This is a genomic window from Nannocystis sp. (assembly GCF_016714285.1).
GTDB lineage: Bacteria > Myxococcota_A > Polyangia > Nannocystales > Nannocystaceae > Nannocystis.
Genome location: NZ_JADJNN010000005.1, coordinates 56,509 through 218,629 on the forward strand (window position 1 = coordinate 56,509; position 162,121 = coordinate 218,629).

Annotated in this window: 124 protein-coding genes, 1 tRNA gene and 5 pseudogenes (1 of these 130 cut by a window edge); 47 read left to right on the forward strand and 83 right to left on the reverse strand. The window is 70.9% G+C overall.

The window, feature by feature from the left end; translation table 11 throughout:
• Positions 1-931, forward strand: the 3' portion of a protein-coding gene (locus tag IPJ59_RS13600) for a vWA domain-containing protein (protein ID WP_293272004.1). It extends 911 nt beyond the left edge of the window; only the last 931 of its 1,842 coding nucleotides appear in the window; its start codon lies off the left edge, out of view; it ends in the stop codon at positions 929-931.
• 22 nt (positions 932-953) lie between these two features.
• Positions 954-1,184: a hypothetical protein gene (locus IPJ59_RS13605; RefSeq protein WP_293272006.1), complete on the forward strand. Its 231-nt coding sequence runs from the start codon at positions 954-956 to the stop codon at positions 1,182-1,184.
• Positions 1,185-1,235: 51 nt separating this feature from the next.
• On the opposite strand, the gene IPJ59_RS13610 is transcribed toward IPJ59_RS13605, so the two are convergent.
• Together IPJ59_RS13610 and IPJ59_RS13615 are read right to left on the reverse strand one after the other, a co-directional pair.
• On the reverse strand, positions 1,236-2,048 hold the full coding sequence (locus IPJ59_RS13610; protein WP_293272008.1) for a hypothetical protein: 813 nt from the start codon (positions 2,046-2,048) through the stop codon (positions 1,236-1,238).
• Positions 2,049-2,280: 232 nt separating this feature from the next.
• Positions 2,281-4,863 carry a cation-translocating P-type ATPase gene (locus tag IPJ59_RS13615; RefSeq protein WP_293272010.1) on the reverse strand — a complete coding sequence of 861 codons (2,583 nt, stop codon included), beginning with the start codon at positions 4,861-4,863 and terminating at the stop codon, positions 2,281-2,283.
• Between the two features lie 180 nt (positions 4,864-5,043).
• Here IPJ59_RS13615 and IPJ59_RS13620 point away from each other — a divergent pair, with 180 nt between their 5' ends.
• Positions 5,044-5,769 carry a TVP38/TMEM64 family protein gene (locus tag IPJ59_RS13620; protein ID WP_293272012.1) on the forward strand — a complete coding sequence of 242 codons (726 nt, stop codon included), beginning with the start codon at positions 5,044-5,046 and terminating at the stop codon, positions 5,767-5,769.
• Between the two features lie 10 nt (positions 5,770-5,779).
• Here IPJ59_RS13620 and IPJ59_RS13625 read toward each other — a convergent pair whose 3' ends face one another.
• Positions 5,780-7,849: a hypothetical protein gene (locus tag IPJ59_RS13625; RefSeq protein WP_293272014.1), complete on the reverse strand. Its 2,070-nt coding sequence runs from the start codon at positions 7,847-7,849 to the stop codon at positions 5,780-5,782.
• A 124-nt stretch (positions 7,850-7,973) separates the two neighbouring features.
• Here IPJ59_RS13625 and IPJ59_RS13630 point away from each other — a divergent pair, with 124 nt between their 5' ends.
• The gene (locus tag IPJ59_RS13630; protein WP_293263349.1) at positions 7,974-9,464 is read left to right on the forward strand and encodes a serine/threonine-protein kinase; all 1,491 of its coding nucleotides are present in this window, start codon (positions 7,974-7,976) and stop codon (positions 9,462-9,464) included.
• A 20-nt stretch (positions 9,465-9,484) separates the two neighbouring features.
• On the opposite strand, the gene IPJ59_RS13635 is transcribed toward IPJ59_RS13630, so the two are convergent.
• The 4 genes from IPJ59_RS13635 to IPJ59_RS13650 all read right to left on the reverse strand — a co-directional run bounded on the left by IPJ59_RS13635 (position 9,485) and on the right by IPJ59_RS13650 (position 12,179).
• The gene (locus tag IPJ59_RS13635) at positions 9,485-9,697 is read right to left on the reverse strand and encodes a hypothetical protein (protein ID WP_293263347.1); all 213 of its coding nucleotides are present in this window, start codon (positions 9,695-9,697) and stop codon (positions 9,485-9,487) included.
• 269 nt (positions 9,698-9,966) lie between these two features.
• On the reverse strand, positions 9,967-10,530 hold the full coding sequence (locus IPJ59_RS13640; protein ID WP_293272016.1) for a hypothetical protein: 564 nt from the start codon (positions 10,528-10,530) through the stop codon (positions 9,967-9,969).
• Between the two features lie 179 nt (positions 10,531-10,709).
• On the reverse strand, positions 10,710-10,919 hold the full coding sequence (locus IPJ59_RS13645; RefSeq protein WP_293272018.1) for an FAM210A/B-like domain-containing protein: 210 nt from the start codon (positions 10,917-10,919) through the stop codon (positions 10,710-10,712).
• A 165-nt stretch (positions 10,920-11,084) separates the two neighbouring features.
• Complete coding sequence (locus IPJ59_RS13650; protein WP_293272020.1) at positions 11,085-12,179, reverse strand: Ca2+-dependent phosphoinositide-specific phospholipase C; 1,095 nt, start codon at positions 12,177-12,179, stop codon at positions 11,085-11,087.
• Between the two features lie 146 nt (positions 12,180-12,325).
• On the opposite strand from IPJ59_RS13650, the pseudogene IPJ59_RS13655 reads away from it, so the two are divergent.
• A pseudogene (locus tag IPJ59_RS13655) lies at positions 12,326-12,660 on the forward strand (redoxin domain-containing protein); the annotation flags it as partial.
• 252 nt (positions 12,661-12,912) lie between these two features.
• The gene (locus tag IPJ59_RS13660; protein WP_293263337.1) at positions 12,913-13,455 is read left to right on the forward strand and encodes a hypothetical protein; all 543 of its coding nucleotides are present in this window, start codon (positions 12,913-12,915) and stop codon (positions 13,453-13,455) included.
• A 3-nt stretch (positions 13,456-13,458) separates the two neighbouring features.
• Here the strand turns inward: IPJ59_RS13660 and IPJ59_RS13665 are convergent, their stop codons facing one another.
• The 3 genes from IPJ59_RS13665 to IPJ59_RS13675 form a co-directional block, all read right to left on the reverse strand.
• Positions 13,459-14,019, reverse strand: coding sequence for a hypothetical protein (locus IPJ59_RS13665; protein WP_293263335.1), 561 nt, complete (start codon positions 14,017-14,019; stop codon positions 13,459-13,461).
• A gap of 83 nt (positions 14,020-14,102) precedes the next feature.
• Positions 14,103-14,726, reverse strand: coding sequence for a hypothetical protein (locus IPJ59_RS13670; RefSeq protein WP_293263333.1), 624 nt, complete (start codon positions 14,724-14,726; stop codon positions 14,103-14,105).
• 159 nt (positions 14,727-14,885) lie between these two features.
• Positions 14,886-15,572, reverse strand: a complete 687-nt coding sequence (locus IPJ59_RS13675; protein ID WP_293263331.1) for a hypothetical protein — start codon at positions 15,570-15,572, stop codon at positions 14,886-14,888.
• Between the two features lie 127 nt (positions 15,573-15,699).
• Here IPJ59_RS13675 and IPJ59_RS13680 point away from each other — a divergent pair, with 127 nt between their 5' ends.
• Positions 15,700-17,394, forward strand: coding sequence for a glutamine--tRNA ligase/YqeY domain fusion protein (locus IPJ59_RS13680; protein ID WP_293272024.1), 1,695 nt, complete (start codon positions 15,700-15,702; stop codon positions 17,392-17,394).
• Between the two features lie 125 nt (positions 17,395-17,519).
• Here IPJ59_RS13680 and IPJ59_RS13685 read toward each other — a convergent pair.
• Positions 17,520-17,593, reverse strand: a tRNA-Arg gene (locus IPJ59_RS13685).
• A 135-nt stretch (positions 17,594-17,728) separates the two neighbouring features.
• Between IPJ59_RS13685 and IPJ59_RS13690 the strand changes: the two genes are divergently transcribed.
• Positions 17,729-18,223 (forward strand): hypothetical protein, encoded by a 495-nt coding sequence (locus tag IPJ59_RS13690; RefSeq protein WP_293272026.1) that lies wholly within the window; start codon positions 17,729-17,731, stop codon positions 18,221-18,223.
• Between the two features lie 82 nt (positions 18,224-18,305).
• Here IPJ59_RS13690 and IPJ59_RS13695 read toward each other — a convergent pair whose 3' ends face one another.
• Complete coding sequence (locus IPJ59_RS13695) at positions 18,306-18,791, reverse strand: tetratricopeptide repeat protein (RefSeq protein WP_293263325.1); 486 nt, start codon at positions 18,789-18,791, stop codon at positions 18,306-18,308.
• Positions 18,791-20,419: an acyl-CoA carboxylase subunit beta gene (locus IPJ59_RS13700; RefSeq protein WP_293263323.1), complete on the reverse strand. Its 1,629-nt coding sequence runs from the start codon at positions 20,417-20,419 to the stop codon at positions 18,791-18,793. Before IPJ59_RS13700 ends, IPJ59_RS13695 begins: the two co-directional genes overlap by 1 nt.
• Positions 20,420-20,489: 70 nt before the next feature.
• On the opposite strand from IPJ59_RS13700, the gene IPJ59_RS13705 reads away from it, so the two are divergent.
• Positions 20,490-21,020 carry a hypothetical protein gene (locus tag IPJ59_RS13705; RefSeq protein WP_293263321.1) on the forward strand — a complete coding sequence of 177 codons (531 nt, stop codon included), beginning with the start codon at positions 20,490-20,492 and terminating at the stop codon, positions 21,018-21,020.
• A gap of 5 nt (positions 21,021-21,025) precedes the next feature.
• Here IPJ59_RS13705 and IPJ59_RS13710 read toward each other — a convergent pair whose 3' ends face one another.
• From IPJ59_RS13710 to IPJ59_RS13780, 15 genes are all read right to left on the reverse strand, one after another.
• On the reverse strand, positions 21,026-21,832 hold the full coding sequence (locus IPJ59_RS13710) for an ion transporter (RefSeq protein WP_293272028.1): 807 nt from the start codon (positions 21,830-21,832) through the stop codon (positions 21,026-21,028).
• Positions 21,833-21,849: 17 nt separating this feature from the next.
• Positions 21,850-22,482, reverse strand: coding sequence for an imidazoleglycerol-phosphate dehydratase HisB (gene hisB / locus IPJ59_RS13715; protein WP_293263317.1), 633 nt, complete (start codon positions 22,480-22,482; stop codon positions 21,850-21,852).
• 4 nt (positions 22,483-22,486) lie between these two features.
• On the reverse strand, positions 22,487-23,095 hold the full coding sequence (locus tag IPJ59_RS13720; RefSeq protein ID WP_293263315.1) for a polysaccharide biosynthesis/export family protein: 609 nt from the start codon (positions 23,093-23,095) through the stop codon (positions 22,487-22,489).
• A gap of 17 nt (positions 23,096-23,112) precedes the next feature.
• Positions 23,113-24,468: a TonB-dependent receptor gene (locus IPJ59_RS13725; protein WP_293263313.1), complete on the reverse strand. Its 1,356-nt coding sequence runs from the start codon at positions 24,466-24,468 to the stop codon at positions 23,113-23,115.
• Between the two features lie 193 nt (positions 24,469-24,661).
• Positions 24,662-25,177 carry a hypothetical protein gene (locus tag IPJ59_RS13730; RefSeq protein ID WP_293272030.1) on the reverse strand — a complete coding sequence of 172 codons (516 nt, stop codon included), beginning with the start codon at positions 25,175-25,177 and terminating at the stop codon, positions 24,662-24,664.
• A gap of 140 nt (positions 25,178-25,317) precedes the next feature.
• A complete protein-coding gene (locus tag IPJ59_RS13735; RefSeq protein ID WP_293272032.1) occupies positions 25,318-26,652 on the reverse strand; it encodes an AgmX/PglI C-terminal domain-containing protein in 1,335 nt (444 codons plus the stop codon).
• Positions 26,653-26,835: 183 nt separating this feature from the next.
• Positions 26,836-27,369: a biopolymer transporter ExbD gene (locus IPJ59_RS13740; protein WP_293272034.1), complete on the reverse strand. Its 534-nt coding sequence runs from the start codon at positions 27,367-27,369 to the stop codon at positions 26,836-26,838.
• Positions 27,369-27,941: an ExbD/TolR family protein gene (locus IPJ59_RS13745; protein WP_293272036.1), complete on the reverse strand. Its 573-nt coding sequence runs from the start codon at positions 27,939-27,941 to the stop codon at positions 27,369-27,371. Before IPJ59_RS13745 ends, IPJ59_RS13740 begins: the two co-directional genes overlap by 1 nt.
• 93 nt (positions 27,942-28,034) lie before the next feature.
• Complete coding sequence (locus IPJ59_RS13750) at positions 28,035-28,667, reverse strand: MotA/TolQ/ExbB proton channel family protein (protein ID WP_293263303.1); 633 nt, start codon at positions 28,665-28,667, stop codon at positions 28,035-28,037.
• A 160-nt stretch (positions 28,668-28,827) separates the two neighbouring features.
• Positions 28,828-29,241: a hypothetical protein gene (locus tag IPJ59_RS13755; RefSeq protein ID WP_293263301.1), complete on the reverse strand. Its 414-nt coding sequence runs from the start codon at positions 29,239-29,241 to the stop codon at positions 28,828-28,830.
• A 434-nt stretch (positions 29,242-29,675) separates the two neighbouring features.
• Positions 29,676-31,187: a tetratricopeptide repeat protein gene (locus tag IPJ59_RS13760; RefSeq protein WP_293263299.1), complete on the reverse strand. Its 1,512-nt coding sequence runs from the start codon at positions 31,185-31,187 to the stop codon at positions 29,676-29,678.
• Between the two features lie 67 nt (positions 31,188-31,254).
• Complete coding sequence (locus tag IPJ59_RS13765) at positions 31,255-34,695, reverse strand: tetratricopeptide repeat protein (RefSeq protein WP_293272037.1); 3,441 nt, start codon at positions 34,693-34,695, stop codon at positions 31,255-31,257.
• Positions 34,696-34,700: 5 nt separating this feature from the next.
• Positions 34,701-37,091 carry a tetratricopeptide repeat protein gene (locus tag IPJ59_RS13770; protein WP_293272039.1) on the reverse strand — a complete coding sequence of 797 codons (2,391 nt, stop codon included), beginning with the start codon at positions 37,089-37,091 and terminating at the stop codon, positions 34,701-34,703.
• A 129-nt stretch (positions 37,092-37,220) separates the two neighbouring features.
• Entirely contained in the window at positions 37,221-38,093 is an 873-nt protein-coding gene (locus IPJ59_RS13775; protein WP_293263293.1) for a hypothetical protein, read from the reverse strand.
• A 118-nt stretch (positions 38,094-38,211) separates the two neighbouring features.
• On the reverse strand, positions 38,212-40,920 hold the full coding sequence (locus tag IPJ59_RS13780; RefSeq protein WP_293272041.1) for a M16 family metallopeptidase: 2,709 nt from the start codon (positions 40,918-40,920) through the stop codon (positions 38,212-38,214).
• Between the two features lie 199 nt (positions 40,921-41,119).
• Between IPJ59_RS13780 and IPJ59_RS13785 the strand changes: the two genes are divergently transcribed.
• Entirely contained in the window at positions 41,120-51,433 is a 10,314-nt protein-coding gene (locus IPJ59_RS13785) for a tetratricopeptide repeat protein (protein ID WP_293272043.1), read from the forward strand.
• A 137-nt stretch (positions 51,434-51,570) separates the two neighbouring features.
• On the opposite strand, the gene IPJ59_RS13790 is transcribed toward IPJ59_RS13785, so the two are convergent.
• The 6 genes from IPJ59_RS13790 to IPJ59_RS13815 form a co-directional block, all read right to left on the reverse strand.
• Complete coding sequence (locus IPJ59_RS13790; RefSeq protein WP_293263287.1) at positions 51,571-51,741, reverse strand: hypothetical protein; 171 nt, start codon at positions 51,739-51,741, stop codon at positions 51,571-51,573.
• An 11-nt stretch (positions 51,742-51,752) separates the two neighbouring features.
• Positions 51,753-52,631 (reverse strand): PrsW family glutamic-type intramembrane protease, encoded by an 879-nt coding sequence (locus IPJ59_RS13795; protein WP_293263285.1) that lies wholly within the window; start codon positions 52,629-52,631, stop codon positions 51,753-51,755.
• A 4-nt stretch (positions 52,632-52,635) separates the two neighbouring features.
• Positions 52,636-53,445, reverse strand: a complete 810-nt coding sequence (locus tag IPJ59_RS13800; protein WP_293263283.1) for an RDD family protein — start codon at positions 53,443-53,445, stop codon at positions 52,636-52,638.
• 87 nt (positions 53,446-53,532) lie between these two features.
• Positions 53,533-54,192, reverse strand: coding sequence for a hypothetical protein (locus IPJ59_RS13805; RefSeq protein WP_293263281.1), 660 nt, complete (start codon positions 54,190-54,192; stop codon positions 53,533-53,535).
• A gap of 68 nt (positions 54,193-54,260) precedes the next feature.
• Positions 54,261-55,742, reverse strand: a complete 1,482-nt coding sequence (locus IPJ59_RS13810) for a hypothetical protein (RefSeq protein WP_293272045.1) — start codon at positions 55,740-55,742, stop codon at positions 54,261-54,263.
• A 16-nt stretch (positions 55,743-55,758) separates the two neighbouring features.
• Positions 55,759-56,220, reverse strand: a complete 462-nt coding sequence (locus IPJ59_RS13815) for a hypothetical protein (protein ID WP_293263277.1) — start codon at positions 56,218-56,220, stop codon at positions 55,759-55,761.
• 343 nt (positions 56,221-56,563) lie between these two features.
• Here IPJ59_RS13815 and IPJ59_RS13820 point away from each other — a divergent pair, with 343 nt between their 5' ends.
• Both IPJ59_RS13820 and IPJ59_RS13825 read left to right on the forward strand, forming a co-directional pair.
• Positions 56,564-59,389, forward strand: a complete 2,826-nt coding sequence (locus IPJ59_RS13820; protein ID WP_293272048.1) for a trypsin-like peptidase domain-containing protein — start codon at positions 56,564-56,566, stop codon at positions 59,387-59,389.
• Positions 59,390-59,514: 125 nt separating this feature from the next.
• Positions 59,515-60,786 (forward strand): fibrinogen-like YCDxxxxGGGW domain-containing protein, encoded by a 1,272-nt coding sequence (locus tag IPJ59_RS13825; RefSeq protein ID WP_293272050.1) that lies wholly within the window; start codon positions 59,515-59,517, stop codon positions 60,784-60,786.
• 166 nt (positions 60,787-60,952) lie between these two features.
• Here IPJ59_RS13825 and IPJ59_RS13830 read toward each other — a convergent pair whose 3' ends face one another.
• From IPJ59_RS13830 to IPJ59_RS13845, 4 genes are all read right to left on the reverse strand, one after another.
• Positions 60,953-61,624: a hypothetical protein gene (locus tag IPJ59_RS13830; protein WP_293272051.1), complete on the reverse strand. Its 672-nt coding sequence runs from the start codon at positions 61,622-61,624 to the stop codon at positions 60,953-60,955.
• 273 nt (positions 61,625-61,897) lie between these two features.
• Positions 61,898-63,412, reverse strand: coding sequence for a hypothetical protein (locus IPJ59_RS13835; protein WP_293263271.1), 1,515 nt, complete (start codon positions 63,410-63,412; stop codon positions 61,898-61,900).
• 178 nt (positions 63,413-63,590) lie between these two features.
• The gene (locus IPJ59_RS13840; protein ID WP_293272053.1) at positions 63,591-65,009 is read right to left on the reverse strand and encodes an MYXO-CTERM sorting domain-containing protein; all 1,419 of its coding nucleotides are present in this window, start codon (positions 65,007-65,009) and stop codon (positions 63,591-63,593) included.
• Positions 65,010-65,080: 71 nt separating this feature from the next.
• The gene (locus IPJ59_RS13845; protein WP_293263267.1) at positions 65,081-65,521 is read right to left on the reverse strand and encodes a hypothetical protein; all 441 of its coding nucleotides are present in this window, start codon (positions 65,519-65,521) and stop codon (positions 65,081-65,083) included.
• 288 nt (positions 65,522-65,809) lie between these two features.
• Here IPJ59_RS13845 and IPJ59_RS13850 point away from each other — a divergent pair, with 288 nt between their 5' ends.
• From IPJ59_RS13850 to IPJ59_RS13860, 3 genes are all read left to right on the forward strand, one after another.
• Positions 65,810-67,507 carry a DUF1592 domain-containing protein gene (locus tag IPJ59_RS13850; protein ID WP_293272055.1) on the forward strand — a complete coding sequence of 566 codons (1,698 nt, stop codon included), beginning with the start codon at positions 65,810-65,812 and terminating at the stop codon, positions 67,505-67,507.
• A 2-nt stretch (positions 67,508-67,509) separates the two neighbouring features.
• Entirely contained in the window at positions 67,510-68,916 is a 1,407-nt protein-coding gene (locus IPJ59_RS13855; RefSeq protein ID WP_293272057.1) for a DUF1552 domain-containing protein, read from the forward strand.
• Positions 68,917-69,053: 137 nt separating this feature from the next.
• Positions 69,054-70,526, forward strand: coding sequence for a trypsin-like peptidase domain-containing protein (locus IPJ59_RS13860; protein ID WP_293272059.1), 1,473 nt, complete (start codon positions 69,054-69,056; stop codon positions 70,524-70,526).
• Between the two features lie 4 nt (positions 70,527-70,530).
• Here the strand turns inward: IPJ59_RS13860 and IPJ59_RS13865 are convergent, their stop codons facing one another.
• Positions 70,531-72,105, reverse strand: a complete 1,575-nt coding sequence (locus tag IPJ59_RS13865) for a L,D-transpeptidase (RefSeq protein ID WP_293272061.1) — start codon at positions 72,103-72,105, stop codon at positions 70,531-70,533.
• A gap of 48 nt (positions 72,106-72,153) precedes the next feature.
• Here IPJ59_RS13865 and IPJ59_RS13870 point away from each other — a divergent pair, with 48 nt between their 5' ends.
• The 4 genes from IPJ59_RS13870 (at position 72,154) to IPJ59_RS13885 (ending at position 76,039) form a co-directional block, all read left to right on the forward strand.
• The gene (locus IPJ59_RS13870) at positions 72,154-72,993 is read left to right on the forward strand and encodes an AAA family ATPase (protein ID WP_293272063.1); all 840 of its coding nucleotides are present in this window, start codon (positions 72,154-72,156) and stop codon (positions 72,991-72,993) included.
• Positions 72,993-74,210 carry a VWA domain-containing protein gene (locus tag IPJ59_RS13875; protein WP_293272064.1) on the forward strand — a complete coding sequence of 406 codons (1,218 nt, stop codon included), beginning with the start codon at positions 72,993-72,995 and terminating at the stop codon, positions 74,208-74,210. Before IPJ59_RS13870 ends, IPJ59_RS13875 begins: the two co-directional genes overlap by 1 nt.
• 181 nt (positions 74,211-74,391) lie before the next feature.
• Positions 74,392-75,207 (forward strand): hypothetical protein, encoded by an 816-nt coding sequence (locus IPJ59_RS13880; RefSeq protein WP_293272066.1) that lies wholly within the window; start codon positions 74,392-74,394, stop codon positions 75,205-75,207.
• Positions 75,208-75,289: 82 nt separating this feature from the next.
• Complete coding sequence (locus IPJ59_RS13885) at positions 75,290-76,039, forward strand: TerC family protein (RefSeq protein WP_293263251.1); 750 nt, start codon at positions 75,290-75,292, stop codon at positions 76,037-76,039.
• Positions 76,040-76,085: 46 nt separating this feature from the next.
• Here IPJ59_RS13885 and IPJ59_RS13890 read toward each other — a convergent pair whose 3' ends face one another.
• Positions 76,086-76,526, reverse strand: a complete 441-nt coding sequence (locus IPJ59_RS13890) for a cytochrome P460 family protein (protein WP_293263249.1) — start codon at positions 76,524-76,526, stop codon at positions 76,086-76,088.
• A 41-nt stretch (positions 76,527-76,567) separates the two neighbouring features.
• Positions 76,568-77,329, reverse strand: a complete 762-nt coding sequence (locus tag IPJ59_RS13895; protein ID WP_293263247.1) for a peptidylprolyl isomerase — start codon at positions 77,327-77,329, stop codon at positions 76,568-76,570.
• A 140-nt stretch (positions 77,330-77,469) separates the two neighbouring features.
• Here IPJ59_RS13895 and IPJ59_RS13900 point away from each other — a divergent pair, with 140 nt between their 5' ends.
• Both IPJ59_RS13900 and IPJ59_RS13905 read left to right on the forward strand, forming a co-directional pair.
• Positions 77,470-78,075, forward strand: a complete 606-nt coding sequence (locus tag IPJ59_RS13900) for a nitroreductase family protein (protein WP_293272068.1) — start codon at positions 77,470-77,472, stop codon at positions 78,073-78,075.
• Between the two features lie 37 nt (positions 78,076-78,112).
• Positions 78,113-79,462 (forward strand): annotated as a pseudogene (locus IPJ59_RS13905) (DEAD/DEAH box helicase); the annotation flags it as partial.
• A 9-nt stretch (positions 79,463-79,471) separates the two neighbouring features.
• Here the strand turns inward: IPJ59_RS13905 and IPJ59_RS13910 are convergent.
• The 4 genes from IPJ59_RS13910 to IPJ59_RS13925 all read right to left on the reverse strand — a co-directional run bounded on the left by IPJ59_RS13910 (position 79,472) and on the right by IPJ59_RS13925 (position 84,733).
• Positions 79,472-80,416, reverse strand: a complete 945-nt coding sequence (locus tag IPJ59_RS13910; protein WP_293263241.1) for a M28 family peptidase — start codon at positions 80,414-80,416, stop codon at positions 79,472-79,474.
• Positions 80,417-80,638: 222 nt separating this feature from the next.
• Positions 80,639-82,582 (reverse strand): PAN domain-containing protein, encoded by a 1,944-nt coding sequence (locus IPJ59_RS13915; protein ID WP_293263239.1) that lies wholly within the window; start codon positions 82,580-82,582, stop codon positions 80,639-80,641.
• Positions 82,583-82,710: 128 nt separating this feature from the next.
• On the reverse strand, positions 82,711-83,835 hold the full coding sequence (locus IPJ59_RS13920) for a DUF4328 domain-containing protein (protein ID WP_293272072.1): 1,125 nt from the start codon (positions 83,833-83,835) through the stop codon (positions 82,711-82,713).
• 85 nt (positions 83,836-83,920) lie between these two features.
• Positions 83,921-84,733 (reverse strand): hypothetical protein, encoded by an 813-nt coding sequence (locus tag IPJ59_RS13925; RefSeq protein WP_293272074.1) that lies wholly within the window; start codon positions 84,731-84,733, stop codon positions 83,921-83,923.
• Positions 84,734-84,903: 170 nt separating this feature from the next.
• On the opposite strand from IPJ59_RS13925, the gene IPJ59_RS13930 reads away from it, so the two are divergent.
• Positions 84,904-85,266 carry a GFA family protein gene (locus tag IPJ59_RS13930; protein ID WP_293263233.1) on the forward strand — a complete coding sequence of 121 codons (363 nt, stop codon included), beginning with the start codon at positions 84,904-84,906 and terminating at the stop codon, positions 85,264-85,266.
• 7 nt (positions 85,267-85,273) lie between these two features.
• Here IPJ59_RS13930 and IPJ59_RS13935 read toward each other — a convergent pair whose 3' ends face one another.
• Positions 85,274-85,663 (reverse strand): type III secretion system chaperone family protein, encoded by a 390-nt coding sequence (locus IPJ59_RS13935; protein ID WP_293263231.1) that lies wholly within the window; start codon positions 85,661-85,663, stop codon positions 85,274-85,276.
• Positions 85,664-85,787: 124 nt separating this feature from the next.
• On the opposite strand from IPJ59_RS13935, the gene IPJ59_RS13940 reads away from it, so the two are divergent.
• Positions 85,788-86,351, forward strand: coding sequence for a zf-TFIIB domain-containing protein (locus IPJ59_RS13940; RefSeq protein ID WP_293263229.1), 564 nt, complete (start codon positions 85,788-85,790; stop codon positions 86,349-86,351).
• Here the strand turns inward: IPJ59_RS13940 and IPJ59_RS13945 are convergent.
• Positions 86,338-86,895 (reverse strand): hypothetical protein, encoded by a 558-nt coding sequence (locus tag IPJ59_RS13945; protein WP_293272076.1) that lies wholly within the window; start codon positions 86,893-86,895, stop codon positions 86,338-86,340. The genes IPJ59_RS13940 and IPJ59_RS13945 overlap by 14 nt on opposite strands.
• Positions 86,896-87,098: 203 nt before the next feature.
• Between IPJ59_RS13945 and IPJ59_RS13950 the strand changes: the two genes are divergently transcribed.
• Both IPJ59_RS13950 and IPJ59_RS13955 read left to right on the forward strand, forming a co-directional pair.
• Positions 87,099-88,265, forward strand: a complete 1,167-nt coding sequence (locus IPJ59_RS13950; RefSeq protein ID WP_293272078.1) for a hypothetical protein — start codon at positions 87,099-87,101, stop codon at positions 88,263-88,265.
• A gap of 129 nt (positions 88,266-88,394) precedes the next feature.
• On the forward strand, positions 88,395-91,871 hold the full coding sequence (locus tag IPJ59_RS13955; protein ID WP_293272080.1) for an MYXO-CTERM sorting domain-containing protein: 3,477 nt from the start codon (positions 88,395-88,397) through the stop codon (positions 91,869-91,871).
• Between the two features lie 18 nt (positions 91,872-91,889).
• Here the strand turns inward: IPJ59_RS13955 and IPJ59_RS13960 are convergent, their stop codons facing one another.
• Together IPJ59_RS13960 and IPJ59_RS13965 are read right to left on the reverse strand one after the other, a co-directional pair.
• Entirely contained in the window at positions 91,890-93,782 is a 1,893-nt protein-coding gene (locus tag IPJ59_RS13960) for a tetratricopeptide repeat protein (protein ID WP_293272082.1), read from the reverse strand.
• 302 nt (positions 93,783-94,084) lie between these two features.
• Positions 94,085-95,158 (reverse strand): potassium channel family protein, encoded by a 1,074-nt coding sequence (locus tag IPJ59_RS13965; RefSeq protein ID WP_293263219.1) that lies wholly within the window; start codon positions 95,156-95,158, stop codon positions 94,085-94,087.
• A gap of 102 nt (positions 95,159-95,260) precedes the next feature.
• Here IPJ59_RS13965 and IPJ59_RS13970 point away from each other — a divergent pair, with 102 nt between their 5' ends.
• Positions 95,261-96,163 carry an OmpA/MotB family protein gene (locus IPJ59_RS13970; RefSeq protein WP_293263217.1) on the forward strand — a complete coding sequence of 301 codons (903 nt, stop codon included), beginning with the start codon at positions 95,261-95,263 and terminating at the stop codon, positions 96,161-96,163.
• 97 nt (positions 96,164-96,260) lie between these two features.
• On the opposite strand, the gene IPJ59_RS13975 is transcribed toward IPJ59_RS13970, so the two are convergent.
• Positions 96,261-97,028, reverse strand: a complete 768-nt coding sequence (locus IPJ59_RS13975; protein WP_293272084.1) for a hypothetical protein — start codon at positions 97,026-97,028, stop codon at positions 96,261-96,263.
• A gap of 109 nt (positions 97,029-97,137) precedes the next feature.
• Between IPJ59_RS13975 and IPJ59_RS13980 the strand changes: the two genes are divergently transcribed.
• The 4 genes from IPJ59_RS13980 (at position 97,138) to IPJ59_RS13995 (ending at position 102,770) form a co-directional block, all read left to right on the forward strand.
• Positions 97,138-97,983, forward strand: coding sequence for a mechanosensitive ion channel family protein (locus IPJ59_RS13980; RefSeq protein WP_293263213.1), 846 nt, complete (start codon positions 97,138-97,140; stop codon positions 97,981-97,983).
• A gap of 155 nt (positions 97,984-98,138) precedes the next feature.
• The gene (locus IPJ59_RS13985) at positions 98,139-99,944 is read left to right on the forward strand and encodes a choice-of-anchor Q domain-containing protein (protein ID WP_293272086.1); all 1,806 of its coding nucleotides are present in this window, start codon (positions 98,139-98,141) and stop codon (positions 99,942-99,944) included.
• Between the two features lie 45 nt (positions 99,945-99,989).
• Positions 99,990-101,084, forward strand: coding sequence for a hypothetical protein (locus IPJ59_RS13990; protein ID WP_293272087.1), 1,095 nt, complete (start codon positions 99,990-99,992; stop codon positions 101,082-101,084).
• 165 nt (positions 101,085-101,249) lie between these two features.
• The gene (locus IPJ59_RS13995) at positions 101,250-102,770 is read left to right on the forward strand and encodes a hypothetical protein (protein WP_293272089.1); all 1,521 of its coding nucleotides are present in this window, start codon (positions 101,250-101,252) and stop codon (positions 102,768-102,770) included.
• Between the two features lie 12 nt (positions 102,771-102,782).
• Here IPJ59_RS13995 and IPJ59_RS14000 read toward each other — a convergent pair whose 3' ends face one another.
• The 3 genes from IPJ59_RS14000 to IPJ59_RS14010 all read right to left on the reverse strand — a co-directional run bounded on the left by IPJ59_RS14000 (position 102,783) and on the right by IPJ59_RS14010 (position 105,063).
• The gene (locus IPJ59_RS14000) at positions 102,783-103,100 is read right to left on the reverse strand and encodes a hypothetical protein (RefSeq protein ID WP_293272091.1); all 318 of its coding nucleotides are present in this window, start codon (positions 103,098-103,100) and stop codon (positions 102,783-102,785) included.
• A gap of 371 nt (positions 103,101-103,471) precedes the next feature.
• Complete coding sequence (locus tag IPJ59_RS14005; RefSeq protein ID WP_293272093.1) at positions 103,472-103,759, reverse strand: hypothetical protein; 288 nt, start codon at positions 103,757-103,759, stop codon at positions 103,472-103,474.
• Positions 103,760-103,911: 152 nt separating this feature from the next.
• The gene (locus tag IPJ59_RS14010) at positions 103,912-105,063 is read right to left on the reverse strand and encodes a hypothetical protein (protein WP_293272095.1); all 1,152 of its coding nucleotides are present in this window, start codon (positions 105,061-105,063) and stop codon (positions 103,912-103,914) included.
• A 313-nt stretch (positions 105,064-105,376) separates the two neighbouring features.
• Here IPJ59_RS14010 and IPJ59_RS14015 point away from each other — a divergent pair, with 313 nt between their 5' ends.
• Both IPJ59_RS14015 and IPJ59_RS14020 read left to right on the forward strand, forming a co-directional pair.
• On the forward strand, positions 105,377-105,856 hold the full coding sequence (locus IPJ59_RS14015) for a DUF4365 domain-containing protein (RefSeq protein WP_293272096.1): 480 nt from the start codon (positions 105,377-105,379) through the stop codon (positions 105,854-105,856).
• Between the two features lie 1,445 nt (positions 105,857-107,301).
• Positions 107,302-107,934, forward strand: coding sequence for a metallophosphoesterase family protein (locus tag IPJ59_RS14020; protein WP_293272097.1), 633 nt, complete (start codon positions 107,302-107,304; stop codon positions 107,932-107,934).
• 290 nt (positions 107,935-108,224) lie between these two features.
• On the opposite strand, the gene IPJ59_RS14025 is transcribed toward IPJ59_RS14020, so the two are convergent.
• A complete protein-coding gene (locus tag IPJ59_RS14025; protein ID WP_366524587.1) occupies positions 108,225-108,494 on the reverse strand; it encodes an MAPEG family protein in 270 nt (89 codons plus the stop codon).
• Positions 108,495-108,948: 454 nt separating this feature from the next.
• Between IPJ59_RS14025 and IPJ59_RS14030 the strand changes: the two genes are divergently transcribed.
• Positions 108,949-110,913, forward strand: a complete 1,965-nt coding sequence (locus tag IPJ59_RS14030) for a hypothetical protein (RefSeq protein ID WP_293272099.1) — start codon at positions 108,949-108,951, stop codon at positions 110,911-110,913.
• A 22-nt stretch (positions 110,914-110,935) separates the two neighbouring features.
• Here the strand turns inward: IPJ59_RS14030 and IPJ59_RS14035 are convergent, their stop codons facing one another.
• From IPJ59_RS14035 to IPJ59_RS14045, 3 genes are all read right to left on the reverse strand, one after another.
• Positions 110,936-112,231 (reverse strand): amidohydrolase family protein, encoded by a 1,296-nt coding sequence (locus IPJ59_RS14035; RefSeq protein ID WP_293272100.1) that lies wholly within the window; start codon positions 112,229-112,231, stop codon positions 110,936-110,938.
• Positions 112,186-113,244 (reverse strand): hypothetical protein, encoded by a 1,059-nt coding sequence (locus IPJ59_RS14040; protein ID WP_293272101.1) that lies wholly within the window; start codon positions 113,242-113,244, stop codon positions 112,186-112,188. The genes IPJ59_RS14035 and IPJ59_RS14040 overlap by 46 nt, the downstream gene beginning before the upstream one ends.
• A gap of 83 nt (positions 113,245-113,327) precedes the next feature.
• The gene (locus IPJ59_RS14045) at positions 113,328-115,142 is read right to left on the reverse strand and encodes a putative sulfate exporter family transporter (RefSeq protein ID WP_293272102.1); all 1,815 of its coding nucleotides are present in this window, start codon (positions 115,140-115,142) and stop codon (positions 113,328-113,330) included.
• 140 nt (positions 115,143-115,282) lie between these two features.
• On the opposite strand from IPJ59_RS14045, the gene IPJ59_RS14050 reads away from it, so the two are divergent.
• A complete protein-coding gene (locus tag IPJ59_RS14050; protein ID WP_293272103.1) occupies positions 115,283-116,152 on the forward strand; it encodes a helix-turn-helix domain-containing protein in 870 nt (289 codons plus the stop codon).
• Positions 116,153-116,169: 17 nt separating this feature from the next.
• On the opposite strand, the gene IPJ59_RS14055 is transcribed toward IPJ59_RS14050, so the two are convergent.
• Complete coding sequence (locus IPJ59_RS14055) at positions 116,170-117,423, reverse strand: DUF4215 domain-containing protein (RefSeq protein ID WP_293272104.1); 1,254 nt, start codon at positions 117,421-117,423, stop codon at positions 116,170-116,172.
• Positions 117,424-117,518: 95 nt separating this feature from the next.
• Positions 117,519-119,546 (reverse strand): ATP-dependent RNA helicase DbpA, encoded by a 2,028-nt coding sequence (gene dbpA, locus IPJ59_RS14060; protein WP_293272105.1) that lies wholly within the window; start codon positions 119,544-119,546, stop codon positions 117,519-117,521.
• Between dbpA and IPJ59_RS14065 the strand changes: the two genes are divergently transcribed.
• A complete protein-coding gene (locus IPJ59_RS14065) occupies positions 119,433-120,011 on the forward strand; it encodes a JmjC domain-containing protein (protein WP_293272134.1) in 579 nt (192 codons plus the stop codon). The two genes, dbpA and IPJ59_RS14065, sit on opposite strands and share 114 nt — an antisense overlap.
• A 9-nt stretch (positions 120,012-120,020) precedes the next feature.
• Positions 120,021-121,457: a multicopper oxidase family protein gene (locus tag IPJ59_RS14070; protein WP_293272106.1), complete on the forward strand. Its 1,437-nt coding sequence runs from the start codon at positions 120,021-120,023 to the stop codon at positions 121,455-121,457.
• 25 nt (positions 121,458-121,482) lie between these two features.
• Here IPJ59_RS14070 and IPJ59_RS14075 read toward each other — a convergent pair whose 3' ends face one another.
• Entirely contained in the window at positions 121,483-122,655 is a 1,173-nt protein-coding gene (locus tag IPJ59_RS14075) for a hypothetical protein (protein ID WP_293272107.1), read from the reverse strand.
• Between the two features lie 219 nt (positions 122,656-122,874).
• Between IPJ59_RS14075 and IPJ59_RS14080 the strand changes: the two genes are divergently transcribed.
• The gene (locus tag IPJ59_RS14080; RefSeq protein WP_293263171.1) at positions 122,875-123,516 is read left to right on the forward strand and encodes a hypothetical protein; all 642 of its coding nucleotides are present in this window, start codon (positions 122,875-122,877) and stop codon (positions 123,514-123,516) included.
• An 11-nt stretch (positions 123,517-123,527) separates the two neighbouring features.
• Here the strand turns inward: IPJ59_RS14080 and IPJ59_RS14085 are convergent, their stop codons facing one another.
• Positions 123,528-123,878 (reverse strand): hypothetical protein, encoded by a 351-nt coding sequence (locus IPJ59_RS14085; RefSeq protein ID WP_293263169.1) that lies wholly within the window; start codon positions 123,876-123,878, stop codon positions 123,528-123,530.
• A 186-nt stretch (positions 123,879-124,064) separates the two neighbouring features.
• Between IPJ59_RS14085 and IPJ59_RS14090 the strand changes: the two genes are divergently transcribed.
• Positions 124,065-125,054, forward strand: coding sequence for a hypothetical protein (locus IPJ59_RS14090; RefSeq protein WP_293272108.1), 990 nt, complete (start codon positions 124,065-124,067; stop codon positions 125,052-125,054).
• Positions 125,055-125,232: 178 nt separating this feature from the next.
• On the opposite strand, the gene IPJ59_RS14095 is transcribed toward IPJ59_RS14090, so the two are convergent.
• Complete coding sequence (locus IPJ59_RS14095) at positions 125,233-125,463, reverse strand: hypothetical protein (protein WP_293272109.1); 231 nt, start codon at positions 125,461-125,463, stop codon at positions 125,233-125,235.
• A 13-nt stretch (positions 125,464-125,476) separates the two neighbouring features.
• On the opposite strand from IPJ59_RS14095, the gene IPJ59_RS14100 reads away from it, so the two are divergent.
• The gene (locus IPJ59_RS14100) at positions 125,477-126,622 is read left to right on the forward strand and encodes an MXAN_6577-like cysteine-rich protein (protein WP_293272110.1); all 1,146 of its coding nucleotides are present in this window, start codon (positions 125,477-125,479) and stop codon (positions 126,620-126,622) included.
• Positions 126,623-126,680: 58 nt separating this feature from the next.
• Here the strand turns inward: IPJ59_RS14100 and IPJ59_RS14105 are convergent, their stop codons facing one another.
• Positions 126,681-127,310 carry a hypothetical protein gene (locus IPJ59_RS14105; RefSeq protein ID WP_293272111.1) on the reverse strand — a complete coding sequence of 210 codons (630 nt, stop codon included), beginning with the start codon at positions 127,308-127,310 and terminating at the stop codon, positions 126,681-126,683.
• 304 nt (positions 127,311-127,614) lie between these two features.
• Between IPJ59_RS14105 and IPJ59_RS14110 the strand changes: the two genes are divergently transcribed.
• From IPJ59_RS14110 to IPJ59_RS14120, 3 genes are all read left to right on the forward strand, one after another.
• Positions 127,615-129,729, forward strand: coding sequence for a DUF1592 domain-containing protein (locus IPJ59_RS14110; RefSeq protein ID WP_293272112.1), 2,115 nt, complete (start codon positions 127,615-127,617; stop codon positions 129,727-129,729).
• Positions 129,730-129,731: 2 nt separating this feature from the next.
• On the forward strand, positions 129,732-131,027 hold the full coding sequence (locus tag IPJ59_RS14115) for a DUF1552 domain-containing protein (RefSeq protein WP_293263159.1): 1,296 nt from the start codon (positions 129,732-129,734) through the stop codon (positions 131,025-131,027).
• A gap of 351 nt (positions 131,028-131,378) precedes the next feature.
• Positions 131,379-133,655, forward strand: a complete 2,277-nt coding sequence (locus IPJ59_RS14120) for a DUF2079 domain-containing protein (RefSeq protein ID WP_293272113.1) — start codon at positions 131,379-131,381, stop codon at positions 133,653-133,655.
• A 15-nt stretch (positions 133,656-133,670) separates the two neighbouring features.
• Here the strand turns inward: IPJ59_RS14120 and IPJ59_RS14125 are convergent, their stop codons facing one another.
• From IPJ59_RS14125 to IPJ59_RS14165, 9 genes are all read right to left on the reverse strand, one after another.
• Positions 133,671-134,666, reverse strand: coding sequence for a lysylphosphatidylglycerol synthase transmembrane domain-containing protein (locus IPJ59_RS14125; RefSeq protein WP_293263155.1), 996 nt, complete (start codon positions 134,664-134,666; stop codon positions 133,671-133,673).
• Between the two features lie 6 nt (positions 134,667-134,672).
• Positions 134,673-135,284, reverse strand: coding sequence for a class I SAM-dependent methyltransferase (locus tag IPJ59_RS14130; RefSeq protein ID WP_293263153.1), 612 nt, complete (start codon positions 135,282-135,284; stop codon positions 134,673-134,675).
• A gap of 27 nt (positions 135,285-135,311) precedes the next feature.
• Entirely contained in the window at positions 135,312-136,361 is a 1,050-nt protein-coding gene (locus IPJ59_RS14135) for a glycosyltransferase family 2 protein (RefSeq protein WP_293263151.1), read from the reverse strand.
• Positions 136,362-136,588: 227 nt separating this feature from the next.
• Positions 136,589-139,135, reverse strand: a complete 2,547-nt coding sequence (locus IPJ59_RS14140) for a hypothetical protein (protein ID WP_293263149.1) — start codon at positions 139,133-139,135, stop codon at positions 136,589-136,591.
• A gap of 367 nt (positions 139,136-139,502) precedes the next feature.
• Positions 139,503-140,768, reverse strand: a complete 1,266-nt coding sequence (locus tag IPJ59_RS14145) for a hypothetical protein (RefSeq protein WP_293272114.1) — start codon at positions 140,766-140,768, stop codon at positions 139,503-139,505.
• 268 nt (positions 140,769-141,036) lie between these two features.
• Positions 141,037-143,457, reverse strand: coding sequence for an ATP-binding protein (locus IPJ59_RS14150; protein WP_293272115.1), 2,421 nt, complete (start codon positions 143,455-143,457; stop codon positions 141,037-141,039).
• A gap of 43 nt (positions 143,458-143,500) precedes the next feature.
• Complete coding sequence (locus IPJ59_RS14155) at positions 143,501-146,407, reverse strand: hybrid sensor histidine kinase/response regulator (protein WP_293272116.1); 2,907 nt, start codon at positions 146,405-146,407, stop codon at positions 143,501-143,503.
• A gap of 319 nt (positions 146,408-146,726) precedes the next feature.
• The gene (locus IPJ59_RS14160; RefSeq protein ID WP_293272117.1) at positions 146,727-148,508 is read right to left on the reverse strand and encodes an N-acyl-D-amino-acid deacylase family protein; all 1,782 of its coding nucleotides are present in this window, start codon (positions 148,506-148,508) and stop codon (positions 146,727-146,729) included.
• Positions 148,509-148,536: 28 nt separating this feature from the next.
• Entirely contained in the window at positions 148,537-149,424 is an 888-nt protein-coding gene (locus tag IPJ59_RS14165) for a hypothetical protein (RefSeq protein WP_293272118.1), read from the reverse strand.
• A 391-nt stretch (positions 149,425-149,815) separates the two neighbouring features.
• Between IPJ59_RS14165 and IPJ59_RS14170 the strand changes: the two genes are divergently transcribed.
• Positions 149,816-150,163 carry a hypothetical protein gene (locus IPJ59_RS14170; protein WP_293263135.1) on the forward strand — a complete coding sequence of 116 codons (348 nt, stop codon included), beginning with the start codon at positions 149,816-149,818 and terminating at the stop codon, positions 150,161-150,163.
• Complete coding sequence (locus tag IPJ59_RS14175; protein ID WP_293272119.1) at positions 150,160-151,296, forward strand: RtcB family protein; 1,137 nt, start codon at positions 150,160-150,162, stop codon at positions 151,294-151,296. Before IPJ59_RS14170 ends, IPJ59_RS14175 begins: the two co-directional genes overlap by 4 nt.
• Positions 151,297-151,320: 24 nt before the next feature.
• On the opposite strand, the gene IPJ59_RS14180 is transcribed toward IPJ59_RS14175, so the two are convergent.
• The 11 genes and pseudogenes from IPJ59_RS14180 to IPJ59_RS14230 all read right to left on the reverse strand — a co-directional run bounded on the left by IPJ59_RS14180 (position 151,321) and on the right by IPJ59_RS14230 (position 160,451).
• A complete protein-coding gene (locus tag IPJ59_RS14180) occupies positions 151,321-152,829 on the reverse strand; it encodes a phospholipase D-like domain-containing protein (protein WP_293272120.1) in 1,509 nt (502 codons plus the stop codon).
• A gap of 701 nt (positions 152,830-153,530) precedes the next feature.
• Positions 153,531-154,826 carry a hypothetical protein gene (locus IPJ59_RS14185; protein WP_293272121.1) on the reverse strand — a complete coding sequence of 432 codons (1,296 nt, stop codon included), beginning with the start codon at positions 154,824-154,826 and terminating at the stop codon, positions 153,531-153,533.
• A gap of 49 nt (positions 154,827-154,875) precedes the next feature.
• The gene (locus IPJ59_RS14190) at positions 154,876-155,430 is read right to left on the reverse strand and encodes a Spy/CpxP family protein refolding chaperone (RefSeq protein ID WP_293272122.1); all 555 of its coding nucleotides are present in this window, start codon (positions 155,428-155,430) and stop codon (positions 154,876-154,878) included.
• Positions 155,431-155,618: 188 nt separating this feature from the next.
• On the reverse strand, positions 155,619-156,659 hold the full coding sequence (locus tag IPJ59_RS14195; RefSeq protein WP_293272123.1) for a hypothetical protein: 1,041 nt from the start codon (positions 156,657-156,659) through the stop codon (positions 155,619-155,621).
• A 164-nt stretch (positions 156,660-156,823) separates the two neighbouring features.
• Complete coding sequence (locus IPJ59_RS14200) at positions 156,824-156,952, reverse strand: hypothetical protein (protein WP_293272124.1); 129 nt, start codon at positions 156,950-156,952, stop codon at positions 156,824-156,826.
• Positions 156,949-157,245: an EamA/DMT transporter family protein gene (locus IPJ59_RS14205; RefSeq protein WP_293272125.1), complete on the reverse strand. Its 297-nt coding sequence runs from the start codon at positions 157,243-157,245 to the stop codon at positions 156,949-156,951. The genes IPJ59_RS14200 and IPJ59_RS14205 overlap by 4 nt, the downstream gene beginning before the upstream one ends.
• A 146-nt stretch (positions 157,246-157,391) precedes the next feature.
• A pseudogene (locus IPJ59_RS37750) lies at positions 157,392-157,691 on the reverse strand (EamA family transporter); the annotation flags it as partial.
• Positions 157,692-157,750: 59 nt separating this feature from the next.
• Positions 157,751-157,981 (reverse strand): hypothetical protein, encoded by a 231-nt coding sequence (locus IPJ59_RS14210; protein WP_293272126.1) that lies wholly within the window; start codon positions 157,979-157,981, stop codon positions 157,751-157,753.
• A gap of 250 nt (positions 157,982-158,231) precedes the next feature.
• Positions 158,232-159,363: pseudogene (locus IPJ59_RS37755) on the reverse strand (serine/threonine-protein kinase).
• A gap of 145 nt (positions 159,364-159,508) precedes the next feature.
• Complete coding sequence (locus tag IPJ59_RS14225) at positions 159,509-159,829, reverse strand: hypothetical protein (RefSeq protein WP_293272129.1); 321 nt, start codon at positions 159,827-159,829, stop codon at positions 159,509-159,511.
• A 457-nt stretch (positions 159,830-160,286) separates the two neighbouring features.
• On the reverse strand, positions 160,287-160,451 hold the full coding sequence (locus IPJ59_RS14230) for a hypothetical protein (protein WP_293272130.1): 165 nt from the start codon (positions 160,449-160,451) through the stop codon (positions 160,287-160,289).
• On the opposite strand from IPJ59_RS14230, the gene IPJ59_RS14235 reads away from it, so the two are divergent.
• The 3 genes and pseudogenes from IPJ59_RS14235 to IPJ59_RS14245 form a co-directional block, all read left to right on the forward strand.
• The gene (locus tag IPJ59_RS14235) at positions 160,446-160,748 is read left to right on the forward strand and encodes a hypothetical protein (RefSeq protein WP_293272131.1); all 303 of its coding nucleotides are present in this window, start codon (positions 160,446-160,448) and stop codon (positions 160,746-160,748) included. The two genes, IPJ59_RS14230 and IPJ59_RS14235, sit on opposite strands and share 6 nt — an antisense overlap.
• An 836-nt stretch (positions 160,749-161,584) precedes the next feature.
• Positions 161,585-161,737, forward strand: coding sequence for a hypothetical protein (locus IPJ59_RS14240; RefSeq protein ID WP_293272132.1), 153 nt, complete (start codon positions 161,585-161,587; stop codon positions 161,735-161,737).
• Between the two features lie 20 nt (positions 161,738-161,757).
• A pseudogene (locus IPJ59_RS14245) lies at positions 161,758-162,121 on the forward strand (hypothetical protein); the annotation flags it as partial.

The window sequence follows — 162,121 nt, forward strand, 5'->3', positions numbered from 1 at the left end:
CGAGTTCACCCACATCGGCGCCGGCGTCGGCCCGACCCCGGCCTCGGTGGAGCTCGCCGAGCTCGCCGACGACCCGCTGCCCGGCGACGAGGCGCGCCACCTGTGGCTCACCGGCGAGGACAACGTCGAGGTGGCGATCGTCAACGGCGACCCGAGCGAGATGCGGGCCCACGACGAGGTCTACTTCCTGGCCACCGCCCTGGCCGCCAGCGCCAGCGCCCGGCGCCTGCGGATCCACAGCCTCGCCCCCGATCAGCTCGCGGCCCGCCTGCGTGACGGCGACCGCCTCGCCGACGTCGACGTGCTCGTGCTCGCCAACCTGCGCGCCCCCGCCGAGGACATCGCCCCGGCGCTGCGCGAGCGGGTCGCCGCCGGCATGGGCCTGTGGATCTCGGTCGGCGACCGCGTCGAGGCCGGCGCCTACAACGAGCGCCTCGGCGAGCTGCTGCCGCTGCTGCTGCGCGAGCCGCTGGTCGTGGGCACCGCGCCGGGCCGCAGCGAGGCGCACAGCGAGGGCGTCGCCCCGCCCGACCTCACCCACCCGATCTTCCTCGGCCTGCAGGGCGAGCTCGGCCTGCTCGGCACGCGCACGCGGCGGGTCTTCCTGCTCGAGCCCGACCCCTCGCGCGGGGCCGAGGTCGCGCTCAGCTTCACCAGCGGCGCGCCGGCCCTGATCTCGCGGCCCTTCGGGCGCGGCCGGGTCGCGCTGCTCACCACCTCGATCGACCGCGACTGGTCCGACCTGCCCCTTCGGCCAGGTTTTGTCCCGCTCGCCGAGCGCGTGCTGAGCTGGCTCGACACTGGCCACCCGGGCGCCGCCGCCGGGCAGATCGTCGCCGGCGAGCCGCGCCGGATCGCCGCCGACGGACCGGTCACCGTGCACACCCCCGACGGCCGCGAGCTCGTGCTCCCGCCCGAAGCGCGCCGGTGAGGCCGTCCTCCGCGACACCTACGTGCCCGGCCACTACCGCGTCACCCGCGGCGACGCGGCGCCCCTCACCTTCGCGGTCCAGCTGGACCCCGGCGAGAGCGACACCCGCAACGTCGCCCCGCGCCCGCCCAGCCGCGACGGCGACCAGGTCCTCGCCGCCGCCCTGCACCCGCGCTGGCGGCCGCTGGTGCTGCTGGCCGCCGCCCTGCTGCTGGCCGAGACCCTGCTGCGAGCCCGTCGTCGCAACCAATAAACAAGCGGCCGCGGGTCAGACCCACGGCCGCCATTGTGCACACGCCTGGGTTCAGGCGGCGGGGGCTTCGGCGGAGGCCTCTGCCTCGCCCTCGGCGGATGCGTCGGCACCGGCCTCGCCCTCGGCACCGGCCTCACCACCGGCGTTCGGCGGGGTGCCGAGCTTCGGGAAGGCGCCGTCGCCGGCGAAGGCGGCGGTCAGCTCGGTGATCGTGGTCTTGGCCTCGGCCGGGATGGCCTTCACCTTGTTGACCGACTCGGGGATGACGGCCTTGATCTTGACGGTGAGCTCGGGCACCGCGGTGAGGTTGGCCTCGAGCGACGCCTTGGCCTCGCCGGTCGCCGCCGAGATCTCCTTCTTGAGCCACGAGGTGGCCTTGCCGCCAAGGGCGGGCACCTTGAGGGTGAGCTTGCTGATCGCGCCGGCGGCCTTGGTGGCGCGCTTCGGGATGGTCAGCACGGCCTCGCCGGCGGCCTTGATCTTGCCGAGCAGCGCCTCGACGTCGCCCTTGGCCTCGGCCGCGATCGACACGTCGGCCGTGATCTCGACCTTGCCGTCGGTGAAGGCGACCTTGGCCAGACCACCGAGGGCCTTGGCGTCGAGGCTGTACTTCGCCTGGATCGCAGTGAACTCGTCACCGAGGGCGCTCGCGTCGCGCAGCGGCTGCGAGACCCAGTCGACCTGGGCGTTGATCTGGTTCGGGAGGTCGTTGAGCTCCGCGAAGGGGTTCTCGTACTCGGGGGCCGCGGGCGGCGTCAGGGCGCCCGAATCACCGGAGCTCTTCTTACAACCCGGGGCGGCGAGCACAAAGCTGCCCATGAGCAGCGAGGAGAGGATGATGCGAGGGAGGACGTTGCGTGCCATGTCGGGGCGGACCCTAACAAAAGATCGCGGGGCCCGTGGCCTCGAAACGTGACCCAACGCGCATGCCAGTGCCTCCTGCAATGAGGGATGCCCAGCCATGGAATCCGCCTACAACCGCAAAAAACGGCGTCCCCCAGCGGAAAGCTCGCGGGCCCGCTGATCTGTGGACTGCGTGAACACAAGCGCACTCTGCAATCTCGGAGGGGATCTCTCCTCCCCCGCGCGAGAGCGCTCAGCGCCCGCCGCCCGCGGCGGGCTCCCGTTCGCGCCGCAGCCACTTCACGAGGTCGAACCACAGCACGCTCGCCAGCCCGAGCCCGGCCGCGCCCGCGATCGCCAGCGGCGCCGGGGCGGCCAGGCCGAGCGCGTGGCGCAGCGGCGGCACCGCGAGGGCCAGCCCGAGGAAGCCCGTCGCGCCGCCGACCACCGCCCACGCCGCGATGTTCCGGACCCCTCGCATCGCGAAGGCCGTGCGGGTGAGCGAGCGACCGACGAGGATCAGCCCGACGTTGCCGAGGACCAGCGTGACGAAGGCCAGCGTGCGCGCGACGAGCACGTCCTCGCCAGCGCCCAGGCTCACGCGAAACACGACCAGCGTCGCCGCCAGCAAGCAGGCCCCTTGCACGACCGCACGGGCGATCGTTCGCCGACCGAGCACCGGCGCGTCGGAGCGCCGGGGCGGCCGCCGCATGACGTCCGCCTCCGCCGGCTCCGCCTCGAAGGCGATCGAACAGGCCGGGTCGATGATCATCTCCAGCACCGCCACGTGCACCGGCCCGAGCATGAGCGGCCAGCCCAGCACCACCGGCAGCAGCGACATCCCGGCGATCGGCACGTGCACCGCGACGACATAGGCCATCGCCTTGGTCAGGTTGTCGAAGATCCGCCGCCCGAGCCGCACCGCCTCGACGATCGAGGCGAAGTTGTCGTCCGTGATCACGATCGCGGCCGCCTCGCTGGCGACGTCCGTGCCCCGCCCGCCCATCGCCACCCCGATGTCGCTGGCCTTCAGCGCCGGGGCGTCGTTCACCCCGTCGCCGGTCATCGCCACCACCTCGCCGCGCGCCCGCAGGGCCAGGACGATGCGCAGCTTGTGCTCCGGGGCCGCGCGCGCGAAGATCATGACGTCGGCGACCCGCTCGCGCAGCTGCGCGTCGCTGGCCGCCTCGAGCTCGGGGCCCGTCATGATGCTCCCGCCCGCGAGCCCCGCGCTGCGCCCGATCGCCTGCGCCGTGGCCGGCGAGTCGCCCGTGATCATCACGACGCGGATGCCCGCGGCGTGGCACTCGGCGACCGCCGCGGGCACATCGGCCCGCACCGGATCGGCGAGCGCGACCAGGCCGAGCAGCTCGAAGTCGAAGTCGTGCTGCCCCGACGGCAGCTCACCGGCCGCTCCGCCGCGCCACAGGGCTCGCGCCACGCCGAGCACGCGCAGGCCGCCCGCGGCCAGCAACCGCGCCCCCTCCAGCACCGCCGCGGCCCGATCCGCCGGCAAATGACAGAGGTCGACGATCGCCTCGGGCGCCCCCTTCGCGGCGACCAGCAGGTCGCGCCCGTCCGGCGAGCGAAACACATGCGACATCGAGAGCAGCTCCGGCGACAGCGGATATTCGCGGACGATGCCCCAGCCGGCGTGCAAATGCTCGGTGCCCGCGAGCGTGCGCTCGCCGAGCGCCTGGATGGCCCGCTCCATCGGATCGAAGGGCTCACGCGGGCACGCGAGGATCGCATATTCGACGAGCGCGTGGAGCTCCTCCGGCAGCGCGTCCTTGCCGATGACCTCGTGCACGCCGCCGTCGACCCACAGCCCGGCGACGGTCATGCGATTCTCGGTGAGCGTGCCAGTCTTGTCCGAGCACAGCACCGTCGCCGAGCCGAGCGCCTCGATCGCCGGCAGCTTGCGCGTCAGCACGCGCCGCTTCGACAGGCGAAACGCCCCGAGCGCCATGAACACGGTGAAGATCACCGGGAACTCCTCCGGCAGCAGCGCCATCGCCAGGGTGATGCCCGCGAGCACCCCCGCGAGCCAGTCGCCGCGGGCGAGGCCCAGCCACACCACCACGACCCCGCACAGCGCCACGCCCGCGATCATCAGGGCCCGGACGATGCGGGCGATCTCCCGCTCGAGCCGCGTCTTGCCGGGATCGATCGCCGACAGGGCGGCGCCGATGCGGCCGAGCTCGCTCGCCGGGCCCGTCGCCTTGACCCGCACGACCGCCTGACCCCGCGTGACCAGCGTGCCCGAATACACGTGCGCTCCGCCCTCGCCGCCCGGCCGCGGCATGCTCGCATCCTCTGCGACCTCCTCGTTGCTTGGCCGCTTCTGCACCGGCACGCTCTCGCCGGTCAGCAGCGACTCGTCGACCGCCAGCGACGGCCCCGCGAGCACCACACCGTCGGCCGGCACCCGGTCCCCCTCGGCCAATAGGCAGAGATCGCCGCGCACCAGCTCGCGCCCGGCGATGCGGGTCGCGACCCCGTCGCGCACGACCAGCGCCCGCGGGCTCGAGAGGTCGCGCAAGGCCTCGAGCGCGCGCTCGGTCTTGCGCTCCTGGATCAGCGTGATGGTGATGATGAGCACGACGAAGCCCATCAACAGCGCCGCGTCGCCGCGGCTCCCGAGCACGAAGTAGACCACCCCGCCCCCGAGCAGCAGCAGCAGCATCGGCTCGCGGATCACGTCGAGGACCAGCCGCGCCGGCGAGCGTCGCTTCTGGGCGGGCAGGACGTTCGCGCCCTCCTTGATGAGCCGCTCCGCGGCCTCCGCGGCGGTGAGCGAGGCGAACTGCGAGCGATCGATCGGGGCTGGCTTCACGTCGACCGGCGGGAGCGTGGGCCCACCCCCAGACCCCGGTCAAGCCACCACTGCAGGCAGATTCTGCGGCGAGATGCGAGCCCTTTCGAGTTGCACATGCCAGCCACCGCGCTCTCGAACTCCCGCCCAGCGCGCGAACGAAGCGCGTTGGATCGCTACGACGTGTGATAGACCTGATTTTTGACCGCCTCGGACCCAGCCGCGTCGCAGGTCTCAACCGCATCACGGCGCCGCATCGTGATCCTCGCGCTGGTCGGCGCCGTGCTCGCGCTGGTGCTCGCCGCGGACACGCTGTTCGCCCCGCTCGAGCGCCTGCTCGCGGTCACGGAGCGGATCATCGCGGCCAATCCCACCCTCGGCGCGGCGCTGTTCGTGCTGTTCGCGGCGCTCTCCGGCATGCTCGCGTTCTTCTCGAGCGCGGTGATCGTGCCAGTCGCCGTCTATGCATGGGGGCCGGTGTGGAGCGCCGTCCTGCTGTGGCTCGGGTGGATCCTCGGCGGCGCCTCGACCTACGCGCTCGGGAGATTCCTCGGTCGACCGGTGGCCGGGGCCCTCGCATCAAAGGGCCTCGCCCGCTACGAAAAGAAGATCAACCGCGACACCCCCTTCGGCGTGGTCATCCTGTTCCAGATGGCCATGCCCTCCGAGGTGCCAGGATATCTCCTCGGCGTCGTGCGCTACAGCTTCCTCCGCTATATCGCCGTGGTCGCCGTCGGCGAGCTGCCCTACGCCGTCGGCACGGTGATCCTCGGCGACAGCTTCGTCCAGCGCAGCATCCTACCATTCGTCGTACTCGGGGTCGCCGCCGCGCTGTTTAGCCGCTACGCATATGTGCTGTTGCAGCGACGCCTCGCGGCCGCCCCACCCACCAGCCCTGAACCAGCCCCGACAGCCCCGAAGTCGTGAGCCCGCGCCGTCAGCGAGCGCGCAGCCATGCGACGATGTCCTCCCGCGTGACCGGCAAGGCCGCGGCCGCCTGCGTGGCCGCGACCCGGAGGCGCTCAGCCCACCCCGGTGCGAGCCGCACGGCGCCCGCCACCAGCACCGGGAGGGCCTCCGGCGCCACCGGATCGGCCACCAGACGCGCCAGCCCGAGCCGGGCCGCCTCGCCGTGTCCGTCGCGGGCGAGCCCCGCGACCACGCAGGCGCGGGTGAGCTCCGAAGCCTCGGCCGCGAGCAACTGGGCCGCGTCCTCGCTCCGGCCGGCCGCGCTGGCGAGGATCTCGATCGTCCAGTCGACGACCCGGGCGCCGCCACTGGCCGCCCGACCCCAGCGCTCCGCGGGTCCCCAGGCCTGCTCGAGGCTCACGACGGCGGTGCGCACCGTCGCGGCATCGCCGAGCTCCGTGAGCGCCCGGCTCGCCCGCCGGACGTTCCCCAACCGCTTCCGCGATGGCTTGCCTTCCGCGACCGCCACCGCCACCTCCTGCGCCAGCGCAGCCCGGAGCTCCGCCACCTGCGCCTCGTCGCCCACGGCTGGATCGCAGGCCCTGATGACGGCCGCGGCGAGCTCGTGCACCCGCGGGAGCACGCTCGCCAGCCGCTCGACGATCGCCGCCTTGCCGGCCTCGCGCGGCGACAGCCGCATACGCGCGAGCGCGTATTCCAGCTCCCACTCCGTGATGAGCCCCTCGGCGTAGCATTCGGCCAGGCGCGCCTCCGCCTCGGGGCCCCCGGCCTCGCGCTCGAGGTCCTGGCCGAGACAAATTGCAGTGACCCAATTCAGGGCCTCCGCGAAGCGATCGATCAGCCGCCCCAGCGCCGCGTCGCCATCGCGGCGGGCCTCGAGCACGGCCGCGAACTTCGCCCGCTCGTTCGCTACATCCGGGCGGATCGACTCCACCCACCCGCCGCAGCGCAGGAACACCCGAAATGCGCACAGGAGCGCCGCCGGCGGCCCCGGTTCGTCCGCGAACGCGATCGCCAGCGCAGCCTCGGCGTCCGCGCGGCGCCCCTCCTCGGCCGCCAGGACCGCCGTCAGCGCCCACACCAGCGCCCAGGCCTCGCCCCCCAGATGCGCCACCTCCCGCTCGCTCGGGGCCCGCCGGGCGAGCCGCAGCGAGAGCAGCAATTTCTCGGGCTCCCGCTTCGCCGCGCGCCGGGCCGCCCGGGCCAGCCCGGGCTCGCCCAGCGGGACCGTCGCCAGAGTCGCAAGATTGACCGACGACAGCGACAGCGCCTCGCGGGCCACCGCGTGCGCCCGCTCGCCCACCGGATCGATGCCGGCATACCAGGCGAGGGTCTCCGCCCGCCGGTGAAATCCTCGCATACGGATCAATGCATATACCTGATCGTGCTCGCCCGCCGCCCACAGGATCTCCAGCGCCAGATCCGGGAGCACGTCGACCCAGCGCTGACGCAGCGACTCGCCGACGCGCTCCGTAAGGCGAGCGCAGATCTCGGTGATCGATGAATCCTCCCACCGCGGCGGACGTGGAGCTTTCGGCGGCCAGCCTTCGCCCCAGCCCACGAACATGTACGGCCGATCGAGGTCGGCCTCACCGTCGCCCACGCCGCCGAAGCCCGCGAGCGCCCCCGGGTCGACCCCATGCCCGAGCTCGGCCTCTGCGTACGCCGCGAGGGTACGCCGCAGCACGGCGTCGGCGTGGGCGAAGGGCATCATCCAGAAGGTCTCCTCGGTGTGCAGGAGGATCGTGGCAGGGAAGCGCTCGGCGACCAGTCGGACCCACGCGTCGTAGAGATCGCCGAGATGGGCCCCGAACGCGTCGAGCGTCGCCACCCGGCGACGCTCGAGGCGAGCGACGCAGTCCCCCGACGCAGCGATGCACACCGTGAACGCCGGCGCCCCGGTCTCACCGGGCATGACCACGCAATCCTCGGGTGCGAACGCCGCGAGCCACCACGACGGAATGATGTACTTGCCCGAATCCAGCCGCGGCGCCGCGCCCCACGGCCGCGTCCTGCGGGCGAAGCCCTCCGCCACCTCGCGCGACGCACAGCTGATGAAGAAGCTCTCGTTGCCCACGGCGCGGGACTGTACACGACCGCCGACCGCGACGAACCCTCGGCAGCTCAAGGCTTTGCTTGGCGAGCTTTTGGTGGGTCGACGACGGGGCCGCTCGATCTGGCGTAACATCCGGCCCAGACCATTGGCCGCCGACCTCGATATCACCGCCCCGACCCTGCCCGCGACCACCTCCGCGTGGAGCACCGACGCCCCGGCGGCGCCCCACCTCACCCTCGCGCGCGGGGCCCTGCTCGGCCGCTATGTCATCATCGAGATGCTCGGCGCCGGCGCGATGGGCGTCGTGTACAGCGCCTTCGATCCCGAGCTCGACCGCAAGGTCGCCGTCAAGCTCGTCAAGCCCGGCGAGGACGACCCCGACGCCCGCGCTCGCCTGCTCCGCGAGGCCAGGGCGATGGCCCGCCTCGCCCACCCCAACGTCGTCGCCGTCCACGACGTCGGGACCTTCGGCGACGAGGTCTTCGTCGCCATGGAATTCGTGCAGGGCGTGACCCTGGGCCGCTGGCTGCGCGAGCGCCCTCGCAGCTGGCGCGAGGTCGTGGAGCTGTTCGTCGCCGCCGGGCACGGACTCGCGGCGGCCCACGAGGCCGGCCTGGTCCACCGCGACCTCAAACCGGAGAACATCATGGTCGGCCCCGGCACGCGCGTGCGAGTGATGGACTTCGGCCTCGCGCGCAGCGCCGGCAGCGTGCGCGAGGGGTCCTCTGCGAGCCCGGACGGAGCCGCCGCGCTGCCCTCGCTGACGCGCGTCGGCGCCGTCCCCGGGACGCCCGCGTACATGGCTCCCGAGCAGTGGGACCGTCGCCCGGCGGACGCTCGCTCCGATCAGTTCTCGTTGTGCGTCGCCCTGTGGGAGGCCGTCCACGGCGAGCGCCCCTTCCATGGCGACACCCTGCCATCGTTGATGCTGGCGATCACCAGCGGCGAGCGCTCGCCGCCCCGCGACCCCGCGCGGGCGCCCCCGTGGCTGCGCGAGCTGCTCGTGCGCGGGCTCGCGGTCGATCCCGCCGCCCGCTGGCCCTCGGTCGCGGCGCTGTGCGACGCGCTCGAGCGCCGGCCCGATCCCACCAGCCACGCCCGCGAGCGGCTGATCGTCGCAGCGCTCCTCGTCGGCGCCATGTTCGCCTGGATGCTCTACTACGATTGGACCGACGACGGCACCGCCCCCTCCGTCGGCGCCAACCTGCTCCCGCCGGCAATCCTCGCCTTCGGCCTCCTGGGCCTCGTGAGCTTCTATTTTCGCAAGTCGATCCTCCGCAACCCCGCGCACCGTGGGCGCCTCCTGATGTTCATCACCACCGGCGGCTTCGTCTTCGCCAGCCGCCTCGCGGGCGCCCGCGGCGGCGAGGCGATCGAGAGCGTCGTCCTGCGCGACGTGATGATCTGCGGCGTCGGCATCTGCGCCCTGGCCAGCTTCGTCACCCCGCACACCCGGCTCTTGCCTGTCGCCGCGATGGTGCCTCCGCTCGGCGTCGCGGCGATCATCCTGTACCCCGCGTCGTTAGCGATCGCCGCGACGCTGTCGCTCGACCTCCCGATCTTGCTCGCCCTCGCGGACTGGCACCTGAGCGCCAGAGCAGCCAAACCCCCGGGCCCGGCGAAGCACGGCGCATAGTCAGCCCGGGTCGCAGCGCATCACGCGAGATTGAGGTCCATCCCGAAGAACATGCCGCGCCGGGTCTTCTCGGCCAACAGCGCCTGCTTCTCGAGCTTGAGCTGACGCCGGCCGCCCGCGACCGTCGCCGCCTGGGCGATCTGCGCGTCGATGGCGTCAATGGCGGCCTGCACCTCCTGGTCGGTCATGTCGGCCAGCGCCCGATCGGCGACCGGCGCGGCGTTGGTGGGCACATTGACCAGGTTCTGGTTGCCATTGACGCCGATCTGGTTCCACTGCGCCGCCGCTGCCCGGAAGGCCCCGGAGGGCGCCCCGCGGCTGACCAGGCGGATCGGGTTCGGGTTCAGGACGGCCGCGGTCCCGTTGGCGTTGGCCTGCCAGCCCCCAGGCGATCGAGCCGAGGTAGAGCCCCGCCTTGGCGCCCAAGCTCGCAACCTACCTCGCAATCCATCAACAGCGGGCCGCCTTCCAGCGCGCGCACGCCGACTGAGACCCCGGGCGCTCACACCTCGCGGTGGCGGACCTGGCCGCTGTGGACCGCGCCGCCGGCGTCCGTGCAAGTAACGGCGATGCTGGCGATACCGACCGGCATGCCGAGCACCCGACGCGCGAGCAGCCGGACGCCGTCCGTGCGACAGCGCGGGATGTGGCGCCCACCGTCGGTGTCGATCGCCACATATGCGTGCACTCGACCGTCGCTGGCGAGCTCGACGGTGAAGGTGAATTCCTTGCCGTCTCCGGCGACCGCGACCGTGAGGCTGGTGCTCGAGAGCCGCCGATATTGCAGCTTGACCATGCGCTCGATCAACGCGCCGAGCGGCTTGCGCCGGTCCGCCTCGCTGGTATTGGACCACCATAATTGGGCCCGGTGCAGGCGCGCCGCCGCGGCGTCGGTCCACGCGTCGATCACCAAATCGAAGTGCGGCTTGCCGAAGTCACGCTTCACCCGCACCACCTCGGAGGTCGCCAGCGCGGGCTCCTCGGTCGCCGCCTCCCCGGCCACCACCGGGTCCGCGGTGCTCCCCAGCGCGAGCCACAACACAGCCGTCGGCAACGCGAGGTCCATCGGATCGACCATAACAGGGAGCCCGGCGGCCGGAGCGAAGAACTCCGCGCCCGCGATGTTCACCATGGTGAACACTGCGAATGCAACCGGCTAGCAACCTGGACATCACCCGGCGATCGGGCCGTCAGCCCGCGAATTCACGGTCCGCGCGGAAGCGTCCCGGTCACCGGAGGACGAGCTCAGCCGGGGGGCAGCTCGGGCCGCCCGCGGCGCAGCCGCTTGAGGCCGGCGGCCACCAACGGGGTGATCGCCAGGGTGGCGAGGATCCGCAGCGGCTGGGTCAGCTTGGTGGCGACCCACGCGGCCGCCAGAGTGCCGGCGCTGCCGGCAGCCGAGTCCGTCGCCACGCCGAGAGAGATCGCAATCGCGAAGCCAGACAGCACCAGCACAAAATGATCAGATAGAGGCTGAGCGCCACGCCGCCGTACTCGGCGAGCATTCCCTTCATCCGCTCGGAGAGGGTGGGACCGGGAGGGCTCGCTGTGCTCGCCATGCGGGCCACAGGCTGACAGACCGGCGCCACCGCGACAAGCGCTATTCGCTGCCCCGGCGGCTCACAGCGCCTCGATCTCCGCCAGCGTGCAATCCTCCGGGGCGGTGCGAGGGTTGCACCGCGAGGGCTGACCGCCGGGGATCTCGAACACATAATCGAGATCGCCTTTGGGCGGCGGATAGTCGGTGCTGATGAAGGTCGCGCCGCTGGCGAGGGCCGCGAGGGCCCGGGTGTCGTCACCGGCGAGGGGCTCGATGTTGTCGGCGTCGGCGCGGGTGCGGACGAGGTGACCGGCGTCGAGCGCCGCGGTGATGTTCGCGGCGTCGCCGCTCGGATCGTTGAGGGTGTGCACCGCGGCGTAGGGCAGCGAGAGGTCGCCGAACGCGTCGGGGAACAGCAGGTGGCCGGCGAGCCCCCCCTTCACATACGTCGCGCGCCAGTTGCCGCCGTCGTGCAGCACCAGCAAGATCTTGCCGCGCGTGGCGTCGATCGTCGGCCAGCCGCGCGCGGCGAGCCCCTCGCTCAGCGTCGCCGCGTCGCCCTGCACGTCGTCCGGCGCGACGATCCGCTCGCGCGGCCATATCGACGTGATCTGCTGCTCGAGCGAGGCCATCAGCTCGGGGCCGATCACCGCGTTGTACGTGGTCTTGAACTCAAACATCACATACAGGAGATGATGCCCCGGGTGCGCGTCCGACCAGCCGCGCAGCGCCTGTAGACAATCCGTGAGCAGCATACAGGTGGTCCCCGGGTCGAGCAGCGCGAGGTGATAGACCTCGACCGGGTCGCCCGGCTGCTTGAAATTGAGGTCCAGCTCGAACTGCCGCGCGCCGTGGTCCAGCTGCTCGGGCAGCGGCAAATGCGTGTAGTCGATGTCCTTGACCGCGTCGCCGGACGATACGTGGTAGCTATTGTGCGTACCCATCGCCTGCAGGTGATTGAGCCGCAGGCCCTCCTCGGGCGGCAGGTCGCCGCTGCTGCTCGCCGCGCCGGTGGTCGGCGCGGAGGTGCTGGCCCCGCCGCTCGACCCGCTGCCCGCCCCGCTGCTCGATTCGGCCGCGCTCGACCCGGCCTCGCTGGGCCCGCTGTCGTGCGTGGGGGGCGACCCACAGGCCATCGCGGTGAGGAGGAGGAGGAGCAAGGGTGAGCAGCGCATTCGCGGCGATGATAGCCACAGCCGCTTCCGGGCCGGGGTCCGCGAGATTGCGGAGCGCACGATTTATTTCGCGGCGAGGCTGCCGGAGGGTCCGCGCCGGGCACGCAGGTCTTGCGGGGCGCGAGAGGCTTGGGTACGCATGCTCCATGCCTCAGATCGGCGACAAGGCCCCCGACTTCGACCTCCCCAATCACAAGCGCGAGCGCGTCTCGCTCGCGAGCCTGCGCGGCAAGACCGTCGTCCTCGCGTTCTTCCCGGCCGCCTTCACCGGCGTCTGCGAGAAGGAGCTGTGCTCGTTTCGCGACTCGCTCGCCGCGCTCAACGACCTCAACGCGACCGTGCTCGGCATCAGCGTCGACGCGCCCTTCAGCAACGCCGCGTTCGCCGAGCGCAACCAGCTCACTTCCCGCTGCTCTCGGATTACCTCCGCGAGGCGGTGCGAGCCTACGGCGTGGCGCACGACGACTTCGCGGGCCTGCCCGGCTACACCGCGGCCAAGCGCTCGGTGTTCGTGATCGACCCGAACGGCACGCTCCAGTACCGTTGGGTCGGGCCCAACCCCGGGGTCGAGCCCAACTACGAGGAGGTCAAGCAGGCGGTCGGAAGCATCAGCGTGAGCAGCACGGCCTGACCGGCGTGGGCGGCTCGGGCTCGCACAGGGGCAGCGCTTGAGCGGGCGCGGGACCTCGCGCATGCTCAGGTGTTGCTTGCGACGCTGACGCTCTCGGGGGCCATGTCGACCGCGTTCGCGGCGCGCTGTGTCGTCGTTCATCGCCGCCGCCGCGCCCGTGCGGCCGAGATCGAGGCGCTCAGCGACGACGCGCCGACCGGCAGCGCGGCCCACCTCAGCCCCTCGCTCGCGCACCTGACCGCGCAGGCGCGGGTGGTCCGTCTGATGCTGGCGACCCCGCTACGGCGCGGCGAGCCGCCGCTGCTGCGCGAGACGCCGTGGGGTCGGCGGGCCCGCTGCGACGAGTACGACCTCGCCCTCGGCGACGCGCGGCGGGCCCTGTGGGAGTGGCTGCTGCTGTTTCGTCGCCTCGGCGAGCGCGACCGCCACGTGCTGCACGCGCTCGGCGTGTCGGTGGCGCCGTTCTACAGCGCGCTGCTGCGGCCCGGGGTGTTCGACCGCAGCGCCGACCCGTGGGAGCAGACGCTGTATCCGGCGGCGCCGGACCCCGAGCGGGTGTTCACGGCGCTGCGGCGGACGATGCACGACCTGCGCTGCTTCGAGGCCACGCTGCTGACCGCCGCGCACGACCCGTACCGGCGCTGAGGCTCAGGGGACGTCGATCTTCTGCTCGTAGGAGCCGACGAGTACGGTCCACAGGCCGCTCTGCAGGCCGCTCACCGTCGACGTAACCTCGTGCGGGCAGGTGCAGCCGCGGTCGGGCTGGCCGTTGATCACGTAGGTGACGATCAGCGTCTTGTTGCTGCCGAGGATCACCTCGCTGCCGATCGTGATGTTGCAGGCCGAGGTGCGGCCCTTCTCGGTGATCTTCAGGATCCCGGGGCCGAGCACCTCGAGGACCAGCTCATCCTTGGCCGGCGGGGGGTCGACACAGTCGGAGCTCTCGTCCGATACGGTCACGCCGCAGTCGTCGCCCGAGCTCTCGCAGGCCGGCTGCTCGCCGGTGCTCGCGTCGGCGCCGCTGCTGCTCGCGCCGCTCGTGCTCGCGGCGGTGGTGGTCGGCGCCTCCGTGGTGCTACCCGCGCTGGCATCGCTCGTCGACGCCGCGCTCGCACCGGTCTCGCTTCCGTCCGTGGCGGTGCCCTCGTCCTTGCCGCCGCACGCGAGCCCGAGGGCCGCGATCAACCATGTCTGCCGGAAGTAGTGCATCGTCAACGATCTCCGATCCCTGGTGTCGCCCGGTCGTCCCCCAAGGTCAAGTTGGGGTCAACAAGTTGGGGTCAAGCCAGGCGTCAGAAGCGGCCGCCGAGGGCCAGGCCGACGAAGCCGGGGGCCAGCGTCGGGCGCAGGCCGAGTGGTCGGCTGCGACTGTACAGCAGCGTGTGCCGCTTCCACGACACGCCGTACGCGACCAGGCCGGTGCCCCCCATCATCAGCAGGCTGCCGATGGACTCGACGACCAGCGAGCCGCCGCCGCGGGCCTCGAGCGAGGCGTCGCCGTGCCAGGGCGTCCACGCCGAGGCCCAGCCGACCGCGCCCATCACCATCAAGACGACGCCGCTGCCAGTGAAGGCCGAGGCGCGCAGCTTGGGGACCCCGTCGAAGGCGCTGCGGTAGCCGTCGCTGCGCCCGCGGAGGTGACCGCCGCCCGCCGCCAGGCCGATGCCGGCGGCGACGTCGATCGGGGTGGCCACGACAGTGAGGATCAGCCGCGCCTGCTCGCCAGCGACGGTCGGCTCGCCGAGTCCCAGGGCCAGGCGCGCCGCGACGAGGCCGATGTTGACGCCGCCCATCACCCCGGCGGCGATCAGCAGGCCGCGACCGTCGTGCGGCGGCGGCTCGGGGCGCAGCGCCCCGGGCGTCGGGCCGAGCTCGACGACCGGCGGTGGGACCGGGCCCGCCGGTGCGAGGGGCACGGCGCTCGCCTCGATCGGCGCGGGCCCTGGCGTAACGCTCGTCGCAAGCGGCGACCCGGACGCGACCTGCGTCGCGCCCGCTTGCGTGGTCATCACTGTCACCAGCGCGAGCGCAGCTGTCCCTTGAAGCATGTCGACCTCCGCGTCAGCGGCGGCGGATTATACCGCGCCGAGCGGACGATGGAGCTCGAGGTCGAGGCTGAAGAGGTGCTGATCGACGGAGAAGACCAGGCGGTGGCCGCGGGCCTCGACGTCGTCGAGGGTGCCGCTGGTGTCGAGGTGGACGCGGCGCTCGCGGCCGGACCAGCCCTCGCGCCGGCTGTGGATCGAGATCTGGTGCTCGAGGCGGGTGACCGGCTCGGCACCTCCAGAGGGGCCAGCGGCCCGACCGAGGCGCGGGGTCGCGTGGATCTGCAGGTCGAGCTCGAGCTTGCCGCGCTCGAGGCGGATCGTCTGCTCGATCGCCGCGCCGGTGCCGAGCGGGGTGGTGACGACCGGCTGCGACAGCAGCTCGCCGCGGTCGTCGAACTCGTGGCTGTCAGCGGTGACGTTGAGGTCGGGGTCATCATAGCGGCGCAGGGTCGCCTTGATCTGGGCGACCTGCGGGCTGCGCAGCTGGTCCGAGAACTCCTGCACCGGCAGCGATCCGACCACCCCGCCATGGGCCGACTCGTCCAGGCGCACCAGCGGCGGCGGCGAGAAGTCGACGGTGCGGGTGAGCACGAGCGCCGCGCCAGCGGCGAGCAGGAGATAGGCGTGCTCGCTGATCCAGCTGGTCCAGCCGGTCCAGCCGGTCCAGTTGCGCGGCCGGGTGCTGTGCTGCTTCGTGGTCTCGACCTCACTCACGCGACGCGACGCTGGCACGCCGACCTTGCCCGGGCAATTTTTCGACGAGCGGGCGATCCGTGGCCGCGGGCCGGGCATTGCGGCCGCAATTGACCCCCGTGAGGCGCTGGAGTAGGGATCTCCGGCCATGAGCCACACCGACGAGACCCCGAACGACCTGCCGCCGAACTTCATCCGGGATCGCATCGTCGAGGACCGGCAGGCCGGCAAGAACGGCGGGCGCGTGGTCACCCGCTTCCCGCCCGAGCCCAACGGCTATCTGCACGTCGGCCACGCCAAGTCGCTGTGCCTGAACTTCGGCAGCGCGGCCGAGTTCGCCGGGCGCTGCCACCTGCGCTTCGACGACACCAACCCGGCCACCGAGGAGCTCGAGTACGTCGAGGCGATCAAGGCCGACGTGCGCTGGCTGGGCTTCGACTGGGGCGAGCACCTGTTCTTCGCCAGCGACTACTTCGAGCAGCTCTACGCCTACGCGGTCGCGCTGATCAAGGCCGGCAAGGCCTACGTGTGCAGCCTCAGCGCCGACCAGATCAAGGAGTACCGCGGCGACTTCCACCACAAGGGCAAGGAGAGCCCGTACCGCGGGCGCAGCGTGGACGAGAACCTGGACCTGTTCGCCCGCATGCGCGCCGGCGAGTTCGCCGACGGGGAGCACGTGCTGCGGGCCAAGATCGACATGGCGGCCGGCAACATCAACATGCGCGACCCGCCGATCTACCGCATCAAGCACGCGCACCACCACCGCACCGGCGACAAGTGGTGCATCTACCCGATGTACGACTACGCCCACTGCGTCTCGGACGCGATCGAGGGCATCACGCACTCGCTGTGCACGCTCGAGTTCGAGGACCACCGCCCGCTCTACGACTGGATCCTCGACCAGCTGGACGTGCCGTGTCACCCGCAGCAGATCGAGTTCGCCAAGCTGAACTTCACGTACATCATGCTCAGCAAGCGGCGCCTGCTCGAGCTGGTGCGGGGCGGGCAGGTCAAGGGCTGGGACGACCCGCGGATGCCCACGCTCAGCGGCATGCGCCGGCGCGGCTACACGCCGGAGGCGCTGCGCAACCTGTGCGAGCGGGTCGGGGTGTCGAAGCACAACAGCGTGGTCGACGTGACCCTGCTCGAGCACGCTGTGCGCGAGCACCTGAACGCGACCAGCCGGCGGGTGATGGGGGTGCTGCGGCCGCTGCGGGTGGTGCTGAGCAACTGGCCCGAGGGACAGGTCGAGTGGATCGACGCGCCCTACTTCGCGGATGACCCGGCGCGCGGGACCCGGCGCGTGCCGCTGGGGCGCGAGCTGTTCATCGAGCACGACGACTTCAAGGAGGTCGCGGTGAAGGGCTGGTTTCGCCTGAGCCCCGGCGCCGAGGTCCGGCTGCGGCACGTCGGCATCGTGCGCTGCGACGAGGTGGTGAAGGACGCGGCGGGCGAGGTGGTGGAGCTGCGCTGCACGCTCGACCCGGCGACCCGCAGCGGCGGGCCGCAGTCGGGGCGCAAGGTGAAGGGGACGATCCACTGGCTGTCGGCCGCGCACGCGCTGCCGATCGAGGCGCGCCTCTACGACCGCCTGTTTCTCAGCGAGTCGCCGGGCGACGTGGGCCCGGGCGGGCACTTCACGGACAACATCAACCCGCGGGCGCTCGAGGTGGTGCACGGCGCCTTCGTCGAGCCGAGCCTGGCCGACGCGGTCCCGGGCACGCGGGTGCAGTTCGAGCGCCTGGCGTACTTCTGCGTCGACCCCGACTCAACCACCGAACTGCGGGTCTTCAACCGCACGATCGGCCTGCGCGACTCGTGGGCGAAGCAAGAGGGCAAGTAAGCCGCGGCGCTGCGCTCACGGGCCAGCGAGCAGCTTGGTACACGCGACGCCGAATCGGCAGCGTCGCTCATCATCTCACCGCCAAGACTTGGGCGGTGAGCGATGAGCGACGTTGCGGTGGTTTGCGCGAGTGGCGGGGTTCGAACCTGCGGCCTTTGGCTTCGGAGGCCAACGCTCTATCCAGCTGAGCTACACCCGCGTGGGGCGAAGTGTGTACCCCAGGCCGCGGGCGTTTGGCAAGACCCGCACCGGCCCGGGAGGAGTCCGCGGAGCCGGGTCGGCGGGCTGTTGACGGCCGGGAGCGGGCCGAAGGTGGCGGTGTATACTGCCGGTGATGCGCCTGCCCGCCCTCGCTGCACTCGCCGTCACGACCTTGCTGCTGCAGATCCCAGCGGCGGTGGCCCTGGCCCTCGACCTCGACCGTCTGCGCGAGATCTTGAAGCGCATCGTCGACTTTATCACCCTCGGCGGGGTGGCCCTGGCGCTGCTCGGCGGACTCTTGTTCCTGCTCACCTGGGTGCTCTCACACCTGCGGCAGCCCGGCGATCAGTCGCGGCGCTGGCTGTCGACACCGGCGCTGGTGCTCGCGTGGATCCCCGTGCTGCTCACCGGCGTCGCGGCGGCCGGGATGTTCGTGCCGTCGCTCGCGCCCTTCATCCTCCGCGCCTTCGCCCTCGCGGTCGCGGTCGCGGCGGTGGCGTGGTGCGTGTCGGTGGCGGCGTTGCTGGCCGGCGGCACGCGTCGCGACCTGCGGCGCACGCGGCGGGCGATCATCCTCGCGGGCACGCCGTGGTACTGCCTGGTCGTCTACCTCGCGACCTACTTGTGACAGGTCAGCGGACGCGTTGATGCGTCTGGCGGACGCGCCCGCGACGTCCTGCAGCGCGTCCCGGGACCTGTCCTGGGATGTGTCAGGGCGTGGGCCGCGAGATGCCGGCGTGGCGGGCGTCCCCGGCGTTGCCGCTGGCGTCCGGGAGGGCAGGTCGCAGCAGCTTCGCGGCCAGCTCGCGCGCGGGCGGGTAGTCGGGGCGCAGGCTGAGCGCCCGCTCGCTGGCGCGGCGGGCCTGCTCGGGCTCGCCGAGCTGTAATTCGATCTGCCCGCGCACGGTCCACAGGTGCGCGTCATGCGGGTCGTAGTCGATCGCGTCCACGATCTGCGCGAGCGCCCGACGCAGGTCCGGTGGCTCGCTGGCCAGCGCGAGCTGGGCCTGCACGTAGGCCGCGTAGGCGCGGTGATCGGCGGGCGGCGAGGCGACCAGGTCCGGGCCCACGTAGTGCAGGGTCCGCGGGTTCGGCCCGCCGGGCTTGCAAGCGACCAGCGACGCGGCTGGCAACGCGACCGGCGACGCGATCAGCACGACCAGCGCGAGCGAGCGAAGGCGGTCCCGCGTGAGCATCACAGCGGGATATTGCCATGCTTCTTGCGCGGGTTCTCCTGTCGCTTGTTGCGCAGCAGGGCGAGGCTGCGGGCGACGGCGCGGCGGGTGTGCTCGGGGGCGATGACCTGGTCGATGAAGCCGAGCTCGGCGGCCTTGTAGGGGTTGGCGAACAGGCCGCGGTAGTTGGCGAGCAGCTCGGCGCGCAGGGCCGCGGGGTCGGCGGCCTCGGCGAGCTCGCGGCGATAGATGATGTTGACGGCCCCCTCGGCGCCCATCACCGCGATCTCTGCGGTGGGGTAGGCGAGGTTCACGTCGGCGCGGATGTGCTTGCTGGCCATGACGTCGTAGGCGCCGCCGTAGGCCTTGCGGGTGACGAGGGTGACCTTGGGGACGGTCGCCTCGACGAAGGCGTAGAGCAGCTTGGCGCCGTGGCGGATGATGCCGCCGAACTCCTGGCCGGTGCCGGGGAGGAAGCCGGGCACGTCGACCAGGGTCCACAGGGGGACGTTGAAGGCGTCGCACATGCGGACGAAGCGGGCGGCCTTCACCGAGGCGTTGATGTCGAGGCAACCGGCGAGCACGAGCGGCTGGTTGGCGACCACGCCGACGCTCTCGCCGTCGATGCGGATGAAGCCGACGACGATGTTGCGGGCGAAGTGCTCCTGGACCTCGAGGAAGTGGCCGTCGTCGGCGACGGCGGTGATGATCGTGCGGATGTCGTAGGGCTTGGCGGCGTCGACGGGGACGAAGTCGGCGAGCTCGGGGCAGGCGCGCGTGGGGTCGTCGGCGCTCGGGCGGCGCGGGGCCTCCTCCATGTTGTTGGAGGGCAAGAAGCCGAGCAGCTCGCGGGTCATGGCGATCGCGGCGGGCTCGGAGGGGCAGGCGAAGTGGGCCACGCCGCTCTTCTCGTTGTGGGTCGCGGCGCCGCCGAGCTCCTCCTTCGTGACCTCCTCGTGGGTGACGGTCTTGATCACGTCGGGGCCGGTGATGAACATGTACGAGCTCTCCTCGACCATGAGCACGAGGTCGGTGAGCGCGGGCGAGTAGACCGCACCGCCGGCGCAGGGCCCGAGGATCAGCGAGAGCTGGGGCACCACGCCGGAGGCGAGCACGTTGCGCTTGAAGATCTCGGCGTAGCCGGCGAGCGAGGCGACGCCCTCCTGGATGCGCGCGCCGCCGCTGTCGTTGAGGCCGACGACGGGGGCGCCGACGGTGGTCGCCATGTCCATGACCTGACAGATCTTCTGCGCGTGGGCCCAGCCGAGGCTGCCACCGAACACGGGGGCCTGCTGGGCGAACACGAAGACCGTGCGGCCGTCGACGGTGCCATGGCCGGTGACCACACCGTCGCCGTAGACCTTCTTGTCCGGCATGTCGAAGTCGGGGCACTGGTGGGTGACGAACTGGCCCTGCTCGACGAAGCTGCCGGGGTCGAGCAGGAGCTCGATGCGCTCGCGAGCGGTGCGTCGACCGGCCTCGTGCAGCTTGGCCTCGGCGGCGCGGGCCTTGGTCTCGGCAGCGATGCGGCCCTTTTCGCCGGCGGCGAGCTGACCGGGGCCGGCGTACGCGTCGGCCAGCTGCTCGCGGCGCTCGAGCGCCGCGCGAGGGTCGTCGGAGGGGCGAGGCTTGCTCGGGTCTTCGGACATGGCGCCCGGTTTATATCAGGTTCACGCGCGCCGCTTGGGCGCCCATCGCCGATGTGTTACACGCGCCCGCATGACGCTCCGCACCCCCCTCACCCACATCTCTGCGCTGCTCCTCGTCGCCCTCGCCGCCTGCGGTGGGGCCAAGGAGGTCCCCGCGGCCGCGACCAAGTCGGTCACCAAGCACAGCTGCAAGATCATGGTCAGCAAGAAGGCCGAGGAGTTCAAGGGCACGGCCAACGGCGACGACCAGGCCAAGGTCGAGGAGGCCGCGTGGGCCGATGTCTGCGCCAAGCTGCCGGAGGCCGATCGCCCGAGCTGCAAGGACGAGAGCAAGTTCCAGGTGAGCAAGTCCGGCGGCTCGGCCAACGCCGGGGCCGGGACCAGCTACAACACCAACATCACCCTCAGCGCCAAGCACCCCACGCTCGACGGCTCGGCCGACTCCGAGGTCAGCAAGGACGAGGCCTGCAAGGCCGCGCTGGCGAAGGCCTGCGAGGCAGCGGGCGAGAAGGGCGACTGCCTGGCCGGCGGCAAGTTCGAGAAGAAGGGCGAGAGCTCGAGCAGCACGACCTCGAAGACCAGCGCGAGCGGTCCGTCCTGAGTCGATTACCGCTGCTCGTCGCCGAGCAGGCGGCGCTTGGCGGCCGTGAACTCGGCGTCGTTGAGGTGGCCGCGCTCACGCAGGGCGGCCAGGCGCTCGAGCTCGGCGACCAGGCCGGGCGCGGGTGCCTGATCGGCGTCGGTGGAGATGAGGGCGGCGCTGAAGCTCGAGGCCAGCACGGCGATGAGGCCGATGCCCATGAGCATCAGGCCGGTGGCGACGAGGCGGGCGAGGCCGGTCTGCGGGGTGATGTCGCCGTAGCCGACCGTGGTGGTCGTGACGATCGCCCACCACAGCGCGTCGCCGAAGGCGGACAGGCTCGGATTGGTGCCGCGCTCGAGCAGCCACACGGCGGTGGCGAGGGCGACAACCACGATGCTCGCCACGAGGCCGGTGTGCAGGATCTTGTGGCGGTGGATCAGCTTGTCGAGGATCGTCAGGGCTCGCGTGCGCCGCAGGGCGCCGAGCGTCCGCAGCAGGCGCAGCAGACGGGTCAGCCGCAGGATCTGGGCCACCCGCAGGAACGCGACGGCCTCGAGGTAGAGCGGGACCAGACCGGGCAGCTCGTACCAGCGCTGGCGCAGGAAGACCCGGCGATCGGGGGCGCGACGCAGGCCCAGCGCGAAGTCAGCGGCGAAGATCAACACGAAGCCGAGGTCGATCGCGGCGACCCACTGGAAGCGCGGGTCGGGCCAGTGCAGCTCGAGGAACTCGACGTAGAGCACCGGCACCAGGCTGGCGAAGGCCAGCGCCGCCAGCACCAGGTCCCAGCGGACGCGGGCGTGGTGCTCCGGCTGTGGCTCGTCGCTCATCGCCGTGGCACCGGGACTTAGACCAGGTTGCCCTTGGTCGAGGGGACCACCCCGGCGCTCAGGGGGTCGTGGGTGACGGCCATCCGCAGGGCGCGGGCGAAGCCCTTGAACGCCGCCTCGATGACGTGATGGGCGTTGCCGCCGGCGCGCAGGTGCAGGTGCAGGTTCATGCGCGCCTGCACGACCAGGGCCTGGAAGAACTCGCGGACGAGGTCGCAATCGAAGCCGCCGACGCGGCGTCCGGCGATCGCCGGCAGCTCGAAGACGAGGTAGGGGCGGCCGCCGAGGTCGAGCGCGCAGTCGACGAGGGTCTCGTCCATGCACAGCGAGCAGTGGCCGAAGCGGGCGATGCCGGCGCGCTGTCCGAGGGCCTGGTCGATCGCCGCGCCGAGCACGAGGCCGACATCCTCGACGGTGTGGTGGTCGTCGATCTCGGTGTCGCCGCGGGCCGCGACGCGCAGGCCGAGCGCGCCGTGGCGGGCCAGGGCGGTGAGCATGTGCGAGAGGAAGGGCACCGGCGTGTCGATCTGCGGCGGTTGCGGCGGCAGATCGCCGGGCAAGCTGAGCTGCACGGAGATCTGGGTCTCGCGGGTGCGACGCTCGACGTGCGCCTCGCGGAGGACGGGGGACGAGACGGACGTATCGGGCATGCTCCTAGATCCTCGACTCCGGGACGAACACGATGTCACCTGGCCGAAGGACCAGGTCCTCAGCCTTGCCGTTGAAGATCGCCGAGAGCGAGACCTCGAAGGTGACGGTCTCTTCGCCGCGTCCGGTGCGGCGCGTGACCTTCACCCGGGTCGGCGCGGCGAAGGCACTGAGCCCGCCGGCCAGCGACACGGCCTGCACGAGGCTGAGGCCGTCGCGGTAGTCGATCGAGCCGGCCTCGTTGACCTGGCCGAGCACGCTGACCTCGCGGTTGCCCCGCTGCTTGACCTGCACGCTGACCTGCGGGTTCTTGAGGTAGCCGTCGGCGAGCCGCTGCTCGAGCAGGCGGGCGACCTCGTCCTTGGTCTTGCCGCGGACATCGATGCCGCCGACCATCGGGAAGTCGATGGTGCCATCGTCGCTGACCTGGAACTCGCCGCCGAAGCGGTCCTCGTCGAACACGCGGATGTCGAGCGCGTCACCAGGCCCGAGGCCGGCGCTGGCGGCCGCGCGGGCCGACTCCGGCGGCTCCGGCGGGACCTCGGGGTGGCAGGCCGCGAGCGCGCCGAGCAGGCCCAGGCCGGGCATGAGCGGGCGGTGGACGGGGCGAGGCATGACGACGGGAGATTGTATTAGAAGCGGATGGCAGCGACGAGGTAGGCGACGTGCTTGGCGAAGCCGCCGGCGTCGAGCAAGCCGCCGCGGTAGCGGGCGGCGAAGTCGGTCTTGTCGAGGATGAGGTCGTAGCGGGCGCCGAGCACGAAGAAGCGGCCGAAGGGCTGCTCGACGCGGGCGCTGAGGGTGAAGATCGTGTCCTTGCGGACGAAGCCCGGGGCGTTGATGTAGGCCTGCACCCGCGACTCCGTGCCGGGGATCGGCAGGCCGGCGTAGCGACGAGCGTAGACCGACATCGCGACCTCGGTGAACATGCGCCAGCGCCAGACGTGCAGCGCGCCGAGGCGGCCGCCGGCGTCGACGAAGTAGTTGCCGAACAGCGAGTCGCTGAACTGACGATCGAGCTGGGCGAAGATCTGGGTGCGCAGCGTCGGGTAGTAGGCCAGCCGCGCGGTGCCGATGAAGTTCTTGAAATTGGGGCCGTTCTGGTCGTCGTAGTAGATGCCGGCGCCGAAGCCCGCGAGCGCGTCGAGAGTGAAGCGCTTGCCCAGCTGCCCGCGAAAGCCGCCCTGCACGCGGTGGGCGTTGTTGTCCTCGTTGCAGTCGGGGTCGACCTCGGCGTCGCAGCTGAGGTAGTAGCTGTTGGCGAAGCTGTAGCCGAGCACCAGCGAGGAGCGCGGCAGGATGCGCCACTTGACCTCGGTCGCCGCGCCCTGGACGAGGCGGTCGCCGTTGTAGATGTCCTGGGCCTGGAAGAACAGCAGCTCGTTGATGTAGGCCGCGGACAGGCTGAGGCGGCCGCCGCCGGGGCGAAACACCAGGCCGAGCGAGCCGCGGTGGTCGATGCGGTTGTAGTTGAAGCCGACGCCGGCGTCGTAGTTGCGAGGGTCGCCGAAGCGAGAGAGAAATTCGGTGAGGGCGACGCTGAAGCGACGGCCCGGGAGGAGCACGACGAAGGCGTTGACGTCGACGCTGAAGCGGGGGATCTTGCGGATATCCTCGGCGCCGGCCAGGTAGCTGCGGTAGCCGGCGGTGACGCGGAGGTTGTAGTCGAGCTTGCGCTCGCTGGCCTCGGGCGGGCTCTGCAGGGTGTTGTCGCGGACCTCGCGGTTGCCGATGCCGACCCACGCGACCGGCATCACGATCGCCGCGGCACGCAGGCCGCCGACGTCCTGCTTGCGGTTCCAGAACACGTTGTTGTCGCCGCCGATGAGCAGGGCGAAGCCGGGGTGGAGCAGGGATCGCGGGCCGAGCTTGATGCCGGCGCCGTCCTCGGTGCGCGGGATGCCAGTGCCCGCGGTCGACAGCGTCCCGGGGGCCGCGAACGCCGTGGCGTGCCCAAAGCCGAGGTAGACGATGACGGCGACCACCAAGCCGCCCCGGCCTGGCCGTGATCCCGCGGGCCCGGAGGAGGGCCGAGACACCGCTTCACGTCCGGTGGGAGGTGAAGGGGGGGACTGCGAGGACCGGCGCAAGGGACGTAAGGGGCCTACAGCCTACCGAAACTGTGCCGGCAAGCGAGTAAACCGCGGGAAAGAGTCCGACGCACGAGAGGTGCGTGACCCCTCACAGGACGGGGCTTGCGACAGGCGGACGCGGATCGATCGGCGGCAGGCCGCGCTGCGCCGGCGGACCCGAGCCGGTCGGGTCTTGCGGCATGTTGGTGAGCGGCGTGGTGCCGTCGTTGCTCGACTGGCCGCTCGCGGCCTCTTCCTTGCCCTGACAGGCGCGTGCCTGGCCGACCAGGCCGTTCATCTGCTGCGCCGCCTCGGCGAGCTTCTCGCCAGCGAAGGCGCGCGTCGGCGCGTCGACCACCGGGTCTTGCACTACCAACATGTCGCCCGTCGCAACCTCCATCACGGCGCCCGCGCGATCTTGCTTGTCCTGCACACAGGCGATCCGCAGCATGTCGCCGCTCTGGCGCGCCCGCCCGGCCAGCTCGCCGAGCTCCGTCATGCCGCGCTCGAGCGCCGAGCGAGCCTGCGAGGCCGTCATCGCGGGGGCAGACTCGGGGCTCGCCGGGCTGACATCGGCGGTCGCCTCGCCCGCATTGCTCGCCGTCGGTGCCGCCAGAACAGCCACTGGAGCGCTCGTACGGGGCTTCTGAGCCACCTGTCCCTTGGGACTGGTCGCTGGCGCGGCGCCAGCCGAGTCGGACACCAGCAAACCGCCGAGCACAACGGCGAGGCTCCACGCGACGAGGGTCCGGGTCGGCGGCGGGGTCATTGCCCCGAAAATACCACAGAAAAGGTGACGTCCGAAGATGCCTCGGCGCCGGGGGTGGTCGGGAAGCGCCAGCCCTTGATCTTGGCGACCGTGCAGCTCTTGACGCCTTCGTCCTGGAGCGAGTCGTCGAGGACCTGAACACTGGTCACGGTGCCCATCACCGAGATCGTGATGGTATAGACGATCTTTCCGCTGAGCCCGGTGTTGCCGCGCAGGGCCTTCTCGTAGCAGCTCTGGAGGGCGCCCATACGGTTGCGGATGGTCGCCTGGACGGCCTTCTTGTCGGCGTCGCCATCGACATCGGCGCCGCTGCTCTTGAGGGAGATCTTGCGCTCCTTCTTGTCGAGGCCGGCGACCTCGGGGCCGTCGGCCGAGACGTCGAAGCCCTTGGTGCCGACCGCAGATCCGAGCGCGCTGATGCCCTCGCCGCCGGGGACGAAGGTGCTGACCTCGTTACCGTCGGCATCGACGACGCGGGTCATGCCGGCGGCGAACAGCTCACCGAGGTTGTTCTCGGTGCTCTGGATGACGTCGAAGACGGTGCCCTCGCCGGGGCCGCCGTAGGTGCCGAGCACGCGGGCGACGCCGACGCCGCGGGCCTTGGCGATCGCCTCCTTGGAGAAGGCCTTGGAGGGATTGATCATCTTCTCGACGATCTCCGGCTCCTTGTCCTTCTTCTTCTCCTCGTCCTCGACGGCGAGCAGCTTCTCCTCGTCGTCCTTCTCCTCGGGCTTCGGGACGTCCTGCTTCGGCGGGATGCCCATCACTCGCAGGAAGCGCTCGTCGATCTCGTGCTCGATGGTGGGGTCGATCGGCGAGGTCGCGGCCCAGATGAAGTAGGGGCCGAGGATCAGCAGGCCCGAGAGCAGCGTGGCCAGGTCGAAGCGCGTGAGGCCGGCGAAGACCCGCGCGCGGTACTCCGCGGGGAACGGGTCCTTGCGCGGCGGCGGGGCGGGCGGGGCGAACTGAAACAGCAGCGCCGTCTCGCCGAACACCAGCTTGCCCTTGGCGGTGGGGTCGAGGCGCAGGCGCAGCGAGCCGCCCTTCGGATCGCGGCGGGCCTGCTTGCGCCACAGTTCGGCGACCTTGGTGCCCCGCCCTCGCAGCGACAGCACGCCGCCGGTCCACGGCGGGAGCACGAGGGTGTAGGCGCCGTCCTTGCCGTATTCGAAGAGCGCGTGATGGTCCGGCGTCTGCGGGCCGAAGACCAGCAGTTCGCTGTCGATGCGGTGGCCGACGCTGACCGAGGCCGGCGCTGTCTGATGCAGCTCATCGCAGACGAGGTCGTCTGTGATGGAGGCGATGCGCAGGACCTTTAACTTCGAAGCCACCGGACGCGATCTTCCGCGGTTATAGTGGATTTGGCGACCCGGCGCCAGATTGCGGACCGGAGCGTGATCGGACTGGAAACAACGCGAACGCCAGCTGCTGTGCAGCTCGCAACCAACGACGAGCGGGCCAGCACCTCTCGGCACTGACCCGCACGCGTGGGAACCGCCTGCTGCGGTTGTGGCTCAGCTCTTGCGGATGACGCAGAACGAGTAGTCGGCGAACTCGGCGCGGCCTGCGGTGTACATGACATCGACGAGGGCGCTGAACTTGAGGTCCTGGTCGCCGACGAGGATAGCGCGGGCGGCCCAGGGCTTGCCGGTGTTCTCGGCCATCTGCTTGGCCTTGTCGACCTCCTCGGCGAGCGCGTCGTAGAGCGGCCCGATGAGGTGGTTGGTGACCGTCGTGGGATCGATGTCTCCCTCCGGGGTCATGGACACGACCTTCTTGTTGTCGAAGGTGATGCCGCGCATGGTCATGAAGATCGGGATGCCGTCCTGCATCGGCGCATCGGCCGTGGAGAGCGGGATCTTCTGACCTGCCGTCGGGTTGATGACGACCGGGTCCGAGGCGTAGGACTTGAGCAGGTACACGACGATGATGGACACGATGTCCATCAGCGAGGTCATACCGAGCTCGCCCTTCTCCTCGGGCTTCTGGCGGCGAGCGGCGGCCTTCTCCTTCTTCTTGGCGAGGAATGCTTCCTGGTCGGGAGACATCAGCCGGCACCCCCTTCCACGACGGGCTGCCAGAAGTAGCAGTCATCCGGCACGCCCTCGCCCTTGAGGGCCTTGCCGATCTTGCAGGTGCGCCCAGCGAGCGCGTCCATCGTGTTGATCATGGCCTGCATCGGAATCTTGGACTCCGCGCTGAGCGTCACGATGGTCTCGTGCGGGAACAGGCTCTTGTACTTCTTCACCGAGGCCTCGAGGGCCGCGTAGTCGTAGCGGTCGTAGTCGTTCAACGGCGCGCCGGGCTTGGCCAGCGGGATGGTCGGCGCCTTGGAGTCCGTGGCCTTGCCGGCCTCGGCGCCCTCTTGCTGACCGTCCGCTGAGACCCGGTAGCCGTCTTCCATGACGAACACCTTGAGGTTGAGCGGCTTCTCCTTCTTCTCCTCCTCAGGCTTCGGCTCCGACGGCGTGCTCGAGAACTTCGGCGGCGAGACGTTGATCGACGCCATGCTCGCGAACTCCATCGCCAGGAGCAGGGCCGGGATCAGAAGGAACATGATGTTCATGACGGGGAGCAGGTTCGCCTGTACATCCTCCTCTTCGAACTTCTTTCTGGGCATCGCGTCACCTCCTTTCTTTTGTTAGGGGTCCAGCTCGAGTCGTCACGGTCGCCTGGGGCTGGCCCTTCAGCCAGGTCCCGGGCTCGTGGTGACTCAGCCCTGGCGCACCCGCGCGGCGAGGAGGTTTTCCAGCTTGACCGCGTAGAGATCGACCTCGTCGGTGATCTTCTTGGCCAGGTTCTGGATGAACACCTGCGCGGCGAGCAGCGGGATCGCGACCATCAGACCGAGGCCGGTCGTGTTGATGGCGATCGAGATGCCCTTCGCAAGTGCCTGCGAGCGCTGGTCGGCGGCGACCGTGGCGACCGCGTTGAACGCCTCGATCATGCCGAAGATCGTGCCGAGCAGACCGAGCAGCGTGGCGATGTTGGCGATGGCCGCGATCATCGAGATGCGCTTGCTGATCGCCGGGGTGACCTCGAGCAGCGCCTCCTCGATGGCCGAGGCGATGTCCGCCTCGCTCTTGTTGGCGCGGGTCAGGCCAGCCTTCATCACGCGGGCCAGCGCAGCCTTGTCGGCGGCGTTGCAGAGCTTGATGGCGCGGTCGATGTTGTTCGCCATCACCAGCTTCTGGACCTGGTTGAAGAACTGTCCGCCGTTGATGTTGAAACGGAAGAACAGGAAGATGAAGCGCTCCACCATCACGCCTGCCCCAAGCACCGCGCTGAGGGCGATGGGGTGCATGAAGAAGCCGCCTTCTTGATAAAACTGTGCAAAATCATCCATGGCCGTTGATCCTCCTCAGGAAGCGGGTGTGTGAGCCCGCCTTTGTCTTGTCTCGACCGGGATCAAGCCATCCCGGATCTTGGTGGGGTTGTTGACGGTGCCTCGACGTTGGATGGGAGCTTTCGCGCGCGGAGAGCGCCCACCCCCAGGGTAACACTGATTAGAACAAAGGATCCTGGACAGACTCAAGCACCAAAGGTGTGAAGACTGCATCCAGGCGAGCCCAGTCGTAGTCGGTCGACGAGCGACGGAGCACGTAGAAGGCGCTCGGCTTCTCCAGCCGACCTTCGACGAGGAACTCCTCGTCGACCGAGATCACCTTCTTGCCTGCCTTGACCAGCTTGCCCGCCTTGGTCGGAGTCGGTTTCTTGTCGGGTTTTTGGTCCGGCGCCTTGTCTGGTTTCGCTGCCGATTCGGGTTTGGGGACCTGCGCATGGGCAGCTGGAGCGAGCGCCATGCTACTGAAAAGCACCACGGGTGCCAAGCCCCGCAGCAGCCCTTGGGCCACGGGCGTCCTGCTCGCGGGCCGTACCTGCTCCTGGATGCCCTGGATGCCGTGGATGCCGTGCTTCATGCAGGCAGCGGCTGGACGGGAGCGTGGGAGCATCGCTGCGTTATACAGCGAAGCCGCGGCGAAGTTCCATGCTGTCGCGAGTCGACGGAGTGAGGCGCTCGTCCGGAGCTCGCGAGGACGTGTGCGAGGGTTGATGAGGGTCCCGATGCCGGACGTGGTGGGAGCTGTGCCGAGAGTGCCGGGAGCTGCCGTGCGGGTGGTCGGCCGGGAAATGTGCGTGAAACCGACCTTCATGCGCCTCGTGGTGAAGTGAACGCGAGGTGCCGCACAAAAGATCTGACGAGGGCGCCAGAATTTTCTCGGATGGCGGAGAACAGGCTGTGTCTGGCTCTCTGCGGCACTTTGGTGAGGTGCTCGGGGGAGATCTCCTCACCCGTGTGGCGATCGCGCAGACTGAATATCCGGAACCCAGATCGGCGTGGATTCGCGCGGACTCAGCCCTTGGGCTTGTTCGCGCCGGGTTTCTGCGCCGCCGGAAGGCTGCCACCCGCGGCAGGCTTGCCGCTGGCGGCGGGCGGGGTGCTCGGCGCGGGCGGGGCCGGCTTGCTGGTCGGCGGAGTTGGTGGGGTCGGCTTGCTGGTCGCGGGTGGACTCGCTGGTGGGCTCGGCGAGCTCGTCGCGGGCGAGCTCGTCGCGGGTGGGCTCGGCTTGCTCGTCGCGGGCGAGCTCGCCGGCGGGTTGCCGGCCGCCGGCGGAGGCGTTGCCGCGGGCGGTGGCTCCTTGGCCGGTGTGGTCGGCTGGGTCGCGGCGGGCTCAGCGACTGGTTCGCTGTTGGCGGCTGGTGGCGGTGGCTTGCTGGGGCTGCTCGCGGCGGGCTCGGCCGGGGTGCCGCCGGCTGTGGCCGGCTTGCCGGTGGTCGTGCTGGTCTCCTGGCCGCGCTTCTGGTTGCGCTCTTCGCGCTTCTTCTCACGCTCGAGGGCCTTCTTGGCGAGGTCGATGTAGAGATCTGCCTGGGCGATCGAGACCCCTTCCTTGCCGGGGGCTGACTTCGGCGCCTTTGCGGGTCGGGCGTTGGAGCGGACCCGGGCGACGTCATCGCCCGGACGATCTCCTGCGCTGGCGCCCGATGCGATCGCCTGCTCGCGGTACTTGCTGAAGAAGTTGAGGGCGCGGGTGAGGCGGGCGCTGGTGTCGAGGCCGGGGAATTCGGTGGCGTCGAGGTAGAGCACGCCGAGCGAGAAGAAGGCCTCGGGGTAGTCGGGGCGCAGCTGCAACGCCGTCTGGTACGAGCGCTCGGCGTTGACGACATCGCCCTGGGCGCGGCGGGCGTTGCCGAGGTTCAGCTGGGCCTTGTAGAAGCTTGGGTCGAGGCGGGTCGCGTAGGTGAAGCAGTCGCTGGCGGTCTTGAAGTTGCCGGTGCGAAGGTACTGGGCGCCGAGGTTGTTCCACGCGGTGGCGTTGCGGGCGTCGGCCTCGGCGGCCTTGCGGAACGACTGGGTGGCGAGGTTCTGCTTGTCGGCGGCGAGGTAGGCGAAGCCCTTGAGGTTGTAGATCTTCGAGCTCTGCTCGGCGGTGAGGAGCTTGGGGTCGACGGCGAGGGCCGAGCCGGTGACGGTCTGGGCCAGCTCGTGCTTGCCCTGCTTGAGATAGGCCTCGGCCATCACCAGCATGGCGTCGACGTTCTGCTCGTGGATCCGCAGGGCCTCACGCGACAGCTCGATCGCCTGCTGCAGCGAACCGGTGCGCAGCGCCGTGCTGGCCTGGGCGCTCTGCTGGCGCGACAGGGCCATCTTGCGCGCCTCCTCGGCGGGGTCGCGGTCGCGGTTCTTCTTCTTCACGGCCGCGGCGGCCGCGGCCTTCGCGGGGTCGGTCGCGCCGGCATCGGGGATGGGCTCGTCCGGCGGCGCCTCGGCGGGTGCTTCGACGGGCGCGGGTGCCTCCGTCTCGGTCTGCTTCGGGGTGCAGGCCGTGAGCGCGAGCAGGGCTGCGAGGAATCGGTATCTCATCGCCGGTCCTCCACCTGCAGTTCGACGGCGCCAGCGCGTTGCCGGTCGGTACCTTGATGCCCACGTCTCATCGCCGGTCCTCCACCTGCAGCTCGACGGCGGGGTCGTGCAGCAGCGGGTACTGGTCCGGCTTGTAGATGTTCATGCGCTCGAGGGCCTTGCGGGTGTACTGGTTGGCGACGCCGTACTCGCGGGCGCGCTTGATGGTCTCCTCGTACAGCGGGATCGCCATCGCCTCGAAGCGTGAGGCGCCCTGCTCGACCATGTCCTTGTAGGCGAACCAGGGCTCGCTGAACTCCTTGAGCTCGCGCGGGACCGGGGCCTCGCGGATCTTGATCGCGGTGATCTCGAAGGCGTAGCCGCGGCGGAACATCGCGTGCAGCACCCAGTCGATGCGGCGGTAGGGCAGCACGCCGTCGTAGGACTTGGAGGCGAGGACGACGCGGTCGAACAGGATCTTGGTGTTGTCGGCGAGCTTCTTGCCGGTGCCCTGCAGCTTGAGCTCGAGCAGGTCGGCCAGCGAGTACTCGGAGATGAGGAACTGGGCCTCGGCGGGGAAGTCGGCGGCGTCGGTGTTGACCGGCAGGCCGCGGGCGGTGAAGGTGGCGATGCAGTCGCGGAAGGCCGCCTCGGCGCCCTTGCGGTCGCCCATGGCGGCGCGGGCCTGGCCGATGCGCAGGTGGGCCTCGACGGCCTTGGCGGCCTCCTTGGGGTCGGCGCCGTACTTGCCGAGGAAGGCCGCGAAGGCGCCCTCGGCGGCGCGGTGGTTGTCGGTCTTGCGCAGGACCTGGGCGGCGCGGAAGGTGGCGTCGACGGCCTCCTTGGGGTCCTTCGTCTGGCCGGCGTAGCGGACGAAGAGCTCGCTGGACTTGGGGTACTGCTGGAGGTTGTCGAGCAGGTCGGCGGCGTTCTTGAGGGCGATGAGTCGGTGCTCGGACTCCTTGTAGCGGGCGTCCTCGGCGAGCATGAGGTAGCTCTGGACGGCGTCGTCGAACTCGAAGAAGCGGACGTGGTTCAGGCCGGAGCGCAGGAGCGCGTCGTCGGCGAACTCGCTGGTGGGGTACTCCTTGTAGATGCGCTCGTAGGTCTTGCTGGCCGAGCCGAAGCGGCCGATCTCTTCGTAGGCGACGGCGGCGTTGTTGAGCGCGCGGTCGGCGTTGGGGTCCTTCGGGGCGCCGGTGACGAGGGCGACGTAGCGGTCGGCGGCGGCCTCGAACTCGCCGGCCTCGAACAGCAGGTTGGCCTCCTGGAAGCGGACGGCGTTGCCGAGGGTCTTGAGGTCGCCGGCGAACTTGGCCGACTCCTCGCCGGTGCCGCAGGACTTGGCGAGCAGCTTGTCGGTCCACTCCTGGGCGCCCTTCAGGTCCTCGCGGACGACCCGGCCGTCGACGATCGCGAAGCCGGCGTTGATCGCGATGTTGTCGCTGCAGTAGGTGTCGACGACCTGGACCAGGCGGTCCTCGGCCTCGTCGAAGTGGTAGTAGCGCTGCGACAGGGCGGCGGCCTTGAACATGAGGGCGCCGGCCTCCTTGCTGGTCGGCTTGAGGCCGACGTAGCGGTCGTAGGCGGTTTGCAGCGTGACCAGCAGCTCGGGGATCTCCTGGGGCTCGAAGGGGCCCTTGGCGACGCCTTGCTTGGGCAGGTCCGGGAGGGTGATGCGACCGGCCTTCTGCTCGTCCTCGAGGTGGGCCTCGAGCGCGAGCACGACGCCCTCGGCGGCGTCGACCTGGCGGCTGGCGCTGGTGTTGGAGTCGCGGACGGCGGTGTAGGCCTGGGCGGCGAGCAGGTGCTGACCGGAGTAGAACAGGCTCTCGGCGTAGTCGTAGCGGTACTGGTAGGCGCTCGGGGTGTCGGGGTAGCGGGCGAGGTAGGCCTCGTAGGCGAGGGCGGCGGCGCGGTACTCGTCGGCGGCCTTGGGGTCGCCGGCGGCGCGCAGGGTCTGGGCGTAGGCGTGGCGCTCGACGGCGGAGGCGACCAGGGCGTCCTCGACGAGCTTCATCGCCGACTCGATCGCGTCGGTGTCGGACTCGTTGGCGAAGAACCAGGGCGTGCCGCGGAGGTAGTTGCTGGCGAGCAGCTCGCGGGCGCGGCGGACCTGGGCGGCGTCGCCGAGGGCCGCGTGGGCGTCGAGCACCTTCTTCTGCAGCGCCGGGGCGGCGGGCGTGGTGGGCCAGCGCGACAGGGCCGTGTCGTAGATCCGGATCGCCAGCTTCCAGTCGTCCTGTTTGGCGAACAGGTCGCCGAGGGCGGCGTAGACCTCGGGGACGTGGGGCTCGCCGCCGCGGTCCTTGTAGTCGCGCTCGAGGCGGGGCAGGCCCCAGCCGGGGTCGGGGTTGCCGTCGAGGTCCCAGTCCTCCTCGACGTAGCACTTGGCGATGTAGCGGATCGCGTCGTCGCGGAGGGCGAGGGCGGCGTTGTCGGGGTCGGTCTTCTTGAGCTCGGCGATGAAGCGGACGAACTCGTCGAGCTTGACGGCCGAGTCGGAGAAGTCGCGCTTGAGGTAGAGGGTCCAGGCGATGCGCAGCAGGGCCTCGTCGTAGAACTGGCCCTGGGTGTCCCTGGCGGCCTCGGTGTAGGCGGCGAGCGCCGGGTCGAGCTCGTCCTGGTCGTAGTGGATCTCGCCGATGCGCAGCCAGGCCTCGGCGACGTACTTCGAGCCGGCGCGCCGCGGCGTGCACTCGCCGTAGTCGCCGCGGCGCCAGCGGGGCGGCGGCGGGGCGCCGTCGGTCGGCACGGCAAAGCGGCTGGCGCAGGCGAGGGCGAGCAGGGACTGGCGGGCGTCGTCGAAGCGCTCCTCCTCGAAGCGCAGCAGGGCCAGCATGTACAGCGCGGCGTCGCTGTGGACGTAGTCGGGGAAGCGGGCGATGAGCTGGCGGAACAGGGCGACCGATCGCTCGTAGCTGACCTGCGGGGGGCTCGGCGGGGGGTCGGCCTCCTTCTTGTCCGGACGAGCCTCGAAGGCCATCAGCGCGTCCTCGTAGCGATCTTCTTCGCGAGCGAAGCGCTCGCTGTCGTGCTCGAAGTGCAGCTCGGCGAGGCGGAACAGGATCTCCGGGGTCCAGGCGGGGTCGTCGGGGTGCTCGGCGAGGAATTTTTCGTAGCGGGCGATGGCGTCGGCGCGCAGGCGCAGGGCCTGCTCGTGGCGCTGGTCGATGCGGGCGCCGTACTGCTTCTCGAGCGCGATGCGGCCCTTCTCGGCCTCGACGGCGACGACCAGCGCGAGGGTGTGGGCGCTGACGCGGGCGGCGTTGCGGTAGCGGGCGGCGACCTGCTCGACGACGGCGAGCGCGGCGGCCTCCTCGGCGTCGCGGGCCTGACGCGGGGGTGGAGCGGCCAGGCGGGCGGCGTCGCTGCTGCCGGTGGGCTCGCGCGCGGCGCCCGAGCCGGGCTCGCCGCGCAGGCCCTCCCACAGGTCCTGGGCGCGCGGGAGCTCGCTGCGCGGGAGCGCGGCGGCCGGCGCGGGCAGCAGCGCGGCGACCAGTCCGAAGAGACATGTCTTTTTGAACATGTCCCTCATTCCATGTCCTCGAGCACCTGGTCGAGGGCGCGGTCGAGCTCCTTGAAGCCCTGGTCGCGGCTGCGTTCGAGTCGCTCGGCCTCGTCCTGTTCGGCGTGCTGAACGGCCCAGGCGACGTCGAGCTGGCCGACCTCGCTGCGCGTGGTCCAGTAGCGGAGGTCGGCGCTGAGGTCCTTCATGGCCGCGGCCGCGGTCTGGCCGACGGTGAGGAGGGCCCGCTCGCGCAGCTCGGCGAGCTCGCCGGCGTACTGCTCGAGGTTCGCGTGCTCCTCGCGGAGCACGATCACGGCGGCGGCGAGGCGCTTGTTGGCGGCGAGCTCGAGGCGGTCGCGGGCGGCGTCGAGGCGGGTCTGGGCGCGGCGCAGGCGGGTGAACAGGGCGCGGACGGCGGGCTCGCGGGTCGCCGCGGCGGCGCTGTCGAGGACGCTGGCGAGGTAGCCGCGGTAGCGGCCGAGCTCGGCCCGGCGGGTGCTGTCGAGCGGGTCGGTGAAGCGGAGGGTGGCGCGGGCGTGGGTCAGGCGGGCGTGGAGGCTGGCGAGCGCGGCCTCGCTGTCGGCGAGCTCGCTGCGCAGGCCGGCGGCCTCGCTGAAGAAGCTGGCGCTGCGCGGGCGCCCGGAGGCGAGCTGGGCCCGCTCGAGGCCGACGACGCGGGCGCGCAGCTCCGCGGCCTCGTCGGCGAGCGGCGGCACGAGCTCGCCGACGTCGGAGATCTTGCGCGCGCGAGCCGATCGACCGTTGCGCAGGGCGTCGAGGCCGACGCGCTGGGCGGGGTCGGGGCGCGTGCCGGTGCGGGTCAGCAGTTGTTCGCCGGCGTCGACCAGCTCGAGGTGGCTGTTGTCGATCGCGGTCCAGTGGGCGCCGAGGTCGACGAACAGGCGCGGGCGCTCGCTCGCCTGGGCGGCGGTCTCCATGCGGGCGAGCAGCTCGCGGGTCTCGCCGAGCATGCGGTCGACGGCACCTGTCTCTCGGGCCAGCTGCTCGGCCTGGGCGGCGCGACGCAGGCCGCGGGCGAGGCCGAGGGCGCCGCGCGGGAGCAGGGCGTCGAGCTTGAACTCGCGGCCGTCGCTGCGGGCGACGGCGCTGTAGTAGGCGGCGGCGTCGGCCTCGACGCTGAGGGCCCCGGCGAGGCCGCGGGCGCGGGCCTCGAAGTCGCCGCGGAGGGCCGCGAATTCGACGGCGGCGGCCTTCCAGGCCCGCTGCTGGATCTGCAGCTTGCCGCGCAGCTGCAGCGCCTCGGGGGCGATCGGTCCGTCGGGGGCGAGGCTCAGGACGAGGTCGAGGGCGGCGACGGCGACCTCGGGGCGACCGGCGCGGAGCAGCGCCCAGGCGGCCTCGTACATCGCTTCGGCGAACAGGGGCGAGTCGCGGCCGATCTGGCGATAGGCGCGGAGGGCCTCGGCTGGTTCGCCGCGATCGCTGTGGATCCTCGCGCGGCCGAGCCAGGCGAGGTCGCGGATCTCCCGGTCGTCCGGGGCGCGCACGCGGGTGGTGACCAGGCGGTCGAAGCGTTCGAAGGCGAGGTCGACCTGGCCGAGCGCGAGCGCGGCGGCGGCGGCGATGTAGGTCGCGCGCAGGCGCCAGCGGCCGTCGCGGGCCTTGATGTCGAGCGCCTGGTCCAGCGGGGCGACGGCGTCGAGCTCGGCGAAGGCGGCGGAGTACTCGCGGCTGAGGAACAGGTGGCGGCCGTGGGCGTAGCGCAGCTCGGCGCTGCGTTGATCGGGGGCGATGGCGGCGACCCAGCCGCGCAGGCGCAGGACATCGGTGGGGCCGAGCTCGCCGCGGGGGGCCTCGGCGGGGATCTGCGGAGCAGCGTTGACCAGGCCGAGCGACTGCAGGCGGGCCCGCAGCTCGGGCAGGGCGCCGAGGCCGGGCCTCCGCGCGTGGCCGGCGGAGCGAGACGGGCTGGCCAGGCCGAGCAGGCGGGCCACGGCGCTCTGGTGGAGGCGACGGGCGTCGGCGCTGGGGTCGGCGAGGGTGCCGGAGAAGCACTCTGCGGCCCAGCGGCGCATGCCGAGCAGGAGCAGCGCCTCGCCGAGGTAGAAGCGGGCCTGGGCGGCGGCGGGGGTGCCGGGGGCGTTCTCCAGGAGGTCGAGGAAGACGACGGCGGCGCGCTCGCTGTCCTTGTGGGTGAGCATCACCTGGCCGGTGACGAGGCGGCGGGCGAGCTCGCTGGCGCTGCGCTGGTCCTCGCGGCGGGCGGCCGCCTCGGCGGCGCTCGCGACCTCCTCGGCGCCGGCGATCGCGGCGGCGACGCCCGCGAGCTCGGGCGGGACCTCGGACGCGTCGGCGGGCGCGAGCATGGCTGGCCCGAGAGACAGGTTGGCTGGCCCGAGGGACATGTACGACGCGGCTGTCCCGAGAGACAGGTTGGCTGGCCCGAGGGACATGTACGAGGTGCCTGCCCCATGGGACAGGCCTCCGGGCGACCGCCGCGACGGGCGCGCACAGGCCCGCGACGACCGCGAGGGACGCGGCGATGCGGAGGCGCGTGGGCGGGCGGCGGGGCATGGAGCGATCTATTTGCCGCCGCTTGCGGTGGGGACGGGCGCGCCGGCGGCGTCGATGTTAACGGTCTGCCACTCGACGGCGGGGCGGTCCTTCATCTCGGTGGTGAGGTTGCCGCGCTCGAAGCCCTTGCTGACGAGCTTGAACTGGCCGCTCTCGCCGACGGCGAAGCTGTGGGTCGAGGCCGACTTGAAGGTGTAGCCCTTGAGGTAGCTGAAGGCGCCGTAGCCCTGGCCCTGGTAGGTGAGCTCGATGGTGACCTCGTGCGGCCCCGGGGGCAGGTTGCCGTCGAAGATCGGCAGCTCGTCCTCCTGGTCGAGCGCGCCGGTGTCGTCGCTGCGGGCGTAGATCTGGGCCCCGTCGAGGATCACGGCGGCGCGGATCAGTCGGAAGCCGGAGCTCATGAGGTTGCGGTGGGCGACGACCACGCGGCCGCCGGCCATCACCCCGCTCATCACCGTGTCGCGGAGCACGGCGAGGCGGGCCTTGCTGCGGAAGATCTTGTCCTTGAGCGCCGCGACCTCGGCCTCGACGCCGTCGAGGCGGTCGCCGAAGATCTCGCTCTCGCGGGCGTTGCCGCCGGCCTGGCCGGTGAGGGCCGCGTTGCTCGGCGCACTGGCGGGCTGGCTGAAGGGGTCGACCGTGTCGGCGGTCGCCGTGGACCCACTGCCGGTCGGCTTCGCGGTGGTCGGCTTGACGGCGCTCGGCTTCGCGGTGGTCGGCTTGGCCACCGCGGCGGCTGGCTTCGCGGGTGCGCTCTCGGGCTTCGCGTCCGCGGGCTTCGCGTCCGCGGGCTTCGCAGGCGCTGCGGCGCCTGGCGTCGGGGCCAGGGCGAGCAGGCATGCGGCGGCGAGCGCCCGGGGCAGCGTGGGGGGACGTGGCACCGCGGTAGCCTATCAAGGCGTGCGTCGGCAAAGCCAGTACGTTGCATGTCCGCGGCCCGAGCGCCGATACCGCGCGCTTCGCTCCAGCGTGGCCATGGTGGTCACTTTGGCGGGGAACTCAGCGAGCCCGGACGATCGCCGCGACCTGGTGCTTGGGGTCGAAGATCTGGCGGGCCAGGGCCCAGACCTGGGCCGTCGTGACGGCCGTGACGCGCTCGGGATAGAGGAAGTGGCGCGCGTGGTCGAGGCCGTGGGCGGCGGTGAGGGCCAGCTGCGAGGCGATCCGTCCCCGGCGCTGCTGGCCGCTCTCGTGCTGGCCGATGAGGTAGGCGCGGGCCCGCTGCAGCTCGTCGACGGAGATCGGTTGCTGGGCGACGCGGGCCAGCTCCGCGGCGATCGCCGCCTGGGCCCGCGGGAGCTTGTCCTGGCTGGTCGAGGCGTGGACCAGCACGTGCCCGGCGTCGCGGCCCTCGAGGCTGCTGACCGAGACCTCGTAGACCAGGCCCTCGCGCTCGCGCAGGGCGGTGAACAGGCGCCCGCTCTGGCCGCCGAGCACGGCGCTCAGCAGGTCGAGCGCTGGCGAGTGCGGATCGGCGAGGCGCAGGCCGGGGAAGCCGAGGGCGATGTGGGCCTGCTCGCGGTCCTTGAAGATGACGCGCTCGCGCGGGCCGTCCGGCAGGCGGGCAGGGCGAGGCTTGGGGATGGCCTTTCGGACATGTCCCTTGCGACCTGTGCCGAGAGCCAGCTCGATCTGGGCGAGCAGGGCCGGGAGGTCGATGTCGCCGACCAGCGCGAGGACGGCGTCGGCGAGCGGGTAGTCGCGGGCCCACAGGGCGCGCAGGCGGGGGCCGGTCTGGGCGCGCAGGCCGGTGGGGGTGCCGCGGACCGGGCGGCTGAAGGGGTGGGCGCCGTAGTAGGCGGCGCTCATGGTGCGGATCGCCAGGTTGGCGGGGTCGTCGGCCTCGGCGGCGAGCTCTTGCAGGGCGACGCGGCGCTCCTCGGCCAGCTCATTGCTGGGGAAGGCCGGCGAGCGGGCGCACTCGAGGGCGAGGCCGAGGAGCTCGGAGGCGTCGCGGGCCAGCGACTCCCAGCGCAGGCCGAGGCTGTTGCGGCCGGCGAAGCCGTCGAGCGCGGCGGCGCGGCCGTCGACGATGCGGCTGATCTCGTCGCCGCTGCGCTGGGCGTCGCCGCGGGTGAGGAGGGCGGCGGTGGTCGCCGCGGCGCCGGCGAGCCCGGCCGGCTCGTGCGCCTGTCCGCCGGGCCAGACCAGCCAGGCGGCGGCCATCGGCACACCGGGGTCGACGATCGCCCGCACGCGCAGGCCGGCGAGCTCGAGGTTGACGACGCCGAAGCGATCGCGGCGCAGCCTGGGTGTGCGGGCGCTGGTGCGGGCCGCGGTGCGCGGCGGGACCTGGCGGGCGATCGACCGGCCGAGGCGCGCGAGCGCGGCGGGGCTGGTGTGCTCGGCCGGCAGCTCGGCGCTGATGCTGGCCTGGCGCAGCTCGAGCAGGCGGGCGCAGGCCGAGCGGACCGTCGCGGGGGTGAGCTGCGCGAGCGCGGCGTAGTAGGCTCGCTCGCGGCTGAGGTCGCCGAACACCGCGGCGTAGTAGCCGAGCGCGTGGGCCCGGCCCTGCACGGTCTCCTGGCGGTAGATCGGGTCGCTCTCGAGGATGGCGCGGGCGCGGGCCAGCTCCTCGACGTCGATCGGCCGTTCGCGCAGGCGCTGGACCTGGGCCAACAGCGCCGCGACGGCGGCCTCGGCCTGCGGCGCGGTGGTGTGGGCGTGGACGATGAGGGTGCCGCGGCGGCGCATCGACTCGCAGCTGCAGCTGACCTCGGAGACCAGCTGATCTCGGCGCCGCGTCTCGCGGACCAGGCGCGAGGCCTCGCCGTGGCCGAGCACCACCGCGGCGACGTCGATCGCCGGCGCGTCGGAGTCGCCGACCGGCGGCGCGGGCCAGCCGATCATCAGGTGCATCTCCTGCACGTCGGCGCGGCGCAGGTGCACGCGCGGGCCGTTGTGCTGCGGAGCCGGCGGCGGCTCGTCCGGCAGCGGTCTGGCCATGGGCAGGTGGGCGAGGGCGCGGCGGCCCGCGGCCACCACCTTCGCCACCTCGACCGCGCCGACGACCACCAGGACGACGCGGCTGCCGGCGTAGCTGCGGCGATGGTACGCGCGCAGGCGGGCCGCGCTGTGGCTGCGGACCTCGCGGGCGAGGCCGAGGACCGGGCGGCTGTAGCTGTGACGGCCGTGGATGCGGCGCAGCAGGGCCTGGAACACGCGCTGGCCGGGATCGTCGTCGTACTGGGCGATCTCCTCGACGACGACCTCACGCTCCTGGGCCAGCGTCGCCGCGGCCAGGGCCGGTCGCAGCGCCGCCGCGGCGACCAGCGCGACCGCGGCCGCGGCCGCCCCCGCCGGCACCGTCGCGTGGATCACCGTCTCGTCGTGGCTGGTGAACGCGTTGCTGTCGCCGCCCATCGCCTCGAGCGCCGTCGCCAGGTCGACCGGCCCGCGCACGGGCACGCCCGCAGCGCGCAACATGGCCCTCGGGACATGTTCTTCGGGCAATGGCTTGAAGAGCATGTGCTCGAGCAGGTGGGCGCAGCCGTGCTCGTCGGGGCGCTCGGCCGAGGTGCCCGCGCTGACCCACAGCTGCACCGCCGCCGCCCCGCCCCGCTCGCCCCGCCCACCCGGCCCATCCGGCGGCCCACCCGGCCCACCCGAGGTGGGCAGCACGAGGATGCGGGCGCCGTTGGGCAAGCGGAGGTCGACGAGGCCCTCCACGGCGGGAGCAGCAGCGGCGGCGTCGTGGGTGCGAGGCAAGGCGGCCACCTATAGCGCATCCCCTCGGCAAACGCGCGTGACCACCCCCGCCGCGACCAGCCAGGCCCCAAATGCCCCCAAATGCCCCCAAACGCCCCCAAACGCCTCACACGGCCCGTATGGCCCGCACGGCCGCCCTTCCCGGCCGCGCGCGCGGCGTGTTACGGTGTGCGCTCGCGCCCTTCTGGACCCGACAACCATGGACATCGCTGCTGCGGCCCCGCACACCTCCTCGCTGAAAGACCTGCCCGCTCCGCTGCCGCCGCCGGCCAGCGGCGAGCCCGCGGAGCTGAGCGCGTACCGCAAGTCGCCGGGCAGCGACGACGCGTTCTTGCGCGCGCGCCGGGCCCTGCGTGAGGCCGAGAACTGGTCGGCGCTGGCCGCTCTCCTGGTGCTCCACGCGGCCGCGATCAAGGACCCGGCGAAGGTCGGCGAGCTGTCCTTCCAGGCCTACGAGCTGTGGAACGACCGCGTGAAGGACCGCAACCAGGCCGCCCACGCGCTGGTGCGCGCGCTCCAGGCCCAGCCCGAGAACGTCCGCCCCTTCGACCTCCTGCGCAAGCTCTACGAGCAGCTCGGCGCGCACGCTGAATTGGCGACGCTGCTGCGCTGGCGCATCGAGCACCTGCGCCGGCACGACCGCGGCGCCGTGCCAGGCGCGCTGGTCGAGCTCGCCCTCCTCTACGAGCAGCAATTCTGCGACATCCACGAGGCTACCGCGCTGCTGCGCAAGGCGCTCGAGCTGAGCCCCGCCGACCGCAACGCCAGCGAGCAATTGATCCGCCTGCACCTCAGCGCCGGCGCGTGGCGCAAGGCCACCGACCTGATGAACGCCGAGCTGGCGCGCCTCGATCCGCAGAAGGACAAGGCCCGCTTCGCCGAGCTCCACCTCCGCCTCGCCCGCATCGAGGCCCAGCAGGTCGAGCGCATCCCCGCCGCCGCGCTCCACCTCCAGGCCGCGCTCAAGGCCGGACCCGACAACATCGCGGCGCTGCGGGCCTTCGGCGTGCTCTACCTGAGCTCCGGAAAGACCTCCGACGACGGCCTCGCCAAGGCCGCCGACGTGTTCTTCCGCGCCGCCAAGCTGGCCCGCGCCCAAAACGACGAGCGCCAGGCGCTCGGCCTGCTGCGCCGCACCCTCGCGCTCAAGCCCGACCACTTTGAGGCCGGCAACTCCCTCGCCGAGCTGCTCGCCGCCAAGGAGCGGTGGATGGAGCTCGACGAGCTCTACGCCGCCTGGCTCGGCTACGTCAGCGACGCCGACAGCTACGGCCTGTGGTTGCAGCGCGGCGAGCTGCTCGAGTCGCACCTGGCCCGCCGCGAGGAGGCCCGCGCCTGCTTCGCCGCGGCCAGCCGCTTCGAGCCGCCCGGCGGCGACGCCTGGCGCCGACTCGAGGCGCTGCTGCGCGACCTCAGCGACCACCACGGCTTCGTCGGCCTGGTCGAGCGCTGGCTCGAGGAGGAGCCCAGCGGCGCCCCGACCGACCGCCTGCTGGCGGCCGCGAAGGTCGCCCGCGAGGAGCTCGGCGACGAGGAGCGAGCCGCGGTCTTCTACTTCAAGGTGCTCGAGCGCGAGCCCTTCAATGCCGAGGCCTTCGAGGGCTACAAGGAGCACTGGCGGCGCAAGAACAACTGGTCGCACCTGGCCGAGCTGCTGCTCTACCAGATCGATCAAGCCCAGCAGGTCTCCGGCCCGCAGAGCCCGCTCGCCCGCCCCGAGTTCGCCGAGAACTTCGCCGAGCTCGCCGAGGTCTACGAGCGCCGCCTCGGCGACCTCGGCGGAGCGCTGGTCGCCTGGAACCGCCTCGCCACCGCCTACCCCGCGGACTGGCGCCCGCGCGAGCAGATCGCCCGCCTCGACAAGCGCGCCCGCATGCTCGACAACATGATCGTCGCCCAGGAGAACGAGCTGGTTCGCATCCACGAGCCCGCCCGTCGCTTCGAGGTCATGCGCCGCCTGACCCAGGCCCAGCGCGAGCGCATGACCGACCCGCAGCGCACGATCACCCTCTATCACGAGATGCTGGCCCTCGCCCCCGGCGACGCCACCACCCTCAAGGCGCTCGCCGAGATGTACGAGCGCACCGGCGCCTACGATCAAGTCATCGATCTGCTGCGTCGGCAACACGACGTCACCCGATCGGTCTCGCAGCGCGTGGTCCTGCTGCGGCGCATGGCCGAGATCTGGCAGAACGAGCTCCGCCAGCCCCGTGACGCCCTGTGGGCCTGCGAGCAGGTGCTCGGCTACTCGCAGGGCGACACCGAGGCGCTGCACCGCATGCAGAGCCTGTGCGCCGAGCTGGCCGAGGCCGCCGGCGAGTTCGACGCCCTCGCCCGCGAGCTCCAGATCGTCGGCGAGCCCGCGGCCCGCATCCGGGCCCTGCGGCGCATGGTCGACGTCGCCGAGCGCAAGCTGCAAGACCCGCAGCGCACCGCCCAGGCCTGCCACCAGCTGCTCGCCGCCGACCCCCACAACATGGAGGTGCTCGACAAGATGATCGGCGTCTACGAGGCGATCGGCCGCCACGAAGAACTGGCCAACCTCCTCGGCAAGGCCGCCGCCTCCGCCAAGACCCCGCCGGTGCGCCAGCTCGACTACCTCATGCGCCTGGGCAACCTCGCCGAGACCACCCTCGGCGACCACGACCTCGCGTGCTCCGCCTTCGAGCGCGTCCTGCGGATCCACCGCGACCACCGCGGCGCCGTCGAGGCCCTCACCCGCATCTACCGCGCGCTCGGCTCGTGGCACGGCCTCGCCGCCGCGCTCGGCAACCTGCAGGACATGGTCGACTCCGACGAGGAGGCGATCGCGATCGGCTGGGAGCGCTCCGAGGTGCTCGCCGACAAGCTCGACAACCCGGCCGCCGCCGTCCGCGTGCTCGAGGCGCTCGCCAGCGGCATCGCCATCGGCAACCGCGACGTCGCCACCCGCCTGCTCGAGCTCTACGAGCGCGCCGCCCAGCACGACAAGCTCATCCGCCACGCCGAGCTGCTGCTGCTCTCGTGCGAGGACATCGCCGAGCGCCGCGAGCTCTACGAGCTGATCGCCCGCGGCTGGCTGGTCCACTTCCAGGCCCAGGAGAAGGCGCTCGCCAGCTTCCACCGCTTCATGGCCGAGTCGCCCGACGACCCCGACGGCCTGCGCATCATGGGCGAGCTGCAGACCCTCACCGGCGACCACGCCGGCACCCTCGCTACCCTCGAGCGCCGCCTCGAGGTCAGCGAGGACCCGGCCGAGCAGGTCGTCACCCTCGAGCAGATGGCCGAGGTCTGCGAGCACGGCCTCGGCCACGCCAAGCGGGCCCTGCAGCTGCTCGGGCGCGCGCTGGGCATCGCCCCCGGCAGCCGCGAGCTCAAGGCCAAGATCGAGGCCTTCGCCGAGACCCACCGCATGTGGAAGGACCTGCTCGTCGTCTACGCCGAGCGCTTCACCGAGATGGGCGCCCGCGGCGACGCCCGCGGTCAGATCGAGATCTCGCTGAGCGCCAGCGCGGCCGCCGAGCAGCGCATCGGCGACGTCGAGCTCAGCTTCGCCTGGGCCAAGAAGGCCTACTTCGTCGCCCTCCGCTCCGGCCTCGACGCCGCCGCCGTGCTCGACCGCCTCGAGGGCATGGCCCAGAAGCACAGCCTGTGGGGCCAGATGCTCGAGGTCACCGAGCAGGAGCTCGCGCTGCAAGAGTCCAGCAAGTCGCCGAGCTACGGCGACTACGGCACCATCGCCCTGCTCCTCTCCGCCTCGGAGATCGCCCGCGAGCGCCTGCTCGACCCCCACCGCAGCCTCGGCTTCCTGCAACGCGCATACCGCCTGCGCCCCGACGACGAGGAGCTCGCGCGCCAGATCGAGGCCACCGCCGAGGTCAACAACCTCTGGCCCGCCCTCATCGAGCTCCACGAGTCCCGCCTCGCCCGCGCCCGCACCGGCCTGGCCCGCTTCGAGTCCTGCCACGCGATCGCCAAGGTCTACGAGCGCCAGCTCAATTCCCCGGAGAAGGCCTTCACCTGGCTGCGCCGCGCCTGGGACGAGCTCCGCGCCAAGGACCCCTCGCTCGCCGAGGAGGCGATGGACCTGCTGGTCCAGCTCGCCGAGCGCCACGGCCTGTGGGCCCAGCTCGCCGAGCACCACCGCATCGTCGCCGGCGCACGCGCGAGCAAGAACGACCCCCGCAGCGCGCTCGCCAGCCTCGTCGAGGCCGCCCGCATCGAGCACGAGAAGCGCGGCGACCTGCTCGCCGCCCTGCGCACGCTCAAGCAGGGCGTCAGCCACGACCCGACCACCAGCCTGCTGCCAAAGATCCGCGAGCTCGCTAGCACCCTCGACGAGCAGCGCGCCGAGGGCAGCCCCCGCGTCGGCGCCCTCGCCCTGCTCGCCGCCCTCCAGCAGTACGTCGGCGCCGCCGTCGACCCCAACGCCAAGATCAACCTGCTCAAGCAGCGCGCCGAGCTGCGCGAGAAGCAGCTCGGCGACGCCCAGGGCGCCATGGCCGAGTGGCTGCGCGTCCTCCAGCTCCACCCCGGCAGCGACGAGGCCCGCTTCGAGCTCGCCCGCCTCGCCGAGCGCGAGAACCTGTGGCACCTGGTCCTGCTCGTGCCCGCCTGGGAGCTGGCCCAAAAGCCAGGTAAGAAGGACCAGCTGCGCCTGCTCGGCCAGATCGCCGACCTCTACGAGCAGAACCTCGCCCGCCCCGAGTACGCCCTGCGCGCCCGCATCGCCGCCTGGCGCCTGAACGCCGCCAGCCCGGCCGACCTGCCACCACGCGCCCCGCTGCAGGCCAGCGCCCAGGCGGGCGCCCGCAACCTCGAGCTCGGCCCACAACACTCGCGCCTGTGGAAGCTCGCCGAGCTGGTCGGCAACTACGACGCCGCGCCGCCCGTGCGCGACCCGCTGCTGTGGCCGCAGCTCCAGCCCCCGGAGCTCGCCGACCAGAACCTCTGGCACAAGCTCGGCCTCCACCCGACCACCTTCGCGCCGCTGTCGGCCAGGCCCTCCGGCGACGCCAGCGACACCACCGAGCTGCCGCGCGAGCACAGCGGCGTGGTCGACCTCTCCGACGTCGAGGAGCTCGACGGCGCCCGCCTCACCGGTGAGATCCTCCTCGAGCCCAGCGAGCTCGCCGCCCTCCGCAAGCCCCGCGAACCCAGCGGCCTGGTCGACGCCTCCGACGTCGAGGAGATCGAGGAGCTCCGCCTCACCGGCGAGATCATCCTCGAACCCCACGAGCTCGCCGCCCTCCGCAAGCCCCGCGAACACACCGGGGTCGTCGACGCCTCCGACGTCGAGGAGCTCGACGACTTCGAGGAGGCCCGCCTCACCGGCGAGATCATCCTCGACCCCGCCGAGCTCGCCGCCCTCCGCAAGCCCCGCGAACACACCGGCGTCGTCGACATGGACGACATCGAGGAGGTCGAACCCCGCCGCGAACAGACCAACATCGTCGACCTCGGCGAGCTCATCGACGACGCCGACGACGACGACGACGAGCTGCTCAGCACCCGCCCCAAGCCCGCCCTGCCCCGCCCCCAGCCCGGCGCCAACAAGCCGACCCAGCCGCCCTCCAGGGGCCGTCCCGGCACCACCGGCAAGCTGACCCAAGCGACAGGTCCCAAGGGACATGGCGCGAGCGCCCCCGCGAAGCCGAGCAAGCCCGCCACCCCGGCCGCGCCACCGGCCCCCTCCGCGCTCTCGGCCGCCGCCGCCGAGGCCCAGCGCGCCCGCGTCGCCAGCGTCACCGCCGGCCTCCCCCAGCTCCCCGAGCTCAGCGGCCCCGCCCTCGCCTCCCGCCCCGCCGCCCAGTCCGGCTGGGACGAGCTCGCCCTCGCCTACGCCACCACCCCGGCCACCAGCAAGCCCGAGCGCGCCGCCGTGGCCGCTGCCCTCGCCCGCATGTGGGACGAGGGCGCCCACCAGCCCGAGCCCGCCCTCAACCACCTCGAGGAGGCCCTCGCGCTCACCCCCGACGACCTCGACCTGCGCGCCCGCCTCGAGGCCCTCGCCGCCCGTGAACAGCGCCAGGACCGCCTGATCGACGCCTACGGCCGCCTGCTCGGCGAGCTCACCGTCCCCGAGCACATCGTCGGCTACGGCCTGCGCCTCGCCGACCTGTACGAAAAGACAGGCCAGCTCGACCGCGCCGAGGAGCAGTACCAGGCGGTCGTCAGCGTCGCCCCGCGCGAGCGCGACGCCCTCCGCGCGCTCGCACGGATCCACGAGCGCAGCGGCCGTGATCGCGAGTTCGTCGACGCCAGCGCCCGCCTCCTCGATCTCGAGGCCCCCGAGCTCGACACCGACGCCCGCGTCGCCCGCACCCTCGCCCTCACCCACGACCTCGTCACCCGCGTCGACCGCCAGGTCGACGCCACCCGCCGCCTCGAAGCCCTCGCCCGCGAGCTCCCCCAGCACCCCCAGGTCCACGAGCGCCTCGCCGACCTGCTGGTCCGCCAGGGCCTGTGGAACCGCGCCGTCGAGGCCCTCAAGGCCGCCGCCACCAGCGTCCCCGACCCCGACTTCCAGCTGCGCGCCCTGGCCCGCGTCGCCGCCATCTCCGAGGAGCAGCTGGCCCAGGTCCCGCAGGCGATCGCCGCCTGGCAGGACATCGCCCGCCGCCGCCTGGGCGACCCCGAGGCCCTCGCCCAGCTCCAGCGCCTCTACCTCAAGACCGAGCAATACAGCCTGCTGCTCCCGATCGTCGACCAGCGCCTCGCCCGCGTCGGCGAGCACGACCGCGACAGCCGCATCGCCCTGCTCGTCGTCAAGGCCCGCGCCCTTCAGGAGGGCCTGGGCGACGAGGCCGCGGCCATGAGCACCCTCGAGACCCTCGCCGCCGAGGCCCCCGAGAACGACGACGTCCTGCTCGGCCTCAGCCGCCTCGTCCGCCGCCGCGGCCGCCTCGACGAGGGCCTCCAGCTGCTCCGCGCCCGCCTCGACGCCGCCGTCGCGGCGTCCACCAACCTGTCCGATGAGACAGGTACCTTCGACCCTGCCGGCGAGGACATGTACCCGGAGACAGCCGCCCCCGGCTTCGACCCGCTGCCCGTCGACCCCTTCGGACCGATCCCCCACACCCCCGGACAACCCGCCGACCCGCGCAGCCTCGCCGCCGCCCGCATCGTCAAGATCGCCAGCGCCTTCGCCGACGCGCTCGAGCACGAGGCCCACGAGCCCAGCTCCGCCCTCGCCGTCGTCGACGAGGCCCTCGCCACCATCCCCGACCTCCCCGCCACCGCCGCCGGCCGCTCCACCCTCGTCGCCCGCAAGGTCGCCCTCGCCCGCGCCCAGAACGACCCCGCCGCGCTCGTCGACGGCCTCGCCCTCCTCGGCCTCCCCGACGGCCTGCTCGAGGCCGCCACCCTCGCCCGCAGCAAGCTCGGCGACCCCGAGCTCGCCGCCCAGCTCTACACCCGGGTTCTGGCGATCCGCATCCCCGGCGACCCGCAGCAGGGCAAGCGCCTGTCCGCGGCGATCGAGGGCCTGGTCCGCCTGCGCATCGAGGCCGGCGACATCGACGGCGCCGACGCGCTGATGGACGCCCAGCTCGCCGAACTCGCCGACACCGAGCTGCGCGCCCGCATCCTCACGGAGATCGGCCGCACCCTGCTCGCCAGCAGCGAGCTCGCGCCCACCCGCAGCCCCGAGCCCAGCGAAGCCACCGCCGAGCCGACCACCACCTTCGACGTCAGCGAACCCACCACCACCTTCGACGCCACCGACGCCCCGGAGCCCACGACGACCTTCGACGTCACCGACGCCCCCGAGCCAACCACCACCTTCGACGTCACCGACGCCCCCGAGCCAACCACCACCTTCGACACCAACGTGGTCCGTCCGACGCCCGACGATCCCGAGACCAGGCCCGAGACCAGGCCCGAGACCGAGGCCGAGGTCGAGGAGTTCGCCGACGCCGAGGCGATCGACGACGACGACGAGCCCGCCACGCTCCTGCCCGCCGCGCCCCGCCGACCACCACCCGCTCGCCCCGCCCCGCCCGCGCGCCCCGAGCTCTCGAGCGTCACCGCCGTCCGCAGCCCGGACGTCACCGCCGTCCGCCGCCCGGACGTCACCACCGTCCGCCGCCCCGAGCCCGCCACCACCGTCCGCGGCGCGCCCCAGGGCCCGCGCCAGGACCCGCGCACAGCCACCCTGCAGGCCGCCCGCCGCCGCTTCGAGGCCGCCCTCGCCGCCGACCCCGACTACGCCCCCGCCCGCCTGTCCCTCGGGACAGTCCTGTTCGAGCTCGGCCAGCTCGCCGAGGCCGAGCCCGTGCTCGAGGGCGTCGTCGAGGCCTTCGGGCTGCTGCGCGACCAGGAGAACCTGGTCGGCGGCCTGGTCCTGCTCGCCCGCCTGTTCGAACAAACGGACCGCAGCGCCGAGGCCTACCGCCGCCTGTCGATGGCCCTCCGCCACGACCCCGACAACCTCGAGATCCGCGCCGCGATGGCCCGCAACCGCCACGCCGCCGGTCGCTGGCGCGACACCCTCGCCGCGATCGACCCGATCGAGCAGCGCCTCGCCAGCGGCCTCGAGCTGAGCCCCGCCCAGGCCGAGCTCGTCAGCGACCTGCTGCTCCTCGCCGCCGAGTGCGACATCCAGCTCAAGCAGACCGAGCGCCTCGCCGCCCGCTACGAGCGCGCCGCGGCCCTGCACCCCCGCGGTCGCAAGGCCCGGGCCGCCCTCGCCGCCCTGTGTCAGGAGAGCGGCCGCCTCGCCGAGGCCGCCGAACACACCCGCGCCCTCGCCGAGCTCGGCGACGACCCGATCGAGAAGGGCCGCACCCTCCTGCGCGCCGGCATGCTGTTCCACGAGGCCGCCGGCGCGGCCGCTGGCGCCGGCGACAGCGACACCAGCGACGAGACCGAGACCGGCGTCGGCCAGGCCCTGCGCACCGCCGCCTTCGAGTGCGTCCAGGCCGGCGTCGCCCTCATCGCCGACCAGCCCGCCCCCGTCCTCGACCGCCAGCAGCTCGAGGCCGCCTTCTGGACCGCCGCCCCGCGCCACACCGGCATCGCCCTCGCCTGCCTCAAGCGCCTGCTCCTCCACCCCGACCTCAAGTCCACCAGCCGCCAGGCGATCGTCATCGAGGGCTCGCGCATCGCCCTCCAGCGCGGCGAGCCCGGCGACGCCGAGCGAGCCCTCGCCCTCGCCAAGATCGCCGTCGAGACCACCCCCGAGGCCGCCGCCAGCGTCCACGCCGTCTTCGACGTCCTCGCCAGCGAGCCCGAGCGCCTGCCCGAGATCGAGACCGTCGTGCTCGGCTTCTTCAACCGCGTCGGCCGCACCCGCGCCCCCAACCCCGGCGAGGGCCTGGCCCGCCAGCGCCTCCTAACCCGCCTCGCCGTGCTCGAGCGCGACCGCCCCGACCACGCGATCCGCCTGCTCGAACGCGCCGCCGAGCTCGACCCCCAGTCCCTCGACCTCGCCTCCCGCCGCCAGCTCGCGCAGCTCTACGAGGCCGCCGCGATCGAGGGCCCGCCGGTCCACGTCAACGACGAGGCCCTCCTCGTCCTCGACCCCCTCGACGAGCGCAGCCTCGCCAGCGTCGCCCGCCGCTGCGTCGAACAGGGCGAGAGGGACCGCGCCCACGCCCTCTACCAGGTCCTGCGACTGATCTCCCCCCAGCACCCCGACGCCGCCGCCTTCCTCGGCAAGAACGACCTCCAGCAGGTCAGCAACGGCAAGCTCGACGTGAACAGCGTCATCGACAAGCCGCCCGCCGGTGGCGGCGTGATCGCGGCCATGACCCAATTGTGGGAGGGCGCCGCCGAGCTCATCTGCGACGAGCTCCCGAAGCAGGACATCTCCGCCGCCGCCTGGATCGAGGCCGACAGCGACAAGGACACCCTGCTGTGGAAGGTCTGGACCGAGCTCGGCCACCAGCTCTCGACCCAGGGCATCCGCCTCGCCGACGCCGACATGATCCCCGGCATCGAGGTCGGCGACGGCTGGACGCAGGTCCGCGCCGCCCACCCGCCGATCATCGTCGTCGGCCCCGCCGCCCGCTCCGCCGAGCTCGCCCCCCGCCTGCGCTTTGTCCTCGGCCGGGCCCTCTTCGGCTCCCGCCCGGCCTCCGCGCCGATCCTCGGCCTCTCGCGCCAGCACAGCGCCGCCGTCCTGTCCGCCGCCCTCCAGGCCTTCCACCCCCGTCACACCCGCCGCACCCGCGTCCGCGACGACGCCGACCTCGCCACCCGCCTCGCCCAGACCTTCGCCCGCAAGCTCCCCATCCGCCTCGCCCGCCAGCTCAGCGCCCTGTTCAAGGAGCACGAGCTCGAGGGCTTCGACAGCCGTGACTGGCGCGCCTGGGCCCACCGCAGCGGCCAGCGCGTCGGCCTCTCCCTCGCCCGCAACTTGGGCGTCGCCCTCGACATCCTCTCCCTCCCACAGGACCCCAACGACCGCGCCCACGCCCTCAAGACCCGCACCGCCGACGACCCCGACCTCCGCGACCTCGTCGTGTTCGCCACCAGCCCCGCCTTCGCCGCCGCCCGCAAGGCCCTGGGCTTCGAGGTCCGCGGCCGCTGAAGGCCGGGCAATGAATTGGCGAGTCCCTTCGGACCTGTCCGAAGAGACATCCCATATTCACCGCGTGGCGCCACGCGTTCGACCGATTCACTCGATACGTCGATGCGCAATGCGAGCAACAGCGCTCGCCCGCGACCCTACGTGCCGCCTCCAGTGGAGTCGACCACCTGGATGTCGTTCGGCCCCGTCCCGGCATCGATCCCCAGCGCCACCAGCGTGTCGTCACACAGCTGCGCGCTCATGCCTTGCCCGTCGCAGCTCAGGCACACGTTGCCCGGCTCGACCGTACAACCTGGCACCGCGCTCAACCCCGCGCGACCTACTCCGCCGATCCATCGATGCGCACACCGCAACTCGCGCAATATTCGGACAACGCCTCGAGCCGCGTCTTGCAGCCGCCGCAACGGCGCTCGAGGTCCCGCGCGAGCGCCCCTCCGCAGTGCGAGCAGAAGCGCTTGCCCGCGACACACGACGCCTTGCATTGCGTGCACTCGACCCGCGGCGCCAGGGTCCGCCCGCGGTGGATCGACGCCCGGTTCGCGCGCATCAGCAGCGTCACGAACCCCGCCCCCGCCGCGATGAAGACCAACACGGCCAGTGGGGCCTGGTCGATGAAGAGGAACACATCGAACAGCCCGTGCGCCATGATCGCCGCGATGACGCCCAGCGTCGCATAACCGCGGACCCGATCGCCGGCCAACCGGGCCCGCCGGTCCGCGCCGAGCCCGTAGCCCCATAGCGCCGAGAAGAACACGTGTCCCAGCGTCGAGAACAGCGCCCGCCCGACGATCACCTCGGGCCCGACCTCGAGCATGTACTTGACGTTCTCGATCGACGCGAAGCCGAGCGCCACCGCCGACGCGTAGATCATCCCGCGCAACGGCTCATCAAAATACGGTGAGTCGAACAGGCTCAGGCGCACGACCACGAATTTGCCGAACTCCTCGACCAGCCCCGCGACCACGAACGCGAGGAAGGCCGCCTCGCCCAGCGACATGCGCGCGCCGACCCCCCGCGCGCCCGCGCCTTGCACGATCATCTCGACCACGACCACCGGAATCGCCACCGCCACACCCAGCAGGAAGGTGCGGATCACCAGCGCCGCCGGGTCCGGCCGCTGGCGGTTGCTGCGACCGATCATCCACAGCCAGAAGAAGCCGGGCGCAAAACCGAGGGCGAGCACTTGCAGCGGATCCACGGCCTCACTCCGGCTTCAGGTAGACCACGCGGGTGTCGCAGAGATAATCGTGCCACCCGCGCTTCGACGGCGACAGCGCGACCCAGAGATAGCCGAGGCACAGCGGAAGCGCCGACACGAAGCCGGCGAGGCTGCGACCCAGCGCGAGGCCGTACGGCACCTTCCCGCCGTCGCTGTGCCGCACGATCCGCAGGCCGAGCACCAGCTTGCCCACCGTGCCACCCCACGCCCCGACCATGATCATCGCATAGAGCGAGGTGAGGGCGATGTCGAGTGTAAACTCCGGGAGCGCCAGAAGCAGCGCGTCGACCGGCGCCATCCGCTCGAAGTCCACATCCGGAAAGCCGAGCCGGTCCGCGAGGAGAAGCTGCAATCCGAACATCAAGATCCCGTCGATCAGCGACGCGACCACCCGGATCCAGAACCCCGCCGGACCGCCGAATAACGGCACCGTGCTGGTCGCCGGCAGCCCGACCCCACAGTCCGCGCAAAACGCCGCCGCCGCCGCGTTGAAGCGATGACAGCCCGGACATATCTTGCGCCCGCGCGTCGCCGACTCGCCCGCCCCCGGCATCGAGGCGCCGGCCGCCACCGGTGGCTGCGCGTGCGCAGGGCCTGGCGCCGCCCCGAAGTCGCGCACCGCCGCGGGCTCCGCGACCGGAACCATCGCCGCTGCCTCTCCGCTCGGTCGCGGGGCCTGAGCTTCGACGGCGGTGATACTGGTGCCGCAACGATTACAGAAGCGAGCGATCTCCGGATTGAGCCCGCCGCATTTTGGACACTTGATCCGACTCGAGGCCGGCGACGCATTCATCGCGCCACTCTAGCGGGGGGGCCCACAATCGACAACTGCGCGGCCGTTCCCGGAAGCCCACAGGAACACCGTTTATCTGGTTTCACCTCACTCCGGCCCGCACACCTGCGCGCTCATGCCTTGCCCGTCGCAGCTCAGGCACACATTCCCCGGCTCGACCGTGCAGCCCGGCACCGCCGTCAGGCCCGCGCAGCTCGAGCTGCTGACCACCGGCCCGCAGCCGCCCCCGCCGCACGGATCGCCGTCGAAGAACAGGCTGCTGATCGCGTACGAGCGGGCCGCCTGCCCGACGTAGGCCTGGCCCACCTCGCTGTCGATCCCCTGCAAGATCGTGATCAGCTTGAACGGCTGCTGCCCGCTCGCAGCCGCCAGCGCGCAGGCCTGCGCCGCCTGCCACGCCTCGACCGTGTCGTTCCACGGGTCGACCAGGCCGCAGTCCTCGAAGGCCCCGAGCTGCCCCGCCAGCGTGCAGGCCTCGTGCTCGAGCGAGCACAGCACCTCGCCCGTCGTCCCCGTCGCCTCGCTCGCGCCGCTCGTCGCCTCACTCGTGCTGCTCGCCGCGCTGGTCCCCGTCGCGCTCGCGCTGCCAGAACCACTCGTCGCGTCCTCGCCGGTCGTCGGCGCACCGCCCCCGGTCTCGCTCGCCGAGTCGCTCCCGCTCGTGCTCGCCGACCCCGTGCTGTCCCCCGGCGTGCTCCCGCACGCCAGCAGCCCGCCGCAGACGACGCCCCATGAAATTGTCCGCACCCTCTGAATCGTAAACAAAGCCATGCCCGAGCATACCCGTCCGCGTCGCCGCCGTGCTCGCGAGTCGATCACCCGGCCCGACGCAGCGCCGCGACCACCCGCCACCCCGCCACCCCCCCGACCACCCCAACCACCACGAAACAAGCCAGCAGCCCCGGGTGCCCGAGCCGCGCCAGCAGCACCGCCCCGACCGCCAGCACATCCAGCTTGATCGCGAAGAACCCGACGATCGGGCTCGCCCACGCCTCCCAGTGCGACACCGGCATCACCCCGCGCGACCCGACCCGCGGGTCCGCGACCAGCAGCCACATCCACTCGAAGATCGAGTGCAGCGCCAGGTGCAGCGACAGCAGCGTGCCGAGCCCGAGCCCGCCCCAGAAAGCCCCGCGTCGCCACGGCCGCCAGCCCGGCAGGCGCTCGATCGTCGCGGCGAAGCCCAGCATCGCCAGCGGGATCACCGGCACCAGATGCCGCGGCCCCACGCCCCACCCGCCGAACCAGTCGCTGCGCGTCGAGATCGCCAGCCAGCGCAGCCCGATCGTCGCGACCGCGAACCAGAACGCCGCCGGCGCCCGCCGCCGCAGCGCACCCCACCCAAACAGCCCCAGCAGCAGCGCCGGCGAGTACAGCAGCAGCGAGCGCCCCGGCGCCACCAGCTGCGCCCAGAGCCCCTCCCACGGCGCAACGAACTCGCTGTAGTACCCGAAGCGCCCGGTCTCCAGCGCGTCCCCGAAGCGCAGGTACTGCCCGAGCAGCAACAACCCTGCCCCCAGCGAAAACAACAGCGCCGCCCCCACGAGCCCGCGTCGTCGCCACCCGCCCGTCAGCACCGCATGTCCCAGGAGACAGGGCGCAAAGACCAGGTTGAGCGCGTGCACGTGCAGCGAGAAGCCCGCGATCGCCCCGCCCAGCCACAACCAGCGCCGCCCACCCGACTGCCAGCGCGTCACACAGTACGCCGCGCCCACCAGGCACAGCCCGCTCAGCGGCTCGCTCAGGAAGGTCCGGCTGTACGCCCACGCCGAGGTCGCGAACGCGTAGGCCAGCCCGGTCCACAGCGCCGTGCGCCCCGCGAAGCCGAGCGCCGCCAGCCACAGCGTCAGCAGCCACGCCGTCGCCGCCGTCACCAGGCAGTTGGTGAGGCTCACCACCAGCCGCGTCCAGTCACCCCGCGGCTCGCGACGATGAAACACGAAGTGGTCCGACCGCACCGCGTGGGCCCAGGTCGCCGGCACCACCCCGGCCGTCGCGCTCGCCAGGCCGTAGGCCGGCAGCGCAACCAGCGAGAGCCCGTGCCCGAAGAAGCCGTAGCGCTGCCCCTGCGGCCCCGCCGACCACCCGAAGGTCCCGGTGGGTCGGTCCCGCGGCTCGCCCGTGCGCCGTGGGATCCCCGGGATGTCCAGGTCACCGTCGTCCCACAGGCTCGCCGCCGTCTGGAAAACGATCTCGTCGTCCGGGAACTCGATCCTCCCCGGCGCGGTCCACAGATAAACAGCAGCGGCGAGGACGCCCAGCGCCCTCGCCCCGTGTACGCGCTCCGTCGTCGCCACGCGTCGCTTTGGGCGCTCAGCCCGAGGTGCCGCCGCCACCCTCACACAGCTGCGTGTCGAAGGTGCAGGTCACCGGGTCACACTGCAGCGTGCCGCCCGCGTTGCCGAGCGCCTCACAGGTGAACCCGTTGAGGTTCTGCCCGTCGCACTGCTCGTTGCCGTCGATCGCCCCGTTGCCGCACATCGCCCCGTTGGTCGGGTCGGTCGTCTGGTTGGTCGGGTCGCTGCTCGACGAGTCCGGGCCCGTGGTCTCGGGCACCCCAGACGTCGACGCCGCCGCCGTCGTCTCCGCCGAGCTGCTCGACTCGCCGTTCGAGTTCGAGTTCGTACCCGCGGTCGTCGGCGAGTCCGTCGTCTCCGCCGAGGTGCTCGCGCCCGACGTGCCCCCGCTGCTCGCACTACCCGCCGACTGCGATCCCCCCGAGAGCCCGGTCCCGCCCATCTCGTCGTCGCCACACGCGACGCCCAGTAGGCCCATCGTCGCAACGAGTGCACTTACACGGAGAAGGCTCAGAGAGGTCATGTCGCCCTTTTCCCCCCGCAGGCCAAACCGGTCAAGCAAAAAGCCGCGCGCGTCCGATCGGGGATGACCGAGAGCTCGGTCACGATCCGGTCACCCTTCGAAACACCGTTACGGGCCGTCGCTGGCCCTCGCTAGGGGCCCTCGCCAGGGGCCCTCGCCAGGGGCCCTCGCCAGGGGCCCTCGCCAGGGGCCCTCGCTGGCCCTCGTTGGGGGCCTCGCCCGCAGACACATGCACAGGCACAGATGCCCGCTGCGGCCTTGCGCCGGGCGACGCGCGAGGAGACCTTTGCGGACCCCCGTGACCACGACGACCGAGCGCGACCCAGCCGGTGACCACCTCCACCCGCAGGCCGAAGCCCAGACCTGGCGCGCCAGCCTCCAGCGGGTCTGCGCCGCCGTGGTGTCCGTCCGCATCGACGCCACCCGCCCCTTCGACACCGAATGGAACGGCACCTCGCAGGCCACCGCCTTCGTCGTCGACGCCGGCCTCGGCATCGTCCTCACCAACCGCCACGTGGTCCACCCTGGCCCCGTCGTCGCCGAGGCGGTGTTCCTGAACCACGAGGAGATCCCGCTGCGGCCGCTCTACCGCGACCCGGTCCACGACTTCGGCTTCTATCAATACGACCCAAGCGCCCTGCGCTTCATGCAGCCCACCGCCCTGCGCCTGGCCCCCGAGAAGGCCCGCGTCGGCACCGAGATCCGCGTCGTCGGCAACGACGCCGGCGAGAAGCTCTCGATCCTCGCCGGCACCCTCGCCCGCCTCGACCGACCCGCACCGTCCTACGGCGTCCACCGCTACAACGACTTCAACACCTTCTACATCCAGGCCGCCTCCGGCACCTCCGGCGGATCTTCCGGCTCCCCCGTCGTCGACATCCACGGCGACGTCGTCGGCCTCAACGCCGGCAGCCGCACCCAGGCCGCGTCGTCCTTCTTCCTCCCGCTCGACCGGGTCGTCCGCGCCCTCGAGCTCGTCCGCGCCGGCCTGCCCGTCCCGCGCGGCACGCTGATGACGACCTTCGCGTACACCCCCTACGACGAGCTGCGCCGCCTCGGCCTGCGCCAGACCAGCGAGCAAGCGGCCCGCGCCGTCGATCCTGAGGCCACCGGCTTGCTCGTCGTCGAGAAGCGGATCCCCGGCGGCGTCACCGATGGCCTGCTCGAGCCCGGCGACATCCTCCTGCGCGCCGAGGGCCGCGAGCTCGCCGACTTCGTCCCCCTCGACGAGCTCCTCGACACCCACGTCGGCCGCCCGATCGACCTCGACATCGAACGCGGCGGCCAGCCGATGCGCGTCCGCCCGGTCGTCCACGACCTCCACGCGATCACCCCCGCCAGCTTCCTCGAGCTCGGCGGCGGCGTCCTCCACGACCTCTCCTACCAGCGCGCCCGCAACCCGCAGGTGCCCCTGCGCGGGGCCTACCTCGCCAGCGCCGGCTACATGTTCGCCCCCCTCGAGCTCGAGCGCGCCGTGATCCTGGCGATCGCCGGCCGCCCCACACCCGACCTTGCCACCGCCACCGAGATCCTCCAGTCCCTCCCCCACGGCGCCCGCGCGACCGTCCGCTACTACGACCTCGAGGCCCCGACCCGCGAGCGCGTCGCCGTGATCACGATCGACCGCCGCTGGTTCGCCATGACCCACCACACCCGCGACGACGCGACCGGTCTGTGGCCCGGCACCGCCTGCCCGCCGCCACCCCCGGCCCCGCCACCGCAGCCGACCACCATCAGCTTCCCCCACAGCGACGACCCCCGCATCGCCGGCCTGCTGCCCTCGCTCGTCACCGTCGACGCCGCGATCCCCTACAAGATCGACGGCGTCCACGCGATCCGCTTCCGCGGCGCCGGCCTGGTCCTCGACGCCGCCCGCGGCCTCGTCGTCACCGACCGCAACACCGTCCCCGTCGCCCTCGTCGACCTCCGCATCACCCTCGCCGGCGGCCTCGAGATCCCCGCCGAGCCGGTCTTCCTCCACCCGCACCACAACTACGCGATCGTCCGCTACGACCCCGCCCTGGTCGGCGACACCCCCGTCCGCAGCGCCGAGCTCCACCCCCGCCCGCTCACCCCCGGCGAGCCCGTCCGCGTCGTCGCCCTCAAGGCCAACCACCGCGTGTTCTGTCACAACACCGAGATCTCGGCGGTCGAACCCGTCGACCTCCCGCTGCCGCGGCCGCCCCGCTTCCGCGCCATGAACCTCGAGCGCGTCACCCTCGCGACCACCATCGAGTCCATCGGCGGCGTCCTCACCGACGCCGACAGCCGCGTCCTCGCCCTGTGGTCCAGCTTCTCCTACCAGGACAACAAGGAGCACCGCACCGGCGAGTTCGGCCTGCCCGCCCTGCTGCTCCGCGAGCTCCTGGACGACCTCCGCCACGGCCGCGAGCCCGTGTGCTGGGACCTCGGCGTCGAACTCGGCCTCATCTCCCTCGCCGAGGCCCGCAACCACGGCCTCTCCGCCGCCGCCGCCGCCCGCCTCGAGGCCCACGACCCCGTCCGCCGCCAGGTCCTCTCGGTCACCCGCACCTCGGTCGCCGCCCCCGGCTGGCGCGCCGGCGACCTCCTGCTCGCCGTCGCAGCTGTCCCTGAAGACAGCTCCGCCGCCGACCGACCACATGTCTCTTCGGACAGCCGCCCGGTCAACACCTTCCGCGAGGTCGAGCTGGCCGCCGCCGCCGGGCGCCTGCGCGTCACCGTCCTGCGCGACGGCGCCGAGCAGCAGCTCGACGTCCGCGCCGTGGCGCACCGCGGCTGCGGCACCGACCGCGTGATCCACTGGGCCGGCGCGCTCCTCCAGGCGCCGCACCACGCGGCACAGATCCAGCGCAACCTCCCGCCCGAGGGCGCGTACATCTCGCTCTACTGGTACGGCTCGCCCGCCAGCCGCTCCCGCCTGCGCGCCGCCCGGCGCATCGTCGCGGTCGATGGCCGCCCGACCCTCGACCTCGACGCCTTCCTCGCCGCCGTCGCCGACAAGCCGAACCACGCCTCACTGCGCCTCAAGACCGTCGACCTCGACGACAAGGTCGAGCTCATCACCCTCCGCCTCGACCTCGACTACTTCCCCACCTACGAGCTGCGCCGCACCGCCGACGGCTGGGTCCGTCGCGCACTCTGACACCCGGCCCGACGACCGCGGCGCCACACGCACGCTTGCACCCCCGCCGACCCACGCCGACAATGGCGGCCTGGATGGAGGTTGGGATGGTCTGGAACAACTCGTGGCGTCGCTCTCTCTCGCTCGTGCCCACGCTCGCGCTCGCCTGCGGCGACGCCGGCACCACCTCGGCAGGCTCCACCGGTGATGGCAGCAGCAGCTCCACCACCGCGGTGAGCACCACCGGCAAGCCCGACACCACCACCACCGGCGAGCCCACACCGACCACCGGCGGCTCCCACAGCGCCAGCGCCAGCAGCTCAGGCGACCCCGGCTCGAGCACCGGGGCCGTCAGCGCCACAGACCCGGGCGACACAAGCACCACAGCGTCCTCCACCGGCGACAGCTCGAGCAGCGCGAGCACCGGCGCCCCCCAGTGCGACCCACCGCTGACCCTGTGCGCCGGCGCCTGCGTCGACCTCGACTTCGACGCCGACAACTGCGGCGACTGTGGCAGCACCTGCGCCGACGACCAGGTCTGCGTGCTCGGCCAGTGTGAGTCCCTCGCCTGCGAGCCGAACGCCGTCAGCGACTGTTACAGCGGCCCCCTCGACACCGCCGGCGTCGGCCTCTGCGCCGCCGGCCAGCGCGTGTGCAACGAGTTCGGCACCGACTTCGGCCCCTGTGAGGGCGAGGTCCTGCCCGCGCCCGAGAGCTGCGATACGCCCGACGACGACGATTGCGACGGCAAGTCCAACGAGGGCTGCTACCTCGCCAACTGCCTCGCTATCAAGCTGGCCGACCCCGACGCCCCCGACGGCCCCTACGCGATCGACCTCGACGGCGACGACGGCCAGCTCCAGCCCTTCCAGGTCCAGTGCGACATGACGATCGCCGGCGGCGGCTGGACCCGCTTCAACTGGCTGCACACCGACTACACCGCCGGCCAGGATCCCCTCGGCCAGATCCTCCCCGACTGCAAGATCAGCGACCTCCAGTGCCGCGGCCGCATCCCCGCCGGCCCCGTCACCGGCCTCCTCGTCAAGGACCTCACCGACAAGGCCCACGCCGTCTGGACCTTCAACAACTCGATCATCAGCAACGCCGTCCTCGGCGCGCTCCAGTCCAAACAGGAGTACTGCAACGCCAACCAGGGCGCCTTCCAGCCGACCATCAGCACCTCCGTCGAGGCCTACTGCGGCAACGGCCTGGAGGGCGGCTGCGACTCGTTCTTCTACACCTCCGGCGCCTGCAAGGGCGTCGGCAACTGGGGCATCCACTGGGACGGCGACAACGCCTGGTGCGCCGCCGCATTCAAGATGGGCGCCACCTTCGGCGGCTGCGGCAGCCAGGGCGACCAGGGCTTCCTCAACGAGTGCGCCTGCGACGACGAGCAAGGCGAACTCTACTACCGCTGACCGCCTCGCCGCCTCGGGCGGCCCGCCACCGCACGACCGCCTGCTCCGGTGAGCCGCTGCCTCACCGCGTCTGGCGGCCATCGCGACTGCACCGCCTGCTCCGGTGAGCCGCTGCCTCACCGCGTCTGGCGGCCATCGCGACTGCACGACCGCCTGCCCTGTCGCCTCAGCGCCGCTGCGGCGGCGACTGGGGGATCGGCGCCTCGCGCTGCTTGGCGCCGCAGAACAGGATGCTCGAGTCGTACGACTCGCGGATGATCTGCGGCATCATCGCGGCCGCCTCGGCTGTGGTCGCCGTCTGCGGGAACAGCTCGCGGTAGGTGCTCCACGCCGCCTTGCAGTCGCCCGCGCGGGCGAAGCACGAGGCCGCGGTATGGAACAGCGCCTGCGCGCCCCCGGTGATCTGGCCGTCGTCCGGCGCCCGCGGCTTCACCCGCGGGATCAGCTCGCGCGCGGTCGCCAGCGCCGTCTTGCAGAAGGCCGGGCTGCGCCGGTTCATGTAGGCGCCGTCGGACAGGTCGAAGTAGGCCCGAAGCAGGCGGTCGCGCTCCGACGAGTCGCCCTCGCGGCAACGCATCGAGCCGATCTGCTCCGCGGTGATCATCGCCCGCTCGGGCAGCATCCCCGCGTCCGTCTCATACCAGCGGGCGATCCGCTCCTTGCCCTGCTGACACTGGCCGACCAGCATCTCGCACTGCCCGCGCGTCGCCGCCAGGCGCAGGTCCAGCTTCGGATCGATCGCCGCCACCCGGTCGAGGTCGGCGAGACAGCCCGCGCCGTCGTCGTGCATCAGCTTGCGTGTCGCCGCGGTCACCAGCTCGCCGACATCGGGCGCCATCGGCGGCACCGCTTGCAGCGGACCGGTCGCGCTCGCGGGCCCGCTCACGGGCCCGCTCACGGGCCCACTGGCCATCGCGGGCCCACTCGCGCTCACCGCGGCTGCCGGCGCCGGTGCCTCACAGTTGCACTTGCACTCGCACGCCGGACAGTTCGCCGCCGGGCTCTGTGGTCGTACGTCGCACGCGACCGCGGCCGTGAGACCCACGAGCGCGACCAACCCCGTCCTCCAGTGCCCTCCGCCCCGTCGCGCTCGCATGTCCGACCTCGCTTGTCACTGTGCCGGCTTCGCCTTGCACTTCGTCACCATAGCATCGAAGGTCGCGTCCATGCTCTGCTTGCGGATCGCCGGATCCTTCACGTCCTTGAAGCGGTCCGTGGGGAAGTTGGCGTCGAACACGGCGCGCGCCTTCTTGCAGTCGCCCGCGCGCGCGTAGCAGCCCGGGGCGATCGCGTAGAGATCGCGCGAGGCCTGGATGATCTGGTGATCCTCGTCGTCCTTCGGCTTCACCGTCTTCTTGTTCTTGTTGACCTGCTCGTACGCCGTGTCGCAGTCCGCCACGCTCATCTTCTTCATGCTGGCCATCGACAGCGCCATGAAGCCCTGGATGAGCTCGTCGCGCGGGCTCAGCTTGCCCTGACAGTACTGCGAGGCCTGAAACTCCACGCCCTTGTCGAGCTGCTCCGGGCTCTGGCCCATGGCGTTGTTGCCCTCGAGGTACTTACGAAACAGCACCTTCCCGGCGTCGCACTTGCCGGCCAGCATCAGGCACTGCGCGCGGAAGGTGCTCCACGCGATCTTGGGATCCGTCGACTTGCGCTTCGGCTCGAGCTTGTCGTACGCGTCGAGCTCGCTGATGCAGCCCTTGCCGTCGCGCGAGGCCAGCTTCGTCTGGGCCGTCTCGATGCGCGAGCGCGCCATGTCGCTGATCTCGACCTTCAGGTTGACCATCCCGGCCGCGTTCAGCGACTCGGGCGTATCCTCGGCCTTCATCGCCTCCTTCTGCGGGTTCTCCCCGTCCCGGATCGGCCGCAGCGTCAGGCGGATCGGCGCCTTGCAGCCCTCCACCTCGGTCGCCGAGTCCGACTTGCAGGTGCTGAGATCGCCGCCCTGCTTGTCCGCCTTGCGGCTCTTGTTGGTCGAACCACCCGCGCCGAAGCCGTACACGCTGGCCTCCACCGCCGCGTTCAACTCCGCCAGCGAACCCAGCGCGAAGGCCCCGAGGTTGTAGCCGTACACGAAGTGCGTCGCCCCCTCGCAGCCCGGATTGTTGGCGATGTCCGCCCGGTACACCGCGTCACGCGTCGACGTGCGCGTGCCCGCCACGTAGTACTCCATGTGGAACTTCTCGCCGCCCGAGACCCGACCACCCAGCGTCCCCACGCTCAGCGGCAGCTTGGCGTGCAGCTCGCCCTGGTTCGTGATGTCGAGCTTCTCGAGCGCGCCCGAGGTCCACTCGACCGGCTTGTACGCGCCCTGCGACCCGCGGATGCTGTCGTTGCGGCACTCCTCGAGCACGACCATGTCGCAGCCCTCATACCGCACCATCACGACGTCGCTGTTCGCGTAGGCCTCGAAGCTGCTCTTGTCCGTGGCGTCCCACTCGATGATGAAGGGCCGCAGCGCGTTCTTCGGGTTGCAGGCGTTCTGCCCGGCGAAGCTGTCATTCATCAGCCCGCTCTGGCCCGAGTCCCGGGTCGGCGCGGTCTTGGGGATCTTGGTGCCACAGCCAGTCAGGGCCAGCGGGATGGTGAGCAGGGACAACGAGAGCAGGGCGCGGAGCGACATCGGGAGTCTCCTCGGACGAGGCCCCGTGCATGGGGGCCGTGAGCGGCCGCAGACTGCCCGAACTGCCCTGCCCCGTCGAGTCCCTCGACCGCGGGGGCCGAAAGCCCCCGCCTGCACCGTGCCTGCCCGTGCCTGCCCCCGTGCCTGCCCCGTGCCTGCCCGTGGACAGACGCGGCCCTCAGCCCCGACGGCGGCGGAGCAGCAGCCCGCCGGCCAGCGCCAGCAACCAGCCCGCGCTGTTGACTGGTGCGTCGCTGCGGCACGAGCAGCCGTCGTCCTTGCCGTCGACCGTCGCCGTGTCCTCGCTGTCCACGGCGGTGTCGGAGCTCGCGTCGCTGCCACCCGCGCTCGTGTCACCGCTCGGGTCGCCCGTGGTCGGCGGATCCTCGGTCTCGCCGCCGGTCGAGCCGCCCATGGTGGGCACCGTGTCGACGTAGATCTTGGCCTCGGCGAAGCCGACGTTGCCGTCGTGGTCGAGCGCCTCGACGCGGATCGTGTACTCGCCCTTCGGCGGCGCCCCGAGCTCCCAGATCTTCTGGCCGTTGTAGACCGGCTGCTCCTGGCCCAGCTCGGGCACCATCAGGCGCCAGCCGTAGCCGAGGAAGTTGTCGTCGACCTCGACCTCGACGTGCACAGTCTCGCCCTTCATGTAGATCTGCCCGTCGGTCGGCGACAGCATCTTCACCGTCGGCGCCTCGCTGTCCACGCTGTTGACCCCGAAGTAGGCCGTCAGCTCGGCCACGTCGTTCTGCGACCCGCCGGGACAGAACTTGTCATGGATGAAGGTGCAGCCGATGCCGCCGGTCGCCGCGTTGTACGGCGTACAGGTGTCGGCCCACACCTTGTCCCCCGGGGTCGCGTACGGGTACATGATGTTGTTGGCGCCGTCGATGTGGTCGAGGCCCCACGCGTGCGCGGCCTCCTGCAGCGCCGTGGTGCCGAGGATGTTGACGTCGTTGGTCTCCTCGGTGAACGCGAAGGTGGTGTCGCGCCACCACGTGTCGCCGCAGTCGAGGTTGCACGCCACCCCGAGCACGCCCTGGGGCAGCCCGATGATGCCCGGATGCCCGCCCATCATCACCTGGCTGTAGGGCAGGTGCTTCGGCGGCACCTTCTCGTAGGCGATGCGGAGCCCGAACGGCGCCGCCGCATCCTTGAACACCTGGATGATCGCCAGCGCCTTCTGCTCGGTGCCGTTGTAGCCCGGGTAGTCGACCTTGCTCCCCACACACGGCGACTCCGACTCCGACGCGTTGGTCCCATTCGCCAGCGGACCGCCGAAGAAGTTGAGGAAGGTCGTGGCGCGGTGCGGCGGCTCGTCCCACGCGGCCACTGGCTCCTCCGGGTTGCGGAAGTACGGCTTCAGCGCCGACTTCGGCAGCACCTGCGTCCCCTGCAACACCAGGCCCTGTCGGTCGAGCCCCTCGCGGAACTCCTGGGCCCGCGCCTCCAACTCCTCCGCCGTCATCTCGGGCGCCTCGTGGACCGGCTGCCCGAACAGCGTGCGCCCCTCCGCAGCGTGAACACGCGGCGCGAACAACGGCGCGGCGAGCAAGAGGGCGACAACGGGGGAGAGGGACAAAGCGCGGTGAGCCATGAGTGGTAGCTAAACCTGTGTATCACAGCCACGCCACGCGCGGCCCGCGAGTTCGCGCACTATTACGCCGGCTAGGACGCCGACTCGGGGCACACCAGCACGTCCTCCTCGCCACCCATGATGCACAGCACCTGGGGATCGCCCTCGTCGGTCTCCACCTCGCAGCACAGGCTCTTCTGGGGGTCGCTGCCACCACCCTCGCCGTCGCTGTCCATGCCCTCGCTGTCCACACCGCCCCCGGGCGGACACTGGTCCGCGCAAGGACAGCTCGCGCAGTCCACCACCGCCACGTCGCGACACTCGCCGACCACGCACATCTCGTCCGACTTGCACGCTTCGTCACAACGACCGCAATGCGCTTCGTCGGCGTGGAGATCCACGCAGCCCCCCTCGCACAGCGACTCGCCCTGACCGCAGCCGCCCGTGTCCCCCGAACCGCCCGTCGGCGTGTCACCCGTGGCCTCGGTGTCGCTACCCGCGGAGTCCGAGTCGCCGGCTGAGGCCGGCGGCAAGACATACTCCGCCAGCGCACAACCCCCCGACCACAGCGCGACGACGAGAACAAAGCAGCGCACCCCTCAGCTTTCCCGCACGCCCCGACGAGTTACAACCCACAGCCCCGCGCGCCAGCGCTCGCACCCGCCTGGGGACCCGCGACGACAACTACCAGCGACATGCGGGGGCCCGAGAAAGCGGACCAATCCCGACGTTGACAGCGAATTTGCCAGCTCCGTAAAGTGCCACCCATGGTGGACGCCTCACGCAGATGCACACGCGCTGAACTCGGACGGCGGTCGCCTGTGTGGGCCGCCGCCCTGCTCGCCGCCGGCTGTTACTCCGGCGCCAGCGCTGACACCGACGCGGACACCGGCACCGCCAGCAACCCCACGGCCACCGACTCCGGCGACCCCACCGACTCCGGCGACCCCACCGACTCCGGCGACTCCGACACCGCCGGCGACGCGGAGCTCCTGCCGCAGACCTCCCGCTACCCCCGCCTCAGCCACACCCAGTGGGAGAACACGATCCAGGACCTGTTCTTCCTCACCGAACCCACTGGCTTCAGCGCCCTCTTCATCGGCGACCCCGTCAGCGGCGGCTTCGACAACAACAGCGAGGCGCTCAAGGTCACCGCCACCCTGTGGACCGACTACCAGCGCGGCGCGGAGCAGGTCGCCGAGCTCGTGGCCAGTGACCCCGCCCTGCTCGCAAAGTTCGCCCCACCGACCGACGGCGACTCCGACGCCCAGGCCACCGCCTTCATCACCAGCTTCGGCAAGCGCGCCTACCGACGCCCGCTCACCGCCGAGGAGATCGCCCGCCACCTCGAGATCTTCCACGCCGGCGTCGCCACCCCCGGCGAGCTCGCGGCCTTCCCGGCCGGCGTGCGCCTCGTCGTCCAGGCCATGCTGCAGTCGCCGCACTTCCTCTACCGCGTCGAGGCCAGCGAGGTCCCCGACGGCACCAAGATCCGCCTGAGCGGCCACGAGATCGCCAGCAAGCTGTCCTACATGCTGTGGAACACCATGCCGGACGACGCGCTCTTCGCCGCCGCCGCCGACGGCAGCCTCGATGACCCCAAGGGCGTCGCGGCCCAGGCCGCCCGCCTGCTCGACCACCCCCGCGCCCACGCCATGGTCGCCAACTTTCACTACCAGCTGCTCCAGGTCGACCACTACAGCGACATCTACAAGGACCCGGTCAAGTTCGCCGCCTACAGCGCGGAGCTAAACCCGCTGCTCGCCAGCGAGACCCTCAAGTTCGTCGACGACGTCGTGTTCAACGACGGCGACCTCGCGACCCTCCTGACCGCCCCCTACACCTTCGTCAACGCCAAGCTCGCGCCCTTCTACGGGGTCGCCGGCGACTTCAGCGACGACTTCGTCAAGGTCGACCTCGACCCCGCCCGCCGCGCCGGCATCCTCACCCAGCTCGGCTTCCTCATGGCCAACGCCGGCGCCTTCGAGAACGACCCGATCCACCGCGGCGTGTTCCTGAACCTCCAGCTGCTCTGCTCCAACCTCCCGCCGCCGCCCAACATGGTCCCGCCGCTGCCACCACCCGTGGAGGGCGAGACCCTGCGCGAGCGCGTCGACCGTCACACCGGCAAGGGCACCTGCGGCGAGGGCTGCCACGGCTACCTGATCAACCCCATCGGCTTCGCCTTCGAAAACTACGACCCGCTCGGCCAGTGGCAGACGATGGACGCCGGCAAGCCGGTCGACGCCGCCGCCGAGTTCAGCCTCGGCGGCGTCAGCCAGAAGTACGACGGCGCCGTCGAGCTCGCCCACCTCATGGCCGACAGCGACGAGGCCCACCGCTGCTACGTCGCCCACTTCCTCGAGTACGGCTACGCCCGCCGCCCCCAGAAGGCCGACGACAAGTTCATCGCCACCCTCGCCGCCAGCTCCAAGTCCGGCACCCACACGATCAAGCAGATCATCCTCGAGCTCAGCAAGAGCGACGCCTTCCTGTTCCGCGCACCGGTGGAGCCATGACCATGACCCGCAAACCCATCCTCTCCCGCCGCGGCTTCCTCTACGGCGCTGGCGGCGTCGCCGTCGGCCTCCCCTTCCTCGAGGGCCTCCAGCCCCGCAAGCTCCGCGCCGCACCGCCCGAGCGCCCCCGCTTCGCCGTGTTCGTCCGCCAGGCCAACGGCTGCGCCCAGGCCGACAACGGCGAGCCCGAACAATTCTGGCCCAGCCAGCTCGGCGCCATCACCAAGGAGTCCCTCACCGCCGACAGCGACCGCGCCGTCAGCGAGCTCGCCGAGTTCGCCGACCAGCTGCTCATGGTCCGCGGCACCCGCTTCGCCTTCCCCGGCAACGGCTGCGGCCACTCCGGCGGCGGCAACCAGGTCCTCACCGCCCAAAAAGTCTCCGACGACCCGTCCGGCAACCTGTCACTGGCGATGGGCGAGTCCGTCGACAACCGCATCGCCCGCGAACTCAACCCGAAGAGCAACCCCGAGCCGCTCGCCACCTACGCCGGCGCGATGGGCGGCTACATCAACGAGGTCCTGTCCTACCGCGGCCCCAAGGACCTCCGCGCCGCCGACCGCAACCCGTGGAGCGTCTACACCAAGATGGTCGGCATCACCACGCTCCCCGAGGAGGTGATCCAGCAGATCAAGACCCGCCGCACCAGCGTCAACGACCTGCTCAAGGAGCAGATGAGCAGCCTGATGAGCTCACCCAAGCTCAGCAAGGACGACCAGGACCGCCTCCAGCTCCACTTCGACGCGATCCGCGACATCGAGGTCGAGCTGTCCTGCCAGCTCCCGCCGCAGGAGGAGCAGGACGCGATGGCGGCCCAGATGGACTACAGCGGCCAGGACGACCGCATGCAGACCATCGTGATGATGCACATGAACCTCATCGCCCTCGCCTTCGCCTGCGACTACACCCGCACCGCCACCCTGCAGATCGGCGACGGCAACGACGGCACCGAGTACCTCCTCGACGGCGTCAAGTTCCCCCGCTACCACCAGATCTCCCACCGCATCTACAGCGACGGCTCCGAGGGCGACCCGATCCCCGACGCCCTCGGCAAGCACCACCGCATCGACCGCGAGCACGCCAGGATGTTCGCCCACCTGCTGCAGCGCCTCGCCATGTACACGACCGACACCGGCACCCTCCTGGGCGACTCCGTCGCCGTTTGGTGCAACGACCTCGGCGCCGGCGTCAGCCACACCTACAACAACATCCCCTGGGTCTGCGCCGGCAGCTGCGGCGGCTTCCTCAAGACCGGCCAGTACATCGACGCCGGAGACGTCACCCACAACAAGTTCCACAACACGATCCTGAGCGCCGTCGGCCTCACCAACGTCGAGGGCAATTTCGTCGACGACTTCGGCGACCCCGAGCTCGAGCCCGGCGTCATCGACGGCATGATCGCGGTGTGATCGCCACGTGATCGCACCGCGCCCGCGCCTGCCCCACCGATCCTGGCGCGACCCGGCCCCCCGCCCGACCCCGCGCCATCACCTGTCCTGCGCCGCGCCACTGGCCGCCCACGCGCTTGGGCAGTAGCCTGGTCCAGGTGTCCCAGATCCGCCGCGTCGTCACCGCCCGGTCGCTGACCCTCGTTCTGACCGCCGCGCTGACCTCCGCAGCGGCGCCCGGCTGCGGCAAGCACCACACCCTCGGCGGCGTCGACCTCACCCAGGGCCCCGCCGCCCACGAGCTCGCCAACCTCGCAGTCGCCCAGAAGGGCGCCGCCGCCGTCGCCGTCGTCACCACCGACGTCGGCCGCGGCCTCGCCTTCGTCGTCGACCCCGGCGGCTACCTCATCACCAACCGCCACGTCGTCGAGGACGCCGACTACATCGAGGACCTCACCTTCCCCGCCCTCCAGCCGACCCGCAGCTTCGCCGCCGTCCGCATCGTCTACATCGACCCCGTCCGCGACCTCGCCCTCCTCAAGATCGACAGCGACGAGCCCCTCCCCTACCTGTCCCTCGGGACAGACCACCCCGTCCCCATCGACAAGTACCTCGGCTTCCAGGACAAGGTCCTCCTGCTCACGCGGGTCGCCGAGGACGACAGCGGCGGCAAGCACGACGGCACCCGCCCGGGCTTCGTCGCCCGCAGCGGCAAGGTCCAGGAGCTCGCGGTCTTCAACAAGGCCGTCGGCCCCGGCGCCTTCTTCGGCCTCTCACACGACGTCAAGCGCGGCATGAGCGGCGGCCCGGTGCTCGACCGCTACGGCCGCGCCGTCGGCGTGGTCTCGTGGACCTGGAAGCACCGCGTCGGCGGCTACGCGATCCCGATCTCCGAGGCCACCCAGATGCTCGCCGACCGCCCCGCCATGACGACCAGCTCGCAGCAGGCCCACCGCGCCGAGACCCGCGCCCGCGGCTTCGTCGCCGCCGTCCACGACGGCGACCTCGAGATCGCCCGGCGCATGCTCTCGCCGACCCACGCCCGCAAGGTCCGCGCCTACACCATGCGCACCATCGCCGAGCAGCTCCCCGGCGAGGGCCGACTGCCCGTCCAACAGTTCGTCGCCGCCCTCGAGGACCTCGTCGACTCCCAGCCCCCCGGCGCCAAAGACCTGCCCTTCGCCGCCGTCCAGGAGGTCGTCATCCGCACCGGCAGCCCCGGCTTCATGACCGCCCTCGGCGTCGACGGCCTGCTGTCGAAGGAGCAGGTCATCAGCTTCTTCTTCGAGTTCTCCCAGGCCTACGTCAGCGCCCGCTTCTTCGCCGCCATGTCCGCCGAGGCCGCGATGGACCTCGCCCTGTCCCGCCTGCAAACCGTCGACGCCTCGCGCACCTTCGCCTTCGCCGACATCGCCGAGCGCCTCGGCAGCGGCGACGACATCACGATCGAGAAGATCGAGGTGGTCCCCGGCGCCTACGCCCCCCAGGCCGTCGTCCGCCTCCGCGTCGCCCACAAGCCCGCCAGCCCCACCACCCCGGCCCCCGCGCCCCAGACCCTCATCATGCAGCTTCGCCTCGAGTGGGGCGACTGGTACATCGCCGAGATCCAGACCCTCGGCCTCGCCAGCTGACGCCTCACGGCCGGCGATCGGCCAGCACCGCCTCGCCCAGCGGCACCTCGAGCTCGACGTCGTTGATCGTCCGCCGATCCTCCCCGAGCTCCTGCCCCTTGCGCACGCGCACCACGCTGCCCGGCTCGCCCGCGTGCTCGTAGCTCGACGCCCACCCCGCCGGCACCCGCGGCGTCGTCATGCTGTACACGTAGCGCGCGTCCCTCGGCGCCAGGTTGACGCAGCCGTGGCTCTTGCGGTGGCCGAAGCCGTTGTGCCAGTACGCGCCGTGAAGCGCGAAGCGGCCGTCGAAGTACTGCACCCACGGCACCGCCTCCACGTGGTACGGCGACTCCTGCGCGTCCTCCGGCCGGTTGCGCATGCTCCCCAGCGCCAGCTTGTTGCGGATGCGGTACACGCCCTTCGGCGTCGAGGTGTTCGGCTTGGCCCCGGTCCCGCTCGAGATCAGCGTCAAGAAGATCGGCGTCTGCCCGACCATCACCGCCAACATCTGCTGCTGCAGGTCGACGTCGATCCACGTCTCGCCCTCGGCCAGCCCCGTGAGCTCCGGCCCCGCCTCGAACCACCGCACCTTGCCAGCCTCGATGTACCCCGGCACCCCGGGCCCGAGCGCGTCGGGGATCGTGATCCACCGCGCCCCACCACCGGTGTGCAGCTCCGGCAGCACCTCGATCGCCGCGTGGAACTCGAGCTCCTTCAGCGTCGGCGCCTTGAGCTTCGGCTCGCCGCGCAGCAGCGCCTCGTGCGACACCACCCACGCCGCCCGCCGTCCCTCCGTCACCGGCACGTCGGCCAGCACCCGCCCCGCGAACTCGCTCGGCTTCTCCGCCTTCATGTCCTGCGCCGGCACCACCTGCTCGTCGGCGTCCTCGTAGATCTTTCCGAAGCCCGGGAGCGGCCGAAGATCGACGAATGCGTACTGCCGATTCGGCTCGAGGTAGTCGACCGGCTCGCGCCCGTTCATCAGCGAGTAGCGGCTGCGATAGCGCGGCACCTCGGCCAGCAGCTTGCCCTTCCGGTCGGCCCGCGGCTTGGCGTAGAGATACGGCACCACCAACCCCTCGGGCACCAGCGGCAGCAGCTCCGGCGCCGCCTCGCTCACCGTCGCCGTCTTGAGGCAGACGTACCCGTCGCCCTCGCGCGCCCCGGCCAGGGCCCAACCCTCGCCCGCACAACCTGTCCCTTCGACCAGGCCATAGATAGCGAAGGGCGTGTCCGCGTCGATGCGCCCGCGCATGTCGCTGCCATAGCGCGGGGCGGCGTACACGATCAGCGTCCGCGGCGACACCCGCAGCCCGCTCGGCGTCACCTCGGCCGCGACCTCCGGCACCTCCACCTCGTCCGCCTCCTCCGGCTCGCCCTCCTCCGCCCCAGCCTCCGCATTCACCGGCCCGGCCACCGACTCGACCGCAACACCCGGCGAAGTCACCTCGCCAGCCCGATCGCCCACCGCCGTCAGCCCTTCGACCTCCCCGTCGTCACACGCCCACAGCAGCAGCGCCAGCGCCGACACGGGCACGAGCAGACCGGACAGGGCGAAGAGCAGAGGCGAGGAGCGGTGCTTCACGGCGTGTGACATGGCGAGGGGCTTGGGAAAGGTGCGGGCTTCGTGCCATCATCCCGGGCGGTGCAGAGCTTCACAGGGACCTCCGAATACATCGTTTCTCCGGAGCTGGCGCGGGCCGTGGACGTCGCGGTCGCGCTCGGGCGACCGCTCCTGGTCAAGGGCGAGCCGGGGACCGGCAAGACCTTGCTGGCCCGGGACATCGCCCGCTTCTTCAACACTCCACTGGAGCGCTGGCATGTCAAATCCACGACGAAAGCAGTGGACGGGCTCTATCAGTACGATGCCGTGCGGCGCCTGCATGATAGCCGCTTCGGCGACGGCGAAGTCCGTGATATCGGGCGTTACATCACGCTGGGACCGCTCGGGCGGGCATTCGCGCGCGACGAGCGTCTGGTCGTCCTGATCGACGAGATCGACAAGGCCGACCTCGAGTTCCCCAACGACCTCCTGCACGAGCTCGACACCATGAGCTTCACGATCCCCGAGACCGGCGCGACGGTCTCCGCGCGCCAGCGACCGATCGTCATCATCACCAGCAACAACGAGAAGGAGCTCCCGGACGCCTTCCTCCGCCGCTGCGTGTTCCACTGGATCGACTTCCCCGACCGGGCGCTGATGACCCGCATCGTCCGCGTCCACCACCCCGACGCCGAGGAGCGCCTGCTCGTCGGCGCGCTCGAGGCCTTCTACGCCCTGCGCAGCGTCGACGGCCTGCGCAAGCCCCCGAGCACCAGCGAGCTCATCGACTGGATCTCCGCCCTGCGCCACTCCGGCATGGACCCCGCCAAGCTGCTCGGCGCCGGCCTCCCCTTCATCGGCACCCTGCTCAAGAAGGAGCAGGACATCGACACCGCCCAGCGCCGCTTCAACGCCACCACCGCCCGCGCCGGCCGCAGCTGATGTTCCTCGAGTTCTTCTACAACCTCCGCGCCCGCGGGGTCCCGGTCACCACCCACACCTGGCTGGCCCTCGTCGACGCGCTCGCCCGCGGCCTCCACAACAACACCCTCGACGGCTTCTACCAGGTCGCCCGCTGCATCCTCATCCAGAGCGAGGCCCACTACGACGACTTCGACCGCGTGTTCGCCGAGACCTTCCGCGGCGTCCAGGCCGACGCGCGTAACCTCCTGTCCCAGCTCGAGGAGTGGCTCCGCGATCCCAAGTCGCTCGAGCACCTGGACCCCGAGCTGCGCGCGCAGCTGGCCGCCATGGACCTCGAGCAGCTGCGCCGCGAATTGCTCGAGCGCCTCGAGCAACAGAAGGAGCGCCACGACGGCGGCAACCGCTGGGTCGGCACCGGCGGCACCTCGCCCTTCGGCACCGGCGGCATGAACCCGGCCGGCATCCGCGTCGGCGGCGGCGGCAGCCGCAGCGCCCTCGCCGTCGCCGACGCCCGCCGCTTCCGCGAGTTTCGCCGCGACCTGGTCCTCGACACCCGCCAGATCGCCGCCGCCCTCCGCCGCCTCCGTCGCCTCACCCGCGACGACGGCAAGCTGATCCTCGACTTGGGCGAGACCATCGACGCCACCGCCCGCAACTGCGGCGACATCGAGGTCGTCATGAACCCCGAACGCCACGCCGATGTCCGCCTGCTGCTCCTCCTCGACGTCGGCGGCAGCATGGACCCCCACGCCGAGCTGGTCTCCCGCCTGTTCTCCGCCGCCCACCAGGGCGGCGGCTTCAAGGAGCTCCGCTCCTACTACTTCCACAACTGCGTGTACCAGCGCGTGTTCGCCGACGCCGCCTTCACCAAGCCCGTCAGCACCGCCGAGCTGCTGAAGACCCTCGACAGCAAATGGACCGTCGTCCTCGTCGGCGACGCGTACATGCACCCGGGCGAGCTGACCATGTCGAGCGGCGACTGGTGGGAGTCCGCCCGCGGCCCCTCCGGCCTGACCTGGCTCGCCCGCCTCGCCGACCGCTTCCCCCGCAGCGCCTGGCTGAACCCGGAACCACCGAGCCTGTGGCGCTCCGGCACCATCGCCGAGATCGCCCGCGTGTTCCCAATGTTCCAGCTCACCCTCGCCGGCCTCGACGACATGGTCCGCCACCTGCGTCGCCCCGCGCTCTCGAGCGAGCGCCGCAACCGCGTCGCAACGCTCGCGCGCGGCCGCTAAGAAGCCGCGAGCCGCCCGCGCCCCGCGATCGGGTTGATCGCTCGCCACCCCCTCCGTCCGCTCAAGGACCGCACCGATCGTCCCCGCCGCCCCGCCGCCGAACAGCGTTACGTCGCGTCCCGACCCCCTCTCGCGCCTGCGCTTGACAGCCCGCGCCCGCTGGCCGCAAGAAGGCCAGACCGTGCCGCGCCTCTCCCTAGCCCTCTCGCTCCTCCCCGCCCTCGTCATCGCCGGCACCGCCGCGACGGCCTCCGCCGCCGCCCCGGCCGACCCCGAGAACCGGGTCCACCGCCGCTTCCGCTTCCACATCGACACCGACGCGGTCGGCTGGACCCGCGGCCGAAGCTTCCTCCCTGCCGACGCCCCCGACGGAGCGCCCACCACCAAGATCGACAACGTCGGCCTCGGCTTCGCTCGCCCGCTCCAGGGCGACAAGCCCGTCGCGGGCACCGACCCGATCCTGGGCACCATCGGCACCTCGATGTTCGGCCTCGGCCTCGGCTACGGCATCACGCCCTACCTCATCCTCGGCGCCCGCGTCGGCCTCGCCTTCGACCGCACCACCAGCCCCAGCGACTCGCCCTTCAAGCAATCGAACAATTTCTTCAGCACGGTCTTCACGCCCTACCTCGAGATCTTGCCGCTGCCCCGCGGCCGCATCCTGCCCTTCATCCTGGTCCGCTCCGGCCTCAGCGCCGTCACCTTCGGCGATCGCAGCCGCGGCAGCGAGGGCCCGATCGAGGTCAACACCCTCGACCGCTTCAGCCTGCTAGGCCCGACCGTCGGCGTCGGCGGCGGCGCCCACTTCCTCATCACCGACTACTTCTCGATCGACGCCAGCCTGATGTTTGACTACCGGTGGTACTTCGCCAAGAGCCTCACCAAGGACAAGATCGCCGGCACCAGCGTCTCCGGCGACTGGGAGAGGCAGTGGCAGTCCTTCACCCTCGGGGCCGTCCTCGGCTTCTCCGTGTGGTTCGGCGGCGGCGGCACCTGAGCCCGCGTGGGCGGCGCGACAACCCGCACCGTGAGCGCCACCGCTCTCCCGCGCCCCACACCATTCGCGATACCCTCCCCGCATGGACCCAGAACTGCTCCAGCACCTCGCCAACCCCGACGTGTGGATCAGCCTCCTGACCCTCTCGGTCCTCGAGGTCGTGCTCGGCCTCGACAACGTCATCTTCATCTCGATCCTCGTCGGCAAGCTCCCCGCCGACAAGCGCGATCGGGCCCGACGGATCGGCCTCATCGGCGCCTTCGTCATGCGCATCGGCCTGCTCAGCGCCCTCAGCTGGGTCATGGGCCTCAAGCACCCGCTGTTCACCGTGCTCGGCCAGGAGATCACCGGCAAAGAGGCCGTGCTGCTCGGCGGCGGCCTGTTCCTGCTCTACAAGGCCACCAAGGAGATCCACGAGCGCGTCGACGGCCCGCTCAGCGAGGACGAGATCGCCAAGGTCAAGGCCACCAGCGTCGCCAGCGTCGTGTTCCAGATCCTCCTGCTCGACCTGGTCTTCTCGATCGACTCGGTCGTCACCGCGGTCGGCATGGCCCAGCACCTGTGGATCATGATCGCCGCCAACGTCATCGCCCTCCTCGTGATGCTCCGCGCCGCCAAGTCGATCGCCGAGTTCGTCGACCGCCACCCCACCGTCAAGATCCTCGCCCTCAGCTTCCTCATGATGATCGGCCTGCTGCTCGTCGCCGAGGCCTTCGAGGTCCACGTCCCCCGCGGCTACGTCTACTTCGCCATGGCCTACAGCGTCTGCGTCGAGCTCATCAACATCCGCATCGCCAGCAAGCGCGCCGCCCACAAGGCCGCCGCCGCCTGACCACGGGACCCAAACACCCGCACCTGCTCGCGGACGCGACGCGACCTCAAGGAAACCCGAACGCCCGCACATAGTCCGCGCCAGCGTCGTGGCACTTCGTGCACACCCGCGGCGAGCCCGAGAAGCTGACCTCGCCGTCCGGCTCGTACTCGGCCCAGAACCACCCGTCCTCGCGCTTCTCCATCGCCGCCACCAGGTGCGGCTCGCCGCCCTTGAACCCGTCCTTCACGATCAGCGAGCCCTCCGGCCACGCCGTCAGCGGCGCGCCCGCGGCCAGCGCCTCGGCCAGCGTGTCGTTGACGAAGATCTCGACCGCGTCCCCGTGCGAGGCCGTGCTCGGCGTCCGTCCCGGATACCCCGGCGCCCGCTCCCAGCTGCGATAGTCGGCCTCGTGGAACGACTCCCACAGGCTCTGCGCCCCCGCCTCATCCTGGTTGCGGCAGCCGAGTAGACCCAACACGACGATGGCGACAGCGAGGCGGTGCATGGAGAGACTTCACCTCGGATACGTCGCCACGGCAAGCGAAGTTACAGTTGGGACACGCAGTACGCCATCTCGATGATCACGTCCTCGAGCGGCACATCCATCAAGCCATTCTCGTCGCCGACCGGGACCTCGGCGATCGCGTCGCGCACGTCGAAGCCGTCGACCAGCACCCCGAACACCGCGTACTGCCCGTCGAGGCCCGGCTGCGGCCCGTCGCACAGGTAGAACTGCGCCGCGGCGGTGTCCGGCGCCTGCATGCGCGCCATCGCGATCGCCCCGTCCACGTGCGTCAACGCCGGGTTGATCTCGAGCGGAATCGGCGGGTTGGTCGGCTTCTCCATCAGGTCCGGCGTGAACCCGCCGCCCTGGATCACGAAGTCGATCGCCACCCGGTGGAAGATCGTCCCGTCATAAAAACCAGACTCGACATAATCGAGGAAGTTGGCCGTGGTGTTCGGCGCGTTCACGGCGTCGAGCTTCACGATCATGTCCCCCATCGTCGTCGCCAGCAGCACGTGCGGCGTGTCGCCCGAGCAGTCCGCCCCCCCCGTGTCGCCGCTCGTCCCGCTCGTCTCGCCCGTCTCCCCTGCCGTCGCGTCCGTCGTCGGCTCCGCCGTGGTCGGCGCGTCCGTACTCGTCAGCTCGGCGCTCGCCTCGGTCGTGTCGACCGGCTCGTCCGTGGTGGTCCCGGCGCCGCTCGACCCGCCCTCGGTCTCGGTCGCGCTGGTCGCCGGCCCGCTGTTGCAGCCCAGCGCGACGAGAAGAACAATCACCGGTGACTTGAGGAGATCGAAGTGGCGCATATGCGGCCCCTTGTCGCGCGCTTCCCGGCCACGCGCAAGAAAGCACGAGGGTCACCACCCGCGCCGTCTCACACCCCGCCCGCACGGCCCGCGCAGCGCCCAGGTTGCGGCCCGACCGCCCGCGGGTTACCAGCGAGGCGATGTCTCCCCACGCCAGCCTCCTCGACGCCATCCTCCAGCGCCGCAGCGCCGCCGGCCTCAGCCCGCCCGGCCCGACCCCGCAGCAGTTCGAGCTGCTGCTGCGCGCCGCCACCACCGTCCCCGACCACGGCATGCTGCAGCCGTACCGCTTCGTCCTCGTCGCCGACGAGGCCCGCGCCCGCCTCGGCGACGCCCTCGCCGAGGCCGCCCGCGAGGCCCGCCCCGACCTCAGCGCCGGCCTCCTCGAAAAGGCCCGCCGCAAGCCCTTCGCCGCCCCGGCGCTGATCGTCCTGATCGCCGCCCCGCGGGCCGACTCGCCGATCCCCGAGTGGGAGCAGCTCGCCAGCGCCGCCTGCACCGGCTACGCGATCGTCCTCACCGCCCACGCCCTCGGGCTCGGCGCAGCCTGGAAGACCGCCGCCGTCCTCGAGGGCGCCGCGCTGCGCGACACCCTGGCGCTGCAACCCGGCGAGCGCCTGCTCGGCTGGGTCTTGCTCGGCCAGGCCGACCCCCAGGCCCGCCCCCGACCCGTCGTCGACCTCCGCCGCGTGGTCGGCGAGCTCACGCAGGACGGCCTCCAACCCTACCTCCCGCCCGCCGACTAGGCGCCCACGCGCCCGGGTTTGCGGGTACACGTACGCCATGTGTGAAGAGACCACCGCGCCCACCGGCTTCGCCGCGCTGGGCCTGTCCGAGCCAATGCTGCAGGCCCTGCGCCAGGTCGGCTACGAGACCCCCTCGCCGATCCAGGCCGAGTGCATCCCCCGCCTCCTCGCCGGCCACGACCTCCTCGGCCAGGCCCAGACCGGCACCGGCAAGACCGCCGCCTTCGCCCTGCCGATCCTCCAGCGCCTCGAGCTGAGCCCGCCGCGCCTGCAAGCGCTCGTGCTCACGCCCACCCGCGAGCTCGGCATCCAGGTCGCCGAGGCCTTCCAGCGCTACGCCGCCGGCCTGCCCGGCTTCCACGTCGTCCCGATCTACGGCGGCCAGAGCTACGGCCCCCAGCTGGCCGCGCTGCGCCGCGGCGTCCACGTCGTCGTCGGCACCCCCGGCCGCATCATCGACCACCTCGAGCGCGGCTCCCTCGACCTCTCGCAGATCCGCCACCTCGTCCTCGACGAGGCCGACGAGATGCTGCGCATGGGCTTCATCGACGACGTCGAGACGATCCTCCGCCGCACCCCCGCCACCCGCCAGACCGCCCTGTTCTCCGCGACCCTCCCGGCGCCGATCCGCCGCATCGCCCAGACCTACATGCGCGACCCGGTCGAGGTCACGATCGCCGCCAAGACCCGCACCGCCGACAACATCCGCCAGCGCTACTGGCTCGTCAACGGCCTCCACAAGCTCGACGCCCTCACCCGCATCCTCGAGGCCGAACCCTTCGACGCCATCATCGTGTTCACCCGCACGCGCCAGGCCACCGACGAGCTGGCCGAGCGCCTCCAGGCCCGTGGCTTCGCCGCCGCTGCGATCAACGGCGACATCCAGCAGGCCCAGCGCGAGCGCTGCATCGCCGCCCTGCGCGACGGCAAGATCGACATCCTCGTCGCCACCGACGTCGCCGCCCGCGGCCTCGACGTCGAGCGCGTCAGCCACGTCATCAACTACGACGTCCCCACCGACCCCGAGAGCTACGTCCACCGCATCGGCCGCACCGGCCGCGCCGGCCGCAGCGGCGAGGCGATCCTCTTCATCGCCCCGCGCGAGCGCGGCCTCCTGCGGGTCATCGAGCGCGCCACCCGGCAGCCGATCGAGCTCATGGCGCTGCCCACGATCAAGCAGGTCAACGACAGCCGCGTCGCCCGCTTCAAGCAGCAGATCCGCGACGTCCTCGCCGACGGCGAGCTCGAGATCTACCAGCAGGTCATCGACGAGTTCGAGCGCGAGGACGCAGTCTCGGCCCGTGACATCGCCGCCGCCCTCGCCCACATGTTCACGACCAACCGCGGCGACGAACCATTCCTCATCCCCCCGCCCGTCCGCCAGCAGCGCCGCTGATCACATCCCCAGCGCCACCGCGCTGGCCTCCACCGTCGCCCGCGTCACCGCCACCGCGAAGTCGAGGTCCAGGTCCGCGACCTCGTCCGGCCCGCCCATGCAGTGATAGTTCGGATTGCGAAACTCCCCCGTGTCCGTCAAGAACACCGCCGGATACCCCGCCGCCCAGAACGACGCGTGGTCCGAGCGGCGCAGGTCGTCGAAGGTCGGCGTGTTCTCCGTCCCCGCCGGCAGCTCGAGCACCGCGCTCTTGATCCCCGCCCGCTCGGCGGCCGCCGCGAACTCGAGCGCCCGATCGTGCGCCAGCGAGCTCGCAATCACCGCGATGAAGTCGCCGCGAAACTCGTTCGCCTCGATCTGCTGGTACTCCGGCCCGAACACCAGCGAAAATCCCTCCGGCACCTGCTGCGTGTTCGGCTCGTTCGAGCGAAACCCGATCATGTCGAAGTTGTAGTTGATCACGACCTCGTCCTTCGCCGCCTGCGCCGACGCCACGTACACCTCGGACCCGACCAGCCCGCGCTCCTCCTCGTCCCAGCAGCCGATCATCACCGTGCGGTCAAAGCTCGGCAGCGCCAGCAAACGCGCGATCTCCAGGGTCGCCGCCACCCCCGTCGCGTTGTCGTCCGCCCCGTGACAACCATCGATGTGGTCATAATGCGCCCCCACCAGCACCTGCCCCGGCTCGCTCCCCAGCCGCCGCCCGACCACGTTCACCCCCGACCCATAATCCTGCAGCGCCACCTGATAGCCATACTCCGCCAGCCGGTCCGCGCACAGGTCCTGCACCGCCTGCCAGTGCGGCGTCCCCGGCACCCGCAGATCCGCGATGAACTCGAGGTCCTCCCGGTACGCCGCCGCATCGACACAATCCGCCAGCGTCTGCGGCGACTCCAGACACGGATCTACCGCCCCGGTGCTCTCACCCCCGCCCGTCGTCGGCACCGCCCCCGAGCTCCCCGACGTGCCCGCACCCTCGCCCGTCACCGACCCAGACCCAGACCCAGACCCACCCTCCGCCGCGCCACCACCCCCACAGCCGATCCCCAGCGCGACCGCGAAGATGATGAGCTCTCGACCGCGTCCCTGCATAGCCAATATGTATCACGAGACCCACGACGCCCTACACCGCCTGTCCAAACCAGGCCTGCCGCGAATCCACGCTGCTCAGCGGCCAGCCGGGCTGCCCGAGCTGCAGCGCGGGTTTGGCAGCGCCCCACCGGCGCCGTACTTGGCGAAGCAGTTACCGTCCGGCGTGACGAAGGTATAGGCCCCGCACCGCGGGTTGTTGCGGCAGATCTGCGCGCACGCAGCGGCATCGGCGGCCCGTTGCACACCGATATCGCAGCCGATGTAGTCGGTCGCGCCCGCCTGGACCTCGCTCGCCGCGGGTGCCGGAGGGTGCGGCGGCACCGGGTCCGCCGCGCCGCCCAGCCACACCGTCGCGCCCGCCGCATCGCTCGCGCCCACGTCGAGCCGCGTCGCCACCGTCCCGTCCATCCAGCGCAGCGTCTGGGTGCCATCGCGAGGCGTCAGCCCGCGCTGGGCCGGGCCCTCCCCGCGGGCCCCAATGTCCGCCGGCACCCGGGCGACAAACAGCAGCTTCTGGTTGTCGATGCGGTCGCCGGCCCGCTTCACCGTCCCCCCGTCGATCTCCTCGATCACGAGCTCACTCTGGAACTGTCCATCCGCCCCCGGGTCGATGTACCGCACCCCTTTCACGTCCAGGCCCAGCCGATCCCCCGCCCGCAACGTGCTCTGAAAGAAGCGGTCCCTGCCGGTGCGAAGCAGCCGGACCTCCTCGGGCTGACCGCTCTCGTTGACCCGCAAATACCAGGTGACCACCCCCGGGCACGCGCTGTGGCGATCGTACACGTCCCACCCGTCCGCCGTCCGCGGGTGGCGGTACTCGAGCACATAGAACTCCCGGGGCCGCTGCGGATCAAACAGCACCATCGGCCGCTCGTCCGCCCCCATCGGCGCGAAGAGCTGGTAGTTGGCCGCCGGCGCGCGGGTCGACACATACCGCGGCGCCGCCCAGCCGAGGCGGATCTTGTGCCACGGATCGAGGTGGGTCCAGATCCGCTGGTGCGGCGACCCACCGCGCGCGCAGCCCATCAGCGTATAGCCGCCGTTCCAGCACTCGCCCGTCCCCCCGGGCCCGTACAGGTCGGTCGTCCCGAGCGTGTGCATCAGCTCGTGCGAGGTGTTGTAGGTCTCGCCGAGGTGGCCCACCGCCGCGACGTTGACCCCGCCGTCCGTCGGGCACAGATCGATATTCTCTAGCAGCCCCCGCGAGCCGACGTTGCGGCACACCCGACGCGCCGCCCCGCTGTCGCGCCCATGGTTGCTGACGGCCAGCACGATCAACTCGTTCTCGTCGACGCGGCCGTCGACGTTGAAGTCGTAGTCCCAAAACGAGAAGCCGGCCTTCACCGCGGCCTCGACCACGTCCGCGTGCTCTTCCGTGTTCACCGGCGTCGTGATCGGCAGCGGCCCGATCGCCCCGGCGCGCACGAAGAAGAAGCGCCCGTTCGCGTTCGACTCGAAGAAGCTGACGACGCTCGGCTCCTGCGACCCGAACACCAGCTTGTCGTAGAAATCGAGGTTCTGGGTCAGCGGCAGGCGGCCGCGTGTCGCCGGCGTCTCGGCCAGCACCAGGAGCAGCGGGATCGCCCTCGGCTTCGGCGCAGCCACCCGCGGCGCCAGCGTCGGCAGCCCCGCCGGCGGCGTCACACCGGGCTGCGCGACCGGCACCTTCCCGTCGAAGGGTCGCGGGGCCCCCACCACCCCCGAGACGCAGCAGCTGTTGGCCACCGGCGCCGACACCTGGCTCTTGAGCCAGCAGCGGGCCATCGACCCCTGCAGCCCCGGGCGCACGAACGTGTACGCCCGGCAGCGCTTGTGGCGACGACACAGGCTCTCGCACACGGCCGGCTCGGGCGCCGGCAGATCGACGCTGAGAAAGTCGCCGCCCGGCCGATCGCTATCTACCAGCGGCTGCTCCCCCGGCGCCCGGTCCACCGCGACCGCCTCCGCGTAGCGCGGCCGTCCTGCGGTCGCTAAATCGACCTGTCCGAGGAGACATGTCAGCAAAACCACCGCGCTCACCAGACCACCTCGCCCCCGCCAAACCAACGAACCAACCATCGTCCGAACCTCCGCGAGCGAATGCTACCACGCGGCCCCTTCGAGGTCGCCGTGGCCCCACACAGCGCTCGCTCCCGTCGCCCCGGTCGTCACAGGCGCTCGTTGACCGAGCGCACGATGTACCACAGCAGGCCGTAGGCCCCGATCTCGACGAAGATGCCGTAGTTCATCGTCATCATCATGATCTCGGCCAGGTCGCCGCCAAACGGCATCCCCTGCCCCATCATCATCATATTGCGCACCGTCTCGAGCCCGATCTCCATCAGCCAGGCGAGCCACCACACCAGCACGAGCAGCACGCCGCCCCCGCCGAACGCGGCCTTCCACGCGCTGCGGATCGTCATCGGGATCAAGAACATATTCGCCACCGGAATGAACCACACCCCGACCGCCATCCCGGGCGAGAAGCTGGCCTGCCCGCGCCGCAACGCGTGGACCTGATATACCCACACCAGCAAGCAGATCCCGATCCCCAAAGAGAGCGCCGGATAGCCGACGCGCAGCAGCGGCCACAGCATCATCCCGAGGTGGATCCCCAGCTTGCCGAGCAGGTACAGCGCGAGCGGCAGGCCAGCGCGCAGCGCCAGCAGCACCCCCAGCAACGGCCCGACGCCCGGCTTGGCCCCGCCGCCGCCCGCCTTCGCCACCGCAGCCGACGCCCCCGCCGCGCCCATGAACGCCGCCGCCGTGATCTCCGGCAGGCTGCGCTCGATGCCGTCGAGCGAGACCCCGAGCACCCCGCCCACGCGCCGCTTGAACGCGTCCAGGTCGAGCCCCGCCGCGAAGCCGTGATTGATCCGCATGCCGTCGGCCCGCAGCTCGGCCAGCACCGCCTCCGTCGGGTGCACCGCGCTGCGGTCGTCGTTGGCGCAGCGCTCAAGGAAGAACACGCTGACCCCGTCGGGCTTGCGCGCCAGCGCGATGAACACCGCCTCGTTCGGGTTCTCCGCCGGCGGCATCGACACCACGATCACCTCGATACCCCCGACCTTGAGCGCGCCCACCACCTCGAGCTTGCTCAGCTTACCGTCGGCGATCGCCACGTGCGGCAGCGGCTTGTCGACCGTCTTGCCCGCCTCCTGCCACAGGTACATCAGGAAGGCCTCGCGCTTCGGCCCCGTCAGCTCGGTGAACATGGTGTCGACCGAACGAAAGGTGTGCGTCGGGATCAGCTGCTTGGCGAAGAAGGTCGGGTGCTCGCGGGGGGTCAGCATGCGATGCCCTGATTATCACAACTCCGCCGCCAACGAGCCCCCCGGGGCCACGCTTGACGGCGTTAGCGATCGCCAGCTCGCTGGCTCACTGGCAGGCCAGGTGCACGTCGACCACCTCGCCCGCGTGCTCGCGGCCGAGGCCGTCGCGCCAGGTGAACGCCGCGCGCTCGACCTCGCAGTTGTCGCGGGCGTCGCACCGGCGATCGCGGGTGTACCCCAGCTCGATCGCCACCAGCCCCATCGCCGCCAGCGACTGCAGCTCGAGCCCGGTGGAGCGACGATCGCCGTCGCCGTCGGCCCACAGGACGAGCTCGCCGAAGCCCGGGTCCTCCGCCGAGATCCTCCCGTCAGCGTTGGCGTCGAGCTCGGCCAGCGCCGCGAAGCCCTGGTCCGCCAGCCCGCCACCGCGCAGCCGGGTCGCCGAGCCGAATAGCTCGTGCCCGCCGTCGATCTGCCCCGAACGGTCGCGGTCCAGCGCCAGCCACGGGGTCGCCGAGGTCGGCCAGTCGGTCGCCGCGCAGCGCCCGAGCTCGAACGGCCGCCCGCCGCTCCCGTACTCCACCGCCGCTCCGTCGAAGCTCATGACCAGCGGCGTGTCGCCACCACACGCGTCGTAGTTGATCGAGGGCACGCCCTGGCTGTCGAGCACGCACTGCTCGCAGTTGCTCTCCTCGTTGTCCTCGGGCCGACACGCCGGTGACGCCACACAGCTGCCCCACGCGTACACCTCGCTGTCGACATCCGTGCCGCAGAACTGCATGCCATTGTCACACTCGCGGCTCGCCTCGAAGTGCGCCTCGTCGCAGGGCATCTCCTCCGCCGCGTCGCTCTGCTTGTCGCAGGCGGGCACCAGGGCGAAGAGGGCGAGGACAGGGACGATGCGATGAAGGCTGTGCATGGCGGGCTCCGGTGTCCGCAGCCTTAGCGAGCCACGTGCCAGCTGGAGATCATGGCGGAAATTCCCGATCGCCAGGCGCCAGCAGGACGCCGCTGTCACACCAGCAGGGCCCACCCGCGGAGCGCAGCCTCACACGCCACAATTTCGCCCCCGCCATATACCCTCCGGCCATGACCGACACCAAGACCCACACCGGCGGCTGTCACTGCGGGGCCGTGCGCTTCGAGGTCGAGCTCGACCTCGCCGCCCCCATGACCGAATGCAACTGTTCTATCTGCGGCAAGTCTGGCACCCGCCTCGCCTTCGTCCCGGACCACAAGTTCACCCTGAAGTCCGGCGAGGAGGCCCTGCGCGACTACCAGTTCAACAAGATGCACATCCATCACCTGTTCTGCACCACCTGCGGCGTCCGCTCCTTCGCCCGCGGCGCCGCACCCGACGGCACCATGATGTACGCCGTCAACGTCCGCTGCCTCGACGACGTCGACCTGGGCGCGATGAACGTCCAGCACTTCGACGGCAAGTCGCTCTGAGCCGCCCTCAATACGCGTCGAGGCCGCTGGTCTGGCGCGCCTCGATCGTATCGGCGTGCAGCGCCATCGCGTGCAGCGGCAGCTCGAACTCCTCGTTGTCGAGCGTCCGCAGCAGCGCCTTGTGCACGAGGTAGTAGACCCCCTCGTGCAGCGCGATCGCCCCGATGCTGCAGGTGCTGTTGTGCCGCAGCGCCGCCTTCGCATCGAGGTCCGTCTCCGGGCACACCGGCGTGCGCAGCTCGATGAACTCGCGATCGAGGGCCCGAAAATGGGTCACCACCACCTGCTGCGTGCGCCCCCCGGGGATCGCAAAGATCAGCGCGAAGCGCTCCTCCTCGTCGAGCGCCAGGCGATACTTGTCGCGCGCATAACTCCTCAGCTCCGACCAGGTGGACATCACTGGCACTTTATCGGCCGCCCGCCGCCGCGGTCAACCGCCGCCGCGCGATCGAGACACCCCTCGATCGCGCGTCCAGAGCAGCCTGGTGTCCCCAGCACCACCGCTGTTAGGCTCGGCGTCCATGGCCGACTGCCCGCGCTGCCTGGTCGAACGACTGCGTCCCCCCGAGGGCGAGCATGACGCCTGCCCCTGCCTCGCCTGCCGCGGCGCCTGGCTCCCGGCCCCGGCCGCCCGCCGCCTCGTCGCCAACCCCTTCGGCCCGCTCGAGTCCCTCCCACGCATCCAAACTGGCAGCAACGCCCTGCGCTGCCCCGAGTGCCGCGCCGAGCTCACGCGCCACCGCGTCGCCCGCGTCGAGATCGACCTCTGCTCACCGCACGGCGTATGGTTCGACCATCAGGAGATCGACCGCGTCCGCGCGGCCGCCGAGCAGCACCGCCGCGGCGAGCTCTCACCCGTCGTCACTACCACCGGGCTCACTGCCGCCGCGACGATCACCGCCGCCGCCCTCAGCTCCTCACCCGCCACCCGCACCGCCTCGGACACCGTCTCCAACACCGACGCGGCCCTCGCCGCCGGCGACGTCGGCCTCGCCGTACTCGAGCTCGTCGACACCGGCGAGGTCGCGAGCGGCGCCTTCGAGGTGCTCGCCGGCGTGTTCGAGGCCCTGTTCAGCGGCCTCTGATCCGCCGCCGTCGCACGCCCAGGAGCCCGAGCCACAGCAGCCACAGCGGCGAGGCCTCCCCGCCCACCGCGCAACCGGGCTTGCCCGGCGGAATGTCCGTCGCCACGGTGCAACCGCCACCACTCGGCGGCACATCGGCGGTCACCGGTGACGCAGGCGCAACGGGGGCCACCGCCGCCACTGGCACAACCGCTGCCACCGGCACAACCGCTGTCACCGGCGCAACCGCGACCACCGCCGCCTCGGGTGGAGCCGGCGCAGGCACAGTCCCAACCCCCAACGCCGTCAGGTCATCTTTCGCGTCGGCACTGACCTTCGTGCGGGTGCAGGCCGACGTCGACAGCCCGGTCGCTTCACCGGCGGCGTACACAACATACGAGCTCCCGACCTCGAAGCCGTAGCCACACATCGACCCGACGTCGATCGTCGACACCTCGGCCCGCGTCGTCAGCTCGCCCTTCCACACCCGCGACACCTCGAAGCGCGCCGTCAGCCGATGCAGCTCCGGCTTGCGCTCGAGCGCCACCACCTTGCCCTCGAACACCGCCGTGCTCCGCTCCAGCGCGACCTTCGGGGCCGGCGGCGCCACGCACGAGCACGCCTCGGCCCGCGTCGGCAACAGCCACGCGCCCAGGAGCGGAAGGACGAGCCACACGATCACCCGGGTACGCACCATCTCGCCACTATACAGGCGTACCCGGCCGCCAGCGAGTTCCCCCGGCACACGGCCGCGCGTATCATCCGCGCGTGCCGCCGCGCCTGCCCCTCGCACTCACGCTCGCCGTCCTCTTCCCCGGCCTCCTCGCCGCCGCCCCCGCGCGCGGCGAAGAGGCCGTGTCCCCCTTCGCGCCCGTGCACGAGCAAATGCTCGTCGGCCTCGACGACTTCACCTTCGACAGCGACTGGTTCCCGATGGACGCCCCGCTGCAACTGCGCCTCATCGCCCACGGCGGCAACAGCGTGCAGATCGACATGCCCGGCGCGGGCCGCTACGACTGGGACAACGAGTCGATCGACTTCGTCGGCGATCCAGACGCCGGCCGCCTCGGCCTCGACATCGGCCTCACCCTCGACGCCAAGATCCGCTTCGACGTGCTCGGCCTGCAGTGGGAGTCCGACATCCTCGGCCCCTACGACTACGCCGTGATCGCCGAGGACGGCTTCACCCCCTACCTCCTGCCCGGCAACCCCGAACGCCCCGTCAACATCGACGACGAGACCGACCCCGTCACCTTCGTCTCCGTCCCCGTCACCCCCGACATCATCGTCGCCGCCGGCAACCTCGACATCGACGCCTACGTGATCGTCGCCGCCACCCTCGTCGGCGACGCGATCGAGGCCGCCACCACCGCGCCCATGGCCCAGCTCGCCACCGTCGTCGCCGAGGGCGAGTCGGTCAGCCTGCTCGCCGGCCAGGGCCCTCTACCCGACCCGCTCGAGGTCGACGGCACCCTCGTCTGCGGCCTCACGACCGACATCACGATCGTCCTCAAGCCCACCCTCGTGATGGAGATCCTCGGCCAGAAGTTCGAGATCGCCGACATCGAGATCCCGATCGACCTGCCCCCCTTCGCCGACGCGATCCGCTTCGCGCCGATCACCATGAGCTTCCCACGCCCACCGCCGCCGCCGCCAGACCCCACCACCGGCGACGGCGACAGCCATGGCAATTCAAGCAGCGACAGCGACACCAGCGGCGAGCCCCCGACCACCGGCGAGGTGAACGACACCGAACCCGACGGCGCCACCACCAACATCAGCGACAGCGCGCCCGGTGAGGCCGGCGGCGCGGACGAGTCCGCGGGCTGCGAGTGCGCCGCGACCCACGAGCAGCGCAGCCCGCCGCTCCTCGCCCTCCTGCTCATCGGCCTCGCGACCCGCCGATCCCGCGCCCGTCGCGACCCTCCCCGCTGAGCCCCCGCTCGCACAGGAAAGCCCCAGCGAGCCCGGCGGACGTCGGCCTGCGCCACTCCCCGCTGCGCCCCCGCTCGCGCAGGAAGCCCCAGCGAGCCCGCTGGCGGCGTGTTATGACGGCCGTCTGTCATGACTTGCCGCCGCCTCTTCACCACCAGCCTCGCCGTCTCCCTCGCCGCCGTCCTGGCCGTCCCGCCACAAGCCCACGCCTTCTCGACGCGGATCCACATCGCCATCGCCAACAAGGTGCGCGACGCCCTGGTCGACGCCGGCAACGGCAGCATCGCCCTGCGCATGGGCGACTACGCGGTGAAGCTCAGCCCCGAGGACGTCAAGGCCCTGACCGACAACCCCCTGTCCTTTCGGGCAGGCGCCATCGGCCCCGACAACATGGTGTTCCCCGGCATGACCGACCCGTCCCACGCGATCGGCCAGCGCCCCTTCGAGCAGTGCGAGCTGCTCTACCAGGCCGCCCTCCTCCCCGACGAGCGGGCCTACGCGCTCGGCTGCTTCCTCCACGGCAGCACCGACGCCGTCGCCCACCACTACGTCAACTTCATGACCGGCGAGACCTTCACCCTCACGCCGATCACCGCCAACCGCGAGTCCGACCTCGACAACGTCGTCCGCCACATCCTCGCCGAGTCGCAGATCCAGGCCGCCGCCGTCGCCCAGGACCCCGCCGCCTTCGAGTCCAGCAAGCTCCTGCACACCATCCCGATCGGCTTCGTCCTGCGCACCTACCTCGACCAGAAGAGCCCCCTGTGGGCCATGATGGCCGCCCACCCCAAGGCCGAATACGACAAGGTCGTCGCCGAGAACCCCGGCGCCACCCTGCCCACCATCGTCGCCGCGATGGACGTCGCCCCGGCCGACCACCTCGTCCTCTCGCCGGTCTACCTCAGCTCGATCGACGGCCTCATCAGCGACACCCAGCTGGACCTGGAGACCAAGATCGCCAACATGCAGGACCCCAACACCCCCGAGGGCGGCGAGCTGCTCGTCACCCCCGGCGACGACGGCGAGCTCGGCACCAAGGACGACGAGACCGACTGCGCCTTCACCTGCCCGCAGCTGTTCGCCGAGTACTTCACCTACGTCGGCCTGCTCGCCCCGCGCTACAACGCCCAGAACCAGCCGCTGCCCTCCGCCTTCGAGAAGATCACCGATGAGCTGCGCAAGGAGCTCTTCAGCTTCCACAGCGCCTACCTCGAGGTCGTCGCCAACCTCTCGGCCAAGCTCAACGAGGCCCCCAACGGCATGAACGGCGAGTTTGGCGTCACCAAGGAGGAGCTCAAGGTCCTGTTCAAGCCGCTCAACGACTGGTCCGACAAGATCGGCACGATCGACTACGACACCCTCGTCTACGCGATCATCCCGGACTGGATCATCGAGCTCGACACCTTCATGCAGGCCTTCGGCATCGACGTCGACATCGCCGCGATCATGAAGGCGATCTTCGACCCCCTGATCCAGCCGATCAAGGACGCGATCCAGAAGGCCTTCATCGAGCAGGCCCAGGTCTTCATCGACCAGCTCATCACCGAGATCGACGCCAAGAAGCAGGTCTACTTCGACGAGTACGAGGCCCGCCTGCTCGCCGCCGCCGACCCACGCCTGGGCGGCCACACCCTCGACCACTTCTACGACAGCGGCCTGTTCGCCCACGCCTTCAACATCGCCGCCACCGCGATCTCCAACCACGCCGCCGTCCTCCCCGTCGGCGACGACCCCATCGGCGTCGGACCGGCCTCCTTCGACGCCTCCTACACCCCCGCGTGGATGCAGGCCGGCGCCTGCGACTACCTCGCCAAGGCCGTGTTCCCGCTCGGCATCGACGTCGCCGGCAGCATGTCCGTCCGCGACCAAAACGGCGACTTCCTGGCCGCCCCCGGCGACGACTCCCCCGTCGAGTGCCACGACGGCTCGCTCATGGCCTTCGCCGACGCACCCAGCGTCGCCGCCTGCGCCGTCACCCGCCTCGCGCAGCTGCTCATGGACCCCCACGGCTCGCTCAGCCGCGCCTACCCGCCGAGCCTGTCCGAAAAGCCAGCCGTCTGCGACGACATCGTCGTCCCAGGCCTGCCCGCCCCGCCGCCGCCCGGCGACACCGACACCGACAGCAGCGCCAGCGACAGCGACAGCGACAGCAGCGGCGACACCCCGACCTCCGGCGACGTCCCGACCACCGACGGCTCGGCCAGCGCCCCCACGCTCACCACCGCCGACGCCAGCACCAGCGAGACCGCCGGCGAGTCCAGCGACGACGGCTGCGGTTGCCGCAGCGACGGCTCACGCGACGCCGGCAACCTGGCCTTCGGCCTCCTCGGCCTCCTCGGCCTCCGCCGCCGCCGCCGGATCCCCATCGCCCTCGCCCTGGTCGCCGGCCTCGGCAGCGTGTCCCTGACCGCCTGCGGCGACTCGGGCGACGCCGGCGACGCCACCACCGACAACAGCAGCAGCAGCAGCCCAGGCACCGCGCCTGCAACCACCGACGAGCTCCCGAGCACCACCAACGACACCCCCACCACCACCGGCGACGCCACCTCCAGCGACATCACCACCGACCCCGATCCCAGCACCACCGACCCCGACGCGAGCACCGGCGACGACCCCACCGGCTCGCAAGCCAACGTCCTGCTCGAGCAGCTGAACGGCAGCGTGTGGTCCGGCGAGCAGACCCGCGACGGCCTGACCCGCGGCTACGAGCTGCGCTTCGACAGCGACTCCCTGCTGTGGAGCGAGCTGCGTAACCCCTATGGTCCCTCACGCGTCCGCGAGATGCGGGCCTTCCAGGTCGAGGCCGACGGCAAGACCGCCCACTCGACCGTGATCATGCCGCCGGGCTGGCCCGTGCACCCGGAGAACGGGCGCATGGACGACTGGGAGATCGAGGTCATCGACGGCGACCCTCGCCGCCTCCGCACCACCCGCGACGGCGCCGTCGAGGAGTTCGTCGAGGGCGAGTGGCCCGCGCCCACCGACGGCCTCACGGCGATCGTCCGCGTCTTCAAGGTCGGCGGGGTGATCGACAAGGGCTTCTGCGACTCCGGGCTCAACGGCTTCGACTACCCCGCCCTGTTCGCCTTCGCCCGCGGCGACAGCGACGAGATCGTCGCCACCGACTACGTCGCCGGCGCCCACCTGCTCACCTGGACCGACCCGAGCAACAATAACCAATTCTCGATCAACGACATCGACGGCTTCGACCGCCTCGGCGGCACCGAGCTCAGCGACAGCTTCAACTTCTTCGTCACCTACACCGGCACGATCAAGCACCCCGGCGGCCCGCTGACGATGCGCGAGGGCGACGACAGCGTCGAGGACGCCGTCTGGGTGTTCCTCGCCGACCAGGCCGGCAAGGGCGGCGAGGCCCAGCTCTTCCTCGAGGTCCAGGGCTTCGCCTGGCCCGACGCGACCCCCGACGCGCCCGCCGGCAACTACCCCGCCGGTGACCTCGCTATCGAGGCGATCGTGGTCCGCTGCACCGAAGCGATCAAGGACGTCGACGTCGAGATCCAGCTGCCGAACAGCCAGTGGCAGCTGGTCGGCGAGGCCCCGAGCACCCCGCCGATCGACCCCGAGCTGTTCCCCCCGGCGATCTGAGCCAACTCAACAGCCAGCTCAACGCGGCGAGCTCGGGCCCTCGCCCTCGAGCGCGTTGAGCATGTCGTCCCAACCGTCGTCCGTGTCAGGCAGCACCTGCGCCAGCTTCGAGGTCCGCCCGAGGCTCGGCGCCACCGGAGCCGTCGGCTGCACCACCGCCGCAGGCGACGGCGGCAACACCGGCGCCGCCGCTGCAGCCGGCACACGCGACGCCTGGATCGGCGCCGACGCGACCGCGGGCGCCGCTGGTCGAACGATCGGCGTCGAAGCCACCACCGGCGCCACCGGCCGAACGATCGGCGTCGAACTCGCCGACGGCAACACCGGCCGAACCGGCGCCGAGCCCAACACCGGCGCGACCGGCCGAACCAGCGGCGAGCCCAAGACCGGCGCAGCGATCGACGCAGCCTTCGGGGCCGGCGCGGTCACCTCGCCCAACATGGCCTTCGGGACAGCCTCCCCCGACACCCCAGACATGGCCTTCGGGACAGGTACCTGACCCGCGGCTGGCATGGCCTTCGGGACAGGTACCGAACCCGCGACTGGCATGGCCTTCGGAACAGGTACCTGGCCCGCGACCCGCGGCAAACCGAGCCCCGGACCCCCGACCACCGGCCCGCTCGCAACCCGGGGCCCCGGGGCGCCCAGCGAGCCGAACAGCGCCGTCCCCGTCGGCGGCGCGGGCCGGGCCGGTCCTGCCGCAGGCGCCGACACAGCAGGCCGCGCAACCACCGGCTGCACCACCACCGGCTGCACCACCACCGGAGCCGCCTCCACCTTCGCCGCCACCGGCTGCACCACCGGAGCCGCCACGACCTTCGCCGCCACCGGCTGCACCACCGGAGCCGCCACGACCTTCGCCGCCACCGGCTGCACCACCGGAGCCGCCACGACCTTCGCCGCCACCGGCTGCACCGCCGGAGCCGCCACGACCTTCGCCGCCACCGGCTGCACCGCCGGCTTCGCCACCTCGACCGGATGCGCCTCCACCTTCACCGGCGGCCCGGGCTTCGCCACCACCTTCGCCTCCGGCTTGGCCTTCGCCGCCTTCCCCTTCTTCGCCTTCACGACCTCCGGCTGCGATCGCTTCTCGGCCTTGGCCGCCCGGCGAGCCGCCCGGCGCTCGTCCTTCTTCACCCGACGACCGCTCTTCGCCTTCTCCTCCGCGGTCGACTTCGCCGGGGCCTTCGCCTTGCCCTCGGCCTCCGTCGCCGGCGCCTTCGCTATCCCCGCCACCCGCACCGCCGCCGGCGCCTCGACCTTGCGCTCGCGCTTCTGCTGCGCCTTCTGCACCGTCCGCATCAGCTTCACGCCGCGCTGGACCAGCGCCTCATCGAAGGGGTCCGGCTCGTCGCCCAGAGCGTCCTGCGCCCGCTGCAACATCACCAGCGCCTCCCCAACTTCATCGCTGCGGTGCAGCGCCAGGGCCAGCGCAGCCAGCACGCGCGGGTGCCCGCCGAGCGTCTGCGCGGCCGCCTGCACGTGCTCCGTCGCCTCGCGCCCGTTGCCCTTCCCGGCCAGCAACGCGAGCCCCAGGTGCAGCCGGTCGCTCGCGGTCAGCGGCCGCTTCTTCGCCAACGCCTGCAGCAGCTCGCGCGCCTGCTCGGGCTGCTCCGCGATCAACAGCGCCTGCGCCTGCGCCGACACCAGCGCCGGCTCATCCGCGCCTCGCGACAGCCGCACCGTCTCCGCGAAGGCCCGCGCCGCCGCCTTGCCGTCGCCGCGCCGCAGGTGCAGGCGCCCCTCCTGCAGCGTCAGCCACGCGTGCGGCGCGAACTGGCGGACCACCCGGCGCGCCCGCACCTCCTGCAGCAGCGCCGTCGCCTCGCGTCGCCGCACCGCCAGCACCCGCCGCTCGATCGGCTTGAGCAGCCCCTGCACGACCAACGGGAACAGGAAATAGCTGACCACACCGCCGACGATGAGCCCCCCAGTAGGTCGGCCCGCGCGGCACGAAGATCAGCGCCGTGGCGATCAGCACCAGCGAGAGGTAGACCCGCGTCGCCGTGCCCACGAACGGCCGACCCGAGCGCAGCCACAGGTGCGGCGGCACCTCGGCGGCAAAGGTCGGGTCCACGCTCAGGGCGGTTGGCGGGGTCGATGCGGTTTCGCTCACGAGGCCCGGACCATGCCCCAAGCCCGCCCGCGGGGCAAGCGGCCCGACGACCAGCGCACGCGACATCGCCAACGTCGACGCCCGCCGCGACCCCCCATCACGCGACCAGCTGCTCGAGCGCCACGCGGGCCTCCGGGCTCCCCATGAACACGATCGTCATGCCCGCGTTCATGCGCTCGTCCTCGTCGGGGTTGTAGCGCCAGCTGCCGTCGCCGTCGCGCAGGGCGACGACCAGGAGGTCCTTGATCTTGCGCGCGTGGAGCTGACCGACGGTGCTGGTGGCCAGCGGCGAGCCCTCGGGCACGAGCACCTCCTCGACCCGCAGGCGCCGCTCCCGGTCGCGCAGCATCAGGTCGAGGAAGGTGACGACGGTCGGACGGATCATCTCGGAGACCATCCGGATCCCGCCGATCATGTTCGGCGAGACCACCGTGTCGGCGCCCGCCCGGCGGATCTTGGCCTGCTCCCGCTCGTCGATGCAGCGAGCGACGATCCGCAGCTTCGGGGCCAGCAAGCGGGCCGAGAGCGTGACCACCAGGTTGTCGTTGTCGCGGCTGAGGCACGCGATCAGCCCGCTCGCGCGCGGCACCCCGGCCGCGCGAAGCACGTCGTCGTCGGTCGCGTCGCCGATCACCGCCGGGAACGGCTCCCCGAGATGCTGGTGGAGCGCCCGCACGACCTCGGGGTCGCGGTCGATCACCACGAAGGGCCGCCGGGTCTCCAGCAGCTCGCCGATGACGTGGCGCCCGGTGTTCCCCGCGCCGCACACGACGGTGTGGTCCTTCAGCTTCTCGATGGCTCGGTGCATCTTGCGCTCCCAGAGGTAACGATCGAGGCCCCCCTCGACCATGAAGGCCGTGATGTTCGAGAACAAATACACGAACATGCCGAAGCCGATCACCGCGTACACGCCGGTGAACAGCTTGGCGGCCGTGGTCTCGACCGGGATGACCTCGCCGTAGCCGATCGTCGTGAGCGTGATGCTCGTCATATAAAAGGCGTCGACGAGCTCCGCCTCGGGCCGACCGATCACATAAAAACCGACCATCCCGATCGAGAACACCAGCCCCACCAGCAGCGCCGTCCGCACCAGCGGTCGCCCCTGCGGCTCCGCCTGCGGCGGCGGCAGGTCGATGTGCAGGCTCGGCGCGAGACGCTTGGGCGAGGCCACCACGGGAACGTTCTACCCTGCAGGCTTTGGCTCGCCCTGCGCAAGAAACCCGCAAGAACTGCGCACCGCCGCGGCCGCGACTTGCAGCAATCTCGGCCCGCCATGCCTCGCCTCCCGCTCCTGCTCGCCGTGCTGCTGACCTCCGGCTGCGTCACCCGCACCCGCTACGACGCCCTCGCCGAGGAGCGCGAGCAGGCCCGCCAGGCGCTCCTCGGCGAGCAGGAGGCCGCCCGTCAGCAGGCCGCCCGCTGCGCCCAGGAGCTGGCCGACGCCGGCGCGCTGACGACAAAGTGCGAGGCGCGAGCCGTCGATCTCAACAACGAGATCCTTCGCCAGGCGGCCGCGGCGCGGGCCAACGAGCTCGAGGCCCAGGACCTGAAGGCCGACCTGCGAACCCAGCAGGAGCTGCTCGCCCGCCTCGTCAAGGACCGCAGCCAGCTCAAGTCCACGGTCGACGAAATGCGCGGAGCCCTGGCCGCCGCCGCCGAGCGCGAACGCGAGGCCGCGCGCCGCGTCGCCGAGTTCAAGGACATGCTCGCGCGATTCAAGGACCTGATCGACGCCGGCAAGCTGCAGGTGCGGGTCGTCGACGGGCGCATGGTCCTGACCCTGCCGATGGACATCCTGTTCCCCAGCGGCTCGGCCAAGCTCGGCAAGGACGGTCGCGATGCATTGCTCGAGGTCGGACGCGGACTGGCCACGATCCCCGAGCGACGATTCCAGGTCGAGGGCCACACCGATGACGTCCCGATCCACACCGCGGCCTATGCCTCGAATTGGGAGCTCGCCGCGGCCCGGGCCCTCGGCGTCGTCCGGGCCCTGCTCGAGGCCGGCATGGCCCCGCAGCGGGTAAGCGCCGCCAGCTTCTCGGAGTATCGCCCGACCGCCGCCAACGACGGCGACGCCAATCGCGGCCGCAACCGCCGCATCGAGATCGTGGTCGTCCCCGACCTCACCGGCCTGCCCGGCTTCCGCGAGCTGCAACAGCTCGCGGGCGGCAAATGATCATACTTCGAATCCGCGGCGAAAATCCTCACCGCGCCGCGAGCCCGCGAGCTCCAGCAGCTCGCGGGCCCAATGATCATACCTCCCGCGCCGCTCCTCACCGCGCCGCGAGCCCGCTGCAGTTCTCCGCGATCGCGATCTCCCGCGTGCTCGCATCGATCGACACGCTCGCCAGCCCCGCCCGCCGCGCGTCGAGCAGCCACAGCGAGGTCCCCGTCGCCAGCTTCGGCGCGATCGAGCTCCCCGCCCCGAGCGTCATATAGAGCCCGTCCTCCGCCCCCGGCTGCGAACCCACGAACAGCGTCACCGTGCGCGGGCAGGCGCTGCGCAGCGTCACCGTCGCCCCCTCCCCAGCCGCGACCCCGTGCGTCGCCACAGAATTCACCACCGTCACGCTGCTCCCCGCCACCACCTCGCTCGCCCCGCCCTCGCCTGCGACCGCCGGCGCAGCCACCACCGGCGCAGCCTCGCTCGTCTCGAGCACCGGCACCATCGGCACCGCCTCGCTCGCCCCGGCCATCACGATCGTCGGCGGGTTGACCGGCGCCGCTTGCAGGTCCTCGACCCCGGCCGTCAGCGCCTGGCTCCCGGCCAGCGGGTGCTCGCCGAGCTCGCGCGACTGGTACGCCGTGCAGCTCCCGACCATGCTGCACGCCGCCTGGTAGTGCGCCTGCTTGCCGCACGCGCTCACGCTGAAATCGCGCACGTAATTGTCGCTGCGCAGGTCGCGGACCGCCACCTGTCCTTCAGGACAGGACATATCCACGGCCGCTTGACGCCGCACCGTCTCCTCGAGCGCGCTGGCGCAGCCCGCCAGCGACAGGGCCCACGCGACCACGAGCACTCCCGGAACGTTGCGTGACACGCCCACCTTGTATCACGCCCGAAACGCCGTGAAAACGGCACCACGCGCACCCAGGGCACGATGCAGGGGCTTGTCAGCCAGCGGCGGACCCGCCACCCTGCGGCTCACGATGTACCTCGCAAGTCCCGCCATCCCCCCCGCAGCCGACTGGGTCGCCGAGGCGACCGCCCTCTTCAAGCTCTACGCGATCCCCTTCCTCTGGCAGGTCCTCGGGGCGATCGCCATTTGGGTGATCGGCGGCATGCTCATCGGCGTCGCGTGCCGGATGCTCAGCGCGACGATGAACGCTCGCAACCTCGACCGCACGGTCACCAACTACGTGGTCTCGGCGCTGAGCATCCTCCTGCGCGTGGTCCTCATCGTCGGCGTGCTCGGCATGTTCGGCGTCGAGTCGACCTCCTTCGCCGCCCTCCTCGCCGCCGTCGGCGTCGCCATCGGCATGGCCTGGGCCGGCCTGCTCGCCAACTTCGCCGCCGGCGTTTTCCTCGTCCTCCTGCGCCCCTTCAAGGTCGGCGACATCATCACCGCCGCCGGCGTCAACGGCCAGGTCAAGGAGATCGGCCTGTTCGCCACCACCCTCGACACCCGCAACAACGTCCGCATCTTCGTCGGCAACAACAAGCTGTTCTCCGACAACATCATCAACCACTCGCATAACCCCTACGTCCGCCTCGAGCTGCGGGCCCAGATCGCCAACGGCGTCAACCCCTTCGAGATCCTGCCCAAGATCAAGGAGCGCGTCCTCAAGGTCGCCAACGTCGTCAGCGACCCCGCCCCCGACTGCGGCATCGTCGAGTACAACGCCGCCGGCACCCTCCTGTTCGTCTGCCCCTACGTCCGCGGCGGCGTCCCCGAGCAGGAGGGCGTCATGGGCGGCGTCTACGGAGCCATCGCCGAGGCCACCGCCGGCCTGCCCGTCCCCGCGCCGCACGCGATCCACCACAACAAGAACTGACGCGGCGAGGCGCCCCCACGGCCCCTCACTGCTTGCTTGCGCGCAAGCCAGCACCGCCCGCCTCCGCTCCCCGGCATCCAGGTATGCTGGCCGCAGAGGTGGGCGATGTCTTTACACACGAAACGCTGGCTCCGCACATACCCACGAGGTGGCCTTTGACCGCCCGATCCTCGACGACCTGTTTCCCGGCGAAACGCTGGCTCTGCGCATGCCTGGTCCTCGCCGCCTGCGGCGACGCCGGATCTGCCAGCGAGACTGCCGGCAGCGAGACCTCGAACCCGACCGGCGACCCGACCGGCAACCCAACTGGCGATCCAACTGGCAATCCAACTGGCGACCCGACTGGCCCCACCAGCGGCCCCACCAGCGGCCCCACCACCGGCGACCCGACCGGCGACCCGACCGGCGACCCGACCGGCAACACCACCGACGTTGACACCGGCGACGACCCGCCACCACCCGCCGGCGTCTGCGACCCGCCCGTGCAGCTGGTCGACGTCGCCAGCCCTGACCAGATCGTCGGCGACGGCACCCCCGCGAGCTGCACCGAGGCCGCGCTCGCCATCGCGATCGCCGCGGGCGGCGTCGTCACCTTCGACTGCGGCCCGGACCCCGTCACGATCACCCTCACCAGCGAGCAGAAGATCACCAAGGACCTCGTCCTCGACGGCGGCGGCACGGTCACCCTCAGCGGCGGCAAGACCACCCGTATCCTCAACATGGACACCGGCAACTTCGAGGCCACCGGCCCGCTGCTCACCGTGCAGCGCCTCCGCTTCGTCGACGCGAAGGCCAGCGGCACCGCGATCGCCCTCGGCACCGACGTCGACGGCGGCGGCGGGGCGATCTACTACCGCGGCGGCAGCGTCACCGCGATCGACTGCAGCTTCGCGGACAACGACGCCGCGCTGCTCGGCCCCGACGTCGCCGGCGGGGCGATCTACGGCATCGGCGTCGGCGCGACCGTCGTCGTCGGCTGCAGCTTTCACAACAACCGCGCCGCCAACGGCGGGGCGATCGGCGCCCTGCACACCGCCCTCACGATCGTCAACAGCAGCTTCACCGACAACCAGGCCACCGGCACCGGCGCCAACTACATCAACGAGATGGGCCAGCAAGCCGGCCAGGGCGGCAACGGCGGCGCGATCGTCATGGACGGCGTCGGCCGCGAGCTCACGATCTGCGGCGCAACCGTCACCGGCAACACCGGCGGAGCCTTCGGCGGCGCCCTGTTTCGCACCGGCTACGAGGGCGAACCCAGCACCATCGACCGCAGCACATTCGCGGATAACAGCATCCCCGAGTCGGGCGACGACATGCTCCCGAGCGGCGCCGGCGGCCTCTACATTCAGGGCACCTCCGTCACAATCACCAGCAGCACGATCGCCCGCAACGCGGCCCGCAGCGCGGCCGGCCTGTGGATCCTCGGCCACGGCGAGCAAGCCGCGACGGCCGACCTCACCAACGTCACCCTCGCCGACAACCAGACCTGGCCCAAGCCCGATTTCACGACCCGCGGCATCGGCGGCGGCCTCGTCATCGGCGACAAGACCAGCGGCACCCTGCTCAATTGCACGATCGCCGGCAACACCGCACAATTCGCCTCCGGCATCGGCCGCGCCTCCCCGCTCACGATCCACAACACGATCATCAGCAACATCGCCGATAATCAGTACACCCCGCTCAACTGCACCGGCAGCAGCTACGCCTCCCCGCCCGGCACCGGCGACCACAATCTCCAGTGGCCGAACGGCCTCAAGGACGACATGGACTGCACCCCCGGCATCACCCGCGTCGACCCCATGCTCGGCCCGCTCGCCGACAACGGCGGCCCCACCGACACAATCGCCCCACTCCCCGGCAGCCCCGCCCTCGCCGCCGGCAGCCAGTGCCCACCCACCGACCAGCGCGGCATGCCCCGCGCCGACCCCTGCACCCTCGGCGCGCTCGAGGCGAACTGATTTCACCGCCTCCACGACCCACAACCTCCCCCGAAAATACCCGCCATGCGCCTGCTCGCTATCCTTGGACTCATCCTCACCGCCTGCAGTACCACCGACCCCGGCGTCGCCACCAACCCCAGCGGCACCCCGACCTCCCCGACCAGCGCGACCGTCAGCGAGACCGGCACTGGCGACGACGGCAGCGGCAGCGCCACCAACACCCCGACCAGCGGCCCCCTCGACTCGACCACCATGGACGTGTCCACCGGCGTCCTGCCCACCGGTGACGGCCCCAAGCTCGACCTCGCCGTCCCCGACGCCGGCACCGGCAACGACGAGGGCTGCACCAAGATCGACTTCCTGTTCGTCGTCGACAACTCCAACTCCATGGCCGCCGAGCAGGCCCTCCTCACCGCCGCGCTCCCCGGCTTCATCACCGCGATCCAGGCGGCCCTCCCGGACACCAGCGACTACCAGATCGGCGTCACCAAGACCGACGTCTTCGGCTTCGACGACAACCCGAACCCCGACCCGCAAAACCCGTGCCCCTACGCGCTCGGCGGCCTGCTCAGCCACGCCACCCCCGACGGCCAGAAGACCGGCACCGGCCCGAGCTGCAACTTCGCCTCCGGCAAGAACTTCATGACCGCCGGCCCCAGCCTCGCCCAGGAATTTTCCTGCGCCGCCAGCGTCGGCGTCAAGGGCAACACCGGCGAGACCCAGGCCGCCGCCCTGCTCGCCGCTGTCGGCCCCGAGCTCGCCGCCCCCGGCGCCTGCAACGAGGCCTTCCTGCGCCCCGACGCCCTGCTCGTCGTCGTCATGATCACCGACGAGGACGACGACTGGAGCCCCCCGGACGCCGACAAGCAGCAGAACGCCGCCGCCTGGTCGACCGCGCTCATCGCCGCGAAAAACGACCTCCCCGAGAACCTCGCCTTTGTCCTAATCTCCGGCGGCGACCCGCGCTGGCCCGACTGCAAGGACATCTCACCCAACGACTTCACCGGCGCCGCCGCCAGCCCGAACCTCACCGCGCTGGCGACCAGCATCCCCAGCCATAACCTCGGCAACGTCTGCCAGGCCGGCTACGAGGACACCCTCGCCGCCGCGATCGCCACGATCTCCACCGCCTGCGAGTCCTTCACGCCGCCCGGCTGAGACCGCACGCGAAGCTCTGCCAGCATTCCGCGCCCCCGCCTGGCTTCTCGTCGACCCCCGGTGGGTCGCGCACAGCGGCACGGACACTCCTCGTCGGCCTCCCCGGCGGGTCGCGCACCCCCGGGCATCCTCGCAGCGACGCGGACACCCCGGTACCATGCAGCCATGACATCTCTACTCCGAGCTCCCCGGATCGTGGTCGCGCTCTCCTTCGTGCTCGCCTGCGGCGACGACGGCCGCGCCGACGCGACCGGCAGCCCGACCGGCAACCCGACCGCCAACCCGACCGATAGCCCGACCGGCAGCGGCACCGACAGCACCAGCAGCGAGAGCACCCCGACCACCACCTCGCCGACCAGCGTCGGCCCCGGCAGCAACGCCACCGAGCTCACCGGCTCGACCGGCCCCGTGCTCACCGGCAGCGGCACCACCAGCGGCGTGAACTGCAACGATTGCTCCGACCCCAACCAGCAGTGTATCGACGACGTATGCGTCACCAGCTGTCAGGGCCAGGACCCCGACCCCTGCGGTCCCGACCAGGTCTGCGACGTCGTCAGCGGTGAATGTCACACCCCCGACGCCGCCTGCACCCTGGGCGGTCCGAGCCTGCCCTGCGACACCCAGCAATGCGGCCCCGGCAGCGCCTGCGACGGGGCCGGAGCGTGCATCCCCGTGGCCCCCTGCGCCGACGTCGCCTGCACCGGCGATGGCGCCTGCTGGGGCACCCTATGCGGCGCCTGCGAGCGCGCCCCCGGCTGCAGCGACCCGCCCATCGATCTGCTCAACGGCCCCTTCTCCGCCGATATCTCCGCGATCGACTTCGCTGACGACTGTACCGCGTGGGCCGTGACCGTCAGCGGCGGACAGGAGTATGTCCGGCGCATGACCAGCGCCGGCGAGCTGACCAGCTTCGGGGCGATCGGCGACTTCGACCTCGGCGAGGTCCGCGTCCTGCGTCACCTGACGATCCCCCAGCTCACACTCCCGCCGCCGATCGGCAGCGATCCGCAGCCGCCGACCCCCGTCGAGGGCTACGGCGAGGTCGCCGTCACCTATATCTGCTGCCCCAGCTGTGGAGATTGCGCCAACAACCCCGAGGCCCGCGGCGTGGCTCACCTCGTCGAGGAGAGCCCCAACATGCCGCTGCCGATTATCATCTACGCCGAGCCGACCCAGGGCACCGGCCCCTTCGGCAACATCGCCGTCGACGGCGGCCCGCAGGGCCTCACCTGGGGCGAGAACCGCGTCCTCTACGTCGGCAACGCCCTCGCCGACGGCGACTACAGCAGCGCCGACCTCGAGACCGCCAAGGTCGCAAACCTCTACACATTCACCGCCCGCGTCACCGCCAGCGCACCGATCAGCGACGTCCACAACCTCGTCGCCCTCATCGGCGGCGACCTCCACCGCTTCAACACCAACACCCACCAAACCGAATTCGTCGTCGACCTCATGTCCGACGTCACCAATCTCACTCAAGATCCGTTCTCGGGTCACGTGTACGCGAGCCTGGCCTCCCTCGAGGTCGTCCGCGTCCACCCCTTCACCGGCGAGGTCGAGTCCTTCGCCATGATGCCCGCCAAGGGCCGGGTCGCCGTCAGCCCGAGCGGTAAACTCTGGTTCGCCCCCGTCGCCTATCTCAACAAGACGCCGCTGATCTCGTGGGACCTGCCCGCTTCGCTGTGACGGCCCCAGCTGCTACTTCGCCACGAGCGCCACCTCCACCACCGTATCCTGAGTTTCCACGAACTCGAGCGCGTAAAATCCAGCGTCGAGCTCGATGTCGATGTCCGTAGAATATCGGAATTCTCGACGAAACTGCACATCGCAGTCACCACAGCGAGACAGGAACAGGTGCGCCCCCGTGGTCAATCGGTAGGTCCCCGCCGTTTCGATCTCGAGCGTCCGCCGAGTCGCCATCTGCGTATCGTCGGCTCCGACACTCCCATATACATCGGGATCGTCGCACGAGACCGCGAAGGTGCTCGCCCACGCCGATCCAACCTTCTCCGCCACGTCCAGGTCGCAAACGTCGAGCTGAAACAGGCACCGTGGCGCTCCAGAAAGGTACTCCGCCTCGATGTCCGCGAAGCTCTCGCCGTAGACCTCCTCGATGACCCCCTGGACCGCCTCGATCGAGGCGGTCTGTGCTCCGTTGTATACCTGCTTGAAACGATCGCGGCCGCGGGTGTCAATCAGAAATCGCGAAAACGTCCTGCCGCCAGGATAATCAGGTCATCTGAACTGTCATCCAACATATCGTGTACCGCGACGGGCCCCATCCAGGGCACCATTGACCTCCCTGCGACAAAGCCACCGCGAGACCCTCGGCGAAGAACGGCAAGGTCGCCCCCCAAACACTCCTGCGCACGCCACTGCATGCGAGCTCATGCCGCAGCGTCTCGGCCGGCCGAACGCCCAGAATCATCCAGGTCCTCCATATACACCCGGCCTCCTTGCCGATAGCACGCGTCTTGCGGGCAAGGAGCGTCATCTACAACCTGGACCAACGCTCGATAATTTGGCGGAATATCGACCTCAAGCAGCCCGAAGACCCGCTCGATGAAGCGATCGAACTCAGACAACGAGCCCTCGCACAATGCACGATCCGCCTTCTCGAAGATGAACTCAATGTGTTCACCGCCGTCTCTGATCCGCGCGGTGATCGGTGTCACAGGCTAGCAGCGACGCGGCGAACGCCCACACCACACCACCGATCCGAACAAACGGCCTCCACGTCGCGGAGACTCGGCTCGTAGCGATCTGCCGCCCCGCCACACACCCCGGCGGCCGCCGACGGCCAGAAGCCCCGCGGACGTCGCCACGCTCATAGACAGTCCTCCGGATCGATCGCGCAGAGTTGAGTGGATATTGCTCCCGCGGGCGAGATTGCATCACACAAGCCATCCCCGGCCCATGGACAGGGATCGAGCGCGGTCTCCTCACCCTGGTTGTCTCCCACCCGCGTATCCCCCTCGACGGTGACATGGTCAAGCAAGCCCTGCACCACCGACGGCGGAAGCGATTTGTTGCCGAACACCCGCAGCTCGGACGCCTCGGCGAGAGCAGGCAACCAGTCCGCCGGACCCGCCAGCGAAGCGTTGCGAACGACGCTCAGATTATAGGGCCCAACGCGCACCAGCGAGCGCAACCCCGTGATCTCGATCAGCACCCCGTTCTCTTCGATCGTGAGACCCGCCAGCGCCTCGACCCCGGAAAAATCGTCGATCGACCGCAGCGCAAGGTTCTTCTGGATACTCACCGACGTATGCGCCCCGATGCGGGCCGGTGGTGAACCCGAGATCCGCGTCAACGCTGCGTTCTTCCTGATGAAGATGGAAGGCGTATCGATCGAAGCCGCCAGGGAGAACGTCTTCAGTTCATCGTTGTCGCTGATGGTTACTTGTCCAGCTACGCGCTCGAGCCCCTCAAAGCCGTCGAGGGTCTCCAGCGAGAGGTCGCCCGATATCGACAAGTCACCGCCTATCATCCTCAGTGCGGGGAATTTAGCGAGAGCGAGAGCGACGTTATCCTCAATGTAGAGACTTCCGGCGACATCGCTGAGGCCCGGGAGCTCGAGCCGCTCCAGCCCATTATTCGCGGAGATGTTCAGATCGCCCTCGACTTGAGCGAGCGCGGCCGGGGCCGCGAACTCCATGAGCTCGGGGTTCAATGCCACGAAGATCGACCCGACCGAGACGAGTGCATCGCCGAGCGCGAACTGGGACAGCTTCGGATTCTCGGCGACATACAGGCGCCCGTCGATGCGCTCGAGGGCGGGAAAACCGTGCACCACGGTGAGCACGGCGTTCTCCGAGAGAGAAAACGCGCCGCCAATGTGTGTCAACGCTGGCCACTCGGGGAGCTCGTCCAGGGCCGGGTTATCATGAATCACCAGTGAACCCTCGATATCCTCGACATCTGCGAGGATCGCCAGTTCCTTCGCACTTCGACCTTCCACGATCAGGTCGCCGCGCACGCACACAACATCGGCTGCTCGTGCGTCCCACACCTGACTCCCCTCGACGCAATCCCGCGTCGAGGCGCTACACGCCGCGAGGGTCGAGAGACAGGCGATTGCGCCGCGAGCGAACATGGGCGAAGACGATGGCATATGAGCAGTCCGGGGTCCAGTAGCGTGCGTGCAGGCCCAAGCGACTTCCCGTCGTCAGCGTTGGCTCCGAGGGCCTGGGGGGGAAAGTCGCTAGTCGCCGTTTGCTGCGCTGCCAGGCCCGCGCTCTGCTAAGGTCGCGCACCCAGCCTCCACCGGCCCATGGAGCCACAACGACATCATGGAGGAACTCAGCCTCGCCTACGTGCGAGCCGTCGCCTCGCGCGCCGGCTTCGCGGTGGAGGAGGTCCGACGTGACCGCGACAGCATCGACCTCCACATCCTCGCTGGCGGCACGCTCGGGGGCGGCGCGTTGCACTCACCAGCGCTGGCCGTCCAGGTCAAGGCGACGGCCTTCGACCTCCCCGAGGGCTGCACGCAGTTCCCCTACGATCTCAAGGTCAGGAACTACAACCATCTCGCCCAGCAGCCGACCCCGCGTCCTCGCGCCGCTCCGCCGAGGACGGGGTGCTGGCTCACCTGGACCGAGGAGGCGCTTGTGCTCCGTCGTTCGGCCTACTGGCTCTCGCTTTGCGGCCTACCCGCCACAAGCAATGAGGGCACCTCACGTGTGCACTTGCCCCGCACGCAGGTGTTCGACAGTGCCGGGATCCGCGGGCTCCTCGAGCGGATCTCTCGCCAGGAGGCGATCGTCACGTGAACGACCGGAGCCCCACGCTCGCAGCCCGAGTCAGCTATCAGGCGCTGCGCGACTACCTCGCCACCCGGCAATGGCAAAGCATGCCATCGCGGCTCAGCTACGCCGCGATCTATCGCACCCGGCGCCGGAGGGTCGAGGTCCAGATCCCTTGGACCCGGATCTGGCCACTACGCCGCGCCATCACCTTCGCAGCTCGCGGATCTCGGCTTCGGGGCCGCCCTGGAGCAGGTCCTGGGCCGTCGCCTCCTCCGTACGCCTGGGGGGGCGACGGGGGATCGGCCTGGTCGCCGGCCGGCCCTGCGAGGGCGCGCTGAAGTCCCCTGCTCGCCAGTGCCTGCAGCGTCCAGCCCCGCGGCGCCCCGCGTGACCTCGGGGGGCTCTAGCGCCGCCCGTTGGCGCCGGCTGGGCTCCTGGGCGCTCCGCCCGCCCCCCCTCCACCCCGCCCTCGGGCCCTTCCTCGGCCGCCCCGCGGCTCCGTCCTCCCCAGGCGTCGGCAAGGTCGTCGGGCGGCGCCCCAAGGGCAGCCGGGGACGTATTCAGGGGCGCCAGCTCCTAGGCGTCGCCCTCGCCCCAAAAGCCTACCGGGACCGCCATTTAGCATATGTGTCTCGGCTCCACGGCAGGCTCAGGGACCGGCTTCGATCCGCGCGATCGCGGCTCGAGCCTCGCGGTGCCGCGGGCGGGGCGGCGGTCCCGCCGGCGCGCGGGGGTGGCACGATGGCCACGAGCGGCGGTCCCGTCGCACTCGGGGACTAGCACACGGCCTTGGGAGCCGGTCATCGGTGCACATCATCTGGGGAAACGGGTGCGATACATGGAAGCAGGACGCCGGAGGCCTGGCGAGGGCGGGCCGGGGCAATCAAGTGCTTGATCGGAGAACCTGCCCAGATCGGCGAGCCGTGTTTCACCGTCAGCGGTCCCTGGAGCGGCATCGACAACTGTGAGGCGATTGCTGCTCGGGGACCGGCCCGCGCATGCGGTGGATGCCCGGCGGGGCCGCCCCAAGTCCTCGTGCTGGATGTTCTCAGAGGGTCTCTCGTTATGCTTCGAGACCTGCGATCCGCTGGAGCAGGATTGCCTCGATCCCGGCGAGATCTGTCTGCCGAACGGTGGCTATGGGAGTGGCTTCCACATGCAGCGCCCGGGGGGGTGGACAGGTTCACGACGCATGTGAAAACTACAACGCTTGCGACCCAGGCAACATGTGCGTTGAATCCGGCGCAGCCCTCGAGTGCGACCAGCAGGTGGCAGGCTGCTGCGAACCGTTCTGCGACCTGTTGCTCCCGAACACCTGCCCAGGCGCCGGCCAAGAGTGCGAACCGTTCCTCCAGGACCCATCCAGGTACCCGAATGTCGGGTTCTGCTCGCTCCCCGGCTGACGCCGGATCCGCAGCTTCACCGCGCGCGCATAAACATCGCTGCCCGCCACGCCCGGAGCCGCCGGCATGATCCCGACCCGCAGATTCGCAGCCATCGGTGATATCCACGCGGAGGACCGTCGCCTCGACGTCGTCCTCACCTGGCTCAAGAGCCAGGCGGTCGACGCGATCCTGTCGGTGGGCGACCTGGCCGACGGCGCGGGCGACCTCGATCGCTGCTGCCGGGGGGCGTTGTGGGCGTGCGCGGAATGCTGGTTTCAGGACCCGTTTCGCCACAGCGAGGTTGGCCCGGCGGCGCTCAGGCACCTCGCCGAGCTCCCGCCGACACGGCGCCTCTCCACGCTGCGCGGCGATCTACTGCTGTGTCACGGCGTCGGCGAGGACGACATGATCCGCCTGCGGCCAGGCGAGGATGTCGGTCGTGCGGGCCTCGCCCAGGCCGCCCTCGCCGTGCTGCTCGCGGACACCGGCCTGCGCATCGTCGTCGGTGGCCACACCCACGAGCGCATGGTCCGCAGCTTCCCGAGACAGGCCGGCCCGCCGCTGGTCTTCATCAATCCCGGCACGCTGCACCGCGACTTCGCCCCCGGCTTCGCGCTCGTCGATCTCGAGCGCGGCGTGGTCGAATTCCACGATGTCGACGAACGACCCGGATCCGCCCTCGCCATCGGTCTGACCGGAGCACTCGCTCACCCCTAAACCAGTGCGGTCGGCGGCGGTTGCTTTCGGGTAGCGTGGCGATGCCGACCTTCGTGCTCGTGATGGCCACCGCGGTGTTCGGGCTGCTACTCCTCCTCGACCTGGGGATGCTGTTGATGAGCCCGATGATGTTCGACGCGCCGGGGTGATCGAGCTGCCTGCTGCGCCGGGGCTTCCTGGCCTGGGGTGGCGGGCCTTGTCGCGACCTCGCCGGGAGTGCCATTGGCCGGGGCCTTCGTCCTGCTGGAGTTCGTCTGCGCGGGCAACTTCGCCTGCAAGTGAAGCAACCTTCAGCTCGCGCCCAGCGTCACGGCGATCGCCGCCCGCGCGGTCATCACTGCGAGCACCAGCGACGACACAAAGAACAGCGCGAAGCGGACCTCGATCTTGTTGATCGTCGCCTGAACCAGGCTGTGGAGCACGCGCACCGCGACGTAGGTCCACGCGAGCATCGCGTCCGTCCCGGCGTCACGCGTGACCAGCGCGAGCACGATCGCCACCGCGTAGAACAGGGTCGGCTGCTCGAAGAGGTGGTTGTAGTTGTCGGCCTTCCAGCGCACCTCCGGCGGGAGGGTGCGCCATCTGCTCGCCGCGCGGGGCGGTCGGGTCGAGCCGCATCCCCGACCGCACGATCGCCGGAATCCGCGTGACATACATCCACGTCCACATCACGAAGGTCCAGGCGACGAGCGCGACGACCGGCCGGAGGAGCTCGAGCGTTGGTTGCATGGCGGGGACGAAGGTATCACAGCCCTGTGACCCCATACCGGCGGCGATAACCGGATTGTCGGCACTCGGGCCTCACGAGCATGAGCAGACCATCCGGGCGACCCGATCCTGCGGTGGGGTCTGCGATCCCCGACCGGAGCCCTTGCGCGCGGACGCGCGGGCGGGCATTGGTGGAGCATGCTCGGCTCCTTTCGCGCGTGCGCTGCAATCGTCGTGGGCCTCCTCGGGGCCGGGTGCGGACACGAGGGGCGTGGCCAGGGGGATGACGTGGGCGGTGGGGGCATCGTGCTCGACGAGCAGGTGCGGGTGATCGACGCGGTCGACGAGGTCATCGTCGAGGCGGACCGGCTGCGCTTCCCGCTGGCGAGCCACGCGACCTTGGCCGAGCTGGCCGCGGGCGTGGTGGTCATCGGCGACCGCCAGGGCGAGGCCTCGCAGCGCAGGGGCAATCCGGACGGGTTTCTCCGGCGCGTGCTCGCGGCCGAGGTCGTCGGCGAGGAGGTCGTGCTGCACACGGAGCTCGCGTCGCTGATGGATGTCGTCGACGAGGGCCAGCTCTCGACCGTCATCGACGTGCCCGGCGGGGCCCCGGTGGCGCTGGTCGATCCGGCCGACGGCAGCCTGCGGGCGCAGCATGCGGGTCGCGTCCTCGGGGCCGCGCCGGAGCTCCTGCGCCGCAGCTACGCGCCGTTTCCGATCGCCGATCGGCTGCGCGTGCGGGCGCTCGGACCCCTCGAGTTCACGGGGCTCAAGCTGGGCCCGGTCGACAAGAAGCTCAAGCGTGAGTTCATGGTCAAGGGCGTGCCGGTGGTCGCCGAGATGTACGTCAAGGCCCAGCTCGAGGTCGCCGAGGGCTCGCTGAGCCTGGCCCCGGACTTCGGGCTGTCGGCGGACTACAGCCTGTGGAGCGGGCTCAAGAGCTTCGAGTTCTACCTGTCGGGCGCGTGGGAGGCGAAGCTGGCGACCCACTTCAAGTTCGAGACGGGCGTCGAGGTCGGCGTCGACTTCGACAAGGTCTATGGTGAGGCGACGGCGGCGGAGAAGCAGGCGATCAACGACGCGCTGGCCGACTTCGCCAAGGGCGGGCCGCTGCCCGCGATGTCGGCGAAGATCGTCGAGGCGCACATCGATCTGCCGACCTGGTGGCTGCCGACGCCGATCCCGATCCCCGTGGTCTCGACCGCGGTGTTCGAGCTCGGACTGGTGTGCGACGCGTCGCTCCGGGGCAGCGCCGAGGCGACGTTTCGCCAGGACTCGAGCGCGTCGCTGAAGATCGGCGGGCACTACGTCAAGGGCGCGGGCTGGGCCCCGATCGAGGAGCGGAGCTGGTCCTTCGTGCCGTCCACCGAGGTCGTCGGCGCGGTCGAGGCCGAGGCGCAGTGCGAGCTGCTGCCAAAGTTCACCCTCCTGTTCTATGGCCTCGGCGGCCCCGAGATGTCCGTCGGCGGCGCGGCGAAGGGCTCGCTGACGGCGTCGCAGACCTGCCCGGGGATGCAGGGCCGACCCAAGGTCGATGTCTCCGCGACGCTGGCCGCGAGCGTCTCGGCCAGCGTCGCCGCGAAGTTCGGGCTGTTCATCCCGCGCCTCGACGTCGAGTACACCCTCGCCGAGGCGATGCTCGAGGTGTTTCGCCTCGACTTCGACCTCGGCGACTATGAGCTGTGGTCGGGCTATCCCGACTATGGCTTTGACCTGTGCCCGCAGGAGGCCGCGCCCTGCGACGACAACGGGATCTGCGACCCGGCCGAGAGCTGCAAGTCGTGCCCGGCCGACTGCGGCGCCTGCGTGGCCTGCGGCGACGGTGCCTGCGTGCAGGGCGAGAACTGCGACCAGTGCCCGGCCGACTGCGGCGCCTGCGACCAGTGCGGCGACGGGCAATGTGATGTCGGCGAGGATTGCGGGGTTTGCCCGGACGACTGCGGCGCCTGCGAGGCGGTCTGCAACAACGGCGCCTGCGAGGCCGGGGAGACCTGCGAAGACTGCCCCGACGACTGCGGGGTCTGCGAGGTCTGCGGCGACGACGTGTGCGCGCCGACGGAGTGGTGCGACACCTGCCCTGCAGATTGCGGCGCGTGCACCTGTCCGTGCGTGGGCGACCCGCAATTCGTCAACTACTGCCAATTCGTGCCCGCCACGCAAGATTGCCCGATGACGGCGCCCGGCGGCTATTGCGACCCGAACGGCGACGGCGACTACGCCGACGCCGACTGGGCCAAGGGCGAGGCGGACTACGCGTGGCAGTGCCTGTGAACCGGCCGCGCGGGAGGAGCTCTCACCCCCCGAGCTCGGCCCCCCGCTTCTCGGCCAATTCCCACATGCGAATATAAGCCTCCGCCGAGCGGAACAGGGGCTCGATATCCGCCGGGTCGACGGCGTCGCGGCGAGCATCCTCGATCAGCTCGGGCAGCAGGCCGATGTGGACCAGCCCCTCGGTGTTGAAGTCGAGCTTGCGGTTGCCGACCACCGGCTGCGTGAACTCGACGTCATCGGCGTACGACGCGAAGGGATAGGTGATCGGATCGGTCTGCGGGCTCGGGCACACGCCATCGCCGAAACGCGGCCCACGGGCGCCCGCGAAGCCATTGAGGTCGAAGCCGAAGCCCTCCGCCGGGTAGCCGCCCTTGTCTTTAATGAACTGGATCTTGTCCTTGAAGCCCTGCACGGTCGAACCGGGCGTGTCGTCGCGGCAAACGCCGAAGCCGGTCGTCGAGACGCCGCCGAGCTGGTAGAGCTGGCCGTTGTTGTTGCGCCCGTGGCTGCCGGAGGCCGGATACTTGGCCGCCTGCAGCAGCTCGTAGGCGCGCAGGTAGGACCACTGCGGGAGGTGGTCGACCTCGATGATCATGCCGCGCGCCATCATCTCGCTGACGAGGTGCTCCCCCAGCGGGGTGAAGCTGGCGTTCTGGCAGTAGGGACCGACCAGCGGCGGGGCGAGGATCTCGGCGATGTACTTCGTGGTGGTGTTGAGCGGGGCGTCCGGGAAGGCGCTGTTGTCGATCGGCGCCTTCGAATCGTAGACGTCGCGCGGCATGTTGAGGCCGCCGAAATTCACGTCGCCGTGGTCAAAGCCGCCGACCTGCGGGTCCGGGCAATCGAGCGTGAAGTTGGACCAGTGGCCGCTGTTGGCGAAGTTGCCGAGCTCGATAAAGGCCCGGTCGCCGTCGCCGGGTGAGAACTTGTTATCGTACTTGTGGACCGGGAAGATCGCGCGCACCCCGAGGTCATAGTAATGATCGAGCTGGGCCTCGATGTAGGCCTCGTCGCAGGTGGGGGCGCCGGCGCCGGGCGTCAGCTTGCAGTCGAACAGGTTGGAGGTCTCGATGCCGAGGATCACCGCCAGCTTGCCGCCAGCGATCACCTCGCGGGCCTCCGCGGGCGTGTGGACCACGCGGAACCAGCCGAGCCCGGGGCCGCCCGACTGGGCGTCGATGTAGCGCTCCATCGCGTACGACTCGTCGATGATGCGATCGACCGCGGTCATGTCGTCGCAGCCATAGCGGCTCTTCTGGATGCCCTCGCCGATCATGAAGTCGCAGATGATCGCGTTGGTCGTCGCGTGCTGGACCACCAATCGCAGGCCGGCGAGGTAGGCCCGCTGCAGCCACAGATAGTATTGCGTCTGATGGGTCGAGCGCCGGGGCCGTTCGGCCAGTCGGTGAACTCGGGGTAACCGGCGGTCGCGTGGTTGTCCTTGCTCAGCTCCCCGGCGAGCAGGTCAGGGAGCAAGCTGCTGAGGTCAGCAGCATCGGCGCCAGATGCGTCGAATGTGTAGCCGAAGAAGTCCTTGCGGCCCAGCTCGCCGTGGGAGATCGAGCAATCTGGCAGCGCATGCTCGACGCCGAGCCGGTGGAAGGGGCCGCCGTGGAACAGGCCGCCGCCGCCGAACGCGTAGTTCGACAGGATGTGCGAGTGGGCGTCGACGATGCCGTAGAGATCGCCGTCGTCGAACTTCGTGCGCTTGACCATCCCGGTGGCGTCGAGCGTGAGCTCGGGGTGCGGCTGGCAGTCGGCCGCCGCCTCGAAAGTTACGGGCAGGCCCTCGGCCGCGAGCGCGTCGGCGCCGAGCAGCAGGTCGTTCCGCCGGTTGCGCAGCTGGTATTGCGCCCAGTCGATCGCCGAGGTCTCCAGCGTCCACTCAGCGCCGGACACGTAGCTGTCGTCGATCAGCGTGACGTCCGAGTCGAGCTTGGTCAGGCGCTGCAGCGGCCCGTCCTTCGCCACCAGATAGCCGCGATCATGGTCGTACAGCAGGTAGGTGCCGAGGTCGGCGGCCTTCATGAAGAACCGGGCGGCCCCGGCCTTGTCGGCCGCGAACGCGAACGCCTTCGCGTCGGCGCTCGCCGCCAGATACTTGTCGCCGCTGCGCAGCGAGAAGCAGCCATTGGCGAATCCGTAGGTGTCGAGCACGGGCGGCTCGCCGGTGCCGCCGGTCGCGTCCGTCTCACCGCCACCGGTCGGTGTGCTGGTCCCGCTCTCGTCGCCCGTGACCTCCGTTCCGCTGGCCTCGTCCTGGGCGACCGGTCCCGGGGAGCAACCAATGAGAAGGGTGAGGGCGGGCGGAGCGAGGTGATGGAGGCGCACGGTGGGCGAGTATATCCGAGGTTGCACGCGGCGCGCTCTGGCCCGATTGGCGCTTCCCGGTGGGAGATCGACCTCGCCGGCGATCAAGCGACAGGTGTCGCGGCTGGCTCCGGGGGTCGGCCCGCCGACGCGCCCTCGCCTCCCTGCCCGGGTCGGTCGTCGATCGCCTCGCGGACCTGCAGCCGCATCCCGGGGCGCAGCGCCGCCAGATCGAGGGGTACACGCGTGTGCAGCAGCCGCCCGGGTCGGCCGACCTCGGGCCCGCGCAGCTGCAGGTCGATCGCCGGGCTCCGCCCGACCGCCCGCACCAGGTGCAGCGTCGCCAGGCCGTCGGTCTCGACCAGGTCGTTGTGGCCGAGCAGCGTGCGGCTCGTGAGCTCGAGCTCCGTCGCCGAGAGCTCCGCGAAGCGCAGCTCCTCGAGCACCCCCTCGATCGCCTTGCCGATGAGTCGATGCGGGTGCGCGTGGATCGGCGTCGCCGAGCCGGGCTCGCGGCAGATCGCCACCAGCGCCCAGCCGCTGCGGCCCTGCCAGTAGGTCACCCAGCGGCAGCCCTCACCGTGCGGCAGCGGGCTCTCGCGCACCGGGATGAGCTCGCCGATCGAGGGATGCAGCTGCTCGAGCAGCTTGCGCAGCAGCGGGTCGGCGAGGGTCCCATCGCGCTCACTCGCGTCGAGCAGGCGCGTCGCCTCGCCGAGCGAGAGCGGCGCGCCGAGCTCGAAGCGACGTCGCAGCGCGCGCAGCTCGGCTTCTCCGACCGCGCTCGCGCGATAGGCCATGTAGCTGCCTCCGCACGCCGTCACCGCGACGAGGGCCGCGACCGCGGCGTGGTCGCGGCTCACCGCGACGATCATCGCCAGCGACAGCGCCGCCATCCACCCCGACGCAGCCCCGGCGACCACCACCGCGCGACCGCCGGTCGCCGCCAAACTCCGCAGACCGAGGTGCAGCCCGATCCCCGCCGCCACCGTCGCCATCAGGGCGTCGACCAGCGCGTGGTCGACCGCGATCACGGCGGACCACGCCGCGGCGCCAGCGAACAACCGATCGCCCGCGGCGCGCAGCAGCGCGAGGCCGATATAACCGAGCAGGAAGCCCGGCAGGTGCGCGCGCAGGCCCGGTCCGCTCGCAACACCGATGGTCGCGTTCGCGGGGGCGCGTCGCAGCAGCGCCAGCGCCAACAGCATCGGCGCCAACAGCAGGACCCGGGCCGACTTGGCGGCCGCCGCCATGACACCGCCGACATCACCCATCTGGCTGCCGACGGCGACGGCGCTCGAGAGGTCGTTGACGGCGAGCCCGCTCCACAGGCCCGCCATCGCCGGGCTGAGCCCGACGTACACAGCCAGCGGGCGAAACAGCAGCAGGGCGACGACGCTGAACAGGAACACCGCGCCGATCGCCACGCCCTGCTCCTCGCGCCGAGCCCCGACGACCGGGGCGACGGCGTTGATCGCCGACGCCCCGCAGATCATCGTGCCGCTCGCCACCAGGTCGGCCATCGGCCGACGGATCGCCAGCCCGGTCGCCAGCGCGTGGGTCACGAAGAATGTGCTCGGCAAGGTAGCCGCGGCCACCCCCGCGATCAGCAGCAGGTCGCTCGCGCCGAAGAACCCCGTCTGAACCTTGAACCCCATCAGCACGATGCCCAGACGCAGCACCCACTTGCCGGTGAAGCGCAGCCCCGCCGCGTGACGGTCGGGCTCGCGCTCGCCGCTCGGCAGCTCGAGCCCGACCATCCGCCGCGCCGGGCTGTTGAGCAGCGCCGCGCCCAGGACCAGCGCGACCAGCACCTCCGACACGAACGGCGACGACGGCGACACCTGCACCGCCAGCATCGCCGCGGCTCCGACCGCCGTCGCCAGGCCCAGCCCCGGGAGGTCCAGTCGGGTGGGCACCCATTGCGGCCGTCGCTTCGCCATCGCCTGCGTGCACGGTACTGCGGCGCGCCTCCGCTGGCGAGCGCCCCGGGGCCCGCACCGACGTGGCTTCCGCCAGCTCCCGCGTCCAGGCATCATCGTGCACGAGCAACAGCCCCGTGAACGACGCCGTGACGACCCGCGTGAGCGAAGCACTGTGCGCCCTGCGTCCCCCCGCGGGCGCGGACGAGGCCGCCTACCCGCCGGCGTTCCGCGCGATCGCCGATCTGCTGCTCCAGCGCACGACGCTGTACGTCGCCGGTCAACCGCACCGGCTGACGGAGATCGAGCTCTACTGGGACGGCCCCGGCCACCGAGATCCCTTCACCCACGGAGACCCGCAGCAGCGGCGCGCCGGCGTGTGGTACTTCCACCGCGAGCGCGGCGGGGCCTACAAAGGTGGCACCTTCAAGGGTATCGACATTGCCGTCGGCGACGACGACACCGCGGCCGGCGTGCTGATCCGCGGGGCAATGGCCGCCGACGGGACCGTGCTCGACGGCTCCTGCGTGTTCGTCGACCATGTGCTCGCCCGCACCGGCGCGAGCTCGGTGGCCGCGCTCGCCGCGAGCTTCGACCACGCGATCGACCCGCCGCCGACCGGCACCTCGCCGCTCCACCTAGGCCTCGATGATGCGGCCTTCGACCGCGAGCCCCCGCGGATCTTCGCCTCGGCCCGCGTCGGCCTCACCCTCAAGAAGGGCGCCACCCGCGAGCGCCAGCGCTTCATCGCCAGGCCCTACCGATTCCTCAGCGAGCCGCGGACGACCCGGAAGGGCAAGATCTATGTGGTCCTCGCGCTGCACCGCGAGGGGCTCGCGGAGGCCGAGATCGCCGCGCTCACCGGGGTGCCGCGGGCCCACGTCGACCGCTACATCGACGCCTACCGCGGCGGCGCCGGGCGGTCACCCGAGAGCATCCCGGGCGAGCCGAACCCGACCGAGCTGTGCGCACTGCTCGGCGCCTGCACCAAGCTCTGGCCGTGGTGAGCCTCCCCCGCGCGCCATCAACAATCGTTGGGCGAGCAGATCACCCAACCCGCGATCTCCACGTGCTGGCCGAAATCGTTCCAGTTGCCCTCGAAGCCGCAGCCATCGAGCCGACGCTCGATGCGGTCGCCCGGGTTGCTGTCGCCGCTCGGCTCGAAGCTCACCATGCAGCCGACGTCGCCGTTCACATCGGCCGTCATCCAGAATGGGCAGGGCTGGTTGCGGCAGACCGCGCTCCAGTTCTTGAGGCCCATCGCCTTGGGAAAATTGGGGAGCACATTGAGGAGATTGGCCGCCTCGTTGCTATTCCAGAGATAGAGCCGCTCCGCGTGCGCGGGCGTGCGGGTGACCACGATCTCCCAGCCGAGCGCGGCGCACATCGCCACATAAGGCGGCTGGGTCTTGCCCAGCGAGACGTCGTCGATTCGCAGCAGCGTATAGGCGCACTCGTCCGCGACCACCTCGCAGTGGACCTCGAGCGCCGCGAGCGCGCCGGCCCCGTCGGGGTCGAGCATGAACGGCCCGGAGACCATCTCCGGCGCGTGGACCTGCAGCTCGCTGCAGGTGCTCGGCAGGCGACAGGCGGTCCCGAAGCAGAAGCTCCCGCCATCGCATCCGGCGTCGTCCATGCAGCACGCGCCGCATGAGCCGCCGCAGTCGATGCCGGTCTCGTCGCGGTCCTGGACCCCGTTGCCGCAGCTGTTGACGCGACAGGTCGCCGAGCAGCCGTCGTGCGGATCGAGGTTGGCGTCGTCGCACTCCTCGACCTTGTACTGCAGCACCCCGTCCCCGCAGCGCGCGACGACACAATCGCCGCACGCATCCAGCGGGTCGAGATTGCCGTCGTCGCACTGCTCGCCCGGGGAGACGATGCCGTCGCCGCAGCTCGGGGCGGTGCACAGGTGCGTGCAGGTATCGTCGTCGCTCAGGTTGGCGTCGTCACAGGCCTCGCCGGTCGAGAGCAGCCCGTCGCCGCACTGCGGGAGCTTGCAGCCGGGCGCGCAGCTGTCGTTTGCGACCTCGTTCCCGTCGTCGCACTGCTCGTCGGCGTCGACGATGCCATCACCACACACGGCCTCATGCCCGGTCGACTCGCCGGTGGGCGCGGACGACGACGTGACCCCAACGCTCGAGCTCGACTCGGTCTCGCCAGCGGCGGTCTGCGTCATCCCACCGAGCATCGAGTCCTGGAAGCACCCCGGGAGCAGGACCAAGACCAGGACCAAGACCAGGACCTGCACCAGCAGGCTCGCGGCACCACGTTCGACCACCACGGCCGATGATGCCCGGGCTGGCACTTGCGATCAAGGTGGATGCCCACGCCCGGATCTGCGCCGACCCACCGCGCTCGCGGTGCCGCAGACCGTCACGCGAGCACCCAGGCACGAAACGACCGGCCCTTGATCTTGCGGGTCCTCAGGCCCTGCAGCGCGAACGCAGCGTGCTCGCGCCGGATCGCCACATAGCAGCGGCGCGCGTGGATGTCGATCTTGCCGACCTGCGCGCCCGCCAGGCCGATGTCCCCGGTGAGGGCCCCGAGCAGATCGCCCGCGCGCAGCTTGTCCTGACGGCCGCCTTCCAGGATCAACGTCGTCATCGGCGGCGGCGGCGGTCTGCGCTCGTCGGCGGCGGGTGCTGACGCCCAGCGCAGCGGCCCGCCCTGCGCGCGCTCGATCGCCAGGGCCCGCCCTCGCTCGGACGGCGAGCAAAGCGCCAGCGCGAGCCCCTTGTGCCCCGCGCGCCCGGTGCGGCCGATTCGGTGGAGATGCACATCCGGGTCGGTGGGCAGCTCCCACGAGATCACCGCCGCCAGCCGCGCGATGTCGAGGCCGCGGGCCGCGACGTCCGTGGCCACCAGCACGGCGCAGCTCCGGTTGGTGAAACGAAGCAGCACCTCGTCGCGCTCGCGCTGCTCCAGCTCGCCGTGCAGCGCCAGCACCGAGAATCCGCGCTGCCCGAGCTGGGCGCTGACATCCCGGACGTCATTGCGCGTATGACAAAAGACCAGCGCCGATTCGGGCCGGTGCTGCAGCAGCAACGCCGCGAGCGCGTCGAGCTTGCCCGCGGGCTCGACCGCGACGAAGATCTGCTCAATGTCCGCGTCGTCGCCGACGAGGTCGACCGTCACGCTGACGGGGTTATGCTGCAATCGCCGGCTCAACCCGCGGATCTCGTCGGGGTAGGTCGCCGAGAACAGCAGCGTCTGGCGCGAGCGCGGCGACTGTTCGACGACCGAGGTGATCGCCTCGAGAAAGCCCATATCGAGCATACGATCGGCCTCGTCGAGGACCAGGACCCGCAGCCCGCCGAGCTCGACCGTCTCGCGCCGCAGGTGATCGAGGATCCGCCCCGGGGTGCCGACGACGACGTGCGGGCAGGCCCGCAGCGCCGGCGTCTGCGTCCGCACGGGCACCCCGCCACACAGGGTCACGACGCGCAGGTTCGGGACAAAACGGGCCAGCCGACGGATCTCGCCGCTGACCTGATCGGCGAGCTCGCGGGTGGGGCACAGCACGAGCGCCTGCACGCAGGCGACCTCGACATCGACGCGGGTCAGCAGGGCCAGGCCAAACGCGACCGTCTTGCCGCTGCCCGTGCGCGCCTGGGCGATCACATCCTGGCCCGCCAGCATGCTCGGCAAGGCGTGCTCCTGGACCGGCGTCATCCGCGAGAAGCCCAACACGGCGATCGCCCGGGCCAGCGGCTCCGCGAGCGCGAGCGCGGCGAAGCCCGGCGGCATCGTCGACGGCTCAGAAATGGTGGAAGTCGATTCAGTCATGAACGCCAGAGACACAGCGCAAAACGTGAGCCATCTCGCGCACCCTAACTCAGCGCGCACGGCGTCGCAAGCCTGGTCATACGCGCCGCGGGCGCGGGTCCAGGAATGGCTGTGATAGAAGGCCCACGACCCATGCAGCCAGGCCTCGCCGCACTCCTCCACCCGCGCACCAGCCCCGAGCTCCTGGCCAGCTGGGCAGCCGATGAACCCTTCGTGGTGCATGGACGCAGGGATTCGGTCGCGGCGCTCACCCGCCTGCCGCTGCTCCGGTCCCTCGATACAATGCTCAATGCCTGGCCGGACCAGGTGCAGGCGCACTTGCCCGACGTCGCGGACGAGGCGAGCTCGATCGACGCATCGCCGCGAGACGCGCGCAAGCTGTTCGCCAGCGGCATGAGCCTGCTCTTCAACGACGTCCATGCAATCTCGACGACCCTGACGCTCTGGCTCACAGCGATCTGTCGCGACCTCGGACTGTCGGCGCTGACCCAGAGCCGCTGTCTGGTTTATGCGACCCCACGAGACAAGGGCACGGCGCCGCACTTTGACCAGAACATCAACCTCGTGCTGCAGCTGCGCGGGACCAAGAAATGGTGGCTCGCGCCCAACGAGCACGTGGAGCGGCCCCTGACCCGGCACACCATGGGCCTGCCCGTCGACCCCGAGCTGCAGACCTACGCGCGCACGCCCATGCCGCGGCGCATGCCCGCGGACAGCCGCCTCATCGTGCTCAAGCCCGGCTCGCTCCTGTTCGTCCCGCGCGGCACATGGCACGCCACCGCCGCGACCCAGGACGCGCTCTCCCTGAACTTCACATACACCGCGCCCACCTGGATCGATCTATTCATGGCCGCGCTGCGCAGTCGGCTGGCGCTCTCCCGCGAATGGCGAGAGACCGCAACCCCGGCCTCCGCGCCGGCCCTCGACGCGCTCCTGCGCGAACTCGGCGAGGATGCGCCGCACTGGCGAGCATCCGACATCCTGGCCGCCACCGAGGGCCAAAGCGAGGACGATGAGCTCGATCCTCCCGGGTCAGCAATTCCTGCGCCGCCCTTGACCTCCGTGACGCCCGACGATTAGCATGCCCCGATGTTGCGAACAGCCGGCGGCGGCGCGATGCTGGCAGCCGGGCTCGTCGGCCTCACGGCGTGCGTGGATTCACCGGAGCTGCCCAACCGCGCACCGCCAGGCTGGGCGGACGAGCTCGCGCTCAGACGGCCGCTCGACCGCAACCCGGACCCCCATATCCTCGAGATCGATCTGCGAGCGACGCCCGCCACGCTCGCGCTCTGGGACCTGACGCCCGCGACCCCGGTGTATACCTTCGACGGCGGCATCCCGGGCCCGCTGCTCGAGCTCGCGGTCGGCGACCGGCTCATCGTGCACTTCACGAATGACCTGCCGGAGCCGACCACGATCCACTGGCACGGCCTGCGCATCCCCGCCGATATGGACGGCGTGCCCGATCACTCGCAGCCGGCGGTGCTCCCCGGCGAGCGCTTCGACTACGATTTCGTCGTCCCCGACGCCGGCCTGTTCTGGTATCATCCGCACGTCAATTCGTCGGCCCAGGTCGCATCAGGCCTTTACGGGCCAATGTTGGTCCGGCCTGTCGACGCCAGCGAGGACCTCGCACCCGACGACGAGGTGGTGCTCGTGCTCTCGGATATCGCCATCGACGACGACGGCGCCCTGGTCGATCCGCAGTCGGGCGGCGACCTCGGCACCCTCTTCGGACGCGAGGGCAATGTGGTGCTCGTGAACGGACGGTGGCTACCGACAATGTCGGTGCGCAGCGGGGTCACCCTGCGCTGGCGCGTCGTCAACGCGGCCCGCACCCGCTACTTCCAGCTCGCGCTCCCGGGCACCAAGTTCACCCGGATCGGCAACGACGGCGGCCTGCTCGCCAGCCCGGTCGAGGAGGACCTGCTCCTCCTCACCCCGGGCCAGCGCGCCGATGTCCTCGTGACCCCCGACGCCGCGGCAGGCTCCCTGCAGTTCCTGACCTGGGTCCCCTACGATCGCGGCTTTGGCAGCACCGAGTTTCGCCAGGAGGAGCTCGTGATGCGCCTGGACTTCTCGACCGATGCACCGGGTCAGCCGTCGACACCGAGCTTCGCGCGCGCGCTCTCGCCGATCTCTATCACCGACGCGACCGCGGTCAGCCTGCGCCTGACCCAGATGAAGGACCCCGACGGGCACGTGGTCCTCGGGGTCAACAACGTCCCGTTCTCGGAGCTGGCGCCCCTCCCGGCGCAGATCGGTGAGACGCAGGTATGGACGATCGAGAACGAGATGGACTGGGCCCACCCATTCCACCTCCACGGATTCTTCTTCCAGGTCCTGAACGACGACGGTACACCCGAGCAACCGCTCGCCTGGCACGACACCGTCGACATCCCCGTCCACGGCAGCCGCAAGATCGCCGTGCGCTTCGACGAGCGTCCGGGCATGTGGATGTTCCACTGCCATATCCTCGATCACGCCGACGCTGGCATGATGGGGATGATCGACCTGGTGCCCTGAAGACATCCAGGTCGACATCCACCCATTACAGGCGTTCGACCCGCGCGGGCAGACCCGCGAATGCGCCGTCGACGTTGCCGGCCTGCGCCTTCGCCGTGCCGTTCGGCCCGGGCGAACCCGGCTGCCCCGCAGAACCCGCAGAACCCGCGGCGCCGTCGGGACCGGCCTTGGCCCCCTCGCCGGTCGCGCTGCCACCGGAACCCTTCGACCCGGCGGCGCCCGCCGACCCGGGCCCACCACCGGAGCCGCCCGTCACATCGAGCACGACCAGGGTCGCCAGTTCGGGGAACTTGGCGTCGTAGTCGAACTCGATCGCCCCCCCGGGTCCACCATTACCACCGACGCCGCCGCCACCGCCCACACCGCCGTTGCCGCCGGCGCCACCTGGATTGCCCGAGCCGCCGCTGCCACCGTGGCCACCGCTGCCGCCTGAACCGCCGCTGCCGCCCGGTCCACCCGACGCGTGGACGGTGAACGGCCGGTCCGGATGGACCAGGACGGTATCCTCGACGTCTCCGGTGATCTTCACGAGCGCGAGTCGCTCGTGAAACGGGGTCTTGACGAAGGTCGCATACACGTGAAGGTTGGGCCCGGCCTGACCATCGCCGCCGTTGCTGCCCTGTCCGCCCGCGACGCCCGCCCCGCCTTGCCCGCCCGCCTTGTCGGAGGCCCCGCTGGCGCCCGAACTGCCCGCGGCGCCCGCAGTGCCCGCGTCGCCGCTCATCCCCCCGGGACCCGCGCTGCCCACATCGGTAATGCACGAATATTCGGGCCTGTACTCCTTGGTCGCGTAGAACTTGGCGTCGTCCTTGTACGCCGTGGTGATCGCAAAGCCGCTGGCCGCGCTCACGAGCACGTCGGGGTTCGGCTGAAAGAAACCACCGTCGTCGATGGTGCCCTGATCGCTCGAGAACACGAACTCCTTGAAGTCGATGTGGCCGACCTTGCTAAAGGTGCCGGCCTTGCCCTCCCAGGTCTCCAGCGCCTTGGTCTTCCCCGCCTTCTTCTTGTGCTCCACCTCGGCGTATACCGCGACCTGGACAGTACTCCGCGGACAGATGGCTTCGCCCTCCTGGCGCAGTCCCGGGACCATCTTCGTCAGCTTCCAGTTGTCCATGTTGACGGCGCAGGCGACCGTCGCCAGCGCGGCGACGCCGACGAGCAGCGGGGAGAATGAGGTGAGAGATTTCCGGGACATGGACTTGTGACCTTTCATGGTGCGGCGTCCATCGCACGCGCCATCCTACAAGTAAACAGGAAACCTGCTCGCTGACCTCGGCCAGCGCCGGAGAACTCACGCGGGTCAACGATCACCGCAGGTCGCAATTCGGCGACCCACGGCCCGCCCGCGCCTGCCAGGATACGACCGGCCGCACTGCGGATCCCATATCGCCAGCGATCGTGTACCGTCGCACCCATGCCACAGATCGAGCTGTCGGGCACCGAACTGCACACGATCGAGATCGCGGGTAGCATCACCACAGCGGCCGCGCGCCCCCTGGTCCCCACCGCATTGCCGCTGCACGAGCTGGGCGAGGGCGCCGAGCTCGGCCTGCTCTGCTTCGCCATGCGTGGCCTCGGCCTGACCCGCCCGCTCCGCCTCGGCCCGCGCCTCGACTACGGCGAGGCGCTGTGGCGCGTGGGCGTGCACTGGGCCGGTCAACCGGCATGGTTTGCGGTCGCCTGCGACCTCGACCACATGCTGGTTCGCCGCCTCGGCGCGGCGCTCGTGCGCTACCCGGTGCGCCGGGCCGCCGTCGTGGTCGAGCACGATCGGGCCCGCATCGACCGCGGCGGTCAGCACCTCGAGGTCTTCGCGGAGGTCGGCGACGAGACCCCGCCGCCGCTACCACCGCGACCGCTGCTGGTCGCCCATGGCGGAAATCTCTACACAATCCCTTGGCGCGAGGAGCCCGCGCCGCGCCGTCACATCGCCGAGATCACCGTCGAGGACAGCGGGCTCAGCAGGGCGACCCTCGGCGCTGCACCGCGGTGGCACACGCGAGGTCTGGTACACGGCGGTCGCATCCACCGCTGCGGCGTCGCATCACCGGCGTGAACGACCTCGCCTCACTGGACTTCCTTGCACTCCCACACATCGTCCGTGATCTCCCAGATGCGATCGCCGCACGCCTCACCGGAGGCCATGAGCCGGCGCTTCGCGGCGGTCGCTAGTTCGACGGCCAGGCTCATATTCCGCGGCGCCGCGTCCGGAGCGTCGCCCTCGCAGCGCACGCGCCACTTCAAGGCGCAGCGGACCGCGAAGTCGCAGGTGTTGTGCACCTCGAGCGACATCCCCTGGGCGACGTTCTCGGGCGCGACCTGGACGCACTCGGCGACGCTGGTCGCTCCCTGACTCTCGGTGATGACGGCGGCGTAGGCGAACAGGGCCCACGGCGCCGCGAGCATGACTCGGCGCATGACACGATCCTCTCTCGCGCCCGGGTCCGGGTGAACGACCGGCGCTGGCCCCCAAGACAGCGACGCCCCGCGAAGGTTCCCGTGCCGACGCAGCCCCCTGTCGTATCGCCGCCGACCAAGATCGCGCGAGCACACCGCGCAATGCGGCGTAACGCGGGAGCTCATGCGGGAACTTGTCCGGGGTTCATGCCGCGCCGCCGATCGATCACCATCGTCTCGCTCGTCCTCCTCGTCGACCCGACGGGGGGATGCACGAGCTCCAACCCCGCCTTCGCCCTCGATGGCGACCCGCCGGGCCTGACGGACGCCACCGATGCGCCAGCCAGCTCGAGCTCCGATACCAACACACCGACCACCGGCCCCGGCTCCGCGAGCAATTCGGCGAGCGCCGCGACCACCGACGCGGCGACCAGCAGCGGCGACCCGACCGCTTCAGACAGCTCCGGAGGCCCCACGACGGGCATGCTGGACACCACACAGGGCGCCGGATCGACCGGTCCCGCGGACACCGACGCCTCCAGCAGCGGCGGGCCGAACGAATGTATGGACGCCGTCGTCGGCGAGCCGGCCCGGCTCGAGATCAAGAAGGATGGCCAGGTCCTGCTGGCCTGTGGCGGCGCCATCAGCCTGACCAATGCCTTCGCCAAGTTCTCCGGCTCGACGCTGAAGCTCTACAACAGCGGGACATGCATGCAAACGGGCCCGCTCTATGAGGTCACCGGCGTGAACTTCGCGATCAAGGCGAAGGACCTCGGCGAGGGCTGCTCGGACGTCCGCATCGAATGGGCCGTCGCGCCGCCCTGCGAGGTCACGGGCTTCGGCCTCACTCGCGGGGACAAACCAACCTATGTCGGTGCATTCGGCCGCCTCACCGGGCCGGCCGGCTATACCCCGTTCTCGACCGAGCCTCTGTTCGACTGCGGCTGCACGGTCGACGACGTGGCGTGCTGCGAGCACCTCTTCGAGCAGAACCAGCAGGTGTACCAGCCCGGGGCCTACACCCTGGCGTTTCCGGGCGCGATGACCGATATCGCCGCGCCGGGCTCGATTATCGGCAGCATCGACGGCTCCGACTATCTGTTCACAAACCTGCGCTCCCAGGTCCACGAGAGCTGCGACGCGGCCCCCTCCCACGTGTGGCTCGACATCCGCTGGTGGGCGATGGCGAGCGACTGATCGACACGCGAAGCCGCGGTCCGGTGATGCCGCGAGACCCCACGCTGCACGTACGCAGAAGCCAGCGTACAAATTATCACCGACGCGTAACAAGCCCCACGATGCGGGAACACGGACGACGGGCGCCTCGCTGCGCTCATTGGTCACAACCCTCGTTCGCGGAGCACCTCATGCATCGTCATTGGCTTGCCGGGATCACATCGTTCTGTCTCCTCCTTCCGATCGCCTGCGGCGGCTCCGACCCGGGCGGCGGCACAGACGCGAGCACGGCCAGCGGCAGCGGCGGCAGCACCGGCGCGGTGACCAGCTCCGCCGCCACCACCTCCACACCCGCGACCGACTCCGCCTCGGCGACCGAAGGCAGCGGCAGCGCGAGCGCGAGCTCGGGCCTGACCAGCACCAGCGACACGCCAACCACAGATGTGACGACCGGGGCGGCCTGCGGGCCCGGCGAGGTGCTGTGCGGCCAGGGCTGCGTCAACACGGACTCGGACCCGGAGCACTGCGGCGCCTGCGGCATGGCCTGCGCGCCCGACGAGATGTGCACCCAGGGTCAGTGCATCCTCATGGGCACCTGCCTGCCGGGGCTGGTCCTGTGTAACGCCGAATGTATCGACGTCTCGATGGACCCGCTCCACTGCGGCAGCTGCAACAACGATTGCAACAACGGCGACTCCTGCGTCGCCGGCAATTGCGTGCAGGGCTGCCCGGTCGGCGCCCAGCTGTGCGGCATCGACTGCGTGAACGTCGAATCCGACCACGACAACTGCGGCGCCTGCGGCCAGGCCTGCGCCCCGAACGAGGTGTGCGGCGGCGGGGCCTGCCTGGCGATGTGCCCGATGGGCACGATCAAGTGCGGCAACGACTGCGCCGACGCCAGCAGCGACCCGCTCCACTGCGGCAGCTGCAACAACGACTGCGGCGGCGGCCAGACCTGCACCAACGGCCAGTGCACCTGCGACGGCGGCCTCCTGGCGTGCCAGGGCGGCTGCATCGACCCCCAGACCGACCCCAACAACTGCGGCGACTGCGGCAACGACTGCCAGGGCGACTGCGTCAACGGCCAGTGCGCCTGCCCCATGGGCGAGATGACCTGCCAGGGACAATGCACCGACGTGCAGACCGACCCCGACAATTGCGGGCAGTGCGGCAACTCCTGCGACGGGAAGCTCGAGGTCTGCGACGCCGGCGACTGCGCCTGCAAGCCCGGGCTCGAGCTGTGCAACGGGCAATGCGTCGACACCGCAAACAACGCCCAGAACTGCGGGCAATGCGGCAAGACCTGCAACAACCAGCTGTGCGGCGGCGGGATGTGCGTGGCCCAGTGCGGTGGTCAGTTCCCCAACAAGTGCGGCCAGACCTGCACCAACTTCAAGGACGACCCGCTGCACTGCGGGTCGTGCAACAACGTGTGCGACAACAACGAGATCTGCGTCGACGGGCAGTGCGAGAACTTCATCATCCCGCAGTGCAACCAGTGCCCCTGCAACGAATGCCAGGGCAACACGGACAAGTGCTGCTTCAACCAGTTCGTCAACCACACGGTGTGCGCGGCCCAGTGCCCGTGACCTGAAACAGCGCCACGCCCCCGGATCTGGTGCGCCAGATCCGGGCTTCACGGCTTCTTCACGGGGTCTTCGGCCCGGCGAGTCGAGCCTCCTGGGCGCAGGTGAGCTCGCAGGTCGCACGATTGGTCTCAATCATGCCCGTGCCGCCGCGGCACGGCTTGAGGCACGCGCCGAGAGCGTCCAATACCGCCGACGACGGGGCCGCCGGCAGAGCGACCACCGCGCTCTTGCACGACCCCAGGCAGCTCTCGGACGCCTTGTCGCCGCTGTAACAGCGGTCCATGCAACGCATGACATATTCCACCGGGTCGGAGCCGACCACCGCCGCCGGGTCCCCGCCCGCGCCGCCCTTGTCGCAGTTGAAGCGACACGCCGCCTTGTCGGCGTGCTTGAGCGTGGACGCGTCGCAGGCGAGCAGGCAGTTGGAGAATTCGCTGCGTTCGCTCGCGCTATCGGTGGGGCGGACGTCGGCGGCGACGACTGGAGGCGTTGCATCGTGCGGCGTCGCATCGTGCGGCGTCGCGGCATGCGGCGGGGCGGCATGCGGCGCAGCGACCTGACCGTCGCCTGGCACCCCCTGGCCCGCAGCGCCGGACTTCGTGGCCCCGCCGGTGACGGCGCTGCCCTCGGGATCACAGCCCGCGGCGATGATGAGTGTGGTGATGAGACAGGCGACGCGAATGGACATGATGGCGCCAAGCCTGGCACCATTTCGCCGACCGGCATGCCGGGCGCGACGTCCCCGTCACGCCTGCCCCGGGCGCTCGATCCCGGCGATCGGCCCCGGCGACAAGGCCCGACTGCGCAGAAAACGCAGGTCGCACCGCCCAACCGACGCATGCATCGTGCGGCCACGCGAGCGTGCTCTGGCGATCTGTGCGGTGCCCAGGCGTCAGGGACCTCCCACTGCCCGATCGATCTTCGCGCTCGCGGTCGCGCGCGCGTGATAGCATCGCCACCGCGCCCGCAGTCTCGCGGCGCCGGAGACAGGCATGACGCGTTCCTCCCCAGACCTCGCGCTGGCCCTCGCCGGGGCGGCCCTGTGCCTCCTGACCGGCTGCTATCAGGGCTCCGCGCTCGAGTCCGCCGGTGCGAGCGCGAGCAGCACGGGTCCTGGCGCCGCCGACGACAGCTCGGCCGGCGACTCCGGCGACTCCGGTGACTCCGGCCAGGTGGTGCCCGAGGATGTGGTGCCCGAGCCGCTACACCGGCTCAACCGCCTCGAATACAACAACACGGTCCGCGACCTGCTCGCCACCAACCTCACGCCGGCCGACAGCTTCCCGCCGGACAACGTGACCCTGGGCTTCGACAACGTCGCCGAGGGTCTGACCCTGACCCCGGCGCAGATGGACCTCTACGCCACCGCGGCCCGCGAGCTCGCCACCGCGACCCTGGAGACCGCGCCGCGTTACGCCGAGCGGATCGGTGCCCGCGGCCACGCGACCGCGACGGGTCAGGCCGGCACCGCGTTCGACTGGGGCTGGTCGATGTCTCGCCACGGCGAGGGCCTCGCCTTCCCGGTCGAGCTGGCGCAGGACGAGAGCGTCACCGTCTCGATCCTCGCCGGCGGCGACGCGGTCGGCGAGCCCACGCCCGAGATGGGGCTGCAAGTCGACAACGTCGAGGTCGGCCACTGGATCGTCACCTCGTTGCCAACCGCGCCCGTCGTCTACAGCGTGCAGGTCCCGCTGACGCAGGGCCCCCACGCGGTCGTCATCACATTTCCCAACGGCGCCGACCAGCCCGCCGACAACATCTTCAACTCGCTCGTCGTCGGTTACCTCGACCTCCGCAGCGAGGCCACCGTCGTCCCGCCCGGCCGCGCCCTGGTGTATGTGTGCGAGCCCGCCGCGGCCCCCATCCCCGAAGATTGCTACCGCACGATCGTCACCGGATTCACCGCGCGGGCCTGGCGACGCCCGCTCACCCAAGCCGAGGCCGACGCGATTTTTAACTTGTGGCAGCAGCTGCGCGCCGCCGAGGGCGACGACGTCGCCGTCGGCCTGGTGGTTCGCGCCATTCTCATGTCCTCCAAGTTCCTCTACCGCCCGAGCTTCGCGGCCGCTGGCGCCGACGACTCACAGGGCGCCGCGCCACTCGACGATCACGTGCTGGCCAGTCGCCTCTCCTATTTCCTGTGGAGCAGCATGCCCGACGACGCGCTCCTCGCGGCCGCCGCGTCCGGGGCTCTGCGCAGCATCGAGGGCCTGCGCGACGAGGTTCAGCGCATGCTCGCCGATCCGAAGGCCACCGGCCTGCGACGCGGCTTCGCCTCGCAGTGGCTGGCGACCAGGGCGCTCGCGCTGCACGCCCCCGACCCCACCACCTTCCCCACATTCGACGAGCCGCTGCGCGCCGCGATGATCGCCGAGACCGAGCTCTTCTTCGGTGATTTCATGATCAACGGGCGCCCGATCGGCGAGATGATGAACCCCGACTTCGCCTACCTCAACGATCGCCTCGCCCAGCACTACGGCATGCCGCTCCCGGGCAGCCCCACGCCCACGCGGATCGACCTGCCCGCGAATACCCGCCGCGGGCTGCTGATGCAGGGCGCCTGGCTCACCGCGAATTCGGCCAGCAATCGCAGCTCGCCGGTGAACCGCGGGCGCTGGATCCTCGAGCAGCTCCTGTGCACACAGATCCCCCCGCCGCCGCCCAATATCCCGCCCCTGATGCCGCCCGCCGAGGGCCAGACCCAGCGCGAAATGCTGGCCCAGCACCGGGCCAACCCGGTGTGCGCCGGCTGCCACGATCTCCTCGATCCCGCCGGCCTCGGGATGGAGGGGTACGACGGCGTCGGCGCCGAGCGTGACCTCGAGAACGGCCAACCCCTCGACGTCTCGGGCGCGATCCCGCCAAATACCCCCTTCGAGGGCTCCGGCGAGCTCGCCCTGCTGCTCGAGGACGACCCGCGCTTCGTCGAGTGCCTCACCGATAAGCTGTTCGGCTACGCCCTCGGCCGCGAACGGGCGATCGAGGATATCGCCTACCGCAAGCGCATCAACGCGGCGTTGCCCGCCGCGGGCGGCACCCTCGACCAGCTCATCGAGCTCATCGTCACCTCCCCGGCCTTCCGCCTACGGACCGAGAAAGCAGAGTAGATATGCGCTCCTCTCGACGAAAGTTCCTCGGCGGCGCCGGCGTCCTCGTGGCATTGCCGGCCCTCGGCATCTTCCGGCCGCGCTTCGCCCGCTCCAACGCCGATCCGCCGCCGAGGCGCCTGCTCGTATACTTCCTGCCCAATGGTCGGGTCCCGGCGAATTGGATCCCCCCGGAGTCGGGCCCCGAATTCTCGTTCCCGGCCACCCTGGCGCCGTTCCAGGGCCTCAAGGGCGACCTCATCTGCCTGTCCGAGCTGTATCACACCTCCGCGACCCTGTCCGCCGGGACCGGCGACCACGCGCTCGGCACCGGCAGCTGCCTGACCTGCGCGCCCTACCCGGACGGCGGCCTGCACGGCGACATCTCGATGGACCAGGCGCTGGTCAAGGCGCTCCAGCCCGCCACCCGCTTCCCGTCGCTGCAATGGGGCGCCGGCGAGCCGATGGCCTGCGACTTCGGGGCCGCGTGTAGCTATACGCAGAGCATCTCGTGGGCCGGCCCGCTGGCGCCGCTGGCCCCGATCATCAATCCGCTGACCGCCTTCAATCAGCTGTTCGCCGGCTCGAACGAGGGCGCCACCGCCGAGGCCCAGGCGATCCGCCGCGAGTCGCTCAAGAGCGTCCTCGACTATGTCCTGACCGACGCCGACAGCCTCAGCGTCCAGCTCGGCGCCGAGGACCGGCAGAAGCTCGATGAGTACTTCACCTCCGTGCGCGAGCTGGAGACCCGACTCACCAATCCTGCCGGCGAATGCGAGTCCGGCCCGGCCCCCGCCGACGCGCTCGACTATCCCGGCCGCGTGCAGGCCTTCAACGACCTCATCGCGCTCGCGTTTCAATGCAACCAGAGCCAGGTCATCACATTCATGCTGGAGAACGGCCTGAGCGGCCGCTCGCACCCCTTCATCGGCGCCCCGGGCGGCCACCACGGTCTCACCCACGGGGCCGGCGATAACCCAGCGGCCCAGCTGCTCCTGCTCGAGACCTGGCAGGCCCAGCAGGCCGCCGCGCTCGCGACCAAGCTCAAGAGCATGCCCGACAGCGACGGCAGCTTCATCCTCGACAACACCGCCATGCTGGTCCTCACCGACATGGGCGACGGCGGCTCGCACGACCACACCAGCCTCGCGCAGGTGATCGTGGGCCGCTGCGGCGGCGCCCTCAACACCGGCCAGTCCATTCACTGCGGCGGCGCCCCGCTCGGCAACATGTACGTTTCGCTGCTGCGCGCCTTCGGCGTCGATACCACCAGCTTCGGCGTCGACGGCGTCGCGCCGCTGCCCGGCGTCAACGTCTAGCCGCGATCGACGCCGCGATTCATCACACCCAAGCAAACTGGAATCACCGCTCAAAGCCACACCGCGCGAGCGCATCACCACGAAGCCAGCGAATGTTCAGGCGGATCTCGCGCCCAGCGTTCTCTCCCACAGATGTGGACCACGGTCAGGCTGCCCGGGCGCCACCAGAAGGGCCACGCACGACCGGCGCGACCAGCGCGACCGCCGGTCCAGGACGCCGACGGCCGATCTGGCCCTCTGTGTGGTCTGCCAGGCCAGATCCGAGGAACGCTTCGCGCTTGCCGGTCTTCGGCGGCCTCTGATACACTCCGGCCGCTTTTCGCGGATTATGCGCAGCACAAGAGGTTACTGATGTCGCAGACGAACGAGGGGCCGGCGCGGCCCCGCTGGGAGCGCGCGATCACGGAGATGTTCCGCGGGTTGTGGGAGTGGGGTGTGCTGTTCTGCCTCATCGCCGTGTCGCTGGGCCTCGCGCTGTGGCCGCTCAGAGACTTCGAGGCGATGCGCTTCATCGTCAAGAACGACCTCTCGGTCGTGCATCGCTCGCAGGCGCTGCTGGCCGTGCTCGTATCGATGGTCGTGACGACCGCCGGCTATCTGCTGGTGTGGCTGCGTGCGCGTCGGCGCGAGCCCGGCCTTGCGGTAGGCGAGTCATTTCGTCGGACCAATCGTTTCGCCTTTGTACTGCTGATATTGCCCCTGCTGACCGCGCTGGGTGTCCAGCGCATCGAGGTCAAGCAGCCCGTCTTCACCTCGTTCCTGCTGGTGACGATCACGGGGCTCGCGTGCTTGTTCTTGTACAGGGTGTTTGCGCGCACACTGAGCCCCGGGCACGAGCCCTTCCAGCCGGCTCGCCACCCGCGTCGGGCCCTCGCGTTCTTCATCGCAGCGGTGGTCGGCTACACCGTGTTGATCACCTCCTACGCGGTGATCGACCACCGCAACCTCGGGACGGCGATCTACGACCTCGGCATCTACGACAACCTGGTCTGGCAGACCGCCCACGGACACTTCCTCGATTGCTCGCTGATCAAGGGCGGCAATCACGTCGTCGCCCACTTCGATCCCATCATCGCGCTGATCGCCCTGGTCTATCGCCTGTACATGCACGCCGAGACCCTGCTGGTGCTGCAAACCGTGTGGCTGGCCAGCGGCGCGATCCCGCTGTACATGCTGGCCAGGCGCCGTCTCAGCAATGAGTGGTTCGCGGCGATCCTCGGCCTGATCTACGTCCTGTACCCCGCCCTCCACGGGGTCAACATGTTCGACTTCCACAGTCTCGCCTTCGTGGTGCCGAGCGCGATGTGGGCGGTCTACCTGCTCGATACCGGCGGCTTCAAGCGCTACTGGCTGGTCGTCGCGCTGCTGCTGATCACCCGCGAGGACATCAGCCTGCTCAATTGTTTCATCGGGGCCTACGCGATCCTGATCGGGCGCACCCGCACAGGGCTGGTCACCATCGCGGTGTCGCTGACCTACCTGGTGCTGATCAAGATGTACGCGATGGCCGACTCGGGCCTGATCATGGACGGCAAGGCGGCGGTCTCGTACGCCTATTTCTACGCCGAGATGATCCCGCACAAATCCGAGGGGGTCCGCGGCCTGGCCGTCACGGCGCTGACCAACCCCCTGTACGCGCTGCAGGTCAGCTTCAAGGAGGAGAAGCTGCTGTACTTCCTCCACCTGCTGCTGCCGCTGCTGGCCCTGCCCTTCGCCGCCGGCAAGAAGCTGGTCCTCAGCGTCTACGGCCTGCTGTTCATCGGCCTGGCCACCCGTCACCACGTCTACTCGCTGCACTTCCAGTACTCCTCGCTGCTCTTCCCCATGCTCTTCGCTGCGATCCCGGATGGCCTGCGGCGAGTGACCGACGGCCCGCGGGTCAAGGCCCTGGGGATCGAGCGCGCGCCGCTGGCCTGGACCTTGCTGTTCGGAATGCTCGCAGCAACGCTGGTTACCACCATCAAGTATGGCGTAATCGTCCCCAATGCCTCGTTCAAGGCCGGCTGGAACCGCCTCGCGCGTATTCCGACCCCCGAGATGCACGAGCGCTACCTCTGGGTCCAGCAGATCGCCGCCACCATCGAGCCGGACGCCGCGGTCACCATGACCAGCGCCGTCGGCCCCCACTTCTCGAACCGGCGCAAAGCCTACCATTGGCCGAATGTCAGCGACGCCGACTACCTCGTGCTCAACGTAAAGAGCTTCAAGAAGGAGGACGACCGCCGACTCAAGCGCCTGCTGGACAAGAAGCAGTTTCGCCTGGTCCAGGAGGAGCACGGCGTCGCCCTGTACGTGCGTATCGATGAGGAAGAGGCCGCCCTGATGCGGACCAGCGAGCAAGCCGAGAAGGCCGAGAAGAAGGCCGCCACGTCGGCGTCCCGTCGCAAGCCAGCCGCGACCGCCACCACGGACCCTGGTGCTGCCACGGAAATTGCCACTGGCACTGCTACTGGCATTGCCACTGCCACTGCCTCGGGCACTGCCTCGGGCACTGCCACAACCGACCCCGCCCCGAAACGGGCACCGGCGAGCACCACCAGCAAGGGTGGCGCGGGCGCCCCGCTGAGCGGAACCGGCGCAAAGCCGACAACTCCCGCCAAGCCGACACCGGCCGTCGCCCCGCGGTAGCGAGGTCCTCCGCGGTCAGGGCTTCTCGTGGTCACCAGAGGGGTGCGAAATCGACAGCGCCCTGCGGCGAGCGGCCTGCCCCGCGATCCCCATCAGACCGATCGCAATCGCCGTGAAGTACACGACCCAGAAGCCCAGCATGGCCAGCAGGACCGCCTGCTCCTGCGAGACCCCCTCGCGTCCCAGCACCAGGACGAACATCGGCTCGCGCGTCCCCACACCTTGAAAGCTGATGGGTAACAATATCGTGAGCCCGCCGAGCGCACTGGCGGCGATCACGGACCAAGGCGAGACTTGAATCGCCAATCCATCGGCGAGAACGAGCATCGTCCCCATATAGCCTACCCAGCTGATGATCGTCCAGAGCACCAGTTCGCAGAGCTTGGCGAACCTCACACAGGGTAACGTTGCCTCGAACAGCGATTTAATCCGCTCCGCCTGATTCGGCATGTTACGAATGATCGGCCATGACTTCACACTGGACGCGCACCATTGCACGATCCGCTGCCCGCCGAGGATCGCAGCGATCACGACTCCGGCGAGTACGGCGAACGAATAATATCGCCCGGGTGGAGGCAGGTAATTATGGATCAAGGCGACACAAGCGATGATAGACAACAGCGACACGTCCAGCACCCGATCGAAGAGACATGATACCAAAGCCCTTGACCACTGGACATCGCGCGCGATCAGCACCCCGATCCGCGTGATCTCACCGACCCCGCCGATCGTGACCATGCCATAAAATATGCTGGCGAAGAATGCGAGTATACCCTCACGATGGGGTAGAACGATGTCGTAGGTGCGCACGAGCCGCAGCCAGCGCAAGCACTTCAGGCACGCGTTCACCGCGAACAGCAAGGCCGCGAGCGCAAAGTGAGCGCCGGAGATGTGGCTCATCTGGGCGATCATCGCCTCCCGATCCAGGCGGGCCAGCATCACGACCAGGATCGCAAGGCCGACAGCCGGAAGGCCCAAACGGAGCCTGCGCAGCCACTTCGAGGCTAGCATAGACTCTCACCGCTGCGGAAACTGCGCGACGCCGATGAGCCAAGGAAAGCACGAGAAGACCCGGACCTCAGCGAAGTGCGCCGCCAGCAAGGCGCGAAATGTACGGTGATTGAAATGCTGGATATGCTCCGGATGATCACCCAGACGATCGAGGTACTTCCCACGCGCCAGATTGCCGAGACGAAACCAGGGCTCCCACGGCACCGAAAATAGGGCGAAGCGGCGCGTCCACGTCGCCAGGTGCGCCACCGCCAGGTCTGGCCGCTCAAGGTGCTCGAGCACCTCAAGCTGCATGACCAGGTCCGCCGGCTCGGCGCGCAGGTCGAGCGTGAAGAGGTCGGCCACGGTGAAGCTCAAGCCAGGATTCAGGGCCCTCGCAGCCGCCACCGCCGCCGGATTGAGCTCGAAGCCGCGGTAGTCCACGCGAAAGGGCAGCTTCTGCAATTCGTGGGCGACAAGCCCCTCGCCGCAACCAACGTCGATGATCTGGGCGGGGTGGATCCATCGAATCTCGGCGCAGATGCGCTGGAGAAACCGTTGGATCACGAACCGCATGAGCGGGTTAGGAGTCGCGTACTTCGCGTAGTTGCTGGTGCCTGGATTTGTGTCGATGGGCATGACGCTCCGGCAGCAAGTTGCTGCGAATCAGGCCGACTCCGCGGAGCGGGCCACGGCGGGGGGCTGGCCGGCTGCGGCGGGCAGCTCGCCCTGAGGCGCCGACGCACTCAGGGCCCGGGGATCACGCCAGGTGATTTCGTCGGAGATCGAGAAGATCTCTTCATTGCGGATGGTGGTGCGGACAAGCAATTCGGCGACCAGACCGAGGCCCAAGAGCTGAACACCGGCCAGCGTCAGCAGCACGCCCAGCGTCAGCAATGGACGCGTTCCGATCGGCTCACTCATTGTCCACAGCACGGCAAGGTAGGTGAGCAAGGCCATTCCGACGGCCGCGAGGCCCGCGCCGGGCAGCCCGAAGAAGTGCAATGGGCGGGTGCGAAACCGCGTAATCATGAGCACGGTGAGGAGATCGAGGAATCCGTCGAAATATCTCCCGGCTCCAAACTTGCTGACCCCATGCTTTCGTGCTCGATGATTGACCACCAACTCTTCGATACGAAACCCGCGGGCGCCCGCGAAGGCGGGCAAGAAGCGATGGAACCCGCCGTAGATGCTCAGTTCGCGGACGCACGCGCTGCGGTAGGCCTTGAACCCGCAGTTGAAATCATGGAGCGCTACACCGCTCACCTTGCGGACAATGCCGTTGAAGACCTTGGAGGGCAGCGTCTTGTCGAGGGGATCGTGGCGGAGCCGCTTCCAGCCCGAGACCAGGTCGGCCCCAGCCTCGATGCGCGCGACGAAGTCCGGGATGAGCGCCGGGTCATCCTGGAGATCGGCGTCGAGGGTCATCACGATCTGCCCACGCACGCGTGCGAAGCCGGCGGCCAGCGCCGGCGACTTTCCGAAGTTCTTGCGAAAGTGCACCACGCTCACGTTGGCGTCCCGCGCGGCCAACTCATTGAGCTTCTCGCGACTGCCATCGCGGCTACCGTCGTTGACAAACAGGATCTCGTAGCTGCGCGGCATGGCCGAAATGGCCGCGACGATTTGTCCGTGGAGCTCGTCGATGGAGTCGACCTCGTTAAACACCGGAATCACGACGGAGAGGTCGGGCGGCTCGAGGGAACTTGGGCACATGGCGAGGATTTGTTTAACAAAATCGCGGGCGCTTGGCGAAGCTAAAACGATCCGCGGTCAAGCTCACGCCATCGTTGCAAGGCGGCGGTCGCGGACTGCGAGTCGCCCTCTCATGAGCTGCGCGATTTACGCGTGGCGCTTCGGCGCCACGAGCGCGACGTGAGGCGAAGGAGCCGACCCCAGGTCGACCCCTTCGCCTGCCCATCACGGGCAGCCGCTGCCCGCGATCAACCGGGCTCAGGGCACTCGGCGTCGGTCACGAGGGCGCCGTTGTTGGCATCATCGCACTCCGGGATGATGCCGTTGTCGACGCCGCCGTCGACCTCGACGAAGTAGTTCTTCTTGCCCATCGGGGCGTCGATCGTCCAGGTAACGCTGGTCGAACCGCCCGTGAGCAGGGGCTCGATCGTCGGCTTGGTGCCGAGCTTGAGGCCCGTGTTGTCGGTACCCTCGTAGAAGGTCACGTCGATGCCAGCGGGGACGCCGAGCGCACCCTCGTTGTAGATCGTGGCCTTGAGGACCAGCTCGGCCGAGCACTTGTCGAGGCTCACCGCCAACGAGGCCGTGAGGTCAGCGGCGTTGAACACGCCCTCGCCCTGCACGTTCTGGCGGAAGTTGTTGAGCGGCGGCATCGCCGTCCAGTTGTCCTGCTCCATCATCGGCACGTTGCCGTTCGAGTCGGCGTTGGTCACGTGGTACGTGTGCTGCGGCCACACCTTGCGGGTCGGGACCCAGTTGTCCGCGCCAGCGCCGTAGGAGAACACGCCCTTGCGGGGCATGAAATTCGGGATCTTGGCCGTGCACAAGTCGTTGGGGCCGTTCTTGTTCACCTTGTCGTAGTCGCTGAGGTTCGCGACCGTGAGGAACTCGGCGTTGCCGTCGCCGTCGGCGTCGACGACGAGCGGATACTCATGGACAGTGGCGCTCGAGTTGAGGATCTCAAGCTGAGAAGTTCCGGTCTTGCCGTCGTAGACATAGACCTTGCACTCGTCCTGGTACGCGACCTCGGCGGCGCCGTCACCCTGGAAGTCGAACACCGACGATCCGGTGGCCGCGGAGGTGTTGTCCTGGGTGGTCTTGGACCAGCGCGCATACATCGCGCCCGCGGCGGGCACCGGATCGGCCATCGGCTTGACGATCTCCTCACCGGCGCGGTTGAAGTCGTAGACCGCGTAGGCGACACCGCCGGCGATGCCGGCCTCGGGACGGCCGTCACCGTCGAAATCCGCGATGGTGGCCGGGCCGCCGAGGTTGCTGCCCTTGATCGCGATCGGCTTGGTGCGCAGCGCATCGTTGCCGTTGCACATGACGCCGGTCTTGTCGATGCCGCACCACAGCTTGCCGGTCTTGCCGTCGAGCACCTTGATGTCGGGCCAGGCGACGAGGATGACCTCGGGCGTGCCGTTCTGGTCGATGTCGCCGACCGCGGGCCAGCCGTCGTTGCCCTTGCCATCCATGTTCTTCCACAACTGCGTCAGCGAGACCACCGGCGGATTGCCCGGGGCCCAATTGATCGTCCACGCCTCCCGACCGGTGATCAGCTCGGGCTTGCCGTCACCCGTGAGGTCGGCGAAGGTCGCCAGACCGCCGCGGTACAGAAGCGTGGGCGGGTTCTTGTTGTCGGTCGGGGTGCCGAGCAGGCCGCTCTTGCCGTCCTGGTTCCACACCATCAGACCGGTGTGGTCGAAGAGGGCGCCGCCGATAGCGATCTCCGCCTCCTTGTCGTTGTCGAGGTTGGCCATCACCGCCGCACCGCGCTCCCAGCGGATCTTGACGGGCTGGTTCTGGGCGTCGTGACCGACCCACAGGAGGGTGCCGTCGCCGTCGACCGCGATCACGAGGCCATCCTTCTGCGCGTCTTGCCGGCCGGCGTAGATGATGTCGGGCCTGTCATCGCCGCTGACATCACCGATGACCGGAGTGGCCAGACCGGTCGCGCCATACTTCTTGTTCGGCACGTCGTCCTTGATGCGCCACACCTCGCCGCCCGTCTTGCCGTCGAGAACGACGATCTCGCCGGTCTCGTACTTGAGGTTGTCGGTGCGCGTGGCAACGACGACGAGCTCGGGGACGGGGTCCCCCAGGATGTCGGCGATCATCGGAGCGACGATGACCTCGTTGGCAGTCCACGACCACTCGAGCTGCACGTCGATCTTGTCGAAGCTCGGCTTGACCTCGCAGGTCAGCCCGCCGGGCTGCGGCAGGCACTTGCCGAGCACCGGCTCGCAGTAGTTGTCGGGCGGGCAGTCGTACGAGTCCTTGCAGTCCACGCCCGGGGTGGTGCACGCGTCGCCGACGCACACGTCGCCGGCGTCGCAGCACGTCTCCTGGTTGTCGCCGCAGCGGACCCCGCTGTCGCAGATCGGCGCGCACGCACCACCGACGCACTCCTCGGTGTCGAGGCAGCAGACCGGAGGATCGCCGCAGAGGATCGTCATGCACAGGTCGCCGCCCGTGGTCGACCCGGCGCTGGTGCTCGAGACGCTGACCCCGCCAGTCGTGTCGGTCGTCGTGCCGCTCGTGGTCGGGTCGGAGGCGCCGGTGGAACTGGTGAGGCCGTCCGAGTTCGATGAGGTGCTGGTCGGGACGTCCGTGGTGCTGGTGGTGCCACCGGGTTCCGTCGCACTCCCCGTGGTCGGCACCTCGTTGGTCGTCCCCTGCGTGTCGGTGGCGGCCTCGGTCGCCACATCGCCCGAGTCGCCACACGCCGCCAGAGCCGGTGCTACCAGTGAGATCCCATAAACTGCCCAGTAACGCGCAAGGTAGGTCTTCATAACGACAGTGTAGACGGTGACAGGCGAAGCCGGCCAGGAAACATCCGAACTTTTGCGTGAGCGTTGCTCGGAGCCACGCCGGGCGTGGGGCCGGTCGCGCCGATCCCGGTGAGGACCTGGCCAGCAAAGTCGATCGGTCGGCCGACAAGCTCGGCCCTGCCACACCCTGCGTGGCCAGCAACGGGCCGCCGCCGCCGTGTCTGGCGGGTCCCGGCCGTGTGCTATTTCGCGACACTGGCTCCGAGCCCTGTCTCTACGGCCAGCCTGACACCGCAGACCTGCCGGGACCTGCAGGCCGGGAGATCATCCCGGGCGCTCGTCGGACGCCGAGACTCGAGAGGATGGGCCGCGAGCAGCCCGGGCCTGCTCACTGCCCGGCGGTGTTGCAGGCTTGCAGGCGCATCACGAGGTTGTCCTCGTTGGTGAAGAAGTAGTAGGCGCCGTTGCTCGAGAAGACCGCGCCGGTCGTGTAGAGGCCGTAGTTGAGCTTGGGGCCGGTGATGACCTTCTCCCAGCTGCCGTCGGGGGCGACGCGGACGACGGCCTGAAGGGTCGCTGACAGGTGATAGAAGTGGTCGCGGAAGGCCGACTTGGGGTCCGCGAAGCTGAGCTCCTCGCCGACGCCGTAGCCGAGCGTGTAGGGGTAGTCGAGGGTCACCTTGTTGTCGGGGGCGATGCGGTGGGTGCCATCGATCGTCTGGTTGAGCGCGTAGAGGCCGACCGAAAATTTGTTGGTCGGGCGCGGGATGGCGAGGTCGACGACGATCGTCAGGTTGCTGGCGATCTCGGTGCGGGTGCCGTCCTCCTCGATCGCGTACACCTTGTTCTCGGCCCAGTTGCTGGCGTAGAGCCGCTGCTGGCCGTCGCCGCGATCCCCGAAGCTGAGGCCCTCGCAGTTGCCGTGGTGCACGAAGGTCTCGACCTGACCGTCCGGGTGGATCTTGTAGATCCAGTCGCCGGCGACGGTGGTGCAGCTGTACAGCACGCCCTGGTAGCCGTACTCGAGGTAGGGGTTCGGCGGCAGCTTGTTGGCGGCCGGGTCGACCACCCAGCCGGCGAACTTGCCGTCCTGATCCATGCGGCCGACCCCGCCGCCGGTGTTCGCGGCGTTGTTGAGGGTGAACAGCACGCCCTCGCCCGGCATCGCCCAGTAGTCCGCGAGAGCGCGCTCGACGTCGCCGAGCCGGCCATAGTCGCCGAGGTCCTTGTCGACCGTGAGCACCACCCGGGCCGTGTAACCCTCGATCGCAGTCAGATCGAGGTCTGGCGGCGTGCAGTCGCAGCCCTCGTCGAAGAGGTCGTTGCAGTTGTTGTCGAGCGCGTCGCAGAGCTCCGGCAGATCCTCGCAGGCGGGCTCGCCTGTGCTGCTGTCTGGGCCGCCGCTGCTGTCGCTACCGGTGGTGGTCGCGGGCAGGACCATGCCGGTGCTGCTGCTGGTGCTCGTGCTGTCCGTTCCCGGCGCCCCGCTGCTGTCGCTGCCGCTCTGCGAGCCGCCTCCCGTCGTTGGCACCCCGGCCGTGTCGGCGCTGGTCGGCGACTCGCCACTGCTGCTGACGGGGGCTGTGCTCGTGCCCGGCCCGTCGGTTGCGACGGTGTCACCGCCACCGCGGTCGCCACACGCGAGAGGGAGCACCGCGATCCATGACAACAACCTGCGTGACGACATCGGTCCACGGTATCCCTGCGACGCGGCAGGGGCCAGCGACACGGGCTCACCGGCTCGTGGGCAGCGAGGCGAGCCAGGCCTCGCTGGCCCGGACGAAGTACCCGGCGTGGGCACGGCGATACAGCGCGCGGGCGCTTCCGTCGCGCAGCGTGTGCGGCTATGGGCCGCTGGCCCCTGCACACCTCCGTCCGGTAGGGCACATGGCCTTCGGGTCATATGGACATTTGCTAGCGCGTCAGGGCCTGGCGAGGAGCGTGGTGAGGGCCTGCTCGGTGGTGGCGAGCGCCTCGAGAACCGCTGCGTACGGCGTCTTGATATCTCCGCTGGCCCCCGCGGCCCGCTGCAGCGCTGCGCACGTGCGCGCGAGCCGAAGTGCCCCCAGGTTGCCCGCCTCCCCCTGCAGCATATGCGCCACGCGCTTCATGGCGAGCAGGTCGCCGCGTGTGTGGGCGTCGAGCAGCGCGGCCCGTTGCTGCGGGATCCCCTGCAGGAAGTCGCGGGCGAGCGTGCTGACAAACTCATCGCCGAGCTCCCGGGCGAGCGCGGCCAGGGTCGTGGTGAGCTGGCCGAGCTCCGCGGAGGAACGGTCCCGAGCGTCGGCGGGCTGGGAGCGATGTGCGAGCAAGCCGCGCTGGATCGCCAGCGCGAGGGCCTCCATATGGACCGGCTTCGACACGTACTCGTCCATACCGGCGGCCTTGCAGCGCGCCTCGTCGCCGCTGAGCGCCTCGGCCGTCATGGCGACGATCCACGGCTGGCGCCCCGGCAGGGTGCTGCTGCGGATCTGTCGCGTCGCGGCGAGCCCGTCGAGCACCGGCATCTGCACGTCCATCAGGACCACGTCGTAGGCGACCTTCTGGACCACGGCGACGGCCTCGGCGCCATCGTTGGCGACGTCGGCGCGGTAGCCGAGGCGCTCGAGCATCCGCAGGGCGACCTTCTGGTTGATCGGACTGTCCTCGACCAGCAGCAGGCGCGCTGAGGACAGTTCGGACGGGCCCGGCGCCGCCGTGCCGGCCCGGGTCGACCGCGCGACCACGAAGATGTGTTGCAGGACCTCGTAGAGCTGCGAGCGCTTGACCGGCTTGCTGACGATCCCGGCGACGTCGGCGAGCGAGCGGGCCTCGGCGAGCCGGTGTAGCGCGGCGAGGACCACGACTGGTGGACGCTGCTCGATCGCCCCGAGCTGCCCCTCGTCGGCGATCAGCCTGGCGTCGAGGAGCATGACGTCGCAGCGACTCGTGTTCCGCCACGCCTGCGCCTCCGCGACGGTGGCGAAGCCACGAGAGGTCATGCCCCAGGGCAGCAGCTGGTGGGCCACCGCCTCGCGCACGGCCGGGCTCGGCTCGACGATCGCCGCCACCTTGCCTTGCAGCCAGGGCTCCGGCGACTGCTCTGAAGCACCCTCCGCGAGGGCGATGGTGAAGCGAAACACGCTGCCGCGACCCGGCTCGCTCTCGACCTCGATGCTGCCGCCCAGCAGTTCGACCAGGCGCTTGCAGATCACCAGCCCGAGGCCGGTGCCGCCGTAGCGCCGCGTGGTCGAGGCGTCGACCTGCGAGAAGGGCTGGAACAGGCGGGCCTGCGCCTCCTCGGGGATGCCGATCCCGCTGTCGCGGACCGCGAAGCACAGAGTGTCCGCCTCTCTGCGCACGAGCACCTGGATATCGCCTGCGGAGGTGAACTTGACCGCGTTGCCAATGAGGTTAGCCAGCACCTGGCGCAGACGCGTCGGGTCCGATATCAGGCGATCGGGGCATCCGGCGTCGATCTGATAGGCGAGACCGAGCTGCTTCTCGGCGGCCGCGTTGGCGAACAGGTCGAGCGTCTCCTCGACGCAGGCGCGCAGCCCGAACTCTTGCCTCTCGAGCTCGAGCTTACCGGACTCGATCTTCGAGAAGTCGAGGATATCGCCGAGCACGCTGAGCAGCGCCTGGCCGCTGGTGCGGATGACCTCTGCGAACTCCCGCTGCTCCGCGCTGAGCTGCGAGTCGAGCAGCAGGCCGGTCATGCCGATCACGCCGTTCATCGGCGTCCGGATCTCGTGGCTCATCGCGGCGAGGAAGTCCGACTTGGCCCGTGACGCCGCCTGCGCCGCCACGCTCGCAACCTCGGCCCGCTGGCGGGCGTCCTCCAGGTCGCGGACGAGGTAGATGCACAAGGTGGCCCCAAAGATGTGGACCGAACGCACCGTGAATGCGAGCCCCGCTGTGTCGGGGGTCGTCGGCGTCGGCAGCCACCCGGTCAGCTCGAGGACGAGGAAAGCGGCCAGGGTCAGGAGGCACAGGACGACGAAGTAGGCGACCTGGCGGCGCGAGAACAGCAGCGTCGCCATGATCACGACCAGGAACAGGCCGCCGATGGTCGTTCCGTGCAGGCCGCCGTCGGTCAGCGAGCCAGCGACGATCGCTAGATATACGAATGCCTGCACGCCCAGCGCCGTCGCGATCACGTGGCCGCGGTGTAGCGCCGCCAGAATGACGATGTTGGCGACCAACAGCGGCGGGTAGATAAGGACGTTGGTCCCGACGCCCCCAAGCACCATGACGTGGACCAGGCCCGCGCCCACGCACACGAGCAGGGAGCCGAGCACGATCGTGTGCAGCCGACGCGCGACGCCAGCGAGGCGCTCGTCGGGGGGCGAAGGCGGGACCACGAGCCAACGCCAGGCTCGCGTGCTCCACGCGACCGCTTTCGCTTCAGGCCGAATGGGCCACCTCCGCGGTCGGCGGCTGACAGATCACGGCGAGCGCCTGCTCGGTGTCGCGGAGCGCGTCCAGGGTAGCGACGCAGCGCTCGTCCACACCTGTGCCCGCGCCAGCGGCCTTCTGCAGGGCCGCACAGGCGCGCGCGAGCCGATGCGCGCCGAGGCTCCCCGACTCCCCTTGCAGCGCGTGCGCGGCCCGCTCCAGCGCAGGTGTGTCGCGACGTTGCAGCGCGTCGATCAGGCCTGCGCGACGCTGCGGGAGCGCCCGCAAGAATTCGCGGACCGTTGTGTCGATGAAGTCCTCGCCGAGCTCCTGTGCGAGCGCGGCAAGGCTGGCGCGTAGCTCGGCCACTGCCTCGGCGGCCAGCGGCGACAATTCGCGAGGCGCGGGCGGCGAGCTGCGGGCGAGCAATCCCCTGCGAATGGCGGCGGCGAGGGCCGCCACGTGTACGGGTTTGGACACGTAGTCATCCATGCCGGCGGCCCGGCAGCGGGCCTCGTCGCCGCTGAGGGCCTCGGCGGTCATCGCCACGATCCACGGCTGCCGCCCTGGCAGGGTGCTGCTGCGGATCTGACGGGTCGCAGCGAGGCCGTCCAGCAGGGGCATCTGCACGTCCATGAGCACGACGTCATATTCGATCTTCTGGACGACCGCGACCGCCGCGACGCCGTCGCTGGCGACGTCGGCGCGGTAGCCCAAGCGATCGAGGATGCGGAGGGCGACCTTTTGATTGATGGGATTATCTTCAACGAGCAGCACCCGCGCCGGCAAGCTCTCGGCCATCGGGGCTGCCATGCTGGGGCCGGAGCGGGCCGGCCGGGCCGGGCCGAACAGGCCTTGCAGGACCTCGTGGAGCTGCGAGCGCTTGATCGGCTTGCTCACGATCCCGGCGACATCGGTGAGCGCGCCGGGGATGGCGAGCCGGTGCAACGAGGCGAGGAGTACGATCGGCGGGCGCTGGTCGATCGCCCCGAACTCGGCGTCGTCGCTGATCAGCTTGGCGTCGACGAACAGCACGTCACAGGCGCTGGTCCGCCGCCAGGCGAGTGCTTCCGTGAGCGTTGCGAAGCTCCGCGCCGTCATGCCCCAGGGCAGCAGTTGGTGGCCCAGTGCCTCACGCACGGCCGGGCTGTGCTCAACGATCACGGCCACCTTCCCCTGCAGCCACGGCGCGGGCGCCGGCTCGCGCCCCTCCGCTGCCGCCTCGTGGCCCATGGCGATGGTGAAGCGGAACACGCTGCCGCGGCCCGGCTCGCTCTCGACCTCGATGCTGCCGCCCAGCAGCTCGACCAGGCGCCTGCAGATCGCCAGGCCGAGCCCGGTGCCGCCGTAGCGCCGCGTGGTCGAGGCGTCGACCTGCGAGAAGGGCTGGAACAGGCGGGCCTTCGCCTCCTCTGGGATGCCGATCCCGCTGTCGCGGACGGTGAAGGCCAGCGCGTCGCCTTGCCGGTGCACGAGCACCTGGACGTCGCCCACCGAGGTGAACTTGACCGCGTTGCTGACGAGGTTGGCCAGCACCTGGCGTACGCGCGTCGGGTCCGACACACAGGTCGTGGGGCAGGCCGCGTCGATCTGATAGGCGAAGCCGAGGTGCTTCTCGGCGGCCGCGTTGGCGAACAGGTCGAGCGTCTCCTCGACGCAGGCGCGCAGTCCGAACTCTTGCACCTCGAGCTCGAGCTTGCCCGACTCGATCTTCGAGAAGTCGAGGATATCGCCGAGCACGCCGAGCAGCGCCTGGCCGCTGGTGCGGATGACCTCGGCGAACTCGCGCTGCTGCGGAGTGAGCGGCGAGTCGAGCAGCAGGCCGGTCATGCCGATCACGCCGTTCATCGGCGTGCGGATCTCGTGGCTCATCGCGGCGAGGAACTCCGACTTGGCCCGCGACGCCTCCAGCGCGACCTCTTTGCCGGCCTCCGCGACCCTGCGCGCGTCGGCCAAGGTCGCGCTTGCGCGCTCACGGATGAGGACCCGCCCGAGCTGGGCGGAGAGGGCGAGCTGCGCGGCGTTCACGATCGCCTCGACCTCCTCGAGCTCCACGGCCCCCAGTGTCCGCGGCGTCAGCAACACCACGCTGGCCACACCCGCGTCGTCGACGTGCACCGGAATTCCGAGGACGTGTCGCAGCCCAAGCGCGTGGAGGTCGGTCCACGGCGAATCCTTGGCCGTGGCGAGGTCGATCCACGTAAGCGAGTCCTGGCGCCGCAGGCCCCGGAGCCAGGGCGAGGTGTCGAGCCCGTCCAGGGCCTCCTCGATGGCCCCGGGGTTGCGGGCCTCGCGGATGAGGTGCATCCCGATCTGGTCGCCGAGGCACGCGCAGACGACCGTGAAGCCGGTCGCCTGTGCGAGCGGTTGCAGGCAGCGGTGGAGCATGTCCTCGCTATTCGCCGCCGCGTTGGCGGCCGACGCGATGTCCGAGAGCAGCTCGAGCATCGCGGTCTTCTGGTGGAGCTCGGCGGCGCGGGCCTTCAGGGCCAGCGTCGTCACGGCGATCTGCTCGATCGCCTGGCGCTTGCTGCTCTCTGATAGTGTGACGAGGATCGCGTAGACCACGAGGGTCGCCACCGCGATGACCACCGCCAACAGGCCGGGTGCGCTCACGCGAGCGAGCTGATCGCCCATCGTTGCATCATCGGTGAACCCATACGCCCCGACGAGCACGAGCGCCGCCATGGCAGCCCAGGCGAGGCCCGATCGCTGGCCGGCGATCATCGTCGCCAGCGCCACGATCACGGTGAACAGTAGAATGAACGGCGAGAACACACCGCCGCTGCGGAGCACCGCGAAAGTCGTGCCGACGAACAGGAGACCGGCGAGCCAATTACCCGCCCACGCGAGGCCGCCGCGGCGCAGCAGCACGCCCGTGGCGCTGGCGAGGGCCGCCGTGGCCAGGGTGTTCACGGTGCCCAGGAGGCGCTCCCCGGGGGCCGCGACCCACCACATGAAGGAGGCGAGGGGGAGGCAGAGGAAAGCGATTGTGTATGCGACACCAAGGGCCATCATCGATCGACGATATGCGTCGAAATCCTCGATCAGCTCGCGTGGGACCCGGCGCCCGAGCGCCGCGATGATCCGAGGTCGGGCCAAGCGGGGGGTAGGCTAGCGGCCAGGACGCCGTAGGGTCAAGCAAAACACCGTTCTTCGGCCGGTCGCCCCCCGGCTGAGGACTTCTTCGGACGTCACCTAATCCTTCGTACGAAGACCCTCGTGATGGCAGCGTTCAGCCGCTGGTGGCCCGCAGGACCCCGCCAAAGCTGCGCTCGTGGCCGAGTTCGGGCACCAGCGCGCCCGCGGTCCAGGCCATCCGCCCGCGGATCAAGACATGACGCACCGCTGCGTCATTGCGCCGAACCAGGCGGCGCAGCCCGCCGAAGTCCGCCCACGGCGGCGCGCCCGGATCGGGCGTCGCCACCACCGGCAATTCTTGCATCTGCTCGACCGTCTCATCGAGCCCCGCCGGATTGACCACCACAATATCCGCCCGCCCGCCGACGCGGATCGTGCCCGCGTCGATCCCGAACCACTGGGCCAGCTCCCCCGTCAGGCGCTGCACGGCGCGCTCGATCGACATCACCGGCCGCCCGCGTTTCTCACCCTCGCGGACGAGTCGCAGCATACGCAGCGGGAAGTTGTAATACGCCATATTGCGCAGGTGCGCCCCCGCGTCGGAGAATCCGAGCAAAATGTCCGGGTGACGAAGGATCCACTCGAGCTCGGCGGGCCGGTCGTTGGCCACCACGGTGTACCAGCGCAGCGCGTCGCCATGCTCCGCCGCCAGGTCGAGGAATGTGTCAACCGCGTCGCGGCCGCGGGCCGCCGCGATCTCGGCGAAGGACTTGCCGACCAGGGCCGCCTCCGGGCAGGCCACCACGTGCGCACGCGCGAAGTCTCGGTGATACGCCCGCCCGCGCAGGCGGTCGCCCCACTGGCGGCGGAAGCGGCGGCGGTACGCCGGGTCGCGCAGCAGCGCCGCGCGCTCCTCGGGTCGCTCGAGGTGCAGCGCCTCGGTGCCGGCGCCGAACTCCTCGAACACCGGCACCTCGAGCCCGTCGACCCACAGATCGAAGGGATTCGGCAGCGCCTGGAAGCGCAGGTCGCCGCCGAGCAGGCGATTGGTCAGGCGGAGGATCAGCCCCGTGAGTCGGTGGATCCCTCGCCCCGCGATCGGGTCCATCAGGGCGATGAGCGAGGTCTTGAGCGCGGGCCGCAGCCGCCCCGCGCTCAGCAGCGCGAACAGGAGCACGTTGAGCTTGGTCGACAGGTTCGGCACGCCCTGCAGCACCCGCCCGCGCTCGCGCAGCAGCCGGGCCAGCGCGCGATACTCCGACCAGCCCGCGAACACCGTCGGCGTCGGGCGGCTGCGAAACTCCTCGCCGCCCATCTTGTCCCACGGCAGCGTGTTGATCGACAGCCCGAGGTAGCCCACATCCAGCGCCTCGCGCAGCAGCCCCTGCATCGCCGCCAGCTCCTTCGCGCTGGGCCGCACGCGGGCGTCGAGGCTGCGCCCGAGCCCCATCGTCGCGGCGCGGATCGCCGAGTGGCCCAGCAGCGCCGCGACGTGCGGTCCGAGCGGCAGGCGATCGAGGTGCTCGAGGTACGACGCCGGCCCGTCCCAGTCCTTGCCCGCTTCGAGCAGCGGCGCCACCACCGAGCGCGGGATGCCCTCCACGCGGCAGAACATGTCGGCCAGCTCGCCCGGCGCACCGATCGCCAGGCTCAGACCGCAGCTGCCGAGGAACACCGTCGTCACCCCGTGACGCACCGATTCGCCGAGCGCCGGCAGCAGCTCGAGCTCCGCGTCGTAGTGCGTGTGGATGTCGATAAAGCCCGGCGTCACCCAGCACTCGCGCGCGTCGACCACCTCGGCGTCGTCGGGCGCCGCGGCGTCGGGCGGCAGCAGGGCCGTGACCACGCCGTCCTCGATCAGCAGGTCCTGCCTGCGCCCCGGGTTGCCGAGCCCGTCGAACACCGTGCCGCCGCGAACAACCTGGGGACGCGCCATGGCGGCCAGACTAACACCGGCGCCCGCGTCACGGCCAACCCGCCAGGCGATCGAAGGCCGCCCACGGAAAATGGGCCGAGTCGAGCCCGTTGGTGACCCACGCGCCGCGCAGCCCGAACTCCTCCACCATCCCGCGGTACAGCTGCACGTCGCTGAGGCTCGGCGCCAGCGCCCCGGCGATGTCGGCCAGCGTCTCGGGCGTCGCCCAGGTGCGGTCGCCGACCTGGCGGTCGAACATGAACGGGTGATTGTGCAGGTGGGCGACCGGCTCGAAGCCTCGCGCCACGTCCGCGATCACCCGCGCCCGCACCTCGCCGCTCAGGCGCCCGCCCACGCGGTCGGCCCCCGAGAGGTAGATATGCAGCTCGCCCTGACCGCGTAAAATATATGCCGCGAATTCGGTAGGACGCTCGAGCATCGGGAAGCGCCGCGCCTGGCGTTGAAACAGCCGCCATTCGAGGCACGACGCCGGCGCGATCGTCCCCACCTGGCCTGACAACAGGGCGTCGCTGTTCTCCGCCTCGCGCGCGCCGTCCCCCGGTATCACCGCGTGCACCGCCCGCTGGCGCCGCAGCAGCGCCCGCGGCTCGAGATTCGCCGCGGCGCCGAGCCGCAGCAGCAGCGCCTCGCGATAGGCCACCCGCTCCGCGTCGTCGGGCGCCGGGGCCCACCATTCTGGTGAGTCCGGCACCGCCCAATATTCGTGCAGCTCCGCGTCGCGCGGCGCCTCCACGGCGATGCGCTCGGGGGTCCCCAGTGTCGCCGGCAACACGCAGCTCTTCCTCTCCTGCGGCTCCTTCGGCACCTGCGGCCCCATGGACTGGCCCTGCGAGGGTTGGCTTGCGCAGCCCATGGCCAGCCCCTGAGCCAGAATCAGAGCCAGAATCACGATCACGGTCGAGGCGAGCGCCTTCATACGCGCCACCGTACATCAGGCGCACGCATGTCTGACCCGGGGTCGCGCGCGACTATATCTGCTTGCGGTCGGGACGAGCTTCGTATAAGGTGTCGCCCTGCTCTCGCAAGAGGGGCCCGTCATGCGTGCGTTCAACCACCAGCATCGTGTCTAAAGCCCGACTCGCGCGGCCTCGCCGCTGCGCGTCGGTCTTCAGGTTCGTGCCCGGATTCAAGTCCGGGTGCGTAGGTGATTGAGCGGTCCGTGACGGTCCGCGGCGCCTGCCGTGGCCGCGAGAGCAACCATGAAGCGACATCAAGATCGCCGGGGCACCCGCGCCTCGGCCCGGAAAACTGAATACTCTGTGCAACCATTCACCCCTGCGGAGCCCGCGGCGGCATTCGGTCGAGCGATGACCGGACAGGCGCGACGCAAGCAGGATCAATTGTGTCGTCAGGTCGAGGAGCGCCTCGGTCTCGTGCTGGCCGGCGAGCTCGCAGATCCGCTGCTGCAAGACATCTACGTCGCCGCCGTCGAGCCCGAGCCGGGCGGCGTCAACCTCGTCGTGCACCTCGCCCTGCCGCCGCACCGCAGCGACATCTCGCCGATCGCCGTGTTGCAGCGCCTCGCCGGCCTGCGCGCCTTCCTGCGCGAGGAGATCGCCGCCGCGATCCACCGCAAACGGGCCCCGGGCCTGCTGTTTCGCGTCGAGCACGGCCTCCCGGGCGCGCCCGACGACGACGAGGAGGAGCAGCCATGAAGGTCCAGGCTCCCCTCGCGCGCTGGGTCGCCGAGCCGCCGCCGCCGGAGGTGTGCGCGGCGCTCGAGCGGCTGCGGCGGATCTCCGACGTCGTCAGGATCGCCGTGATGCCCGACGTACACCTCGCCGACGACGTGTGCGTCGGCACCGTGATCGCGACCCGCAATACCCTGATCCCCGCCGCGGTCGGCGGCGACATCGGCTGCGGGATGGCGGCCCTCGCCGTGGATGCACCCGCCGCGCTGCTCGCCGACGAGTCCGCGGCGGCGGCCGTGCTCGCCGGATTACAGCGGGCGATCCCCGCCCTGCGGCACCCCGGCGGGCCGGCGCAGCACCCGTTGCCGACGACGCTCGATCGCCCGCTCTCCACGCCCGCGCTCGAGTCCCTGCGCCGCCGCTGCGCCGGCCTGCAGCTCGGCACGCTCGGCCGCGGCAATCACTTCGTCGAGCTGCAGGCCGACGAGGACGATCGCCTGTGGATCATGGCGCACAGCGGCTCGCGCGGGCTCGGCCCGGCGATCCGCGATCACCACGACGCCGTCGGGGAGCGCATCGGCGGCGGGCTGCACGGACTCGCGGCCGACGGACCCGCGGGCGCCGCCTACCTCGCCGACATGCAGTGGGCCCTCGAGTACGCCGCCCACAGCCGCAAGCGCCTGCTCGAGCGCTGCGCCGAGGTGCTGTGGACCTGTCTCAAGGTGCAGGTCGTCACCGGCAGCGAGATCTCATGCCAGCACAACTTCGTGCGCCGCGAGCAGCACGCCGGCGCGAGCCTGTGGGTCCACCGCAAGGGCGCCACCTCGGCCCAGGACGGCGAGGCGGGCGTGATCCCCGGCTCGATGGGCACCGCCAGCTACCACGTGCGCGGGCGCGGCTGCGCGGCCGCGCTGTGCTCGAGCTCCCACGGCGCCGGGCGCACGCTGCCCCGCGGCGAGGCCCGCCGCCGCATCCGCGCCGTCGACCTACTCGCCCAGCTGCGCGGCGTATGGTTCGACCACCGCGCCGCCGAGGCCCTGTGCGATGAGGCCCCCTCCGCCTACAAGGATATCGGCGCCGTCATGCGGGCGCAGCGCGAGCTGACCCGCGTGGTCCGCAAGCTCCGTCCGGTGCTCAGCTTCAAGGCCGCGTATTAGACGCACAGCCCGATATCGACATACTCACGAGTACAGGTTATCGGGCCACAGCGTCGCCACCAGCGCGCGCTGGGCCCGCTCGCTGGTCCAGTAGGGCGACAGCGGATCGATGCGGAAACTGCCCGCCACCAGCGTCGCCAGCGTCGCCTCCAGCGCGCCGGCAAACCCCGCATCCTGGACGACGACGTTGGCCTCGCTCTCCCAGAAGCTCGCGCTCGCGTCGAGGTTGGCCGAGCCGACGCTGCACACCAGGCCGTCGACCGACATCACCTTGGCGTGCACATATGGACGGATGCAGCCGCCGCGCGCGACCACCAGCGGCGAGGGCGGCGGCACGAACTCGTAGACCTCGACGCCGGCGGCCAGCAGCGGCTCGAGCCTGGCCTTGACCATCAGCTCGAACAGCGTGCGGTGCAGCGGCGCTGGGAAGAAGCTGCCGTCGGAGCGCCTCGTGGCGGCGTTGCCGGTCAGCAGCTGCACGCGTACGCCGCGGGCCAGCACCCGACGGATCGCGTGCCCGAGCGCGGTGACGATCGGGAAGTCATTGACGATATAGACATGGCGCTCGGCGCACTCGAGCATCGCCTCGTACATCGACATCGCGTGGGTGTCGGCCAGCCCGCGGTGGATCACCAGGCGGCCGGCGACCCCACCCGCCGACGGGATGCTGGCCCGCACGGGCTCGGCGTGGTCGATCGTCGGGCCGCCGTGCTCGCGCCAGGTGCTGGTGAACGAACGCTCGACGTCGGCGACCAGCGGGCCCTGCACCTCGATATGAGCGTCGAGCCAGGGGATCCGATCGTGCGCCGTGTGATCGTGGATCGCGACCTCGCCAAAGCCGCGATAGTACCCGTCGGCCACGTTGCGCCCCGAGACGATCGCGTGGACCCCGTCGACGATCAACAGCTTGCGATGGTCGCGTTGCTTGAGCCGCGACAGATCGACGTCGCGCGGCGACTCGATGCGCCCGAGGACCAGCACGTCGATGTTGGGCTCGGCGGCCAGCGCGAGCAGGAGGGGGTTGTTCCGGCCGACGACCTCGGTCTCGGAGTACAGCGCGTCGACCATGAAGCGCACCCGAACCCCCGCCCGGGCGCGCTGGATCAGCGCCACCACCAGGCGGTCGGCGAATTCATCCGGGCGCACGATATACACCTGCAAGTGCAACGAGCGCCGCGCCGCGCCCACCAGCGCCAGCAGGCGCTCACGCGCGCGCCCGTTGTCGAGCTCGGCGTGGAAGTCGTTGCCCGCGACCAGCTCCGATTCCGTGGCCTGATCGAGGCGCCAGGTGATGCGGTCGGCCCGCTCGCGCTGCTCGTGGAACGCCTGCGCCAGCGTCTGGTGAGCCGCCGCGAACGCGGCGCTGCCGGTGCCCTCCAGGGCCGCGTCGGACGTCAGGAACGCCACCGCCGACGGGCCACCACGCAGGCTGGCCGCGAACTCGTCGCTCACGACCATCGTGATCGGCACGCCGCGCCCTCGCAGCCGACGCACCGCGGTGGCGATGAACATCGCGCCGAAGTCGGCCTGCATGTTTGCTGAGGTCTTGCCGCTCGGTCGACACGGTCAGCATCGCGGCAGCGGGGAGCGCGTGGGCGGCGAGCGCCTCGCGGATCTGCGGGTCGCGGTTCCTGGCGTGGATGTCGAAGTACGCCAGCTCGAAGCCAGCCGCGACGAGCGCCCGCAACGAGGCCAGAGCCGGGCCGCTGCCGACCTCACCGGCCAGCAGCAGCGCGGCGTGGAACAGCACCACCGGGCGCGCTCCGGTCACTTGCAGCAGGCGTTGACCGACGAGCGCCGAGGCCAGGTGACCCGAGGCGCTCGAGAGCTCCACGCCGACCGGGTACACCCCCGGCTCCGGCGCCCGCACGACCGCGTGGACCTCGGGCCCACCGGCGATAGCGACCTCGGCGACGACGAGCCCACCCAGGGTGAAGGTCGCCCGATCTGCGAGCGTGCCCGCGGGCCCCAGCCTGGCCCGCAGCTCGACCCACTCGCCGGGCCCGGTGAGCGCATCATGCTCGAGCGCACCGAGGAGCTGACGGCTCGCCGGTGTCCGCACCCAGCGGTCGAGCGTCGAGTCGAGCGCATGCGTGGCCACATCGATCAGCCGCAGCGAGGGCTCTCCCGACGCGGCCTCGCCCGGAGCGAGGTGTCCCAGGAGCTTCTCGATGCTCGCGCGCAGGCTGGAGCGCTTGGGGTCGGCCACGCGCCGCAGGATACCACTCCGCCGCTCACTCCCGCGGGAACATATCGTCAATCCCTCGCAGCAGCGCCTCCGGCGAGCCCGGGAACGGGCGCTGGCGACGAAACCAGCTTTCATAACACTCTGCCAGCGGCAGCCCGTGCTCCGCCGCATAGCGGCGCCAGAACGCGCCCCACCACCCCGGCGGCTCCTGCTTGCCCGCGCCGCCGTCGTCCCACTCCGTCGCGCGTCCGGTCTCGCCGGCGTCGACCAGCGAGCCCACCATCTTCGCGTCCGCGTAGATCCTCTCAATCTGTGCCCCGATCTCTACGATCGCGTCCTCGTCGGGCTCGCCCTCGCTGGTCGCCTTGTAGAGCTGCACCGTCACGCGGATCGGGAAGCGCTCGTCGCGTTCGATCGCCAGGCCGTCGATCTCCGTGAAGGGCCCCTCCACCGCCCCGTGCCCGATCACCGCCGCCTCGATGTCCGAGAAGCCGCGCTCGTACTCCATCATGCTCATGTCACAATCCAGGTCCATATCCTCCGCTACATACTTCAGCGGCACCTGGATCAGCAGCACCGCGCTCGCGGCCAGGGCCGCCGCTCGCTCGCCGGGCCCGGCCCCGCCGCCTGTCCCCGGGGACAGCACGTCGCTCGCGCGCTGGCCCGTGAACGGCGCCCGCTCGCCCGCCTGGTTGAACAGCAGGCGCTGCCCGTGGCTCGCGCCGACCTCGAAGGCGTCGCGCTGATTGTCGATCACCGTCGCGCTGGTCCCCTCGCGCGTCACGACGATCGCCAGCACCGCGGGCTGACCGACCCGCGACTGATAATTGAAGATCACCGGCGTGAATGTAGCGATCCCCGCCCGCGGCACCGGCAAGAAGCACGCCTGCGCGGAGACCAGCACGTGGCTGTCGCGCGGCGCCAGCAGCGATCGCCGCGGCCCCGCCCACGAGTCCCCGCGGGTCAAGAAGCGCCGCAGATCGCCGAGATATGTCCGCAGGTCGACTGTCTGCAGCGCCTCGCCGCGCTCGTTACCGACGCGCAGCAAGATCGACTCGATCGCCAGGTCGCAGCTGCGATCGCCGAAGTTCGGGAACCGGATCACCGGCATACACGTGAGATACGGCCGTCCGCGGTGCAAGCTCTGCACCTGGATCGTCATGTCGCTGATATTCGGCCCGACCGCCGAATCCTTGTAGCGCGCCGAATCCTCCCAGGTCACGTGCAGGACCCGCAAACCCAGCTGCGCCAGCTGCCGCGCCGCCGGCCCCTCCGGCCGCATGCGCGCGACCTCCTGCACCACCGCGTGGAAGGTCTCTGCACCCGAATCGACGGCTTTCACAGCCGCATGATATCAGCCCGGCGCCGCCGCGGCGCCGGGCCATCATGGCTCACAGCCGCAGCGCGCCGGTGCGCAGCAGGTAGGTCAGGCGCTTGCGCTGCTCCGCCGTCAACAGCGCGTGGATCTTCGCCAGCGCGGCCTGCACGGCGGTTTGCAGGCGCCCGGCCGAGTGCACGCGCTCGCCCGAGACCTTGCTGGCGGCCGCCTCGTCGAAGCTCTCGCCCGCGAGCAGGTCGGCGTAGGCCGCGGTGGTGCGCCGCTGGTCGACCTCGGCCTGGGCCCGCTCGGTCTTCACCGTGTCGAGCACGACCGCGAGATCGGCCACCTGGCGCTCGTCGAGCTCGAGCTTGTAGGCGAGGAAGCGCAGCGGCCGGCGCACGCCGAAGGAGCCGCCGCCGTCGCCGTCGAATTCGCCGCCGCCGCCGCCGAATGAATGGCCGTTGCCGTGGTCCTGGCCGCCGCCGCCGCCATCGGACCCGCAGCGCCCGCCGAACCAACGCCGGCCGTGGTTGCGCTCGTCGCCAGACGAGGTGTGGCAATGGGAATGAGAGTGTCCAGCAAACCGATGCGTGGCCCGTTGCCACGCCGCATAGAATGGATGCATCACGATGTTCTCCTCGTCAGGGCTGATCGCACCCGACGGGTAATCGACGCGGGCCCCATGCCTCGCGCCGCCTCCGAGTATTGGCCGGGCCTGGCGCGCTGTCAACGGCCCGTTGCCAGGTTGATCGATCGGCGCGCTTTGGCGCGAACGCCCCGCCGATCGTCCGCCCGGGTCGCGGAGGCGCGAGCTCACTCGTCGAGCACGAGGACATTGGTGATCTGCATCGCGGCCTCGAAGTCCTCCCATTGCCACACCAGCTGGTTGTCCGGCGTCAGCTCGACGAGGTGCGGCCCGGTCCCCCACGCGTCGTGTCCGAGCCAGTTGGCGACGACGATGTTGCCGTCCGCGAGCAGATCGAAGCCGGAGAACCAGTCGAGGCCGACCCGCGGAAACATCGCCTCGCCGCCGAGCTGCTCGACGACGTCACCGGCGGGCGACAGGCGGACCACCAGACATGGCTCGCCCGCCGTCGCCAGCGTGTCGCCGCCGGGCAGGCGCTCGGCCGTGTAGCCCTTGTCCGGCAGCGGCGCCTCCCACACCACCGCGCCGGTCATGTCCACCTCGACCACCCGGTTCGGCAAGATCGCCGTGAACAGCAGGTGGCCGTCGTCCAGCACGCGAACCAGGCGCAGCTCGAGCATGCCGGGCACGGTCAGCGTCTGCACGAGCGCGCCGCCCGGGTCGACCTCCGTGAACTTCACCTCGCCGTTGCCCTGCATGCCGAGCAAGGTGTTGCCACCCGGCAGGCGACGCGCCGTCTGCACCCCGGAGAATCCACCGACCGACCAGCCCTCGCTGCCGTCGGCCAGCGCGAGCTCGAGGGCCCCGGCGCCGTGGCTCAGCAGCACCTGATCGTCGTCGACCAGCTGCAGGTCCCGCGCACCGCCGGGGATCGGCACGCTCCAGCCGCCGCCGCCCGGGTCGACCAGCAGCAGCTGGTTCTTACCGTTGTCGACCGCGAGGAATCGCCGCGGCGTCGCGGCGCCAGTGCTCGCCTCGCCGCTGCTCGCCTCACTCCCGTCGCTCGTCGCAGCAGCGCCGCTCGTGCTGCCCTCCGCGCCGGTGGTCGGCAGCTCCGTCGTAGCGCCCGCGCTGCCGGTCCCGCTCCCGCTGCTCGCCGAGCCCGTGCTCTCCGCGCCCGTGCTCTCCGCCGCGGTAGTATCCCCCGGCTCTCCGCCGCAGGCTTGCGCGAGGAGCACGGACAGGACCAGGCCGAGAGGACGCACCATCGGCGCACGGTACCCGCCCGCCTGCCGACCCGCAAGCGCCGCACCTGGCCTTTGCGACCTGTCCCTTCGAACCGCTGACACGTCCGCTGTGACGGGCCGCCCGCATGCGCCGCCCGCATGCGCCGCTGATACGGGCCGCCGCTACAGGCCGCATCCATGCGCCGCTACGGACCGCGCCGCGTCGCCAGCGTCGCGGCCAGCAGCATGAGCCCGCCGCCGAGCGCGAGGCGCCGCAGATCGGCCTGCTCGCCGAAGATCGTCAGCGCCGCCGCGACCGCCAGCGGGATCTTCAATTATTGAGCACCGCGAGGGCGCCCGGCGTCACCGTCACGGCCCCGCGGTTCCACAGGAAGAACCCCAGCCCCGAGGCGACCACCCCGAGGTAAAGCAATGTCCACACCTGGCCCGCGCCGAGCGTCGCAAGACCACCCCAGCCGCCCGTCGCGCTCACCGTCAGCGTGCACACCAGCAGCCCGCCGAGGTACAGCCACGCGAACACCGCGTGGTCGCGCACGGCCGGCGCCCGCCGCCGCATCTGGCGGTACGCGACCTGACCGAAGGCGAAGCACAGGCACGACGCCTGCACGAGCGCGAAGCCCAGCCACGCCGCCCCCGACGTCCCACACCCGCGGCTGCAACACCGCCGCCCCGACCACCGCCAGCCCCGCGAGGAGCAGGTTGCGCGGGTCGAAGCGACGCGCCCACGCGTCGTGCACGAGGCAACACGTAGAGCGGCGTCGTCACCGTGAACAGCGCGACCTGATGCGCCGCCGCGTAGCGGAACGACGCCAGGTAGCCGGTGTACATCAGCCCGTACTGCACCGCACCGATCAGCACCAGCCACAGCGCCTGGCGCCATGGACGACCTGGCCACAAAGACAGCTCACGCCAGCGAAGGAACGGCAGCAACAGCGGCAGCGCGAGGGCCAGCCGCGCCCACGCGACGAGGTTGGGATCGAGGCCCGCGAGCTGCTGCTTGATCAGCCCGAAGGACAGCGCCCACAGCAAGGTCGCAACGATCAGCAGGGGCATGCGCGCCGCGACAGTACGCCCCGATGCTCGCCCGCAGCAACCACCTTGACCCGCTCACTTCATTCGCCGCGGCGCACGAAGGGGTTCTTCAGGTCGGTCCCCGTCGGCGCCTCAGGACGGGTCGGCTTGCGCTTGCTCGCCTTCGCCGGCGCGGCTGCCCGGACCGGGCGCACAGCCGGCGTCGGCTCCGGCTCCGGCGCCTCCGGGCTCGTAACGACCACGGGCTCCGGCGGCGCCACCACGGGCACCACCGCGGGCACCGGTGCCACCGGAGCTGTCTCTTGCGACATGTGCATCCAGACAGCCACAGCGAGCCCGAACAACAGCCCACCGCCCAGGCTGACCAGCGCGACCCACGAGCGCGAGCGAGGCCGCAACGGCGGCGCCCCACGCTCGCCCATCACCGGCGTCCGCGGCGAGGCCACGGGCACCGGCACTGACACTGACACCGGCACCAGCACACCCCGCCCCGCCAGCGCCCCGCTGTGGATCGCCTGCGTCAGCCGCTCTGGCGGCTCCTCCGCCCCCGCACGCACAACATCATGCGAACGCCCCGTCACCGGCCGCCCCGCTGGCGTCTGCACCGGCCGCGCAACCGGCAGCGGCGCCGAACTCCCGTTGTGGCGCCTGCAGCTTGTTCGCCGTCGCCGTCGGGCGCGCGTTGTTCGCCGTCACCGGCCGCGCCGCGGGCTGCGGCGCCTGCAGCTTGTTCGCCGTCACTGGCCGCGCCGCGGGCTGCGGCGCCTGCAGCTTGTTCGCCGTCACCGGCCGCGCCGCCTTCTCGACCGAGCGCAACGAGGGCGGCCGCGCCGTCGCCTGCATCACGTAGTCGAGCGCCTCCTCCATCGCCGCGGCGCTCTGGAAGCGCTCGTCGGGGTCCTCGCGCAGCGCCTTGTACAGCAGCCTGAGCAGCGCCGCCGGCAGCTCGTGCATCTCGCCGAGCGCACGGATCCCGCCCTCGTCGGGCAGCTTGCCGGTGAGCAATCGAACCATCAGCACGCCGATGCTAAACAGGTCGACCCGCGGGTCGGGCCGCAGCCCGGCCTCGATCTCCGGCGCCATGTAACCCGGCGTGCCGAGCATCACCCCCGCGATCGTCTGCGGCGCCCGCCGCTGCTCCTCCGCGCCGAACAGCTTGGCCAGCCCGAAGTCGACGACCTTGATGAAGTCAGGGTCGCCGTCGACGGTCACGCGGATGCAGTTGCCCGGTTTCACGTCGCGGTGGATCACCCCGCGGCGGTGCGCCTCGGCGATGCCCCGACACGTGCCGCGTCATGTGCACGACCCGCTTCCACGGCAGCGGCCCCTCGCGTCGCAGCGTCTGCGCCAGGTCCTCGCCCTCGAGGTACTCCATCACGAAGAACATCCGCCCGTCCGCCGTGCGCCCGAAGTCGCTGATGCCGACCACGTTCTCGTGGTGGATCCGCGCGGCCGCCCGCGTCTCGAGGATGAAGCGCTCCTCCGTCGCCGCGTCGCCGCGGTACTGCGGGTGCATGATCTTGATCGCCACCCGCTTGCCCAGGCTCAGGTGCTCGGCCAGCACCACCTCGCCCATCCCGCCGTCGCTCAGCCGGCGCAGCACCTGATAGCGGCTCTCGAACACGCCGTGCTCGAGGCGCAGGCTCGCCGGCCACAAGCTCGCGTCGTCGTCGTTGTGAGAGGGCTCGACCATCGCTCGCGTGCCGCAAGGATCTCGCGCACGAGCGCCGACGTTTGGCAGCAGCCCCGCGCGCCCGCGCGCCCGGCCGCACCGCGCTCGCAGGTCGTGACCGGGTCGACCGAGCGCGCCCGCCACGCCGCGAGCGACGCCTCGCAAACTACGCTACCGTCCCGAGGTGCCGCCGCCCGTCCGCAGCACCGCCCCCGACCGCTGGCTCGGCGGCGGCCTCGTCCTCAGCGCCGCGCTCGCGGTCCTCACGAGCCCCGCCGCGGCCCAGGCCGACAGCCTGCAGATCGACCTCCAGGTCAACCCCGAGCGCGGCTTTCAGGTCGTGCAAGAGCTCAGCTACGAGGTCATCGTCGTCGGCAGCGACGGCTACCTCGCCGACCTGCGCCTGCGCGTCGCCCTGCACAACGCCAGCAACCGCGAGCAGGACACCGTCGTCAGCCTGGCCCTCCCGCGCGGCGCCGAGATCCACGGCCTGCAGGTCGCCCGCGACGGCGTGTGGACCCTGGCAAGCCCGCGGGCATCGCCGCCGACCCGGGTCGCCGCGAGCCCGGCACCGTCGTCGTCCGACCGATCGCACCCGTCGCCGACGGCGACCTCCCCGGCGCCGAGCTCGTCGCCTTCAGCCTCGACCCCGCCACCACCACCCAGGTCGAGCTCGCCCTGCGGGCCCCCGTGCGCCTGCGAGGCGACCGCTGGGAGCTCGAGCTCCCGAGCCGCGGCGACGAGCGCGACGCCCTCGCCGGCGAGCGCCGCGTCCTCGTCAAGCTCGCCGAGCGCCACCTGGCAAGCCCGCCGCGGCCGAGCCCGACGCCACCCCCCCGTTTTGGGTCGACGGCAGCAGCAACGCCGGCCAGCCCTACCTCGTCACCAGGCCCGAGGACCGCGCTGTCGTCGCCTGGCCGATCGAACAGGGCGCAAAGGCCAGGTCACCGCGTCCGCTCGACGCCCAGCTCGCGGTCCTGCCGGACCCCGGCGACGGCCGCAGCGGCCGCTTCCGCCTCCACCTGCGCCTCGGCGCCGCCGCGCCGCCGCATCCCGACCACGTCGTCGTCCTCGTCGACCGCTCGCGCAGCACCACCCCGAGCATGCACCGCGAAGCCATGGCCGCCGTCGCCGGCCTGTTCGACGCCCTGCCCGCCGGCCTCACCTTCGACGCCATCAGCTTCGCCCGCAAGGCCCGCCCCGCTGCTCCCCGACGCCGCTCCCCCCACCGCGAGCACCCCCCACCTGCCACCTGGCCCGGCGTCCACGACAGGGCCGCCCGCGAGCACGTCGCCGCGACCCTCGACGCCGGCAGCCGCGAGCAGGGCACCGACCTCGCCGCCGCCCTCGCGCTCGCCGGCCAGCGCATCGTGCTCCGCGCCCAAGCGCCGCCCTGGTCCTCGTGATCACCGACGGCATGCTCCCGCTCGGCGCGGGCGCCGGTCCTTTGGGACAGGTCTTTTCAGACAGCCTCGGCAAGCGCCGCGGCGAGCGACCCGAGCTCATCTTCCTCGTCGACGAGCCCATGCTGCGGCGCACCGGCATCGCCGCCGAGCACCCGATCGCCCAGCTCGCCGCCGGCCTCGACGCCCGCATCAGCCTCGCCAACCTCGCCCAGTACGGCCGCGACGGCGGCGAGGCGTTCGCCCGCAACCTCCTGCGCGCCCCGGCGTGCTGCGCGACCTCAGCATCGGCCTCCCGTCGCAAGCTGTCCTCGAGGACAGCCCACCCGCCGGCCTCGTCGCCGGCAACGCGATCGTCCTCGCCGGCACCTACAGCGGCCGGACCGCCGCGCGTGCGCGTGCGCGGCAAGCTCGGCAAGACCCGCCAGCAGCTGCAGCCCTGGCCCGAGCGGATGGCCGCGCCGCCGGCCGCGCTGGTCGCCTCCGGTGCGCCCCGCCGGCCCCGCACAGGCGGTCACCGAGGGCTTCGCCCTGCCGCCCTGGTACAGCCGCAAGCACCAGCGCAGCGCCCGACTCGGCATCACCTGGGCCGGCCGCGGCCGCGTCGACGACCGCGGCCACCTCGACGAGCAGATCTTCCGCCGCTACCTCGGCACCCGCGTCTTCCCGCGCGCCCGCGTCTGCTGCAACCAGGCCCTCACCCGCAACCAGCAGCTCGGCGGCCGCGTGGTCTTCGAGTTCGAGGTCGGCAAGGGCGAGGTGATGCTCGCCACCACCGAGCTCGCCGGCCTGAGCGCCCGCGACGCGGGCTTCGAGCGCTGCCTGCTCGGGCCGCGTGGATGCTCGACATCCCTGCCGGCAACCTCGACGACCAGATCTACCGCGTCCGCTACCCGCTCGTGTTCAACCCGCCGAAGACCGGCCGCCCCAGCCTCGACGAGGGGCGCCTCGGCAGCGGCACCGTCGAGCTCCTCCTCAACCTCGGCCGCTGACCAATGCAGGCCCGACCACCATGCCGAAGCCCAACCTCGCCGCGCACGCCCGCCGCATCGCGCTGCTGCTCCTCCCTCGCCGCCTGCAACCCCACCCCCCACCGGCCCCGCTCCGCCGATACCAACGACCCCGCCGCGACCTCGCCCGCCTCGCCCGCGAGCCGAGGGCCCTGGTCGCAAGCCCTTCCTTCATCGCGCTCCGCAACGCCCCCGCCGAGCGCGCCCTGCCGATGCTCGAGACCGGCCTCGCCAGCCCGACCCCGCCCTCCGCGCCGCCGCCGCCCTCGCCGCCGGCCGTCCGCCGCGACGGGCGACCCTCGCCCCGACCCTCATCGTGCTGGCCACCGGCGACGCCGACAGCTCGGTCCGCGTCGCCGCCTCTCG

Coding starts and splice junctions, on each gene's coding strand:
- IPJ59_RS13785 (WP_293272043.1), top strand. CDS start 41,120: ATGGACATCGCTGCTGCGGCCCCGCACACCTCCTCGCTGAAAGACCTG.
- IPJ59_RS13710 (WP_293272028.1), bottom strand. CDS start 21,832: ATGAGCGACGAGCCACAGCCGGAGCACCACGCCCGCGTCCGCTGGGAC.
- IPJ59_RS13610 (WP_293272008.1), bottom strand. CDS start 2,048: ATGGCACGCAACGTCCTCCCTCGCATCATCCTCTCCTCGCTGCTCATG.
- IPJ59_RS13640 (WP_293272016.1), bottom strand. CDS start 10,530: ATGGACCTCGCGTTGCCGACGGCTGTGTTGTGGCTCGCGCTGGGGAGC.
- IPJ59_RS13700 (WP_293263323.1), bottom strand. CDS start 20,419: ATGTCCGAAGACCCGAGCAAGCCTCGCCCCTCCGACGACCCTCGCGCG.
- IPJ59_RS14115 (WP_293263159.1), top strand. CDS start 129,732: ATGCGCTCCTCTCGACGAAAGTTCCTCGGCGGCGCCGGCGTCCTCGTG.
- IPJ59_RS14140 (WP_293263149.1), bottom strand. CDS start 139,135: ATGAAGACCTACCTTGCGCGTTACTGGGCAGTTTATGGGATCTCACTG.
- IPJ59_RS13920 (WP_293272072.1), bottom strand. CDS start 83,835: ATGCTGACCCCCCGCGAGCACCCGACCTTCTTCGCCAAGCAGCTGATC.
- IPJ59_RS13690 (WP_293272026.1), top strand. CDS start 17,729: ATGCGCCTGCCCGCCCTCGCTGCACTCGCCGTCACGACCTTGCTGCTG.
- IPJ59_RS14135 (WP_293263151.1), bottom strand. CDS start 136,361: ATGTGCCCAAGTTCCCTCGAGCCGCCCGACCTCTCCGTCGTGATTCCG.
- IPJ59_RS14210 (WP_293272126.1), bottom strand. CDS start 157,981: ATGTCGCAAGAGACAGCTCCGGTGGCACCGGTGCCCGCGGTGGTGCCC.
- IPJ59_RS14170 (WP_293263135.1), top strand. CDS start 149,816: ATGACCGGACAGGCGCGACGCAAGCAGGATCAATTGTGTCGTCAGGTC.
- IPJ59_RS13930 (WP_293263233.1), top strand. CDS start 84,904: ATGACCGACACCAAGACCCACACCGGCGGCTGTCACTGCGGGGCCGTG.
- IPJ59_RS13940 (WP_293263229.1), top strand. CDS start 85,788: ATGGCCGACTGCCCGCGCTGCCTGGTCGAACGACTGCGTCCCCCCGAG.
- IPJ59_RS13740 (WP_293272034.1), bottom strand. CDS start 27,369: ATGTCTCCCGACCAGGAAGCATTCCTCGCCAAGAAGAAGGAGAAGGCC.
- IPJ59_RS13720 (WP_293263315.1), bottom strand. CDS start 23,095: ATGCCTCGCCCCGTCCACCGCCCGCTCATGCCCGGCCTGGGCCTGCTC.
- IPJ59_RS14090 (WP_293272108.1), top strand. CDS start 124,065: ATGCCGCGCCGCCGATCGATCACCATCGTCTCGCTCGTCCTCCTCGTC.
- IPJ59_RS13935 (WP_293263231.1), bottom strand. CDS start 85,663: ATGTCCACCTGGTCGGAGCTGAGGAGTTATGCGCGCGACAAGTATCGC.
- IPJ59_RS14130 (WP_293263153.1), bottom strand. CDS start 135,284: ATGCCCATCGACACAAATCCAGGCACCAGCAACTACGCGAAGTACGCG.
- IPJ59_RS14240 (WP_293272132.1), top strand. CDS start 161,585: ATGCTCGACATCCCTGCCGGCAACCTCGACGACCAGATCTACCGCGTC.
- IPJ59_RS13955 (WP_293272080.1), top strand. CDS start 88,395: ATGACTTGCCGCCGCCTCTTCACCACCAGCCTCGCCGTCTCCCTCGCC.
- IPJ59_RS13660 (WP_293263337.1), top strand. CDS start 12,913: ATGTCGACCGCGTTCGCGGCGCGCTGTGTCGTCGTTCATCGCCGCCGC.
- IPJ59_RS14080 (WP_293263171.1), top strand. CDS start 122,875: ATGCCACAGATCGAGCTGTCGGGCACCGAACTGCACACGATCGAGATC.
- IPJ59_RS14070 (WP_293272106.1), top strand. CDS start 120,021: ATGTTGCGAACAGCCGGCGGCGGCGCGATGCTGGCAGCCGGGCTCGTC.
- IPJ59_RS14075 (WP_293272107.1), bottom strand. CDS start 122,655: ATGTCCCGGAAATCTCTCACCTCATTCTCCCCGCTGCTCGTCGGCGTC.
- IPJ59_RS13990 (WP_293272087.1), top strand. CDS start 99,990: ATGCGCCTGCTCGCTATCCTTGGACTCATCCTCACCGCCTGCAGTACC.
- IPJ59_RS14190 (WP_293272122.1), bottom strand. CDS start 155,430: ATGCATCCATTCTATGCGGCGTGGCAACGGGCCACGCATCGGTTTGCT.
- IPJ59_RS13705 (WP_293263321.1), top strand. CDS start 20,490: ATGACGCTCCGCACCCCCCTCACCCACATCTCTGCGCTGCTCCTCGTC.
- IPJ59_RS13875 (WP_293272064.1), top strand. CDS start 72,993: ATGTTCCTCGAGTTCTTCTACAACCTCCGCGCCCGCGGGGTCCCGGTC.
- IPJ59_RS13665 (WP_293263335.1), bottom strand. CDS start 14,019: ATGCACTACTTCCGGCAGACATGGTTGATCGCGGCCCTCGGGCTCGCG.
- IPJ59_RS13890 (WP_293263249.1), bottom strand. CDS start 76,526: ATGCACCGCCTCGCTGTCGCCATCGTCGTGTTGGGTCTACTCGGCTGC.
- IPJ59_RS13970 (WP_293263217.1), top strand. CDS start 95,261: ATGCCTCGCCTCCCGCTCCTGCTCGCCGTGCTGCTGACCTCCGGCTGC.
- IPJ59_RS13855 (WP_293272057.1), top strand. CDS start 67,510: ATGACCCGCAAACCCATCCTCTCCCGCCGCGGCTTCCTCTACGGCGCT.
- IPJ59_RS13765 (WP_293272037.1), bottom strand. CDS start 34,695: ATGTTCAAAAAGACATGTCTCTTCGGACTGGTCGCCGCGCTGCTGCCC.
- IPJ59_RS13770 (WP_293272039.1), bottom strand. CDS start 37,091: ATGTCCCTCGGGCCAGCCAACCTGTCTCTCGGGACAGCCGCGTCGTAC.
- IPJ59_RS13760 (WP_293263299.1), bottom strand. CDS start 31,187: ATGAGATACCGATTCCTCGCAGCCCTGCTCGCGCTCACGGCCTGCACC.
- IPJ59_RS14195 (WP_293272123.1), bottom strand. CDS start 156,659: ATGGTGCGTCCTCTCGGCCTGGTCCTGTCCGTGCTCCTCGCGCAAGCC.
- IPJ59_RS14120 (WP_293272113.1), top strand. CDS start 131,379: ATGTCGCAGACGAACGAGGGGCCGGCGCGGCCCCGCTGGGAGCGCGCG.
- IPJ59_RS14175 (WP_293272119.1), top strand. CDS start 150,160: ATGAAGGTCCAGGCTCCCCTCGCGCGCTGGGTCGCCGAGCCGCCGCCG.
- IPJ59_RS13695 (WP_293263325.1), bottom strand. CDS start 18,791: ATGCTCACGCGGGACCGCCTTCGCTCGCTCGCGCTGGTCGTGCTGATC.
- IPJ59_RS14165 (WP_293272118.1), bottom strand. CDS start 149,424: ATGAAGGCGCTCGCCTCGACCGTGATCGTGATTCTGGCTCTGATTCTG.
- IPJ59_RS13980 (WP_293263213.1), top strand. CDS start 97,138: ATGTACCTCGCAAGTCCCGCCATCCCCCCCGCAGCCGACTGGGTCGCC.
- IPJ59_RS13995 (WP_293272089.1), top strand. CDS start 101,250: ATGACATCTCTACTCCGAGCTCCCCGGATCGTGGTCGCGCTCTCCTTC.
- IPJ59_RS14110 (WP_293272112.1), top strand. CDS start 127,615: ATGACGCGTTCCTCCCCAGACCTCGCGCTGGCCCTCGCCGGGGCGGCC.
- IPJ59_RS14235 (WP_293272131.1), top strand. CDS start 160,446: ATGCACCGCGAAGCCATGGCCGCCGTCGCCGGCCTGTTCGACGCCCTG.
- IPJ59_RS14020 (WP_293272097.1), top strand. CDS start 107,302: ATGATCCCGACCCGCAGATTCGCAGCCATCGGTGATATCCACGCGGAG.
- IPJ59_RS13800 (WP_293263283.1), bottom strand. CDS start 53,445: ATGAATGCGTCGCCGGCCTCGAGTCGGATCAAGTGTCCAAAATGCGGC.
- IPJ59_RS14180 (WP_293272120.1), bottom strand. CDS start 152,829: ATGCAGGCCGACTTCGGCGCGATGTTCATCGCCACCGCGGTGCGTCGG.
- IPJ59_RS14125 (WP_293263155.1), bottom strand. CDS start 134,666: ATGCTAGCCTCGAAGTGGCTGCGCAGGCTCCGTTTGGGCCTTCCGGCT.
- IPJ59_RS13755 (WP_293263301.1), bottom strand. CDS start 29,241: ATGAAGCACGGCATCCACGGCATCCAGGGCATCCAGGAGCAGGTACGG.
- IPJ59_RS13885 (WP_293263251.1), top strand. CDS start 75,290: ATGGACCCAGAACTGCTCCAGCACCTCGCCAACCCCGACGTGTGGATC.
- IPJ59_RS13835 (WP_293263271.1), bottom strand. CDS start 63,412: ATGTCGCTCCGCGCCCTGCTCTCGTTGTCCCTGCTCACCATCCCGCTG.
- IPJ59_RS13680 (WP_293272024.1), top strand. CDS start 15,700: ATGAGCCACACCGACGAGACCCCGAACGACCTGCCGCCGAACTTCATC.
- IPJ59_RS13840 (WP_293272053.1), bottom strand. CDS start 65,009: ATGGCTCACCGCGCTTTGTCCCTCTCCCCCGTTGTCGCCCTCTTGCTC.
- IPJ59_RS13750 (WP_293263303.1), bottom strand. CDS start 28,667: ATGGATGATTTTGCACAGTTTTATCAAGAAGGCGGCTTCTTCATGCAC.
- IPJ59_RS13830 (WP_293272051.1), bottom strand. CDS start 61,624: ATGGCGCCCGATGTCGGCGAGCTGGTGACCGCGGCGACACGCAAGCTG.
- IPJ59_RS14085 (WP_293263169.1), bottom strand. CDS start 123,878: ATGCGCCGAGTCATGCTCGCGGCGCCGTGGGCCCTGTTCGCCTACGCC.
- IPJ59_RS14160 (WP_293272117.1), bottom strand. CDS start 148,508: ATGGCGCGTCCCCAGGTTGTTCGCGGCGGCACGGTGTTCGACGGGCTC.
- IPJ59_RS14105 (WP_293272111.1), bottom strand. CDS start 127,310: ATGTCCATTCGCGTCGCCTGTCTCATCACCACACTCATCATCGCCGCG.
- IPJ59_RS13745 (WP_293272036.1), bottom strand. CDS start 27,941: ATGCCCAGAAAGAAGTTCGAAGAGGAGGATGTACAGGCGAACCTGCTC.
- IPJ59_RS14015 (WP_293272096.1), top strand. CDS start 105,377: ATGGAGGAACTCAGCCTCGCCTACGTGCGAGCCGTCGCCTCGCGCGCC.
- IPJ59_RS13865 (WP_293272061.1), bottom strand. CDS start 72,105: ATGTCACACGCCGTGAAGCACCGCTCCTCGCCTCTGCTCTTCGCCCTG.
- IPJ59_RS13815 (WP_293263277.1), bottom strand. CDS start 56,220: ATGGGCCTACTGGGCGTCGCGTGTGGCGACGACGAGATGGGCGGGACC.
- IPJ59_RS13895 (WP_293263247.1), bottom strand. CDS start 77,329: ATGCGCCACTTCGATCTCCTCAAGTCACCGGTGATTGTTCTTCTCGTC.
- IPJ59_RS13925 (WP_293272074.1), bottom strand. CDS start 84,733: ATGCACAGCCTTCATCGCATCGTCCCTGTCCTCGCCCTCTTCGCCCTG.
- IPJ59_RS13900 (WP_293272068.1), top strand. CDS start 77,470: ATGTCTCCCCACGCCAGCCTCCTCGACGCCATCCTCCAGCGCCGCAGC.
- hisB (WP_293263317.1), bottom strand. CDS start 22,482: ATGCCCGATACGTCCGTCTCGTCCCCCGTCCTCCGCGAGGCGCACGTC.
- IPJ59_RS13650 (WP_293272020.1), bottom strand. CDS start 12,179: ATGCGCTGCTCACCCTTGCTCCTCCTCCTCCTCACCGCGATGGCCTGT.